The organism is Flavobacterium sp. TSSA_36, assembly GCF_051547165.1.
Classification (GTDB): domain Bacteria; phylum Bacteroidota; class Bacteroidia; order Flavobacteriales; family Flavobacteriaceae; genus Flavobacterium.
In genome coordinates this window covers 691,606-922,291 of record NZ_JBPTTP010000001.1, presented here as the reverse complement: position 1 = coordinate 922,291, position 230,686 = coordinate 691,606, and the positions used below count along the sequence as shown (strand labels likewise).

Sequence of the window (230,686 nt, the reverse complement as noted above, 5' to 3'; positions counted from 1 at the left end):
CTCATTCAATTGATCTAGCATTTCTAGAAATGAACTCGCTGTAGAAACATCATTTAATTTGTATGTTTCCATTTTCCCTTTGGATTTAGCGTTCTTTTGACGCCAAATTTGTAAGGTTATATTAATATTTTTTGCTGCACTCATGTTTTTTTTTTTTAATGTGATTAGCCTTTAGTTTACTTATTACTAACCGCTAATTACAACGCTATTACTATTTATAATTTCTTGCGGCTATTTTAATAAACTCGTATTTCAATTCTTCTTTATGAAGTACTTCGTCGCTGATGTTATCGCCTTTGTACTCCCAAGCTCCAACAAACTTGAAGTTCTCGTCATCACGAAGCGTTTCACCTTCAGCATCTTGGTACTCTTCACGGAAGTGACCACCACAAGATTCTAAACGTTGTAATCCGTCGATTGCCATTAATTGACCCAATTCGATAAAATCGGCTACACGCAATGCTTTTTCTAATTCAGGATTCAATTCATCCGCGCTTCCTGGAACGTACACTTCTTTGTAGAATTCTGCTTTAAGAGCTGCGATTTCTGCAATAGCTTCAGTCAAACCTTTCTCATTACGTCCCATTCCTACTTTATTCCACATAATCAAACCTAAACGTTTGTGGAAATGATCTACTGATTTTGTTCCATTATTGTTTAAGAATGTATCAATCGAATCTTTCACGCTTTTTTCAGCTGCAGCAAATTCTGGCAAATCTGTAGAAATTCTACCTGTACGAATGTCATCGGCTAGATAATCAGAAACGGTATAAGGCAATACAAAATAACCATCTGCCAAACCTTGCATCAAAGCAGAAGCTCCTAAACGGTTGGCTCCGTGATCAGAGAAATTAGCTTCTCCAGCCACGAAACATCCTGGAATAGTGGACTCTAAGTTGTAATCTACCCAAACACCTCCCATGGTATAGTGTACCGCAGGATAAATTTTCATAGGGGTTTCGTATGGATTCTCATCCGTGATTTTTTGGTACATGGTAAATAAGTTACCATATTTTTCTTCTAACCATTTTTTACCTAAAGAAAGAATCTCTTCTTGAGAAGGATTATGATTTCCTTTGGCGAAAGCTACTTGTTTTCCTTTGGATTGAATCTCTGAAGAGAAATCCAAGTACACTCCTTCATTAGTATCGTTAGCTTCGATACCGTGACCAGCATCACACACTTCTTTTGCAGCTCTTGAAGCCACGTCACGAGGCACTAAGTTACCAAATGCAGGATATTTTCTTTCTAAATAATAATCTCTATCTTCTTCAGCAATTTGTGTTGGCTTCATTTTACCTGCACGAATCGCTTCAGCATCTTCTTTTTTCTTCGGTACCCAAATACGTCCAGAGTTTCTCAATGATTCTGACATCAAAGTCAATTTCGATTGGTTGGTTCCATGTACAGGAATACAAGTTGGGTGAATTTGTACAAAACAAGGATTCGCAAACAAAGCCCCTTGTTTGTGGATTTTCCATCCTGCTGTTACGTTAGAACCCATCGCATTCGTAGACAAGAAATACACATTTCCGTATCCACCTGTTGCAATAATTACCGCGTGAGCAGAATGCCTTTCTAATTCTCCAGTAACCAAGTTACGAGCGATGATTCCACGAGCTTTTCCGTTCACTTTCACTAATTCTAACATTTCGTGACGGTTGTACATATCGATTTTACCCAAACCAATTTGTCTCGATAATGCAGAATAAGCACCTAATAACAATTGTTGCCCGGTTTGTCCTGCAGCATAAAAGGTACGTTGTACTTGCGTTCCACCAAAAGAACGGTTATCTAACATTCCACCGTAATCACGAGCAAAAGGAACACCTTGAGCCACACATTGGTCAATAATATTTCCAGACACTTCCGCTAAACGGTGTACGTTAGCCTCACGTGCTCTGTAATCACCCCCTTTAATAGTGTCATAGAACAAACGGAAGGTACTATCACCATCATTTTGGTAATTTTTGGCAGCGTTGATACCTCCTTGAGCAGCAATAGAGTGCGCACGACGAGGAGAATCTTGGTAACAAAATGCTTTCACATTATAGCCCATTTCAGCAAAAGAAGCCGCTGCGGAAGCTCCAGCTAAGCCAGTACCCACAACGATAATATCAATTTTTGGGCGATTGTTTGGAGCAACTAATCGTAAGTGATCTTTATAATCGGTCCATTTTTTAGAAATGTGACCTTCAGGTATTTTAGAATCTAATTTCATTTTGATTGATATTAATGATTAAAATGATGAAATAAAGCAATAAATATGAATCCAAAAGGAACCACAATTGCAAATGCATATCCTAATTTTTGAATAGAAGCGGAGAATTTGTTGTTGAATCCAACAGATTGGAAAGAAGAACTAAACCCATGCCATAAGTGAATCGCCAATAAAACAAAAGCTACCACATAGATACCTGTACGAACTGGGCTTTCAAACTTAGCCACCAATTCTTCAAAATATCTTGTTTCATTGATTGCTCCTGACTCAACATATTTATACGTCATTTCGTGAATCCAAAAATCAAAGAAATGCAATCCTAAAAATGCTAGAACCACTAATCCCGAAATAATCATGTTTCTTGAAGCCCAAGAAGCGTTAGCTGATCCATCGTACTTTACGTAGCTAATAGGTCTAGCTTTTTTGTTTTGAAGTTCTAAGACCATTCCCATTACAAAGTGAAAAACTACCCCTGCAATAAGTACGGGTTGCATTACAAATTGAATTAAAGGATTGTATCCCATAAAGTGAGACATTGCATTAAAAGCATCTGCACTAAAAACAGATACCATATTGATGAAAAAATGCAATGACAAGAAAGTAATTAAAAAAAGTCCTGATAAGGCCATTGCCACTTTTCTAGCAATAGAAGACTTTAACAACGCAGTTTGTGCCATATTTTTTTATATTGATTAATAAAAATTCCACACAAAAATAAGGCAATTAAAAAGGAATCACAACCCTTTTATATTTATTTATAATGATTTTAAAGTGTTTAACATAAATCTTTTTTTAAAGGATTTTCGATAAATTAACTTAAACATTCTTTAAAGAAATCCAAATGACTTTACAAATAATCAGAATCAGAGCGCAAAAAACAGGAATACTTTGCAGATTCAACAACAAAACTCCATAAATTAGCATTTTTCAAAAAAAGAGACTTTAACAAGAGAATATTAAGTTCATTCCCTTGCATTTGGAAGTGGGCATTTTACCTTTGCATTTCAAAATTTTAAATTTATGAAAATCGGAATTGACGCCCTTTCTTTTGACGTAGCCAAAATACACTTACCCATACAAACCTTAGCAGAAGCTAGAAATATAGAACCCGCAAAACTGCAAAAAGGACTCGGATTGACGAATATGACGCTAGCCGATGCCCATCAAGATACTGTAGTTTTTGGAGCCAATGCCTTGACAAAACTCATCCAAGAGCAAAACATTGCTTTAGAAGACCTTGCTAGAATTTACGTTGGAACCGAAAGCGCTATTGATAGTTCGAAACCCATCGCCTCTTTTTTAGTAGCCTTGATGGAGCAAAAATTTGGAGAAAACACCTTAAATCATTGCGATGCCGTTGATTTTACTTTTGCCTGTATTGGAGGTGTGGATGCACTTCAAAATTGCTTAGATTTTGTAAAATTAAATCCCACCAAAAAAGCCATTGTTGTGACTACCGATTTTGCTAAATACGACCTCAACTCTACCGGAGAATACACCCAAGGCGCAGGAGCCGTAGCTATGCTAATCTCCGCCAACCCAAAAATTATTGCTTTTGAGAATCATTGGGGCGTTAGCACGAAAGGTGTATTTGACTTTTTTAAACCTTACAGAACTATCTCAAAACAAGAAATCACAGGCAATAACAACAACGAGGCATGGTTTGATAACTTAGAAGGTGAAATTGAAATTCACAAAGACCAACCGGTGTTTGACGGACAGTATTCAAATCAGTGTTATATGGATCGTACCAAAGACGCCTACTTTGCGTTCAAAAAAGAAAAAAACACTTCTGAAACGATTTACGACAACTGGAAAAGCATTGTAATGCACTTACCGTATGCCTTTCAAGGACGACGTATGTTGACCGAAATTTATGCTTTAGATGCAACCGAAGCAATTATTACCGGAAACGAAACCCCAGAAGAATACCAAAACAAACTCAAAGAAATCAGCAAAACTCCAGCTTATCAAGATTTTGTGAGTCAAAAATTGCAACCTGCAGAAATCGCTTCTTCTTTAATTGGAAACCTATATACGGGTTCCATTTTTATGGGATTGTTATCGACTTTAGCGCATTTTTCAGAAAACAATACTGAAATTACTAACGAGAAAATGGGCTTTTTAGCCTACGGAAGCGGTTCAAAATCGAAAGTTTTCGAAGGAACGATTCAAGCCGAATGGAAAAAAGCATTACAACCTGTAGCGCTATTTGAAACGCTAGAAAAAAGCGTCGCAATTGATTTTGAAACCTACGAGAAACTCCACAAAAAAGAACAAAAACAACCCATTCGCATCCCAAAAAACGAATGGATTTTGGACCGTATCGAAATCGAAAATCCCAACTTATTAGGGGCTCGTTATTACAAATGGGTGGAATAGATACTAAATTAAAAAAAACAGATTTCATTGATTCCTAAATAAATCAATGAAATCTGTATATAAAATACTACACAACTTCTAACGCAGCACGAAACTATATTTTAACTAAACTTCGCCATATATTTCTGAACAATGGCTTCGGTGTTTTCGTTGCGTATTTTTTGATTGAGATGAATAGGTTCGGAGGCGCGTTCTTGGCAATCTTTCACGGCACAAGTTTCGCAGGTTACGCCCACCAATTGCTTGGGCACCACATCCCCTTCTAAGAATTTGAACTTTTTCTTTACTGATGGCGTGATTAAAATTCCCACCGAAATACTTCGCAAACAATCTTTCTTAAACGGATCAGGAGTAGCCGAGGAAAATACTAAATATTCATTGCTGCTGTTTTCGTAACGTGACACTTGCGCATCAAAAAAATGCGTCTTGCCTTGTGCTAACAATTGCTCGATAGTTTTGATCGATACCCATCTGCGGCAGTAGTGCTCGTTCATTTCGTTAGCGTGCGGTTCTTGTTGGTTGGTAATATGTAGTTCCTTTTTGATTTGGTAGGTATCCGCGCCTATTTTGTGAGACAAACGCAAGAAAAATAGGTTTTTCAAATTGAAATCCTTCGGCAAAATATTCGTCAATCGCTGATAGAAGGATTCTGGCGAGACGTTGAATTGCGTCATCAATTGCACCATTTCTTGTGGTTTTGGATTCTCTTTGGCCAAAAACAAATTCAATTCATCAATCAGATTTTGTCTAGGCAACAACAACGCACCTGCAAAATAAGAGGCATAAAAATTATTCAAAACTTGGTCAAAATTGTCGAATTTAATCCAACTGAACGTGTACAAACGCTCTTTGATTTCCATAAAATTATAAGCGATTTCTTTGGCCAAAACAAAAGCCTTTTGCCCTTCATCAATTTCGTCCGAAAGCAATAAGGTTTTGCTTGTAGACACATAAATTGAGCGTAAATCCCCCATTTCTTCTTGCTCAGAAAACACCAATTCTTTGATGGTATAACCGTATTCTTCAATTAAAATAGCTTTGAGCTCCTCGATAGAAACATTTGTGGTTACATCTACGTGAAAAGCTTTGCAAAACAACAACACCTTTTCTTCTAACTCTTCAAAATAGTTGTTGTGTGCTTCTTGATACGAACGTAAGGAAGCCAAAAAGAAACTTTCGCGAGATAAATTATAATGCTGTGCGATTTCGATAATGGTACTAATAAAAGCATTGACTTTAGCAGGTGCATTGGCGATGATATCAATCAAATCGGCTTCTTGAATTCCGAATAACTCTAATGGAATTTCTTTCAGAATTCCTGAAGTAAGGATTTCTCCAATTGGTGCCAAATTATTATCCAGTTTTAGCGAGACCAAATGATCATAAGTCACGTCTAATTTATCCGCAAGCAGAATAATTTTATCGGTTTTGGGATATTTTTTTCCTTTTTCGATCTCGTTCAAATACGATTTGGATAGTTCCGTAATCTTGGCGAGTCCAAACAATGACAAATCCTTACTTGTGCGAGCCTGCTTGAGTTTAAGCCCAAAAATCAACTTAATATAATCCTTTTCTACGTTCATAAAATCAAAGATAAATTAAAAAACTAAAATACGCAAAAAACATTTTTTTCATTTTTTGCGAACGTTCGCTTGTTTTGTAAAAAACTTTTTGTAGTATTGCAATATCAAAATGAACTAGTTATGAAATGAGCATAGCACTAAATGGCTTATAACCAACAAAAAGAATATGCGAATTACATATGACCGATAAAAAATAAAATATCAACATATGAAAACACTAACCGAAACCACCGAAAAAAAATGGCAATTTTTGAATGAAGAAATTGCGCAACACGAGAACATTTTAACCGAAGAAGCCATCGATTTTTTGACGGCTTTGCACGAAAATTTCAATGCTAAACGATTGGAACTTTTAGAAGCCCGCAAAGCACAACAAGTCCAATTTGATAATGGTGTGTTACCTACTTTCCCTTTGGAGACCAAAAGCATTAGAGAAAGCAACTGGCAAGCGGCTCCTATCCCAAAAGATCTAATCGACAGACGCGTGGAAATCACTGGACCAGTAGATAGAAAAATGGTGATTAACGCGTTGAACTCGGGAGCGAAAACTTTTATGTCCGATTTTGAAGACAGCACTTCGCCTACTTGGGACAACATCATGGAAGGGCAACAAAACCTGAAAGATGCCGTAAACAAAACAATTACTCTAGAAGATCCAATAAAAAACAAAAGTTATAAACTAAACGAAAAAACAGCCGTTTTGATTGTACGCCCAAGAGGCTTGCATTTGAACGAAAAGCATATCTTAATAGAAGACGAAGAAGCTTCTGGTTCTTTGATTGACTTTGGGTTATATGCTTTTCACAATCACGACCAATTGGCCAGAAACGGTTCGGCTCCATATTTTTACTTACCCAAATTAGAACATTATTTGGAAGCCAGATGGTGGAACGAAGTGTTTGAATTTGCACAAGAATACCTTGGAGAGCAACACGGCACGTTTAAAGCAACGGTTTTGATTGAAACCATAACCGCTAGTTTTCAGTTGGATGAAATCATCTACGAATTAAGAGACCATATCGTAGGCTTGAACTGCGGGCGTTGGGACTATATTTTTTCGTACATCAAAAAATTCAGAAATAATCCTGCCTTTATCGTTCCGAATCGAGACCAAGTAACAATGACTACGCCTTTTATGGACGCGTATTCTAAATTGGTGATTCAGCGTTGTCATAAACGAAACATTCACGCAATGGGCGGAATGGCTGCACAAATTCCGATTAAAAATGACCCTGAAGCTAACGAAATCGCCTTCAAAAAAGTAATTGCCGACAAAGAAAGAGAAGCGAGAAACGGACACGACGGAACTTGGGTAGCGCATCCTGATTTGGTTCCGATAGCGATGAAAGTGTTTAATGAAAATATGATGACCAAAAATCATATTCACATCAAAAGAGCGGATTTGCACATTACCGAAGCGGATTTGTTGCAAATTCCAGTAGGAACGATTACCGAAGAAGGGATTCGCAAAAACGTAAATGTGGCCGTGCTGTACATCACTTCTTGGCTAAACGGTCAAGGAGCTGCAGCGATTCATCACTTGATGGAGGATGCCGCCACGGCCGAAATCTCAAGGTCGCAATTGTGGCAATGGCTTCAAAATGAAGTGACGTTGGATTCGGGTGAAAAATTAACGACCAAATTGTACAATCGCATCGCCATGGAAGAATATGAAAAAATCAGAAAGCAAGTGGGCGACCGAGCACACGAGGAGGAAAACTACATCTTGGCAGAAAAACTATTAGACCAACTGGTAGTGAACAAAAAATTTGTAGAGTTCTTGACGATACCGGGTTATAAGTATTTGTAGGACTTAACAAAGTAAGCCACGAATTCCACAGATGAACACCAATTTTCCTGCTTTAATTAAACGAATCATAGCAACAATTAAAGTTGGCATTTAAAACCTTGTGTCTTATGTTTTTCTAGAAAATCACATTGCTGGCTTTTAGCCCCGATCGCAGTGGTATCCTCTGGACTCGCGAACGAGCGAGGACAGAGATATAACGGAGAGCGGGACCCATATTCACTGAAAAGCCCTTTGCTTGCCGCTCCTGATAATTAAATGAAACAAAAAATCTATTATAAACCAACCGAGAATTAAAAAAAAGAGATTATGAAAACCACCGAAACACGCATTCAAGAATTAGTAACTGATTGGTTAACAAACCCAAGATGGGAAGGCATCGAACGTCCTTACACCGCTGAAGAAGTGGTGCAATTGCAAGGTTCCTACCAAATTGAACACAGTATCGCTAGAATGGGCGCTACGAAACTTTGGAACAGATTGAAATCGCAGGATTTTGTTGCCGGATTAGGCGCATTGACCGGTAATCAAGCCATTCAAGAAGTGGAAGCTGGACTAGAAGCGATTTACTTAAGCGGCTGGCAAGTAGCAGCCGATGCAAATGTGGCGGGCGAAATGTATCCGGACCAGTCGTTGTATCCTGCCAACAGTGTTCCGTTGGTTGTAAAAAGAATCAACAACGCTTTGTTGCGCGCTGACCAAATTCAAGTGGTGAATAAAACCGCAGATAAAAAAGACTATTTGGTTCCGATTGTAGCTGATGCTGAAGCAGGTTTTGGAGGAAACTTGAACGCTTTTGAATTGATGAAATCGATGATTGAAGCGGGTGCAGCGGGCGTACACTTTGAAGACCAATTGAGCTCTGCTAAAAAATGCGGACACTTGGGCGGAAAAGTTTTGGTTCCTACGCAAGAAGCCATCAATAAATTAATCGCTGCTCGTTTGGCTGCCGACGTAATGGGAACGCCAACCTTGATTGTAGCAAGAACCGACGCAGATGCGGCGAACTTATTAACGAGCGATATCGACCCAAGAGATGCAAAATTCATCACAGGAGAAAAAACAGACGAAGGTTTCTTCTATGTAAACTGTGGTGTGGAGCAAGGTATAGACCGTGGGTTGAGTTATGCGCCATATGCAGACTTGATTTGGATGGAAACTAGTAATCCAGATTTGGCTTACGCTAAACAATTTGCCGATGCTATTCACGCGAAATATCCAGGAAAAATGTTGGCTTACAACTGTTCGCCTTCGTTCAACTGGGCAGCGAAACTATCAGTTGCTGAAATGGAAACTTTTAGAGAAGACTTGGCGGCTATGGGGTATAAATTCCAATTCATTACTTTGGCTGGATTCCACGCTTTGAACACGAGTATGTTTGAATTGTCTAAAGCTTACAAAGAAAGAGGTATGGCGGGCTACTCTGAATTACAAGAAAGAGAATTTGCTTTGCAACAACACGGTTTTAGAGCGGTAAAACACCAAGGTTTTGTAGGAACGAGCTATTTTGACGCTGTTCAAAATACGGTTACTACTGGAAAAGCGTCTACAACCGCAATGAAAAACTCAACAGAAGTGGCACAATTTTAAAAATATTTTAGAAGTTTAATTGTTAAAGATGTTTGCCAAAAAAAGGCACGAAACCAACTTGGAATCGTGCCTTTTGTTTTTTTGACTGTCCGCTATGTGTACCAAGAATGGAACTCGGATGGTAGGGATTTTCGCTGATTTGCATATAAAAATCCGTTTAAATCTGCGTCATCTGCGTGCCATTTTTATTATTGTTACAAGTAACGGATTATCAAATTTGTGTTTTTATTTTAGACCGCGTTTTATTTAGGCGCTACAATTTCGAAAGGTGTTGTCGCTTTATCTTTGTCTTTAGCAACGCTCCAAGTATAATTAGCGACTGGCAAATAATACTTGCCGTTTTTAGCAGGGGTTATTTTTAGCTTTTTATCTTTTGCCATCCATTTGTCGGCTGCAGCTTTGTCGATAGACAAATCGTACACCACTTTGTTCAATCCTTTTTGAGCAGTAACAGTAGTTGTATACACGATTTCTTTAGAAAGATTTTCTAATTGAATGCTTACATTGCCAGCAGAATTGGTATAAAACCAAAGCTCATTTTTTGGAATAAATTCGTCACCCCAAGCACCACGTTTCGAACCCCATCTCTCGGATTTGGTCGTGTTTTTGATTTCATACACATAAAGAGTTTTGTCTAAAACCTCTTTTTTCAATTCTTGTACTTGTTTCAAACTCACTTTATACACCGAACGACCGTGTGTCCCCACAATTAAATCTTTGGCTTTCTTTTGAATTACCAAATCGTGCACTGCAACAGGTGGCATTCCGTTAGAGAAATCTTGCCAAGAAGCACCGCCATCCACAGAAATGTACAAGCCATTATCTGTTCCTACATACAACACGCTATCCAAAATAGTATCTTCTATAATTACATTTACAGGACTTGCAGGAAGATTGTTAGCAATACTTTTCCAAGTTTGCCCTGCATCTTCTGAAACATATACATAACTTGCAAAATCGTCATTTCGGTACCCATTGAATGTGACATAAACACGCTCTTTTTTGTGCGCAGAAGCCACTACTCTACTTACCCAAAGGTTTTGTGGTAAAGTAGTAGAAATCACTTTCCAACTCGCTCCACCATTATTACTAAATTGCACTAAACCATCATCACTACCCGTATACAACATTCCAAACTCGAAAGGACTTTCGCTGATGGTGGTCAACGTTCCAAAAGCCACATTTCCTTGTTTGCCTCCCTGCGTTAAATCGGGTGAAATAGCCGTCCAAGTATCGCCTTGATTCATAGAACGGTGTAAAAAATTGGACCCTAAATACAAAATGTCTTGATTGTGAGATGACAATAAAATAGGCGATTGCCAATTGTATCGATACGATTTATCTCCTTTTTTGGCTTTCGGCGCAATGAATTTACTTTTAGATTCATCCGCACGATTGATGCGGTAGTAACTTCCGTATTGGTATCCTGTAAAAATGATATTTGGATTACGTTTGTCGATTTGGATTTGCATCCCATCGCCTCCCATTAATCTCGCATAAGGATATTTTCCTTCTTGTTGCCAGCCAATAGAAGCACTGTAATTGCTCGCACCAACCCAAACGCCATTATCCTGCAAACCTCCATAAATATTATACGGTTCTTGTTCATCGACATTTACGGCATAAAACTGACCCACTGGGATACTGTTACACAACTGCCACGATTTTCCATTATCATAAGTAATATTCAAACCACCGTCATTTCCGTTAACCAAATGATTCGGATTGTTAGGATTAATCCAAACTACGTGATGATCGGAGTGTACATTATCACCATCAATGGCTTGAAATGTTTTACCTCCATTATCTGAAAACAACAACGGAACGCCTGTAATATAAATTCGTTCTTGATTTTTGGGGTCTACCGTGATATCGCCAAAATAATACCCATAGCTAGAATAAAAATCATCAATAAAACTCGTATTGGTTTTTACCCACGTTTTCCCTCCGTTAACGGACTTAAAAACTTCGGCTCCAATTACCTCTGGATCTTCATCGTTGGGGTCTTTTTCTTTTTTAGCCGAAGGACGCATTTTTTGATTGTCCATCACCGCATATATACTATCTGAAGTAAAAGCCGATAATCCAATACGTCCCACAAATTCATCCGAAGGAAAGCCACTTTCTGGGGTAGAAATCAACTGCCAAGTCGATCCAGCATCGGTACTTTTATAAATACCAGAAGCTTTTCCGTTTCCATTGAAATTGTGTGCTTTTCTGTCTTTCTGCCAAGCACTGGCGTACATAACGTCAAAATTATTTTCGGCCACTGCCATATCAATCACTCCGGTTTCATCATTTACGAACAACACTTGTTGCCACGATTTTCCACCATCGGTTGTTTTAAAAACACCTCTTTCCTTGTTTTTGGTATACAAATGTCCCGCCACTCCTACAACAATTTCTTGGCTATTTTTTGGGTTAACCAAAATTTTACTGATATGATGACTGTCGGTCAATCCAATATTTTTCCAGGTTTTTCCTTTGTCAAATGATTGTAACAAACCTATTCCTGCATAAGAAGATCTCGAAGAATTGATTTCTCCAGTACCCACCAGAATCATTCCTGATTTCCAGTCCACAAAGACAGAACCACAATTTAGTGTAGGCGCTGTATCCATCACAGGTTCCATACGCAAACCATTCGTATTCGAATACCACAACCCACCTGAGGCATAGGCCACATAAAATTCGATAGGATTCTCAGGATTTACCGCCACGTCAACTACGCGTCCACTCATTACTGTGGGTCCAACATTTTGCAAAGTCAACTCCTGAAACAAAGTTGGAGTTGTGGTAGAATTACCGTTTTGTCCCCAGGAAACACTAAAGGTCAAAGCAGTAATTAGGAAGGCTATTTTTTTCATTTGCGTAAATTTTGAACGAAAAGTAAGAAATATTAAATAAATGCTAAAATTCGTCAACCAAATTAACAATCGTAAGTGTCTTTATAATATAAAAAAACAACCCAAAAATGATTTCTTCTACAAAAACAACAAACAAAAAGTTGTAAAAGAATAATCATTTAAGGATTGTAAAAAAACACAAGAAATCATGGAAAATGATGCTGACTATTCTAATTTTTTATATTCAAAAGTGGGATTACCACGAACACCCGCTTCATTGCTCATAGCTAAGAATCTAACTTTATAATAATTAGCAGCGGCGTCTTTTACTACATAAAAACGATCGGTTCTCACGCTCGGTAAGGTAGTTGGTCCGCCTCCGCTTCTCCAGCTGGCGCCTATGATTCTTTGATCGGTTTTGGAAGGTGTAAAATTAGCTTCAACTACTTTTGCGCGAGTAAAATCAGCATAGGCGCCGCCATCAGCGACTAGCACTTGATAGGCTTGCGTGCCGCCCAATCTGTTCGAAACAATAAAATCAGAGTAGCCATACGTCACATCACCTGTTGGTATTGGTAAATAATTGGTGAAAGAAGTGAAATTCAAATCCCATTTGGTTTTTTGTGGTTCAACCGTTACCGTTTTTCCTTCTTTTACACTAAAGAAAGTGAAATTAAACGTGTCGTCTTTGGCAATGATTTTTTCAGTAAATGTTGTAGCGTTTAAGTCTGCATATTGTATTTTGTAACCGTTTCCACTTCTCAGAATTCTGATTTTTTTCCAGCCTCTCGCTTCCCCATCCAAACTTACGGACCCGAGGGCAGGCGCAGTTGTAGCGATCGCAAATCCTAGATTGACCAAATAGACTTTATTATCCGCATCTGTAGCTGAAATTTCGGCGATGGCTGTTCCTAACCCCGCTCCCGCTCCTTCCAAAACTCCCGTTGGATGGTCTACAAAACCATTACTAGCCAACACAGTTCCACCACCAACAGCTACTGCAGCATCCATCGTTTGAGGCAAGGTAATATCGTTGGTTTCTAACTTTTTGACGGCCATTTTGATCGAGCCATTCAACACTACACGGAATGAGGTTCCTGAATAAAATCCGAAATCCCAACTGCTTCTATTGATGGCTTCGGCTTTATTGGCGCTCAAATCCACATATACTTGATTGGGTTGATGATGTCCTCCAACGGCGGGTTGAATTATGGCTCCCAAAGATGGAACTTCAGGAACTGGGGCAAGTGCTGTATCATCACTGGAACATGAGGCCAATGACAGTAAGCTTATTGATAGTAGTAAAAATTGTTTTTTCATCGTACTTTGATTTATATTAAAGATTAAGGTTATACGTTACTTTTAGAAAAAAAGAGCGACCATACGCCAGCATGATTTGGTTGGAAGCGGCATGGCCAGCACCATCAGCAGTTCGAGTTTGATTGATATTGGTAATATTCAAAATGTTTCTGGCTCCGAAGGTCGTTTCAAGGGTACCATTGAAAAATTTCTTTTGAACGGTGGCGTCCAACCAATGACTTTCTCCAATATCAGAAATAACATATTCAGAGGATGTTGCTATAAACTGCTGGGTTTTGCCATTGTATTTGTAGTAGGCCGAAAAAACAGTTTCCCATTTTGGTAACGTATAAGAAAGACTAGTGTTCAGGCTAAATGAATACAAAAATCGGTCATCCGCACGAAACGCATTATTGTCCAATTGTTGAGCAATCCCTACCAAAGCCGCACCAAAAGTTCCTCCAAAATTGTGGCTTTTGAATTGATTGGTTGTGGCTACATTCCACATTTTATAGGTATTGATATTGATATATTCGTATTCTGGATTTCCAGTGGTGGGATTGTATTGTGCCAAAGCCATATCGATACGATCTTTCACCTGAAGAAAACTCCCTGTCAAAGTACTGGCTAACTGAGATTTGTCTTGGATCAAGAAATTCTTCTTGAAGCTCATTTCAAACGAAGTACTCGTTTCGGGAATTAAATTTTCATTCCCCGTAAAATGATGTCCGTCAAATATTTGTTTCACATAAAGTTCTTCAAACGATGGTGTTCGGAAAGATTGACCTACCGATGCACGCCATTCTACCTCATTTTTAAACAAATATCTCACACCCAAGGAAGCGGCATATTGGTTCTCAAAAAGAGATTGTATAGAATATCGAAATCCAGGACGAAGGGAAAAACTAGGCGTACATTTGAGTTCCGATCCCACAAAAAAATCATAGTTATTCAATCGTTTTGAAATCGGAACCAGTAGATTATTACTTTCTTGAATCAAGGCAAAACCTAAATTTCGTGAAATTTCATACCCCAATTGAAGGTCCAGTTTTTGACTTTTAAAAAAATTGCTCCACGTTCCAGTTGAATAAAGTACTTCTGTAGCTTGGTCTTTTTGCGAGGTCAGTCCTTGTTCGGTTTGGCTGTTCAACAAATAGCGAAAGGCCTCAACATCTCGTTGTTGTTTTTGATAAGAAAGCGAAACCGTATAGTTCATGCTATCCGCTCCATTTCCTGAAACTGACAAATGATGAAAGTTGCGATGGGTCAAAAAACGTTGGTCCAAAGCATAGCGATAAGCGCCCAATTCTGGGTTATACGCTGATTGAACCGAGGCGTTATAAAAATCGATTTGTTCGTTTAGGAATTGGAATTTATAAAAAAACCGAAATTGATTTTTTTGATAGCCCAAGGTAGTCGAAGTGGTCAGTTGTTCTTTTGGCAGCCAACGATAACCGCGAGTGCCATCGTTTTCAAAATAAAATTTTCCCTTTTTATCATTCAAAAACCCTTGAAAATCATTGCGATTGATGGCCGCGTTAAAAAACCATCCTCCTTTTGGAGCAAATGAAAAAGACACCCCTTGAATGTGTCGGCCTTTATCCATCCACGCATATTCGTTTTGTACCGTTTCTTCTTGCAGTGTGGCTCGCACATTCCATTTAGTTTTGGCCGCTTTTTTGGTAATAATATTCAATACGCCACTCACCGCATTGGCGCCATGCGTTACGCCCATTGATCCTTCGATAATCTCAATTTGCTGTACATCATCAAGATTGATTTGAGATAAATCCGCATTGTTTCCAAATCCAGATTCTCCTACTAATGGAATATTGTCTACCAAAATTTTAAAATATTGCCCATCCAAACCAAAAAGCGAAACCGTAGAACGTCCATCCGTCCCACTGGGTCGTAAAGTAATGTTTAAGTATTGGTTCAAGATGTCGGCCAAAGTAGTTGCGGCTAAGTTTTGAATGTCTTTTGCACTAATAACCCGTACATTAAAAACTGATTTCTTTAGGGATTGAGGCTCCATTTGACCCGTAACTACTATTTCTTGCAAAGCGTTTACTCGTAATGAATCGTTTGATTGCTGCTGAGCATATCCAACAAATAACGTTGATAATAATATAGTTAAGGTTAGTTGGGTTTTCATTATTTAGAATTGTTCTTGATTATTTTTAGGCAAATATATAATTATTTTTATTTATTCTAAATAAATATTATAGATTTGCAGTAATTAATTTTAACCTTTTTTAGTACAATAATGAAAACAAAATCAATGCTAGCTTGTAGTGTGTTGGCACTAAGCGTAAACCTCAGCTTTGGACAAACCGCCAAACAAAAAGAAGACATCAAAGCCATTCAATCAATGTGTGGATGTTATGAAGTACAATTTAATTTTACCGAAACTTTCGAGTATCCCAAAGACACGACCACTTACAAACCCTCTAAAACCAAACATGAAACGGCTTTGGAATGGATAGAATTAGTAGAAAACACGCCCAACAAATTGGTTTTACAACACCTGTTAATTACAGGCGATAAAGAAGAAGATATTGTAAAACACTGGCGACAAGATTGGCTCTACGAAAACACCGATTTATTGACTTTTGATAAAGAATTAACTTGGAAATACAAAAAACTTACTCCCACTGCTGTCAAAGGACAGTGGACACAAAAAGTATATCAAGTAGATGATAGTCCGCGTTATGAAGGTACCGCAAGTTGGGCCACAGTAGACGGAATTACTTCTTGGAAAAACGTGACCGATGCCCCGTTGCCAAGACGCGAACATACGATTCGTAACGATTACAATGTTTTAAAAAGAAGAAACATTCACGAAATCACTCCAAAAGGATGGATTCACGAACAAGACAACGACAAATTGATTCGTACAGAAGGAGGTTCGGATGTACTTTTAGCACAAGAAAAAGGAATGGATATTTATACTAAGGTGCAAGACGAAAAATGCCAATTGGCTCAAAAGTATTGGGCCAAAAACAAAGGATTATGGGAAAAAGTTCGCAACGAATGGGCTAAAGTATATGGCAAAAACAAAGACCTTACTTTAGAAAAAAAGGTGAATAAAAAATCATTATTTAGTGTGTTATTCGACTTAAAACCCGATGCTACACAAGAAGAAGTCTCAAAAATCATTACTGCCTTTGTAAAATCTTAATTCTGGAAGCGTATGTGCACCCTAAACATTTTAAATAGAACCAACAACGGATTGCTGTTTTTTTGTCAACACAGCACGTTGTATAATTTGTCATTTAATAATTTAACCTTCAATTTTGATGCGACCGAATTTGATCGTTTTAGGGTGTACCTCAACTCCATCGACAGTGATTATTGGGAAAAAGAATATGAAAACTCGATTTATGAAAAGAAAATTCCGATTCCAACCTTGCAAAACAACTTCATTATTTTGCTCAATCGCTATGAATTAGAAGAACTCAAAATTCTAGTCGATTTTAGTCATCGGGCTCGTTTGTTAGCTCCTGAGGAAATCAACTATAAAATGATTTATAATTAAAACCAAAAAGTCCAGCAATCACAAACGATTGCTGGACTTTTTATATCTAGTTTTACGCTATTTCAACAACTTCTCAAAGGCCTTTCGTGGCGCCCCTCGAAATACCACCTCACCACAATAGGTATAGCCCAATTTTTCGAGAATTTTCAACATCGGAAAGTTATCAAAATTGGTATCGACTTTAATGCTAAATACCCCTTTGGCTTTGCTCAACTCTTCAATTTTTTCGAATAAAAGCGTAGCCATTCCCTTTCCTTTGTACTCAGGTGCCGTAGCCACACGATGCACCACCACATAATCCGAATAGCTCAACCACGCTCCTTGAAGGTCATTGTAAGCAGGTTCCTCGCCAAAAATGATGGCTGCATAGGCTACCACAATCTCATTTTCGACCAAGACATGGGCATATCCTTTCACAAAATCATTAGTCACCGTTTCCAAATTCGGATAGCCATCTTGCCATTGTGTGCTGCCGTCTTTTTTGCGTTGGGCAATTGCCGCTTGCAGGATTTCCCAAATTGTAGGGATTTCAGAATGATGGGCTTTTCTTAAAATCATATCTTGTTGTTTGAACCGTAAAAATAACTTTTATCCTCAAAAAAAGAATACTTTTTTAAAGTAGTTCTAGGAGCACCACTATTTTGCGTACCACACGAGTCGTCCCGCTATCCGTTACAATCTTTGGTGTCGAACCCCGCCACCAAAGGATTTTCACTACTATCGGGGCTATAAAGAACTTTCTGTTTTTCAAAACAAACTTAAACCCAGATTCCGCATTAGAAATCTACTACGACTAAATTCTTCTTCAAAACCAAGAACTTACTCCTATTTTTAAATTCAAAATACAAAAGTATTCCTTCTTCAAAAATAGTCCGTGAGCTCTTGCTTTTATTGAATAATTCAGTCTCGCTACGAAGTCTAATGCGGATTCTGGGTTAAATAGGAGCAAAATCCCTTGCCTTTTGATTTTATCAAAAAAAGAATCTTAGACAATACAAATTGTTATTTACAAATTCCGTCAATCCATTGAAACAATTCGTCTAAATCATAATCGCCACTATGCGGTTTTTGCCAAGGTAATGCCAAATCTACCTGCACATTATTATTTTCTAATAAAGTGGCCAACATGATCGAAATTGCAAGTCCGGTATCTTTATCATTAGACCCGTGACGAATGCGCCAATGTTTTGAAGTCGCCACTCCCGAAACACCAATGTAATGCATGGGATTCATCATTTTTATTAACTGATCGTCAGCCGTAGTTGCTGTAACCGTAGAATTTGCTTTACTGAATGCTGTAAAATGTTGGTTATCGATTGTTGCTGTTCCAAAAAGTTGGGTTTCTGGACTCGAAAGGTCTAAAGCATCAAAAGCGGGCGGTGTTTTTTGTCGGCCTATAAACTTTACATACGCCTCATAATCAATTCCCACTACTTTTAATTGGGCCACCTTTACAAATGGAAATTCAGATAAATCAACACCTGAATCTAGCGCTTTTTGAGCAGATGCCATCACATACGATTGAACCAAAGTTTTGAAATTACCATTTCCACTTTTGTCCAAAGATAATACTACGCCTTTTTTATCTTTAAGTTGCAACCCGTTCAAATAGTCAGGAAATAAAACTTTTAATGCTTGAGATACTTTTATTTGATCGGTTGTCAATTCTTGTGGTTGCGCATCTTTCTTTGCAAAAGGACCTCCTTTTTTATAGGTATTTATGCCATCGAATTGCCATTCATACGCCATATCAGCATGCTCTAAGTTCGTGATCGGACAATAAGCAGAAACGGCAAAAATTGCGTCGCTCGCCTTTGCCGCACCAATGGCCTTCAAAAAAGGTTCATAATCTACAGCATCTCCGGTAGCTCCTAATAAGGTAGACATAGCGCCACCCGCACTCGTTCCGTTTGAAATTATTTTATTGGCATCGCCAGGCATTACAGCATCATTAAATTTCAAATAGCGAACTGCAGCTTTCAAATCTACAATGCCTGCTGGCGCTTTGCCCGTAAAATTCCCATTTTGATCTTTTAAAGTTCTTCCCCTCGCTCCCGGCGAAGCTACTACATATCCTCTGGCTAGCGCTGCAACAACGGTCAGCGGTTTTGATGGCATTCTTTCTCTCATCGGAGGTAATCCTTCTGGCGGTCTGTTGCCCATAGTAGGCATTTCTCCGTTGATGGGTGGGCGCATTCCCATTGGGTTATCTTTGGTCGTGGCTGGTTTGGCGGGCATATAACCGCCAACTTTATTCGGAAAGAAAATAGGAGCAGTTTGAGCGGTATAGCCATTTACCGTTTGGTTGTTAAAGTAGGCTTCAGGAATATAAATATTCATTTTTTGATACGCCGTATCTACTGGATTGCTTACATACATCCTGTTTTCAAAGGCTCTTACTTTGATCGTTTTTCCATCGATTGTCAATTCTTGTACTTGAAATTTAGAAGTATCCAATTTCAAATTTTCCGTTGGATTTTGTGCTTTTAAGGCAGAAAAAAAGCCTAAGCAAACTACACATAAAAGGGTTGTTTTTTTCATATGTTTATTATTTTTAAAATTATTAACTAACTTATTTTTCTAGGGAAGGATATTTAAAAAAAAGAATTTACTAGTGACTAGAACTCTTTTCAATTGTATGTTTACCCTTTTAACCAATCTTTAAAATCTTTGCAATTGTCCTTGCTAATCAGTATTTCTTCGTGTTTTATAGTGGCCAAAATTTTTAATTTGCCTCCAAAATAGTTTTCAATTTCTTTTATGTACTTTCTTTGAATAATGAATTGTCTGTTGGCCCTATAAAAATGATGTCGCGGTAATAGGTCTTCGATTTGGTTTAAACTCTCATTGAGCAACCATTTATGATTTTCTGTATGCGCAAAAACGGACTGATGACTCAAACTAAAGTACACCACGTCTTCTGTTTTTACGGGAATAATCTTGTCTCTAGCATAAGAAATTAAAGTGGGAAACTTATTTTCTTTGTTTTTCAAAAGTTCTCGAAATAGGGCTTCAGAAAATTGTAATGAAGGAGAGGGAGCTTTTTTTAAGCTTTTGAATTTTTCAATCGCCGAACTCAATTCTTTGTTCGAAAAAGGTTTTAAAAGATATTCAATTCCATAATTTTTAAAAGCTTTTAGCAAATATTCATCATAAGCGGTGGTAAAAATAATTGGAGTTGTGATCGAAAATCGCTCGAATATTTCAAATGAAATTCCGTCCAACAACTGTATGTCGGATAAAATGAAATCCAAAGGTTTATTTTCATTCGTCGCAAACCACTCCATTCCTTCTTGCACACTTTTAATTTCCTTGACAATTTCGAAGGAATCTTCGAGTTCGTTGAGCATTCTTTTGATTCGAGTAACGGCTAACTTTTCGTCCTCAATGATGATGATTTTAAAATTCATTTTCCTTGATTTTTAATGGAATTTTCACTTCAAATAAGCTATCTGTTTCTTGAATTAGGATCGATTTTTGGAGTATCAACTGACATCTTTTTTCAATATTGGCCAATCCAATTCCTAAACTATCGACTTCGATACTGTTTTTTTTGTTTAATGAATTAGCAATTACAAAATAAGATTTGTCGCTTGATAGCGAAATAGTTATTTCCATATGCTCCACATTATTGTGTTTGACGATATTTTCTAAAACCACTAAAGTACACAATGAAGGAATCGAAAAAGCACTGGCATCAGTTAGCGTATGGGTCACCGTTATGGTAGTATCGAATCGAATTTTTAAAAGAAACAGATACGAAGAAACAAAGTTAATTTCTTCTTCTAAGTCAATAATTGCTCGCTCTTGATTGGTCAAAACATACCGAAAAATGTTGGATAAATGCTGAATATACTGATCGCTTTTTTGAACATCGATATGAATTAATTCGGCCAAAACATTCAAGCTATTAAAAAAGAAATGCGGTTGTAACTGAGCCGTTAAATTTTTTAATTGCAACTGCAAGGTTTGGTTCTCTAAGTCTCGCACTTTGATTTTATACGTGGACTCGGCTGCCATTTTTCTTAAAAAAGAAACTACCCAAAAAGTAACTAGCACAATAATCGCATGACGTACTAGATCTATTCCAACAATGACAGCAAACGGCGGTTTATTTAAAAAAATCTTATTCCAAAATGGAATTCTAACCATTATGTTGACGCCAAATAAAATACAATTCAGCACCGCAGTAAGCCACACCCTTCTCCAAACAGTAACCTCCTTAGATTGCAACCAATTTTGGAAAAGTAAATTACAAAAAGTGATCAAAAAAGCTGTGGTAAACAAAATCACTTTATCCAAAATTTCATAACTGTTGTGATGCGCAATTAAAATTAGCATAGGAGATAACGACAAAAGAATGGCAATGGCCAAGGCAAGGAAAAAATATGTTTTTATAGGGAATTTATACATAGCATAAAAATCTGCAAGACGTTACATCTTGCAGATAAATTTAGGATTATTTTAGTTTGGAATCAAGAAATGAAATGGCTTTGTTTAGATTGGCATCGGTACTAAATAAAGCACCACCGTGACCAGCACCTGTAATCAATTCATAGCCTACTTTGCTCTCTCCCAAAACGGCTTTCAAATCTTTATAAAAATTAAAACTTTGAGTATATGGAATTAAAGGATCTACACTTCCCGCTTGAATCCAAAATGGTGGATCATTGGCGTCAATATATTTGCTAGGATTGGCTTTGTTTACCAGTGCAATATTAATTGGATCATTTGCATCAGACACTCCTAGATATTGTGATTCATTGGCTACATTGTAAGTTGTAGGGAAACCTAAAGCTAAGGCTTCTGGTACCATACTTGCAAAATTGATAGGGCCAAACCAATCAATAGTTGCCTGCACTGTTGAAGAAGTCGTTAAATAAGTTCCTTGAGTCCCTTCTAAAAACGTATCTCCGCCAGAGGTTCCAATGATTGCCGAAAGATTTCCTCCAGCCGAGGAACCCCAAGATCCAATTTTGTTTGGATTGATTTTGTAAGTGGTAGCATTGGCTCTAACAAATCGAATCGCCGCCTTACAATCATGTACTGCTGCTGGAAAAACCGCTTCGCCACTCAATCTATAATTAACGCTTATTGCAACGTAACCATTGGCTACTAATTTTGCTGCATTTGTAGCTTCCATTTCTTTATCTCCTGCTTTGAAAGCGCCGCCGTGTATCAGCACTACAGCAGGAAATGGTCCCACACCTGCTGGTACATAAACATCAATTTTCTGAGCACTTGAAGTGGATGCATAAGCTACATCTTTAAAAGTTTGCGCCTCGGTAGTTGGGGTAACTGTAGTAGTTGGAGGAGTAGTTGTAGTGGTGTCGGTAGTGGTACTTTCATCCTCATTTGAACATGAGAATAATGAAAAACCAGCTAATACTACCAAAGACATAAATTTTGCTTTCTTGATCATCATTTTAAAATTTTGTTTGTTACTAATGACGCAAAAGTATAAGCTCTTAGGATAGACTTTATTGTTAACTTTATGAAGCAGAATTTTGACGAATAAAGCAGAATATTCAGGGGTAAACTAAGTTTTAACTTTCCATTTTTGGAACCAACATGTACGGCAGCCCGCTATTTATAATAATCCCAATTGATTTAGGTAGTGTTACAGTAAAAAACCATTGCTGTTACGCACTACTTTATAGTTTAGAAAAAATTTAAAGAGCTCCAAAAGAGGGATTCTCTTTTATTTCAACAAACACCTTCCTCTGGGTTCGTCTGCTTCATGAAGTACAACATCGGAATGTAAGAATTCTGCGGCTGCGGCTGAATCTTTTACTTTAACAGCACTACGCGCCAACATTTCTGATTCAAAAGGAGTTAATACTTGCGCTCTGATTCCTTTGGCTCTCCAATCTGACTTTGGTCCGCATCCTTTTGTTATGGTTCTGGCTAGCGAAAGAGCATCTAATAAAGCTTGATTAGCCCCTTGCCCTTTAAAAGGACTCATTGGATGTGCTGCATCTCCAAGTAAGGTGACTTGGTTTGCTTTTGCCAATATCTCGGGTGTTAGCAATTCCCTATCATAAACAGGATAACCCGAAACTAGTGTTTCGTCTGTAGCCAAAAGTATTTGCGGAATAGGATCGTGCCATTGGGTTCTTCGTAGGGCTTCGGTTTTGAGGACTTTAGATCCCTGAGCACTCAACTGTTTGGCGGCATCTTCGTCCATCGGAAAACTCAATTGCCACATGACTGCATCAGCGGTGTAAGGCATAATGTAAATGCGCTCGTTTCCATTGGCGGTTTGAAAGACCGTAGCACCATCTAACAAATTGTTTTTCAAACCTTCAAGGGCAGACAAAGGGCAAATCCCCAGAATAACGATACAACCTAAGTAGCGTAAAGGTGCTATTTCATCTCCTACAACTGCTTTACGAACCGCGCTTCGGATACCATCGGCTCCCACCAACAAATCAGTTTTGATGCTTTTAAGCTCGCCATTGACTACAAATTCTAACTCAATCCCATCTTCTCGTTCTTGGCAGGCGACAAATTGGTGTCCCCATTGCAAACACTCTTTTCCACCAAGCTGATCAATCAGTGCTTGCCGTAATAATTGTCTTGCGATATGAATGTTAGTGCGTTTCGGTGCTATTTTTGTTTTGGAGGGTTCCCATTTTCGGATGCCCCATTCTCCCAAAATTATGCCTTCAACCGTATGGACTACATGTCGTGTTGAAACTACTCCCGCCTCTAAAGCAACAATTCCCAACCCTTCCATAGCTTTACTGGCTTGTTGCAGCGTGAGGCCATAACCTTGAGACCTAGCTTCAAAAGTAGCGTCGCGTTCAAAAAGTGTAAAAGGAATGCCGCGATGCAAACAAGCTACCGCCAAAGCCACACCGCCAATACCGCCACCAATAATTGCCACATGAGGATACTCTTCTGAAGAACTACTGGTAGTTTTAGTCGTCAAAAGCAAGCCTGTTCCTGAACAAGTTGCACAAGTATTCCAATGTCCTTTTGGGGAAACGGGTTCGGCACCTTCTAGATTTGATTGTTGAAATTGGGCAACCTCCTTTTGATATTGTAGTCGTACTCTTTTGGGAATACGTTGTTTTATTTTGCCCAACCCTCGACAAGACAAACACATTGTCCAAGGAGTAAAAGCCTCATTTTTTGTAGTCACAACCGTTTTATTTGGTGGTTTTTGAGGAAAATTCAATCACAATAATCTGCCATTACTACATCATCATTGTAACTCTCAAAAACTAAATTTAGTACAAAAGTACAATTCTAAAACCAATTTACTTCCTCCCTCACTTATGGAAAGTGAAGCTTTGAAAATGCAGAGCTACTTGAAACGAAAGGTGCGCAAAGTTTTGTGATTTGAGGTTCATTTCAAAAAAGATAAATAGCATTTCGCGGTTGACATTTACTACAACTAAATTCCTCAATACAGGATTTTGATGATTTTAATTAAAAACAAAAAGACCTTCCTTTTTATGTATTTTGAGAACCAGTTTTGGAGAAAGGACGATGGTTCTTTTTTTGAATTTATGCGTAAGCTCTACCTTGAGATTGATCATTTCAACAGTACTTAGGCTATCATCGAGGGTATAAAAAATGGTAAAATCGTTATTCGTAAAGGCATTTTTCTTCGAAAGCATACCATTCAAGCTGCAGAAATCTTGAAGATAGTGCAGCGTTTTCGAATTTATTTTAATCTTTATGGCTTTCAATTTCGAAAATGCTCTGGGATAAGCCCGCCCATCAGAAAGTTTGGTATTAAAATCCTCAAATGTCATCGGCTGTTTGATTTCATCGGCAGTAAAACCTAAGTATTCTAAATATTCCTTTCGGTATTCAAGCGTACTTACTTGTAAATTTTTAGGATTGTCCTTCAATTGAATGGAGGAATACCATGGAATCGAATCGCTAAATTTTACTTGATCTGCACGTAAACTGATATTTTTCTTGTTGGCTTCCCTTATTATTTCTTGTTGCTCCCCGAATTGACGTGTTTTAAATTCGATACCAATATCTCCAAGGACATCGCCAAAGTTTCCATTTTCTTTAGGAGCAAACCATTCAATTGTGGCCGATTTTCCAATAAAATATTTTCCTTGATAGGATTCTTTATTAGTATCAGTACTGACCTCTTGACAAATGAACAACGTATCCTTTACAAAAGGATTAACGCATATATTTTTGTAGGTTTCCTGATCTACACACATAAAAATAGTATTGCACTCCGGCACCGCTCTTTGTTGCGCCAAAGCAACATTAACAATCAAACTTATCAATACTACGTACTTCATAAAATTATGATTAGGAAGGTTCGTTTAAAATGAAAAACATACAAATATAATTGATTTTCAGCTCATTAACATCAAAAAAAACAAACCCTTGTTTTATTTGAAGATAAAAGTAGCTAGAAAAAAACACCCGGTTAAGTACTGCAAAAATAAGGACACTAAATCCTCTTGAAAATCTCAATATCTTTTTACGACAACTCCATAGTACTAGAAGTAGCAAGGTTTTTCAGATATAACCCATAAAACACTATTTAACAGCTTTTCATTTTTTTATATTGCGTACGCAATCTAAGCTGTTAGCAAAAGTTCATTTACTGTTTGATGTATTTAGATTGGAAGCAGTCAAAACATTCATCTCTTAAATATAAATTATTTGTTACTATTTCATAACTACGTTTAAACTGCTTTGGATCAGTAGTAATAATTATCATTTCTCTTTGTCCACCTAAAATTGAATTTTGCAATTGAATTTGGTAATTTCCTTCTGAGGTTAGAAGTCCATTTTCATAAGTTTTGATAGTCGATTCTGTAAATTCAAGTACAATACTTCTCCCAGTTGTTATTGGATTTTCTATCCTTCCGTCTATTCCCCCAGATGATTCAATCCATTTCCACTTACCCACTATACTTTTACTTTTTTCTATTTCTCTATCATTATTACAAGAGATCAGGAATATTGTTACCAATACTAAAATTAAATTTTTCATAATAGCTGTTTTTAGGTCAATTTTGTTTTTTTTCATTACTTCTACCGTCAAGTCTCTGCAAAACTTCCGCTTAGTACTATTCCAAAAATTAGCAAAATCATACATCAAAAGCAAGAAAAATTGGATGCTCCAATAAGAAAATCATTACTTCACTTTCCAAAAACAAGAGACGCTTACTATTATAATTTGATATCACGAAGCTACGCCAAGGAAACACGGAGAGAAAAGGAGCAATACGCTTTTTGAGGCTTTTAAATCCTTCGCATGCCTTTGTGAAATGCCCTCGAACTCTATTTCTTGGTTTTAATCCCAATGCCATCGTAAGCCCACAAAAGCGCGAATGCCTTGGTTGGGTCCGTAGGCGTAGGTCGGGTCGAAAGTGAGTGCATAAGGATTATCGGGAGTGGGTTGTGCAACGCCATTGCTATCAAAGGTGACTTGCTTGTCGAAAGGGTCATTGGCACGAGCAATCAAGAAGGGATTCCCGCGATTGGGTGTCCAATTCAGGAGGTTTTTGACCCCGCCAAACAACTCCACGTTGTGGAATTTCTTGTAGGTAATTTGGATGTTTTGAATACTGTACGGCAAGGAATACTCGCGGCGCGGATCGAGTGGCGACAACAAGGGCAAACGCATATTGCCAGTATAACTTCCGGTATAATCCAAACTCAGGAACCAATTGGGGATTTCATAGCTCAAGGCCCAAGTCAGACTGACTTTTTCGGTAAACAGAGGCACAAAACGACGGCCTTCTTGCTCGGTCAACGGATGGAAATAACTACCGCCCAAAGTCCCTTTCACCCCAAACGGACTGACCCAATCCAAGGAAATACTACTACCGAAAATTCTAGAAAAACCATCGAGATTGGCATAAATGATTTGGTTGGGATTCGTATCATAGTCGGCAATGATGCGGTTTTTGAAATGGGTGTACCAAGTCGAAGCTTCGAGGGTAACAACTCCAGCTGTGTTGGTATCGAATTTTTTGAGGTAATTCAGGTTGGCGGTATACGAAGTTTCGGGGTCTAAATTGCCTTTTAGGACGACTTCTCTGGCTCCCGAAAGCGCTTGATGGTCTTCGGTAAACAAATTCACCACTCGAAATCCCGTTCCCAAATTGAGTCGCAAAATATCGGTAGCGGTGGGTTTCCATTTCAGGGCTAGACGAGGTGTGACAATCGAGCCGTGCGCTGGGTGGTAATCGTAACGCGCGCCAAGCAGCAAGCCCGTTTGTTTAGAAAGTTTGATATCATCTTGGAGAAATCCACTATAAATAGCGGTTTGGGAGGAAGTGACCGTAGCAGGCGTGTTGTCGTTGTACCAAGTAAAGCGCGCCGCCGCTCCGAACAAAAGCGAATGGTTTTTGAGCTCTTTGTCCCAAAGGTATTGCCCAAACGCAATTTTTTGGTTCGCCAAAAAAACAGAAGTACCATAGACCGAGTTTTGGTCGTGGCCCACCATCGAGAATTGCAGGCTCATTTTTTCTTCCAAAGGCAATTGGTACTTGCCTAAGATTTCGTAGCGAGAGGTGTAAATGCTTTCGGCATAGACTTGATCGTCGCCGCGAAAGCTGGAATTCCACTGCATTTCGCCACCCCATCGATCTTCATACAGATAGCGAGCAACTAGGCTCATTTCTTTTTTGGAACGGCGCTCAAAATGCCAGCGGCTAAAGAATGAGACTCTTTTCTGCAAGGCAATATCCGTGAAATTATCGCCATTATTATCGACAGCATGGTCATTGTAAAAGGTGCTGAGTCCAAAAAGTACCTTGGTATATTTGCCAATGTTGGTACGATAACCCAAATCGAGACTGTTTTCTAGCCAGGAAGTAGTCATCAAGTCGGCGGTAAATTGAGGGGCGTTTTGTGGTTTTTTGGTAATAATATTGATGAGTCCGCCAACTGCCTCGCTCCCATACAAACTCGAAGCGGCGCCTTTGATAATTTCGATTTTGTCGATCATCGCATTCGGAATCCCAGACAAACCATACACCGTTCCCAAAGCACTCACTATGGGCATTCCATCGATCGTGACCATCGTGTAAGGGCCGTCCAACCCATTGATTCGAATATCGCCAGTGTTGCAAACATTGCAATTGTTTTGTGGACGCAAACCATTCACGTTTTGCAAGCCTTCAAAAACAGAAGCGGTAGGATTTTGTTTTAAAAAAGTGGTCGAAATGATTTCTACTGGCACAGGATTTTCCAAACGGCGTACGGCTTTCATAGTACCCGAAACCACTACTTCGTCGAGCAGTTGCTTATTCGTCACCACATTTATTTTTAGTAAATGCTTAAAATCCGTACCGCTGATGGACTGCGTATGCGTTTTGATTCCGATAGCAGTAACGCGAAGTGTGTAGCGTTGTAGCGGCAATTGTGAGATTTCAAAAAAGCCCAAACTATCGGTTTGAGTCCCAAAAGCGGTACCTATAATTTCTACCTTTGCTTGTGGTACGGGTTGATTTTCGGAGATGACTTGTCCGCTCAGGGTGGCTTTTTCTTGTGCCAAAGCAACAGTTAACGAAAAGAAAAACAAATAGCTATATAGAAATTTCATTAGAGTAAATAATATTTTAGACAAATCTAAAAAATAAATACATAGAAACAAAAAAAATCCAGTATCGAACTTTAATACTGGATTTTAATATAATTTTACTTGACTATCCCAGACTAGTGCCATTTTGGCGAATAAATTAATTGTGGAATGTTTTTCATTAAACTTTATTCTCTCTGTTCTTTGCGTCTCTGCGACTTTGCGTGAAATTTGGCTCGCAAAGGCGCAGCGTCGCAAAGGAAATTCTTCATTTTTTAATCTCTTGGTATGACCTATAATTTTATCTTGATTAATTGCGGGCATTATAAATTGTCCTATTAAATTCCAATTTGGACTTACACTATTTTGCTTTCATTGCTTAGCTTACAAATCTTCAAAAATTTGAACCGTCAAACCGCTTTCTTGATCATAATCAATCTCCAAAGCTCCGGCTTCGAAAGTGATGCTCACATAATCGCCAGAGAATTGTTCGTCTTCTCGTTCTACTTTTATGGACAGCAATGGTGTTTTGATGTTTTCTACCCATAAAGGCGCAGCAGCAACGTCAATTCTTTTTAAAGATAAGCTACCGTTAAATTGTTCTTCTAGTTGTTGTTGCTCTTTTTCGAAATCATAATCGGTCACAATAGAAAATCCTGTATCTTCCTCATTGATTTTGAAAAACAATTTTTGTCCGTTCTCAAAATGCAATTCAACCGTATCAATAAATATGAATTTATTGTCGGGTTGTACCAAATTGACCCACAAATGATAAAATACTGCGGTTACTTTGCTACCTTTTTGAACTTGTGATAAAAGGGAAACTTCTTGTGAACTAAAGGAATAACTACTACTCATAAAAATGAAATGATTTAAAAAAAAACAGCTCACAAAATCAACTGTCGCTATTAAACGCGCAAAATTACGACAACTAAGATGAAAAAAAGAGGAATACACTATAATTCTTTTCGATTGACCTCTGATAAATTGGTAGTAAGCAGAGAAGTATTTAGACAAGTCTAAAAAAATATTTAAAGTGAACTTTTTTGTATATATTTGGGTTTTAAAACACTATACAATTGAGTCATTCCTTAGAAGAAGTCAACCAATCGGTGACTACACAAAATAAAAAATCGAAGTTTAGAAAAATCTTGGCTTTCCTAGGCCCTGCTTATCTCGTAAGTGTAGGCTATATGGATCCTGGCAACTGGGCTACTGATATTGCGGGTGGAAGTCAATTTGGCTATTCACTATTGTGGGTATTGCTAATGAGTAATCTTATGGCGTTGCTATTGCAAAGTTTGAGTGCGCGTTTAGGGATTGTCACCCAACGTGATTTGGCACAAGCGTCTCGTGAAACGTATTCGCCTTTTGTGAATTACATTTTATATTTTTTGGCCGAAATTGCGATTGCTGCTTGTGATTTGGCCGAAGTACTCGGAATGGCGATTGGGATTAATTTACTGTTTGACATTCCGTTGATTGAAGGCGTTTTGATTACAGTTTTGGATACCTTTTTACTCCTCTTTTTAATCAACAAAGGCATCCGAAAAATGGAAGCTTTTATCATAGTTTTGGTAGCCATCATAGGATTTTCTTTCGTCTTTGAAATGTTTTTTGCCCAACCCGAAATGGACAAAGTGGTCTTAGGATTGATTCCCTCCATTCCAAATGAAGCTGCGCTTTATATTGCCATTGGAATTATTGGAGCCACGGTAATGCCCCACAATTTGTACTTGCATTCGTCTTTGGTGCAAACCCGAAAATTTGATCGCAGTCCGAAAGGCATCCGTCAAGCCTTAAAATACAACCTTATCGACTCCACCATCGCACTGAATTTGGCTTTTTTTGTGAATGCCGCTATTTTGATTTTGGCAGCCGCCACCTTCTACAAAAACGGGCTATTTGAGGTAGCCGAAATTCAAGATGCTCATAAATTTTTGGCACCAATTTTAGGCACTAAATGGGCTTCTATCTTATTTGCCGTGGCTTTGATTGCTGCTGGACAGAGTTCAACAATCACGGGAACTTTAGCGGGTCAAATCGTGATGGAAGGCTATTTGAATTTAAGGATTCAGCCTTGGGTACGTCGTATTATTACCAGAATAATAGCCATAGTTCCAGCAGTTATTGTAATCTTGATTTATGGCGAAAGTGTCACGGGGAAACTACTCATTTTCAGTCAAGTGATTTTGAGTTTACAATTGGGATTTGCTATTATTCCATTGATCCATTTTGTAAGCGATAAAAACAAAATGAATGGTTTCCATATCAATACGATAACAAAAATAGCCGCTTGGACTATTGCTTTGATTATTGTTTCGCTCAATGCTAAATTGGTTTTTGACGAGATTCAAGGTTGGTTAACGGAGTCTCAAAACCCAATGGTGTTGTGGGTAACAGTAGTTCCTCTTGCTATCGGTTTCTTAATTTTACTACTTTATATTGTTATAAAACCGTTCTTAGCTAAGACAAAATATACCATACAAAATCATTCACCACATAATATGGCCTTGCAATTCAATGCTACCGAGGCACATCTCCCTCAAAAAATTGCTATTGCTGTCGATTTTTCTTTTGCCGATGAAACTGCTATTAACTACGCCTTTAATATGGGTGGAAAAGAGGCTAAATATACGCTGATCCATGTCGTAGAAACTGTTGGCGCTATGATGTACGGCAAACAAACCGACGATCACGAAACTACGATCGACGAAAAATTGTTATTAGAATACAAGGAAATGTTTCAAGAAAAAGGTTTCCATGTCAAAACCCTACTTGGTTTTGGGAAGCCCAACAAAGTACTTCCAAAATTGGTCAATAAAGGAAAATTCGATTTACTCATTATGGGTACGCATGGCCATACTGGATTTAAAGATTTACTATTAGGAACCACAATCGATCATTTGCGCCACAAGATTTCCATTCCATTAGTATTGATTAACAATGCTAAAAAATAAAATACCTCATTCTCGCTTAAAAAGCTGAAAGAGGTTAAAAATTCCATTTCATATGATGACCCACTCCGAAGAAAATTACCTAAAAGCGATTTATCATTTGACCGTGCAGCTTGAAGCCGAAGTGCCTACGAACGCCATTGCCGAAATGATGGAAACCAAAGCTTCTTCGGTAACCGATATGCTGAAGAAATTGGCTGATAAAGCACTAATCAATTACATCAAATACCAAGGAGTTTCCTTGACTGAAAAAGGAACGCACGCTGCTAAAATGATTGTACGCAAACACCGTTTGTGGGAAGTTTTTTTGGTTGAAAAATTGGCTTTTACTTGGGACGAAGTACACGACATCGCTGAGCAATTAGAACACATCAAATCCGAACAACTCATCAACAAACTCGATGATTTTTTGGGCAACCCTACTGAAGATCCGCACGGAGATCCCATTCCAGACGCACATGGAAAAATAACTAAAATAGAAAAGCTCCTGCTCTCGGAATTGGCCGAAAGCGAAACTGCTATTTGTGTGGGAGTAAAAGATTCCTCTGCCGATTTTCTGCAATACTTGAACAAACAAAAAATTGCTTTAGGAGCGGTTATCAAAGTATTGGGAAGAGAAAATTTTGATGCCTCTTTACATTTAATCATCAACGATACGCCACTTACCGTATCGTCAAAAATTGCAGGAAACTTGTACGTGAAGCGGATTTAACTTAGCGTAAGTGAACTAGCTTCTTCCATATGATTATTAGTGATATACTGAACCAAATAACGCTGGTCTCTTTGGTCAAAAAAGACATACCAAGAAGTTTTGTTATTTAGCGAAACTACTAAAAAGTAGCTTCCATATTGACTTAAAAATTTAGGCGTTTTGTAGTGTTGCCTTACATCAATATACTTTTCGATTTCATCTTGAAGCGCAATTACATATTTTTCTGCATTTTCTATATAACTGAAATACTCTTCAAAAAATAGAATCGTAATTAAATCAATCAAATAGTTTTCAAATGATGGAGTATAAACTATTCTTTTTTCCAAGGCAAGGTGCGTAAATGGGTGTGAACACGTTTGACCAATTCGGCTCCTGAAATACCCTCAGACCATTTTTTTTCAAAATTTTCTTCTTCAGATAAAGCGCCTACTTGCTCTAAAAAAAACTGCAAGGCTTTTCCATGTTTTTGTAAATCTATCGTTACCGATTTTGCTTTACCCGAAACATCTCTTTTAAATTCAACACCTGAAATATTTTTCATTTGTAGATTATTTTAATTGTGATAGATGACATCATTTAAAGAAACATCCATCAGAATATTACCTATAAGACTGTGCTTCAAATCATTTGAACACAACACCGAGAATTGTTTTGAACAAATGACATACAAATATAAGGATTTAACCACACCCACAATTCCCGTCTCCACAGTTTTTTTTGGACTTCTTTTTCCAGAAAAACTTTCGAATGAGGAAAACAATGGCTATAGCCAATAAGGAAAAAGCGATGATTTCTTGTGTCATTTTCTTTTATTTAAGCAACTGATACGCCACTAAAGCCACCGTATAAGCAAAAGCACTCATGAAAATAAGTTGGCCGAGCGGCCATTTCCAGCTATTGGTTTCTTTACGAGTAACAGCAAGCGTACTGACGCATTGCATAGCAAAAGCATAAAAAAGTAGTAAGGAAATCCCAGAAGCAAAATTGAAGACTTTTTCGCCTGTCAAAGGATTGATTTCGGATTGCATTTTATTCTTAATGGTATCTTCGTTTTCGGTGCCGCCAACGCTGTAAATCGTAGCCAAAGTACCCACAAACACTTCTCGAGCTGCAAATGAACTGATAATAGCTATCCCAATTTTCCAATCATAGCCCAAAGGCGTCAGAACAGGTTCAATAGATTTACCCATCAATCCGATATAGGAATTCTCTAATTTTTGCGAAGCGACTTCATTCTCAAAATCTGCAGCAGAAAGTGGTTTATCAGCGTGTTTAGTTACTACAATTTGCTCTGCATTACTGAAGTTTTCACCTGGACCATACGAAGCCAAAAACCATAAAATAATTGAGATTGCCAAAATGATTTTTCCAGCACCAAACACAAACGCTTTGGTCTTTTCAATCACATTGATGCCTACGTTTTTAAGCAAAGGCAATTTATAATTAGGCATTTCGACAATGAAATAAGACTTCCCTTTAATCTTCAATATTTTATTCAAAACATAGGCTGAAAAAAAGGCCATTCCAAATCCCAGCAAGTATAACATCATTAGCGTCAGACCTTGTAGATTTAAGATTCCCAACACCCGTTGATCCGGAATCACCAATCCAATAATGATGGCGTACACTGGTAAACGCGCGGAACAAGTCGTAAAAGGTGTCACCAAAATAGTAATCAAGCGTTCTTTCCAATTTTCGATATTTCGAGTGGCCATGATCGCCGGAATAGCACAAGCCGTTCCCGAAACCAAAGGCACAACACTTTTGCCCGACAAACCAAACTTACTCATAATTTTATCCATCAAAAACACCACACGACTCATATAGCCGCTTTCCTCGAGTATCGAAATGAACAAAAACAAAAAGGCTATCTGAGGGATAAAAATTAAGATACCCCCAATTCCAGGAATAATCCCTTGCGAAATCAAATTGGTCAACATACCTGCAGGCAAAACCTCAGCAGACCAAGCACTCAAACTAGCAAAAGAGCTGTCTATAAAATCCATTGGCACTTCCGACCACACAAAAATGGATTGAAAAATACCAAAAAGGATACAAAAGAAAATCACATAACCCCAGAATTTATGGGTCAACACACGATCCAATTGGGCTCTAAAATCTTTAGCAATAGATTGGTCGATGGTCAATCCCACTTTCAACACATCGTTGATGAATTGGTAACGTTTAATGGTTTCTTTTTGCTGCAATCGCTTCAAATCCGAATGCGATTTGGTAAACGTACTTTGGATTTCTTTGCGCTCTAAATTCAAGAAGTTCACATCTTGAGTAATCACCAACCACAACTTATACAACAACTGATTTGGAAAGGCTTTGCGAAGATTATCAAAATAGACCGCATCAATAACCGAGGCGTTCATACATGGTTCATTAGAAATGGATTTATAGGAAACGATTAAATTTTTCAATTCCTCAATCCCAGATCCTTTTCTAGAACTCACCAAGGCAATTTTAGTTTTCAGCTTTTCTTCTAAAAAAGGAATATCCAAACTGATGCCTTTGTATTCCATTCGATCCGCCATATTAATGACCAAAATCGTAGGAATTTCAAGGTCTTTGATTTGGGTAAAAAGCAACAAATTACGCTTTAAATTCTCTACATCCGTCACTACTATGGCTACATCGGGATACAATTTATCGTTTTTGTTGAGGAGTAATTCAATCACCACATTTTCATCAATCGAGCTGGCATTCAAACTATACGTACCCGGTAAATCCAGAATATTGGCTTTGAAATTATAAGGCAACTTACAAAAACCTACCTTTTTTTCTACCGTAATTCCTGGATAATTCCCTACTTGCTGGTTCAAACCTGTTAGTTGATTAAAAACAGAGGTTTTCCCCACATTCGGGTTCCCTATCAAAGCGACATTGATGTTGTGATTACTGATCATTAGCTTTATTGGATTCGTTCCACTTCTATTTCCTGAGCCGTTGCTACACGAATCGCAACGTGTGACCCGTTAATGTTTAGGTACAAGGGATCACCGAAGGGAGCGATTTGCAGCAACTCAACTTCATTACCCGGCAAACAGCCCATTTCGAGCAATTTTAATGGAATGGCATCAATATCAAAGTCTTTGATAATTGCTTTTTCTCCTTTTTTGAGTGAATGTATCGTTGTTGGCAAACCTTATTTAGATTGAATTAAGATTGCAAAAATACATATTATAATAGAAATTCAAATGATAATTATCACAATTGTAAAAAAGAATCTGACTGTCTGTTAGGTGGACTAACAACTTAAATGGCACGCGGATGAAACGGATGAAACGGATTCACGCGGGTTTAAATTAAATCACACTCGGATTTGCAATTAAAATGAAAAAACCAAAAGAATCATAGATTAAATACTAAATAAGAAAAGAACAAATAGAAATAGTAGTATTCACCACATAGAATGGCTATGTAAAAAGTAAAACGTCTATTAATTTCTTTCAAAAAACTATAAATTATATGTTTCTTCTATGTGATAAAAATTAAATACAATTACAGGTTAAAATCCGTGTTCATCTGTTTAAATCAGCGTCATCCGTGTTCCATTTCATTTAATAAAAATCCGTGTTCCCTTTTCACCAAACTAATTAGCACACAAAAAATTAATATCTTCTATCAATCGCGCCATATCCTCTTTTTTGGTTCCATCGTAAAAACCACGAACGCGTCTTTTTTGGTCCACCAACACAAAATTCTCGGTGTGTACCATATCATACAATTCTTCGGGTTTCCCCAACTTAACGGCCAAATACGATTTTCGAGCCATTGTATAAATTTCCTTTTTATCGCCTGTAACCAAGTTCCATTTACTGTCTATCACGCCGTGTTCAAGAGCGTATTCTTTTAAAACAGGCACACTATCGGTCTCAGGAAAAACGGTGTGCGACAACAGCATTACTTTGGGATTATTTTTGATAGCCGCTTGCACTTCGGCCAAGTTCTTGGTCATTTTAGGACAAATCGAACCACAAGTTGTAAAGAAAAAATCGGCCACATACACTTTCCCTTCATAATCTTTTTGAGTAATCGTCTTCCCATTTTGATTCACAAACGAAAAATCGGCAATCGTATGCGCCTTACTCACAAATTGCACCGTACTGTCCACCAATTCTGGATTCACGTCAGCTGGATTGTAAATAGGCAAAGTCTTTTCAGGCTTCAACGCATTGTAAAACAAGCCAATAGTAATCGCCGAAAACACCAATAAAACACCAAAAAATTTGCGATAGGTATAGAAGAAAGCTTTCATTTGTAGGTTTTTAAAATAAAATAGAAAGACAACATTTGAATTTCGCGCAAAATTACAAAACAACGGTCTGCCTTGCACTACACTTTTTAAAATAATTTGGGCGTGCCCCTACGTAAAAACTTCGGGTCGGGTCTCCGTTCCCGCTTTTTTTTATCCCGCGAAAAAACGGGATAAAAAAAGAGCTACACTCCACCCCTCACGCAAAAAAGTAGTAGGTTTGAGACAATAGCTTAAAGTCAAAAAGCTAAAGTTCCTATTTTTAGTGATACTTTTATAAAATCAACAAAAAAACAATTATTTATGCAGAATTCAACTAATAAAGCAATTGCTTTTACAAAAAAATCATCATTTTTTGTAACATTATACTTTTTTAAAACACCAATAAATCATAACTAATTCAAATTGTAATATGAATCCAAAACAATCCACAAGCTTATTTTTGGCTTTGCCTGCCGTACTAAGTTTTGGCTGGTGCCAAGCACAAACCGCTTCGGCCACCAAAGAACCAGGAATCAATATCCAATATATGGATAAAACCATCAAACCCAGCGATGATTTTTTCCGATATGTAAACGGAACCTGGTTGAACACCACCGAAATCCCAAGCGACAAAACCCGTTGGGGAAGCTTTGACGAATTGCGTCAACGCACCGATGCTGACGCTTTGGCCATCCTAAAAGAAGCTGCCAACAACCCAGCGTACCAATCCAATACCGACCAAGGGAAAGCCATCAATTTGTACAAAACCATGTTGGATACCGTAAGCCGTAACAAACTAGGTATTGCTCCCCTAAAACCGTATTTGAAAAAAATCAATGCGGTTAAAAACGTCAAAGATTTACAAGCTTTATTAATCGAAATGGAACCCACAGGCGGCATTGGTTTCTTTGGCGCCGGAGTAAGTACTGATGCAAAAAACAGTAACGTAAACGTAATTTATTTAGGCCCAGGAACTGTTGGACTTCCCGATCGCGATTATTATGTGGGAGAAGATAAAGATTCGAAGGAAAAAAGAGAAAAGTATGTACTGCATGTGGCTAAAATGTTGCACTATTTAGGCGACAAACCTGAAGTAGCGAAAGCCAATGCGGAGAAAATTTTGGCATTAGAAATCGAAATGTCTAATCCTCGTTTTGACCGTGTAGAAAGACGAGACCGTCGCAAATCGTACAACCCAATGACGATAGCTGAATTACAAAAAATCACACCCGCTATTGACTGGACTACCTATTTCAGTAAAATTGGATTGCCCACGAACCAAACGATTATCGTGTCGCAACCTAAATATATGACGGCTTTAGAAACTCTTTTTAAAGAAAATAAAGTAGACGACTGGAAAGCTTACATGCGTTGGTCTTTATTGAACAGAGCTTCAGGTCAATTATCAACAGCAATTGAAAAAGCCAACTGGGAATTTTATGGCAAAACCTTAACAGGTGCTGTAAAACAAAGACCTTTTGAAGAAAGAGCTTCACAAACCGTAACCGGATCTGTGGGTGAAGCTTTAGGAAAATTATACGTAGAGAAAAAATTTCCAGCTGAAGCCAAAGTAAAAGCTGAGAAAATGATCAAAAATATTTTCCGTGCTTATGAAAACCGCATCAACAACTTATCGTGGATGTCGGCAGAAACCAAAGTAAGTGCCATCGCCAAATTAAATAAATTGAGAATTAAAATTGGCTACCCTGACAAATGGAAAGACTACTCGGCATTGAGTATCAAAAGTCCCGCTGAAGGAGGAACATTTTTTGAAAATGTGAAAAATATCGCCTCTTGGCGCTACCAAGAAAACATAGCGGATTTGACCAAACCCGTAGACAAAGACCGTTGGGGAATGGCACCACAAACGGTAAATGCTTACTACAATCCATCGAATAACGAAATTGTATTCCCTGCCGCTATTTTGCAACCACCTTTTTACAATTACCAAGCCGACGAAGCTGTAAATTATGGTGGAATTGGAGGCGTTATTGGTCACGAAATCTCTCACGGATTTGATGATTCAGGAGCACGTTACAATGCCGATGGTAATTTAGTAGACTGGTGGACGGCTGAAGACCTTAAAAAATTTGGGGAATTAACCGGTGCCCTAGCTACTCAATACAGCGCTTTGCAACCGCTTCCAGGTACTTTTGTAGATGGTAAATTTACTTTAGGCGAAAACATTGGAGATTTAGGTGGTGTGAATGCTGCTTACGATGGTTTACAATTGTACTTAAAAGAAAACGGCAACCCAGGATTGATTGATGGGTATACCCCAGAACAACGTTTCTTTATTTCTTGGTCTACCATTTGGCGTTCTAAAATGAGAGACGAAGCCTTGAAATCACAAGTAAAAACCGATCCGCATTCACCAGGGATGTACAGAGCCTATGTGCCTCTTCAAAACATAGATACTTTCTACGAAGCCTTCAACATTCAACCGAATGACGGAATGTATATCGCTCCAGAGAAAAGAGTAAAAATCTGGTAAGATTTATTGTCCTAAAAATACAAAACCCATCAGCTAAAGTTGATGGGTTTTTTGTTGGTGTAAAACAAATACCAGTTATCGTAAATTATAAATACTCCCAAAAATTATCTTTATTGACCACATAAGTGTTTTTTGGGTGATATTTTTCGGTGAATGATTTAGTGAAAAGTACTTTTTTGTTGGGATTGTATTTGATTTCATAGGCTGAAATCTCATTTTCTAAAATCTCTATAAAATCAATCTCGGCTTGCTGTGTGTTTCTCCAATAATGTGTTTTACCATAAAAACCATTGTAGGTCAATTTTTTTATTTTTTCACTAATGAAGAAATTTTCAAATAAGGCGCCCAAATCTTGTCTGTTTACAAGTGGGGCAAACTGCCCAATAATAGCATTACGAATGCCATTATCATAAAAATATATTTTTGGTTTTGATGTAATTTCGTTCCGTTGGTTGCTAGAATACGGGTACAATCTAAAAATAACAAATGCCTTTTCTAACAAATCGATATAGTTTACAACCGTCATTCTATCAACTCCTAAAATTTTAGACAGTTCATTGTAAGACACTTCACTGCCCAATTGAAGAGCTAGTGCATTAAGAAGTTTCATTAACAAATCGGGCTTTTTTATATTTACTAATTCTAAAATATCTTTATACAAATAACTACCCGCCAATTGCAATAAGATTTTTTGTTTCTTACTTTCTGTAACCACTTCCGGATATAGCCCGTAAATTAGAAATTCTTCCAAACGCTCATAAGCATTTGCAAAAGTGTAGTGATTTTTAACCTCGTTCCAAGACAATGGAAAAAGTTGGTGTTCCCATTTTCTGCCGGTTAAGGGTTCATTTATTTCGTTGCCTAAGTCTAAAGATGAGGAACCCGTAAGAATGATTTGTTTGTCTAGTTTTGCATCAATCAACATTTTTGCAGTTACTCCAATGTTTTGAATGCGTTGGGCTTCGTCAATCACAATCACATCATAATCGTGTACCGTTTGTAATAAAAAATTAAAATTGGCATTGGCAAAAGTTAATCGTGTTTGCGGATTATCCCCATTTAAGAACAAAACTTTTTTGTTTTCTACCAATTTCTGAATCAAAGTTGTTTTACCTACTTGCCTTGGTCCCAACACAATAATGGCTTTTTGATTCGTCCAATCTTCGACTATGTTTTTAGAAACATCACGTGCTATCATATTACAAATATAATATAATATGGTTATAATCACATAAAAATATAATATTTTGTGGTTACAAACCTAAAAAAGTATATTTTTTAGACAACAATCACGCTATGACTTTAGTTGGCCGTTTGTATCTAACTCTCTAATACATCCTTATTTAGTTTATTTATCAATATTCCTGCAAGGTCTTTTGTTGACCTTGTAGACATTTAGATTCAAGAACATACCTACAAGGTTTTGAAAACCTTGCAGGAAAACAACTCAAAAAAGGACACTTACTTAAAAAGTGATTCTCATCCCAATTTGGTTAGCGCTTGCCAGAAATGTTGTGGTAGGTTGTGATTCATAAGTACTCGCCGTACCATTATTGTGCAAACCCAATGCTTTTTTGATTCTTTTAGGGTAGCCAATTTTTATTGGTATAGAAGCTACAATCATTGCGCCTCCAATAATAGCCGCGGTTAAATTAGAACGTTCAGATTGAATGTTTGGAGAATAATCCCCAGGATTATAAGTCGAAGTAGTGTTATCCGTATTCATGGCGGTCACAAGATTAGCCGTTACCAATCCTAAACCGCCATAAAACAAAACATTTCCCCACGTTTTTTTATTACGCCCAGCGTTGTATTCTGCTAAAGCCTCGCTGTTTTTGGCTAGTAATTCTCTAACCTCAACAGAAGTCAATTTTTTGTTTTCAGAAGTATATACGGTACCTCCAGTTCCATAGTTAAGTTGTTGTGCCATTCCAGAAATCGAAACCATCAAGAGGGCTAAAAGCATTGTTCCTTTCATAAATTACTGAATTTTAGGATTATACAGAGTTGTTGTTTTTAAGTTATTTGGACTTGGATAAGCCTTCTTTATTGGCTTAAAAATTCTTTCTAAAAGTAGGAATTATAAGTGAAAACACGCATAATTAAAAGAAGAAAAAAACTACACAATTTTATGCTAATTCATCACGATTGATTTTCCTACAGGAAAACAACGGGGAAATTTTTAAAAAACAAGTTTAGATTGAGTAATGCTTGGCTAATGAAAACAAACCATTCTCGCTTAGCCCCGATGGAAGCGGCATCCTTGCTTGGCGGGGTTCGCCGAGCAAGATATAACGTACAGCGGGACGATTCGTGTGGTGGGCAAAGTGGTGCTGCTCCTAAAAATAACCTAAAGGATATGGTCCTACCCTAATGCGGGTATAAAAAAAACACCATTAAGAACGCAAAAAAAATTAAGTGAACTAATACTTAATGAACCATAATCTCTTAATGGTGCTTAAAAAAATCTGATATTAATTCTCACAGAAAGCCGTTATTTTTTGCAAATGTTGTTCGGCTTGATATTGATTAAAATTGTCCCATTTTGGAGGGAAGTTTGTTTTCTGTCCGCACATGGCATCCAAACAAACATTGTGGTCTTTGTAGGTATCATGCAAAACGGCCAAGATTTTAAAGAAAAAATCCTCTAGCATAATGATCGCATCAAACTCGGATTTTAGTGTAGTATAATTACTAGCTGTTGGATTTAATATTTGTAGTAAATCTAGCACTTCGTTCTTTTCCGTCTCGTTGATTTGAGTTAAATAACCGTTTTTTAGGGTTTTAAAAACCAAATTATTCCAAACCACGCTGTCGTGTCCCCATTGAACATCTGGTAGATGTAAAGAGTGCTCACAAATTAGGATAATAGCAAAAAGAACATCGTTTAAATAGGTTTCGGGAAACTCATCAAAGCTTCTGAATTCAAAACCACTTTGGTACATTTTTTCCTGATTAAAATCGAGTCCTACTTCCGAAAGTAATTCATACTCCATAGCCACTTGAATCTGATCGCGCCACCAAATGTTGTCCTCTTTTTCAAAGCGTAGTAGTTTTCTAAAATCGTCTACTTTGTAGGTTAGAATTTTACCTTTCGGCATGGCTTTATTGTAAGTCCCAACGCCAATGTAGCGCGACATGGCGTTGCGCATAGAGCCCAAGGTAAATTTTTGATCCAAATTGTAAGTCTCACTAATCACTCCCATAATATCCGGACTTCCAAGAGTGGCTATAAAAAAGGGCTCGAACCATTGCAGCAAATAGATGGCGTTAGCGTGCGTGGCATCAAATTCTTGATAATTCACAATCCGACTGTGCTCGGTTAAAGTGGGCAACGTGATGTGAAAATGGTACGTTCCATTATTAAATAAAACAAGATTTTCCTGATTGGTCATGAACATATTAAGTCCGTTGTTGTATTCAGGGAAATTTAATTTTCCATTAAGTACGCTCGATTCATTGATTTTATCTAAAAACAATTTTTTAGTCGCTTTTAGTTCTTTGCAAGAATCGGATATGGTTCGATTTTCAAAATATTTAGTGACGAATTCAATTGAATCCCCGTCAAAATGTACGGACCCCATCGTTTTGTTTCGTTGGGTAATCATACTTTGAATATTATAGGGTTGATCTTCAAGAAAAAGTTCCATGATGGATTGGCCAAGATATTCCGGATTTTCGATGGGTTGCGGGAGTACCTCAGCACTTTCTGCGTGCTGTATTATTGGTTTTACGCCTGCAATTGTTTTGTGCTGATAATTTACATCTAGCTTTTCTAAGGAATGACTATTGATCATTCGGCTGACCACGTAGTTTTTATTCGAACCAAAAGCTTTTTTTAAAATAGGGCGTAAGCTTTCTGGTTTATAGCATTTTCTGTAATCGATACTGTATTTTTCAAAACCAATTTTTTCTTGTATAAATGCACCAGAGACGGTTAGGGATTCTTCAAATTGCAGGTATGTTTCGTTTTCTAATCCTATTCCCCAATAAAATTTTCCGGTCTGGTTCTTATTCATTTATAGTACTTCTGTTTTTATGATTTATTTAACGTTTTTGAAATTTGGTTTTTGGGTTCTAAAAAGTGATTTGAGTCGATTTTGAAATAAAAAAAATAGTGTTTTTGGAATCTGTAATGTAAAAATAAAATTACAATAACTCCCTTTAAAACAACACTTTAAACACCTAAAAAGAGACACTATCAAATTACTAGAATTCTAGTTTTTTCCAAGTGGCAAAATTAGTGTTTTGTTTTTTCATTTCATAGTATTAACAAACTGATATCATAAAAAAATGTGAAATTTAACAATCTAACACCAATAAAATTACTTATTCATGGTAATAAAGCACATAAGAAGCGTATAAATCATCCTTCCACCAGTCTTTTCTGATTAAAGAAAAATAATTGTAGTTTACCTTTCCTGCTTGTGATTGCAAAGGATACAGCACTTTACCATTTTCACGGTGTGCTTTGTGGGAATTTGTTTCGGGTACCACAGGAACGATATGACCCGATAGTCCTTTTTCTTTTCTTTTGGCACAAATTATCCCAACACCACCATTAGCATTAACTTTATTTTGAAGTGCATCAACGGTATCCATTTTTTCCCATCCAAAATGGGATCCCCATTGCGAAAACCAATCGTGAATGGCGCTGGAGTAAATGCGCTCTACCGTTTTTTCAAAAACAGCTTCTACTTCCTGTCCTTGCTTTATTTTTTCCAAAGCTTCATCTGTCCACCAAATCGTTGGAAGGTAGACTTTACAGAAATAGCAGTAGTCGTAGGAATACACATTACAATAGGTGTCTTCTAACGTTCTTTGATACCGTAGATTGTTGGCTACATCTAGTTTATCTATAAGTAAGAAAATACTTTCCTTTTTTGTAGTCACATCGGTTAGCGCTCTATAAGGAATGCTGGAATCCAAGATGGGATGTTGTTTCATGTCTGTTGTCTCCAAGCGAGATTTTGGATGGGGCAATAACTCCGCCTTACCCATTTGACTTATTGGCACTGAATGATCACAAAGTGGCATTAATGCAGTTGCTGCAGAATTTTTTTCCATCTTGACTTCTTAAAAGTGATTGGCTTACTACTGCAAAAATTGATTTTATTGTACAGCGTCTTATTTTAAACCAGCAAGTAAACATAAGAATTTTAAATTTCACTAAGTGTCAATAAAGTGACAAATGATAAAAAAAGTAGGATTACCCACTGCGAGAAATCTAAGAAGTGTTTTTTGGTTCATATTCTAAAACTCAAATTCTACAAAATGTTGAAGCACCGTAGAATAAATACATAATCCTCCCGAGCTTTACAAAATGCCACAATCCTAGCTTTGTGTATTTTTAAAATTCTTAAAATATGAATGTCATTAAAGTCTTCAAAAGAATTACGCTTTTAGTTTAAGAAGTATTCGCTGTCGCTGCATAGCAAAATTAATGATATACAAGCCCGTTAAAGTAACTGTTCCTCCTACAATAATAGCTGTTGTGAGGATCTCATCAAATAAAAAAGCCCCTACCAAAACAGCCACTATCGGATTGATGTAAGCGTAAACACTACTCAACTCGGTGGGTAAATTTTGTAACGCATAAATAAATGCAATAAAGGTCAGTACGGAACCAATACCTACCAAATAAGCGATCGCCCACCATGAAGCCATTGGAATTTGCGAAATAGGGATCGTAACTCCAGTCGCTCCAGTTAAAGCAAAAAGGCATACACTAGAAATCAACATTTGTAGTCCTAAACTAAAATAGGGATTAAAACTAGCGGCTTTTTTCTTAGTGTACAACGTCCCAAAAGCCCAAGTAATGGTAGCGGCTATAGAGAGGAGAATTCCAAACTGAAAATCGCGTTGAATAAAATCAGCCAAATGTTCATAAAAGATGATGCATACCCCTGCAAAAGCAATGATAATCCCAATAACGGCCAATCGGGTAACGCGTTCCCCTTTAAAGAAACTAATAATCGCAATCCAAATAGGGACCATTGCCCCAATAATCGCTCCTAACCCACTCGGAATGAATTTCACGCCCCAAGTACTTAGTCCGTTGCTCAATACAAAATTAAGCATACTCAAAATCAAGATGGATTGCCATTGCTTGCCTTTAGGCCAAGTCGTTTTTTTTACCAAAAAGAAACCCACATACAAAGCCCCACCCAAAAACTGACGGATAGCGGCCAACTGAAGTGCCGGCATATGTTTTACGCCTTCTTTAGACGCTAGCCAAGTCGTACCCCAAGCTATACTTACCCAAGCTAACGCCAACATAGGTAAACCAAAAGTAGTTCGAGGAGCCGTCATGAAGGTTTTTAAAGTTGTTCTCAAGATTAAGGAATTTCTGCAAAAATATACTTTAAAATCGTTTGTAGTTTATCGCTACTAATTCTTTTTCCCCTTCCTGCTAACGTACGATCAAAAGTAGGGGCAACTAATTGCCATTCGATCGCTTTCTTAGTATAGTACTCTTCTCTGCTAGGATGATAAGGCGATACCGCGTTGAAGGTTTCGTTCCAACAATTCAACCCTATAATTTTTTGAATGATTCCGATACAATCCGCTTGGTGAATGAAATTAATAGGCGCTTTGGCATTGGGCAAATTTTCTTTGCCTGCCAAAAACCGAACGGGATTGCGGTCGGGTCCTACGAGTCCACCAAAACGAAGAATGGTGGTTTGAAAATGAGGATTACTTTGCAAAAGTTGCTCTACAAGTACTAGTTGGCGACCGCCTTCGCTATCAGGATTCAAAGGTGTAGTTTCGGTAACCACATCATTGGCTTCTCCGTAGACTGAAGTAGAGCTTACAAACAATACGTTTTGGACATCTGATTGTTCAATAAACGGAATCAAGGTTTGCATTTTGCCTACAAAATCCTCGCTGTTGTTGCTTCTTAATTTGGGCGGAATATCAATAATCAATATTTCGCTTCCCATAAGAAATGTAGTGATATCGCCATCAATGGCATTAGGTTGCAATTCCATCAAAAATGGAAGAACCCCTAGCTTTTCTATATGAGCTAGTTTTGAAGAAGATGTCGTCGAACCTTTTACCAAAAGACCATTTTTTACTAAGTCTTTCGCCAAAGGCAACCCGAGCCAACCGCAGCCAAGAATACTAATTTGTGTCATTGTTACCCCTCTTTTTAGGATAACAAAGTTGAGTGAAAATTAATTCATAAACAAATACCCTGACTTTGAAAAGACTTCCCCAATTTTTAAAATATAAAAGTAAGTCCCGTTGGGCAACTTAGTAATTTTGGAACCTTCTAAATTACAATTTGAAATTCCAGAAAAAACATTTGATGCACTGCCATAATTTTGAGTAGTGTATACTTTTCTTCCCCATCGGTTATAGATTTCTACCGAATTTGAAAGTCCACATTCTATCAAACCATCAATTCTAAAAAAATCATTAAAACCATCTTCATTAGGCGAAACATAATTATAGATTGCCAATTTATTGCAAGGAGAAATTATGCCAGTATCATCGGTTCGACCGATGGTAAAAATGCTAAAACCAGAGACCTCATAAGGCGTAGTTATAGTTAATTTATCCTTATCGACAATACCTCCTTCATCCACCCATTTTTGTGAAGGAACATCCCATCGGACAATTCGTAGGGCTTCGAGTGGTGCTCTAACAATGGCATCTGTAGAGGTAGCATTTTCAAAACTTAAGGTTAATACCATAGGCACCGCCCCACCAACATTTGAAACTTCCCAATATTCTGTAGTACTAATTTCTTTGATAATCCCTGCGCGATTGCTGTGGGGATAGCGATCATTGGAGTTGGCCTCAAAAAACTCACCACTATACATTTGATTCGTTGCTTTTAAGCTACTTATTTTCGCCGAACGATACTGTGAATTTCTTCCTATCGGATACTCAAAATCAGTGGTGCCGTTTTTAAAAGTCTTGCCTACAATAAAACTGCTATTACTGGCATTATTGGCTAAGGCATTTTCCTCAAAAACAGGAATGCCTATAGTGGGCTGCGCCGTAATAATTCCGTCAATAAAATCTACTTTTTTAAAAAAATTAACCGTAGTACTCAACTCAAAACCTTGAGGATTATCAAAAACGGTATGAAACAATCGTATCGCACTTTGACCCGAAATTTGTTGTACATTTTTCCCATTGAAATAGGTTGTTCCTTGTGAGTTGGATGAAAAAGAAAAATCCCCTTCATTACGTAAATCGCTAGTCAAAAATAAACTACCATCATTCAACAACTTTCCAGTAGCGGCATTAGTAAAAGATTCATTACTGAAAACTATTGTATTGGGTAAAATAGTCATCTGCTCATTATTGATCAATTGAGCAAATAGTGGTAATTGCCATAAAATAAATAGTCCTAAAGTAAATAGAATTTTTTTCATTACCTCAAATTTATAAGGCTCTCCAGCCAGTATCACCTTTTGTTCCATCTCCATTAACGTCTTCTACGTACACTTCTACTCTTCCTAAATCCGTATTGTAGCGCATTTGTCCAAAAGCTGGTGTTGTAGGTCTTTCTACATTAGTACCTGATGGCAGTTGAATCGCTCCCGTTGCTGGCATAATTTTTAAAATTCCTGTACTGCTAAGGGTAACCAATTTATTTGAGGCGTCACCTTCACTATCAATGAGCTTAGTAGGATCAGCGAGTTCACGAATTCTGACTTTACCCACGCCAATATCCAATCGCTCACTGGGTTTGTGTAAGGTGTTGGGATCTAACCCAATGCCCACTTTACCGTTCTTTAAAATGGTTAAGGCGTTTCTTCTTTGCAAAGATCCTGCACCAGTACCATTTCCCACTTGCAATAAAGGATCGTTATCGTCAGCAGCAGTTAAATTACCAGTAGTACCATTAATGCCAAGATCTCCTCCTCCTACCGTAATTGCATTATAGTACCCTAGTACCGTTTCTGAATACGAAGTTGAAAGATTATTATTGCCTTGTACAAAGGCATTGTTCCCATTGGCCTTATTGGATTCTCCTAGTACAAATGCATTTAAATCATATGCAATATTGCTTTTTCCAAAAGCTACACTGGATTGCGCTTGTGCTTCATTGCCTTCTCCTGCTGTGAAAGCATTAATTCCTGTAGCTGATGTTCCAAAACCAAAAGCAGCGCTTCGAGATCCTTCTGCTTTAACCCCTAATCCGAAACCCACAGAATTAGCTCCAACTGGTGTCAAATGGGAACTGCCTCCTCTCACAGCACCTTCTACATCAAGTGCCACATCATCGACGACGGAAGTTTTATTAACCCCTACTCTTCCAGCTTGATAAATATTCTCGGTATTAATACTCGCAGTTGCATTAGTGACATTCACTTTCCAAGGTTCGCTTTGTAATGAAGATAAATCAAGTATAGGATTATCATTGTTCTCATTCGTATAGGTTAAAATTTTGGTGCTACTGTCAAATGCTAAAGTGGTGTTGGTTTCTGTTGTCCCAGTGGCATTAATTACATAGGGATCTGAGACAATACCAGTTCCCGTAATCGTCACATTTGTACCTGCTGTTGTTACCCCTCCCTGACCAGCGGGACCTTGAGGACCTGTGGCTCCAGTGTCGCCTTTCGGACCTTGTGGACCAACTGCACCATCTATTCCATTTGCTCCAGCGGGACCTTGAGGGCCTGTGGCTCCAGTATCGCCTTTTGGACCTTGAGGACCAACTGCACCATCTATTCCATTTGCTCCAGAAGGACCTTGGAAACCTGTTGCGCCAGTATCACCTTGTGGACCTTGTGGACCAACTGCACCATCTATTCCATTTGCTCCAGAAGGACCTTGGGGACCTGTTGCGCCAGTATCGCCTTTTGGACCTTGTGGGCCAACTGCACCATCTATTCCATTTGCTCCAGCGGGTCCTTGGGGACCTGTGGCTCCAGTGTCGCCTTTTGGACCTTGAGGACCAACTACACCATCTATTCCATTTGCTCCAGCAGGACCTTGAGGGCCTGTGGCTCCAGTGTCGCCTTTTGGACCTTGAGGACCAACTACACCATCTATTCCATTTGCTCCAGCGGGACCTTGAGGGCCTGTGGCTCCAGTATCGCCTTTTGGACCTTGAATACCTTGAGGTCCTTGTGGTCCAGCGGCTAAATTGATAGTAACTGGATTATTCGATTCATTAATATAGGTAAAAGTACCATTCCCATTGTCAACCATAGTAGTGATGGTTTCTGCTTTTTGTTCTCCTAAGTTAATCCATCGATTTGAAAACCAATAATAAAATCCGGGTTGTAACTGACCATTGCTAGTCGTATTAAAAACTAACAAACCATTGACATTACCATTTTCAATGGTAGTTTGATCGGTTGTACTTTGTAGGTTCACTCTTGGTATGAGAACCCCTGCTTTGGCAGCGGAAATATCCAGTATAGTCGATGGATTAGGTGTTGTAGTCCCTATACCAACCTGAGCTTGGATAGTTCCAAAAACAAAAAAAAGTAAAAGTACTTTTATTATTTTAGCATTCATGTTACTACATTTAAAGTATTAAATATTAATGTTTTTTGTTCCAAATTTTACTTATCGTTAGACTCAAGCCCCAAGAGTTATAATAATTCCATTTGTTATCCCAAACTAAAGCTCCTCCTACTTCCCAATTTCCCGGAAGATGCCACCCATATTCCACTCCTAAACGAGTTAATGTTAATGTTTTTTCATGCGCAATCTCAGCACCAACCCCACCAATAAATGACCAATGTTTACCAGGTTTATAAATACCGACAGGAACTACTGCTAACGGATAACTACGCTCTAACAACTCATTCCCTCCGTGTTCAATTTTAAACGACTCCAAAATGATATCGTTTTGCAATCCTACCGCCCACGCATTGGACAACCAATAATCATAGTTCAACGTAAAAGAGGGAACGGCCAACCATTCGGTTTTACCGTCAATTTTGCCTTCGGAAAGATGCGTATGACCTAAACCGAAAGTTAATCTATGGCTCCCTTGAATACCATGACTATTGTGGTGATCCTCATGTTGACTATAAGAAACGATACTAATTAAAAAAACGAGTACTGCTATTTTTGCTGTTTTCATACGGTTTAACATTTAAAGTTGTTTTACTATTTTCTTTCTAGACGCATCACCGCTAGGTCTCCCATAATCAGATTCAATGTTTTGCCTTGATCGGTTACACTATAAGCATTTACCTTTTTTAGAGTCTCTAAAAACGCTTGTTCTCCTGCCATATCGGGGCACATTTTTCGCGTTAGCGCCATGGCTTCATCTATTTTAATTGATTTTCCCGAAATAGTAAATTCTCCATTAAAATTATTGCAACCAGACATGCCAGAGACTGAATTTTTATAGGAATCAAAACTAATAGTCGGTTTAACTTTTGGAAATAATTCTCCAACAGGTTTTGGAGCATTCATAATGTAATTTACTTCCCAAAGACCAATCAATTAAATTGGCTTTCATTGTGCTATTTTCTTTTTTAGATGTAGTGTCTTTAGTTGAATTGCACGAGGAAATAATAATTGCTAGTAGGACTATTACATATTTTGCTCTCATATTTTAAGTTTTGCACGAGTCTTTATTTTCTTTTATAAACTGAATTTCCCTCTTTGATGGTTTCTAATACTTTGATATCTTTCAACTTCAAGGGATCAATCTTCAATGGATTTTGGTCTAGAATTACCAAATCGGCTAATTTGCCTTCTTTAAGCGAACCTTTTCGATCTTCTTCAAAAAATTGTTCTGCTCCCCAAATCGTTATAGATTTTAAAGCTTGATAAGGCGTTAATCTTTCGTTTGGCCCAATGATGGTTCCGCTTCTACTAATACGATTTACGGTGGTGTACATAATCATCATCAAATTGGGCATAGCCACTGGAGCATCCGTATGACTTGTTACGCGAATTCCTTTTTTTAAAGCGGAGTTGATTGGGCTTATCAATTGGGCTTTATCGGGACCAATAATTTCTTTGTACCAATCTCCCCAATAAAAAGTATGCATTGGAAATAAAGAAGCCACCATATCATATTTTTTGATACTGTCCAATTGATCCATCCGAATTAATTGTCCGTGAATTAATATATTTCTTCTGTCTTTATTTCCATATTTGGCAGACGCTTTACTAATTACTCTAAACAATTGATCGGCTGCAGCATCGCCGTTAGTATGTGCTTTTAATTGCCAGTTATTAGCAAAGGCTTCATCTACTATTTTTTGCACATCTTCATCTTTTGGAATGGCAGGATATCCTTTATATCCTTGTTTTTGACCATCGGGTGGAATCAAATATGGCGTCGTTCTCCAGGCAGTTCTTCCTTGGGGTGAACCATCAAGTGTCAATTTTAATCCTGCAATTCTATAATGATTTTTGTATTCTTTGCTATACCATTCGGTCTTCATATATTGAGGATAAGTATAATCAATCCAAGAATTGACATCGATATACATTTTTCCTCTTGATGCATAATCAGCCATTTGAGGATGATTAGTCATCGCACGCCCTTCATTGGCGGTTGTATATCCATAACTTACCGCCATTTTTTGGCCTTCATCCATATACATATCGCTTAATTCTTTGGTCGTTGGAGAAATTACTTTGAACATATGTGGGATAGCCGCTAATTCTTCTAAAACACCGTTTGGGTTCTTTGTACCACTAACTCTTCGAATCACTCCCCCTTCAGGTTGTTTAGTCGAGGCATTAATTCCTAATACTTCAAGTCCTTTTGTGTTTACAGTACAAAAATGCCCCGAAATGTGCATAGCCATAACAGGTAATTCTTTCGACACTTTGTCTAAATCCACTTTGGTAGGAAATCTTTTTTCTTTGAGTGCTGCATCATCAAAGCCAATTCCAATTATCCAGCCTTGTGTTTTAGTAACACCGTTTTTTTGATGCCACGTTTTTAGCTCGTTTATTAAATCATCAATAGTATTACAATTGCCATCAGGAGCTGCTAATAAATTTGCAGAAATCGCTTGAGAACCAAAGGCAGCAAAATGGCAATGTCCATCCACAAAACCAGGCACTAAAGTTTTACCGGCTAAATCTATCATAGTATGACCTGCTCCTGCTTGTTTCATAGCTTCGTCTTCGCTGCCTACAAAAGCAATTTTCCCGTCTTTGACTACTAAAGCATCCACATATTGAGGTTGATCGCCTTCCATGGTAAGGATATCTCCATTGTAATATACGGTAGCTGTGGAAGAAGAACTACCTTCGTTTCCATTTGGAACGCTTTCATTTTTTTTACAAGCAGTTAGTATCAAAACTACAAGGCATAGAGTTATAATTTTTTTCATAATTTTCGTGATTTAAAAATTTTAACAATTATATTTTATGGTCAATTAATCGAAAGATTATTTAGGAAACAACAAGACCAAGGAAGCTCTTAGCCCCATTTTTGCTCTAACTTCATCTGGCGCAGCCAAATTAAATTTAGGTCCAACCGCAAAAGACACTTTTTGTTTTCCAAAAGAAGTCAAACCTGAAAACATTGGCGAAAACCAAACATTCGCTTGATTTGATTGCCAGTTTTGTGTCCACTCCAAATTACCCGTAAGACCAGCACCACTTTTCCAGTTATAAGCCAAAAACGGATTCACAAACATCTGGCTAATATCCTCTCTGGTTGAAGAGCCACTAACACTCCAAATTTGATTCCATAAAGCACCTATAGTCCAACCTCCTGTTTGCTTAAGAGCAACAATAGTGGGACCAACGCCAAATTTCTTACCTGTTAAATAATCATTTGTACCTGTGGGAAATAAAAGCACTGGACCTGCTCCCCAAGTAAAACCATTTTTGGAATTCGTTGGAGAGAAAAATGCACTGGCTACTATATCTGAAATTCCGCTTTCGTGTTTATTTATACCGGAAATATTGTATTGACTAACTACAGGTAAAATAACTCTAGAAATTAAGTTTAAGTTGGACGAAATAGCTATGGGAATCACAGGTTGAATGTTTAAAGTATATCTAGAACCTTTTAAGGAACCAATTCCGTGATCGAGATTATTCTGAAAAGGAACACTAATCAAACTGGCTATTGGATTGGCAAGTTTTTTGGCCAATTCGGCCGCTTCATCTTGAGCATGTCCATACTGAAAAAAAGCTAATCCTATAAGCAAGCTTAAATAAATTCTATTCTTCATAACTAATTTCTTTTAGTAATTACATTAGTTATACCAGCGAAACATGATAGCGCACCAATTCCATTTAAAACTATTCCTGCCCAACGCCACCCTTCCGAAGGCCATAAGCTAAGGTCTTTCGTAAATGAACCATAGATTACAAAACCTGCCATCAAAGCGGCTACAGCAGAGAGAACTATATAAGGCCATTTGAGGTTGTTTTTCAAAAAATACCAAAACAGAAATGCAAAGACTGCACAAAGCCCTGCTCCTAAAGCACTTGCAGTAGGCCCAATAGGTTTTTGACTAATTGAAATCAAATACAAACCGTAAGAATTCCAGGCTACACATCCGATGGCCCATAAAATTTGAAGTGTTTTGATCATATTTTTAAAATTATTAATTCAAAAATGTTGATTATCTAAAACTTTTTCCGAAATCAAAATTATATCTAAATCCAAGAGCCAGAACATTATATTCATTTTTATTCAAAGTTAATTTAGAGTCACTTAAACGAGCTATCATATAAACCCTAGTATTAGGGGTAATAAAATAATTGGCTCCAAAAATATAATGAGCTAGTTTGTACTCGTTTTGGATCATGAAATCTTTATTTGGATCGATGTAATTGAATCCTGCTTCAAAAGACCAATTATCTTTTAGACGATATCCTATAGAAATCTCGTATCCATTTGTAGAATACCCTATAGCTTCATCTTGAGAAATCGTATTCAACGCATCATCATTTATCGAGAACGTCGCCGCAGCATACCATTTGTTTTTGTCATATTTTATACCAGCAATGAAATTACTGGAATGATCACCAATACCTTGCACGAATTGTTTAACTAAATCTGGAACTTGAGAATTATTGTATGATGTACCAATCGTAAAACCTTCACGGAAAGCATACTGTGCCGAAATTCCATAGGAACTATAGTCTCCAAACAATTGCGTTTGAAACCCTAATTGAAACCCTCCCCATTTATTTCTATATTGAATGGAATTATCAGCTCTACCCGTTCCTTTCCAACCTCCATCAGTTCCACCTGCATAAATACCATTGGCCGCCCCTCCAAATAAGGAAAAATTATCCGTGTAAGCACCAATATCGTAATAAACGCCCCATTGTTTACCAATAGACAGGGTTCCAAATTTTTTATGAATAAGTGAAACATATCCCAATCTAGAAGTAAAAGCTTCTACTTTTTTAAAAGGTTGGGAAACAAATTCAGCCGAAGAATTTGCATCATTATTAAAACTAATACCATTGATTAAGTGTAAACCAAATTCTAGTTTGGCATTGACACTCCAGTCTTTAGTAATACTACGGTTTAAAAAAGCTCCTATTCTTGGTGCGTTTTCCTGAAGTTGAACTTTTCCATCAAAGGTTGCTAATTGCACTCTTAACATACCATATATGCTAAGCGAATCAACAATAGTTTTCTTTTGTGCTATACTTAGTAAAGAAGAGAATAATAACAAATTTAAAATCAGCTTTTTATTCATAAATACATTAGTTTAAAATTTAAGACAAATACTTTTATAATGTCTTTGTACTATCTATAAGTATATAAATAAATGAGAAACGTAATACTGTCCCAAAAAAAGCCTTTTCGGAACAGTACTTTAATAGATAAGAAAAAATTCTTACTCGTTCTCGTGAGCAGCTAATATTTTGATCATATGTGACATAGCCCCTTGAGAGAAAGTTTCTGTTTCATTTGATTTAAATCCAAACATTCCTTTTGTAGACTTGCCACCAACAGGTTGCTTTCTACCTTCAGAAACAGTTCCCCACACTTTGATATCTTTTATTTTCATTGGATCACAAGTAATCGGATTATCGTCAAGAATAGTAAAGTTGGCTAATTTTCCACTGCTAATCGAACCCATTTGATCTTCAACTTTTAAAGAATAAGCCGCATCAATAGTAACTGCCTTTAGAGCGCCCTCTCGAGAAACCTTTTGTTCTGGAGCAACTACCTTACCACCAGTGGTTAGTCTATTCACTCCACACCACATTAGATACAAAGGATCGGCTGGTGCCATAGGCATATCACTGTGAAAAGAATAGGAGACCCCTGCTCGCTCTACATCTCCCATACGTACCATACTCTCAGCTCTTTGAGGACCCAATCCATTTTTACTGTAATTATCTGCTAAAGCCACAGGATAGTATGGATTTCCACTTACTATACAACCTAGTTTTGCTAAACGGTCTACTTGATCTTTTGCACTAACGGCAAAATGTACAATTACTGTGCGGTGATCTGTTCTAGGATTGGCTTTTAGGTTTTTCTCTAAAGTATTCAATACCCGATCCAAACCAGCATCGCCATTTACGTGTACGTGAATTTGATAGCCAGCGTCCCAAAATATTTTGAAAGCACGTTCAAAAACAGGCAAATCCGTCATCCATTCGCCATGATGTTTATCAGTATAAGGCTCTCTCACTTGCATCAAAAGAGAATAAATTGCGCCGTCTGAAAAAAGTTTAACTTGTTTTTTGGCCAAAGAAGTTCTTCCATTATACCAGCTTTCCAATTTTACCGCTTCATCGATCACTTGTTTATCATCTTTGTATTTATCACATAGGGTTTTACCATCGGCCATAAAACTCCAACGGAAAGGCATCTCATCCGATGACATTACACTGTTTACGCCATCTTGCAAAGGTTTTACTAAAATTCCTCCAGGTTCATTCCCAAAAGTAATCCCTTTAGAATGCATATAATCACGGGTGATATGCAATCCTTTTACCAATTTTTCAGGCGTTGCCAAAACGGTGGCAATTTTAGGTGCCACAGCAAACATGCCTTGCTCCCAGAAACGACCTTCGGCTAAGACGGATTGTTTTTGTGGGGTTTCGCCCCAAGTTTTTATAAAGTCAGCCGTTACGCCATATTTTTCCATAGCAACACCATTCATTACGATTTCGTGACAAGATCGCAACCATGCCAAAATTGGGCGGGTTGTACTTATTTTGTCCAAATCGGCTTTAGTAAGCTTGCCATAAAAATTGGGATGATAACCCCAAGTAATCAAGGCTTCCTCAGGATCCGACATTTTTTTCTCAGCTGCCGCGAGTCGCGTCATAAAATCATTTTTGTCTTTAACTGCCTTTGCTGTACCTTCGGGCAATTCCCAATCTTCAATAGAAAGTACTTCAGAAGCCATAGTCAAGGCAGCTAAAACAGGGTGATCATGTTGTGCAATAAAACCAGGTACAATAATCTTATCGTTAAACGTTTTATCCAAACGCGCTTTTCTATCCCCCAGAATTTTACTTACCTCATCCTTAGTACCTACTGCTATAATCTTACCGTTTTGAACAGCTACTGCCTCAGCCTTGGGCTTGCTTTTATCCATTGTAAGGATTTCTTTGGCCGTGTAAATGACAATGGGAGAATCAGCAGTCATTGAACCACTCATGTCTTGTAAGGTCTGGGATGTTACAATAGAACAAAACAAACACATAGCGAATAGTATTATTTTTTTAGTCATGATGATTTTAGATTAAATTAATAAATGTGATATATTTTCTTTCTGTAACTCTATGTTTAGAGTAGTATTAATTGTATCGCGAACAAAAAGTATGAGAATAAAAAATGCTGTTATTTTAGCAAAAATCTTATTTGAAAACCAATATAAAACATTGAAAATAAATGCAATACAATAAAATTAACATTTTTCTTAAACTTATAGTACTTTATGTAAAATAATTTTTAAAAAAAACACCCTACTCCAAATAAGTTGGAATAGGGTGTTTTTTGAAAAATTTATAAAATGATTTATTTTTTTGGCAGCACCAAACTATCTTTTGCTACAGCCAATGAATCCGTAACAGAAACCACTAACTCTTTAGGGATTGTTTGTTGCCCTTTTCTAATTTTTTTGCGAATGACCACAGCATCGTTGAGTACAAAAGGCGTAGGCATCATCCAATTGTCTCTTGGTTTGATGTTGAACAATGGATTTTGCAATAAATCGAAGGAAGATTCGAGCAATTCCATATCGATTACCGCCGAAGCATTGATACTAAAATCTAGTACCAAAGGCGCATTATTGACCACGTAATAGCTCAATAATTTTTTGCCTTTTCGTTCTAGGGTCGAACTGGTGTCACCAAGATTTCTAGCACCATTAGCTCTAAAATTATAAAAAGTCATCGCTTCATTGGCAAAAATATCATACCGATTGACTTTTCGATTTGGGATAATTTTGATTTGAATGTGTCGCAAATTGCCTGCAAGACTATCTTTTGTAAATACAACTAAAGGTTTCTTTACACCCACTACATCCGTTGTTGCAGCATAAGTAAATCCAGAATTGTATTTGCTAAACAACGGCATATCGTTAAGCGGTTTCGCACTTTTAGGATTGGCACCCAAATAGGTTTTGGTCCAATCGTCTAGATTCACATCATACGTCACCCAAAACGCTTGGTTCGTATCTGAGTTATATAAATACACCAAACTATTAGATTTTGCTTGGCCTGCTTCATACCCCGAATTATAATGCCCTTTGGCAAAAAACAACAACGACAACAAAAACAATCCCAAAGCCCAACTTCCTTTTCTATTAAAAGCCCCAAAAACAGGCAACAATAATCCGAAAGCGAGTACAGTTAAGATTGCGCTACCAAATAAGATTTTTAATCCAAGTCCCACAGGAAACATTTGAATGAATGGTGCCAAAAGTAAAACGGCTGGAATCCCACAAAACAAATTGAGTTTCCAATTCGAGCGTTGTGTCAAGACAAACGCCCCAAAAGCAATCAAACCAAAATAAACTGGGATAATCAAAAATCCAGCACCCGCTAGTGAATTAGCAATAAATCCATTAATGACCATCCAAACTAGCAATACCATCACATAATGGTTCATCGTCACTTTTTTGGCAGAAAACCAATGGTACATCAAGAAACAAATTGACAAACTCAACACTCCAAAAGCTGCTATATAATCGTGGCCATTATAGGTAAATCCGTTGAGCAAATCGTTGTATTGCGGATAGGCCCACAGTAATCCTTTCCATCCAAAATACGTCAATCCACCCGCGATACCCAAAGCACCCAAAAACGGAATCAGTCCTTTGAACAATTCTCTAAAAGTAAAAATGCGTTTGGCTTTGCCAATGAAAAGCAAAAACACAAAAAACACTCCCGCAATAATTGTCATAGGCAATACCCAAGAAAAAGGATAACTGATAAACGTAAACGGAATCGTAAAATACACCTCATCTTCGGTAGCTTGTACCGCGTCCAAATTGGCATTCGAAAAATACGTCAACAGCGGCATTAAGTAACGCCCTTGGTGCGCCAAAGTGTTTTTGGCCAAATGCTGAGCGTCATCCTGCTGGGTGTGGTAATTATAATGGTCGTCGATAAACGCAAAATTCAATCCCTGAATGTTACCTTTTTCTCTAAAAACGGTTAAATCCGTATCGTTTGGCAACATTTTGTAGATACTGTACATCAACGAATTTGAAACAGGATACGTCACCCCTGCCTTTGAAAATTCGTTCACCAATCCTGCGTTCCCCTTGTTGGTTTCCATCAACATATAACTCGGACCCGAAGAGCCACGTGCTTCAAAATTGAGCGCCAATCCTACTTCTTTTGCCCAAGGATGTTGAGTCACGAACAAAGCAGCTCCGTTTAAGCCCAATTCCTCGGCATCCGAAAAGACAATAATAATGTCATTTTTATGCTGTTTTTTGGATTGCAAAAAAGCACGAACGCCTTCTATTATTGTAGCTACTCCAGAAGCATCATCACTGGCTCCGTGTGAAAAAGAATGCGGCGCACTATCGTAATGCGAGAGCAACAACAACGCTTTTTTGGAATTTGTCCCCTTAATGCGACCAATAATATTTTTAGACTGCACCAAATTTCCCCAATCGCTCATCGTGAAGCCTTCTTGCACTTGAGTAGCAATACCCATCGTTTTCAATTCTTGCACCAACATTTGTGCGACCTCATCATGATTAACTGAACCTACAAAATGAGGCTTCTGCGTCATCTTTTCAACGGTTTTAAAAGCCCGTTTAGTAGAAAAACTTGGCAACGATTGGTCTTCATAATCAATGGTTTGAGGCATTTGCAAGAAGGAAGCAGCAGCAAGTACCAACAAGAGTACAACAACCGAAATCAAAGAAGCGTATTTTTTCATAGCGATGGGGATAGGCATTAAATATCTTTTTTAACCAACATATAATAGTCATTTTCCAACAACAAATATCCTTGGTCATACAAGAAATAGTAGGTATTTCCTGTTTTGGTATGCAATATAGAGGTAAAAAATTCAAAATCAAAACCCTTGCTCATCAACTTGGCTCGAGTGGTTTTCGTTTTGCCTTCTACATTCAATTCTGACAAAATTCGGTAATTTTTGCGCAACTTATTGTTAATATTCCGCATATAATTCGTACTATCCTTATTTATTTTATTGTTATAGGCATTTCGGCAGCTATCACTACAAAATTTCTTGTCCTCGCGACCTACAATTTTTTCACCACATTCTAGGCAGTTTTTCATGTATCCTTGATTTTAGCTATTATTTAATTTTTTTTGAAGCCCAGCAAAAGGCATTTTTAGTTAACATGGATTCCTGCTGTCCTTCCTATCTTTTTTGCCCCGAGAAAAATCGGGGCAAAAAAGGATATTCCCTCCCATCAGGGCTAGATAGGAAACAGGGTTTTGTATTTGTTTTGGTTTCTTAATTTATACTTACTATTTTGTTTCAAAATTTGAATAGGAATGGGCTAAAGCCCATTCTTTACATTGTGTTTCGCATTGGGCTTTAGCCAAAATCTACTATAATTTTGACTGAAGCCTATCTATAATTTATAAATATATCATCTCGCTAAAGCGAGATGCAATTGATTATTCATAATCACATATCAATCGCTTCTTACTTCTAATCATACCTACAAAGTTTAAAAAAATCTTGCAGGAAATCGAGTAACTAAAACTTGTTCTAGCACTACGCGACCTGCGAGGTTTTCAAAACCTTGCAGGTCTTCTTGTAGTCGACAATTCTAATCATACCTACAAGGTTTGAAAAAAACCTTGCAGGAAATCCAGTAACAAAAACTTGTTCTAGCACTCCGCGACCTGCAAGGTTTTCAAAACCTTGTAGGTCTTCTTATGCTATGCAACTATTCATTCCAAAAAATCCCCTTGTTACTCTTTAACCCCGCTATCCGCTATATCTTTTTTTCACCTTTCGGGTGAAAAAAAGATATAGCGGATAGCGGGACGATGTTTCCTGAAATGCCTTTTGTGCCTGTTCCTAAATAATCCCCCTACTATTTCTCTCCGTTTTTTATCTTTTTTATTTCGTACAAATCAGTTCTTCGGTCTTTGAGGATGCGGACGCTGCCGTGTTCGTGCAACTCTTTGAGCAAATCCAAATCGACGTCTACAATCAGTGTCATCTCGGTGTTGGGCGTGGCTTCGGCTTTGATGCCGTTGCTGGGAAACGCAAAATCCGAAGGCGTAAACACGGCTGATTGTGCGTACTGTATGTCCATGTTGTTGACTTTGGGCAAATTGCCCACACAGCCTGTTATGGCGACATAGCACTCGTTTTCGATGGCGCGTGCTTGCGAACAATGTTTGACGCGTGTGTAGGCGTTTTGTGTATCGGTTAGGAAGGGGACGAACAAAATATTCATGCCTTCATCGGCCATTAATCGGGAGAGTTCTGGGAATTCGACATCGTAGCAAAGCATGACGCCTATTTTACCACAATCGGTGTCAAAGGTTTTGATTTCGGAGCCGCCCTTCATGCCCCAATGTTGCACCTCGTTGGGCGTGACATGAATTTTGGCATACATTTCTGAAGTACCGTCGCGCTTGCACAAAAAACCAACGTTGTACAAATTCCCGCCTTCTAGATACGGCATGCTTCCGCTAATGATATTGATGTTGTACGAAATGGCAAACTCCTGAAACCGTTTGCGAATGGGATCGGAATATTTAGCCAATTCGCGTATGGCTTCGGCCTCGGTGAGGTGGTTGTAATCGGCCATCAAAGGTGCGGTGAACAGTTCTGGAAACAAGGCGAAATCGCAACCATAACCTGAAACCACATCGATAAAAAACTCGGATTGTTCAAACAAGGCGTCAAGATTGGCCAACGAGCGCATTTGCCATTGTATCAATCCCAAACGAATGATGGATTTTCCGGTGTTGATTAATTTGGGGCTTTCGTCGTAATAAATATTGTTCCATTCCATCAAAATGGCTACTTCTTTGGACTCTTCATCGCCCTCTAAATAATTTTTGATGACCCGTAAAATATGAAAATCATTGCTCAACTGAAACGATAGTACAGGATCATGCACTTGTTTGCTCCGCACTTTTTCGATATACTTTTTGGGCGACATTTTATCGGCATGCTTACGGTAATTTGGAATGCGACCTGCAAAAACGATGGCTTCGAGGTTGAGCTGTTCGCACAATTCTTTGCGAGCGTCGTACAAACGGCGCCCCAAACGCAAGCCACGATAATTGGGATGAATAAACACATCGATGCCATACAAAATCTCCCCCAACGGATTGTGAGTCGAAAAGGAATAATTACCAATAACATCCATATAATTATGGCGTTTATCGACCATTTTTTTATCGACTATGAGCGACAAAGCCGAGCCCACTACTTTGCCATCGGCCAAAATCACCAATTGACCCTCTGGAAAAATGCCGAGCAAACGCTCGATATCGTCGGAACGCCAATAGGAATCGGCCATTTCGGGATAGGATTCCACCATCGAATTCTTGAGTTGCTTATAATCCTCAAACGCCAAATTGCGCAATTCTACTTTTTTGATTTTGGTTTGCATAGGGTGTGGGGTTTTAGGGGGTTAGTGAATTGGTTTTTAAAAGACGGATAAACTTTAGCTTTTTAAAGTATGTATTAGAAGAAAATTGTTAAACATTAACTTAAATTCTTTTTGCAGGAATAGATAAAACACCCATTTATTTAGTAGCAGTTTTTTAGGCATAAAGGCATATATCAAAGATAGCCCAAGATTGTTTTAAACGTTATTCATATTTAATTCAATTTTTGAGGGTTTGGTGGGATGAAAATCCAATTAACCGATTCCTTATTCGATAATAATTTTGTCTTTTATTACCTCTCCTTTTTCTGTGATCACTTGAAGAAAGTAAACACCTTTTTTTAATTGCAGATTATTTACTATTAATTCGTTAGAATTTTGGTTGCTTTCATGAACAATATTTCCATTGAAATCATATATTTTGACTTCATTATTTACTGTTTTGACAATTCTAGCATTTGGGTCACAATCAGGGGGATATAGTACATTTGCAATTAAACTTCCATCTTTTATTGGGTTTTGAGATAATCTTAAAGCTGGAGGACAAGGATCACTACCTACCGTAACATAAATATATTTAGTGTTAGAAGCACCACAACTACTTGTTGCTACTACTCTAACAACTACCGTTGCAGAAATACAACCAGATTTTAATGTTACTGTTTGAGTTCCTTGACCACCTACTATTTGCCAAGCGCAAGTTGACCCTCCATCGTCGTTTATTGGTGCCTCCACAGACCATTGATAGGATGTTCCACCATTTATAGAACTACCACTTAATGAGTAATTTAATGTTTGGTTATACCCTGTATTTTCTGGCCCATTAACAAATACAGTAGCTGGTAAAATTGGACTTCCAACATTTACTGTTTTAGATACTTCAGTTATTTGACCACAAGCATTTGTTAGTGTTGCAATAAGATTAACAGTACCACTTCCAATTTTTGTTAAAGTTACAGTTGTAGGATTAATAACATTCAAAGTTGCAATAGCTGTGTTTGAACAGCTCCAAGTAATAGTATTTGTTGCTGTATTGCTAATTGTATATGTATTTGAACTCGTGCAAAGATTACTATTCCCCGTTATACTTGCAATACTAGTGAATGTTGAACGTGTTACTGCACAAGTTTTTGTGGCTTGGGCAACTCCATTAATATATGGATTAACTGAAACTGTAGTTGGTAGAGAAGTCCCTGAATTTGGTTGTAGTGTTTTGGAGATTGAAGTTGAACTAATTTCGGACCAACCGCTGTAACTCCATTGATATGTTACTGTTGCACCACTTGGAATATTAGCAGGAGTAACTGTAAATATTCTTGGATTTGTATCACCACAAGGTAAACTTAAGCTAGTTGGCGTAAATGAGAAACTTGGTGGTGGGGTTTTGGTTAAGGGAGAAGTACACGTTACAGTAGTAATCACACCAGAAGTAGATACAAACTCCAAATAGATGCTACTACCAGTTACTTGTATTTCACTTGAGTTAAGTGAGCAAGCAATTGTACTTTGAACAATTCCACCACTCCAATTCGTAGATTGGATATTTTGTTGCGATAAATTCGTAGCATTCGTACTACTTGAATATTTGAATTTAACATATAAAATACCACTTGGTTGCCCAGAATTTTTAAGCGTGTAATAAAATGTCATATTATTATTTGTTACTGTTCCAAAATCTATAGTATTACAACCTGTTATTAATTGTCCATTTAAGAATACTTGATCTACGGCTGTAGATTGTGCTACTATGAGATTTGTAAATGCTATGAACCTGAACTCGATTAATAAAAGACCGATAATTGGTTGGTTTTAACTGTTTCGTATTTTAAAGAAGGTTTTTTAGGTAGAAAATTATAAGCAATTATTCCAGCTATAAGATTTGATAAAAAGTTTGTAAATGAACGATGTCTAGAATGTTCAACTTGACAGATATTTTTAAGTTCATCGTTAACTGTCTCGATTATTGAGCGTTTACGAAGTAAAATTTTATCACTCATTTCCATCAAACTATTTTTCATATTATTACGAATACTTGTAATTAACTGGATTCCATCAACAAATAATAATTGAGATAGTTTTTCGCTTATATACCCTTTATCACCAAATAACTTTCCAAAAATAGCATTCAAAAAACCCTCATTTTTAAGTGGTTCTCTATCATCAACATTAGCTTGAGTTACAGCAAAGCTAAATAATTCTCCTTTGTCATTGATAATGATATGCAGCTTGAAGCCATGAAACCAGCCCATTGTAGATTTACCTGTAGTGGCAGTGTCTTTGAATACTTTATTTCTACTGATTCTTTTGTTTTTACAAATTCTTATTGGAGTTGAATCTACAAAAGAAATTCCTGTGCAACTGCCTAAACAACATGTTTTTGCAAAAATAGTCATTGGTAAAAGAACACTTTGCATCAGTTCTAAAAAACGATTATATGAAACTGTATTTGGAAACTCATTTTTCATATGCTTTTGAACATAAAAAATATAATAGTGCTTGAAACAGCGAAAACCACTCAAATGAAAAAGTAAATAAATTGTAATTACTTCTGACTTTGACATAATCGAAGGACATTTTGAAGGTTTTCCTAGCAGAAAAGGTTGTGTAGTTTTTTCAAAATCTTTACAAAATTCATCAACAATAGAGAAAATATCAGTAATTTTATCGAAACAAATCATAAGGTAGAATTTAGTTAAATGTTTAATTGTCAGAGATTTAAATATACTAAATTTTGCCTTTTTGTGCAATGTTTTTAACCTAAATTATTAATCGAGTTCAGGTTATGAGTAAAAGTGTTATAATTTTTTTCATAATTTTATTTTTTTAGATGTATTTGAAAACCCATACTAATGTTAAATGTTTTCCATTTTGAAGAACTAAAATCGCTTTCAAATTTTGTAATTTTATAATTTAAGGTTAACTCAAGAGCAACATTATCAGTAAAAAATAATGTTGGTCCGGTCTTGAACCCTAAATTTTCGAAACTAGCATTTCTTTGTGGAGGAGAGTATGAATATTCTATTTGAGTTATTATATTAATTAATTTTTCAGGTTTCAATAAATAATATCTTGCAAACCCACCAATAGCATAGCTAGTTATGTTTTTATCCTTATTTGTGCGACCAATGCTAAAGGATGGACTTAATCCAACAGCAAATTTATCAACTATTAAATAACCAACATTTGGCTGGAGGAATAAACTTTTCCCCGTTTCCGTTGAAGTAGTATTTGAACCCTTAATATTAGTTTGAACACTACTACTTTCAAAATTCCCACTTCCTCCAACCATCCAATTTCCTTTTGTAATTTGAGAATTTGCTGAAATTGCAAATAAAATTGTTGCAATAAAAAATAATTTAATTGATTTCATAATTGTAATTGGTTTTAAAATAGTTGGATAAAGTTAATAGTGTTTTATTTGCTTTGTGTAATTGTTTTGCAAATTGGATTTTTTGTTATTTTTATCTGTCATGTGTAATTCATATAACATCATTGGTTTTTGCAACCAATTTGAGGTCATGCTCATTTCTTTTATTTAATTTTTATGTTATTTTTCTAAATGTATTTGAAAACCAATTCCAACTGTAAAATTATTAGATTTTACATCTGAATTAAACTTTTGTGAATCATAATTAAGGGAGAGTTCGAGAGCAACACTACTGTTAAAAAAAATAGCTGAACCTCCTTTAATAGTATATCCGGTACTTTTATTTGAACCTCCTGAATCGCTTTTACCTTCATTGAAACTATAACTCGTTTGTAAAAAAGGGTTAACCATTTTATCAGATTTTCTAAAGTAATATCTAATAAAAGGTGACATACCATAACCTTGACTATTATTGTTATCACCAGATGGGTTTGAAAAGCTAAAACTCAAAATAGCTCCAAGAGCAACATTATCCACAATAAAATAGCCTAAATTTGGAGAAATAGTTAAACCACTCCCCTGATTTTTTGTGTACTATTTTACCTTTTTTTGACACAATCGAAACCATGCCTGAAAGTAGTGCAATTCCCCCCAAAAGCGCATGAGCATAAATCAAAACTTGTATTGAGTTTACTATTTTCATTTCTTTTTTTAAAAGTTAGGACTATCGTTTAATATCTATATAGCACTACCAAATATACTCAAAAATTTCCATTTACAAACGGTTACAAACAATTACAACCGAAAGTAAATGGGATGCAACCGACTAATTATCAATCAGCACCGCATCTTTGCCCTGTCGAAATGAAACAACGACCTTGTTGCTCATCCGACACGAACATTTTAATTATATGCCTAACTTTTAAATTTACACGCCATGAAAAACAAAGTACAACTAATCGGTCACGTAGGAAACGAACCAGAAATTAAAAACTTCGACGGAGGTAAAAAAGTAGCCAACCTTACTCTCGCTACAAACGAAAGCTATCGCAACGACAAAGGCGATAAAGTAGAACAAACCGAATGGCACAAAGTAGTCGCCTGGGGCAAAACTGCCGAACTGATCGAAAAATACGTGACCAAAGGCAAGGAAGTAGCCATCGAAGGCAAACTTACTCACCGCAGTTACGAAGACAAGAACGGGGAAAAACGCTACATCACTGAAGTGATAGTGAATGAAATCCTTTTGATGGGCAAATTAAATCAGTAGCTATGAATGTACAGGTATTTTCCGTTCGGGTGGATGCTCCTCATTTGGCGCAAGACCAGCAACAGCTTAATGATTTTATCGCCTCGGTAGAATTGGTACAATCCGATACCCATTTCATCGAATCCGATGCGAGTTATTGGTCGGTTTTGTTGCATTATAAAGAAAAAATTAATCTTGCAGCCCGCGAGAAAGAATCACTAACCGACTTAACCACTGAGCAAATCGAGAAGTATCAACAATTGAAAAAATGGCGTAATGCGCTAGCGAATCAACGTGATGTAAAACCCTTCATGATTTGTCACAACAGCCATCTCATTCAAATAGCGGTGCAACATCCCAAAACAAGTTCGGATTTTCAATGGATTAAAGGATTTGGAACCAAGAGAACGCAACAGTATGCGGATCAAATCATTCAGCTATTAGAAAACATTTATCTTTATCAAGAAGAATTAATTTAACACATATAAGCCATTTGAGTTTTCTATAAGCCGCAGAATTTTTTAAAACCATAGCAGGCATTTAAGGACATAAAAGGCTGAGTAAAAGCTTGAATGTTCTGAATGCCTTTTGGGTTAATTATTATATGACTATCCGTGACTAGGACCATTTCATAGCTTAAATTAGTTCTCCACTATTTTTAAGCTTGATTCATTCTTTTCTTTGCGACTCTGCGACTTTGCGAGTTCAATTTCACGCAAAGGCGCAGAGACGCAAAGTGAATTAAATACTTTGACTATTTGGTATGAGTTACGGATAATCATATAATATTATGTGCTTAGTGAACTTATATGATTTATTACTTTGCGAACCTTGCGGTAAAACTTCACCAAGGATTTCACAACACAACTTAAATGACCTTACATCCCTCCTATGGTTCAAAAAACCTTCAATCCAAAACTTCAATGACTCCTATGTTTCAAATTTAAAGTAAATTAATACAACGCTCTCGCCACTCGATATGTATTAGCGTGCGCCTCGATTATGGTTTTTATTGCTGGGGAATAACCGCCACCCATGCTCACTTGTACTGGAATTCCCATTGATTTGCAAAGGGATAGAACGTACCTATCTCGAGCTTTGCAGCCTTCTAAAGTACACCCTAATTTTCCTAATTTGTCCGTACCTAAAATATCCACACCCGCTAAGTAAAACACAAAATCTGGACGATGGATGTTCAGTAATGCTGGTAGTGTTTCTTGCAGAATGGTCAAATAAGTTGAATCATCCGTTTTGTCTGGCAAAGGGATATCGTAATCTGAAGTTTCTTTTCGAAAAGGATAATTACTTTGACCATGCATAGAAAAAGTAATGACATCAGCATTATTTCGAAAGATTTCGGCTGTACCATTGCCTTGATGTACATCGAGATCAACGATTAAGATTTTTTGGCACTTCTTCTGATCAATGAGATATTGAGCTGCAATTGCTTGATCGTTGAGCAAACAAAAAGCCTCTCCTCTGTCCGAGAATGCATGATGGGTTCCACCAGCAATGTTAAAAGCGATGCCGTTTTCCAACGCGTGTTCACAACCCGCAACTGTACCTTGTGCAATGCGTAACTCTCGCTCGACCAACGCAGCAGAAAGTGGAAATCCGATACTTCTAACAGACTTAGGGTCAAGGGTTAATTCGGTTAGCGCCTTAACATAACTTGCACTATGTACAGCGTGCACCAAGGATAAATCGATACTATCAGGAGAATAGAAATCTGCGCGTTCAGCGGTTCCTTCGTGGAGTAACTGCTTAGGAAGCAGCTCGTATTTGAGCATCGGAAAACGATGTCCTTCAGGTAAAGGATGGTTGTAAATGGAATGATTAGCAATAAAAAACATAAAACACACAGTTGAGTGTGCAATGTACTAGCTATTTTAGAATTACGCTACTTTTTGTATCAAATCAAACATAGGACAACGTCCACAACGTTTGTTTTCGCCTTTCTCGTATTTTCCGCAACATTTAGACTTAGCGTTTTCGACAACTTTAATCGTCGCTAAAAGAGTGTCTTTCTTTTTCTGCTTTTTCTCTTTTTTGTCTTTTTTCTTGCTTTTTTCTTTGTCTTTCTTACTCATGGTTTTGAGACTAATTTTCGAAAGCAAATATATATTATTTTTATCTATTCTAAATAAAGTTTAACATAAATGAACGCAAATTATAACATCATTCTAAAAAGCCTTTTCAAAAGCAATGAAATGAGTGAGTTTACCCTTGGCGTCAAAAATTGGTAAACTACGAATTAAACAGTCATAAATTTTACCGTTTTTTTTGTAATTAATGACCTTTGACTCGAAAGGTAATTTGCTTAAGATCTTTTCTCGAATATTCTTGGAGGTCTCTGGATTCGTTTTTTCGCCATGAAACATTTTTGGAGAATTACCAAGTACTTCTTTCTCAGTGTATCCGTTCATTTTTGCTAAATTGTTTGAAGCAAAAACAATTTCCAATTTGTCATTAGTAACAATGATGACCTCATTTAAAAGGGAACATCGCAACACCTCGTCAGAAACTACAGTGGTATTTTTGGGTAACATTTTATTTAAACGTTTATAGTCTGCAAAAGAATGCCGGATATTACCAAAAAATTCCCCGTGAAAACTCAATGAAATCATGGAAGTAGCCTTTAGATCTAAAGTTTCGAAATACTTTGCCTTAGCGTTTTCATAATCAGTTATGTGTTTCATAATGAAAGGATTTAGGATTCAAAAGTAATTGATTTTTAACAAGATAAGGCATATTTTTTTACATTTAACTCTTGTTGAATCCCTCGCCATTTAAAAATCAAACTGTAATTGAATAGCTACAACTCGCTTTTGCTCTGTATTTAAATTACTTAGAGCAATACCCAAAAGCCGGACGGAGTTTTTTAAACGTTCTTGATACAACAATTCCTTACTGATTTCCAAGATTAAATGTTGATCCGAAACAAAATATGGTATCGTTTTACTACGTGTTTGCACAGAAAAATCACTGTACTTTATTTTTAATGTAATCGTCTTTCCGGAAATATGGTGTTTTTGAAGTCGTTTTTCTAATTGATGAGCGATACTGGCTAACTTTTCTAACATAAAAATTTCTGAAGATAAATTAACATCAAAAGTATGCTCGGCAGCCACAGATTTTGTCGTTCGAGAGGCTTGAACCGGACTATCGTGAATTCCGCGAACTACATTAAAATAAAAAACTCCCGATTTACCGAAATGTTCCTCTAAAAAAAGTAAACTTTTATTTTTCAATTCAAATCCAGTAAAAATACCCAATTGAAACATTTTCTCAGCGGTGACCTTACCAACTCCATGAAATTTTTGAATGGGTAAGTTTTCTAAAAATGGAATCACTTGATCTCCACTCACCGTTTTTTGACCATCCGGTTTGTGGTAATCACTGGCTACTTTAGCGATAAATTTATTTATTGAGATGCCTGCCGATGCAGTAAGACCAATTTCATCGAATATACGTTTCCGAATTTCTTGAGCCAATAGCGTAGCACTAGGATTCCCTTTTTTGTTTTGTGTAACATCTAAATAGGCCTCATCGAGTGAGAGCGGCTCTACTAAATCTGTATACTCATAAAAAATGTTCAGTATTTGTTTTGAAATTTCTTTATAACGCTCAAATCGGGGCTTTACAAATAGCAACTCAGGGCATAATTTTTTGGCCAAGACACCACTTAATGCACTTCGAACACCAAATTTTCTGGCCTCATAACTCGCGGCAGCAACTACACCTCGATGTCCATTTCCACCAACAGCAATGGGTTTGCCCCTCAACAATGGATTATCCATTTGTTCTACAGAGGCGTAAAAAGCATCCATATCAATGTGAATAATTTTCCGTTGTAAACCTTGCGTATCCATAGTTCAAATATATTCATTCTCTATAAAATACTAGTAGAACGCGACCCCATAAAAAAAACCTAGAATTAGTATCCTAGGTTATTGTTATGGGGTCGCAATACTGCTTATTTCTTACTAATAGTTTCTATCGTGACTTTCATCGATCCTGAACTTTTGGAAGAAGCGATTGTCATAAATGCTTTTTTTGACAAATCGATTTCTCTTGATTTAACGAAAGGCCCCCGATCATTAACTTCTACAATTACTGATTTTCCATTGGCTTGATTAGTAACCCTTATTTTGCTTCCAAAAGGCAGTTTTTTATGAGCTGCAGTCATTTTATTCATGTCAAATCGCTGCCCACTTGCTGTTTTACGTCCATGAAACTTATCCGCATAGTATGAGGCATGCCCATTTTGCTTATAGAGTACGTATTTAACATTGGAATCAAATACCGTATCCTTCAGGAATGATGGCAACAAAGGATTTGCTTTCTCTTTTTTTATACTGTCTTTAAAGCTGACTGTTTTTTCTTTGCTTTTGATTTGACTGTATCCGTAAAGGGCTAAGACAAACAAAAAAAGAACGGTTACTATTTTTTTCATTTCCATTTTTTTTAATTAGTACTCCTTTAAAAAGACTGAAAGACTTCAGTCGTTTTAAATTATAACCACAAATTCCAAGGAATCCTACTTAAAATAAGCAGTAAACCCAAGCCGTAGAAAATAGCAAAAGTCTTGTATTGAGCCGTTGCATCAGTAAGCTTCTTGTGTTTTGACCAACCTATTGTAATCAAAACAATTGCAATAATGTTTATTAATGGATGCTCTAATGAGGTTAAGCGCAAGACTTTGTCAGACATTTGACCAAAAGCAGCGGCACCTAAAGGAGAGACAAAATAAGTAATTATCCCAATGATCAATTGAATATGTGTAAAAATTAATGCAAACAATGCAATTTTACGATCTTTAGCGGTAAATTCTTTTTTTGAGGTAAAGCCTATCACAGCATTAATAACTGCCACCACTAGAATTAACAGTACTAGGTAAGCCCAGCCTGAGTGAAATTTTTGAATAAATTCGTACATAAACTATTTGTTTTTGAAATTCAAATATAAGAAAAAAAGGGAGAAAAAAAATGAGCGAAAAATTATCTCTTTGTAAAAATAATTTAAAAAAAATAACCCCCAAAAAGAGCTAGCCTTATTGGGGGTTATTGATGCGATAGTATTGACTACAAAGATTGTAATACTTTATCAATAATTTGAATAGAACCGTTCGTTCCTTGAATATTTAAAACTTTAGCATTTCCATTAATAGCTGGATTTGATTTGTCTACAATTTTCAAAGTTGATTTAGTTAATACAAGTGTGTTTGGAGTAAACAAAGTAGTTACAGTAACATCTGCAGAAGTAGAAAATGCAGTTGTAGAAGCGGCTACTCTATTTGATTTCTCTAAATGATAGTTTAAAATTTTAGTGATATCCGCATCAGTTTTACCTACTAAATATCCACCTGTGGCTGAAGCAGTGGTAAAGGCATCATTATTTGGAGCATATACACTTACAGGAAGCGCACCAGTCGCAGCGTTTAACGTAGCCAATACTGTAGCTTGAGGAGCAGTTTTAACTGTATTTAACAAAGAAGATAAACTTGGATTTGCTGCAATTTGATTCACAATTGTTGGCAAAGTCAATACCGCATCAATCACATGAAGAATACCATTACTAGCATCAATATCTGCTTTTACAACTTTTGCACCTCCGTTAGATGCACCACCATTAATCTGTACATCTGCTGCAGATTTGTTGATAAAAATACTCAAGTTAGCACCCGAAGTAGATGAAGCTGAAGTCTTTAAAAAACCAAATGTTTTGAAGTAACCACCAGCAATCAAATCATCTGCACGTGTTCCTATACCAATTACATGATTTTGTAATCTTAACTTTAAATCAGCGATTTTAATAGCATCGGCTGGCACTAAAGGATCTAAAGCATTAATAGTGGCACTTGTATATCCCGCAGCTGTAAACGCTGCATTAGTAGGAGCAAATACAGTAAACGAACCTGGATTACTTAAAGTAACATCAAGACTTGTTTTTTTCAAAGCATCAACAAGGATACTAAAATTAGAAGGATCAGCTTTAGCAATTTCTACAATTGAAGAAAGTTTTACCACTTCTTTGGTGTCATCAGTACAAGAAAATGTAGACAACATCAATACAAATATAGAAGCGAAATATAGGATTTGTTTTTTAAGTTTCATGATTTTAGTATTTTATTATTTTTTAAGTGAGCGTCTTTTTATTATTAATCGATTATTTACCGAAAGTATATCTTAAAGTAAATTGTGCTTGCCAAACATCAAATACAGAAGCATTTTTTTGGAAAGTATCTTTGGCTAAAAATCTTTTTCCTTGTGTATCCGTTTGCAAAGCCATCTGGTAAAAAGGAATATAGTTATTTGATAAACTTGGCGCTGGAAAAACTGTTAAAATATTGGTTGCAGTAGCACGTTGTGAAATCCCCCAGTTTCTATTCAATAAGTTGGTAAAATTCAAAATATCTGCTCTAAATTGAAAACTATTTTTCTTGCCTCCGATGTTTAAATAAAAATCTTGAGTTACAGAAAGGTCAATTTTATGTAACATTGGAAGAACGTTAGAATTTCTTGCTACATACTGACCTCTATGCTTTGATAAATAAGGATCTTGTTGTATATATTTTTCAAAAGCTTCTTGTTGTTGTGCTTCGGTATACAATACTACTGATGAGCCTCCTAAGTTTTGAGAAATTGGTGTGAATCTCAGATCAGTTGCTTTCAATGGTACAAACAATAAATCATTTCCATTTACTCTGTCTCCATTCAAATCTCCTCCATATGTATATGAAAATGGATTGGCTTGCTCCCCAATATATCCAATATTAATGGATGTAGCTCCTCCGTATTTTGTACCGTAATCAATTTTATACCCAACGATTCCTACGTAACGGTGCGGGGTGTTATTGTTAGACAAACTTAAATTTAAATCATTATTCCCGTTTACAGATCTAGCACCTGTCCAAGAACCTGAAGCCACAGAACCTGCTGAAAGTAAATCATAAGCAGCAGAATGCGTGTAAGCAAAAGATCCCCACAAACCGTTTCTGTATGGATACTCTAATTTGAATGTAGTAGAATAAAAGTACCCCTGGTTAGTATTTGTTAAAACAATTGCGTTTGAAACATTATTATTGATTCTTGTACCATTATCATTTCCAGCATAAAGTGGTCTGTTGTCTGGCCCAGCAAGAGTTCCAATAGGGTTAGCCAAATTTGCATTGTAATACCCTACTTCATTGATATTTTTACTGAAAATTCCTTCAATTGTACCTACGAAACCGAAAGGTAATTTTTGATCTATCGCAAAGGTTGTTTTCCAAACTTGAGGGAATTTATAGTCTTTTGCAGTAAATGCTAAGTCAAATGTAGAAGGTAATGTAGGAGTCGCAGGAGTAAAATATTGTGATGGATTTGCGGTAAAACCGTAACCACCTGTTCCAACTGCAGCATCACTTGCGTCAACAAAGCCAGTTAAAACTCCATTGTTACCAATTGCATTAGATAAAAATACAAACGGCGGTCTTCCTGTAAAAATACCTGTTCCTCCTCTAAGTTGAGTCGTTGCATCTCCGGTCACATCTAAATTAAAACCAACTCTTGGCTCAAATAAGTATTGCGTTTTGGGCATCTCCCCAGTATTAAATTTTTCGCCATTTGCAAAAGTCATCGCTGTTACTGCAGGATTTTCTAGTGCCGTATCGCTAAATGAAACAGCTGTAGCTCTTAAACCGTAAACCAATTTAAATTGTTCATTAACTTTAAATTCGTCTTGAATATACAAATCAATTTTGTTAGATTTTAAAACTTGTAGCGGCTCAGCTCCACCTGTAAGTGCAGAGTATCTAAATTGTGTTCTAACTGGCAAATTTGTTTTAGATGGAGCGCCACCAAGAGCTAGAGACTCATTAGCCGCATTGTAAAATTCTTCAAGAGAATTGAAAATATACACCCCATTTGAACCTGGGAAGAATAAATTTTCAGATTTGAAATGTTCAAAATTCGCACCAAACAATAAAGTATGATTACCAATTGTTTTGGTTACATTATCCGTAAAGTGAAGTGTCGAGTAATTTAATTTATTTCCTTGCGTAAAAGGATCTAAACCAACAGACATGTAAGTCAAGTTCCCTACTGTATACCCACCTGAAGGAATTGCAGCTCCATTTTTAATATCTATTGTAGGAAACAAACCTCCTCCTTGAAGAGAACGGTCTTCGATTTGTTTATCATATCCTGCGATAAAATTGTTACTCCAAGTTTTTGATAATTTAGAATCTAACTGCAAAACGATAGACCTAGTATTATCTTCAATTACATAGCCACTATTTTTGAAAGCCATGGCATTCACATTAGATGATCTATTTCCAAAACCTAAAGAGTTAGAATTCGATACTAATTGATCTGCTGATGAATTACTGTGCACGTATCGCAAGGATAATTTATGGTCGTCGTTGATATTCCAATCTACTCTTCCCAAGAACTTTTTAGACTCTTTTTTAGAATCATACTTTTCCCAAGGTCCTGTAGTATAATTGAATTTGTTTTGCATAAAATCAGAAAGGGTTTGCATCTGATCATAAGTAGGCGCTGAAACTTGAGCACTTCCGTTTGGAGAGTTAGTTGAAGTCCAGTTGGTCGCAGGACTTGTATTATCAATAGTTTCAAAGTTACCAAAAAAGAATAATTTATCTTTTATAATTGGAGCACCAATTCTTGCCCCCCAAATCGTTTCGTCAAAAGTAGCAGGAACTATTCTCACCTCACCAGCTTTTGTTCCTACAAAACTACTTTTATTACTTCTGAAAGAATTGTAAACAGATCCTTCAATTTCATTTGTACCACTTCTAGTAACAGCATTAATCCCTGAACCTGTAAAACCTGTTTGTCTTACATCAAATGGTGCAATGTTTACTTGTAATTGTTCGATAGCATCTAATGATATGGCTGTAGACCCTGTTCTACCACCGGCTTGCGCATCGCTCCCTAAACCAAAACCATTATTAAATACAGAACCATCAATGGTAAAGTTATTTAATCTGGAGTCTTGACCTCCGAAGGTACCACCACTTCCAGCATTGGCATTATATTTTGTAATTGCATTTATCGAACGAGCACCAATCACTGGAACAGCATTCAATTGTCTGTTAGAAAACTGCTGAGAAGCTCCTGTTTTACCTTTTGAAAAAGCACCGTTATTAGACTTTGTAATGACTACTTCCTTCAAGGTATTCAATTCTTCAGAAAGCACTACATTAACATTAACAGTGTTTCCAAGTGGCGCGTTAATCTCTGTAATTTCAGAGGTCTTGTAGCCCAAATAAGAAACTTTTAAAGTATAAGGCCCCCCAGGTCTTACTGTAGGCAATGAATAACCTCCAGCACCATCGGTTTCACCATAATACTTTGTTCCAGTAGGAGTATGAATGGCTTGCACAGTTACCCCTGGTAATCTTTCTCCTAAATTACTCTTAACGAAACCAGAAATAGAAGAACTGGTGACCTGAGAATATCCAACAAGGGATAGGAAAAACATAACAATAAATGTAATTTTTTTCATTTTTGATTTAATGTATTAAGTTTGGAGCAAAATTCATACTTTTAACACTATCTTATGTTAACTTAATGTTAATATAAGATATCCTTACTACTCATTTATAGATAATTAGCATTTATATCGAGTTTGTGTTAAAAATAAACAAACATCGTAATATATTGCTGCTTAACTCCCAATAATGTTAAACTCCTAACAATATTTTCACTTTTCGATATAAAAAAAAGTATCCTTTTACAACTATGAAGTAAAGTTTAATAAAGAAATGGAAGTAAAATATTTACAAATAAAAATACCACTACTTCTAAAAACTCCCCTTATTCACTGAAAACACTTTGTTTTTAACCCTATTTTATGATAAATTTTGCTAAAAATCGCTATTTTAAAAGAACATCTTTCAATTGAAATTTCAAGACCAATAAAAATCCAATCTTTTTGAATAAAAGGATGCAGATTTGTCTAATTTCATCTTACCAAGATTTCAATAAAGTCGGTATGTCTTTTACAGAAAGCTACTAACTAGTTATACCCAGAATCCAAATTAGATTGTGTAGCAAAGTTGAATTATTCAAAAAAAGACATAAAAAAAACCGCTTCGTTTGAAGCGGCTTACTCTTAGAGAATTATTTATTTTTTAAAAATTATATCTCAAACTAAAGTTCCAAGTTCTACCAAAACCAAAGAATACTTGGTTTCCATCAGCAACACCTTGATAGGTTCTTCCTAATTCTTCATAGGTTTTACCGCCTGAAGCAATATCACTAGCAAAAATATTCGTTCTAGATTCAGCGATATAGGTTTTGTCTAAGACATTGTTTACATTAACTCTAAAATTGAATGATTTGTCATGATGTTTTCCCACTACTAATTTATAAGATACTCCCATATCCAGCAAACCATACGAAGGTAATTCCAAAGAACCTTTGTTATCGGCAAGCGTAAATTTATCAGGAGAAATAGATGCATATAAACGATCTGAATGTCTGTAGTTCGCATCTACGGTAAATCTTTCCAATACTTCATAAGTAGCTCCAATAGAAGCGGTTAATTGCGCTGCATCACCCACTTTTACACCATCCAAATATAAGGTACTTGTTGATCCTCCACCTATAGGGTTATTAGCATTATCAAAACGTCTACTTTGGCTATTTCCTTTATATTGCCAGTCTCCAATAGAAAACATACCATTTACTTTTAGTTTTTGAGTCACTCTAGCATTGGCCTCTAGCTCAAAACCAGTGTGTACTTGTTTAATTCCTGAGAAATCATAATACCCACCAGGATTATCAATAGCTTGATCTGAAGCTCTTTGGTATCTGTCGCTCCAAGTAGTATGATACACATTTACGTTGGCATTAAAAAATCGAGAACGGAAACCATAACCCGCTTCTAATCCCACTACTTTTTCATTGGTTAGATTGTCATTAACTAGGGAGGCATTATTGGGGTAAACGGCATTAAAGAAAGGCTGTTTCGAATAATATCCTGCATTTACAAATACATTATGTTGCTCATTGATATTGTAATTGGCTCCCCCTTTAATATTTCCTCCTAAAATATTTTCATAATCTGTAGACGACAAATCAGAAGTAGAATCATATTTAAAGAAATCATCTCTTCTAAATCCTTGTTGCGAAACAGCTCCTTGAATAAAAGCCGTCAAATTATCATTACTATATTCTAATTGTGTAAAAGCACCATACCATTTGACTAATCCATCATTATTGAAACCAAGTTTCGGTTGATTACTTTCACTATAAAATGGATTCCAACTTGGTTTGGTTGAAGTGGTATTCGAAATTAAATTAGGAACTTTAATGCCCGCACTATTTAGATTGTTCACATTACTAGAATCAGAATACAAATCAGAACCCAACAAGTTAGTAAGTGTTTGGTAATGCATTCCTCGGTAAGCTCTTGCATCTACCCCAAAATCAAGGGTGAAATTTTTAGATAATTTCTTGTTCAAATTCACTACTCCACCGTACCAGTCGTGAGAATTAACATTAGAAATTTGACTAATCCCGTTGGTGGCATTATCAGCGGAAGAACTGGTGCTTTCATAAGCTCCATTGACTTGCGCTCTAGTATAAGTTTTGCCGCCAATGGTTACCGGTTGACCAGAATTATACGCTTGTATTACATCCACATTGATTAAGCCATTGGCCGTTTTTAATGCATCCGAGAAAAATCTGTTTCCTGCTATAGCTCCCGTACCATTAGTTCCACCGCCACGACCCCAAGACCCATAGACTACCGCAGACATTTTAGTAGTTTCGTTAATGTCATAATCCCAATTTACAGACATTACAGGTTTGTGATAGTAGTTGGTACTAAAACTAAATTCCTCTCCATTTAAGTATCCCCAATCTGCATTGTATTTAATATTCGGCTGCCCGTTTTCACCATATTTTAAGTAGCTGCCAATAGTAGGTGCTGTATTTCTTTTGTTGTGCCATTGCGGCGCACCCGTAAAAGTAAATTGAAAATCATGCTTTTTATTAGCGGTTTTATAACCTAAACCAACAAAATAATTATATCCTTCAAATTTTGTTCCATCCGCATATCCATCTCCCGAAGTACGACTAAACAATACAGAAGCAGATAAACCATTCTCTAATACTCCTGTACTATAACTAGCTGATGATTTTAAGTAAAGGTCATTACCAAATCCTGAGGACAAAGACCCGCCTTCTTTCATCTCAGATGTTCTTGTTACTACATTTATAGTACCCCCAACCGAAGAGATGGCCAATTTAGAAGACCCCAAACCTCTTTGTACTTGCATCGCTGAAGTAACATCTGATAGACCTGACCAATTACTCCAGTATACCGCTCCGTTTTCCATATCGTTGATTGGCATACCGTTAACCATTACGGCGATATTTTTTTGATCAAAACCACGAATGTTGATTCTAGAATCGCCATAACCTCCACCAGCTTTAGTGGCGTATACTGAAGGTGTGTTCGCTAAAATTTCAGGAAATTCTTGAGATCCTAATTTCTCTTGAATCTCAGCTGCTTTAATTGTAGATACCGCAACTGGTGTTTTTCTATCTTTGGCTACATCAATCACGGAACTTTTTACGATAATTTCTTTTAGCTCATTAGAATTGGAAGTTAACAGCACTGTCCCAATATCTTTAGTAGCACCATTAGAAACTGAAAAATGAACCGTTTTTGCTTCAAATCCAACAAATGATATGACTAATTCTCCAGAGCTTGCGGTGGTTGTCAAAGTGAAACCTCCGTCAAAATCAGTAGTTGTTCCTATTGGTGAACCTTTAATCACAATGTTAGCTCCAGGTAATGAACCGTCATTATCTTTAATTTTTCCTGTAATTTTTCCTTGTGAAAATGCTGTAGAAAAAGCAAAAAACATCATGTAAAATAGTACCCAATTCTTAATTGTCCTCATTATTTTTTTTTATTTTTTAGTTTTTTTGCAAAATTCAACCATTAAAAACGGTGCAATGTTAAGCTAATATTAACTAGAGTTAACAGTATCTTAAAACAGTAATTATTAACACATTACCGCGACTTTATGTTAATTTAACAGTGAATTGAAAAAAAAATTAAGACCATTTTGAAACCTCCATTTTTTCAACAGATTTGCTTTGTACTTATTTAATAAAATTGGCATTTTAAACTCTTAAAAAAAACCTAATTTCCTGTATTTTTGAGATGGAAAAATAAAAACAGAAAAAAACGCCTCAGTTTCCTGAAGCGTTTTGAGATGAATTACAATAAAAATTTTCAGTTTATTAATTAGTTCTGAATCGCCAAATTTGACCAACAGTTGCTCCTCCTTTATCGTCTTTCACAACTACCTTCCAAAAGTATTCTTTGGCTCCAACTATCGCGACATCTAGTGACATTGCCTCTACATTAGAACCTATTCGATCAACGGGTGGATTAGTCGTGCCAAAATACACATCATAAACCAGTTTGTCTTTTACGTCCACATCTTTTGCGGACCATTTTAATTGAGCTGCCTTTGGGCTTATCAAAGCATTCAATTCTGGAGCAATTAAATCGGGTAAAAAAGGCAAATAATTAGCGATTCCTTCACCAGTAGTATACAAACTAAACGTTGCAGAATAACTACTTGACAACCCTTTGATGTCCAAAGCTTTTACTCTCCAGTAATAGGCGGTGGCTTTCTCTAAATCAAAATTTTGATAATTCGCCGCGCTTTTGGCTGTAAAAAGAATTTTGGTAAAATCCTTGTCCTTAGCCACTTCGATCAAATAAAGTATAGGGTCATTATTTTCGTCTTTCGAAGCGTTCCATTGAAAACTCACCGCTTTGTCAACGCACAACTTATTGTTTGCGGGAGAAACTAAAGTAGGCGACGTGGGCGCTACATTGATACCCTCGGATGCATCCTCATCTTTTGAGCATGAAAAAAACAAGGCTCCTACGAGGGATAGATAGATTAACTTTTTCATCTTTATTTTTTTATGATTTTTAAATAGGATGGTGTATCAACAATAACTTTTGCAAGGTAAACTCCATTTGATTGTCCATTAAGATTAAGTTGAACCGAACCATTTTCAACAGGGTACGATTTACTAGAAACCAATAATCCGTTAAAACTATATAACTCTACTACTACTTCTTTTCTTTCGGTAGGAATTGCAATTTCAAAATTTCCTGAGGTTGGATTTGGGAAAGCGGCAAAAACCTCTAACATCCCCTCAATTCTAGTTGAATAAACCCCTTCACAAGATTTGGCTGTCACGATTTCTAATAAACCACCTGTTTTAGTAGTAACATCAAAAACAGAGAACGGTGTTTCGAATTGTTCTACTCCATTTAAAAGTACTTTGAACGGTGCCGTACCTTCGATCATCTCTACTTGCAATTTATCATTTGAAATTTTATTCGTTTTCAAAGAAATAGTTCCTCCTTTTGCAATTTCTGCGATAAATTCTTGAGATGTCGTTTCTCCTTTTACAGTAATTTTAATTAGATAGGTTCCTGGCGCCAAATCAAAAATTCTTAAACTAGTCGTTAGATCATAGCTTTTGCCATTTACTGTCACTACATATGTTCTTGAATCTGCTGATTTCATTCTGATCTCACCATTATTCATACCTAAACATGATTCGCTAATCGTTTGAATAGTAAAATTAGACGGTACTATTTCATCTACTACATTGATAGTAATAGCAGTAGTTGCACTTCCTGAAGTATTGGTGCCTGTAATTGTATATAATTTTGGCAAACTCACAGCTGTGGGCACTCCTGAAATCGTACCTGAGGTAGTATCAAAGCTCAACCCTGCAGGTAATTCTGGTGCAATCGAATACCCTTTTGCTGGGACTACTCCACCATTATTCACCACTTGAAGCGGGAAGATTGATTTTCCTTTAGGATACGTTTGTGCTGCTACTCCAAAACTCAAGTCTGGTTTTAAAGCTACTTCCACCATTTTTACGTCATCAAAGTAATATATTTTTTCGGTTCCATTTGATCCAAACCCGAAGAAAATTGTTGCTTTATCATAAGTATAAGCCAAGTTCATTGCAGGTGTTCCGCTTACTGGTTTTGCAAAATCAAACACAACAGTTTCCCAGCCTTTTGCAGTAGTTACAGTCGATTCGGTTTCTACAGTACGGTTTTTATCTGCATGATCTTCTACTTTCAAGCGAATGATAGTACCTGCATCTGGCGACCATACGCGAACACTCATTTTGGTTGCAGCAGTCGAAAAAGGAATTTTGTTTTTAAACCCTAGACCTGCCCCAGCAGAAATAGTTACTCCAGCCCAAGTTTCAGATATTGCTGGTTTCAATACTTTGGCAACTTTGTTTGTGGCCAATGTTGGATCTACTACAATAGAAGAACCCTCTGTTCCACCAAAACCAAGTAATGAATAATCAACCTTCGCATCATCAAAAGAAACGGGTAAGTCCATTTGAGCTAATGCAGTTGCGGCATCTTTCCAGAAATATAAATTATCTAAGAATACATTTGATCCTTGTTTTTCTGAAGTTAATTTCATTTGGAAAACTTTAGACAAATCAACACCTGGCAAAGTGGTAGCGTTCAAATCCAGATCAAAACTATTCCAACCTTCTTTTGTTGGTGTGAATTTAAGAGCGGCTTCCACACTACCACCCGGAGTTTGTTGCACCAAGGCTAGGCTCACTGATTTTGCATCGTTAAACCATAAGTCAATGTGTACTTTATTCATATCCAATACGTTGAAAACTTCTCCGTCAGGCAACGTTACTCCTTGATAAGTGAAATTTTCTAATTTTCTAGTAGTATCACCAACAACTTTTACTTCACTTACAACCGTAGATTGTCCCCAACATTGACACCAATTGCCTGCTTTGTAAACGGTATAAACATCACTAAAAATAGATTTCACATCTGCTGCGTTTCTCGTAGGAGGTGTAGGAGCTGCCACTGTAGGATTGTCTACTGGAGGTGCTACATAGTTAGGATCGAATAATTTTTTGGCTGAAAATTTAATATCATCAAAATAGAAAACGACATCTTTATTTCTTACAGGATCAGCATCCGATCTGAAATCTGGAAAAACAACAAATTTGTTAATCTTAGTAGCATCAGCACTTGTGATAAATGAAGAAATATCAAAAGTCATTAACTCCCATTCATTAATTTTGGTGTTCTTCTTTTTGATTTCGAAAGTCGTCCCGTTATAGCTTGTAGCCATTTTAATTCCAACTGGACTAATATCTGATTTGTACACCATCATCGTCACAGTTTTACTGGTAGCATCCAATTCCCAAGTACCAATGGTCCCGCTAGCCGTTTCACATCCAGCCCATGGTTGTCCAGCTGCTACTGCAGTAAATTTACCTACTTTATTGGAGGTGTTTATTCCTGTTTTGGAAGGATTATCTGCGAATTCAAACCCTGTTTGTCCCGGATTTTCAAAAGCATTCCAAGTACCAATAACAGTTCCTTGTTCAAAAGAAACATGATAATTAGCAGATGGCACAACCGGCATTGACGCTTGTTGAACATCATCAAAATAGTACGTTGAATTGGCACTTCCGTCTCCTACAGTTCCTAAATCAAAGATGAAAACCATAAAATCGGCCACATTATTGGTAGCCACTTTTGTAAAATCAAAAGTCAATTCTTCCCAAGTATTGGCAGTAGTAACCCCTGTAGACTCTTGTTCAAAATTCCCTGCAGTACCTTCAAACTTCAATAAAAGTTTTTTACCTGCCACTGGTGACCAAACTTTTACTTTGAATAATTTATTGGTTGAGAAATCTATTGGTGCGGCCATTTTAATTTTACTTCCAGCCCACATTGCTCCAGCGCCTTTTACCATTTTGGCGACATTGGCACTAGTATTGATACCGTTCTTTTGAGGATTAGCCACTTTAGTCGTTACTCCTCCATCAAAATCTACAAAAGCATAAGTAGTAGCTTCAAAATCTAAAGGAAGCGTTGCTCCTGTAACGGGAACCGAACCAGCAGATTGAGTAATTTCGTCAAAATAATAAGTAGAATTGGCACTTCCATCTCCTGATGTTCCCAAATCAAAAATAAAAACGATATCAGAAGCTGTATTTGTTGTACTCACATTTGTAAAATCAAACGTAAGTTCTTCCCAAGTATTGGCAGCTGTTACTCCAACTGACTCTTTTTCGAAATTACCATTTGGACTTTCAAACTTTAACAATAGTTTTTTACCAGCCACTGGTGACCAAACTTTTACCTTAACTATTTTTTTAGTTGAAAAATCTACTGGAGTAGCTAACGTAAGTTTACTTCCTCCCCATGGCTGACCTGCTCCTTTGACCATTTTGGCTACTTTGCCACTGGTGTTAATCCCCGTTTTAGAAGGATTATCAACCACTGTAACTGCACCTCCGTCAAAATCAGTAAAGGCAAACGTTCCGGTTTCAAAATCTAAGGGAAGCGTTGGTCCAGTAACTACAGGTGGTGTAGCAGCTTGCGTAATTTCGTCAAAATAATAAGTAGACGCAGCACTACCGTCTCCAGCAGTTCCTAAATCAAATATCAATACTATTTTATCATTCAAGTTATTTACGCCGGCAACTCCAGTGTAATCAAAAGTTAATTCTTCCCAAGTATTAGCCGCTGTCGTCGCCACTTCTTTTTCGAATGCCGCTCCAGCTCCTTCAAATTTTAATAATAGTTTTTTACCAGCAACTGGTGACCAAACTTTTACTTTAACTTTTTTATTTGTTGTAAAATCAATTGGAGAGGCCATTTTTAAATAACTACCCGCCCAAATTGCTCCAGCTCCTTTGACCATTTTAGCAACTTTAGCACTGGTGTTAATCCCGGTTTTAGAAGGATTATCGACAATCGTAACTGCACCTCCATCAAAATCAGTAAAAGCGAATGTTCCTGTTTCAAAATCTAAGGGAAGCGTTGGTCCAGTAACTACGGGTGGTGTAGTAGCTTGCGTAATTTCGTCAAAATAATAAGTAGACGCAGCACTACCGTCTCCAGCAGTTCCTAAATCAAATATCAATACTATTTTATCATTCAAGTTATTTACGCCGGCAACTCCTGTGTAATCAAAAGTTAATTCTTCCCAAGTATTAGCCGCTGTTGTCGCCACTTCTTTTTCGAATGCCGCTCCAGCTCCTTCAAATTTTAATAATAGTTTTTTACCAGCAACTGGTGACCAAACTTTTACTTTAACTTTTTTATTTGTTGTAAAATCAATTGGAGAGGCCATTTTTAAATAACTACCCGCCCAAATTGCTCCAGCTCCTTTGATCATTTTAGCAACTTTGGCACTGGTGTTAATCCCCGTTTTAGAAGGGTTATCAACCACTGTAACTGCACCTCCATCAAAATCAGTAAAGGCAAAAGTTCCTGTTTCAAAATCTAAGGGAAGCGTTGGTCCAGTAACTACGGGTGGTGTAGTAGCTTGCGTAATTTCGTCAAAATAATAAGTAGACGCAGCACTACCGTCTCCAGCAGTTCCTAAATCAAATATCAATACTATTTTATCATTCAAGTTATTTACTCCGGCAACTCCTGTGTAATCAAAAGTTAATTCTTCCCAAGTATTAGCCGCTGTTGTTGCCACTTCTTTTTCGAATGCAGCTCCAGCTCCTTCAAATTTTAATAATAGTTTTTTACCAGCAACTGGTGACCAAACTTTTACTTTAACTTTTTTATTTGTTGTAAAATCAATTGGAGAGGCCATTTTTAAATAACTACCCGCCCAAATTGCTCCAGCTCCTTTGACCATTTTAGCAACTTTGGCACTGGTGTTAATTCCCGTTTTAGAAGGGTTATCAACCACTGTAACTGCACCTCCATCAAAATCAGTAAAAGCGAATGTTCCTGTTTCAAAATCTAAGGGAAGCGTTGGTCCAGTAACTACAGGTGGAGGAGTTGTTCCTGTACAAGCCGTACCCACCTCATATTTGATATACTTAGTAACAGATTGACCTCCAGCATAAGCAAATTTACAAGCATAGCTTATCAAATCTCCTACTTTTTGATTGGTTAATTTCGCGGTAAAAATTTTACTTCCTGCCGGAGTATTCACCATTGGAGTTTCTGTAAATGGACTTTCTTTCCATAGCCCCACAACAAGTCCGTCTTTGGCATCCAATAATTCAAAAGTAATATTTACGTCCGTTCCAACGGTAGCGAAATTAGCTTTGTAACCTGTAGTAAAAGCACCTTGTGAAGCTTCCTTCAAAACAGCATCGCATATTTGCACTGGTGAAGCTACCGTAGTTTTTGAAAAAGTAATATTGTCAAAATACGAGCTATTTTGTGACGTTCTAACACGATTATCCAACGAGATGATCATGGTCACTATATCAGTAGATTGCACTTTACCAATTTGATTGTAAAAATCAAAGGTTAGCTCTTCCCATTCATTGATTTTCGTGTTTTTAACTTTAATTTCTCCGAGTGATCCTCCATCTGCTACAGCAAATTTCATAGAAACATCACTAATGACAGTTTTGTACACCATCATTTTAACGGTAGAGTTCTTAGTATCAAAAGTAAACTTCCCGATATCATTGGTTTGACATCCAGCGTTTATTCCTCCATCAACAGTAGCGGTGTATTTACCAACGGTTGCCGAGGTATTGATACCCGAGACACTAGGATTAGCTACTTTTTCGAACCCTTCTGGTCCAGCACCATTTTCAAAATTGGTGAATTTCCAACCGGCACCATGATCTCCAGTTTCAAAAGTAACTGGTGCATTCATTGACAAAGAAGGATCCACTGCTTTTACAAAATAAATATTATCAAGAAAGACAGTTGTCCCAGCAGTTACTGATTCAAATTTTAATTCTTTAATACTTTTCAAATCTACATTGGTGTAATCTGCTAAAGTAATATCAAAGGAATTCCACCCAAATAAGGTTGGATTTACTGTAATGCTTTTTTCGGCTCCAGTGGTAGGAACCAAAAACACTTTCAGTGCCGTACAATCAGGAGACCATACATCCAAATGAAGTTTAGTCATATTGGAAATATCCACTGGAGTTTGTAATACCACCCCTTGGTAATTGAAGTTAGTATATTTTTTAGTAGCATATCCAGCGATACTTACTTCCTCAAACACGGTTGTTTGTCCCCAATTTGGATTCCAATTGGTTCCTGCTAAATCAGTATACGCACCACCACTAAAAAGTGAGATTACATTAGGAGCTGTAGCTGTTGGCGTTGGTGCAGCTGCTGTTGGCGCTGTAGGTTTAATACCATCGCAAAAACTACCTACTTCATATTTAATATATTTTGTTTTCGACAATCCGCCAGCATAAGCAAATTTACACGCATAACTTATGATTTCACCTGGCGTTTGTCCTGTAATGGTTTGGGTAAAAATTCTAGTCCCTGCCTTGTTTGTCATCTGAGTTTCTTCAAATGGAGATTCTCTATGTAAAAAAGCAACCAAACCATCTTTTTGATCCAAAAGTTCAAAAGTAATATTCACATTGGTGCCAACGGTTTCAAATTTTACTTTGTAACCATCCGCAAATGTACCTTCTAATGCATCTTTCAAAATTGCATTACAAGCCACAACTGGTGGAGCAGCTAACGATTTTGAAAAAGTAATGTTATCGAAATAACTTACTGTAGCTTCTGGTCTGTTTTCAGTTAAGTCCATAAACAGAATCAATTGATCAATAGCACCAGATTTAGTAGCACCAATTCTACTGGTGAAATCAAAAGTCAATTCTTCCCATTCATTAATTTTAGTGTTAGTAACGGTTAATTCACCGTTAGAACCTCCATCGGCCTCGGCAAATTTTATCCCTACAGGGCTTTTAACGGTTTTGTAAACCATTATTTTGAGGGTACTATTAGCATAGGACAGTTTAAAAGTACCCAAATCAACCCCATGTTTGGATTGACAACCAGCACCTGAACCTCCTAGATCTTTACCCGCCAAAGCAGTGAACTTTCCTACTGTTTCTGAGGTATTGACACCTGTTTTGAAAGGATTTTGAACTTTTTCAAATCCTATAGTTGGACTCGGTCCATTATCAAAATTGGAGAAGGTCCAATTGGCGCCTTGTCCACCTGTTTCAAAGGTAACAGGATTATTTTGTGAAAAACCCAATGCAAAAAACATCAGGAAAATCAACGAAGTAAATTTTTTCATATTCTTTTGATTTTAATAAGGATCTAAATCTAAAAATAAAAGAAAAAAAATGTTAAAAAACTAAGTAAACAAAAACTATACAACTTTCAAAATATGATTAAAAAGCATCTTAAACCCCCATTTTTAAAGCTATCTAACACCCTAATTTGGCGATTATGAGATATAAAAAAAAGCTAAACTTTAAGTTAAATTAACAAATGTTGTAGTAATGTATAGGTATTTACGAAAACGTTGTATTAAAATATGACAATATAATATCCCTTAAAAAAAGTATTCCGTTAAAAAAAGGGCTGCATTTGAAAATAACACAATATTTTAAGTGTTTTTTTTCTTGGATTACCAATTAATTTTCAAATTTAAAATTTGAGTTACGATTTATCTACAATTACAACGTTGTAGTAAAAAATAAATCTAAATTAATTTTCTGCAATAAAAAAGTCTCGGATGATACAAGACCATTCGAGACTTTTGAAGAGGATTTACTTTATCTTATTTTCTCTTATTTTGAAGAAAATGATTTAATAAAAATGAGGTCGAACTATCGTGATTTTTCAGGGTTTGAGTTTCGATTTCTTCTAAAATAGAATTAGCTAATTGTTTACCTAATTCCACTCCCCATTGGTCGAAACTAAAAATATTCCATATTACCCCTTGCACAAAGATTTTGTGTTCGTACATCGCAATCAAAGCTCCTAATGATTTTGGTGTTAGCTTTTGAATCAAAATGGTATTGGTAGGTTTGTTCCCAGTAAATACTTTAAAAGGCAACAAAGCAGCTGCTTTTTCTGCGGAAAGTCCTTGTTTGTCAAATTCAGCTTGTACTTGCGCTTCCGTCTTACCGTGCAACAAGGCTTCTGTTTGAGCAAAGAAATTAGACATTAACTTGTCATGATGGTTCCAATCGCCATATAATGGTGCTACATAACCAATAAAATCCGTTGGAATTAATTTTGTTCCTTGGTGCATTAATTGAAAAAAAGCATGTTGCGCATTGGTTCCTGGCTCACCCCAAATGATGGTTCCTGTTTGATAATTTACCGCTTTACCATCTCGTCCCACACTTTTTCCGTTACTTTCCATAGTCCCTTGTTGTAGATAAGGCGCTAATTTTTGTAAGTATTGCGTATAAGGAATTAGTGCTTCACTTTCGGCTCCATAAAAATTATTATACCAAACGCTTAACATTCCAAGAATTACAGGAATATTATTTTCAAATGCAGTCGTTTTGAAGTGCTCGTCCATATCATTCGCTCCTTCTAATAAGGCCGCATAATGGTCATATCCAACCGCTAAGCTAATGGATAATCCAACAGCACTCCATAATGAAAAACGTCCTCCAACCCAGTCCCACATTGGGAATACATTGTCAGGATTAATTCCAAACTCGGTAACTTTTTGTAGGTTAGTAGAAACCGCCACAAAATGCTTGGCTACATCCTCTTGCGTCGCTGATTGCAAAAACCATTTTCTAATCGTCTCCGAATTAGTCAAAGTTTCTTGGGTAGTAAAGGTTTTAGAAACAATAACAAACAAAGTAGTTTCTGGATTGATCTTCTTGATTACCTCGTTGGCATGATCCCCATCTACGTTGGAAACAAAATGAACATTCAAGTGATTTTTATAAAATTGTAATGCTTCAACGGCCATTACTGGACCTAAATCCGAACCTCCAATTCCAATATTAACAATATCTGTGAATGTTTTTCCGGTATATCCTTTTCGAATACCTGCTACTACTTCATTCGTAAATGCTTGAATTTTTGCTTTGACTTCATATACTTCAGGAACAACATTTACACCCTCCACTTTAATATCAGCGTCAGATTTTGCTCTTAAAGCGGTATGAAGTACGGCACGATTTTCGGTTTGATTAATTAGTGCTCCTCCAAAATAATCAGAAATCGCGGCCTCTAAACCACATTCTTTAGCCAAGTCAAGGAGAAGAGCAACGGTTTCTTGGTTGATGTTATTTTTGGAAAAATCTACTAAAAAATCATTCCATTTAATATTGAATTTTTCAGTTCTATTAGCGTCAGCTTGAAACAACTCTTGTAGTGTCACGGATTGTTGTGCAGAGAAATGTTGTTGTAATTTTTCCCAAGTCTTAGTTTGAGTTGGATTGATTGTATGTAAAGCCATATGCTTGAATTTTGAATTTCTAATAAAAGCAAAATTAAGCAATTAACTTTAAAAGGACTGTTAAGCTAGTTTTAAACCCGTAAGAATCTGCGAAATCGTTATAATAAGTATAGGATTATAAATTGGCAATACTGTCCAATTCCCATTTCAGAGGCTTCATTTGTTTGAAGAATCGATCCTTATTAGCTCCTGTAAGAGGTTCTCCGTTGGGTAATTTTAAACGTAAGGGGTCTACCTGAATGCCGTTTTTCCAAAAACGATAACATACATGCGGTCCTGTTGCTAATCCCGTACTACCCACCAAACCGATAGGCTGTCCTTGGGTTACACGTTGTCCTCTACGAACCAAAATTCGAGACATGTGTAAATACTGAGTAGCATAAGTCCCATTGTGTTTAACTTTAACAAAATTACCATTTCCTGCGGTATACCCTGTTTGTTCTACTACTCCAGAAGCGGTTGTGGTAATAGGAGTTCCGTGAGGTGCAGCATAATCAGTGCCTTTATGGGCTTTCCAACGCAACTGAACGGGATGAAAACGATTAGAGGTAAATCGAGAAGTCAATCGACTAAATTTAATAGGCGTTTTCAAAAAGAAATTTTTCAATCCTTTGCCTTCTTCATTATAATATTCAATACGATTGGATTTTGCATTGGCCACAAATGGAAAAGCGTAAATAATTTTGCCTTTGTACTCAAAAAAGGAGGCTTCTAAACTATCGACCCCATCATAAATAGAATCATTAATAAATCGTTCTGTAAAAGTAATTGCAAAACGGTCGCCTCTTTTCAATTTAAAAAAATCTATAGACCATGCGTAAATTTTGGCTATTCTTGAAGCTAAAGCTCCCTCTACTTTATAAGTGTCTAATGTCTCTGATAGCGATCCTTTCAATACGCCCCCTATAGTTCGTCGTTTCAGAGTGATCGGTTTTGTTTTTTTATAGGCTTTAGCGATCGTATCTCTCAAATCGATAACATAATATTGTCGCGCATCAGGTTGGTAAATAAATGCTAACAACTCCTTGGTCTTTTTCTTTGAGCGAATAAGCGTATAGGGTTTGTTATTACGTATAGACCGAACACTGAAAGAATCCTTTACTTGAGCCACAATTTCGAATACTTTTTTATTACCAATGTTCTGTTTCTGAAGAATACTTCCAAAGGTGTCACCGCTCTTTAAGGTGTCATTTAACACGTTATAGTCAGCATACTTAAATCCAAATTCGGTTTTGTTAGCAACAGGCTTTACTTTGATAACATCCAAAACAGGTTCTTTCTTCGAACACGAAAAAAAAGTAAATACTAAGCATAAAAGGATTACGAAACGTTTCAATTTTATATTTTTTTATTCGATTATATCAATCAGACTATAAAGTCGAACTAATAGTTATTTTTTTGAGGTTAGAGGCTTTTAGTTGGATAGCATGCAATAACTTGTCACTAAAATACACGATTACTTTTCAATTCCCCAATTGGTTAACTCCAATTCACTCCATAATTCGGGAAAAAATATTCGGCGTTGGTATTTAGGGTGCATGTATTTTTTCCAATCACTTCCTCCAGTGGCTTCTCCGTCTCCTAAACCACTAGATTCTATATATTTTTTAGCGGTATTTAAATGTTGCATTACCCAAGTGACATTAACCGTATGATCATATTCTCTCATGGCACGAATCAACTCAGGATTTTGCTGAGCTGCTAAGGGTAATTGTTTGAATTTCTGCCAAAGATTAATGGTGTTATATTCTTTCATTTGATCCAAAAATATTTTTTTATATTTTCTTTCAAACTCCATCAAGAGATAAGATTTTTCTCCTGTTTGATGATCTTTTCCAGCGGCTTGCCAATATAAATGGTCAAAGGCGTGTTCAAAAGGAGTATTTCTATCAATCGTAGCTCTAAACCTAGCATCAATTAAATTGATCAAATCAGTAGAGGCAAATTCGATCATACGGTATTGAGCACTTTGAAAACCACTGGCGGGTGTCAAGGTATTTCTGAATTTCATGTACTGTTCGACCTCCATTCCGTCTCCCATGATATCAAAGGAAGTAGTGAGCATGGTGAAATAACGACTAATTCTCATTAATCTTTCCGTAAAAAAAGAGGTTTCTATTTGTTCACAGTAAGAGATTTGTTGCATTTCCCAAAGAATCATCTTGAACAATAATTCATTGACTTGATGATACATAATAAACACCATCTCGTCAGGCAAGGTAGTGCGTTGTGTTTGCAAATTTAACAGCGCATCGGTTTGAATATAATCCCAATACGTAATGGGTTTTGACCACAATAGCCCTTCTAAATGCGTATCCGTTTTTTGATGAATCGCCTTGAATTTTTGATCAATTTCTTCTAAAAGGGAAGTGGTATTTTCTGAAATAATCATGCTGCTATTTTGCTTTAACTTTAAATGTATATTTTAGCCCCTTGTACGCATCCAAATCAGCTTTAATAGAACCAACTGCTAATTCGGCTTTGATGCGCAATGGAATTTTATTTTGATCATTTGAGATCCAAACGGTTAAGCTTTCCTTCTCTTTAAAAACGCGTCCAGATTGCACTAAAGGGCGAAAAATCATGGCTGAAATAACGCCAAATTTAGTTGTAATATCCTCACGACCTAAGAATTTTAACTTAAACTTTGTAGTTTCTTCATCAAAAAACATGTCAATCGCAACCGATTCTCCAACTTTTAACTTATCAATACCCGGGTAATTTCTGAGATAATAAAAAGTAGAAACGATATCTTGTGTCCCTTTTGGAAATGAAAAAACTTTTTCGCTTTTATGTTTATAATCTTTAACCACTACCTTATTCGTGTTTTGATTAAAGAAACCTTCTTGATTTTTAGTATACCCTCCTTCGTCTATTTTTCGAACAAATTGATAAGGATAACCTGTTGCCTTGTCAAAATAGCTTTCGTACAAATCATCCACTTTGAAGAAAAAACGAGACATTCCAGTGGTAAAACCTTTCCCTATAACATGGTACACCGATTTTTGATTGATCGTAGCATCTTTGACTTCGAGTGTAGCATATCCCGCATTTACAAAGCCATAATGTATTCTGAATTTAAACCATTCGCCAGTATCAAAAGCGGAAAGTTCTTGGGAATCGAAACTTACAGTAAAAAACAATAAAATAAGGGAGAGTAGTTTTCTCATTTTGTATAATTTGAGCATAAAGAGATTCTCTGCAAAAATGAGTCCAAATGTATTAAAACAAAAAAACCCAGTCAAATTAATGACTGAGTTTTTATGCTATTAACTAACCAAAAAACTATAAATTATGAAATTTATAATACCCATGAAAGGAAACCACCCCTCTCATTTGCTTGGCAAAGATACAACTGCTTTTCCTTATTTTTGATCTATAAAATTGAGTTTAACACAACATTTGTATATTATTAGCATTCCATTTGGTTATTTTTTTTAATAATGCAAAAAAAACTTAATTTTACAACGTTCCTCGCAATTTTTGCTCTCTCTCGATCGATTCGAATAATGCTTTAAAGTTACCCGCACCAAATCCTTTGGCCCCCATTCGTTGAATTATTTCGAAAAATAAGGTCGGACGATCTTCAACTGGCTTGGTAAAGATTTGTAATAAATAGCCATCTTCATCCGCATCCACCATAATGGCTAATTTTTCGATAACGGCCAAATCCTCTTTCATCATACTCATGTGTTCACCCAAACGTTCTGGAATGGCTTGGTAATACGCATGAGGTGGCGCTGACAAAAATTCCACGCCACGAGCTCTAAGCTCAGTTACAGTAGTAATAATATCATCGGTAGCAATGGCAATGTGCTGCACGCCTGCTCCTTCATAAAAATCTAAATATTCTTCAATTTGAGAACGCTTGTTTCCTTTGGCGGGTTCGTTGATTGGAAATTTAATTCTTCCGTTACCATTACTCATTACTTTACTCATCAAAGCAGAATACTCGGTATGGATTTGTTTGTCATCAAAAGAAAGGAAATTCACAAATCCCATCACGTCTTCATACCATTTTACCCAAACGTTCATTTGGTTCCAACCTACATTTCCTACCATATGGTCGATGTATTTTAGTCCAACAGAAGTTGGATTATAATCCGATTTCCATTCTACAAAACCTGGAAGAAAAGCACCAGTGTAGTTTTTACGTTCTACAAACATATGTACGGTTTCGCCATAAGTATAAATTCCAGCGCGAACTACTTCTCCAAATTCGTCTTTTTCTACGGTAGGCTCCATATATACTTTTGCGCCACGTTTGGTGGTTTCTTCAAAAGATTTACGAGCATCTTCTACCCAAAGTGCCACGATTTTTACGCCGTCGCCGTGTTTTTTTACGTGTTCTCCAATTGGGGATTCGCTAGTAAGAGCGGTAGTCAACACCAAACGGATTTTGTCTTGTTTTAGCACATAAGAAACTTTGTCTCTTGAGCCTGTTTCTAAACCGCAATACGCGTGCGATTGAAATCCGAAAGCGGTTTTATAAAAATGAGCCGCTTGTTTGGCGTTACCCACATAAAATTCTACGTAGTCGGTTCCCATTAATGGAAGGAAATCTTGTGCTCCTTCAAATATTTTCTCTAATCCGTATTCTACTGATTGTACTTCTTTTGCCATAATAAATTGAGATAATATGAAAATTAGAAAATTAGAAAATGCCAAAAATTATTTAAATTGGAATGTTTCAAATAGTCTAATTATTTAAGTTTTGATGTTGAAATTATTTTATTTAATATTCTTAAAATTTCTGATAAATCATTTAATAATTCTTTGCAATCTGGAAATGATTGATGTGCATCACAAAGAAAAAGCCAATATTCAGTTTCATCTGCTTCTTTTATGGCAATTTTTAATTTATGAATAAAGTCGGCTTTGCTTTCAGCATTTTGAGCTTCTTTGGAATTGGCACCAATTGAAGTTCCACTTTTTAACAATTGATTTTCAATTACAAATTTCTTTTTTTCATGTAAGATTTCTGTATAATCAATTATCTTTAGTGAAAAATTGAAAGTTTTAGTTAAAAGCGCATTGTCTTTATATTTCTCATTAAAAGTCATACCTTTTTAAATTTAGAAAATTGATTGATTAGAAAATACTTAGAAACTTGACCATTTGAAAATTATCAAATTATCAAATTGGCACATTATCTAATTACTCTACCCAAGATTTGTAGTACTGTCCGTCATCAAGACCCATCGCTTCTTCGGTAACCATCAAAGGGCGAAACGTATCGACCATTACGGCTAATTCTTGTGTGATGGTTTGACCAATGCTTCGTTCCATAGCTCCTGGTGCTGGCCCGTGAGGAATTCCTTTTGGATGCAAAGTGATGTGACCTTGTTCAATATTATTACGGCTCATAAAATCGCCATCTACATAATACAATACCTCATCGCTATCGATGTTGCTGTGATTGTAAGGTGCTGGAATGGATTTTGGATGATAATCGTACAAACGAGGCACGAAAGAACACACTACAAAAGTAGCCGTCTCGAAGGTTTGGTGTACTGGTGGTGGTTGGTGTACGCGACCGGTTATCGGTTCGAAGTTGTGGATACTAAAACCATAAGGAAAGTTATAGCCATCCCAACCAATAACATCAAAAGGATGTGTGGCATAGACCACCTCGTGCATCATCCCTTCTTTTTTGATTTTGATTAAGAAATCGCCTTTTTCGTCGTGCGTTTCTAATTCCGTTGGCAATTTGAAATCGCGTTCACAAAAAGGAGCGTGTTCTAAATGCTGACCTGATTCGTTTTTGTATCGTTTTGGGGTATAGAAAGGCGCGAAAGATTCTACATAAAATAAGCGATTCTCCGTAGTATCAAAATCGATTTGATAAATCATTCCGCGAGGGATGATGAGATAATCCCCATATTCAAAAGGAATATTACCCATCATCGTTCTTAGCGTTCCGCTTCCTTTGTGGATGAAAATCATTTCATCGGCATCGGCATTTTTATAAAAATAAGAGCGCAAGGATGCTGTTGGAGCAGCCAAACCAATGGTACAATCTTTATTGACCAACATAGGTTTGCGGCTTTCTAAGAAATCGATTTCGGGTTGTAGTTCAAATCCTTTTAACAATAACGATTTGATGTTTTTACCGACAGCAATTTTGGGTTCTACCGAATACGAATTTAGTATTTCTTTGACCTGAGTAGGTCGGTGTACATGATATAATAGTGACGAATGACCGTGAAAACCTTCGGTACCGAATAGTTGCTCATAATACAATCCCCCATCAGGTTTCTCGAATTGTATGTGGCGTTTTTGAGGAAAATCCCCTAGTTTATGATATAGTGGCATTTTTAAAAAATTTAGATTGAACCTAATTGTATTCCTTAAAAAATTGTGACATCATTCCGGATTTCTTTTAATCAGAAATTGCAGATAATCTAATAAACCTTGCCATTTTGTTTTCATGAAAGCAAATATCGTATTTTTTTTAATATATTTTAAATTAAAATACATATCCTACGCCAAACCAAACAAATCCTTTTGGAAGCTCTGGTGACCAAGAATATTTGATTTCTATTGGCCCAATAATTGCATCAAGTCCGTAACCAATAGCATAGCCTGAAAACTTGGGAAGCGCTACCCAATCAAGTGAACTAAAAATTCGATTTCCTATATTGGCGTAATTTGCCGTAAAATTGAGATGGTTTCTTTTGTAAAATTCAAAATCCAAAGTCCCTGAGGATTTGATATAACTATTACCTCCAAGCGTTAAAAAATCATACCCGAAAAAAGGTTTGAAATTATTAATAGATGTATACCCATACCCTCCAAGCATAAAATTTAAAAAAGGAACACTTTGTTTACCAACCGTTGTACCAGCATCCGTTTCAAACTTAAATACCAATCGAGGTACCAATTGAACCGCTAAAGCAAATTCAGCTTTCATAATTGTAAAGGGCTCAAAAGCTTTGGAATAATTCGATGACATCAAATAAGAATGTATGTCTCCTGTAAATGACCATCCTTTTTTTGGAAAATACTTACTATCTAAGGCATCAAATTTCAAATAACCAAATACGCCTAGATAATTACTATCCTCTATTGGCGCGATATTTTTCACTACACTAATAGGTTCTATACTTAAGTATTTATACTCGACACCGCCACCAATTAGGTATTTTTGAACAAATACAGATTGGAAATAAATTTGATTACTCCAATCTTGAAAGTCCACATTTACTAACGATAACTCATTATCTAAGGTTTTCCCAATTTGAATGGTATGCGATACATTTCGATTAAATTGATAGAACGAAGACTTGCAACCAAAACTGATATTGAATCCATTATCTACATAATAATTGAAATTGTATCGAAAATTATCCCCGATAATTAAATCTAAAGAAGTATTGTCATTCTTAAGGAAGAGATTTTTTTGGGTCAAATTAGCTAGAACGGCACTTTTGTATAATCCATCATAATGCAAGCCTAGTTTTAACTGTGTTTTGGTGTCGTTTTCTCTTAAATTCAGTACTAATTTTTCACCTTCCCCCTCTGATTGTAGCGCGTAATTTATGGCATTAAAGTTTTGACTCCCATTAATAGTGTTAATCCCATTCTGCAATTTTGCATACGTAATCCAGCTTCCTGGCTTAAACCGAAGCTTTCCTTTGACATAAGTACTGGTGAAATTTTTTAGTTCATTTACTTCAATACTCTTGATCAAAATACTATCAGAGATGATTTTTAACTTTGGTTTGTAATAGGGTTGATTCGAATCAGCTAATTTTTTTAATTTTTCATATACAGCAAAAGAAGCTTCTTCTCCTTTTACAACAATTTCTTGGCCTTTATCAAAAGAAATCACCGTATATTCTTTGATGTCAGGCTGAATGTAAACTGTGGTTTTCTGTACATTCTCTTTCATTTTATCAATCATACTAAAATTAGTGATTTGTACTAGGATTTTGGTAGCATCTTTAAGAGCAGTGCGGTCTTTCAATCCTTCCTGAACATCTACCCCAATAATAACCTCAGCTCCTAAATCAAGTACTTCTTGAATAGGGTAGTTATTGACTACTCCACCATCAATCAGCACTTTTCCATCAATTTCAACTGGTGAAAACAAAGAAGGAAAAGCAGCACTCGCTAACATGGATTGTGCTAAATTCCCTTTATTCAACAAGACTTGTTCTCCTTTTTCTATATCCGTTGCGATACATAAAAAAGGAATTGGCAATTGATTAAAATCATGGATGTTTTTGACATTGCGCGTTAATTGTGTCAATAAATTGAAATTGTACATTCCCTTAGAAAGCGCTTCAGGTATGCCTATTTTTAATTTATTGAACGGAAGGGTTATGGCATACAATTCATCATTGCGCTTCTCGTAGAAATTCTTGGACCCTCTTGGAATATAATCATTGATCAGTTTATCAAAGTCAACCGTGTGAAAAATAGAGTCAATTTGAGTGGCATTGTAGCCCGAAGCATATAAACCTCCAATCACGGCTCCCATACTCGTTCCACCGATATAATCGATCTTGATCCCGGCTTCTTCAATCACTTTCAACACGCCAATATGAGCGAAACCTTTGGCTCCACCTCCACTTAATACTAGACCTATTTTGGGTTTCTTAGCTTGTTCTTGTGACCAAAGCAGCCCACAACAACAGAACAACAAAAGTAAAGCAGTAAATCTACTCATAGACAAGAATTTAGCAACGTGCTATTTCTTGTAAAAGTCGGAAATTTTTTTGGCTTTTGACACACCTATTACGTCAGAAATTTCTTTTTCTGTGGCCAATTGTATTCTTTTAACACTTTTAAAATGCTCAATTAGGGCAATCATGGTTTTTTCGCCAATTCCCGGAATGCTTTCAATCGATGAATTCAGGGCGGCTTTGCTTCGTTTGTCACGATGATGGGTGATTCCGAATCGGTGGGCCTCGTTTCGTAATTGCTGAATTACCTTCAGTGTTTCGGATTTTTTATCCAAATACAAAGGGATGGAATCTCCAGGAAAAAAGAGTTCTTCTAATCGCTTGGCAATGCCAATGATGGTGATTTTCCCTCGCAAACCTAGCTCATCAATACTTTTTAAGGCCGCAGATAATTGTCCTTTTCCCCCATCAATGATGATCAATTGTGGCAAAGGTTCTTTTTCGTCTAATAATCGTTTGTAGCGGCGGTACACTACCTCAGTCATCGAAGCAAAATCATCTGGTCCTTCGACGGTTTTGATATTAAAATGACGGTAATCTTTCTTGCTGGGTTTCCCGTCTTTAAAAACCACACAAGCCGATACAGGATTCGTTCCTTGAATATTTGAATTATCAAAACACTCAATATGTCTTGGCTCTACAGGTAATCGCAAGTCTTTTTGCATTTGCGCCATAATGCGATTGGTGTGGCGGTCTGGGTCGACAATCTGCAATTGTTTGAGTTGTTCAATGCGATAAAACTTGGCATTACGAATAGACAAATCCAATATTTGTTTTTTATCGCCCAATTGAGGTACTGTAATTTTGATGTTTTCACCCAAATCTATGGCGAAAGGAACAATCACTTCTCTGGACAATAAATGAAAGCGTTCTCTAAGTTCTACTATTGCTAATTCTAACAACTCTTCATCGGTTTCTGCTAACTTTTTCTTGATTTCCATTGTATGCGAACGAATAATCGAACCGTGGGAAATTTGCAAGAAATTGACAAAAGCCGCACTTTCATCCGAAACAATCGAAAACACATCGATATTCGTAATTTTCGGATTGACAATCGTAGAACGAGATTGGTAATTTTCTAGAACCTCAATTTTTTCTTTTATTTTCTGTGCTTCTTCAAACCGCATTTCGCTGGCCAAATCGACCATCATTCGCTTAAAATCCTTTAAACTTTCTTTGAAATTTCCTTTAAGAATTTCACGTATGGCATCTACTTGTTTTTGGTAATGTTCCAAGCTTTCGTGACCTTCACAAGGTCCTTTGCAATTGCCAATATGGTATTCTAAACACACTTTAAATTTCCCACTATTGATGTTGTTTTGGCTCAAATCAAAATTACAAGTTCGGAGTGGATACAACTCTTTGATTAATTCCAAAATAGTATTTACGGTCTTGAAACTCGTGTAAGGACCAAAATATTCGGAACCGTCTTTAATCATTCTACGAGTAGAAAAAATGCGCGAAAAAGGTTCTTTTTTGATGCACAGCCAAGGGTAACTTTTGTCATCGCGAAGCAAAACATTATAACGAGGCTGAAGCGTTTTGATTAAATTATTCTCTAACAGCAACGCATCGGATTCTGTGGGAACTACAATGTGTTTTATGGTCACAATTTTTTTGACCAACACATTGGTTTTGGCCGTATCGTGAATTTTATTAAAATAAGAAGATACCCTTTTTTTTAAATTTTTGGCTTTGCCTACATATAAAATTTTACCTTCCTTGTCATAATATTGATACACGCCTGGATTATCAGGAAGGGTTTGTATTTGAAGGGCTATCGAGGGTTGCGTCATTGTAGTTTTAGGAAAATTCGCTATCGCTTTTAATTCAGAACAAATTTAGTAATTCTATTTTTCTAAAACTTCTGTGCTGGCTTTTTCTTCAGAACATTCGTATTCAAAAAATTTCGCCACGAATTCACTAATAAATCAGGAATTACGATAGGTAGTAATGACACAAATCATTAAAGTTGATAAATTTGTGAAATTCAATTTCGATGACAATTAGTGAATTCGTGGCTAAATGCTATAAATCTGTGGCTCTAGCTTGCACTGAGGCATCGAAGTGTGGTTACCTTTTTATTTTATTTGAATTTCAACCAACAGCTAATGCTTAATAATTTTTATATTTAGCCTTTTAAAGTTGGCTATGAGAAGTTTAAAACCAATAACGATTTTCGGCGAAAGCATTTTACCTGGAGAAAACAAAACCATCAACGTTGAGATGGCGCGACTTCACACGACTACAAAACTCAATATTCCCATCATAGTTCGTCGCTCTAAACTTGACGGGCCCGTTGTGCTTTTCTCTGCTGGTATTCACGGAGATGAAATCAATGGAATCGAAATCGTACGACAACTCATTAGCAAAAAAATAAATAAACCCAAACGCGGCACCATTATTTGCATTCCCATCATTAATATGTATGGATTTGTGAATCGTTCTCGCGAATTTCCTGATGGTCGTGATTTGAACCGCTCTTTTCCAGGAAGCAAAAAAGGCTCCTTGGCGAGTAGATTTGCCTTTCATATTCTAAACGAAGTTATGCCCGAAGTGCATTATGCTATCGATTTTCATGCAGGAGGCGCCAGCAGATTCAATGCACCACAAATTCGCTTGGCCGAAAATGATCCTGAATTAAAGCAATTAGCCGATGTTTTCAATGCTCCTTTCACTTTGTACTCCAAAAACATTGCGGGTTCGTTTCGAAATTCTTCTACTAAAATGAAGGTAAAAATGCTGCTATTTGAAGGCGGAAAATCATTAGACATAGATAAAAAAGTCGCGAGTGAGGGACTTGAAGGCACCAAACGCGTATTGGCACAATTGGACATGTTAGATCCAATACACAGTATCGAGGTACCGGAAAACAAAACCATTTACATCGAAAAATCGAATTGGGTAAGAGCCAAATGTTCAGGCATGCTTCATGATTTAAATACCATCGGAACTTTTGTTACCAAAGGAACTGTTTTAGCACTCATTACCGATCCTTTTGGAAAGTTTGAGCGCAAGGTTAAAGCGCCCAACGATGGCTATGTTATTAACAGCAATCAATCTCCGATTGTGTATGAGGGCGATGCTATTTTTCATTTGTCTACTTCATTGGCACCATCTAAATCACCAGAAAAACCAGAGGCTTATTTCGATTTGATTAATGATATTTAAAATTTAAAAACCTAACAAAAATCATATTCTAATAGCAATCAGCCAGTTACCTTTGCCAAAAAATCATAGCAATGTTATATTGGAAAAAAATAGATCAGAAAGAACGTAAAGAGCGAATACAAAATGCTTTAGCAGAAAATGTGAATTTTTCGAAAGATATCTCTCTAGGATATCCAGCTTCTAAACTTGATGGTAGAGTTTTTAATGATGACGCCCCATTTTTGAAAGAAGCTCCAACCCTACAAACCTATGTTGCCAATCCCAATCATATTGGTTGTCACACTTTGGGATCCTCTGAAAAAGCGTTCAAAGGCACCCAACAAATAGAGCGTGATGTTTTAGATGTCATTGCAGTCGATATTTTCAAAGCAAAACCTGACGCTTACGATGGCTATATTTCACCGGGAGGAACCGAAGCGAATATTCAGGCCATTTGGATGTATCGCAACTTTTTTATGTATCAAAAAGGTGCCCAATTACATGAAATTGCCATTGTAGCTTCCGAAGACACGCATTACTCCATTGCAAAAGGATCCAATGTACTGATGTTAGATTGGATTAAAGTTCCTGTTGCCTTTCATAATAGATCCATAGACAGCCTTGCATTAGAACAATTGATTTTGGAGGCGAAAGCGAAAGGTAAAAAATATTTTATCACCGTTTCGAATATGGGTACCACCATGTTTGGCTCTGTAGACGATCCTGAAATATATTGCACTCTTTTTGAAAAACACAATTTAGACTATAAACTTCATATCGATGGGGCTTATGGTGGTTTTGTTTATCCGTTTAGCAATCCCAATTCAACCCTAAATTTCGAGAATCCCAAAATAAGTTCGATCACCATCGATGCGCACAAAATGCTACAATCGCCTTATGGAACAGGGATTTTCATTTGCCGAAAAAATCTAATTGAAAACGTTTTGACCAAAGAAGCCGAGTATGTAGAAGGCATGGACCTTACCCTTTGCGGAAGCCGATCCGGATCCAATGCTGTGGCTGTTTGGATGATTCTCTTTGCTTATGGTCCCCACGGTTGGTTCGAAAAAGTGAGTATTTTACAAATGCGTACGCAGTTTTTATGTAACGAATTGGACCAACTGGGCATTGCTTATTTTAGAGATCCGTTCATGAACATTGTCACCATTCATGCCGAGCACATTGACCCAAAACTAGCCGATACTTTTGATTTGGTACCACAACAACATCATGGTGACAATAAGTGGTACAAAATAGTGCTTATGGACCACGTAGAAGTCGAACATTTGACTACTTTTATAGCCCAATTAAAAGCGACTATCCATGTTGAAAAAGGAATTACGGCTGAAGTATAAAGCACTAAGAAAAGCACTTACTGAAAATGAAATAGAATCGATGAGCTTGGAAATTGCCAACCAAGCTTTATCGCTTCCTATTTGGGACAAAACCTATTTTCATATTTTTTTACCCATCGCATCCCAAAAAGAAATCAACACCGAGTTTCTTTTACACATTCTTTCTGGAAAAGACAAAGAAATCATCCTGTCAAAAAGCGATTTCGAAACCCGAAAAATGACGCATATTTTATTGACAGACAATACGCGAATTGTAAAAAATGACTACCAAATTCCTGAACCCGTATCAGGAATAGAAGTACCTTCGAAACAAATAGAAGTCGTGTTTGTACCTTTACTCGCCTACGATAAACTGGGCAATCGCGTGGGATACGGCAAAGGATTTTATGATCAATTCCTTTCAGAATGCAGCCCTGACACCCTAAAAATAGGCCTTTCTTTCTTTGAACCCGAAGATCAAATAAATGATGTTTATGAGAATGATATACAATTGGATTATTGTGTTACTCCGAAAAAAATCTGGAAGTTGAGCGCAATAAACGAAGAGATCTGATAATTAAATCTCAAAAGTCCATTTTAAAACTTATTTTCAAAACAAAACAACAACTATAGCTTGTATATCAAACACTTAACAAATTTTCCGGTTTTTATTGCATAAAACTTAACATAAAATAAGATACTTTTGCTGCCAAAGTGAAATTTCAATGATGAAAACGAATAAACAAAAACTCCTTCTTGCCCTGAAAATAATAGCTATAATGCTACTTGTGATTATAGGAGGTTTTATTTTTTTTAGAGATACTCTTTTAGACCAAGCCTTAGACAAGGTTTCGACGAAAATGACCCAGCAATACAACAGTGACTTTAGTGTCAAAAAAGCCAGTTTTGATGGACTTAGTGGTATTAATCTCTACGATGTTATTTTGGCACCCAAAAACGCAGATACGCTTTTACACCTTAAAAAACTCAATACCAGCATCAGTTTTTGGAATTTATTCATTGGGAATGTTCAATTAGAAAAATTAGAACTCGAAGACGGCTACATCCAATTAGTCAAAAAAGGAAAACAACGCAACTTTGATGCTTTTTTAAAAAAAGAGGAAGAAATCAACCTCGAAAATTCGGATCGCAAAACCGATTATGCCGCCACAGCCTATCGAATGATTTCTAGAGTTCTCAATTTGGTACCTACCGATATGCGCGTCCAAAACTTAGCCTTCAAAATTGATGACAACGGAAACAAAACCCTACTCGATTTTAAAAATCTTACTTTAAAAAACGAACAACTTAACTGTGCCATTGGAGTTGAAACCAACACATTTAAACAACAATTAAGCCTAAAAGGAATCGCCAATCCAAGAAATAAAACCGCAGATTTTCGTATTTTTAATCAAGATACAGGAGCTATTCGACTTCCCTACGTTGATGAGCGCTACCACCTACAATCCAGCTTCGACTCCATCCGTTTGAATATTCAAAATATAGAAAAATCATCAGGAGAATTCCATTTTGACGGACTGGCCACCATTACCAACTTACGCATCAATCACCCCAAAATTGCTAACAAAGATGTGGTCATTTACAACGCTCGATTTGATTATCGCTTCCTACTTGGTGCTGATTTTATTTCAATCGATAAAAGCTCAACTTTGCAACTCAACAAAATAAAAGTGCATCCGTACTTGGCTTACGAAACCGAATCGGATACGATTTATAAATTGCAAGTGAGTATCCCAAAAATGAAGGCGCAAGACTTTATCGTTTCGCTTCCTGATGGGTTATTTACTAATTTTCAAGGCATGCAAGCCCAAGGGAATTTTGAATACAACTTGGATTTCAAATTCAACAAAAACAAACCCAACCAATTGGTTTTTGATAGTAAATTAAATAAAGAAAACCTCCGAATTACGAAATACGGCAAAGCCAATTTGACCAAACTCAACGGCGAATTTGTGTACCGAGCCATCATTAAAAATGTGCTCCAACGCCCTATTTTAGTAGGAGCCGAAAATGCAGATTATACCCCTTTGGATCAAATTTCACCCTATTTGCAAAAATGCGTCTTAACCACAGAGGATCCTTCGTTTTTTAATCATCGCGGTTTCATCAACGAAGCTTTCAAACAATCAATTATCAAAAACATTCGAACCAAAAAATTCGCTCGTGGTGCCAGTACCATCAGCATGCAATTGGTCAAAAATGCCTTTTTGACTCGCGAAAAAACCTTATCGCGTAAACTAGAAGAAATTTTATTGGTTTACATCCTCGAAAACAACCGAGTAGTTAGCAAAGAGCGCATGCTTGAAGTCTATTTCAATATTATCGAATGGGGACCTGATGTATACGGAATTGGCGAGGCAAGTCGTTTTTATTTCCAAAAAACACCTGCCGAATTAGACTTGAACGAATGTTTGTACTTGGCTCGTATTATTCCAAGTCCGCGCAAATTTATGTACCAATTCAATGACGAAGGAAAACTCAAAGACTTTGCCGTAAAGCAACAGTTGTTTTTGACTAATTTAATGAACCGAAGAGGATTGCTCGCACCCGAAGATTCCATTTACAAAACAAAACCCTTTATGGTTACCGGCCAAGCCAAATCGTTCATCAAATTGAGAGTGCCCGACTCCATTCAAATCCAAGCCGATTCCATAGCGGCCGATCTGATTTTTGGCTTTTAAAAATTTGGAGCAGAAACAATAGGCTTTTTCAGGAAAGAATGGTCCCGCTTTCCGTTACAATCTTATGCCCCGAACCCCGGGCCATAAGGATTTCCACTACAATCGGGGCTATAGAGTAAAAACTTGCTTTCTAGGGAACATAAAACCATAAAAAAAGCTGTAATCATAACAACGATTACAGCTTTTTTAGTGAATTTCTAATCCTTTATTAAGGCGCTGGATCAGGAATTTTTGCTTGAACGGCATCTATCGCTTGCAGTAGTTCTTCGCTTAAAGTCACGTTAATCGTATCGATGTTTTCTTTCAGTTGTTCCATAGTTGTGGCGCCAATAATCGTGCTAGTTACAAAAGGTTGTTGCCCAATAAAAGCTAAGGCCAATTGCGTTAACGTCAATCCGTTTTGCTGTGCAATTTCGTGGTACAAACGCGTAGCCGCAGCCGATTGTTCACTATTGTATCTTGAAAATTGAGGAAACAAATTGATTCTTGCGTTAGGATGTGCTTCGCCCGTTAAAAATTTACCTGACAACACCCCAAACGCCATTGGCGAATAGGCCAAAAGCCCCACATTTTCTCTGATTCCAATCTCTGCTGAACCATTTTCGTACAAGCGATTCAACAACGAATAAGGATTTTGAACCGTTTTGATTCTTGGCAAATTATGGTATTTACTTTCTTCCAAAAAGCGCATGATTCCCCACGGCGTTTCATTCGACAATCCGATATGTTTTATTTTTCCTTGTTGGATAAAACCGTTCAATGTTTCTAAAACTGCGTGAATGTTGTCTTCCCAAGCATCGTCTTGTACTTTAAAACCGCGTTGTCCAAAAAAATTGGTTTTACGTTCTGGCCAATGCAACTGGTACAAATCGATATAATCCGTTTGTAAGCGAAGTAAACTTTGGTCTAAAGCATATTGAATACTCGCTGGAGAAAAATCATTCTTTTCGCGCATATAGGTAAAGTTAGGATTTGGCCCCGCAATTTTTGATGCTAAAACCACTTTGTCTCTATTGCCCGTTTTTTGGAACCAAGTGCCTAAAATACGTTCGGTGCTACCATAGGTTTCTTGACGCGCTGGTACAGAATACATCTCGGCCGTATCGAAAAAGTTAACGCCTTGTTCTAAAGCATAGTCCATTTGAGCGTGTCCTTCGGCTTCAGTATTTTGTTGACCAAAAGTCATCGTGCCTAAACAAATTTTACTGACTTGAATATCAGTTTGTGGGAGTGTGGTATATTTCATTGATTTGATAATTAAATTTAAAGCCTTCAAAGATAAAAATTAGCTTCCGTTTTAAAATTCGACATTCGTTAATTTTAACACAAAAGGCTCACCATAAAACGATGAGCCTTTTGTACTTTTTCTTTAAGACAAGCTTTATTCTAAAACTCGTTTAACATTTTTGAGATTTCGTCCAAACGTGGTGTCAGTATGATTTCGATTCGGCGGTTTTTGGCTTTTCCTTCGGCAGTGGCGTTGCTCATTAAGGGAGCATATTCGCTACGACCTGCTGCTGTTAGGTTTTGCTTGTTGACTTTTTTGTTTTCGCTCAAAATAGCTACTATGGCTGTGGCTCTTTTGGTAGACAAATCCCAGTTATCCGCGATTGGTCCTGAACCTTTGAAACCGTCATCATCTGTATGCCCTTCGATTAAAACAGCAATATCTGGATTGTCTCCCAATACTTTGGCTACTTCTACCACTGCTTTTTTTCCTTCGGAACCTACGGCCCAACTACCGGAATTGAATAATAATTTGTTCTCCATAGAAACGTAGACTTTTCCGTTTTTTTGTTCAACAGTCAATCCTTTTCCTTCAAAACCATTCAAGGCTTTAGAAAGCGTTTCTTTTAGATTTTTCATAGCGGCTTCTTTGGCTGCAATCAAATCCTCTAGTTCTTGCAAACGCTGAGCACTTTTGCTCAAACGCTCTTTTTCGATTGCCAAGGCTTTACTTTTTGCATCGAGTTCAGCAAGCAGTTCGTGATTTTTTTTCAGGTTGGTTTGCAAAGCTTCTCCGCTGTTTTTCTCTAAAGCAACATACGAATCTTGTAGTACTTTGAACTTATTTTGTGCCGCGGCATAATCAGCCTTTAGCTTTTCTAAATCGGATTTGGTTTTATTTAACTCAGATGTTAATCCTTCATTTTCGGATTCTAATTGTGTTTTTGCTTTTTGCAATTCGCCATTTTCATTGGTTAAATCGGCGTGTTCTTTTTGAAGGTTGGCTAATTTATTTTCGAGTTCGTTGTAGATTTTTTTGGACACGCAGGAACTAGCTAAGAACAAGAGCGTTAGTCCAAGGAAAGTTTTTTTGATCATGGGGTTTAATTTAACTATGTTACTTTTTATGTACGATGATTGTTTGATGCACATTGCCCTAGCCCTGATGGGAGCGAAAATCCTCTGGCTGAAAACGCTATTTTTTTCTGGCAGGAAAGAGCGACCAACGGAAGCTCCTTTGCTGACTTGAAAAAAAAGCGTTTTCAGCCAGAGATTGTAGTGGACAGCAGGATTAGCTCCTGAAAATTATTCAATTTCAACCAAAACTGGACAATGATCAGAGTGCATGGCATCGGGAAGAATAACGGCTCTTTTGAGTTTATGTTGTAGGGACTCGCTTACCAAATTGTAATCGATACGCCAGCCTTTGTTGTTGCCCCGGGCACCGGCTCTGTAACTCCACCAGGAATATTGGTGAGGTTCTTGATTGAAATGACGGAAACTGTCTATAAATCCTGAATTGATAAATTGATCTAACCAAGCGCGTTCTTCGGGCAAGAAACCGGACACGTTTTTGTTGCGAATAGGATCATGTATATCGATGGGTTGATGACAAATGTTGTAATCCCCACAAATAATGAGGTTGGGAATTTCCTTTTTTAATTCGGTGATATACTGATGAAAATCATCCATGTACTTGAATTTGTGACCCAAACGCTCGCTATTGGTTCCTGAGGGCAGGTACAAACTCATCACGGAGCAATCCTCGAAATCTACTCGGAGGTTACGCCCTTCGTAGTCCATGTGCTCTATTCCAGTACCGTAAGTGACCGCATTAGGTTTGATTTTGGATAAGATAGCTACTCCGGAATAGCCTTTTTTGGTAGCCGAAAAATAGTATTGATAGGGATACCCTGCTTTTTCGAGATCAGCTACCGGTATTTGATCCTCGGTTGCTTTTATTTCTTGAAGACAAATGACATCGGGATTGGCTTGTTGCAACCAATCTATGAATCCTTTGGAGATGGCGGCACGAATTCCGTTAACGTTATAAGAGATGATTTTCATAGACTTAGATTTATTGCGAAAAAAGTGACTAAAATAAGTGTTAAGCAAAAATTTAATTAAAATACAATACAAAAATATTGCATTTTTGAAGAATTCAAAAGTAGTGAAAAAGTGTAAGTTTGTTCAATTAAAACCGAATAAATTGGCGTTTTTTTCTATCTTTGCAGCTTGCTCAAAAACATAAAAATAAATGGGTTTAGTTACCGCAAAAGAAGTTGCAAAGGCAATTAAAACGGACAAATACGGGGTTTTTGGCACTTTCTCAGGTTGGTTACTGATGAAAGTTTTGAAAATTTCTACATTAAATAAAATTTACAACAGGAATAAACATCTTAGTGAGGTGGAATTCTTGAATGCTATATTGGACGAATTCGAAATCAAATTTGAAATTCCCAAAGAAGACTTTAAACGACTCCCAAAAGATGGGGCTTACATTACGGTTTCAAACCATCCACTTGGGGGCATCGATGGCATATTGTTATTAAAATTAATGTTAGAAAAAGAGCCTAATTTTAAAATTATTGCTAATTTCTTGCTGCATCGTATCGATCCGATGAAGCCCTACATTATGCCAGTGAATCCTTTTGAAAACCACAAGGATGCCAAATCAAGTGTGGTAGGAATTAAAGAAACGTTGCGCCATTTGAAAGATGGAAAACCCCTTGGAATGTTTCCTGCTGGCGAAGTTTCTACCTACAAAGACGGGAAATTAATGGTAGACAAACCCTGGGAAGAAGGCGCTATAAAAGTAATTCGCAAAGCACAAGTTCCTGTGGTTCCTATTTATTTTCATGCCAAAAACAGTAAATTATTCTATTTTTTATCGAAAATAAGCGACACCTTGCGCACCGCAAAACTGCCTTCAGAATTGCTTACTCAAAAAAAGAGAGTGATCAAAGTTCGTATCGGCAAACCTATTTCGGTTGCTGAACAAAATGAATATGATAGCATCGAAGACTACTCTGAGTTTTTGAGAAGAAAAACATACATGTTAGCCAATCCTTTTGAGAAGGAAAATAATTTCCTTAACACCAATCCATTGAAAGGAAGTAAAAGTCCCAAAAAAATTGTGACGCCGGCCAATAGCGAAAAAATGATTCGTGAGGTAGAAAATCTTCGCAACTTGGATTGTCGATTGCTACAAAGTAAAAACTACGAAGTGTTTTTTGCACAAGCCAAAGACATTCCTAATATTTTGCATGAAATTGGGCGTTTACGAGAAATCACTTTTAGAGAAGTGGGCGAAGGCACAAATGAATCTATCGATTTAGATAAATACGACAAATATTATCGCCATCTTTTCCTATGGGATGACGAAACTAAAAAAATTGCAGGTGCTTACCGAATGGGATTAGGCTGCGAAATTTATCCAAAATATGGCATGGATGGTTTTTACCTGAATGGATTGTTTCGTTTTGAACCCGAATTACACGAAATGCTTCATAAGTCTATCGAAATGGGGCGTGCGTTTATCATTAAAGAATACCAACAAAAACCGATGCCTTTGTTTTTGCTGTGGCGCGGTATCATTCATACAACCTTACATTATCCTGAACACAAATATTTATTAGGAGGCGTAAGCATTAGTAATCAATTTTCAGATTTCTCAAAATCATTGATGATTGAGTTTATGAAATCACATTATTACGATCCTTACATTGCCCAATATGTGCATCCGAAAAAAGAATTCAAAGTAAAACTAAAAGATGCCGACAAGGACTTTGTTTTTAATGAAACCGATGCCGACCTGAATAAGTTTGATAAAATTATTGATGAATTGGAGCCAGGTGTTTTGCGATTACCGGTATTGATCAAAAAATACATCAAGCAAAACGCAAGATTGGTTGCTTTTAATGTGGACCCACTATTTAACAATGCCATTGATGGCTTGATTTATATCCGAATCGAAGACATTCCGGAAAGCACTATGAAACCTGTTATGGAAGAATACCAAGCAGAATTAGAGCGAAAAATGCACGACAAAGAAGAGTAAAAAAAAGACACCCATCGGTGTCTTTTTAGTTTATAGTTACAATAGCAGTCCTTTTGATTTCGCTACTCTAACCAATTCCTCGTCAGTCCCTTCTTTTAGTTCCAATAAGACTTTCATATCATCCATGCGTCGTTGAATGGCACTTGAAGAAATAGGCAAATATTGAGATATCTCCGATCTTTTGGTGCCTTTTGACAATTGGAATAGAATCGTTTTATCAAATTGATCAATCTCTATGGTTACCTCTTGCATCTGACTCAACATGGCTAAAACAGATTGACTATAATATATCTCGTTCTTAATTACTTTATCAAAAGCATACAACAATTCATCAAAAGTCAAATCATTTTTAATGACCAATCCATTGGGATTGATCGTTTTTATGATGGTTTTGATTTTTAGAATTTCCGTATACATCGTTAGGAGAATGATTCTACAATTCGGCATACGCTGCATGAGTACTTTTGCCAAATCTTCCCCTGAAAAAATTCCTTCTTCATCATAAGCAGGCATACTGATGTCTAAAAAAGCGATGTCAAAAACTGGAGATTCTGTATTAGTGATGATTTCATAACCCGATTGACAATCTTTGGCTTGACTAATCGAGAATTCATATTCGTCAGGTTTATAACGCGTTATAGCATTTTTATACCCTTGAATGATAAAAGGATGATCATCTACAATAAGAATGTTTTGAGCGATTAAGGGTTTGGTTTCAATGGTTAGGTTGTTCATTATTAGTAGGTAAATTATTTATGATTCTATGGGGATTTCAACTTGTAGGAGCGTACCGTTTCCGGGTTTTGTAATTATTTCTAATTTACCTTCGCATTCCTTGGTTCTAAACTCAATGTTCTGCAAACCAATACCTTTTTTGGCCTTTTTTAAATTAAACCCATTGCCATCATCCGCGATAGAAAGTTTAATTTGACAAGGATCATACTGCTTGATAAATTCAATTTTAATTAAAGTAGGATTAGCATATTTATTAGAATTTTGAAGTGCCTCTTGCACGATTCGATACAAATTAATTTTAATTTCGTTGGTAATATTTGCCCAATTAATATTCTTATCTAGTAAAAAATGCACTTTGGTTTTAAAGGCCTTTCGTTGATGCTCAATAAGATTCGTTAAAATAACGACGAAGTTATTAATTAATTCCGAGTTTTCACGATTCATATCGTGTGAAATTTCACGAATATCTTGTTCAATTTGTTTTAATTCTGCTAAATATTGTAATCTTGATTTTATGGCTTTTTCATCACTTACAGCATTCATACCGTCAAGATTCATCCGGACTCCAAAAATTTTTCCTAAGACTCCATCATGTAACTCTCTCGCCACTCTTTGTTTTTCTTTGGTTCGATTTTCTTCAATAGTTTTTTGTTGTGAAATCATTAGATTATAGATTTCAGCATTAGCCAATTGTTGTTGCTCTTTAAACATCAACAATTTATGTTTGTTCTTTTGTGCTACAAAAAGAAAAGTAAAAACACCAAGTAAGATAAGGATACTGAATACATAAAACAGGTTACGATTTTGTACTACCAAATCAGTGTTCTCGCTTTTTAAGACATCCGTTTCATATTCAATTCGAGAAAATTTTTCACCCATTTTTCGTTCTGCCTTCTGAAGGCTATCATTGATATGGATGTATTCTTTGGAATAATAAGAGGCTTTTTGCGGCTCTACCACTCCCATTTGTTTTAAGCCAATTAACACATTCCTGTAGTTGTTATCTTTTCTAGCCGAAGCCAAGGCTTCCCTAGCAAATTGAAGGGCTTTGACGCTGTCTTTATGAAAATTGTAATATTCTGAGAGGTGGATTTTGTTAGCGACAATACCTGATGTTAATTTTAAACTATCCCTCAATTTTAAAGATTTTAAAAATAATTCAGGTAGCTCTTTCTCTTGATTTAACTTAAATCTTGAATAAGCTAAATTATCCAAAAGCATGGCGTAAAGGGATGGCTTGTCGTATTTTAGATTCTTTTGTTTTAAGCCTTCTTGATAGTACTCTTGTGCTTTTTGATAATTTTTAAGATTTTGATAAACATACCCAATGTTATTTAAAGAGGTAGCTTTGGATTGATATACTAGAGGGATTTCGTCAACTGATGTGTATGATAAAGCTTTGTTGTGAAATTCTATGGCTTTATCAAACTCTTCAAGTTCATTATAAATTATACCCAACAAATTATATGAATCATACTCAATATCCTTCGCCTCTTTACTCTTTACTGCTTTCAAAGCTTTAATTACAGCTCTTTCACTTCCTAAGTAATCATCTGCATTAAACTGTAGCAACGCTTTATTCAAAAGCACTCTTGCGAAATTATCAAAATCATTTGTTTTAGAATACAATTTTTCAGCCTTATAATAAAAAACATAGGCACTATCCGAAATTCCATTTGCACTGTAATAATCTCCCGCGTATGAGTAAGCCTTAGCAATATTAAGAGTGTCCTTTTTTTCTAAAGATTTTATTAAAACATGTTGCCCAACTTTTTTAAAATTTGTCAAATCACCAATGTTGTAGAATCGATTTGCAACCTTAAATAAGTTCAAAATTGATAATGAGTCCGCTTTTTGTAATTTTAATATTTCAAATGCTTGCAGTGCATATACTTTCTTTTTATTAATGTCATATATATCATTGTTCGCCTTATCTAAAAACAATGATAGACTATCGTTCAAAAGATAAACATCCTTCATGACAACATCTCCTTTTTTAGTACAGCTAAAAAATAAAAGAAAATAAATAAATAATTTTAAATGTTTGACTTTCAATAGTAATAGTTTTGACCAAAAATAGGAAAAGATATTACAAAAAAAAAGAGACAACTAATTTTGTTGTCTCTCAATTACTTATAAAGTAGCGTTGAATTAATCTACCTTTTTATTTCCTCCTGCAGATTGTGAACCACTAATATCTACTTTTTTATTTCCTCCTGCTGATTGTGAACCACTAATATCTACTTTTTTATTTCTACCTGCTGATTGTGAACCGCTAATTTCAGATAAGTTAGAATTTTTATCTATATTACTTTTTCCTTCTGGAGTAGTGAATGAAGTTAATCCCATTACTAATGTAAATAATCCGATGGTTAAGATTGCTTTTTTCATAATTTGTGGCTTTATTGTTTGATTAGATTTTACTTTTCTATCTGCTTCGTTGCAGAATTGTTTGGTAAAACTACGTAGGAATACATTTATTTTCCTACACAAAAACACGCTTTGTGGTAGATTGCTGTCATTTGTGAGTAAACAATAGCCAATATGAAGTAACTAGACTGATTATCAGATTTCTACATAATTTCCTTGAGAAAAATCTGAAATAACACTGTCAATTTGCGTTTTATAGGATTTTGAAAAAGGGATTTTTTTACTACTATTCTTTATAAAACACAGGGAATTCCCCATTTGAATTCTTGAAATATAATTTCGATTGACTATATAACTGTTATGAATTCGAAGAAAAGGATACGTTAAAACCGTTTCAAAATGCTTCAAGGTCTTGAAAGCTGTGACCATTTCCCCGGAACACAAATGGATGTCAGTAGAATTATTATCGGCTTGGAAATAACAAATATCATCTGCGTTGATATACCTGTAATCACCATACGATTTGATACAGATGGTCATTGGCCCGTTTTGCTTTTGAAACGATACCTCTTGAATTGGAGTGGAAATTTCAAGTACTCTTTGTTGTGATTCCGGCTTTAGGAGAGAAGTGGCCTTTTTTTTGGCCAACTTGTGTATGGTTTTTAACAACTGAATTGATTGGACCGGTTTTAAATAATAATCCAAAACCCCGTAATCTATGGCATCAAAAGCCCAATCCTTTTTTGAAGTTGTAATAATAATTTCAGGAATTATCTTCAAAAATCGATGAATTTCACTGATCAAACTCAATGATAATCCACTTTTTTTATCATTGGGTACGATTTCTAAAAAAACAAGCGCTGGTGTTTGCTCGAGAATTAAATGCAATCCTTCTTCAAATGAAGAAGCCACACCTACACATTCCAATTCAGAAAAGCCCTCCGCAATTGCTTTGGTGCGGGCGGCACATTCTGGTGAATCGTCTATTATAAGGTAAGTATACTTCATTCAACAACACTAATATTCAGTTTAGAAGTCGGTTGTCTCAATTCTAAATCTTTTTCTAAAGTCACATAAACAGCCTCCAAAAGTACTGTATTAACTAAAAAAACTCAATTAAGACCTCTAAAAATAAAGCAATACCCACTCAATTATTTGATTTGTTAAAACAAACCTTCAAAATGTTAATAGAAACAGATGAAATGCACAAAAATCCGATGAAATGCATTTTTTGCTTTTTCCAAAAAAAAATATCTAAGCCTAACTGTGTTTACATTTTTTTCCTACATTTGAAAAAAAATTTTTATGAAAAAAATACTACTATTTTTAACATTAGCACTAAGCCTAAGTGGTTTAAGCCAAGAAAACGAAGCCGTATCGTTTAAAAAAAATGAGATGAAAGTCAATGCTGCATTTCTCGTAGCGGGAGCCTTAGATGTCAGTTACGAAAGAATCATCAACGAAGAATCTGCCTTTGGTGCTTCCTTATTTTTAGCAATTGATGATGATATTGACACAAAAGTGATGCTTACCCCTTACTATAGATATTATTTTGGGAAAAAACCGGCTGCAGGATTTTTTGCAGAAGGTTTTGGGATGTTGAATAACTACGAAAGCTACAAATACAACACTATAGGAAATGAATCAAGAACAACCAATCGCACTGATTTCGCTTTAGGATTTGGACTTGGTGCCAAATGGATTACCAAAAAAGGCTTCCTTTTCGAAATAAACGGTGGTGTGGGTCGAAACCTTTTCAACAGCTCAGATACCGATTATGAAATTGTTGGTCGAGGCGGAATTACCTTTGGTTACCGATTTAACTAAAACTAGAAAGGCTTCCCAAATCGAGAAGCCTTTTTTTTATCAATAATCAATAGTTATTGGATTACATTTTCATTAACCAATTCTTCATTGAAACTTCATTTTCTATAATTGATTTCAAGTCGGCAATCGCCACACGGTCTTGTTTCATCGTATCTCTATGACGAATGGTCACCGTTTGGTCTTCTGCTGTCTGATGATCTACCGTAATACAGAAGGGTGTTCCCAAGGCATCTTGCCTTCTGTAACGTCTTCCTACTGCATCTTTCTCATCATAAGACACATTGAAATCCCAACGTAAATCTTCAATGATTTGTTTCGCAATTTCTGGTAAACCGTCTTTTTTTACTAATGGTAAAATTGCAGCTTTAGTTGGCGCTAAAACCGCTGGTAATTTCAAAACCGTTCTTGTGGAACCATCTTCTAAAGTTTCATCCTTGAGAGAAGTAGCAAAAACAGCCAAGAACATTCTGTCCAAACCAACTGAAGTTTCTACCACATATGGTACGTAATTTTGATTCAATTCGGCATCAAAATATTGCAATTTTCTTCCCGAAAACTCTTCATGCGCTTTCAAATCGAAATCAGTTCTTGAGTGAATTCCTTCTAATTCTTTGAAACCAAATGGAAATTCAAATTCGATATCAGCAGCAGCATTCGCGTAATGTGCTAATTTTTCATGATCGTGAAAACGGTATCTTTCGGCTCCTAAACCAAGTGATAAATGCCATTTCAAACGAGTCGCTTTCCAATGTTCATACCATTGCATTTCTTCTCCTGGACGCACAAAAAATTGCATTTCCATTTGTTCAAACTCACGCATACGGAAAATGAATTGTCTCGCTACGATTTCGTTTCTGAAAGCTTTTCCGGTTTGAGCAATTCCAAAAGGAACTTTCATTCGTCCAGATTTCTGCACATTTAAGAAATTCACAAAAATCCCTTGAGCGGTTTCTGGACGCAAGTATAGATCCATTGCTGTATCAGCAGAAGCACCTAATTTAGTACCAAACATCAAGTTGAATTGACGCACTTCGGTCCAATTGCGAGAACCTGATTCTGGACAAGCAATTTCTAATTCTTCGATTAAAGCTTTTACGTCTTCTAGATCACCATTACCTAAAGAGCGTCCCATTCTTTCGAGAATTTCTCTTTCTTTGGCTAAATATTCTACTACTCTTGGATTGGTCGTAATGAATTCTTGCTCATTGAAAGCGTCTCCAAAACGAACTTTTGCCTTTTCGATTTCTTTTTTAGCCTTAATGTTAAGTTTTTCGGCATAATCTTCAATCAAAACATCGGCGCGGTATCTTCTTTTTGAATCTTTGTTATCAATTAAAGGATCGTTAAACGCATCCACGTGACCTGAAGCTTTCCAAGTAGTTGGATGCATTAAAATTGCAGCATCAAGTCCTACAATATTCTCATTCATCTGCACCATCGATTTCCACCAATATTCGCGGATGTTCTTTTTTAGTTCCACACCGTTTTGTGCATAATCATAGACTGCACTTAACCCATCGTAAATTTCGCTGGACGGAAAAATAAATCCATACTCTTTTGCGTGCGAAACTACATTCTTAAATAAATCTTCTTGTTTTGCCATAGTAATGCAAAAATATAAAAAGTGATTTAAAAAAAAGAAAAAAGAAAAAGATTGCATCGCGGAAATGATTATTTTTAACAATAAAACCCTGATTAGATGATCAAAAACCTTGTCAACTTGTTTTTCCCACCCGTTTGTGGTGGCTGTCATTCCCTTTTATTAGCCAACGAAAATGTGATTTGTACTGATTGCAGACATCATTTACCACAAACATATCATCATTTAGAACCCGAAAACGAAGCGTTTAAAAAATTTTACGGTCGTATCCCTGTGGCTCATGTTTCCACTTTTTTGTATTTTCATAAAAAAGGAAGAGTACAAGAATTGATTCATAATTTGAAATACCACGGCCAACAAGCTATTGGAGTACAACTAGGACTTTGGTACTCCGAGGATCTACAAAACAATGTTATTTTACAAGAAGTCGATGCCATTATTCCCGTACCCCTTCATAAAAAGAGGTGGCGAAAAAGAGGCTACAATCAAGTAGATACATTTGCAAAAGCGATTGCGAATCAATTAGATATTCCTTTCAAAAAAGAAGTATTGTTAAAAAAAATCAACACCAAAACACAGTCTAAAAAAAATTTTTTGGGAAGGATGGAAGGTATTGGAAACGCATTTGAAGTGCATTTTACTGAAAAAGAACACCATAACCACTTTTTATTAATAGATGATGTTCTCACTACTGGAGCTACTTTAGAAGCCTGTTCAAGAGCTCTTTTAAAAATACCGGGAGCTAAAATTAGCATTATTTGCATCGCTATGGCGCATTCTTGAACTATATTTTGTATAAAATTTCTTCCAATGTAAAACTAAGAACGGTATCGTCCTTAAAAAACAGCACGAATCAGGGCATTCAAAAATAATAACAAAAATGTTTTTTTAAGTGTAAAGTTAATTGCATAAATTTGAATAAATTTTATAATCTATTAAATCACATATCATGGCATTTGAATTACCACAATTACCTTATGCATACGATGCATTAGAACCTCATATTGATGCAAGAACAATGGAAATTCACCATTCTAAACATCATAATGCCTATACAACCAATCTGAATGCGGCTATTGCTGGAACAGATATGGAGGGCAAAACCATCGAAAATATTTTAATCAATTTAGATAAAACTAATGCCGCGGTTCGTAATAACGGTGGTGGTTTTTATAATCACAATTTGTTTTGGACGGTAATGTCTCCAAATGGTGGTGGACTACCAACAGGCGAATTATTAGAAGCTATTGAAGCTTCTTTCGGAACATTTGATGAATTCAAAGCTAAGTTTGCTAAAGCGGGCGCTACTCAATTTGGTTCAGGATGGGCTTGGTTGTGTGTTCAAAAAGGCGGTAAGTTAGAAGTTTGTGGTACACCAAACCAAGATAATCCTCTAATGCCAGGTGTAGGTTGCGGTGGAACTCCAATCTTAGGAATGGACGTTTGGGAACATGCTTACTACTTGCACTATCAAAACAGAAGACCTGATTATATCGAAGCTTTTTTCAATGTGATCAACTGGACGGAAGTAACTAGACGTTTTGTTTTAGAAAAATAAAACTCTTATATAGTTACACAGAATCGTTTTAGAAAGTTGGATGAATTTATTTCATCCAACTTTTTTATTTTACAAAACATATATGATTCGTTTTTTTTAAATTAATGAGTAGTAATAAAGTTGTTAGATTTATTCCACTTGATTCAATTGATTTTATTTAACCTTTTTCTGTTAAAATACTCAACTTAATATTTTTTGTTTTTTTTGATTCTTATCCAGAGAGATAAAGCCCAATATATTTATACAATATTTATTTATCTAAAACACTAAAAAAGAAACACATGGGTTTTTAAAAATAATACAAGTATTGTTATTTTTATGTTAAAAAATATATTTTAAGAATAAATTTAGTATAATTTTACTTTCATTTTTTAACAGCCAAAATTTTATTATGAAACCATTACTCCTATTTTTATTCCTTATCCCGACAATACTTACTGCTCAAAATACAACAACACCATTAGACAAATCTATACAAATAGACTTTGGAATTGGTATGCATGGCAGCGGAGATATTGGTGGTTTCACATTCAATACAAGTTACACTAATTACTTTAGAAAAAAAATATCCTATACTCTAGAGGTAGGAACGAGTATACATTATGGAAAAGATTACCTTTTATTTGCAAATGGGCCTGGAAAAACTTTTGAGGAATCATATAGATATACAACAGCCGGAATTCAATTAGTTGGTAAAATTGGATTGAGTATTTTTAGAAATAAAAAAAATGATTTTGGTTTACGCCTCGGACCCTTGGTAAGATTTCAATCCTCATCTATACCAGACAGTATAACTACCCTATTTCCTGCAGCAGGAACAGGGTTTGATATCCCTGTTAGTATTTTTGAATTTGAAAACCCTCAAAATACACTAGCAATAGGAGGTGTCTTTCAACTATTCTACAATTATTCTTTTTCTAACAAGATTTATATCGGACCAAGTGCTGGTTTTCAAAGTGATTCAAATGGAGATACAATAACAAATATATCTTTAGCTTGTGGTATGAAATTTTAGCTATAATTTAGCATCTTTAACTGGACGGAAGTAACTAGACGTTTTGTTTTAGATAAATAAATAGTTGTTTGTCCAAAATAAAAGGCTGTCAAAAATCATTTTGACAGCCTTTCTTTTTTTGAATCGGTAGATTAAAACCATCCCTTCTTACCTACTTGGTACGTTTGATAAAACTCTCGTCTGTTTTGGTCAAATAGATAATTCCTTCTATAAAACCAATGATCCCTCCAATTCCACAAGTAACTACTCCAATTACTAATTGGATAATTCCTTCTTGAGTATATCCCAAAATAAACTTATGAATCCCAAGATATCCAAAAAGTATTGCTAATACCCCTGCTATAATTTTTTTGTTTTCAGGCTGTGCTTTAGGATACGGGGTATTCCAAGCTTCAAATTTTGTTTCTTCCATGGTCGTTGATTTGGTTATTGATTTAGTTAGTTGTAAAACTATAAAAAAGTTGCATATATTTTACAACCAACGAATTATCGTTTACCATAAAGTGATTTTATTTTATCAACAATCACTTGAGCCAATCGTTCATGACTCTCAAAAGTCCAGCCGGCAATGTGTGGCGAAAGCAAAACTTTTGAACTTTTTAGTAAATAATCAAAAGCTTCGGGCGTGTTTTTGTCATTAAACAAAGTCTCAAAAGACAATTTCTCATACTCCAAAACATCCAAACCTGCACCTAAAATTTTTCCAGATTCTAACGCTTGAACCAAGTCAGCAGTAACTACATTTTTTCCTCTAGAGGTGTTAATCAACCAAAAAGGGTTGGAAAACGATGCGATAAAATCAGCATTCACCATTTTGTCCGTTTCAGGTGTCCAAGGAATATGTAGACTTAGTACATCGGCTTTTTGTTGTAATTCTTCTAGTGTAACTTGTTTGGCATTAGCATCCCCTACGTTGGGTAATATATCGTGACAGATTACGTCAACATCAAATCCGCGTAACTTTTTGGCAAAAGCTTTGCCCATGTTTCCATAGCCAATAATCCCAACTGTCTTTCCGTCTAGTTCATGACCTCGATTACTTTCTCTATTCCATTGCCCTTTTCTAATTTCAGTATCGGCTTGGTTTAGTTTGTTAAAAAGCGACAAAATCATCCCCAAAGAATGCTCTGCCACCGCATTTCTATTGCCTTCAGGAGCAGCAATAAGGGTAATATTTTTGGACAAAGCATAGTCACAGTCTATACTTTCTAAGCCTGCTCCCACTCGAGCAATGAATTGCAAATTAGTAGCATTATCGATGAATTTTTTATCGATTTTAAATCGGCTCCGGATAACTATACCCTGATATTGCTCGATTTTTTGTTCAATTTCATCTTTTGAAGCAGTAAAATCAGCTTCGTTTTTAAATCCTGCTTGTTCTAATTGATTCCAAAGTATAGGATGATTACTATCGATGTGAAGAATTTTGATTTCCATGAATTCTTGATTTAGCCTTCAAATTAACGAAAAAAAATACGCTTTATGCTTTCTTTAAAACAGTTCCTTCTAAAATAGTTTAATTTTGCAAAAATTTATCTTTGGATTTCATTTACCCGTAAGGTCCGCTCTTGACCTTTATAATTTCGCTATATTTACGGCAATGCCATAAATAAGTAATTGAAAAAATCCACAACAACTTTTAAATTCTTATGAAATTAACAAAAACATTTAAAGCCTTTTTTAAAAGTGAAAAATCAGGAGGATTGTTACTTCTTTTTGTAACACTGCTCTCCTTATTTCTTGCCAATTCGAGTATACAAACCGATTATATTGCCTTTTGGAAAACTCCTTTAGGGCATCACAGTATTACCGATTGGATCAATGATGGCTTGATGGCTATTTTCTTTTTAATGATTGGACTAGAATTAGAACGTGAAATGTATGATGGGGAATTAGCCAACATCAAAAATGCTGCACTGCCTATTTTTGGGGCATTGGGTGGAATGGTTGTTCCTGCTGGGATTTTTTTAGCGCTAAATTTTGGAACCATTACCCAAAACGGAGCGGGTATTCCTATGGCTACTGATATTGCTTTTGCTATTGGGATTTTGTCATTACTAGGCAATCGTGTTCCTGCTTCTTTGAAAATATTTTTGACTGCTTTGGCTGTTATTGATGATTTGGGAGCCATTATCGTCATCGCAGTTTTTTATACCAATTCGATTGCATTTTTAAATTTAATTTATGCCTTGGCCATTTGGGGATTCTTATTCCTCTTAAACAGAAGAAAAGTGCACAACCTAATTCCTTATTTGTTGGGTGGAATTGGAATGTGGTATTTTATGTTGAATTCAGGAATTCATGCTACCATTACAGGAGTAATTTTGGCATTTGTAATTCCATTTGGGGATGGCGGACCACAAACTTCTTCGTACCGTTTGCAACATTTTTTACACAAACCTGTAGCCTTTTTTATACTGCCTTTATTCGCTATTGCCAATACGGGAATTCCAATTTCGGGTGATTGGCATGAAGGCCTTTCACATACTAACTCCATCGGGATTATTGCGGGCTTGGTGCTTGGAAAACCTTTGGGCATTTGGTTGTTTTCGTTTTTGGCGGTGACTTTTGGCGTTTGTGCTTTACCGAAAGAACTGCGTTGGAAAGATATTGTTGGTGCAGGAATGTTGGGCGGTATTGGATTTACGATGTCGATTTTTATCACCTTATTGGCTTTTAAAAACGTTAAACCTGAAGCGCAAGCAGAAGAAATTATCAATTATTCTAAAATTGCGATTCTAATTGCTTCGTTTTTGGCTGGAACCCTTGGTTTTATTTGGCTAAAAATCAATTTGAAAGCAAAGAAAACTAAAAATAAAAAAGCGGTGTAATTTATTTTAGCCACGAATTGCACTAATCAACACAAATTGCAATCTATTTTAATGACACTAATCCAAAAAAATATTAGTCTAATTGAAAATCTGAAATCTCTTTTCGTAACGATGTTTCGCGTGAGGGATAGGAGCTAGCTACCGAAGTAGCGCGGATAGCCCGACAGCCTAAAGGAAAGGGGCCGACTCACGACAAGCATGAGTGGGCCCCTTTGCTTTAGGGTGGCACGCCCAGATAATTTATCCTTTGATTTGTTTTAAGGACGTTTTGATGCCTCGAATTAAGGACGAACTGAAACCGTGCATTTCCATTTCGTTGAGTCCTGCGATGGTACAGCCTTGTGGGGTAGTGACACGATCGATTAATTGTTCCGGATGGCTTTTTTCTTCAAGGAGCATTTCGGCGGCACCTTTTACGGTTTGTGCTGAAATGGCTAAAGCTGTTTGCCAATCGAATCCAATTTCGATGCCCGCCTGCATAGACGCTCGGATGTAACGTAGGGCAAAAGCCGTTCCGCTGGCGGCCAAAACGGTGGCGGCATCCATGAGCTTTTCGTCTATTACTGGGGCTGTTCCTAAGTCTTGAAATAATTGTACTACGGGTTGAGCCGCTTCTTTGTTTTTTTCGTTAAAAGCAAGACAAGTAGCTGAAGCTCCGAATTGAGCCGCGATATTGGGCATGATTCGGATGGCGCTATGTGAAGTGCCTATTTTATTTTGTAAATTTTCGATGGATAAACCACTTACGGCAGAGGCAATGGTTTTGTTCGTAATTACTGGAAGGATTTCGGTTAGTACCGTATCGACTTGATAAGGTTTGATGGTCAAGATAATCAAATCGGCCTCCTGAATAGCTAAGGTATTGTCTGTAGCGACTGTAATTCCGAGATCTTGTAAATATAAAATGCTAGCCGTGTTGCGTCGTGTGATGGTGATTTGATGTCCTTGTGAAAACTTGGCTAAACCTAAGGCAATAGAAACTCCAAGGTTTCCGCCTCCAATAATGTGTACTTTCATGGTTGGTTTTTTGGGTTGGTTAATAGGGGTTAATAGTGTGTAGTAAGTTAAAATCCTAGCACTAATTTGGCAATAGAAAAATAGATTAAAATACCGCAAATATCATTGCTAGTGGTGATGAATGGACCGGTGGCTAAGGCAGGGTCAATACCAAATTTATCCAATAATAATGGAATAAAAGTACCAATAAGTGAGGCTATGATAATTACCGATATCAAAGCAATTGTTACAATTACGCCAATAATTACCTCTACATTCAGCAGAAAATGGCTTCCCAAAAACAAGATACTGGCTAAGATTAATCCGTTTAAAAGGCTTAAAGAAATTTCTTTGAGCAAACGATTAAAAAGGGAGCCACTCAACGTATTATTTGCCAAACCTTGAACGATAATTGCCGAGGATTGTACTCCTACATTTCCTGCCATAGCTGCAATTAAGGGAGTGAAAAAGAATAATTTGCCGTGTTCAGCCATGGCACCTTCAAACAAACCGAGGACACGAACGGTGATGAATCCTCCCAAAAGTGCCAAAACTAACCAAGGTAATCGTGCTTTGGTCAAATCCATGATACTATCATCCGCTTCTACATCTTGGGAGATACCGGCGGCCAATTGGTAATCTTTGTCGGCCTCGTCCTTGATTACGTCAACGATATCATCGATGGTGATTCTGCCCACTAAACGCCCTAATTCGTCGACTACAGGAATGGCTTCTAAGTCATATTTTTGCATAATACGTGCTACCTCAACATCTTCGGTATCTACGTTGACAGAGTTTAATTTTCGGATATAAACATCGCTAATTGCCGTTCGTGTGGAAGTGGTTAATAAGTCTTTTAACGACAAACGCCCTTTTAATCGGTCTTCGTCATCTACTACATAAATTGAATGCACACGAGAAATATTTTCGGCTTGAATTCGCATTTCTTTGACACAAGTGAGTACGTTCCAATTTTCATTGACTTTCACTAACTCTTTGTGCATGATTCCTCCTGCGGTATCTTCGTCGTAGCGCAATAATTCGACAATATCTTTGGCGTGCTCAACGTCTTGCAATTCTGAGATTACTTCGGCTTTGATGTCTTGAGATAATTCGGCAATAATGTCGGCCGCATCATTGGTTTCTAATTCATCAAGCTCTTCAGCGATTTCTTTTGGGGAAAGACGGCTCAAGATGTTTTCTCTCAAATCGTCTTCTAGTTCTAGAAGGATTTCGGCTGTTTTTTCGCTATCTAAAACTTTAAAAATATAGGTAGCTTCATCAAATTCTAGTTCGTCTAGAATTTCGGCAATATCAGCATGGTGCATGTCATTCAATAACAATTCCAATTTAACATCGTTCTTGCTTTGAATGAGTTGCTCTAACTCTTGAATGAGTTCTTTGCTGATTTTAAACTCCATCGGCTTCTATTTTTTGGGTCAAGGCAATAAATTCTTCAACACTTAATTGCTCTGGACGAATATCAAATACTGGGTCTTCTCTTAGAGAATCGGACAAATTTAAGGTTTTTAAACTGTTTCGCAAGGTTTTTCTACGCTGCTGAAAGGCAGTTTTTACCACGGTAAACAAGAGTTTTTCGCTACAAGGCAAGGTGTAATTTTCTTTGCGACGCATACGCATCACACCCGATTTTACTTTTGGCGGCGGATTGAATACGTGTTCATCAACCGTAAACAAATATTCGGTATCGTAGAATGCTTGTGCCAAAACCGAAAGTATACCATAAGTTTTACTTCCTTTTTTCTCGCAAATACGTTCGGCAACTTCTTTTTGAAACATACCCGAAAACTCCGGAATTTGGTCCCTAAACTCCAAGGTTCTGAATACAATTTGCGTTGAAATATTATAAGGGAAATTACCAATGATGGCAAATTGTTTCCCTTCGAAAACACTATTGATATTGTATTTTAGAAAATCTTCGGATATGATTTTATCCTTTAATTTTGGATAATTGGCATCCAAATAAGCCACAGATTCCGTATCGATTTCTATAACATAGGTGTCGATAGGTTTTTCTAGCAAATACTTAGTCAATACACCCATTCCTGGTCCAATTTCTAAGACATCGTTGTAACCTTCTAAACCCAAGGTGTCGGCAATAGCTTTGGCAATGCTTTCATCTTTTAGAAAGTGTTGTCCGAGATGTTTTTTGGCTTTTACTTTTTCCATGAAACTTTATAGTGTTTAGAATTTGATATTGAAGTATTTCAAATCGGTTATTGTTTTTTGTTTATTTCTAGCAGTTGCTGAATATCTAATAAATCCTTAGGTCTATTTGCTTTTATTTTACTTGTTATCAAATCTTCGAGAGAGAGTACATTCCATTTTAAAAACGAGTTATTATTAACCGTCACTTCTTCACTACTTTCAAAAGCTTCGTCAAAAGTCTTATTTACAGAAAATTTGGTAATTAGTTCTAAATCTAAATCCAGAGGAGAAAATTTAATTGATATATTTTGTTCTTCATTTTTGACATTTTCGGGAAAATCTTCAATTTCATATCCCATTTCATTGAAAACAGCGACTAACTTTTTGAAATTAAGCGCTGTGGTTTCAATCCAAAAATCTACGTCAGATGAATGGCGCTGGTACCCATGAAAGTTTACAGCTCCACCCCCAACCATGAGCATACGCACTTTGTGTTTATTCGCAATTGCAATAAACTGATTAATATTTTCTTCCCATTTATGAGGCATGCTACGTTTTTTTTAAAATAAAATTAGTGCTTTTCTCTACTTTATTTTTAATGGGAAATCCTTGCAATTTCTCCATTAAACGCAAAAAGCTATAAAAGCGTTCACTTTTAGATAATTTCAAAAAATCATCTATTTGTTTTTTATTGCTTTCTTCTTTGGTTTGAAAAAAAAGTTCCATGACTACTGATTTTTTTTGAGTAATTAGCCTAATTAAAACTTAAAGCTATCATTTTTCGCTATCGGATTCAAATCACAAATAGGTTGATTTTGATTTAATGCTCCGAAATCACTTCTAATTCGGTTCTGAAAGCTAGCATTTTATCGCCGAATAATTTAAGTCCTTCTTCACGCAAAGCGGGCGCATCTTCTTGATAATATTTTTGCAATGTTTCTCTGCTATCTGTGGTGTATTGCACTGAATAAGTAAGTCCTCCCATTTCTTCTTCGACCAAAACGCGAACCATTCTTGCATTTGAAAATTTGCCTGTTGCTAATATTTCTGGAATGTGCTTGTGCTGCATCCAAATCATCCATTTGTCGTGTACACTTTCGTGAATATTGATGGTAACGTTGTATATAATCATCTTTTGTTATTTGATAGGTTAATTGTTTAATCGTTGATTTGTTTAATCGGTTAACCGAATCAACGATTAAACTCTTTTACAAATTCTTATCGCCTCTTAATTGTCTGAATTTTTTCCTTGCCTCAACGAAGTAAATACTGTCTTGATGGTTAAAAATCATTTTTTCATAAAGTGGCTTTGCTTTTTCGGGGTCGTTCAGGTATTTCACGTAGAGTTCCGCTGCAAAAAACAAGGCTTCATCGATGTAAATACCATCACTATGTTGTGCAATTATAGCCTGATATTGCTGTAAAGCCTGAATATAATTACCAGTCGTCTCATATAATTTACCTAATCGTAAAAGAGTCACTGCTTCTATCTCTTGCCCTTTAAATTGTTGTAATATCTTTTGGAAATGAGCAATAGCTTCCTCGTTGCGTTTTTGATACATCAAGTAGTCGCCTTTGGCAAATTGCTTTAAAGCCGTTTGGGTAGAATCAGCAACGGTATTGTCATTAATCAATAAAAAATATTCCAAAGCATCATTGGCAATCAATTGCGTATTGGCAGATTTTAATTCTTTAAATTGCTTCAACGCCCAGTCAAAATCGGTTTTAAAATAACTTGTTTTTGCTGCTTTTAAACTGGCTTCATGTGCCATTACATCGTTCTTCAAATCCAATTCAATTTGTGAATAATACAGCAAAGCTTGGTTGTATTTTCCTTCAAATAAAAAAATATCGGCCAACTCCATTTTGGTGTCGGCAATTTGGTAATCGTTTAACGGTAGCGTCAGTGCTTTATAAATAATTGCTTTTGCTTCTTCTGGTTTTTTTAAACTAAAAGCCGTAAAACGTGCTTGAATTAATTGCAATTTCAGTGTAAACGGATTGATTTCAAATTGCTGTAATAGCGCTTTAAGTTGCGTATCAATAGCAGCAAAATCAGCAGGTTTTGCTTTGGCCAATTTCATTTCGATTAAGTACGTATTGGCTTGTATCAACGTTTCCAAATCCTTAGTGTTTTCTAAAACAAAGCCTAAAATTTCGGTTGCCGCTTCGGTTTGGTCTTCCTCAATGGCCATTTGTCCCAAGCTTACAATTTCTGCTAAGGATTCTGGATTGCGTTTATAAATGGCTTTTTCTTGAATAAAGGCTTTGCCAAATTCTTTCTGTTGTACGTAAAACCAACTCAAATACTGATTCCAGAAAATGTCTTGGTCTTTTTGAGTACGCAAAATCAATGCTTTTTTTAAAGAATCAGAAAATGAGGTGTCACTCTCATCCGACATATAACGAGACAATTGGTGCTGAACCAAATTGGAGTTTTGAGGGTTGATGAACGCCTCGTCCAGAAACATAGTAATCATCAAATCGGTTTTGCCCAATTGCCCATAAAGCAAGGCCATTTGATAATTAAAATTAAAGGTAGGTTCCAATTCGGCCGCAATTTGATAGGCTTTTACGGCGTATTCCAAAATTACTTTTTTCTCAAAGGCATTGGCTACGCCATACACTTCGTTGGGATTTTTACGTATACTTTCGAGCGCTTGTTCGTAATAACTTTTGGCTTTGGCTTCGTTTTTTTGCAACTGCCAATTGTAGCCCATTTCGACTAACAAAAAAGCTTGTTTGTATTTGGAATAACGAGTTTCTATAGTTTTTTCGGCCAAATCATATTGTCGTAATTGCTGGTAGCAATCGATTGTTCTGAGAAAGTATTGGGAGTTTTGCGGGATACTTTTGAGTAATTCTTCGTACCCTAATTTGGCTTTTTCAAAATCTCCTTTTTCATAAAAATATTGAGCCAATTGTTCGTTTTGCGAAAAACAAATCCATGAAAAAAACAGCGCGATATGTAGAAAAAGTTTTTTCATTGTTCGATTTTTTCACTAAACATTATTTTCTCCAAGATAAACCATATAACCACAAATTGCTTCGCCTTTTCAAGTCGCAAATTATTTTATTGAGCAATAAAATAATTTGCGAATCTGAGGTAAAAATAAGAACTATTTCTAGTCAATGATATCAAAACCACAATACGGACGTAAAACTTCTGGGATTACGATTCCGTCTGGAGTTTGGTAGTTTTCTAAAATTCCGGCCAAAACTCTTGGCAAAGCCAAAGAACTTCCGTTCAAGGTATGCGCCAATTGATTTTTTCCGTCTTTGTCTTTGAAACGTAATTTCAAACGGTTAGCTTGAAAGGTTTCAAAATTAGACACAGATGAAATTTCTAACCAACGGTCTTGCGCAGTAGAAAACACTTCAAAATCATAGGTCAATGCCGAAGTGAATCCCATATCTCCTCCGCACAAACGCAAAATTCGGTATGGTAATTTTAGTTCCTGCAAAATATCTTTTACATGTTCTACCATACCATCCAAAGCTTCGTATGATTTTTCTGGATGCTCGATACGAACAATTTCTACTTTATCAAATTGGTGCAAACGGTTTAATCCACGTACATGTGCCCCATAAGATCCTGCTTCACGACGGAAACAAGGGGTGTAAGCGGTACATAATATTGGCAATTCGTTTTCACTTACGATAACATCTCTAAATAAATTGGTTACAGGAACCTCAGCCGTTGGAATCAAATACAAATCATCAATAGTTGAGTGATACATTTGTCCTTCTTTGTCTGGCAATTGACCCGTTCCGTAGCCTGAAGCTTCGTTTACCAAATGTGGCACTTGCATTTCTTTGTAGCCAGCAGCTGTGTTTTTATCTAAAAAATAGTTGATTAAAGCACGTTGTAAGCGAGCTCCTTTTCCTTTATAAACAGGGAATCCTGCACCGGTGATTTTCACACCCAATTCAAAATCGATGATGTCGTATTTTTTTACCAATTCCCAATGCGGCAAAGCGTCTTCGTGCAACGTAGGAATGTCGCCTTCTTGAAAAACATTCAGGTTGTCGTCTGCAGATTTTCCGTTCGGAACACTATCCGCTGGAAGGTTAGGTAAGGTATATAATTTTTGAGTCAGTTCTTCGGCTAAAGCGTCTGCTTTTTCTGCCAATTCCTTGCTTTTTTCTTTTAAAGAAACTGTTTTTTCTTTAAGAATAGCGGCTTTTGCTTTCTCGCCACTTTTCATCAAATCACCAATGTCTTTGGACAATTTATTAGATTCAGATAAAGTGTTGTCTAAAGCCACTTGAGTAGCTCGACGTTGTTCGTCTAGTTGTACCACTTCGTTTACAATACTGTTAGCATCAATGTTTCTTTTGGCTAAAGCGTTGATTACTTTTTCTTGATTCTCTCTAATAAATGCGATTTGTAACATAGTTTTGTTTTTAACTCTTGTATTTATGGCTATTTGCGCCCACAAATTTAAGGAAATGTTTGATAAGTACTAGACAAAGTTTTAGGAAAAGGTTTTTAGGTTTGGATTCATAAAAAAACCTTCTTTGAATGATATCCAAAGAAGGTTTTTTTTAAAGAATTGACAGGGATTTAATTTTTAATCTTCTGTTCTAAAATGACTTCTTTTTGAGGTGGAATTCGTTTTTTCAGAAACAAGATTTGTCCCAAATGACTGGATTGATGCTCCATTACATGAAACCAGCAGTAATGATTCGAAATTTCTTCTTTCATCACAAGTTGGTTAAACCACGCATCATCTCTTTTCTTCAATTCTTCGATAGTTTTATTTCTTACTTGTGTATATATATCTAAATAATATTGCACATCATGCCCTTTCCATTCCTCTCGTCCTCCTTTATCTAGGTCTAAAGCGGTGCCCCATTTTGCTTTTTCTTCGGGGGTAAATTCTCTATTTTCGAAAGTAAGGACTTGATAATATTTTTCGGCAGCGGCCAAATGCATAATTAGCGAACCGATTCTATTGGCTTTTTCATCGTGTAAATAATCAATTTCGTATATACTCATATTTTTTACAGTGCGTTCGACTCTGTCCTTCAAATCCTCTAGCATCGAAATCATCGCGCCAATTTGAGGTGATGCTCCTTCAACATTTCCAATTTTACCAGTTTCTTTAACGACAATTCCTGTACCTTCAAGAAGTAAACTAGTATTCCCAGCAACAGCGCTTTTATCTAGTTTTGCGCTATATTCTTTGACTTTTGTAATCTTGCCTTTTCGAGTTCCAAATTCCCATTTTTGAATTTCTCCATTTTTGAGGGGCATTTCAAAACTAGCATTCATAATACTGTAGGGTTCTAATACGCCTTTGGCATTTTCTATGAAAAGTTCGAATTTGTCAAAATAGAATTTACCGTTGTAAGAACACGAGCCGCCAAAATTTAACGCTTTTGAGTTCTCATCAATGGTTCCTTCAATAGTGTAAGATTGCCAAGTGTTCGATTTAATGGGTCTGTCCCACATATTATCAAAGAAACCCATTTCATCGTCTTTGTTATCAACTCTTGACCAAAGTCCAGCCCAAGCTTTCGGTTCATTTGATTCAACTTTGACAGAAGCTACCACTTTGAATTTCTTTTTTACTTTGGTCTGAATATCAATGGTTTGACGGAATGCCACCCAATCATTAGAGATAACTCCTTGACTCTGCGCTTGAATAGTTACCACGACAAGGAAAAAGAATGAGATTATTAAGTTTTTCATTAGATCATAATTTCGAATTATACATCAACTAATTTTACTGTCTACGAAATTATAAAAAAAACATTATCGATTACGTTAATTTACTGAAAAACAATAAGATAGTTGCTTTTTTCAAAAAAAAATCCCTTAAAACTATAATACATTTAATGTTTCATGTTTTATTATTTTCAAAATCTGGATAATTTTTATTTTTTACGCCAATGAAATTCGTGTCGTTGTGCTTATGACTTTTTAATTTCATGCCCAACAAATTCTTCTAAAACAGCAAACATTTGGTCTACTGAAAGCACTTCAAAGTCCGGATGGCTTTTTAAAAAATTGGCGTTCAAAGTCACTAAATTTTCCTCAATCTCAAAAAAAACATCACTATTGATTGCGTCTCGTACAGGATTTATACCTTCTAATTTTCCTTTCAGAAATTTATTGAGTTTCACGTTACTCATCAGTTTTACCTTTTTGGCTTGTTGCTGAAATAATTCCAAGTGTTTTTGGCCACCAATCAACGTCAATCCTTCTTCTATTAACTCATTCAACTCGGCATTCCAACCCGAATGATGCACGAATTTTGAAAAATTTCCTGACAAATATTGCGTGTAATAGTAATCCAAATAATAGCTAGTCAAAGCATCTTCATGAATCAATTCCTCTTCTACGCCTTCTTCTCTCAATAAATTGATTACTGATATATTTGAATGAATGACATCCTGAAGATTTTCGCTAGTAAAAGCGGTTTCCGAAACTAGTATTCTGCCGAATTCCATAAGACTTTTGTTTTTGAAGATTTCAGGCAAATTTCGGGTAAATTAATGGAGCATGGAAATGTTTTTCCACCCATCAGGGCAAACGCATGAGTTTAAAAAAAATAATCAGACACATATTTCTCAGATTCCACAGATTTGGAGGCCGAAATAATTGCACGTAATGTTCGATTATAAGTATAACAAATCAAAAAAAAATTGATGAACGAAAATTAGTGTGTTTTTGTTTAGCAAGAATTCAAAAATTAGCGCTCATTTGTGAAATTCGTATTAAAAATTATAGTACCTACAGACTTCCTAACCCGTGCTTGAAATAGAACGATTTTTAAAAATTTCAATACTTGGGCGTTACCACAAGGGTCGGGCTTTACGTTACAATCTTTTTGAGGCAGAAAAAGCCTCAAAAAGGATTTCCTCTGCAATCCCTAACGCAACATCCGGTAATGAATAGCTTCAGCCTTAAAACAAAAGAACGAATCTATAAATCATTAGATTCGTCCGTATGCTTTTGCGCATTCATTTTGGCCACCAAAGCTTTCATTCTCTTGGCTCGTAACTCTTTCTCTTCTCGCTCTTTTGCCTTCTTCCGATTGAGCAATTTGGTATGCAACGCCTTGTTTTTGGTGTTTTTTTCAGGTCCTTTAGCCATAACCTTAGTATTTATTGAATCTAATTTTTCTTCATTGGAGGTAAATCAAATGCCTTCGATTCGCCTTCAAAAGTATTACGGTGGGAACCATCACAAAAAGGTTTATTCGAGGATAAACCACATCGGCACAAGCCCAAAGCTGTTCTTCCTTCAAGTCCATAAACATTTCCGTCTTGATCTACTATTTCAAAATCCCCTTCAATTTTTATAGATCCGTTTTTATTGATCGTTAGTTTTGTCTTGCTCATAATTTGTTTTGTTTTGACTTCAAAGGTCATAAAATTTAAATTGATATTTCGGTTTTCAAATCTTCTTTTTTACAGAAGTACGGACAAGTCGCGACTTGTCCCTACGTGCTATCATAAAAAATCTTATTTTTGCAGGCAATAAAACAGAATAAAGATGCAGAATCCAAAAAGATATACCATTACAGCAGCATTACCTTATACCAACGGACCCATTCATATTGGGCATTTGGCGGGAGTTTACGTGCCTTCGGACATTTATTCACGTTATTTGCGTTTGCAAGGAAGGGATGTGGTGTTTGTTTGTGGAAGTGATGAACATGGAGTGGCTATCTCGATGAAAGCCAAAAAAGAAGGCATTACGCCTCAAGAAGTAATCGATAAATACGATGGAATCATTAGAAAATCATTTGCTGATTTCGGAATTTCATTTGACAATTATTCTAGAACTTCGGCTGAAATTCATCACAAAACGGCTTCTGAATTCTTCAAAAAATTATACGACAAAGGTGATTTTATCGAAGAAATTACCGAACAATTATACGATGCCAAAGCCAATCAGTTTTTGGCCGATCGTTTTGTAGTAGGTACTTGCCCAAAATGTGGTAACGAGGAAGCCTACGGAGATCAATGCGAAAAATGTGGTTCTACATTAAATGCTACCGACTTAATCAATCCGAAGTCGACCATTACGGGAGAAACTCCTATTTTGAAATCGACCAAACACTGGTTCTTGCCTCTAGATCGTTATGATGCGTTTTTGAGAGAATGGATTTTGGAAGGTCATAAAAATGATTGGAAACCTAACGTGTACGGTCAAGTAAAGTCTTGGATTGACGGCGGATTAGAGCCTCGTGCCGTTACTCGTGACTTAGATTGGGGAATTGATGTTCCTGTTGAAGGTGCCGAAGGAAAAAAATTATACGTTTGGTTTGATGCCCCAATTGGTTACATTTCTTCTACCAAAGAATGGGCCGCCAGAGAAGGTAAAGATTGGGAACCGTACTGGAAAGATCAAGATACCAAATTAGTACATTTTATCGGAAAAGACAATATCGTTTTTCACTGTGTGATTTTCCCAGCAATGTTAAAAGCGGAAGGCAGTTTTATCTTGCCTGATAATGTTCCAGCAAACGAATTCTTGAATTTAGAAGGAAATAAATTATCGACTTCGAAAAACTGGGCCGTTTGGTTGCACGAATATTTAGAAGAATTCCCAAATCAGCAGGATGTGTTGCGCTATGCCTTGACTTCGAATGCTCCAGAAACCAAAGACAACGATTTTACTTGGAAAGATTTTCAAGCTAGAAACAACAACGAATTGGTGGCTATTTTTGGAAATTTCATCAATCGTGTGGTAGTGTTGACGAATAAATATTACAACGGAATTGTTCCAACTCCAAATGAATTATCCGAAATAGACGAGCAAACTTTAGAGGAATTGAAAGCTTATCCAGCGGTGATTTCAAGCTCTATCGAAAGATACCGATTTAGAGAAGCTTTAGGCGAAATGATGAATGTAGCCCGATTAGGAAATAAATATTTGGCAGACGAAGAACCTTGGAAAATGGTCAAAACCGATCCAGAACGTACCAAAACCCAAATGTATGTAGCCTTGCAAATTGCGGCTGCTTTAAGTTCGCTTTGCGAGCCATTCTTACCGTTTACGTCACAAAAATTGTTACGTATGCTAAATATCGATGTCAATAATTGGAATTTAGATTTTGACAATTGGAATTTACTACCTGCAGGTCACCAAATTCGAGAAGCAGAATTGCTTTTCTCTAAAATTGAAGACGAAGCGATTCAAAAACAAATCGACAAACTAGAAGCTACAAAAACGGCTAATAGTGCTGAAAATAAAAAAGCAGAACCACAGAAAGAGTTGATTCAGTTTGAAGATTTTGCGAAAATGGATATTCGAGTAGGAACTATTTTGGAAGCCGAAAAAATGCCAAAAGCGAATAAACTATTGATTCTAAAAGTAGATACTGGAATTGACGTTCGCACCATCGTTTCAGGAATTGCAGAGAGTTTTAAACCTGAAGATATTATTGGAAAACGAGTAACTATTTTAGTGAACTTAGCACCAAGAAATTTACGTGGCGTTGAAAGCCAAGGTATGATTTTGATGACTACCAATGCAGAAGGCAAACTCGCTTTTGTGAATCCAGATGCGGAGGGAGTTGCAAATGGAGAATCGATAAATTAGATAACACATAAACACCTCTCAATCAAACTATAACAAAACTTTATAATTTGTTCCCATAACTCTTTTGCAAACTTTGTAACTTTGCATTCAAAAATTAACTAAAAATATTAAGATATGTATCCACAAGATATGGTATTACCGATGCAAGCTGAGTTGACATCAGCTGGCTTTAAAGATTTACATACTGCTGAAGAAGTAAACCAAGCCATTAAAAGCGAAGGAACTACACTTGTTGTAGTAAATTCGGTTTGTGGTTGTGCAGCAAGAAACGCCCGTCCAGGAGCTGTTATGAGCATCGATGGAGCAAAAAAACCAGATCAGTTACTTACTGTTTTTGCTGGTGTGGATAAAGAAGCCGTTGACGCTGCAAGACAACACATGTTTCCCTTCCCTCCTTCATCTCCTTCTATTGCTTTGTTCAAAAACGGAGAATTAGTACATATGCTAGAACGTCATCATATTGAAGGGCGTCCTGCAGAGATGATTGCAGACAACTTGAAAGACGCTTTTAACGAAGTGTGCTAAATAGCATCAATATTAAAACAAAAAAACATCCGCAAATGCGGATGTTTTTTGTTTAGGTAGGTAACCGGTTTTAATTCCAACCACCGCCCAATGCTTTATACAACTGTACCATAGCTGATAATTGACGCTGTGATAATTGAGACAAACTAATTTCGGCATCAAATAACGAACGTTGCACATCCAATACTTCTAAATACGAAACATAGCCATTATAATAACGAGCATAAGATAATTCGTAATTCTTTTTAGCAGCAGCCACCTGACGACTTCTTGCTTCGTATTCCTCTTTTAAAGTAGTAGCATTTTGAATCGCATTTTCTACTTCAGCAATAGCGACTAGATAGGTTTTTTCATAACTAACTTTAGATTGTTCCGCCAATTGTCTATTGATTTCGACACGTCTTCTATTTTTTCCAAATTGAAAAATAGGTCCCGTTATCCCAACAGAAGCATTATCTCTATAAGATCCATCATTAAACAAGTCACCAATTTTTGGGGTGGCAAATCCAGCAATGGCAGCAATGTTAAACGATGGAAAACGCATGGCTTGTGCTACTCCAATTCTTTCATGGGCCGCAATATATTGCAATTCGGCTCTTTTCACATCGGGACGATTTTGCAACAATGTCGATGGAATGGCGGTAGGCAAATCGGTCACCATCAATTGATCTTTATTCATTTTACCACGCTCAATCGGACCTGGTATTTGACCAATTAAAATGGAGATGGTGTTTTCTAACACTGTGATTTGTCTTTTGATATTAGGCAAAGCAGCTTCAGCAATAGCCACTTGTTGTTCGATTTGCACTTTATCTAACTCAGATGTGTAACCACTTTTGAATCGATCGGAAATAATTAGGTACGAATCCTGGCGTGTTTTTAAAGTTTGCTTGGTAATTTCTAACTGATTATCCAAGTCTCGTAATTGAAAATAAGCCGTGGCGATGTCGCTCACAATACCTGCCATTACCGTTTTTCTTGCTTCTTCAGTAGCTAATAATTCATTTTGAACCGCTCTATTTTCATGACGTAATTTTCCCCAAAAATCAATTTCCCAAGACATATTTCCAATTAATGATGAATTTTGAATAAAATTTTGAGCCGAATTAGCAGCGGCACTGTATTGAAAGGACGGAAAAACATTGGCCTTGGTAAAACCTAAATTAGCTTTGGCTTGTTCAAGTCTAGAGACTGCAATTTTTAGGTCGAAATTATTTTCGATTCCTTTATTTATTAATCCTTTTAATAGTTCATCATTAAAAATATCAAACCATTTTACGTTTAAAATCGTTTTGGTAGTATCCGCATTTTTAGCATATTGATATTTACTTGCTGTATTTTCTTGGAATTCAGGAGCTTTATATTTCGGACCCACCAAACAACTAGTAGGCAAAAAGGCCAATACCACAAGTAAGGCTCCAAATTTTAATTTATTCCTCATGGCTAATAGATTTAGTAGATTCGACACTGTTTTCTTGATGTTTCTTTTTACCAACTCTTTCTACGAAAACGAATAAGACTGGAATAAAACATACTCCCATAATAGTAGCTACTAGCATTCCGCTAAACACGGTCATACCCATTACTTTTCTCGCCTGAGCACCAGCTCCAGAAGCGGTTAGCAATGGAACCACACCCAAAATAAAGGCAAACGCCGTCATCAAAATAGGTCTAAAACGCAATTTTGCAGCTGTCAAAGCAGCTTCCACTAAAGGTACTCCTTTTTCATATTCTGCTTTGGCGAACTCTACAATAAGAATGGCATTTTTGGCCGCTAGACCAATAAGCATTACCAATCCGATTTGCGCGAAAACATTATTTACATAATCTGGACTAAATAATTTACAGAGATACAATCCCAAAAAAGCCCCAAAAACAGCAAATGGTGTTCCTAAAAGTACGCTAAACGGAAGTTTCCAACTTTCATATTGAGCAGCTAGAATCAAGAAAACAAATAAGATGGCCATGATAAAAACGGTTGCTCCTTTCCCTTCGGCTTGTTTTTCTTGATAACTCATCGCTGACCATTGATAGCCCATATCAGTAGGCAACACTTTTAAAGCCGTTTCTTCAAGAGCTACTCTAGCCTCAGATGAGGTGTATCCTGGAGCAGGCGTTCCTCCAATTTCTGCCGAACGATACAAATTAAATCGAGTGGTAAATTCTGGCCCACTCTCTTTTTTAATTGTAGCAATACTTGAAATCGGAATCATGACATTATCTTTATTTCTAACAAAAATTTTATTGATATCCTCTGGATTTAAGGTAAAACTTGGAGCGGCTTGGATTAAAACAATATATTGTCGTCCGAATCTATTGAACTCGTTAACGTATTGCCCCCCTAAACTCGCACCAATGGCTAAATTCACGTCCGAAAGCGACAAATTCAACTCGGTTACTTTTTCACGATCGATGTCCAAACTAATTTGTGGCACATAAGGATTGAAAGTCGTTCTTACACTTCCAATTTCTGGACGCTTTCTAGCTTCGGCCATAAATCGCTGGGCATTTTCAAATAGATATTGTGGCGTTTTACCAGCCCTATCTTGTAGCATCATAGAAAAACCCGCAGCATTTCCAATACCACTAATTGGAGGTGGTCCAAAAGCAAAAGCAGTCGCTTCTGGTATGGCATAAACCAACTTACCATTTATTTCTTGAATGATTTCAAATACATCCTTCTCTCTTTTTTTCCACTCTTTTAAGGAAATGAAAAAGAATCCATTATTGGTAGCCATTGAGTTCTTCAACAAACTATATCCCGATACGGTAGTATAATATTCAATACCTTCTATTGATCCTAAAATACCTTCTATTTTTTTACAAACCGCTTCGGTTCTATGCAAGGATGACGCTCCCGGCAATTCCACGTTAACAAACAAATAACCCTGATCTTCCTCGGGTACAAAACCACCCGGGATTTTGCTTCCTAATAACACTATGGCTCCAATAATTATTCCAATAAAAATAAAACTACGAACCGTTTTTTTGATTAAAAAAGCGGTAAATCCAGTATATTTATTGGTAAATGATTCGAATTTCTGATTGAATGCCCTGAAAAATTTTCCTAACCAACCTTTAGCTTCTTGATTTGGTTTTAAGAGAAGAGAGCACAGTGCAGGACTCAAAGTAAGGGCGCTTATAGCAGAAAATATCACGGATATTGCAATTGTTATGGCAAATTGTTGATACAATCGACCGGTAATTCCTGGTGTCATCGCTACAGGAATAAAAACAGCTGTAAGTACTACCGCAATTGCTATTACAGGTCCTGAAACTTCTTTCATTGCTTTATTGGTAGCTTCCCGTGGTGACAAGCCGTGTTCTATGTGATGCATCACGGCCTCCACCACCACAATAGCATCATCAACCACAATTCCAATAGCCAAAACCAAGCCTAAAAGAGAAAGCACATTAACAGAAAACCCTAACAAAGGAAACAACATAAACACCCCAATTAAAGACACCGGTACCGTAAGTAAAGGAATAATTGTAGCTCTCCAGTTTTGTAAAAAGATAAACACTACAATAATTACCAAAAGTATCGCTTCTAAAAGCGTATGCATAATTTCACTTATTCCCTCTGTAATGGCCAAAGTAGTATCCAATGAGGTATCGTATTTAAGATCCTGAGGGAATTTTTTGCTCAATTCCTCCATGGTTTTCTTCGCCTCTGCTGCTACTTCAAGCGCATTAGATCCTGGCATTTGTTTGATCCCTATGGTTCCTGCAGGTTTTCCATTTAAAGCGCCTTTTGAAGCATAACTTTCTGTTCCTAAAGCAACGGTCGCTACGTCTTTTAATCGAACTTGTTGGTTCCCGATATTTGATTTTAGTATAATATTTTCAAAATCTTTAATGTCAACCAAACGATCTTTTAGTGTTACGTTGTAGGTAAACTCGTTTCCATCTTCTGCGGGTGGCGCACCAAATTTTCCTCCGGGAGCAATCGAGTTTTGATCCTTAATCGCACTCATAATATCCGGGATGGTCAATTTGTATTTGGCCAAAATATCGGGCTTGACCCAAATACGCATCGCATAATTACTTCCTCCAAAAATCACTACCTCACCAACACCTTTGATTCTAGATAAAGCATCTACAATATTGATATTGGCATAATTCGTTAAAAAATCGGAACTATAGGTATTGTTTGGAGAAGAAAGTGAGAATAAAAGCAATGGCATTGAGAGCGACTTTTTGGTCGTAACCCCCGTGTTTTTTACGTCAACTGGCAAAGTCGAGGTAGCTGAAGCTACACGATTTTGGGTCAACATCGTAGCATTATCCAAATCGGTTCCCATATCAAAGGTTACCGACAAAGACATACTTCCGTCGCCTGTGTTAGTTGATTGCATGTAGAGCATGTTCTCCACTCCATTTACTTTCTGCTCGATTGGGGTAGCAACCGCTTGCTCAACGTTTAATGCATTAGCCCCACGATAACTGGTCTGAATTTGAACTACTGGTGGCGCAATTTCAGGGTATTGTGCAATTGGGGTCTCAAGAATTGATAGTCCCCCAATAATCACCATAAAAATGGACAAAACTATGGCGACAATAGGCCTTCTTACAAAAAAATTATCCATGATTATTTTCCTTTATTTTGTTCAGATGTATAAGGTACGGGTGTTACTACAGATCCTGGTTGAATAAACATACTTCCTGTAATAGCCACTTTATCTCCTGCATTGATCCCTTTGGTAATTACCCAATCTTCCCCCACTTTGGTTCCTACTTCCACAATACGAACCTGAATTTTATTTTCATTATCAATGACTAAAACTTGATAAATTCCTTGTAATTCGGTCACCGCTTTTTGAGGAATTGCGATAGCATTGCGTTGGTTTTCTATCAAGGCTCTTACTTTGGAAAATTGTCCAGAACGCAAATTATTTTCTGGATTAGGGAAGGTCGTTTCAATGGTCATAGTTCCTGTAGTAGGATCAATTTTGGCATCCGAAAAATTCAGGACTCCTTTGTAAGGATGAACACTTCCGTCTGAAAGCAAAAGCTCAATATCATTTTCATTACTATTCTTACTCAAACTTTTCTTTTTACGATATTCTAAAAATTCGGCTTCGCTGATCGTGAATCTGACCCTAACTTTATCTAGTCGAGAAACGGTATTTAATTTTGAGGAATTCCCCATTCTAGATATATAATCTCCGACTCTAGCATTACTGATACCAATAACCCCATCAATAGGAGACATGATGTTACAATAACTTCTTTCAAGTTGTTGATTGCGCAATGCCGCTTGAGTACTTTCTAGGTTAGATCGAGCCGCTTTAGATTTGGCCACTGCCGCATCATATTCTCTTTTACTCACCGCATTCATGTCAACCAAGGGACGAATTCGTTTCAATTCCTCCTCGGCATTTACAAAATTACTTTGCGAAGTGGCTACTTGTCCTTTTACTTGTTCCACTTTTGTTTCATATTCTAAAGGATCTATAGTATAGAGTAATTGTCCTTTTTTTACCTTTTGTCCTTCGGTAAAGTGAATACCCGTCAAAATACCATCAACTCTAGCCGTTAAAACGATATCCAAATCGCCAAAAGTTTGAGCCGCAAATTCCTTGTATATAGGAACGTCTTTTGCAACTACAGTTATGAAAGGGGCTGGAATTGGAGGTGGAGCCTGACTTTCTTTTTTATTACAAGAAACAAGAAAAACAAATACAAAAAACAGGGCGATACTCTTTTTATAAGCCTTAACTAAGTCCATTTTCTATTTTTTTTAGGTTGATAGCCAATACAATTCCTTCAAATTTAACTAAAAAATATACACTAAAGATAGTTAAAAGGTTAATTTGAAAAAAATTATGCATCATTTATAGATAATTTATGAATGAATACAAACCCCTAGCTTGTTGCGTTCAGTATTCAAAAAAAAATTAATTAACTGACGGAATATAGGTTATTAATGAAAATGTTTCTAGGGCTTACCAAATTTGGATGCTACCTCTTTTAAAAATATGCCTTTTCAATGTGACTGTTTTTATCATTTATTTATAACATTTATATTTTTAAATAATTCAAAAAAATCGTATTAATTTCTATGTCACAAATGAATAAAAACCTCATTAGCGACAAACTTAAATCAATGAACTACTAATCGTTACAATTTCGTTAAACACTCTAAATCATTAGCTCTAAGAAATTTTTGACGCTTTTATCCATAAAAAAGCATTACATTTGCACCCGAATTCTTCCAATTAGAGTTCCTAAATTATTTCTCACTTAACGTTTATAGCATGCAACTGTATAACACCTTAAGCGCAGAAGAAAGAGCCGAGCTTATTGACCAAGCCGGAAAACAACGCCTAACGTTGTCTTTCTATGCGTATGCCAAAATTGAAGATCCCAAAAAATTTCGCGACGATTTGTTTATTGTATGGAATAAATTGGATGCATTAGGTAGAACCTATGTAGCCAAAGAAGGAATCAACGCGCAAATGTCTGTCCCTGCCGAAAATTTAGAAGCTTTTCGCGAAACACTAGAAGCTTATGAATTTATGCGCAACATTCGTTTGAATGTAGCCGTAGAACACGATGATCATTCGTTTTTGAAACTCACGGTAAAAGTGCGCGACAAAATTGTGGCCGACGGATTAAACGACGAAACCTTTGATGTAACCAATATTGGAGTACACCTCAAAGCCAAGGAATTCAACGAAATATTAGAAGATCCCAACACGATTGTAGTCGATTTTAGAAACCATTACGAGAGTGAAATTGGACATTTTAAAGGCGCTATTACTCCAGATGTGGAAACGTTTAGGGAATCATTGCCTATTATCAATGAACAATTACAAGATTTTAAAGAAGATAAAAATCTGGTGATGTATTGCACGGGTGGAATTCGCTGCGAAAAAGCTTCGGCTTACTTCAAACACCAAGGTTTTAAAAACGTTTTCCAATTAGAAGGTGGCATCATCAACTACGCCAAGCAAATCCAAGAAGAAAATCTAGAGAGTAAATTTATCGGAAAGAATTTCGTTTTTGACCATCGTTTGGGTGAGCGCATCACAGACGACATCGTTTCGCAGTGTCATCAATGCGGAAAACCTTGCGACAATCATACCAATTGCGAGAATGTTGGCTGTCATTTGTTGTTCATTCAATGTGACGAATGCAAAGAAGCCATGCAAAATTGTTGTTCCAACGAATGTTTAGACATCATCAACTTGCCACTTGTAGAGCAAGTCAAATTGAGAAAAGGCATGCAAGTAGGCAACAAAGTCTTCCGAAAAGGAAAATCGGATAAATTAGCCTTCAAGCATTCAGGCGAGCTTTCGGACACACCCTTGGCAGTAGTTACCACTCCAACCAAAATTCGTCAAAGAATCAAAATTAAAAAAACACTTTTAGGCAAGGCCGAACATTATTTTGTAAAAGCGCAAGTAGCCCTTTTTATGATTGAAAATAGCGAACTACAAGTGGGAGATACCATTTTAATTTCGGGTCCTACTACAGGAAACGAACAACTTGTGCTCGAAAAAATGTTAGTCAACGGCATCGAAAAAACGGTTGCACTACCTGGCGACAAAGTAACTTTTGAAGTGCCTTTTAGAGTCCGTTTATCTGATACATTGTATAAAATTTTAAAATAGTTTTTCTAAACTTTCAACTATCGCCATTGTCAAAGTTCTAAACTTTGACAATGGTTCACTCCGTAAAATAAATTAAACACAGATTTCACAAATTAATCTGTGAAAATCTGTGAAATCTGTGTCAAAACAATACACACAATGACAACAAACAACAAAATAGAATTAATGGCGCCTGCTGGAAATTTCGAATCCTTGCAAGCTGCTTTAGATAACGGCTGTGACTCCGTATATTTTGGAGTAGAACAACTCAATATGCGTGCCCGCGCTTCGGTAAATTTCACTATGGATGATTTGGCAGAAATTGCCAAACGTTGTGAAGCCAAAAATGTACGCAGTTACCTGACCTTAAACACCATCATTTATGACCACGACTTATCTGTGGTTAAAACTTTAATCAATAAAGCCAAGGAAGCCAACATTACTGCGGTGATTGCTTCCGATCAAGCCGTAATTGCAATGGCTCGAAGTGTGGGAATGGAAGTGCACATTTCGACGCAATTAAATGTGACCAATATCGAAACCATCAAATTCTACAGCCTTTTTGCCGATACTATGGTGTTGAGTCGGGAATTGAGTTTGCGTCAAGTAAAAAAAATCACCGAAAAAATCGAAAAAGAACAAATAAAAGGACCTAACGGGAATTTGGTCGAGATTGAAATCTTTGGTCACGGCGCTTTGTGCATGGCCGTTTCGGGGAAATGCTATTTGAGTCTGCACTCGCATAACTCCTCAGCCAACCGCGGTGCTTGCAAACAAAACTGTCGTAAAAAATATACCGTAATCGACCAAGAAACGGGTTTCGAAATCGAATTGGACAACGAGTATATGATGTCGCCCAAAGATTTATGCACCCTAGATTTCCTTGACCAAGTCATCGATTCGGGCATTCAAGTCCTTAAAATCGAAGGTCGTGGCCGTGCTCCTGAATATGTGGCTACCGTAATCAAAACTTATCGAGAGGCAATTGATTCCTACTATGATGGTACTTTTTCAAAAGAAAAAATTGCCGTTTGGATGGAGGCTTTGAATACCGTGTACAACCGCGGATTCTGGTCAGGTTATTACTTAGGACAAGAATTGGGCGAATGGAGCGATGTTTCCGGTTCCGTGGCTACGCAAAAGAAAGTCTATGTGGGCAAAGGCACCCATTTCTTCCCCAAAGCCGAAATTGGTCAATTCAAAATCGAAGCCTACGACATCAAAGTGGGCGATAAAATTTTGGTAACGGGTCCAAGCACCGGCGCACAAGAAATGATTATCGAAGAAATGTATGTCAACGATGCTTCGGCAGAGCGCGCTACCAAAGGAGACGATTGCACTCTCAAACTGCCGTTTAGAATCCGAATGTCCGACAAATTATACAAAATAGTAGAAGCCTAATGGTCATCATCACCCTACAAAGAGACAAATGCATCGGTTGCAATTACTGCGTAGAAATGGCGCCCGTACAGTTTCAAATGTCCAAAAAAGACGGTAAATCGGTACTCATCAAAAGTGTCAATGCCAAAGGTTTTTACACCCTAAAATCACCCGATCACACCATCGTAGAAAGTTGCGAACTCGCCGCCAAGGCTTGTCCCGTAAAAATCATTTCGATCAAAGAAACCTAGCCTCTACTTGTTTTTAAGGAGCAGAAAAAATAGGCATTTTTAGGAAGCATTGGTCCCGCTATCCGTTACAATCTTTGCGGGCTGAACCCCAGCCCACAAAGGATTTCCACTACTATCGGGGCTGAGGAGTCACAATAGGCTTCTTTAGGAACAATCTGATAATGAAAAAAACTAAACCATCACAATTCCTTTTGTGATGGTGTTTTGTTTTTATTAATAAGAAAAAAGCACTATATTCGTATGACCCTTATATTTTTCTAAATAACTCATAAAACAATAGTTATGCCAATAGAAAATAACCTTGCGAATCACGGCAAACGATTCTCATCCTTTGTTATTGATTTACTCCCTATTCAAATAATAGTATTTCTTATTTTCTATTTTTTTATAGATTATAATACCCTATTAGTCCATTATTTCCCTCAAGAAACTACAGCAACTCCAAGAATGCATTTTTTAAAAGAAAAGAACATGATTGGCTATATTTCTTTTATACTCTGGATTTTATACTGTACCATTATGGAATGTTCAAAATATCAAGGAACTTTCGGAAAAACAGCAATGAATATCAAAGTTGTGGATAGTACTGGCAATCGACTAAGTTTTTCAAAATCACTACAAAGAAACCTAAGTAAAATAATTTCTAATTTATGTATTGGATTCGGTTTCGTTTGGATACTATTTGACAAACAAAATCAAGGATGGCATGACAAACTCAACAACACTTTTGTGGTTAATAAATATTCTAAATTTAAAAATATTTAGAATTCATAACTAAACCGGAACACTCTATTAGAGACAGCCACAATCTACTTCTTTATAATCCATCATAAATGAAATCACACAAACCATTACAACACTTTTTGTGGTCGTTTTTATTTTTACCTCATACTTATATATCTTCAAAACCTCAAAAACATAATCATTTTGGAATCAATTCCAAAATAAACATAATCATTTTGGAATCAATTCCAAAATAAACATAATCATTTTGGAATTACAATCAAAAAAAACTACATTTGTTTTCTTAAAACCAATGCTTTATGGTTACAAGAGCACAAACTACTTATGCAAAAGCCCGTTTATTCAAAGGGAAAGCTTTACTTATATTTGGCCCAAGACAAGTGGGGAAGACAACTTTTGTACAACATCTAGTGGCAGACCTCGACAAAAAAACACTTTTCTTAAACGGAGACGAATCGGATGTGCTTACTTTATTCGAAAATCCTAACGTAACCAAACTCAAAAATATAATTGGTAACAATGAGATTTTAGTGATTGACGAAGCGCAACGAGTGACAAACATTGGTATTGTTCTCAAAATAATCGTAGATCAAATCAAATCCGTGCAAGTCATTGCTACGGGATCCTCGAGTTTTGAATTGGCTAACAAACTCAACGAACCCCTAACAGGTAGAAAATATGAAATGTATTTGTTTCCAATTGCCTTCTCGGAAATGGTTACCCACACAGGGCTCATAGAAGAAAAAAGAAATATAGAACAACGACTACTCTACGGCAATTACCCAGAAATTATAAGCAACCCAATTGATGCTAAAGAACACATCAAACTCATTGCAAATAGTTATTTGTATAAAGATTTGTTTCTATTGGATCAAATAGCAAAACCTGTCGTACTTCAAAAAATAGTAAAAGCATTGGCACTACAAGTAGGGAGCGAGGTCAATTACAATGAATTAAGCAAACTCATACAAATTGATAATAAAACCGTAGAAAAATACATTGATTTATTAGAAAAAGCTTTTGTGATATTCAAACTACCCGCTTTGGCTAACAATGTCAGAAATGAAATTAAAAAAGGAAAGAAAATATATTTTTATGACAATGGCATTATCAATGCAGTTACAGGTAATTTCAATGGGATAAACCAAAGAAACGACACAGGAAACTTGTGGGAAAACTACATCATTAGCGAGCGCATAAAATATTTAAATATCCAACAAAAAGAAGCCGATTGCCATTTTTGGAGAACTACGCAACAACAAGAAATTGATTATATCGAAAAAAGAACTGACCGCCTTTTAGCTTGTGAAATCAAATGGAATAGGGCTGCGAAATATAAAATTCCCTCTACGTTTTTAGACAATTATAGCAATGTAACGACAACAATAGTTAATCCCGCTAACTACGAAGATTTTTTATTAGTCAAGTGATAAAATTGAAGTTAATTTATGGTAATTATTGTGGTAATTTTTATCAATAGTTGCCTCCAATTTTAATTGTAAGTCAATTTCTGATTCAAAAAAAAGCTATTACCCTCTCCAATTATTTTAGTATAATTTTAAGACGCATCCTTATTTTTTACCGTTGTAACATACAATTAAAAAATACTATCTTTACGGATTAAATTTAAGTAAGAACTCAAGTTGCTTTTTTGGCAACACTACAATATAATTATGGCTTGTACAAGTTGTTCAACTTCCGATGGTGGCGCACCAAAGGGGTGTAAAAATAATGGGACTTGCGGCACCGATAGCTGCAACAAATTAACCGTTTTTGATTGGCTTTCGAACATGAGTTTACCCAATGGCGAAGCGCCTTTTGACTGTGTCGAAGTACGTTTCAAAAACGGCAGAAAAGAATTTTACCGCAATACCGAAAAACTCACCTTGAGCATGGGAGATGTCGTGGCAACGGTAGCTTCACCTGGTCATGATATCGGAATTGTGACGCTAACTGGCGAATTGGTAAAAATTCAAATGAAGAAAAAAGGAGTCAACCACAATAGTGCCGAAATCCCAAAAATATACCGAAAAGCCTCCCAAAAAGACATCGATATTTGGACTACAGCCCGTGACAAAGAAGAACCCATGAAAGTGCGGGCTCGGGAATTGGCCATTCAGCATCAGCTCGAAATGAAAATTTCGGATATTGAATTTCAAGGCGACGGCTCCAAAGCCACTTTTTACTACACCGCTAACGACCGTGTCGATTTTAGAATGTTGATTAAGGATTTTGCTAAAGAGTTCAGCACCAGAGTTGAGATGAAGCAAGTAGGTTTCCGTCAAGAAGCGGCTCGTTTAGGAGGAATCGGTTCTTGCGGAAGAGAATTATGTTGTTCTACTTGGTTGACTGATTTTAGAAGTGTGAACACTTCAGCAGCACGTTACCAGCAATTGTCTTTGAATCCACAAAAATTAGCGGGACAATGTGGAAAATTGAAATGTTGTTTGAATTATGAACTAGACACCTACATGGATGCTTTGAAACATTTTCCGAATTTCGACTCCAAATTGGTAACCGAAAAAGGGGATGCTATCTGTCAAAAACAAGATATTTTCAAAGGTCTAATGTGGTTTGCTTACACAAATAATTTTGCGAATTGGCATGTATTAAAAATCGAACAAGTTCACGAAATCATTGCCGAAAATAAACTAAAAAATAAGGTTTCGGCTTTAGAAGATTACGCTATAGAAGTTGTGGCTGAACCGGAGAAAAACTTTAATAACGCTATGGGACAAGAGAGTTTAACTCGTTTTGACCAACCAAAAGCCAAAAAAAGACCAACTAAAAAACGTAAACCAGCTACTGCTAACATCAATACTAATGCGCTTACAGCAGCTCCAAAAGCACCAGCCGTTACTGCTGCACCAGCTAATGCAGCCAACAAACCTGCGAACTCAAACGGCACTAAAAAGCGGCCAAACAACAACAAAAATAGAGGAAATGCTGCTGAAAAAAAGCCTAATCCTAATACACCCAATGAACCTAGAAAACCTATAATTATTACTAAAAATGGGGATAAAAAATAGTTGTGTTTTATTTGCAATAGTAGTACTCTTAGTCGCTTGTGACAAAAAAAGAGTTTTTGACGAGTACCAATCCGTTGGAAGTGGCTGGAACAAAGACAGTATTGTTTCCTTTACTCTTCCTGAATTAGACTCCACCAAACGATACAATTTATTTGTAAATCTGAGAGCCAATGACGATTATAAATTCAATAATATCTTCTTGATTGTGGCTATGGAGCAAAAAAATGGCTTTACTAAAGTAGATACTTTAGAATACCAAATGGCCAATCCTGATGGCTCACTTTTAGGAGATGGCTTCTCGGATTTAAAAGAAAGTAAACTTTTTTATAAAGAAAAAGTTATTTGTAAAGGACAATTGAAAGTGTACATCAAACAAGCGTTGAGAGAAAATGACAAAGTCCCAGGTGTATCCGTTTTAGATGGAATTACCGATGTTGGTTTTAGAATAGAAACAATAGATTAAAATTATGGCAGTTAAAAAAAATAACACCTCGTCTAAAGGAATTGACAAAGACATCAATTACTATAAAAAGAAGTTCTGGAAAATTTACTTTTATGGTTTGGGGATTTTAGCCCTATTTTTCCTTTTTGCTTCGTGGGGCCTTTTTGGATCAATGCCTTCCTTTGAAGATTTAGAAAATCCCGATTCTAATTTGGCTACGGAAATCATCTCTTCTGACGGAGTGGTTTTGGGCAAGTATTTTCAAAAAAATCGCTCACAATTAAAATATTCCGACTTGCCAAAAAACTTGGTAGAAGCCTTGGTAGCTACAGAAGATGCTCGTTTTTATGAACATTCAGGAATTGATGGTAGAGGTACCCTCAGAGCTATTTTGAGTTTAGGAACTAGTGGAGGCGCTAGTACATTATCCCAACAATTGGCCAAACAATTATTTCACGGAGAAGGATCTAAATTCCTGCCATTTCGTATCGTTCAAAAAATGAAAGAATGGATTATTGCCATTCGATTAGAAAGACAATATACCAAAAACGAAATCATTGCCATGTACTGTAATGTATATGATTTTGGAAATAACTCTGTGGGGGTAAGTTCAGCAGCCAAAACCTATTTCTCCAAAGCTCCAAAAGATTTGACCATTGAAGAATCTGCGATTTTGGTAGGAATGTTCAAAAATTCTGGACTTTACAATCCAATACGCAATCCAGAAGGGGTAAAAAACCGTAGAAATGTAGTCTTGCATCAAATGGAAAAAGCAAAAATCATTTCTGAGCAACAAAAATTGCAACTACAAAGTTTACCGATCAAACTCAACTTCAAATTAGAAACGCACAAAGATGGTATCGCTACTTATTTTAGAGAGTATTTGAGAGATTACATGAAAAAATGGGTAGAAGAAAACAAAAAACCAGATGGTACAGATTATGACATCTACAAAGATGGTTTGAAAATTTATACTACCATAGATTCTAGAATGCAAACCTATGCTGAAGAAGCAGTGGCCGCTCATATGGCTAATATGCAAGAGGAATTCTTTTTGCAACAAAAAGGTAACAAAAACGCACCATTCATCAACATTACTGAAGCTGAAACGCAACGCATTTTAAAACAAGCCATGAAATCTTCCAACCGATGGGCTGTGATGAAGGCGATGGAAAAATCGGAAGATGAAATTATGGCTTCTTTTACTGTAAAAACTAAAATGAAAGTGTTCTCTTGGAAAGGAGAAATCGATACTTTGATGACTCCCATGGATTCTATTCGGTATTACAAACACTTTTTACAGTCGGGCTTAATGGCCATGGAACCACAAACCGGAAGCATCAAAGCTTGGGTGGGAGGTATCAACTATAAATATTTTCAATACGATCACGTTGGACAAGGAGCACGACAAGTAGGTTCGACTTTTAAACCTTTTGTGTATGCTACAGCTATCGAACAATTGAATATGTCGCCCTGTGACTCGATCATCGACTCTCCTTTTATGATACACAAAGGTCGTCACCACGTTACTGAAGATTGGGAACCCCGAAATTCAGATAACAAATACCGAGGCATGGTGACTTTAAAACAAGGATTAGCCTATTCTATCAATACTATTTCAGCCAAGCTAATTGACAAAACCGGTCCAGAGGCTGTAGTAGCATTGACCCATAAATTAGGAGTAAAATCTGAAATCATCAACCAACCTTCCATTGCCTTAGGCGCAGTAGAAATTACCGTTGAAGATATGGTGGCAGCTTACAGTACATTTGCCAATCAAGGAGTGTATGTCAAACCACAGTTCTTAACGAAAATCGAAGACAAAAGCGGCGTAGTTATCTACGAACCCATTCCAGAATCACACGATGTATTGAATAAAGACATTGCTTTTGCCGTAATTAAATTACTAGAGGGCGTAACCGAAAGTGGCTCTGGAGCTAGATTAAGAACCGAAGGTGGTGGCTCTGGCGACCATCGTTGGACAGGCTATCCGTACATGTTTAAAAACCCAATTGCAGGAAAAACAGGAACCTCTCAAAATCAATCGGATGGCTGGTTTATGGGAATGGTACCCAATTTAGTTACCGGTGTTTGGGTAGGTTGTGAAGATCGTTCCGCGCGTTTCAAAACGTTAACTTACGGACAAGGTGCGGCAACTGCCTTACCTGTTTGGGGGTATTTCATGAAAAAATGTTACGAAGATACCACTCTTCAAGTATCAAAAGATCCTTTTGAAAGACCCGCCAATCTTTCTATTAAAGTAGACTGTTATACTCCAAGAAAAAAAGTCGTGGTAGATACTACTGCAGTAGAGCAAAGCACTGAAGAATTTGAACTTTAATTTTCCTAAATAAATAACGATAGTACTTTCCCTACTATCGTTATTTTATTTTACAATCCAAAAAAACAAACGACTATTGATTCACGACAATTCAAATTTGAATTTCGCAATCGATTTCGCTTATAATTGATTTTTAATGACCCTATTATGATAAACAAAACCGTTACTAGTGTTCAAGAAGCCCTACAAGGCATTGAAAACAAAATGACATTAATGCTCGGCGGATTTGGTCTTTGTGGTATACCCGAAAATGCCATTGCCGAACTGGTACAAAAAGGCACCCGAGAATTAACTTGTATTTCCAATAACGCTGGAGTAGATGACTTCGGCCTTGGTTTACTTTTGCAAAACAAACAAATCAAAAAAATGATTTCCTCTTACGTGGGAGAAAATGCTGAATTTGAACGTCAAATGCTTTCAGGTGAATTAGAAGTTGACTTGATTCCTCAAGGGACTTTAGCCGAACGTTGCCGCGCTGCTCAAGCCGGAATTCCCGCTTTTTTCACTCCTGCCGGTTACGGTACCGAAGTAGCCGAAGGCAAAGAAGTGCGCGAATTTAATGGTAAAATGCACATTATGGAACACTCTTTCAAAGCCGATTTTGCCATTGTGAAAGCTTGGAAAGGCGACACAGCTGGGAATTTAATCTTCAAAGGAACAGCCAGAAATTTTAATCCTTGCATGTGTGGCGCTGCTAAAATAACAATAGCTGAAGTAGAAGAATTAGTAGAAGCAGGAACGCTAGATCCCAATCAAATTCACATTCCCGGAATTTTGGTACAACGCATTTTTCAGGGGAAAAAATATGAAAAACGAATAGAGCAAAGAACGGTTAGGAAAAGATAGTGGTCAGTTTATTAGTATTCAGTCTGAAGCTAAAACTTAAATGACCTTAATTGCCTTATATGGTTTTAAAAAATATCTAAGATTCAGTTAAAAACAACTTATATGTTTCAAAAAACAAAATTATGCTAACAAAAGAAGATATTGCAAAACGCATTGCAAAAGAAGTACAAGACGGTTACTTTGTGAATCTTGGTATCGGGATTCCCACCTTAGTAGCCAATTATGTAAGAGAAGATATTTCCGTGGAATTTCAAAGTGAAAATGGAGTTTTAGGCATGGGTCCCTTCCCTTTTGAGGGTGAAGAAGATGCTGATTTGATCAATGCCGGCAAGCAAACTATCACCACATTGCCTGGAGCTAGTTTTTTCGACTCTGCTACTAGTTTTGGAATGATTCGTGGCCAACACGTAGATTTAACCATCCTTGGCGCCATGGAAGTAGCCGAGAATGGAGACATTGCCAACTGGAAAATACCCGGAAAAATGGTCAAAGGCATGGGAGGTGCTATGGATTTAGTGGCATCAGCAGATAATATCATCGTAGCGATGATGCACGTGAATAAAGCAGGAGAAAGTAAAATCTTGAAAAAATGTACCTTACCCTTAACCGGAGTAGGCTGTGTAAAAAAAGTCGTAACTGAATTGGCCGTAATGGAAATTACCCCCGAGGGATTTAAACTTTTAGAAAGAGCGCCTGGTGTTTCTGTTGCCCACATCGTGGCTGCTACAGAAGCAAACCTGATAATTGAAGGCGACATTCCTGAAATGACTATCGATTAAAAGTCTATTTTTTCATTTAAAATTAATCCAAAGAACATTTATAATTTATAGGCTATAAAAATTTGGGATTCCAAAAAATTACATCGTTTTCGTTACTAATTAAGTATAATTTAATAGATTAAGCTAGAAATCTTACCGTCAAAATAACTTATCTTTGTAAGACTAGATTATTTTTTACAATTAAATATTTTACATATGAAAACATTAAACGATTTCAATTTCAAAGATAAAAAAGCAATTATTCGTGTAGATTTTAATGTGCCATTGGACGAAAATTTCAATGTTACAGACGCGAATCGTATTGAAGCAGCAAAACCAACAATTGATAAAATTTTAGCCGATGGTGGAAGCGTTATTCTAATGTCTCATTTAGGCAGACCAAAAGGAGCTGAGGATAAATATTCTTTACGTCATATTGTAGCAAAAGTATCTGAAGTTTTTGGAGTACCTGTTCAATTTGCTTCTGATTGTATCGGCGAACCTGCTACAACAGCTGCCGCTAACCTACAAGCAGGTCAAGTACTATTGTTAGAAAATTTACGTTTTTATAAAGAAGAAGAAGCTGGTGACGTTGATTTTGCAAAACAATTAGCAGCTTTGGGTGATATCTATGTAAACGATGCCTTTGGAACAGCCCACAGAGCTCACGCCTCAACCACCATTATTGCGCAATTTTTTCCTACAAGTAAATGCTTCGGAACCTTATTAGCTAAAGAAATCGAAAGCTTGAACAAAGTATTGAAAAACAGCGAAAAACCAGTAACTGCCGTTTTAGGAGGATCAAAAGTCTCTTCTAAAATTACTGTGATTGAAAATATTTTAGACAAAGTGGACCATATGATTATTGGTGGAGGGATGACCTTTACGTTTGTAAAAGCGCTTGGTGGTAGTGTTGGAGACTCTATTTGTGAAGATGACAAACAAGAATTAGCTCTTGAGATTTTGCGTTTAGCTAAAGAAAAAGGAGTACAAATTCACATTCCTGTTGATGTTGTGGCTGCTGATGATTTCTCTAATACAGCCAATACTCAAGTAGTAGATGTAAAAGCAATTCCAGAAGGATGGCAAGGTTTGGATGCAGGTCCAAAATCATTAGAAAATTTCAAAAAAGTAATTTTAGAATCTAAAACAATCCTTTGGAATGGTCCTTTAGGAGTATTCGAAATGCCAACTTTTGCCGCCGGAACCATCGCTTTAGGTGAATATATTGCTGAGGCAACTGCTAATGGTGCTTTCTCATTAGTTGGAGGAGGAGATTCTGTAGCAGCCGTAAAACAATTCGGTTTTGAAGAGAAAATGAGTTATGTTTCAACTGGTGGTGGCGCCATGTTAGAAATGCTTGAAGGGAGAACTTTACCCGGAATTGCAGCCATTTTAGAATAAACATAACAAATTAGAGCAAGTTTACAAGACAACAACTCTATTTGAAAAATCTTACTTTAACCTTGTTTTTTAAAGTAAAACTGCCTTAAAAACCATAAATGTTGTATATTTAACAATATTTATGGTTTTTTTTAGTTCTTACCAAGTATTTTTGCAATATTCGCTGGCTAAGCATTTGAAAAAAAGCACTTTGAAAATAAATGATATGAGTTTTAAAAATACCACCCTAAGCTTCTTTTTCTTGTTCACCTTCACTGTGTTTTCGCAGCAAGTTGAAGAGGCAAAAACAGCACCTACTGTTGAAAAACCAATAAGTTATCTCGATTCACTCAAACAAACTTTTGTAAGCCATTCTAAAACAACTATCATAGACAGTTTGTGGTTGAAAGAATTGACTACAACGGATATTTTCAACACCCTAGACACCGATATTCAAACACAAAACACCGAGGCTTCTATTGACCTCGAATTACCTACTGCTTTGCTCAAAGAACGCTTGGCGGCTTTGAATGCAAAATCTCCCTTTCAAATAGAATACAATCAAGGATTAGAAAACTTAATCAAATCGTTTTTAAAAAATAGACGGCACGCCTTCGGCAAATTAATGGCAACCTCAGAATATTACTTCCCTATATTTGAAGAAGCTTTGGCCAAAAAAAATATTCCGTTGGAAATTAAATACCTTGCCGTAGTAGAGTCCGCTCTAAATCCAAAAGCAGTATCACGAGTAGGTGCCACAGGTCTTTGGCAATTTATGTATCACACGGGAAAACAATATAACTTGTATATTGATTCCTATATAGACGAACGATCAGATCCTTTAAAATCCTCAGAAGCTGCGGCTCAATATATGGCCAATATGTATCCACTCTTTCAAGATTGGGAATTGGTCTTAGCCTCTTATAACTCAGGACCTGGAAATGTAACCAAAGCCATCAGACGATCCGGAGGACAACAGCGTTTTTGGGAAATCAAAAACCATCTCCCTAAAGAAACCCAAGGATATGTCCCCGCCTTTTTGGCCACCATGTACTTATATGAATATCACAAAGAGCACGGTATAGTGCCTCAACGTGCCAAATTAAAACACTTTGAAACCGATACCATTCGAATACAAAAAGAAATTACTTTCAAACAAATAGCGGATTTAATCGATGTATCTGTAGGAGAATTACAATTGTTAAATCCTTCCTACAAGATGAATGTGATTCCTGTCTATGAAAATCAGTCCAATTATCTTAGACTTCCCCATAACAAGATTGCTCTTTTTACATCCAATGAAGAAAAAATCTATGCTTATGCTGCCTATGACAATGAAAAAAGAAAAAAACCATTACAATGGAATAATACAACTGCAATAGCTGCAAATACACAAAATAATGATTCCATTGCCACCATAAATGAGTGGTATAGAATCAAAAAAGGGGATAATCTAAATACGGTTGCCACGGATTACAACGTTGCTGTTTCCGATTTAAAAAAATGGAATAATCTAAAAGGAAATGCAGTAGCAATGGGCAAAATTTTGAAAATAAAAACGAGCCGCCCTGCTTTAAACTCCTCCCCTGCCAACAATCAAAGTCTTGTAGTAAACAAGGCTTTAGAAAAAGGAAAATCCTCAGATTCCTTAGTAATAGCTGAGCAGTCTACTTCATATATAGTCCAAAAAGGAGACAATCTAAACCTTATTGCCCGTAAGTACAACACTTCGATAGAAGACTTGAAAAAGTGGAATCCTACAGTAACCACAACTCTCAATCCTGGGACAAACTTGATTGTAAACTCCATAGCGGTAGCTTCGCAAGACATAGTAAAACCTGAATTAAAAGATATCACTTATGTCGTTCAACAAGGAGACAATTTGGGAAGCATTTCGAAAAAATTTGGAACAGCAACCACTGATTTAATCGCTTGGAATGCCATCGTAAAAAATAAAATAACTGCAGGTAACAGCTTAATCGTGGCTAAAAATGAAATAGCAATTATTACAAACAATGCCACAGCAGCTTCTTTTAAAAAGAAAGAATTATACCCTACTCCTTCTAAAGAAAAACTAAATGATTATTATGTAAAAAAAGGAGACTCATTATATAGTATTTCTAAAAAATATCCTGGAGTTACTATCTCTGATTTAGAAAAATGGAATGGCATCAAAGGAGGAGATTTAAAACCCGGAATGAAGTTGAAAATAAACGGATAATCGCATAATTTAAATTACTTTTGGGTTTTATTTTTAATTTTAAAATTATGAATAAAACCCTTTTTTTAGGCGTATTACTTTCGATTATTTTCTTTTCTTGTGAAAAAAAACAAGAGCAATTGTCGCGCGCTTCTGTTGGAAAAATCAACACCGTTTCGGTTATCATCAATGACGCTTTGTGGAATGGTGAAGTAGGCGACTCGCTGCGCAATAAATTAGCCGCACCCGTCTTAGGACTTCCTCAAGAAGAACCTCTTTTTACGCTTAACCAATACGCGGACAAATTAGTCGAAGGCTTTGTGACCGATAGCCGTACCTTGATTGTGATCAAAAAAGACAAGAAAACATCTTTTGAAATATCCAAAGACAAATACGCTAGTCCACAAACTGTTTTTCATTTGTCAGGTGCTACCACCGATACCCTACTTTATTTGTTAGAACGTCACACTCCCGATATGATTCAAATCATAAAAAAAGGAGAAATTGAAGCCAATCAAAAAATCAATCGGGAAACTATTTTAAACCCTAAAATCTTTGAAAATAAATTTCAAATCGAATTAGAAGTCCCTTCCACTTTTGAATATGTACTGCAAAAACCACGCTTTATTTGGTTGAAAAAAGAAATCGTCAGTGGAAGTATGAGTTTGTTACTCTATCATATTCCCTTAAATGCTATTGCGGCACAAAACCCTATTGGTTCGATTGTTAAAATGCGGGATTCCATTGGAAAATTGTACATTAAAGGCCGTGAAGGGCAAATGCCTATGGTGACCGAAAACGGATATGCGCCTTATTTGTCTAAAATTCAACTAGCTCATTGTTTGGCATATGAATCAAAAGGAACTTGGGAATTAAAAAATGATTTCATGTCGGGACCTTTTATCAATTATGTTATTTTTGACAAAGAATATAACAGATTAATGGTTTTAGAAGGATTCTGCTATTCTCCCGCTGATGACAAACGCGATGTGATGTTTGAATTAGAATCAATTATAAAAACCGTAAAAATTACTAAAAGAAAAAATAAAAACTGATGAAGTCTGTACTGTGGGAAATTAAATCTTTTGATGCATTAAGCGTTTATGAATTGTATGATATTTTAAGATTGCGAAGCGAAATATTTGTCGTAGAGCAAAATTGCATCTATTTGGATCTAGACGGAAAAGATAAAAAAGCACTACACCTTTTTGGAACTTATGAGGACAAAATTGTTGCCCATGCTCGTTTGTTACCTCCAGGTATTAGTTTTCCAGAAGCTTCCATTGGACGTGTTGTGGTTGATGCTAGGTATCGAGACAAAAAATGGGGCCATGAATTGATGCAAAATGCCATTGCAGGAATTGCGACACATTTTAACGAATCAGTGATCACGATTGGCGCTCAATTATACCTGAAAAAATTCTACGAGAGTCATGGTTTTGTGGCTATTAGCGAGATGTATTTAGAAGATGACATTCCGCATATCGAGATGAAAAGGGGCTAGCTAGGTTTCTTTTTATTTCTAATTGGGGTTAGACTATTTAGAATTAAATGTAAATTTGTAGGTATCAATAAATTGAATGAGATATGACTATCATAATCACAAAAAAGCAAACTAAAAAAGAGATTGAAGAAAAGTTAAGACAAGCCAGTAGTGATAAAGAAGCTAAAGGTTTAAAAAAACATTTCGGATTGTCTATAAAAAATATTGATGGAGTTGATTTCCAAAAAAAAGTAAGAAATGAATGGGATTGATTTTTTAGCAGACACTAATTTCTTAATTCATATCAATCAAGGTGAATCTGTTGTTGAACCATTTTTAGACTACAATCTAGCTGTATCTTTTATTACAGAAATTGAACTTTTAGGCGCTTTTAGTAGTAGTAAATCTCAAAAAAATCAATTTAAAAATCTTTTGAACATTGTTTGATTTTGGAGATGAATTATCAAATAAAAAACACTTGTATTTATATTCGTAACAAATATAAAATCAAGATTCCAGATGCTATAATTGCCGCAATTGCTATTGAGTTTAATATCCCTTTACATACTTCGGACCAGGGCTTTGAAAAAATAAAAGAATTAGATTTGATTTACATTCAAAAATAAATTAGGCTTCTTTTACAACTTCAAAATACTATTATACTCTGCCGAAGTAGTCAACACAGTTACTGCCTTTTTAATCTCAGGATTGCTTTTGAGGTAGTATTGGTACAATCCTTCTTGGTATTGGTAGCGTTTGATAATCTCGTCTAGCAATAAATTTTTAATTTCTTTTTGATTTTTGTCCAAAGCATTCCATTCACTTTTTTGAATAGCATTCAATAATTGTTGGTATTCCGCAGTAATGGTTTCGTCTATTTTTTCTTTTTTGGCAGCTGCCAAAGTCTTCTTTAAATTCAATTCAGTTTCCGTATCCAAATTGAATTTTTTGGTTTTCAAAAATTGTTTGAAATCAGTGTAATCCGCATCGGTGATAGTTGGGATGGTGTTGCCTAAATTAGGATTTTTGTAATAATACGTAGTGGCATAATCAAAGATCGCCTCGTTTCTCACTACCGCATTAGCTATAGCACTTACTTGCGTTTCTGCTAATTCAATGTCAGGCTGAATACCACCTCCGTCGTATACGGTTCTTCCTTTTCTGGTTTTAAAGGCATTATAATTTTTTTCTTCCGTACGTGTAGCTACTCCATTTTTATCTTTTCGGGTGTAATCTAAAGCTTGGATGCAACGACCGGAAGGCGTGTAGTAACGAGAAATAGTTACTTTTACCTGTGTTCCAAAAGACATATCGATAGGACGTTGAACCAATCCTTTTCCAAAACTACGACTCCCTAACACCACCGCACGATCCAAATCTTGTAAAGCACCTGCCACAATTTCAGAAGCCGAAGCACTTTTTCCATTCACGATGATGACTAATGGAATATTCAAATCTACGGGTTCGCGTGTCGTTTTGTAGGTGTTGTTGTATTTTTCTACTTTCGATTTGGTAGTTACTATGGTTTCGTTCTTGGAAACAAATAAATTACAAATATTTACTGCTTCATTTAATAATCCACCGGGATTGTCTCTTAAGTCTAGTATGATACGCTCGGCACCTTCTCTTTTGAGTTGTTCCAAAGCATCTTTTACTTCGGCGGAAGCCTTTTGACTAAAATGAGTTAGTACAATATACCCTGTTTTTTCGTCTATTTTTCCATAAAAAGGGACAGATTTGATGGCTACTTCATCCAAAACCAACTGAGTACTCAAGGTTTTGCCCTGTCGGATGTATTTAATGTCAACTTTAGTATTTTTGGAACCTTTCAATAATTGCGAGGCATCGTCTTTGAAGTCTTTCAGGACGACATCTCCAATTTGGATAATAGCATCACCGGCTTTGAGTCCCGCTTTGTCCGCAGGGAAATTTTTATAGGGTTCTTTGATAATCAATTGGTCTTCTTTACGACTGATTAATGCACCAATTCCTGTATACTCGCCTGTATTATTGATTTTGAACTTCACCACATCGGCTTCATTGAAGTAGTTGGTATAGGGATCTAAACTCGCTAACATCCCTTTGATGGCCTTATCCATTAAATCGCCGGGATTGGTTTCATCTACATAATTAGCGTTGACTTCTTTGAAAAGCGTTGTAAAAATTTCTATTTGCTTGGCAATTTCAAAGAAATCATTTTTGAAACTTACCCCTACAAATAAAAAGGCAGAAGCCAAAACAGGAATGATATATTTTTTTTGGAAAAAAGAAGTCATAAGCAAAACGTCGATTTAAAAATAAACTTCTAAATTACTAATAAATCAGGAATAAAAAAGGGAATCCGCTTTTTTAGGACAATTCGTTTTGGGTCGAATCGGTACTTGTCGCTTCGTTTACTTTCTTTTGAGCTAGTTGTGCTGTAAATTTTTCAAATAATTGAATTGTTTTGGCATTGATTTCGGCATAAGACAAACGCTCTTTGGATTGATAAAACAACATAAAAGCATAGGGTTCGTCTAAATGTGGTATCAGTAAATGTTTGTTTAGCCGATAGGTTTCTCTTAGTACACGTTTGAAGTAATTGCGATCTACGGCCTTTTTGAAGTGTTTTTTAGAAACGGAAACGCCCATTTTTATTTGCGGCGTAGTCTCTTTTCGCTCTTGGCAATACACCAAACGCAACGGATATTTTGATACTGATTTTCCCTCAATAAACAATTGACCGATTGTGATTTTGCTTTTTAGCTTTTCTTTTTTTGGATAACTGAAGTCCATCAAATTTTGATACTAGGAAAATAATTAAGCCACAAAGTTACAATTAAACCTAAGAAGGATTATTGTTTACGAATTAAATAGCAATAAATAATTTAATTTGTACTTTTGGCCTTTATTTTACTCGTATGCAAAAAATAATTTCGTACCCCATATCGATACTATACTATTTGTGTTTTGGGTTGTGTTTAGTACTATTTCACCCCATTCAATGGCTGTGTCTCAATTGTTTTGGGTACCAAGCGCACAAAAAAAGTGTTGATTATTTGAACTTTTTTTTGGTTCGATGTACCAATCTTTTGGGGACAACGTATCAATTTGAAAATTTAGATCGTATTCCCAAAAATGTTCCTTTGATTATTGTTGCCAATCATCAAAGCATGTATGATATCATTGCTATGATTTGGTACATGCGTCGTTGTCATTGCAAATTTGTAAGTAAAAAAGAATTAGGAAGCGGAATTCCGAGTGTTTCCTATAATTTGCGCCACGGGGGATCTGTTTTAATTGATAGAAAAGATCCAAAACAAGCCATTCCAACCATTAAAGGATTGTCTGAATATATCGAAAAGCATACCCGTTCAGCGGTAATATTTCCTGAAGGAACGCGAAGTAGAACCGGTAAACCTAAAGAATTTGCACAAAGTGGCTTAAAAATATTGTGTAAATATGCGCCTTCGGCTTATGTGGTGCCAATATCCATAAATAATTCCTGGAAAATGGTCCGATTTGGTGCATTTCCTATGGGACTTGGCAATCGATTGCGATTTACGATTCATGAGCCATTAGCGGTTAAGGATTATCCTTTTGAGGAATTGATTCAAAAAACAGAAAGTGCTGTAACCGGGGCTATTCATTATTAATAACCAATAACCTTATAATATAAATAGCATGTCAATAAAAAACATCCGATTAGAAGTGATGCAGTTTTTAGAAAAAAACGTCGACAGTTTTGTAGATCAATTTCTAATTCCGGTAGAAAAAATATGGCAACCGTCTGATTTTTTGCCTAATTCTGAGAGTGATACTTTCTTAGAAGAAGTAAAAGAATTAAGAGAAATTGCCAAAGATTTACCTTATGATTTTTGGGTAGCTTTAGTAGGAGACACTATTACTGAAGAGGCTTTGCCAACCTATGAATCTTGGTTGATGGAAGTGGAAGGAATAGACAATCAAGAGCGAAATGGCTGGTCTAAATGGATCCGTCAATGGACCGGTGAAGAAAACCGTCATGGCGATTTGCTCAACAAATATTTGTATTTGTCGGGTCGCGTGAATATGCGAGAAGTTGAGGTTACTACGCAACATTTAATCAACGACGGATTTGATATTGGTACAGGAACTGATCCTTACAAAAACTTTGTGTACACGTCATTCCAAGAACTAGCAACCTACGTTTCCCATAATCGTGTATCGCAATTAGCCAAAAATTTTGGAGATAAAAAGTTATCCAAAATGTGTAAAATGATTGCAGGTGACGAAATGCGTCATCACCAAGCTTATAGCGAATTTGTCAATCAGATTTTTAAAGTAGATCCTAGCGAAATGATGCTAGCTTTTCAATACATGATGAAACAAAAAATTGTGATGCCCGCACATTTCTTGAGAGAATCTGGTCAAAAAATCAGCTCTTGCTTTGAACAATTTTCTGATTCTGCTCAACGAATTGGGGTGTATACTGCTTCAGATTATGTAGAAATCATGCAAAAATTGATCGATAAATGGGAAATTGATAAAATTGGCGGATTAACAGATGAAGCCGAAAAAGCCAGAGATTACTTAATGAAATTACCAGCAAGAATGGCCAGAATTTCAGAACGTTTGGTGATTCCTGCAGAGTCTTATATTTTCAAATGGGTGGAACCCGCTAGATTGTAATTCTTAATTTTAAACTATTTTAAGACCATTAACAAACTGATTTTTGAGGATACGCTCTTTAAAAATCAGTTTTTTTATAACAAAAATACCCCAAATGAATACCGCTAAACTAATTCACGACACGATTCTTTTTGTAAAACAAACCCTTGCCGATGCTGAGGGAGGACACGATTGGTTTCATATTGAAAGGGTGTATAAAAACGCGCTACTCATTGCTTCATCTGAGTCTTGTGATACCCTTGTCGTTCAGTTAGGTGCTTTATTGCATGATATTGCCGATAGTAAATTTCATAATGGCGATGAAACGATTGGACCAAAAACGGCTCGAAAGTTTTTGGAAGAACACCAAGTTTCAGAAGAAACTATTTCGCATGTAGTTCAAATTATTGAGAATATCTCTTTTAAAGGGGGAAAAACTAAGCGCAGTTTTTCTTCTATGGAGTTGGATATTGTACAAGATGCCGATCGTTTGGATGCAATTGGCGCTATTGGAATTGCGAGAGCGTTCAACTATGGAGGGTTCAAAAATAGAGCGTTATATCATCCTGAAATTGCTCCCAATTTGCAGATGACTAAGGAAGAATATAAAAACAGTCAAGCGCCAACCATCAATCATTTTTATGAGAAATTATTGTTGCTCGCTGATAAAATGAATACCAAAACTGGCGCGGCATTAGCGGCGAAAAGGCATAAATACATGGAAAACTTCTTGTCTCAGTTTTATGCCGAGTGGGAAGGGGAAGTCTAGTGTTCAGTTGGCAGTCCCGAAGTGTTGGGATTAGTATTCAGAGTTCAATACTAAAAAAGTTCTATGCTTTTGGGATTATTCAAATCTAGATTTCAAGGAAGTATGCGGACTTTGAAAAAAATAGCGAACTATTCTAAAACGATAATTTATATGAATCGTTTCAATGGAACTTTTTATTAATGGTATTTATTTCCCTGAATTAAAATTCTGGGCTATAAGATGGGACGTTCCTTCGGAACTCTACATAAAGAGCCGTTGGCTCGGCAATTTATTGTAGAGATGGACTTTAGTCCGTCTTTTTAAAACGTTTCAAGATGTCGTAGGTTCAACAAAAAACACCTAAGATTCGTTATTTTCACTAGCCTTTAATTCCAACATAACATCTGATGCATTTTTAAACGTAGGCTCGCTTTCTGTCAAACTGCCCACTCTTTTTTTATTCAATTTGAATGTCAAATCCATTTCTGAAGTAAAAAGTAAGGCCGTCAAAAAAGGATTATTCATATACGGACTCAACACGAAAAAGGCTTCTTCTAACGAATGGAAACTTTCTATTTCTTCGGTTTTATAACGGGCAATTATTGAAAATTCTAAAGTGTTTTGGGCTGTTATAATGGGGCGTGCATAAATATTTTTTAACTCGGTATCCCCAATGGTTTTGGCCAAAGTGAGTTTAGCAAAAGTACGATCTTCGATACTCGCGATTACTTTTTGCCAAAATTCAGCAAATATAGGTTGGAAGGACATAGGCTGTAGTGTTTAGATTAAAAAGATTAAAGGATATAATCCCAAAAATTTTGACTGTGAATGACTGCTGTTGTTTTTGGATGGTACTTTTCGGTGAAAGATTTGGTAAATCGTACTTTTTGATTGGGATTGTATTTAATTTCAAAAGCTTCAATTTCGGTATTTTTTAGTTCCAAATAATCTATTTCGGCTTGTTGTGTATTGCGCCAAAAATAAGTGTCTTTGAACTGATTTTCATAGACTAATTTTTTCTTTCTTTCGCTAATTACAAAGTTCTCCCAAAGGGCACCGATATCGTCACGAAGTTCAATGGGATTGAAATTTTTGATGATTCGATTGCGAAGCCCATTGTCCCAAAAATAGATTTTTCGTCCTTTTTTAAGCTCATTATCTTGGTTTTTGCTGAAAGCAGGTAAGCTAAAAAGAATGAAATTTTTTTCTAAAATATCAATGTACTTTTCAACGGTAAGGCGACTTATTCCTAATTCATTTGCCAAAGAACTGTAATTGATTTCACTGCCAATTCGGTAAGCTAACATTTGAACTAATCGTTGTAAGGAGGCTGATTTTTTTATGCCATCTAAGTTTAGAATGTCTTTGTATAAAAAACCATCTACTAAATCATTGAGAATCTTTTCTTCCTGACCAGGATTTTTTACTACTTCAGGATAATAACCAAATACTAATCGATGTGGTACCAAACGGGTTTCCTCAACAAAATTAGTATGCTTTACTAATTCGGCAAAGTTGAATGGGAAGAGTTGTAATTCTTCTTTTCTTCCCATCATGGATTCTTTGGTTTTGTCTGCTAGTTCAAAAGCACTACTACCCGAAGCGATGACTTGAATTTCTGGAAAATTGTCTACCATTCTTTTAATCAAAAGCCCAATATTGTGAATCATTTGAGCCTCGTCGATTATCAATAAGGTATTATTTCCTATCAATGCTTTTAGTCGGTCTGAGGTGATGTTTTCTAATAACAATTGTGTATCGGGTTCGTCGCCATTGAGCCATAAATAAGGATGATTTTTAACTGTATTTTTGATCAAAGAGGTTTTACCTACTTGTCGTGCACCAAATACTACTATGGCTTTTCCTTTGAAAAGTAAAGCATCAATGGCAGGTTGTTGGGTTCTTTGTATCATTTATCAATCCTTTGAAGCCACAAATATACTATAATTTGACATTCAAATATCAAAAAAATATAATAATATGATATTCAAATATCATATTATTATAATAATATGATATTTGAATATTAAAAAGATCCTGTTTTAGAAAACTGATCACTAATAACTGAACACTGCTAACTTATTTATTTCCCTGTAAAATTGGCTTTTCTTTTTTCTAAGAAAGCGGTGGTTCCTTCTTTAAAATCAGCCGTTCCAAAGCATTTTCCAAAGTTTTTGATTTCAATTTCAAAACCATTTTTTCCGTCTTTATAATTGGCGTTGATCGCTTTTATAGCTCGGCCAATCGCAAAAGGGGAGTTTTTCATAATTTTTTGAGCGATACCTTTGGTGAAATCCAATAATTCTGCTTGAGGGACTACATGATTTACCAAACCATAGTTTTTGGCAGTCTCGGCATCAATCATGCTGGCGGTCATAATCAATTCCATAGCGCGACCTTTGCCAATGAGCTGCGGCAAACGTTGTGTTCCTCCATAACCAGGAATTACCCCTAAGGAAACTTCTGGAAGTCCCATTTTAGCATTGTCTGAGGCGATTCTAAAGTGACATGCCATGGCTAATTCTAATCCGCCTCCTAAAGCGAAACCATTGATAGCCGCAATGACTGGGGTTTTTAAGTTTTCGATTAAATCGAATAATTTTTCTTGTCCTTCTCCAGCTAATTGTGCGCCTTCTTCAATGGTAAAATGAGCAAATTCAGAAATATCAGCACCTGCTACAAATGCTTTTTCTCCACATCCTGTGATTAGGATGGCTTGGATTTCTTTATTTTTTCCTAGTGTTTTTAAGGCTTTGTGCAAATCATTAATCGTATCAATATTCAAGGCATTTAGCTTTGAAGGCCTGTTAATTGTAACGATTGCCATACTGTTTTCAAGTTCGATTACAATATTTTCGTAGTTCATAGTGGTGCGTTTTTAGGATTGTATAATAGGTAAAGTAACACGAAAAGTAGTGCCTTTTCCCAATTGGGTATCAAAGGTAATTGTTCCGTTGTAATTTTCTATGATGTTTTTAATAATTCCTAGTCCGAGCCCCATACCACTAGATTTGGTAGTGAATTTTGGCTCGAATATTTTAGCAACGGTATCCTCCGCTATTCCAACTCCGTTGTCTTGAACAGAGATGATTACTTGGTTTTCTACTTTTTTTATGGCTACTAAAATATTTTTATCCGCTTGATTTTTTGGAATGGCTTGTATGGCATTTTTGACCAAATTGGTAATAACCCGGATGAGTTGCGATCGGTCCATACTTGAGATTATGGAGGGGAATTGACTTTCAAAAACAAGATAGTCTTCGTTAAAAATATCCAAAGCGCGCTCCACCACTTCTACCACATTGAGGGTTTCATTTTGTTGGGGTGGCATAGACGCAAAATTCGAAAATGCCGATGCCACGGCACTCATAATATCAATCTGTTGAATTAAAGTCTCAGAATATTCGTTGAGTTTTTGTTTGACATCTGGTGTAGCAGGATCAAATTTTCTTTGAAAACTCTGCACGGTTAATCGCATAGGAGTGAGCGGATTTTTGATTTCATGTGCGACTTGTTTCGCCATTTCTCGCCATGCTTCTTCTCTTTCGCTTTGCGCTAATTTCAGTGCGCTTTTCTCTAATTTATCAACCATTTCATTGTAAGAACGAATCAATAAATTAATTTCTCGGCTATTGGCATCCAAAACAATTTTCTCGTTTTTTTGCTCAATATTGGTTTCACTCATTTTAATAGCGATAGTTTTGAGTGATTTAGTAATATAAGTTGCCAAAAAATAGGCCAAAGCAAAAGCCACTAGAAGCATAAAAGAATAGACTTGTCCTAACCGTATGAGAAAACTATGTAGCTCTTTTTCATAAAAACTATCATCTTCTACATAAGGTAAATTCAGTACGCCAAGAGGTTTGAATTTATCATCTTTGATTTGGCTATACGAGGAACGATTTTTAGTCCCTTCAATGGTTTTGATGGCTACAAATCGTTTGTCGATAGAGGACTGTACTAATTTGAGAATATATGCAGGAACAGGAGGTGGCTTTTTATCTATCGAAAACGTTTCTTTAGATGATTTCAACAAATAACCATCAAGACTATAGATATTGATCTCGATATTATGAATTTGGGATAATTCATGGATTTTATCTTTAAAAATTAGCGCTAAGTTTTTTTGGATTAACGGATAAGTTGTGGTGGATAAAACATAATTAATATGTTCTTTCACAGCCATTTCTTTGCGTTCAAGCCGTTCTTGATGATAATCACGGGCTTCATTCTTGAATTGTAAAATAGAGATCGAGGCTAATAATACGCTAGAAACCACAATAACAACAATCATCGATAGGAAAATCCTAGTGCGCAAGGAAAGCATCGATAGATTTAAGTTGTTCAGCATAATTTTTTAGTATTCAGTGTTCAGACTGTTAGTGTTCAGTTATTTTGCAAACGTATAATTCTGTTTTTAAACTTACAAACAGGCAAAATTTTATTAGGCAAAGATTGAAAACTGATCACTAAAAACTGACCTCTGACCACTATTTCCTTTCTCTTATTCTTTTATAAAATTTGAAACCTAACATGATAATGATTGAAAACAGAAAAATTCCAATCACGCCATATACCCAGTTGAAAGCGTTTTTGAGCACTACCAAAAACACCACTGCAAATAAAATAAGTGTTGCGCCTTCGTTCCAAAGACGCATTTGATTGGTGTTGTATTTTACCTCATTGCGTTGCAATTGAGCAAATATTTGATGACATTTAAAATGATACAAATACAATAAAAACACAAATCCTAGTTTGACATGCATCCAAGGCATTTGCAACCAACTTTTCCCTAAATCAGTAAAAAGCAACAACCAAAAGGCAACAATGAACGTAATCACCGCCGAGGGCCAAGTGATGATATACCACAACCGATAGGCCATAAGGTTGTATTGTTTTTGTAAAATTTCTTTCTCGGGCGAGGGTTTATCGGCGGCTTCAATTTGGTACACAAACAAGCGAACGATATAAAAAAGTCCCGCAAACCAGGTGACTACAAAAATGATATGTAAGGATTTGAGATAATTATAAAGTTCCATTTATTTTTGATTTCAAGCTCAAGATTTGAAGGTATTATAATAACTTCAAACCTTGAACAAATTTAAACTTTCTTGAATTCGGTAATCCAATTGGCTACCACACCACACCACTCATCTTCATCATTCATACAAGGAACGGCCATAAATTCTTCGCCACCATGATGTAAAAATTGTTCGTTGGCTTCCATGGCAATTTCTTCTAGTGTCTCTAAGCAGTCCGCTACGAATGCAGGCGTTACTACGGCTAATTTCTTAATTCCTTGTTCGGGCATTTTATTGATTTCTACATCGGTATAAGGAGTGAGCCATTTGTCTCCGGCTAAGCGCGATTGGAAAGTTTGACTGTATTTACCTTCTGGAATTCCTAACAATTTTACTACTTGTTTGGTCGTTTCATAGCATTGATGACGGTAGCAAAACTCGTGCGCAGGCGAAGGTGTGTTACAGCAAGAGCCATCAATTTTACAATGAGAATTCGTTACATCGGTTTTGCGAATGTGACGTTTTGGTATTCCGTGATACGAGAATAACAAATGATCATAATCAAATCCCTCTAAATGCTTTTTGATGGAATTAGATAGCGCCTGAATGTAATCGGGTTTATTGTAAAATGCAGGAACATTCGTAAAGGTCATTTCTGGGAAATACTTTTGACGTAATTCTTCGGCCAAAACCACAATAGTAGTGGTTGAAGCCATAGCGTGTTGCGGATACAATGGCAAAAGCATTACTTCAGTCACCCCTTGCTCTTTCAATTCTTGCAAGCCTTTTTGAATGGTCATCGTTCCATAACGCATCGCCAAAGCCACCGGCACATCTACCAATTCTTTCACTTTTTGATGCATTTTTTTCGAAAGTACAATCAAAGGAGAACCTTCGCTTGTCCAAATTCTGGCATAAGCTTCTGCCGATTTTTTAGGGCGGGTTTGCAATATGATACCACGAACTAATAATGCTCGCAATAGATAAGGAACATCTATGACGTATTTGTCCATTAAAAATTCGTCTAAATATGGTTTAACGTCCTTTGCAGTGGGACTTTCTGGAGAGCCTAAGTTGACTAATAATACACCTTTCATTTTTTTGTTTTATTTTTTTGGGATTAAAACTAGCATTTACTGATTTTGATTTCAAAAATAAATAAACGCTGTTTTTATCGGTTATAGAACTTATTCTTTTTTGTGTCTGCGAGATAGTTAAAAATGATGATTAGGGCATCGAAGCATTAATTGACATTAAATATTTCTTTGGGGTAGTGCCAAATTTCTTCTTGAAAGCAGCTATGAAATGACTTCCGGTACTGTAGCCAATTTTTAATCCCACTTCGTTTACATTATAAGAACCACTATCTAATAATTGGCGGGCATAATCCATTTTGTAATCAAACAAAAAGCCATAAACGGTATCGCCATAAATTTGTTTGAATCCCATTTTTAGTTTTTTCAAATTTAATCCAATAGTATCGGCTAGTTCTTGTAAACCGGGTGGTTCGGCCATATTGGCAATGATAATTTCTTTCGCCTTTTTGATTTTCATCACATTATCTTCATCGATCAAAAAAGGACACTGCTCGGCATTTGGATCTTCGGAACGGTTAAAATATAAGCTCAACAATTCATAGCCTTTGCCTTTGTAGTACAAATTTTTAATCGAAGGATTCAAATTGTAATGAAACAATTGGGTCAATACAATCGCCATTGAAGGGCTAATGTCACCTTCTTTATAATATTTTTTGTCCTTGTTTTCGTCGCTCAAAAAGGGAATATGACTGGCTTCAGTAGAAAATAGGCCATGAAATTTTTGGATCGAAATCAAAATGGTAATCACCCAAGTGTTGGGGGCCAATTCTAGATTCAGTGGTAACTCTTTTTGAGGATTGTAGAACAAATAGGATTTTTCTTCATTCATTTCTAAAGCATAACTACCTTGATTGAATAAAAATTTGGCTTTTCCTTTTAAACCAAAATGAAATTGAATCAATCCATGGCTTACCTCATGATGCGTTTGAAAAGGACTTACTCCATCATTTTGAAACCGCAATAAAGTAAAGTCTTCTTCTATTTTTATAATTTCTTGTGAACCCATAGCGACATTTTTTTAATAAAAAAAAGTATTTTACGAATCCTTTTTATTTAGAATCGCTCTAAATAAATCATTCATTAAGCCTCGTATTTGCTACAAAAATAAATGTTTTTATGTGGAAATAACGAATTAAATCCAAAAAAGCATTGAGCGACACAAAAAGAACTTTTAGCGTTGTTTTTATCCGTGTGATAGTTCTAGCTTTGTTCCACTTTTACAGGAACTGTATTTATGGAAAAAATTCAAGGCGCTAAGCACCACTACTTTTACTCAATCGGACTCAGTTATAAAAAAGCCGATGCGGAAATAAGAGGTAAATTTAGTTTAGATGCATTAGCCAAAACTAATTTGCTTCAACAAGCAAAAAACGAGGGAATTCCCGCGCTGATCGTCACTTCTACGTGTAACCGTACCGAAATTTATGGGTACGCAGAGCACCCTTTTCAATTAATCAAATTGTTGTGTGAAAACAGTCAAGGCACCGTTGAAGAATTTCAAAAAGTAGCTTACGTTTTCAAAAATCAAGAAGCCATTACTCATATTTTTAGAGTAGGAACAGGTTTAGATAGTCAAATTTTAGGCGATTTCGAAATCATTAGTCAGCTTAAAAATGGCTTTGTCGAGTCGAAAGCAATGGACTTAACCAACGCTTTTATGGAGCGATTGATTAATTCTGTGATTCAAGCTAGCAAAAAAATTAAAACCGAAACCGAGATCAGTTCAGGAGCCACATCGGTTTCTTTTGCCTCGGTACAATATATTATCAAAAACGTTCCAGATATCGGGAACAAGAATATTTTACTTTTTGGTACTGGAAAAATCGGTCGAAATACGTGCGAGAATTTGGTGAAACATACCAAAAACGAGCACATTACCCTGATCAACAGAACCAAAGATAAAGCAGAAAAATTAGCAGGAAAACTGAATTTGATTGTAAAAGATCATTCCGAATTGCACCTCGAATTGCAAAAAGCCGATGTAGTCGTAGTAGCGACAGGCGCTCAAAATCCAACAGTCGACAAAGCCATTTTGAATCTGAAAAAACCCATGCTGATTCTAGATTTGTCTATTCCTAAAAATGTACATGAAAATGTAACCGAAATAGAAGGGGTAACGTTGATTCATTTGGATCACTTGTCTCAAATGACCGATGAAACCTTAGAGAATAGGAAATTACACATTCCGGCTGCCGAAGCCATTATTGAAGTCATTAAAAATGAATTTTTAGCTTGGACCAAATCCAGAAAATTTGCGCCAACGATTCATGCTTTGAAAGAAAAATTGAATGCAATCAAAGAAGCCGAGTTGAATTTTCAAAGCAAGAAATTAGCCGATTTCAACGAGGAACAAGCCGAAATCATCAGCAACCGCATCATTCAAAAAATCACAACCCATTTTGCCAATCACCTAAAAGATGAAGACACCATGGTAGATGAAAGTATTGAATGGATCGAAAAAGTATTTCAAATAGAAACTAGTGCAAAATAAGATTTAACCATTAAGAAAATTAAGGCTATACGTTTTAAAACTTAATTACCTTAATATCTTAATGGTAAAAAAACGAAAAATGGCAGAAAAAACAATACGTATAGGAACCCGCGATAGCGAACTCGCGCTTTGGCAAGCCCATACGGTCGAGAAAAAACTAAACGACTTAGGGTACAAAACAGAGATTATCGCCGTGAAATCAGAAGGCGATATCATTTTGGATAAACCGCTATACGAACTAGGAATCACCGGAATTTTTACCAAAACCCTTGATGTTGCTATGATTAGCGGTCAAGTAGATATTGCGGTACATTCTATGAAAGATGTGCCCACCGCATTGCCACAAGGCATTGTGCAAGCCGCTGTTTTAGAGCGTGCGAACACCTTAGATATTCTGGTACACAAAGGCAATCTAGATTTTCTAGAAGGAAGCGGCACCATCGCCACCGGAAGTTTGCGTCGTCAAGCCCAATGGCTCAACAAATATCCCAATCATCAAGTGGTCGATTTGCGAGGTAATGTCAATACCCGTATGCAAAAATTGCAGTACAGTGACTGGAGTGGAGCCGTTTTTGCCGCAGCAGGATTAGAACGCATTAATTTAAAACCTACGGATTTTATCAATTTGGATTGGATGATTCCCGCACCAGCGCAAGGAGCAATGGTAGTCGTTGCCATGGCCGAGGACGCCTTTTGCCGCGAAGCCGTATCCGAATTGAACGATATCGAAACCGAGGTGTGCACCCACATCGAGCGTCAATTTTTGCGTCGTCTCGAAGGAGGTTGTACCGCACCCATCGGAGCCTTGGCAACATATAACGAAGACGAAGACACCATTCATTTCGAAGGCGTTCTTTTTTCTATCGACGGCCAACAAAAAATAGCCATCAACAAAGTCGTACCCATCGAGGAGTGGAAAAACCTAGGCTATCATTCAGCCGAAGAAATTCTAAACAATGGCGGCACCGAGTTGATGAAAATGATAAAAGAAACCTTGAAAAAGTAAGAAGCGAAACAAAAGGCTTTTTTGCCAGTATGGGTTCCCGCTGTCCTTCCTATCTTTTTTGTCCCGAAAAAAATCGGAACAAAAAAGGATATTCCCTCCCATCGGGGCTAAGAGAATAACAATAGGCTTTTTCAGAAAAAAACATAAAAATGAGTCAATTGCACCACAACATTTCGTCAGATGCTTACAACGAATTTCTTTCGGATGTAGCTACTGCCGTGCAAGAACATAGAGTGCAAGCCATCCAATCCGTACAAACAATCTCGAATCAACTTTATTGGACAATTGGTGAACTCATTATTAAAAAGCAAGAAGAATTTGGGTGGGGTAAATCTGTAATTTTATTGTTGAGTCAAGATTTACCACAATTAATTGGAGAAGGTGTGAGTTGGTCTCCCCGAAATCTTCAGTTTATGAAGCAATTGGTAGCCGAATATTCAAATGTGAAACCACCGGTTTCACATTTTGAAAACTTCAATTTAGAAAAAGCAAATGTGAACCAAGCTGGTTCACATTTAAAATATGTAAAAAAGCTTTTGTTTTCAGTGCCTTGGAAACACAATATTTTAATTATTCAAAAAGTTAAAGACCCTAAAGCACGTATATTTTATTTAGAGCAAACCATCAAAAACAGATACAGTAGAGCGGTTTTGTTGCACCAAATAAAGGCGGGTGCTTATGAGTATTTTATCTCAAAACCAACACAACATAATTTTGCAAAAGCCTTGCCTGAACATTTTCAAGAACAAGCGAGAGAAAGCATAAAAAGCGTGTATAGTCTTGATTTTCTTGACATCAATAAGCCGATTACAGAGAAAGCGTTAGAAAAAACAATGATTGAAAATATCAAACGTTTAATGCTAGAATTGGGTTATGGCTTTTGTTTTATTGGCAACCAATACCGACTTTCGCTGGGCGAAAAAGAGTATTATATCGATTTGCTTTTTTATCATAGAATTATCAAATGTTTGGTGGCAGTAGAATTGAAAGTAGTCGAATTTGAACCCGAATTTGTTGGCAAACTTGATTTCTATTTACAATTATTAGACGAACAATTAAAGCAAGAGGACGACAAACCAAGTATTGGCATTTTGCTAGTTCCTAACAAAGACCATTTAGAAGTAGAATATACTTTAAGGAATGCAAATAAACCAATAGGCGTTTCTGAATACATTTTGAGTAAGCAACTCCCAGAAGAGTGGATTGGAAAACTACCAACCGCAGAAGAATTTCAAAGGATTATTATTTCAGCCAAAAAACAAACATAAAAATGAGTCAATCCATCCGAATTTTATCTACCAAAACACTTTTGCCTAATCAAAAGCAAGCTTTGCTGGACGCTCATTTTGATGTAATCGAAACCAATTTTATTCAAACCACCGCAACGGATTTTTCTTTAGATTCGGTAAACGAGCATTTGATTTTTACCAGTCAAAATGCCGTGAAAAATTTCTTGAAACATCCCAAAGCAACTGAATTTAAGCATAAAAAAATCTTCTGCGTTGGATTAAAAACCAAAATAATGCTTAGTGAAGCAGGCTATGAAGTCGTTGCCTACACCGGTTATGCCGAAGATTTGGCCGAAATTATTGCTTTAATTTATAGTAAGGCGAGCTACACTTTTTTTAGTGGAAACCTTCGCAGAAACACTTTGCCCGAAGCTTTACAAAGTGCGGGTATTGTTTTCAACGAGATTCAAGTTTACACGACCACTTTGTCTCCCCAAACGATTCAGGAAAAAGTAGATGGCATTCTATTTTTTAGTCCATCTGCGGTCGAAAGTTATTTAGCAGCAAACAAAATAAAAAACGAAATTTGCTTTTGCATAGGCGAAACCACCGCCGAGGCTTTAGAAAAAAATAAAATAAAGAACATCATTGTGGCTCATCAACCTTCTGTAGAGGACGTGATAGATGATGTAATTCAAGAATACCATCCTTAAGGAGGTAAACTTAAAAAGAGAACTAAAAAATAATAATTTAAGGTGTTCAGACTGAACACTAAAATACTGAACACTGATTACTATGTTAAAGAACGACCTATTTTTAAAAGCATTACGAGGAGAAACAGTAGAACGTCCACCAGTTTGGATGATGCGTCAAGCGGGAAGATATTTACCAGAATTTCGTGCTTTGCGTGACAAATACGATTTCTTCACGCGTTGCGAAACGCCAGAATTAGCTGCTGAAATTACCGTACAACCTATTCGTATCGTAGGACCAGATGCAGCGATTTTGTTTTCGGATATTTTGGTAGTGCCACGTGCTATGGGAATTCACGTTGAATTGAAAGACAATCTTGGGCCGATTATTCCTAATCCTATTCGTACCATGGAGCAAGTCAATCAAGTGATTGTTCCAAATATCGAAGAAACCTTAGGTTACGTAATGGATGCGGTGAAATTGACCAAAGAAATGCTAAATGATGAGGTGCCTTTAATTGGTTTTGCAGGTTCACCTTGGACAATTTTCTGCTATGCCGTAGAAGGAAAAGGTTCCAAAAGTTTTGATACGGCCAAAGGTTTTTGTTTTTCTAATCCAGTTGCGGCCCATACCTTATTGCAAAAAATCACCGACACCACTATATTATACTTGAAAGAAAAAGTAAAAGCTGGAGTAAACGCCGTTCAAATTTTTGATTCTTGGGGTGGAATGTTATCACCTGTGGATTACCAAGAATTCTCTTGGAAATACATCAACCAAATCGTTGAGGCTTTGGCTGAGGTAACGCCAGTAATCGTGTTTGGAAAAGGATGCTGGTTTGCTTTAAACGAAATGGGTAAAAGTAAAGCTTCTGCCCTTGGCGTAGATTGGACTTGCACACCAAGAAATGCTCGTTATTTATCTGGAGGAAACATTACTTTACAAGGAAATTTCGACCCGTCAAGATTATTGTCACCCATTCCAACCATCAAAAAAATGGTACACGAAATGATTGACGAATTTGGTACAGACAAATACATCGCTAATTTAGGACACGGAATTTTACCAAACATACCTGTAGACCACGCCAAGGCTTTTGTTGATGCGGTGAAGGAATATAGAAAGAAATAGAAAGTGGTCAGTTGGCAGGATTTAGTGTTCAGAAAAAAAGACACATAACTTATACTTTTTTCTTTTTGTAAAAAGTTCCGTAGGAACGACTAATCTTGTAGCAACGGATTTTAATCCGTTGGCGAAGAAACGACAATGTTATTGCAACGGGTTTTAATCCGTTGATTAAGAACAAGAATTTAATTGTAACGGTTTTTAAACCGTTGGATAAAAAAAATAGAAGAAAATGCTAAGCAAAGGATTGCGAGATAAAGAAAGTACCCGAATAGACCATTGTCTAAAGCAGTTGCATTCTTTAGTATTGCCACCTTTGGATTGGAATTTAGACATAAAAGAGGCACTCGAAGTGGAGTTAAAAGACTTCGCAATGGATTTGGAAAGTCTGAATGATTTTACACCAGAGGATTTGCTGCTTCATCTGCAGCGCCTTCATTTCGATTGGAATCAAATGGAATCCTTTGCTGATTTTTTAATAGCGTTATCTGCAGCAAGTCCCTTTTCTTTTTCAGAAAAAGCACTTGCGGTTTATCGTTTTATCCAAAAAGAAAGTAAGGTGTTTTCGTTTGGAATCAATGCTAAAATTTCGGCTTTAACGGACATCAATAATAACACAAAATAAATTCCTAGTTCCCCTTTCCTTTGGAGAGGGGTTAGGGGTGAGGCTTATGAAAAACAAATTTTACACCTACATAAAAAACCTTCAAGACCAAATCGTAGCAGGATTAGAAGCGGTTGATGGTCAGGCCAAATTCAAAGAAGACCTTTGGGAACGCCCAGAAGGGGGAGGCGGAAGAACACGTGTAATCGAGAACGGTGCTGTTTTCGAAAAAGGTGGTGTCAATATTTCGGCAGTACACGGCAAACTACCAGACAGTATGCAAAAATTATTCAACGTTGGTGAAGCCGATTTTTTTGCCTGCGGTTTGAGTTTGGTTTTGCATCCTAAAAATCCAATGGTTCCCACTGTACACGCCAATTGGCGTTATTTTGAAATGTACGATGACAACGGAAATGTTATCAATTCTTGGTTTGGAGGAGGACAGGATTTAACGCCATATTATCTTTTTGAAGAAGATGCTGTTCATTTTCATCAAACTTGTAAAACCGCTTGCGACAAGCACAATCCTGAGTTTTATCCCAAATATAAAAAACAGTGCGATGCCTATTTCTGGAATGCACATCGCAACGAAGCGCGAGGCATTGGCGGTTTATTCTTTGATTATTGTAAAGCTTCTGAAACGATGAGTATGGAAGATTGGTACAATTTCGTAACCGAAGTAGGCAATAGTTTTCTTCAAGCTTACGTTCCTATTGTCGAAAGAAGAAAAAATTTGCCCTACAGTCAAGAACAACGCACTTGGCAGGAAATCCGTAGAGGACGTTATGTGGAATTCAATTTGGTACACGACAAAGGCACTTTATTTGGCTTGAAAACCAACGGAAGAATTGAGAGTATTTTGATGTCTTTACCACCCCATGTGCAATGGGTCTATGACCATCATCCAGAAGTTGGAAGTGAGGAAGAAAAATTGATTACGACATTAATGCAACCAAAAGAATGGGTTTGAAAAAAATAGTACTTTTTTGGTTCGTAGGACTTTTGTGTTGCAAGGCACAAGAGCCGTCGGTGCAAAAAAACTATTTTAAGTCGTATGACGATAAAGTTATTGGAAGTGTTTATTTTTTTGATACTTCCAATAGTTTTCAATTTGCTTCAATAGCTGATGGGAAAACTAATTATTTGAATTTGATTCCTAATAGGAGAGAACAAATCGGATTTAGTTTGAGTTATAAACTTATTGATATTAGCTACGGTGTTTCACCACTTTTTTTTGATGTAAATAAAGATAATTCCAATTCTCGTTTGGTCAATTTTGGAACGCGTTTCATCGTTAAACAATGGATGCAGACGTTTCTGTACGTAAATCAAAAAGGGTTTTATGCGGTAGATGATACTTTTAGCGCTTCTTTCCCGAGAATGCGATCCATCAAAATAGGAGGAACAACGTCCTATATTTTTAACCCTAAATTCTCATTCAAAACCATTGCCAATCAAAACCAATGGCAAACCAAAAGTTCGGGTAGTTTTATCCCAACCTTGTCAATTTATAACACCTATCTTAATTTGAATGATGGGAATGATGATAATAAAAGCAATATTTGGTTGGCCACTTTGGCACCTTCGTATTACTACAATTGGGTTATTAGCAATCATGTTTTAGTCTCATCTGGAATTGCAGTTGGGGCCGGCTTCAATGATGTTGATGGCGATTTTTCTGGTGTTATTGAGTCTACTATTAACCTAAAATTAGGCTATAACTCAGACTCTTTTTTTACCTTTGTAAACTTAAATTATTCAAATTTTGTGCAGAACAACAACAATCCTGTTCGATTCAATGAAAACATTGCCACTTTAAGAGTGACCGCAGGCTATCGATTTGATCCACCTAAAAAAGTAAAACAACTATACGATAAAGGCGCTAAGGCTATTGGTCTTTAGTTAATTATTGAAAATATAAAACAACAACAAAATATGTTTCCACTACACAGAAACCGTCGCTTAAGAGTGAACGAATCCATCCGAAGCTTAGTTAGAGAAACCACTTTAAGTCCTACCGATTTTATGTTTCCCATGTTTATAGCAGAGGGCGAAAATGTACAAGTCGAAATTCCTTCTATGCCGGGAATCTACCGCCGTTCAATTGATTTAACAGTTGCCGAGGTCAAAGAAATTTATGCATTAGGCATTCGTGCGGTCAATATTTATGTAAAAGTTAGCGAATCGCTAAAAGACAATACCGGTAAAGAAGCTTGGAATCCCAACGGATTAATGCAACAAGCCATTCGTGCCATCAAAGCGGCTTGTCCAGAAATGATTGTTATGCCCGATGTGGCTTTAGACCCTTATTCTATGTATGGTCACGATGGAATCATTACCAATGGCGATGTAGAAAATGACTCCACCAACGACGCTTTGGTAAAAATGGCCGTTTCGCATGCTGAGGCAGGCGCCGATTTTGTAGCGCCAAGCGATATGATGGACGGACGCGTATTGCGTTTGCGTCAAGGATTGGATGCTGCAGGCTATCATCACGTGGGGATTATGAGTTATTCGGCCAAGTATGCTTCGGCATTTTATGGCCCGTTTCGCGATGCGCTAGACAGTGCCCCAAGAGAAGCCGAAATTGATACTGAGCCTGTCGAAGTACCCAAAGACAAAAAAACCTACCAAATGGATTATGCCAATCGCATCGAAGCCATCAAAGAGGCCTTGTCTGATGTGGAAGAAGGCGCCGATATGGTGATGGTAAAACCCGGAATCGCCTATTTGGATATCGTGCGTGAGGTAAAAAATGCCGTGAATGTACCCGTTACAGTTTTCCATGTTTCGGGCGAATATGCTATGATTAAAGCCGCAGCAGAAAGAGGTTGGCTCGATCATGACAAAATTATGATGGAACAATTAATGTGTATCAAGCGCGCTGGAGCAAGTTTAATCTCGACCTATTTTGCCAAAGAAGCTGCTATTTTATTGAACCAACAAAATCAGTAACCACTACCCTAGCCAACCCAATACTAATGATCTAAAACAACATAAAATTAATTGTTATGAAAAAAATTATCATTCTAGCAGCTGTTTTACTTGTCGTTTCTTGTAAAAAAGAAAGTCAAGAACCTTTTGGAAAAACCGAAACACCCACCGAGGCTGCTTCACCAACTACCGCCACCCCTGTAACCCTAGGGAAAGAAATTTTCGAAGGAAAAGGAGCTTGTGTGGCTTGTCATAAAGTAGATGCCAAACTGATTGGCCCCAGCATTCAAGATATGGCAAAAACCTATAAAGCACAAAATGGAAACCTCATCGCCTTCTTAAAAGAAGAAGCAAAACCCATTATGGATCCTGCTCAATATGAAGTGATGAAAGCCAATTTAGCCATCACCAAAGCCATGTCCGAAGAAGAATTAAAAGGATTAGAAGCCTACATCTATTCCAATTTGAAATAAGAACAATCCTAAGCGAAGTCGAAGGATTAGGAGCTATTTCCTGCTCTACACTATATCTTTCCCGCCGAACCCCGGCGGCAAAGGATGCCGTTACGATCAGGGCTACACCACACAAGAACCATTTGTACAAACGAATGGTTCTTTTTTTTGAATTCAGTTTAGTACTATGAATTTTAAAATCATTTAATGTATATAAGGTCATTTAAGTTATTTCTTTGTGAACTTTGCGTAAATCTTTGCGGCCTTTGCGGTTATCTTTTTTAACTATTTAAGGTCATTTAAGTTTTTTCATTGCGAACCTTGCGGTTACCTTTTTTTTCAACCACAAAAGGCATATAAATTAGCTTCATCCGTAGCAGAATCTCCGCCATTCATCCAAAAACTTTTAGTACTTTGCGGTTCAATTCACACCAACTTATGGAAACCGTTGCTATCAATACACCACTAGGAATTGCTCAAATTAAAGGCGATGCCATCGGCATTACTCAAATTTCCGTTATCGATGAAGGAGACGTTTCCGCTGAAATTCCATCAGTCTTACAAAACGCCGTTACCCAACTTAATGACTATTTTCAAGGCAATCGAACCCATTTTGATTTCAAACTTAACCCCAAAGGCACCGAATTCCAACAAAAAGTGTGGCAAGCCCTACTCGAAATTCCGTACGGAAAAACCTGTAGTTATATGGATTTGTCCAAAAAACTAGGCGATGTCAAAGCCATTCGAGCAGTAGCTTCGGCCAATGGAAAAAACCCACTATGGATTGTAGTGCCCTGTCACAGGGTAATAGGCACCGATGGCTCACTAACGGGCTATGCTGGCGGATTGTGGCGCAAAAAATGGCTACTCGAACACGAAAGTCCATCCGGTCAACAAATACTTTTCTGAAAATATAGCCACAAATTCCCGAATTTTATTTTCAATTATTTAAATTCGTGAATTCACGGCTAAATCACTTACAAAATGATCGAAAAAATAAACCTCAACAACATTCTTTTTCTAGACATAGAAACCGTTCCTGAAGTAGAAAACTTCAATACTTTGGATGATGAATTGAAAGCACTTTGGGATCACAAAACACAATACCAACGTAAAGATGATTTTACACCAGAAGAATTTTATGACCGCGCTGGAATTTGGGCCGAGTTTGGAAAGATCGTTTGTATTTCAGTAGGTTTTTTCATCATCAAAGGCGACATTCGTAATTTTAGAGTCACCTCTTTTTTTGGTGAAGAAAAACAGCTATTGAAGGATTTTAGTAATCTAATCAACAATCATTTTAATCAGCCGCAACACCTGTTGTGTGGTCATAATGCCAAAGAATTTGATATTCCGTTTTTAGCGCGCCGAATGATCATCAACCAAATGGCTATTCCCGATAAACTCAATTTATTTGGCAAAAAACCTTGGGAGATTCCACATTTGGACACCTTAGAGTTATGGAAATTTGGCGATTATAAGCATTTTACTTCCTTAAAATTAATGTGTAAAGTACTTGGCATTCCTTCCTCCAAAGGCGATATCGACGGCAGCCAAGTCGGACATGTTTTTTATGTTGAGAAAGACATCGATCGCATCGTAACCTATTGCGAAAAAGATACTATTGCCGTGGCGCAGATTTTCCTTCGCCTTCGCAGAGAAGATCTACTGATTGACGAAGAGATTATTCACGTGTAAACAATTTCAAAATCAAAAATCAAAGGTCAAATTCAAAGGTCAAATTCAAAGGTCAAAAATCAAAAGCAAAAGCAAAGGTCAAAATCAAATTTAAAAGCAAAAGTCAATTTATAATGCTGGAATCAAATCCTTTTAAAGAGAAAATTTTTAATTTAGACGACAGATTAATTCGTTTTGCGGGAGAATGTATTTTCTTTACACGAAAATTGGAAAAAAGCTATGAAAACGAATATTATAAGAATCAACTTATCCGTTCATCAGGGAGTTCAGCTTTAAACTTTGGCGAATCGCAAGGAACTGTAACCGATAAAGATTTAATCTTCAAGCTAGCATTAGTTGTAAAAGAGCTAAAAGAATCTCGGAATTCTTTAAAAATATTAAATTATATAAATGAGGGTTGTCAAGATTTTAGAACTCTTCTTTTAATTGAAGTTGAAGAATTAATAGCAATTGCATCTAAAATAATAATTAATAAAAAATAGTAAGTAAATCAAAGGTCAAATTTTTGAATTTGACTTTTGAATTTGATTTTTGAAATTTAAATATAAAAAAAATGGTATTGAGCAGATTTTGGTTGGTTATATTTATTTCTTCCATCCTTTTTGTAGTAGTGAGTTTGTTTTCGGGTAATAGTTATACTATAGATCATGTTTTGAATGGCAAAAAAGACGATCCTATTTTACTATCGGAACACTATCTAGAGCAAATGCCTGTTTTTATCAAAGACAGTCTTAAAAAGGCACCTGATCAAACGATGGTCATCAACCGAGATACCCTAAATGCCGACACTACCTATGTCTATAAAAACAAAGTAGTCAAAGTATTTAGCGGCGTTCAAAAATCTGATGGGCTCTTGCCAACATGTAAAAGTACCTTGCTCGATTTGATCTTGCCATTGATGGCTTACCTGGCGTTTTTCTGTGGATTAATGGAATTATTAATCATTTCAGGAGCTTCCGAAAAACTAGCCAAAGTATTGAGCCCAGTGTTCGTAAAAGTATTTCCAAGCATTCCTAAAAATCATCCTTCGATTTCCTATATGACCTTGAATTTTGCTGCAAATTTCTTAGGGTTAGATTCAGCTGCAACCCCTTTTGGATTAAAAGCGATGGAAAGTTTGCAAACCATCAACCCCGAAAAAGATAAAGCCAGTGACGCACAGATCATGTTCATGTGTTTGCACGCATCGGGACTTACATTGATTGCTACTTCTATCATTGGTTATCGTGCAGCAGCAGGAGCTAGCAATCCAGCCGATGTAATGTTGCCTTGTATTATTACTTCTTTCATCGGAACCATCGCGGCTTTCTTAATTGTAGGTATAAAACAAAAAATAAATTTTAAAAGTGCTTCGTTAGTGCTAGGATTAATGGTTTTAATCGCCGCTATCGTAGGTTTATTGATGTATGTGAATCACTTGGATTTAATAGGCAAAAATTATTTTACTTCTAATCTTTCGGCTTTAATTTTAGTGGCCATTATTGCTTTTACGCTGATTCTATCTTTTGTAAAAGAAAAGAAATTTACTGAGGCAGGAACCACAGTTTACGAAGCGTTTGTAACGGGAGCCAATAATGGAGTAAAAACAGGAGTAACCATTTTTCCTTATGTTTTGGGTATGTTGGTCGCTATCTCTTTGTTCCGAAATAGTGGTTTATTCGAAATTGTGAGCAATTGGGTCGCTTTTGCATTTTCTAATATGGGAGTTAACAAACAAATCACCGATGCATTGCCAGTAGCCTTGCTTAGACCGTTTAGCTCGGCAGGATCACGCGGCTTTTTGATTGATTCGATGAATACTTTTGGAGCCGATTCGATGACGGGAAGACTTAGCAGTATTTTTCAATGCAGCGCCGAAAGTACTTTTTATGTAATTGCGGTTTATTTTGGTTCGGTAAATATCAAAAATACCCGTTATGCTTTAGGAACAATGTTGTTGGTAGATGTGATTTGTGTGATTACGGCTATTTTCGTGGCTAGCTGGTTTTTTTAGATTATTGTAATAAAATAATGATCCACGGTCAACGGATTGAAAATCGTTGCTACAAAATGAAACACGCAATCAACGGATTAAAATCCTTTGCAACAAAATGAACATTCATATCAACGGATTAAAATCGGTTGCTACAATATTGGCCGAGCCGATGGCTCTTCTTTATGTCATCCATTTTGTTAACTGGACTAAAGTCCAGCCCTAAAAAATGAACCGAGCCTATGGCTCTTTTTAACGCGCAATAGTTCCGGAGGAACGATATATATTGTAGCAACGGATTTTAATCCGTTGATCGATATGTAATGAAAAATTTAAATATATGGCCAACACCTATCATCAAGTATATATTCAAGTAGTTTTTGGTGTAAAATACCGTGAAGCGGTTATTGCTAATGATTGGAAAGCTACACTATTTGGTGTAATTGGTCATTTGATTAATGAAACTGGTTGTAAAACGATAATTGTAAATGGGGTTGAAGATCATGTTCATTGTTTTTTGGGATTAAAACCCACAGTTGCCATTTCTGAATTAATGAAAACGGTAAAAGCAAAATCATCGAAATACATCAACGATCAAAAATTAACCATCTCAAGATTTGAATGGCAAGAAGGATACGGTGCTTTTTCTTATAGTCAATCTCAAATTGATGCTGTTTATAAATATGTTGCCAACCAGGAAGAGCATCACAAGAAAAAAACCTTCAAGCAAGAATATTTAGAATTTTTAGATAAATTCAACGTCCCTTTTGAGGAACGCTATGTTTTTGAACCGTTAATTTGATAACTGGACTAAAGTCCAGCCCTATAAAATGAGCCGAGCCGATGGCTCTGATTTACTTCATCTATTTTTTAAACTGGACTAAAGTCCAGCCCTAAAAAATGAACCGAGCCTATGGCTCTTTTTAACGCGCAATAGTTCCAGAGGAACGATATATATTGTAGCAACGGATTTTAATCCGTTGATCGATATGAAATAAAACAATCAAGTTCCGGAGGAACGCCCCATATTGTAGCAACGGATTTCAATCCGTTGATGGATAATAATAAAACAATCTAGTTCCGGAGAACGTCCTATATTGTAGCAACGGATTTCAATCCGTTGATCGATAAGAAATAAAACAATCAAGTTCCGGAGGAACGACCTATATTGTAGCAACGGATTTCAATCCGTTGATGGATAAAAATAAAACAATCTAGTTCCGGAGGAACGACCTATGTATTGTAGCAACGGATTTCAATCCGTTGGGCGAATGTAAATAGTGCATCTGATAAGGAATAAAAGCAATTCTACAATAATGATGTTTTAATTTATACCCATTCTAAAAGATAAGCTGACAAAAATCAATTGGCTGTATTTCTACAATTCTTATCTTTACCTTTCATAAAAAAAATACACCATGGACTTTATATATCAGGATCCTTATCCAATTTTGAAAGACGACACCCAATACCGAAAAATTACTTCCGATTTTGTAAAAGTGGCCCAATTAGGGGAACGTGAGATTTTAAGCGTTGACCCTAAAGGTTTAGAGTTATTAGCGCAAGAAGCGATGAGAGACGTTTCTTTTATGTTGCGTACTTCGCATTTGGAAAAATTAAGAGCCATTTTGGATGACCCTGAAGCGACCGATAATGATCGTTTTGTAGCTTATAATTTATTGCAAAATGCCGCTGTTGCCATTGAAGGAGAATTGCCTTCTTGTCAGGATACAGGAACAGCTATTGTGATGGCTAAAAAAGGAGAAAATGTATACACTGGAGCTGACGATGCAGAATATTTGTCTAAAGGAATTTTTAATACGTATCAGGAAAGAAACCTTCGTTATTCTCAAATTGTGCCCATTAGCATGTTTGAAGAAAAAAATTCAGGATCAAACCTTCCGGCTCAAATTGATATTTATGCTAAAAAAGGCGCTTCCTATGAATTTCTATTTTTAGCCAAAGGTGGTGGATCAGCGAATAAAACGTATTTATACCAACAAACGAAATCGTTGCTAAACGAGAAATCATTAGATGCTTTTATTCGTGCTAAGATTATGGATTTGGGGACCTCTGCTTGTCCACCATACCACTTGGCTTTGGTGATTGGAGGAACTTCTGCCGAAGCGAATTTGGCCGCTGTAAAAAAAGCTTCTGCAGGTTATTTTGACCATTTGCCTACTTCTGGAAATATGGCAGGACAAGCTTTCCGTGATTTGGAGTGGGAAAAAAGAGTACAACTCATTTGCCAACAAAGCCAGATTGGAGCACAATTTGGAGGTAAATATTTCACACACGATGTTCGTGTCATTCGTTTGCCACGTCATGCTGCTTCTTGTCCAGTTGGATTAGGAGTTTCTTGTTCAGCGGATAGAAATATCAAAGGGAAAATTACGAAAGACGGTATTTTTGTTGAACAATTGGAAGTGAATCCAAAACGATTGTTGCCAGAGACACCTCCTCATTTAGAAGCGGCTGTCGAGATTGATTTGAACAAGCCGATGCCAGAAATTTTGGCGGAGTTGTCTAAATACCCTATCAAAACACGATTGAAATTAAACGGTACCTTGATTGTAGCTCGCGATATTGCCCATGCGAAAATCAAAGAGTTGTTAGACGCAGGAAAACCAATGCCAGAATACTTTAAAAATCACCCAATATACTACGCTGGTCCTGCTAAAACGCCAGAAGGAATGCCTTCAGGAAGTTTTGGGCCCACCACCGCAGGTCGTATGGATGTGTATGTGGAAGAATTTCAGAAAAATGGCGGAAGTATGGTAATGCTAGCCAAAGGGAACCGAACCAAAGAGGTCATGAACGCATGCAAAACTTACGGAGGATTCTATTTGGGGTCTATTGGTGGACCCGCAGCGATTTTGGCCAAAGAAAATATCCTATCCGTTGAAGTAGTCGATTTTGAGGAATTAGGTATGGAAGCCGTTCGCAAAATCACCATCAAAGACTTCCCTGCTTTTATTATTACAGATGATAAAGGCAATGATTTCTTTGCCAACTTGTAAAGACGCTTTTCAGCATTAAATAAAAACCGCTCCTTTCAAAAAAAAGAGCGGTTTTTTTTATGCATTTGTCTTTATAAACAAGGGATTGAAAAATCACAAACACCAATTACACAGATTGCCACAGATTATATCGGATGGAAATTTTGGAATGGTATTTTCGAATTGAATAGTACCAGCATTATGTTGATTTGTGACCAGCATTTTTGAATAGCGTCCAGCATTTTTGAATAGCGTCCAGCTTTAGCTGGATGAATGGGATGGAATGAATTATATAGTCAAGGGCTTTAGCCCAAATGGAGGTATTTTGGCTAAAGCCATGAAATGATGTGGCATTCTAATGAATGGGTTAAAACCCATTCCTATTCAAAAACGGCTAACGAGACATTCCAATCTAAATTTTGGTTTTTCTAAATCACCCTTCGCGCCCCTTGCGTAACTCTTCGCGGCCTTTGCGGTTCCATTGCTTTAGCTAATCCTTCGCGGTTCATTTCTCTACCACCTCAACAAATTAATCGTTCACCGGATTTTGTGTACATGGACAATTGCTAGAACCTTGGAAGAAATCGAACCCTAGGGTCAACATGTGAGTACCGGAATTGGCCGACGCAAATTCGTTCATGGTGATTTGATAGGAATAACCAAAATAAAATTTTGATTTTTGGAAACCTACCATAGGACCAACATTCAGCGGTTTTCCGATTTGGTCATTTAAGAAACGATAGGATGCGCCAATCCAATAATAATCATCGTAGCTGTTGTACTTACGGTATTTAACATTAATATCGGTACTCGAACGGCGATCGGATTCATAGTATTGAAAATACAGGGAAGGTTCGATTTCAGCGCGATTGTACCCACCATCGGTAAAAACATAACCTGTGTATACTTGGTAATTTCGAACCAAATCAGGTTCTAGGGCAATGAATTTATCCAAATCTTTAGGCAACAAGTTACTGGCGTTGAAGCTCAGATAAAATTTGTTTAAGCGGTACAAAAGTCCCACATCAAAGTTGTTATTCGACGTAAAACGATTGTTGTTGATGGCGGCATCAGGATTGGTGGGGTCCAAATTATTGATGTCAACTCGGAAGTTATTGATATTAAAAGAGAGTCCAAAAGACAAATACTGCTTGGAATAATAATCCAGAATGATGTGGTGGGCAAAGGAAGCTTTGGCACCGGTTTGTCGGGTATTCCCATTTTTATCATTGTAGACCGAAAGTCCAATTCCCGATTGATCGGCTATTCTGAAATCGGCATAAACAGATTGGTTGTTTGGGGCGTCTTTGATGCCCACCCATTGGGTCAACCCGTTTAATCGAATTCTAAAATTATCTCCTATACCCGCATAGGTAGGCGAAAGCACAAAAGGATTGTCGGCCAAGTATTGTGTCCAAACCGGTAAATTCAACTCTTGGCCCTGACCTGCCATGGCTACTAAAAGTAAAAACGAAACTACTATCTTCTTCATTATTGTAGATTTTTTGGTGTATTCCTTCTTCTTTTGGGGAAAAATAAGGAATAATTTACCCATTGGGTGATTCTTTTCAATCTTTATTATTCCTCCAACTAAAGTTGGAGGCAATTAATCACTGCTCAATAACACACCGCTGATTCGCTGATTTTAAAGAATACTATCAAAAATAAGCTGCGAATCTGCGGCTAAATTCTTTTCAATCTTTAGTATTCCTCCAACTAAAGTTGGAGGCAATTAATCACTGCTCAATAACACTCCGCTGATTCGCTGATTTTAAAGAATACTATCAAAAATAAGCTGCGAATCTGCGGCTAAATTCTTTTCAATCTTTAGTATTCCTCCAACTAAAGTTGGACACAATTAATCAATGCTTAATAACACTCCGCTGATTCGCTGATTTTAAAGAATACTATCAAAAATAAGCTGCGAATCTGCGGCTAAATTCTTTTCAATCTTTATTATTCCTCCAACTAAAGTTGGAGGCAATTAATCACTGCTCAATAACACACCGCTGATTCGCTGATTTTAAAGAATACTATTAAAAATAAGCTGCGAATCTGCGGCTAAATTCTTTTCAATCTTAAAGTATTCATACCCCTATCGCATCAAAGTAAAGTGTCCTACAAATTCGCGATCGTCTTGTACGTTCTTCAATTTCAAAATATACCAATAATCTCCTGTTGGCAATTCGAGACTGTTGTATTTACCGTCCCAGCCTTCACCTTCTCTTAAGCTAGCCACTTTTCGGCCGTAGCGATCAAAAATACTAATGGTTAAATCTTTGTAATTGATGGTATTCGTAGGCAACCACGTATCATTATTTCCATCACCATTAGGCGTAAACACATTCGGAACCTTGATATCAATGAATTCAAAGAAACGCGTCGCCGTCGCTTCACAACCATTGGCATCACGAACAATTACGGTATAGTCTCCCGACTTATAGTAAATAAACTTGTTGTTCGCACTAAAGCTTGATCCGTTGTCGAAAGAATACTGATAATTACCCGCTCCACCGGCTGCTGTAGCTACAATTTCATTCAAACCACCATCAGCCAAATTCAAGGTTAATTGTGCAAAACCTTTCACTTCAAATTGTGCCGTGATCTTTTCACATCCATTAGAGTGTCTTGCCGTGATGGTATGGAATCCCGGAGCAACATTCACAAATACATTACTAGCACGGAAACCCACTGCCCCATCTAGCGCATAATCCACATCGGCTTTGTTAAGGATACTCGGATCTAAAGTAACGGTTACGGTATTACTAGGTGCATTATTATCACAACCGTAGTCTACACTAGCTTTTGGATCTAAGTTCACGGATTTATCTAAAGCCACCAACCATTCTGCCGTACAGCCGTTGAAATCCTTAATATATACCGTATGATCACCTCCGGTTAAACCTGTAAAAGGGAATACGTTTTGTGCGGCCGTACCCGTTGTATAGGTTCCGTTTCTATTGTCGATACTTACGCTATAAGGGGCTACACCTCCGATGATGTTGATATCAAAAGCAGCATTGTTGTCTCCAAAACAAACTTCTTGCACTTCTGAACCCGCCACGGTATTCACAAAAATAGGTTGTGGCTCGGTGACATCTCTACTCAAAAGAACATAACATCCGTTTTGGTCTTGGACAATAATTTGGTACGTTCCTGGTGCCAATTGATCGAACACACCGGTATCAAAGAACTGATCCAATCTTGGAGAAATCGCATATTTGATGATGCCTGTACCTCCTGAAGCTGTGACGGTGATAATACCGTTAGCTGCTCCGTTACAAGTTACCGGCGTCACCACAGCACTAGCGGTTACTGGTAATAAAGGCTCGTTAATCGAGACAATACCGGTTGAAATCACATTACAATCATCACTATCCACGCGTACTTGGTAATTACCTGCCGGTAAATCAGTAAAACGTCCCGGAGTTAATTGTGTTGGCAGAGGAACCACTGGAGTACCCGCAGCATCCAATAATGTATACCCATAATTGCCTAAACCTCCGGTAGCAGTAGCGACAATCACACCACTTCTGTCACCATTACAATTGATTTTCGCATTTTGAACGTCTATGGCTACTTGTAACGCAGGTAGCGGTTCTATTTTAATATCATTCGAAACGACACTAATACATTGGTTCGCATCACGCACATAGTAACGGTAGGTGCCTACAGGAACATTCAATATCGTTGTTGCTGTCGCAAAAGTGCTATACAAAAGTGGGTTAGCAGAAACCGTAAAACTACCATCTGCACTATACGTATAGGTTCCTGTTCCTCCCGTTGCACTCAAAGTAAGCGTAGATAAAATTTTACACGTTTGTGTACTTGCCACTACCAAATTCGCTACGACCTCAGTTGGCTCTGCAATTACAATAGGCAACGATGTCGTTCCACAACCCCAACCGTCAGTAACCGTTACGGTATAAGTCCCTGCCCCCAAATTGGTAAACAACGGATTCGCTTGTGGCCCTGAACTGATCATTGGCGTAGCCGAAGTGGTAGTCAAGGTGTACAAGTAATTCGTGCCTTGACCTCCTGCTGGAGCACTTACGCTAATTGAGGCATTCGTATCGCCTTTACAAGTCAATAAAGGAGTGCTTGGCGTGGCGGTAAAGGTAATTGGTGTTGGGTTATTCAATACTACTGTTTTGAACACTTCACATCCTCTTGAATCTCTCACTTTTACCACATAATTTCCAGCGGTCAAGCCGTTAAAAGTACTAGTCGTACTCCAAGGTGAAATAGGAACAGCAGTTGAAGTTTCTTCCAATTGGAATTCATAACCACCTGGCCATCCACCGGTAGCGGTAGCCGAAATCGAACCGTCATTGTTTCCTGCAACGCAAGTAATTTCGGTATGTGTTTCGATAATTTGTAACAATTCATTCGGTCCGGTAATCGTGAAGTTTTTGCTTACGGTACAAGAAGGCGCTTGATTCAAGGTAGCCGTGATGGTATACGTACCCACAGCCAAATTGGTCAAGTCCACTACACCTGCTGCTGTAGAAGTACCACCTGGTAATGCATTCCCAAGAGCATCTACTAAAGTATAAGTAAACTCCCCTGCATTGTTTACTGGAGTAGGTACTCTATCCACTAGAGTCACTCTCGCACTTCCGTTGTTGTCATTTAAACAAATAACATCCACTACATTATCAACAAGCAATTCGAAGGTATTCGGGTTGTTTACATAGTGTACGCCGATAATTTCGCAATTGGTTACTAGGTTTCTAACTTTGATTAGATAATTTCCTATTGGTAAATTGGTAAAAGTTGCATTTGGTATGTTAACGATTTGAGTAGCATTATAATTTGTGCCATAAGAAGGGATAGTTCCAGTTGCAACATCATAAGTTACATCCTGAACGATGAACTCTAAGTTGGAAGGCGTACCTCCAATTGAAGTTACCGAAACAGCTATATCCTCAAGGTTAGTACACGTTATCGCATTAGTAACAGTCACATTCACTTTATCCAATTGCACATAAGGAGCAATGGTAATTGGAGCCGAAGTACCCGGACAACCATTAGTATCATAGACATTTACCACATAAGTACCTCCAGCATAATCGGCTTCGGTATAGACATTGCTACTACCGAATTGAACTCTAGATCCATTTTTAATGAATTCATAATTCAAGTAAGGAGTTGTTCCTCCTGTAACACCAGTTACCGTAATCGTGGCTAAATTTCCTGCATTTCCTGAAGTACAAGCGAATTGAACTGGGGTAATCGTTGGTACTATAATTTGTGCTGGTTGAGCAACAACTATGGTTTTAGATTCAGTACAACCTCTTGCAGAAGAAACTACTACAGTATAACCATTCACATCTGAAGCTTCTAATCCATTGAATAAGGGTGAATCTTGTGGCCCAACATTCATTGTTACTCCTGTAATTGATATTCCTGTTAATGTATAGGTATAAATTGGATTATCATTTACTCCAGGTGCTGGAGTATCCATAGTTGCCGTAATCGTACCGTCAAATCCTCCGTAACAAGTTACTGGGGTTGTCTCTAAATCAAAACCAGTGATTTCCGTTGCTGCTTGTAAAGTGATATCAGCGAAAACTTCACAACCCGTAGTCGTATCACGTACATATACCGTGTGAGCTCCTGAAGCTAAACCAGTAAATGGAGTAGTCATAGGGTACACACCACTATCAATTCTATATTCATAATTTCCTGAACCACCTGTTGTGTTCACCGAAACTACCCCATCATTCGTGGCACAAGATACTGGCGTAGTAACCGTTGGGGTTAAAATAAGTGGTTGACGAATCACGACTAATCCTGTTACTGTTGTTGGACAACCGTTAGCATCTTTTACCGTTACATCATAACTTCCTGGAGCGTTGACTACAAAAGTTGGGCTGGTTTGGAAACCACCACCAATGCTGTAGGTAAATGGACCTACTCCAGTTGGAGTATTGATAGTAAACGTATATGTTCCATTAATTGGATCTGGACATTCACTAAATGGCGCAACGGATATTGCACTTGGATTAGCATCTAAAACGATAGTTTGTGGTTTATCAAGTGGACAACCATTCGCATCTACAACATACACATCCCATACCATATTGGTTCCACCATTGGTATCTACCGTAAGTAAATTACTTAATCCATAAGCGGTTAATGCTGGTGCTGAAGAAGGACTTTGAAGCACCGCATATTTATACGTTGGTGTACCTCCTGTAGCCAAAACCGTAATCGTTGCATTATCATTGTTACAATTGATTTTCGTTGCAGTAGCCGTAAAATCTAAAGCTGCTGCCGGTTGGCTAATGTTTACATTTGCTGTTGCAGGACAACCTGTGATAGCATCCGTTACTACTAATGTATGCAATCCCGGTGCTAGTGCAGTGAATGTTAATTGAGCATTATTCACACCATTAACAATTGGCGCACTATCAAAAACATAATTATAGGTACCTCCAAAATTAGCCACATCAAAAGTAGCCGAACCATTGCCTGCACCAAAACAAGTCACATTTGTAGTAGCCGAAGCCGCAACCGTAATATTCGTAACTGGATCAACCGTAAACGACTCTTGGTACGTACAACCGTTCTCGTCAGTTACTCGGAAAATGTAATCTCCCGGAGGTAGACTAGCAAAACTTGCCGATACTCCACTTCCTGCGGTTGTTTGCGTTGGATATAAAGTTGTTGATACATTATTAAATTCAACAATATCAAAATCCAATGAACCTAAACCGCCTGTTGCCGTTACTTGTACCGTTGCACTATTAGCTGGACAAGTTGGCGCGGTAGTTACGTTAAAACTTAAATCCGTAGGCGGTGTTAATGCTGGAGTGGTAACATTTACTAAATTAAAAGTACAACCATTAGCATCACGAACAACGATTGTTGTAGTAGTAGCTAGTGGACCATTATTTACCGTGAAGGTATTGTCTCCAGTGAAAGATAAACCATTAAAACTGTAGGTATACCCAGTACCTACTGTTGATGGAGTTCCTCCTGTTGGAGGATTTACACTAATCACAGTAGTGGTACTACACGTGGTGTTTGCTGCTGCAGTAGCTGTAGCGATAAGAGGATCCGGCTCTTTAATTGTAATAGGCAAGGTAGCCTCTAAACAATCTTTACCATTACGCACGGTAACCACATAAGCGGTTCCTGCCACTAAATCTGTAAAAGTATTATTGGTTGTAAAAGCAGTTGCAGTTACTCCGTCAAATAAACTGTATTCATAAGGACCTACGCCCGAAGTTACATCAATAGTAATTGTTCCGTCATTTCCTCCATTACAACTAACGTCAGTTACTGTTGGTGCAGCAATAACAGTAGTTGGTATTGGATCAATAGTAAATGTTGCAGTTGCAGTACACGTACCATCATTTACTTCAAAAGTATAATTTCCTGCATCCAAACCGGTAAAGATCCCAGTAGTTGCCCCTGTCGTATTACCAACTGCTCCAGCTGTGATAGTATAGGTGTAACTACCTGCTCCTGCTCCGCCTGAAGCAGTAACCGTAACTGTTGCATTTGGTGTTGGCAAGTTACAATCTAATTCTTTGGTCAATGAAGGAGAAAGTTGCAACTGAGGACGTACAACATAATCTACAAAAGCTTCACAGCCGTTACCATCTTTGATGTACAATCTATAAGTTCCTGCTGCATTGAGCGTAAAAGTAGAACCATTTTGGTAAGCAGCTGTACCTAAACTGGCAATTGGTTCCACCTTATAAGTTGCAGGTAAAATAGTAGCTGTTGCTGAAGCATCAGTCACTAGATTTATAGTAAAGGCCGTACCATTATAACAGATTGGTGTTGGAACAGAAATTGCTGGTGGTGCATCTTGAAATAGGATTACATCATCCGATTTGATACAACCATAAGCGTCTTTAGCATACACATAATACGTTATTCCTGCCAAAGATCCTGCTTTTGTAAAAGTATTTCCTGGAACCCAATTCACATCTGAAGCCGAAGGAGGAGTTGCAGAAGTAGTAACTTGATAAGTATAAGGTCCCGTACCCTCTTTGGCTTGCCCTGTAATTATCCCTAAATCATTACAATTAGCATTCTTAATTACACTAGCGGTGATTGTTAATTCTACGGGTGACTTTTTGATATTAAAAGGTGCCGAAATTGCACTACAACCAGCATTAGCTCCAGATGTTTCTTGAACTAAAACATAATACGAACCAACTGGAAGAGTTCCTAAATTGAGTACATTATGTGTACCGCCTGCAGAAATAGTTGCTGTCCCTCCAACTCCTGTAATTAATAAATTTGTAAAATCTTCATAAACCTGATAATTTACATCTACCGAATATGCATTACCATTAAAAATATCAAAACTTACATTTCCATCATTTGCAGAAGTACAAGTAATGTTATTTGGCACAAAATTATTTATAGCTAAGTTTGTGGTTGATGGAATAGCTGTATCAGCTGTTTGATAATAATAACAATCTGTAGCATCATCAAAAACTATAAAAGTATAAGTAACCCCAGGAATTAGCCCCGTAAAAGTAGTTTTTTTACTATTTGGTGCATCTTCATCTTGCCAAGGTAAGGTAGTTGGTGGAGTATATGTTTGTCCAGCACCAGTATATACTGCAAAATGGAAAGGACCTGCACTCGCTAAAGCCGTACCAATTTTTACTTCTGCAGATCCTCCTGCACAAGTTGCTGAAGTATTTACATCAATAACTAATTCATCTGGTGGAGATGCAATTTTTATATTAGAAACTAAAGCGGAACAGCCATTAGCATCTACAACTCTAATCTGGTATAAACCAAAATCTACAATATCAAAGAAAGCTGACCCTGTAATATTTAATCTTTCATCATTGTATCCATTAATTCCTGTTACATAATAATTATAAGAAGGACTACCTCCAGTAACACCATTAATAATAATTTTACCTTTTACGATATTTGTATTAGTGCCAGTCCCATCATCTGTACACTTTAAATCTTCTGTGTCAAAATCAATTACAATAGGATCAGGCTCAGTAATATTAATAGTTTCTGTATCAATACAACCTTTAGCATCTGTTACTGTTACAAGATAATCTCCCGCAGACAAACCTGAAGTTTGTGTGCCGTAATTGATACCTGTAGTAGTATTCAATACATTAAACACAAATGGAGATTGTCCTTTGGTGTTATCAATGGCCATTGCAATAGCTGCTGTATCATCACCATTACAATTGATAAAGGCGGTTTGAGTTATACCAGGAACTAGGAATTCTGGATTAACAGGAGTTGTTACATCAATAGCCGTTGTAGTTGTATAAGTACAACCCGTAGTAGTATCGGTTACCGTAAAGGTATAACTACCCGCTGTATTTGTAGTAAATATACCTGTAGTTGCCCCAGTTATATTTGATGCTTCTGATAAAGGTGTTGTAATAGCATAAGTAAATAACCCAGAACCTCCACTTGGAGTTACCGTAATTCTTGCTGGTTCATCACCAAGAACACAAGTAATGTCTTTGTTTAAAACTGCATTCAAGGTTAATTGCGGAACAACTGTTATTGTAGCTGCAGGTACAATACAACCGTTACCATCTTTGATTCTAACGATGTAATCACCTGATGCTGTAACGGTAAAGGTATTCCCTGATTGAAAAGCACCACCATTTAAACTGTAAGTAATAGGTGTTACAATTCCTGCAGCTGGCGTTGTGTTATTGGCAGTAATAGTAAATGTTCCTACCCCTAAACACTGTCCTGCAGCTGTAGCAGTTACAGTTGGTGTTGGGTCAGTAGCAATGGTAATTGGCAAAATAAAAGTACATCCTTTGGCATCAATAACATGGGCGTACCATGAAGTACTTGTAGTAGGATTCAGATTAGCAATTGGGCTATTTCCATAAGCTCCTGGCGTTGTTGCCGAAGTAACAAAAGAGTATCTATAATTTGGTGTTCCTCCTGCAGCTAGTATTTCTACTCTTGCCGTTGCTACATTACAGTTGGCATTTTTATTCGAAACTATAGTTACGTCTAAGGATGCAGTTGGTTGTGTAATAGTAACAGATTTAAAATCAGTACAACCCGTTGTATTATCAGTAACACTAAAAGTATAGGTTCCTGCAACTAGACCTGTTAAAGTATGTACATCTCCTGTAGTACCCAAAGTGTAAGGTAAACTTGCTGGTGTAGAAGAAACCGTAATGGCATAATTTCCTGTGAGACTAAAACTAGAAACCGTGAATCTTGCAGAACCTGTTGTATTTCCAAAACAATCTACATCGGTCAATTTAGTCGCAGTAACTGCAATTGGGGTTAGTGCAGGTACGATATGTGATTTCGTTACATAACAACCATTCGCATCCGTCACTCTAAACACATAAGTACCGGAGGTTAATCCTGTAAATATTCCAGTTGTTGCTCCTGTTGTGTTTGTTACAGGTCCTGAAACAATTGTATAGGCCAATGGTGCAACTCCTGTACCAGCAGTTACAGGCACAGTTACTGTACTAGTCGTACTTGATGCAGGTAAACAATAAATTGGTGTATTGCTAATGGTAGCAATAGTTGGCGGATTTAGTTTATTCAAAATAATACTACCAGGAGTAACACAATTACTAGCATCTCTTACAGCGTAATTGATGGTCTGATCCGTTCCGTTATCGTTTACGACAAGTGTATTGGTGTTGGTAAAACTACCGCCATTAAAACTGTACTTATAAGGTGAGGTTCCTGTTGTAGGCACATCAATAGTTACCGTTGCAGCTTGCTTAGTATTGGTAGCACTACAAGTAAAAGTAGTCGCCGAAGCCGAAACTACTAAAGCTGTAGGATTCACAATCGTTACTCTAACTGGTAACGATGGACACCCTTTGCTATCAATTACTCTAACATCATAATCTCCTGCTGATAAACCTGTAAATTTATTGGTGGTTTGTGAAGCAGTAACAGGTCCTGTAATTTCGTAGGTATAAGCACTCGTAAACCCACCCGATGCCGTTACCGTAATGGTTCCGTCATTGGCATTATTACAAGTAATATCGGTTTTGTTGGTAGAAATCGTTGGGGTTGTTTTAGCCGTTACAGTAATTGTATTACTAGTGGCAGGACAGCCTTTGCTATCGGTTACGGTAAACACATACGTACCGTGAGTAGTAGCTGTATATGGGAATGAAGTTACAGTTGTAGCCGTACCACCATTATGAGAAACAGTATAAGTATAAGGTGTCCCATTTCCTCCTGAAACTACAGGATTTCCGATAGAAGCATCTACCAAACAAGTTAAATCATTCAATAAAGAAACAGTTAACCCTATTTGTGGAGCAATCACTATACTCGAAATAGTGTCATCACAATTCTTGCTGTCGGTTACCACTATCGTATGCGTTCCTGGCGCTACATTGGTAAAGGAATACGTCGTAGCAGCTGAGCTTACTGCTGCATTAGCATCTAATTTATAGGTAAAGGGTCCTGTACCTCCTGAAACAGTAACATCTAAGGTAGCTGGATTAGCGGTAGTGTAGCAATAGTCTGTTGTATTGGCTAAAGTTGCCGTTAAAGCTGGTGGTGCGGTTACAGTAACTCCTGCACCAACCGGGATTTGACATCCGTTAGCATCTTTCACAAAAACAGTATAGCTTCCTGAAGGAACATTGGTAAAAATTCCTCCGTTGTTACTATAGGCATAACCCGGTTTAACAGTTACGCCATCTGCCTGACGTAATTCGTATTGGTAAGTCGGAGTGCCTCCGCCCCCAATAGCGGTGATGGTTGCCCCTGTGGTACAAGTAGCGGTTTTCGTTACTGAAGCACTAAGCGTCACTGCTGCGGGCTGACTTATGTTTACGTCAAATGGTTTCGCACAAGCCGTAACTGAAGAACCTACTGGACGTACGATTACTTTGTATAAGTTACCCGCCAAATTAGAAACCGGTACAGGAGAAGCAAATAAAGCAGCACTCCATGTAGCTCCGTTATCTTTAGAATATTCAAAACCTTTAGTGGCATCAAAATTAGTTGCTACTATAGTAAATTCGCCATTGGTTAAACCATTACAGGTTACGTTTTTCGTCCCTGTAATTTGAGCGGTAAAGGCTTTACCGGGGTCGATAACTAGAGGGAAAGTTTTGGAGGAAATACAGGTTTTTGGGAGTTGGAATACTTTGATATCATCCAACAATACGTCATTTCCATTAAAGGCGTTGTTATATGATCTAATCACAAAACTTAAGTTATTGTAAGTTCCCGGATTTAATGACAATTCATTGTATTCCCATTTATCTGATTTGGGTACTACCCATGGGGTCGCTATCGGGGTAGTGGCCACCAAATATTCCGTAGGCAACCCTAAGTCATTAATCAACTGAATGGTTAATTTAGGGTCATCATAATTAGGTTTAGACTTTCTAATTAAATTTTCTGCCCATAATGAAATAATAACGGGTTGATTTGGAATTACATCATTTATGGGTTTACTGTATAAAATACCTCCAATACCAGCAGATTTTCCAATGTTCACGCATAAAAATCGCCCTAAAGGATCCGAAGGTAAGGTGTGATCTTTAGCCGTTAACCACACTCCAAAAGTGGTTTTGATCGAACTGGCAGCGGCATATTTCCCATCGTTGATTTGATAATCATTAATTTTACCACACAACGCGGGCCAAGTGACTGGATGGGGCGTCGTTTCGTCTTCAAAACAGTACAATGGACTAATTCCTGGGATGGTAGTATAGCCTCCTTTTCCGAAATCTTCAAACAACAAGTTACTGAATGTTGGTACCGAGTTCAATTTGTACTCCACCTTAATGGAATGTGACCCAGAAGGAACATTAAGGAATACATTATTAGGCACGTTGGTGTTTTTTACGTTATCCAAATAGTATTCATACGTATAAGAAGCATTCGCAGGATTGGCAACGGTTACCGTACTTGTAGCCGTACCATCACAATTGAAATCGATTTTTGGGGTCACGTTAACCTCAGGCTCAGCTGGTTCTGGGTCAATAATCACGGGGGCACTAAAAATACAATTGTTAGCATCTTTTACATATACGGTATACGTTCCAGGGGCTTTATAGGCATCGTTAACGGTAGTCCAAGTAGCTTGATTATCGAAACTAAAGAGGTAAGGGTTGGCACCTGCAAAAGGGGTTCCTCCTTGTGGGTTGGTGATGCGTATTTTACCTTCACGTGCTGGTCCACAACCTGCTAACTCAGACACCCCAGCAGAAGCAGTTAAGGCTATTGTAGGTTGGGAAATGGTAATAGCCGGTCTTGTCTCGAAACAGTCTACGCCGCTTAATCTGTAACGCAAAACAGGAGTATAGGTACCAGGGGCTAAGTCCGTAAACGAACCATTGGGCACAAATGTAGCGCCATTATCCTTACTAAAGGCCAAAGTATAGCCATTAGGATTGGTTACACTAAAAGTAATAGTTCCAGAGTTGGTACCGTAACATAAAATATCGGTTTTGGCAACGCTAAATTCGGGTTTAGGGTTGGCGCTTATGGCTTTATCGGGTATAGTGTATACACAGTTGTTTTTATCCACTACTCTAATGGAGAAGGTCCCTCCTGGACTCGGAATGGCAAATACATTACTAGTCACAAAAGGTTGACCATTAATAGAGTAATTATAAGGCGCTGTTCCTCCTTGTGCGGTAACCGTCAATTCACCGTCATTGCAGGTAATTGGTTTTGTAATGGCAACAGTAGCTGCTAATTGCGTAGGGGCATCAATTACAATTCGTTTTTTTCCTGAACATTGATTCTCAGTAATGGCTTCCACATCATAACTACCGGGACTTAGGTTACCAAATGTAAACTGATTGCCCATCTGCAACCCTGAAGTAGTGATTGGTGTAGTACCACCGGCAGGGTAAATGTTAAAGGTATATTGCGGCTCCACATCGTTAGCCACTACCAAAACATTTCCTTTGTCACCATAACATAAGGGTTGAGAAGCATTGGCTGTAACCGTGAAATTTCGTTGACGAATGGGTATATTGTTAATTTCAAAAACACAAACATTCCCGACAATTCCTGTTTGTCTTACATAAACGGTATAGGCATTTTGTGTCGTAATATTATCAAAGATATTGGATGCTTGATAATTAGTCCCATCAATACTGAATTCATAGCCTGTACTCGGTACATTATTCACAATAATTTTACCTGGAGTGGCACAAATAATATCCGTAGCAGTAACATCAAAATTTAATGTATTTTGATAGACATTGAAATAGAAGCGGTTAAAACATCCACCTTCATAATTAATCGTTACTCGGAATTGTCCAGCGGTATTGGCTACAAAATTAGGGCCATTGAGTCCCGCCGAAGTCCAAGTACAACTAGTATCTTCATTGGCACACAAATCGGATAAATTAGCAGGTATGGGTGGACAAGTGGTAGTTTCCCATACAATACTTGTTGCCCCGGTAATTCCGGTGGCAATGGTTCTTGAGCTTTTAGAGCCTGTTAATCCGCATAAAAATATTTTGGGTAATTCTTTCCCATTATTAGGACAAACGGTAATCGTTCCATCAGGATTTTTGTTGTCTGCGAAAGCAATAATTGGATTTACCACAGTGCCGCCAAAAGGAGTTACTGTAAAATCTTCTTTATAGTCTGTACAAGGCGCAATCCCTACCGCATAAACTCGGTAGACTCCCGGTTGCGTAACGGTCACGGTTTCGGTAGTAGCTGCAAACCCAAAAGGACCGCTCCATGCATAACTAGCATAACCACTAGGCCCTGCAAGCGTTTTGCTAGCTTGACATAATACTTGTTTCTGTGAATAAATACAGTCATTAATCCCCACTAAAAAGTTAGTCGGTTGCGGCAACCCTAAATTACAGCTGGTAAATTTCGAAATACTAGGGTCATCCGTTATTTGGGTAGGATTAACTACTCCTTTATACGTGGCATAAGCCGAGTTTTTAATGACATTATCACAACGATCCACTAAAGCATCACAATCAGGTTTTACTTTTACTTTAAACCGAATTTCAGAGCGTATGAAAGGCCCACCCGGAGTTAAACTCTTTAAAACTAAAGCATCAGGAATATTGAAAATCAAGGTTCTCGTTCCTGCATTATAAGAATGTGTAACTCCCGCTGGTAATGAGGCTACATCAATATCTCCTGGGTAATTAAAATCAACATTCTTTGGTAAAATATCTTTTATGGTAAAACCTGTGGCATCATCATTCCCTTGATTTTCAAAACCAATCACATAGTTTAATTGTTGTCCTAAAATCACATTCGCATTACTAGCGTCTGCTCCAGTATTATCAAATACTTCTTTGGTCAGCAAAATGGTTGGTTCGATGATATCTACGGCAAAGGTGGTTACAAATGCACCGTAACCGTCTCCTGTTGTCGTAAGACGAAGTGTTGCATCGGTCTCGCCATTTGGAATTACTTCATTTAAGGCATTGGGTACTATGACATTATCAATATCTATTCCGAGGGTATTGGTACTGTTAGGTACTCTATTTGTTACATCAAGCCCGTTGTTAGTTATGGATGCATTGAAGAAATTATCTGCTGGATTTTTAGCATCACTAATAGCGGTAAATAGTAAAGGGACACTTAATGCCTTAAATTGGAAAGTATCGCCTTTATTACCTGCATCACCTTCAAGGGCTGCTACGCCAATTTTGGCATTAACAGGAAGAGGAGAGGGTAAGGTTTTGAAACCACTGACTTGAAAATCAACTAAAGGAAGGTATCCCGGGGTGTTAACATCTGGGTTTACCCCTACATAACCATCGAAAATGGATATGAATTTACTAGGTACTGTTGGACTTTCATACACTACTACAAGTGACCATCCTCCTGCTCCACCACCGTCTCTTTTACCTCTAGCCGCTCTTACATTTGCTACCGTATAAGGCCCGTCTGCATCGGTCAAATTAGTAACAATGGAAGTCACATCTTTAAAACAAACATAAGGGGAATCTTTGAAGGAATCGCTTACATTAGGACCGTTGTATTTATAACCATCAAAAATGATTTGGTCTGCTACGATATCTTGATAATTCCCATTTGGAACTTTGAACTTAATTTTGTCAAAATTGGCATCTCTAAGTGATCCATCGTACTTTGTTTTTCTATCTGTACTTCTATCATACGGATAGATAGCTGACCAATACAAGCCTGCAAAAACAATTCTCTTACAACTATTATTAATAAAAAGGTTGGCAGTACTTGAACTGAAAGTATTATTGTCACCATCAATATCAATGTATTCTACATAAAATTTATTATTATTATCGGGTCCTGTATAAGGTATGTTGGCTTCTGTAGTCAAAGCTGCTAAATTGGTCACTGTACCTGTATAGGCAACTCCATTTACCGGAGGTGCTGGGCTAAATATTGCTGGATTGGTATCGCTTCCATCTCCTACTTTATTGATTACAGTATTCCCAATTAAAACTACATCTCCTTTAACTTTAAGATACTTATTACCATTACCGTCATTGAGTCTAGCAGAAAAAGCTTTTCCTATCTGCCCATAAGAAAAAGAAGTCATCAACACCAGCGTCAGTAGGGTGAGCGCAAATCGGTGCCTAGTAGGGCTTGGCTTTTGAGAATAGGACAATCCTCCATTCCTTGTATCAAAACAGGAAACAATTTTACTTGAAAAGTGGGTACAAAACTTCCAAGCGAACTGGGATATAGTAGTAGGTTTTTTCATGGTTTATTATATGGTATTTCAATCTGTCGTTACTTTCTTTGGGGAAAAAAGCTGCGACAGAAAATCATTCGTTTCTAGCATTTTATGTTAATCGTACTCCTAATGGGACCTCCCATTTTTACTAGGATGGGACTCCCCTTCACCCTCTTTAGCCCTGCGCTCCCCTTCTCCCTAAACTAAGGGATTTTAGAGTGCTTCGCTCGTTCCTCTTTCGACTCATGTCTAGCGTAACGATTCTTGATTTTAAACTGGGTGCCCAACTATAAAAAAGACTTGCTTTTCCTTGGTTTACCGTTTTGAAATCAACACTCATTACTCAAAAACACCCCTTCACTTATGGCTCTTCCGCCCCCTTTTTCTTGTCGGATTTACAGCGGCTGATGGTCATTCCTATCTATTCTTTATGCGGATTCCTCCTTAATTTTCCACTTTCACAATCACCATTTTACTAGTGGAAGCGTGAGCGTTTTTATTTTTAATTTCTTCTTGTGCTTCTTGTAAGTTATCATACATACCGTTGTAGATATAATAACTGCTGGTATTGGCATCAAAATAGAAGGCCACATTTTTCATTCCAGACGCAACGGCTTTTGTCAAGAAGGCATCGCGTTTCGCTACGTCCTTATGTACCGCCATGATCATGTAATATCCGCTTGGCGTATTATCCACACGTTTCATGATTTGCATATTCGCTTGTTCCTCTCCAAAATCAAAATCACTAGTTGTCAATGGCGTTGTGCTCATTTTAGTGGTTTCTTTGATACGTTTCAAGGCCGCTTGATCTTGAGCAAATCGATCCGTAGCCGTTAACGAACTCGCCCGCTTGATACGGCGTTTTTTCTCAATTTCAACCGCAACTTTAATGTTTTCTAAGGATTGTACCAATTTCGTATTGCTCTGAACACTAACGGCTTGCTCTGTTTTTAATTGCTCCATCGCTTTTAAATAATTCACGCTCAAAGCATCCGTTGGGCTTGCTCCTTTTTTGATACGTTCATCGAACAAGTTCTTAATTTTATTGAGGTTGTCCTCTTGCATTTTGTTCATGGCAGCAATCTGAGATTTCAAAGATTCAATCGCCGCATTGTCGTTGCTACTGCTCTTAATTTCTTGCGGTTCTTTGAAAATTCCTTTTTCACTCAAATCATTTTCTTCCTTCATGTCTCGCAATTCTTTGGCTTTGCTAGCCACTTTTTGATCCAATTGAGCGAGTAACGATTGCTGCATTTTAGCAGACGCTTCGGCTTGCTTGGCCAAGTCGTCAATCGCTTTGGCACTAGCATCTTTCGCTACAGGAAGCACTGCGGCAGCAGCAGCGGCAATTTTAGCCAATCTGATTTTCTCGGCTTCAGCATCGGCTTTGGCTTTCGCATCCGCAGCTAACTTCGCATCGGCAACTAATTTTTCTTGACGTAAACGCTCGGCTTCTGCATCGGCTTTAGCTTTGACATCGGCAGCCAATTTCGCATCAGCAGCTAGTTTTTCTTGACGCAAACGTTCGGCTTCAGCATCAACTTTAGCTTTCGCATCGGCGGCTAATTTCGCATCTGCCGCTAATTTTTCTTGACGTAAACGCTCAGCTTCAGCATCGGCTTTAGCTTTAGCATCCGCTGCTACTTTCTCTTGACGTAAACGCTCAGCTTCAGCATCGGCTTTGGCTTTCGCATCCGCTGCCAATTTCGCATCGGCAGCTAATTTTTCTTGACGTAGACGCTCGGCTTCAGCATCGGCTTTAGCTTTGGCATCGACGGCTAGTTTCGCATCAGCAGCTATTTTTTCTTGACGTAAACGTTCGGCTTCAGCATCAGCTTTGGCTTTGGCATCCGCTACAAGTTTCGCATCAGCAGCTAATTTTTCTTGACGCAGACGCTCGGCTTCAGCATCGGCTTTGGCTTTGGCATCCGCGGCTAGTTTCGCATCAGCTGCAAGTTTTTCTTGACGCAAACGCTCGGCTTCAGCATCAGCTTTAGCTTTGGCATCCGCAGCTAATTTCGCATCAGCAGCTAGTTTTTCTTGACGCAAACGCTCGGCTTCTGCATCAGCTTTAGCTTTGGTATCCGCAGCTAACTTCGCATCAGCAGCTAATTTTTGTTGACGTAAACGTTCGGCTTCAGCATCGCCTTTGGCTTTGGCATCCGCAGCTAGTTTCGCATCAGCAGCTAATTTTTGTTGACGTAGACGCTCGGCTTCAGCATCGGCTTTGGCTTTAGCATCCGCGGCTAGTTTCGCATCAGCTGCAAGTTTTTCTTGACGCAAACGCTCGGCTTCAGCATCAGCTTTAGCTTTGGCATCCGCAGCTAATTTCGCATCAGCAGCTAGTTTTTCTTGACGCAAACGCTCGGCTTCTGCATCAGCTTTAGCTTTGGTATCCGCAGCTAACTTCGCATCAGCAGCTAATTTTTGTTGACGTAAACGTTCGGCTTCAGCATCGCCTTTGGCTTTGGCATCCGCAGCTAGTTTCGCATCAGCAGCTAATTTTTGTTGACGTAGACGCTCGGCTTCAGCATCGGCTTTGGCTTTAGCATCCGCGGCTAGTTTCGCATCAGCTGCAAGTTTTTCTTGACGCAAACGCTCGGCTTCAGCATCAGCTTTAGCTTTGGCATCCGCAGCTAATTTCGCATCAGCAGCTAGTTTTTCTTGACGCAAACGCTCGGCTTCAGCATCGGCTTTAGCTTTGGCATCGGTGGCTAGTTTCGCATCAGCAGCTAATTTCTGTTGACGTAGACGCTCGGCTTCAGCATCGGCTTTAGCTTTGGCATCGGCGGCCAATTTCGCATCAGCAGCTAGTTTTTGTTGGCGCAAACGCTCGGCTTCTGCAGCTGCTTTGGCTTTGGCATCCGCAGCTAACTTAGCATCGGTAGCCAGTTTTTCTTGACGCAAACGCTCGGCTTCAGCATCGGCTTTCGCTTTAGCATCGGCGGCTAGTTTGGCGAGTCTGGCTTTTTCTGCAGCAGCGGTTGCATTTTGCGCTGCACTGACTCCCGCCGCTTTTGCTTTAGCATCCGCAGCTAGTTTCTCTTGACGCAAACGCTCGGCTTCTACTGCTGCTTTGACTTCAGCATCCGCTTTGGCTTTGGCATCGGCAATCTCTTTGAGTTTCGCCAAACGAATTTGTTCACGAGCGGCTTGCGCTTCCTTACGAGCTGCTTCCAAATTAGCTTTGTCTACAGGAGATAATAAAGTACTTTGTTTTAGAGCCGTCGCTACCGTTTTAACCGTTTTCTTAGGTGCCGGTGTAGGATTTGGAAGAATCAAGGCCGCTTCATCCTCGTCATCACCATGATAGTATTTTTTGCTTTTAAACTTATAAGCCAGCACCAATTCGTGAGAATAGCCGAAATTTGAAAATCCAGACAATCCTTTTTCTGTGATATATTCTACCGAAATCGTTGGGGTAATGTTCATACCTATACCACCGGATAAGCCATATAACGAATTGTAGCCTCCTTGCGCCCAAATTCCCATGGGTATAGTAAAAGTGGCAATTCCAGATAATACGGTTTTTTCTTTCTTGAATTCAGAACGAACAAGCGCAGAGAATTTACTTTTATCAAAAAAACCATAGCTATCCATATAACCTGTATACATGACATGCGCTTGAATTCCCTTTTCAAGATCTTCTGATAGTATTTTGGAGGTACCAAAATTATAAGTCACCATATTAGTAAAGGCTACCCCAAAATCTAGAAAAGTAGTCCCATAATTCACTCCCGGACTAACCGTTAACAAAAAATGAGAGGGAATCGTATTTAAGGAAGGATCGGAAGGTCCATTAGTGATCACCTTACCGGCATTTAATCCACTTTTGTAAGCTCCTACATTCAGACCGAACGTTAAATTACTATCTTGTTCTAAAACTACGTTGTGCGTGAAATTGAGGATGCCACCAAAAGTGGTCAAAACGCCTATATTTTGTTGGAAAACACCTATCCCAATTCCTTCATTTTCTAAAAAACGTCCAGAATAACTGGCCAAGTAGGTTGTAGGGGCATCATTAAATTGCATCCATTGTCTTTTACTGTAAATGGTAGCAAACGTATTTTGTTCGCGCACAAAACTAAAAGTAGGATTGAGGACAAAACGATTAAATTTTAAAGAATTGCGCATCGGTAATGAAAACGACACCACTCCATCCTCAACCGGACTGGTTTGAGCATAGAGTGCGTGGTAAAAACCATAAAAAAGGGCGATCAACAGTACAAGCTTCTTCATATCATTTTATCACAGTGATGGATCCTTTTTTAACCTTGTTATCTGAAGTGGTAATTATGTAATAATAAATGGGGTTTACACTCTTAAAATCTATCGGACTTGTGACACTAGGCCAATCGTTTTGATAGTTCTTCGTTTGCAAAACCACGTCACCAAAAGCGCTGATGATGACCACTTCTACGTCTTTTCCATTCACATACTCTTGGGGTATGATCCAAGTATCATTGATAAAATCTCCATTAGGGCTAATCATATTAGGAATAGCGGCCACATCCGGAAACGGATTCGGATCGGTAGTATAACTTATTTCAAAAAGAAGCGTTTTCGTAAGGGTACAACTTCCGGGTTGCGTGATGACCACTTTGTATTTCCCTTTGGTGGAAACGGTATAAGAAGCTGCCGTTGCATTAGGGATTTGAATGTCATTCAGAAACCATTTGTAGGACGGATTTATAGCATCCGTGGTAGTAATTACGTCTAATTTCTCCCCAGGAACAATGGGAGTAGCCACTGTAGAAGAAACGGAAGTGGAGGCTGAAAATGAAATTTCTTGTAAATCAATACTCGCTGCAGCATCACAAGTCCCAAAACCAACTTTTACGCTGTATTTACCCGCAGCAACCGCCGAGAATGTTTGGTTGGTTGCCCCGCTTATCGCTACATTATCTTTATACCATTGATAAGTACTTCCCTGTGTTGTAGAGAGCACCGTAGCGCCTTGACTACTACAAAAAGGATTGCCCAAACTAGAAGTAATCACAGCCGTAGCTCCGGAATTAGAAGAAGTAACCGTAACACGATTGGAATACGAATTCGAAGTACACGTACCATAATTGGTTTCCGCATAATAAACCCCTGGGGAGCTAACACTATAATTTCCTCCTACGGCAGTCGCTACTTTGGTGGGCAACGCGGTAGGGCCATTGTCTCTGAACCAATTAAAAGTGAGTCCGAGATATTTTAGTGGGGAATCATTGGTCCCCGTCCCAGGATTATCTATCGAAAGGACATACGAACCTCCGGTACAATATACGGCCGTGGCCACACTGTTGTTAATAGTAAACTGACTGTCTTGAGGTTTGTAATAGGCAGGAAAAGCATTAGATTGCTGACTCACAGCCGCTGGAGCTGTACTACGCACTCTGATTTTATACCCTTCGCCACTGGTGGTTAAAGGCACCGAAAAAGTAATTTTAGCTGGAGAAGTCGTGATGGCGCCCGCAGCAGAAGTGTACACTATTGTTGGCGTGGCAAAACTACCTGAGGCATCAGAAAGTTCTACTATGAATTGATTAGCAGCCGTAAGCCCTGAGGTAGGCGTAAAGCTGAAATTCACATCAAATGTATTGAATGAAGGATTGGCACAAATTTGGGTAAAGGGAAAAGTAGGTTTCCCGATAGCAATTTGAGCATGAAGTGACGAAATAAAAGAGGGGAAACCAATCGCAATAATGAAAAATAATTGCACCCAAACAAAGGCCTTATTGTACCGACACATACTAAAATTGGGTTATTTACAAGGTTTTTAAAAAAAATAAAAACTTCGATTGTTGGGGGACAACCAAAGTTTTTATTGATACAAAACTAGTTGTTATTGGATGCCGTGATTTTAGAAATTTTCAATCTAAAATCAGGTCTTTTCTCATTAAACGCATCTAAAAATGCCTCCGCATTGTTTTGTTTATCGTACACATTAAAGAAAGCACTGTTTCCGTACCAGTTTTCTAACTCCTCGTTATTAGGATTAAATTCAGTGAAAATATTCCCTTTACAAGAATTAATATATAATTGTTCTAATTTGATCTTCTTTAGATTGGTAGCTGTAACTTCAATTTTGGCATCCAAAATCACAGCAGGATTGAAACCAGAAACCACACTTCTTTTTAATTCTAAAAACGAATTTTCAGCTACTCTAACCGCATCTTTTATCAAATTCTTTTGCATGTCACCTGTCAAATCCGCACTATCATTCACTAGAGTCAAATTACTAGCTACAATATTAGTTTGCTTTTTATTGAAATCCACTTCTGACTTTTGCTCATAAGAAGCGATATCCATACAACGGTAAGACGTAGTACTACTAGAGATATAAGACGAACGAATTGCTAAAGAATTCTCAATTTTACATTGCGATCCATAATTAAACTTGTAATCAATCGCACTAGATTTTAAGGAAACCATTTTTTTCATGCTAAGATCACCTCCATACACTACGAAAGAATCTCCTGCACTAAAACTCACCATCACATTTTCAACAGCGGTTTTATTTCCGATCCCGCCTAATAACAATCCGCTAAAATTGCCATTACCTCTTACTTTTCCTCCGGCATATTCTATGCGCACATAACGCAATATTCCTGAATCTGCCCCTACATCATTTCCTCCATACACGGTCATCGCATTATCCAATCCGAAGTCTACCGATGAAACACCTCCAAATTTATTGATAGGTGCATCCCCTAAAACGATGATCCCTCCCCAGTCTCCTGGTTTTTTTAAAGGACGGCTAGAGGTAAAAACAATCGGGTCGGTTTCCAAACCATCCGCTATAATTTTTGCTCCTTTAGTGATCACCAAAGCGGCTCCCGAGCCAAATTCACAAATAATTACAGTACCTGGCTCAATCGTCAGCACCGCGTTGTTATTCACATACACAGGACCTTGCATTAGGTAAATGTTCTTTTTAAGCAACTTAGTGTCCGTTGAAATGACACCTGCTATTATTTGGTTTGCTTCTCCATAATCTAACCGAGTAGGTTTAAATTCAGTCCAATTATTCAACCAATTTGTAGCTCCAATAATTCCTTTTTCTTGTTGCGCAGTAGCAGCAGAAACTACCAATAGCGCAACGGCTAAAACTTGAGTTATTCTTTTCATAAGATTTAAAGATTTGGGGGGGGGTGGGGGGTTATTATCTTACACTCAATAATCTGAAAAATATAATTGTTATACAATGTAGGCTTACTAGAAAGAATGTAACCTTAGTTAGAAGGAAAAAGAACGGCTTTCGAATTAATTTTCTCCTAAACTATTCAATGATTTCAAGGTCTCCTCATAAAACAAAATAGCAGAGATCAAATTACCTTTGTCTGCATAAGGCACCATTTTTCTTTGAAAATCAACCGTCACATCCAAAAAGGAATTCATACTTTCGGATTGCGTATTTAAAGCTTTCGTATTATTTGCATCTTCAGGAATTCCTAAATCTGTCAAAGTCACTCCTGGCTTACTAACCAATGCAATGTAAGGCAACGTTTTAACTAATACTTTAATTCTTTCGATGTACAATTCCAACAAAGGCCCTTTTTGCAATTGCTCCAATTCGGTCTTCGTGTAGTATTTTTTTACCAAAGCGGTTCTGCTAATGATACTTTGAGGCGCTTTCGTCTGTGCAGAAGCTACTCCAATAGTCAATAAAAATACTAATCCAAAAAAAATAATTTTCCCTTTCATGCTTTTCTTTTTTGTTAATTAAAATGTTAATAACAAAAATAAACAAATAAAATTAACTCACAACTTTTTGCGATAATTTTATGAATAAAAAATAGTACATATCTGTAAAAAACATGTATTTGGTCGACAAAATAAACTTTTAATCCATTGCCCTACAAGTATTTATACGTAATCCAAGAAATAGACACCCCTTCAAAAAAGGATGAAAAAAGAATGAATTTAACACTTTAAAATTGTTAATAAACAGTAATTATTTACAAAGAAAAAAGGGATTAAAACATATCCTATTACAATCGGTTGTTCCAAAAAAATAAAAACAGGTACTTTAAGCGCAAATCTCCTAAGTAACAATAGATTAAAAGACTTAAAATCTAACAAGACGAACCAAACACACAGTAGTTAAATTTATAAAACCAAGTAACGTGCAATCACATTCCGATAGCAGATTAAAATCCGTTACCACAAAATAAATGCGTTCCGATTAAACCTAAATAGCGCAAAAAAAAGGAGTTGCCCTCACTCTATTTCGGGAATAGGCTTGGGAGTAGCCTTTTTGAAAATAGGGTGCATATTATTTTTTTGGACTCGATCATTTTCTTTTATCTTTGCTTCATGCAATTTTCATCGATTTTAGGACAAATCCACATCAAAAATCACTTACTCCAAAGTGCCTCCACCGGCAGAACTCCTCACGCACAATTATTTGTAGGCCCTGAAGGATCTGGCACTCTTGCCATGGCGATCGCCTATGCACAATACCTTTTGTGTAACAACGAAGGTTTTGAAAACACTAATGGCCATGAAAGTTGTAATTTGAAATTCCAAAATCTCGGGCATCCTGATTTGCATTTTGTCTACCCAACGGTAAGTACTGAAGAGGTAAAAAGTAAGCCCAAAAGCATTGATTTTTTAGCAGATTGGCGCGCTTTTGTTTTAAAAAACCCTTATGGTAGTTTAACCGATTGGTATACTTTTCTAGGTGTACAAAACAAACAAGGAGAAATACGAGTAGATGACGCCCAAGAAATCTTAAAATCCTTAGCCTTAAAATCATATGAAGGGGGCTTCAAGATCATGATTGTTTGGATGGCAGACAAACTCAATACAGCAGCCGCGAATAAATTGTTGAAATTATTAGAAGAACCTCCAGAAAAAACACTTTTTATATTAATTACGGAGAATGAAGAGTCCATCCTCTCCACGATTCGCTCTCGATGTCAAGCCATTCATTTTAACGGTATTCCTGAAGCGGAGCTCTGTAAAGCCCTTATAGAATCACATCAACTGGATTCAAAAATGGCACAAAACTTGGCGCATCAAGCGCAAGGCAATTACAACAAAGCCTTACATTTGTTACATCAAGACGCTGACGAATTGGTTTTCGAGGAATGGTTTGTAGTTTGGGTAAGAGCGGCCTTTAAGGCGAAAGGAAATGCCGCTGCCATTCAAGATTTAATTTCGTGGAGCGAACAAATCGCACAATTAGGTAGAGAAAAACAGAAAAAGTTTTTACAGTTTTGCATCGAAATGTTTCGTCAGGCGCTACTCCTTAATTATCAAGCGAATTCTTTGGTGTACCTTGAACCCAAAGTAGAAAAATTTAAGTTGGAAAATTTCGCTCCTTTCATTCATGGAAATAACATACAGCCAATTTTCGACGAATTATCGGAGGCAATGTACCATATTGAACGCAATGGCAATGCTAAAATAATTTTGACCGACTTATCCATACAATTAACTCGATTAATCCATAAAAAATAACAATGATACACCAAACTGCCCCACTCCTATTACTTGTATTTTTGGCCATTACTTTTTTACAATCCGGATATGATAAATTATTTCACTGGAAAGATAATGTCTCTTGGTTGAAAACGCATTTTTCAAAAACCTTATTAAGTACTCAAGTCCCATTGGCCTTAGCCAATATTTTAGTGTTAGAACTCATTTCCGGCGTATTGTGCTTGGTCGGCGCTATTGAATTGTACCTTAGTAAGGGTACTATTTATGGCTATTATGGCGCGTTATTTTCTTCAATTACCTTACTCATGTTGTTGTTTGGTCAACGATTGGCTAAAGATTATGATGGCGCAAGAACCATCGTACTCTACTTTATCCCTGCTGTAATGGCGGTATATGCATTAAATTAAAATTAATAGTTACCCTAAAATATGATCCCAAAACATCCTTCAGAATCGCTTACCGTCATGACTGATTTGGTTTTGCCAAGTGAAACCAATCCATTGAATAACCTCTTTGGCGGAGAATTGCTTGCACGCATGGATCGAGCCGCTAGTATTGCAGCCCGAAGACATTCCAGAAGAATTGTGGTCACCGCCTCAGTAAATCATGTAGCCTTTAATAGAGCCGTTCCCATCGGGAGTGTAGTGACTGTGGAAGCGAAAATATCCCGATCATTCAAAAGTTCTATGGAAATTTATATCGATGTTTGGATTGAAGATCGCGAATCCGGACTACGCAACAAAGCCAACGAGGGTATTTACACTTTTGTGGCCGTTGACGATACCGGCAGACCCGTTGAAGTGGCTCCCATAATCCCGGAAACGGAATTAGAGATTCAACGATTTGATGCCGCCTTGCGTCGCAAACAACTCAGCTTAGTTCTGGCAGGTAAAATGAGTCCAAACGAAGCTACCGAATTAAAAGCCCTTTTCAATTAATGAGGTTTTGTGTGAAAAACTAACCTTTAAAAGGAAATCTGCATGAAAGTAAACCATTACGTTCCTTAAGAAAATGAAGAGGCTTGGTACGTAATGTGCCTTATATCTTACTGATAAAAAAAAGAAACGCACTACACAAGCTTTCTAAATTTCAATGCTTTGTATGTCGAAAAAAAATGTATTTTTACTAAAATTACCTCGCTACACAATGACGCGACATAATCTTTTAAATGAATTCATAAAAAATTGACTCATGAAGAAATTAAGAAAACTAAGGAGCTCGTTCCTTCTTTTTGAAGCCTAAGGTCTTTTTTGGAGAAAAATTACAATGCATACAGTACAATTACAATCAACAGATTACAATTAAAACCCTTTTACACGCCAATTATTTAGTATCAACCTTAAAATTAGATGAAAGAAAAGATGAGTTCAGACAAAGAAGCCAAATTAAAAGCGTTACAATTAACGCTAGATAAATTAGATAAAACTTACGGAAAAGGAACCGTAATGAAAATGGGAGACAAAGCCATTGAAGAAGTGGAAACCATTTCTTCTGGTTCACTAGGCATTGATTTAGCCTTAGGAGTAAATGGCTATCCTAAAGGAAGGATTATTGAAATTTATGGTCCAGAATCTTCAGGTAAAACTACCCTAACCTTACACGCGATCGCCGAGGCACAAAAAGCTGGAGGTATCGCCGCTTTTATTGATGCAGAACATGCTTTTGATAGAAATTATGCTGAAAAATTAGGTGTTGACATCGAAAATTTAATTATTTCTCAACCTGACAATGGGGAGCAAGCCTTAGAAATTGCTGAAAATTTAATCCGTTCAGGAGCCATAGACATTGTGGTGATTGACTCGGTAGCAGCCTTAACTCCTAAAAGTGAAATTGAAGGAGAAATGGGAGATTCTAAAATGGGACTGCATGCACGTTTGATGTCGCAAGCCCTTAGAAAATTAACTGGAACAATCAGCAAAACACATTGTACCGTATTTTTTATCAACCAATTAAGGGAGAAAATCGGAGTAATGTTTGGAAATCCAGAAACTACAACGGGTGGTAACGCCTTAAAATTTTACGCTTCTGTACGTTTAGACATTCGTAGATCTACTCAAATTAAAGACGGAGAAAATGTGCTTGGAAATCGCACTAAAGTAAAAATCGTAAAAAACAAAGTAGCTCCACCATTTAAAGTAGCCGAATTTGATATTATGTATGGCGAAGGAATCTCTAAAACCGGAGAAATTTTGGATTTAGCGGTTGAATTTGAAATCATCAAAAAAGCGGGCTCTTGGTTTAGTTATGGAGACACCAAACTTGGTCAAGGTCGTGATGCCGTAAAAACGTTGATTAAAGATAATCCAGAACTTGCAGACGAGTTAGAAGTAAAAATTAAAAATCGTATCAAAGAATTAGCTAACGAGTAAAAAAATTATTCGTTGACCTAATAAATTCACTTCAATGCATCCCCTTGAAGTGTTCTTCTAAACGAAATATTCCTCTTTTAAAGCGGGCTTGTTTATCAAAACAAGCTCGCTTTTTGTTTTTTGAAAGAATTCTCTTTTGTTTTAAGTCGCTGAGAATCGCGTATTTAAAAACAAATGACGTGTGATTCGAAATATTAAAAAATAACTACTGTAGAAAAGCTTAGCATTACATCAAAAATGTAACCGCAAAGACGCAAGAACGCACGCAAAACTTTCAAATCTGTGAAAATCCGAGTCTGAAATTTAACCGCAAAGACGCAAGGACGCAAAGAATTTTTAAAACTGTGAAAATCTGTGTTTGAAATTTAACCGCAAAGACGCGAGGACGCAAAGAATTTTCAAATCTGTGAAAATCCGGGTTTAAAATGTAACCGCAAAGACGCGAGGACGCAAAGAATTTTCAAATTTGTGAAAATCCGGGTTTAAAATGTAACCGCAAAGACGCAAGAACGCACACAAAACTTTCAAATCTGTGAAAATCCGAGTCTGAAATTTAACCGCAAAGACGCAAGAACGCACACAAAACTTTCAAATCTGTGAAAATCCGAGTCTGAAATTTAACCGCAAAGACGCGAGGACGCAAAGAATTTTCAAATCTGTGAAAATCTGGGTTTAAAATGTAATCGCAAAGCATTTTAAATAAGCCTTAGGATTGTAGCAATCGCTTTAAAATACTCTGATATACTTTCTCTTTGAGTGGTTTTCTAGCATCTTTGTCTAAGCCGTTAGTGTCTATTAACTCCCCAATATGTGCCCGCATCTTACCTGGGCTACCACTAAAAAATGTGAAAGAAAAACGTTTTTTATTATCTGGAAAGGTGATGGGTACAATAGGAATTTGATGCGCTAAAGCCAAACGAAAAGCGCCGTCTTTGAATTGATCTAAAATAATAGTCTCATCATCAGGCACCCCGCCTTCGGGAAAAATACAAACACTAAGTCCTCTATTAATCCGTTGCTGTGCAGCTTCAAAAACAGCTTGCCTACTTTTAGCAGATCCTCGGTCAACCAAAATACAAGTTCGTTTGTAAAAGAAACCAAACAACGGAATTCGTACCAATTCTTTTTTTCCAACAAAAACAAAAGGATTTTTTATGATGGCCAACATCAGCATGATGTCTATCATAGAAGTGTGATTGGCCACAATCATATAACTCTTTTTGGGATTCAACACTACCTCTTGGGTAAGGCTGTATCGAAAACCCATTCCAAACAAAATAAATTTGGCCCAAATTCTAGCCATTTTAAAAAAATAAGGATAGCCCCTTTCTGTTAGTATCGAAACAACCAAAAAAGGAAACATCACCAATATGGGAAGCGCCATCAAAACATAAAACCAAATTCTCCAAAAAAACCAAAAAATATAGTGTATCCCTCGCATGTTCCAAATGTAAGAATTTCATTGATTCTGAAAACAAAAAAAAAGACAGATTCGCTTTCTTGTGTTATTTTTTGAAATGCTAATGCTGTGAAAATTTACCTAAAACCCAATCCTATTGCAATTCTGAAATAAAACGGCTACGCAGGCCCGCACTAGGGGTCAAGCCTGCGACTCTTTGATGTAGTAGTATAGTTCCATCAGAACGATTTATAGTGTAGCAACGGTTTTAATCCTTTTCTTGTAAAAATTCATGAAAACTTGCTACAACTTTCAAACGGAAGCGCGCACTAAAAGAAGAAGAAACCAGCATGTAAAACTATTTTGCCGCCAACCATGGTTTTGGATTAACATAATTTACGTTTTCACATAAGGTAAACTTCAGAATGGTTTTACCTTCGGCATTAGTGTGAATGGTCCCGAGGTTTTGTTTCGCACTTACTTTGTCTCCTTTTCGAACAGAAATGCTACTCAAATTCTGATAAACGGTAAAATAATTACCATGTTGAATCATGACTGCTTTGTTGTTAGAAATGGCAATTACAGAGAAAACTTCCCCTGAAAAGACAGCTCTCGCCTGAGCTCCTTGGTAAGTGGCAATAGACAAACCGCTATTTTGAATAGTTAACGTTTTATAAACGGGATGAGGCTGTGCCCCAAAACCTAGAAACACGCTGCCCTTATCAACAGGCCAAGGCAACCTTCCTCTATTCGCTTTAAAATTATCCGACACTAACTGCCCTTCAGAAGTCAACTCCATCTTAGTGGTCGATACAGGAGCGATTACTTTTTTAGGCACTTCTTTGGTCACCACCACTTTGGGTTTTGTTACTACAGCTGCTTTGCTACCAGCTGCTTTGCTACCAGCTGCTTTGGCGGCCAAGGCTTTCTCTTTAGCTATCTTTTCCGCTAAAGCTTTTTCTCTCGCTATTTTTTCTTGTAGCGCTTTCTCTTTTGCAGCCCTAGCCAATGCCGCTTTCCGATTAGCTTCTGCAATAGCTTTTCGAATTAATCGATCAATTTCTTTATCAATCGCCTTAGCTTGTTGTTGTTTTTTCTTAATCTGGGCTACGATATTTTTTTCGTCTTTTTGAAGCAAGACTACTATTTGCTGCTGTTCTTTTTGGGCGGCCTCCAACGATAATTTTTCCTTTTCTTTTTCGGAGATTAACCTTTCTTTTTGCTGTTTTTGAGACTTCAACTTATCATGAAAAACGGTCAATTCCTTTGATTTTACTACAATTTCTTGCGCCTGTATTTTTCTAAAACTAGTATATTGTTTCATATACTGCAGGCGTTTATAGGCTTGTAAAAAACTAGAAGAAGACAAAATAAACATAGCTTTACTCTCTTCAGACCTACTCTTATACGATTTAACAATCATTTCGGCATAATCCGCTTTCAAAAGGGCTAACTCATTGTCCAAAAAGCTCATTTTAAGCTCATTTGATTGCATATCCTTATTCAGTACTTGCGTTTGCTTTTCGGTAGTGGCTATTAAAGATTCTTTGAGTTTAATATTTTGAGTGTGCAATTCCATGGTTTTAAAGGCCGATTTTTCCTTTTTTTTAACGGTCTGCAATTTTTTTTCATTTTCCAAAATTTCTCTTTGAATTTTGGATTTTTGAATTTCTAAAGACTTTTGAGAATTGGGTTGTGCCAATACTAAAGAAGAAAAAGCGAATAATAAAAAAGTATAGAGAGGCTTGAACATGAAAGGAGGGATGTTTTTGGTGCAAAAATAGGTATTTCTAGGGTAGAAACAGAAAAAGCACTATTTAAACTTGCTATAAAATAGTGCTTTTAGAACTTCATATCTTGAGGCAAACACTACATGTTATACAACCAATTCGCTGGGTTATTGTAGTTAGCATTTTCAGAAATGGTAAATTTCAAAACGGTCTTACCTTCACTATTCGTACGAATTCTACCTAAATTCTGTTTAATTCCCACTTTATCACCTTTGGACACCGTAACAGAACTTAAATTTTGATATACCGTAAAACAGTCGCCATGTTGAATCATGACCGCTTTGTTTACCGGAGAAAGCACCATAATATTTGTCACTTCACCAGCAAAAACGGCACGAGCGGAAGCCCCAGAATCCGTAGTGATTTCGACCCCACTGTTATTGATTGTCAAAGTTGGAAACACCGGATGTGGCTGCTTGCCATAGCCTAAAGAAACAAATCCTTTCTCAACGGGCCAAGGCAATTTTCCTTTATTGGCTCTAAAATTATCGGCTAAAATTTTAGCTTCCGCCGTTAAAACAATTCTTGATGAGGACCCGTTAGCAACAACACCATCTTTAGCCGCTTTCCGATTCGCTTCGGCGATAGCTTCACGAATTAATCGGTCTATTTGACGGTCTATGGCTTTGGTTTCGGTTTGCTTTTTACGAATCGCAGCCATGATTTTGTTCTTATCTTTCTTGATGGTATTCACCAAACGCAACTGCTCTTTCTTCTGTTTTTCCAGTTCATTTTTTTCTTTTTCACGGTCGGCAATTATCTTTTGTTTTTCCTTTTTTTGGATAGATAATCTACCGTTATAGTCTTTGAGTTGAAGGCTTTTGGATTGTATTTCTTCTCCTTGCATTTTACGAAAACTAGAATATTGTTTCATGTATTGCGCCCGTTTGTAGGCTTGCAAAAAGTTTTCAGAAGACAATAAAAACATCGCTCTGCTTTGCTCAGATCTGCTTTTGTAGGATTTGACAATCATACGCGCATAATCCTCTTTCAAAATTTCTAATTCACTTTTGAGCTTATTAATTTTAACTTGGTTAATGTACATGTCATTGCCCAAAACCTTCGCTTGTTTTTCGGTGGTTTTAATCAATCGTTCTTGCAATTTGATTTTATTGGCTTGCAACATCACTACTGTCACGGCCGATTTTTCTTTTTTCTTGACCGATTGTAATTGACTTTCATTTTCTCTGATTTCTTGAAGAATCTGTGCTTTGCGTTGTTCTAACTTTTCTTGTTGTGACTCTTGCCCCCAAACAAGGGAAGTCAAACACATAAAAAAGAAACTTAAGAGAAGTTTTGACATGATTAACGTATTTAGATAAGGGTTACTTAATTAAAATTCTTTTATAGCCACTAGGGATACTGTAAGGAAATGTAAGTGCTTCGTTTACTGAAATAGAAGTATAATTAAGTTTAATTTCGGTTTTCCCTTTGGGTTGTGTGGCCAAGATTTGAATTCTTTTTGGCAATGTAATACTCGTTTGTGGCTCGAAATTATCATAAGACACCGCAATACTTCTTCCTTCTTTAACTTGCGTGATTTCTTGCTTTTGGAGTACATAACGTATCGCATCTACAAAGAAGGTCTTCTGGATTTTTTCTTGAGACAAGTCTTCTAATTTATAGTTTTGATCTGCTTCCAAAGTTTCTTTGTATTTTCCTTGGGTCAAATCATCTATGGCTTGTCCAATCAATAGATTTTGCACTTTCGAAAAATCCAAATCGGTTCCTAACCATTGGCTTAATCCTTTAAAATCACCTTCAAAATAAGTGCCGTTTATTTTTTCGTAATAACTCACTCCTTGAGGGGTTATTGACGCTTTGGCCATGGTTATTCCTAAAAATCGAACACTTACTACTATTTGTTCGTCTTTTTTCATTTTGATTTCTGCGGTCACATTTTGTGCCATTTTATCATCCGCATAACTGGCACTTGATTTGATATATAAGGTCGAAAAATTAGTGGGGTTATGGTATAATTTTTCTATCACAGAACTACTAGCTCGTGGGGCTTCTTTAGGGCTTGTGGCTACGACACTGGATTTCGATTTACAAGAAAGCAGTGTAATTAGCACCAATAGGACTCCGTATTTCTTCATTATTTCTTTGCTTTTACTAGTTGATTGGCTTTGGAAAAATAGAACTCTTTTTTGGTCATATCGCCCAATCCATTGCAGGATTCTCCTAATTGAATATAAAAATTAGCCTCTAAAATGGGATTGTCAATAACATAATCTACACCCGATTCGAGGAAGTCTTTTGCTTTTTTAAATTGGCGTAACTGATTGTATCCTAATCCCGCATAATAATAAAAATGTGGTTGTGACGGATACTGTTCCACCCATGCTTGTGCCTTTTCCGAGACCTCTTTAAATTGCTTCATTTCGGTATAGGATTGCAATAACAAGATGGGGGTTTCTAGGGATAAATTTGGCGTTGTTAGTACTGCTTTTTCAAAATATTTTATGGCTTTTTCCCATTGTTTTTTCTGATAATAAAAGTTGCCTACTTCTTTGGCAACAGGCACCGTAGGATCGGATTCCATTATGGTGATGGCTTTTTCTAAATCAGATTCGTATTTTGGATTTTTCCCTGCGAAAATCAAAAACTCATTCAACATCCGATGTTTTATTTTAGAATCAATTTTTGTACTAGCCAACACTACATTCATAGCTTGAACCGCACTCTGACCGTCATTTTTCTCGATATGAAATTTAAATAAACTCACTTGTGCCCATTCCGAAGTTGGAATTTCTCGCTCTAATTTTTGGGCCACTTCGAGCATTTTCTCCACCTCGTTGTTTTTAGAGTACCGATAAATCAAATCGATATAATTAGCTTCTTCCTTTGGAAATTTGTCAATTTGAGAAATTAAATGGTCAATCTCGGTATTTTGATATTTTCCTTGTGATAAAATTCGAATTTTATAAGCTTCTCGTTGATCCGTTTTTCCAACGCTTTCATTCAATTGGTTGATTAATTCCAACGCTTTATCATATTGCGTGGTGGCCATGTATACACTCACTAAATCTTCTTTGAATTTAGGATCCAAAGCAATGAGTTGGTTCAAAACGATAATTCCTTTAGTATAGTTTTTTGTAGCATAAGTTACATCGTACATACCCACCCAAAACCATTTGTTTTTAGGGTCGATACTAGCGGCTTTTTCAAAGGAAGCATAAGCGCTATCGTAATTTTTTAACGCCAAATAATTTTTGCCCAACTCATAATGCACTGCCGCCTCCTCGGGGTGTGTTTTCAAACATTTTTCAAGGGCGACTAAGGCTTTGTCGTAATTCTCAATTCCCTTTTGTAATAAGGCTTCATAAAAAGCGTCTTGGTATTCGTTTTGAGCCATAGCAATCTTATCCGGCTCGGTTTGGGCCTGAATCCAAATAGGAAATCCTAAAAATCCCAGGAATAAGAATACTATACCTCTACAATTCATCCCCTGTTTTTTATTCTAAAACGGAATAATCTCCGATGCTTATGCTGGTAAAATTCCCATCATAGGTCACGTGATTTCCAATCATAGCATTGTCTAAAACGGCATTTTTAATGTGAGCGTGTGTTTGAATTAAACTATTTTTGATGGTTGAATCAAAAACATGACAAGCTTTTCCTAAGGAAACATTCGGTCCAATAGTAACGTTCGATAAAACAACATGCTCCCCTATAAAACAAGGAGGAATAATAGTAGCATTCTCTAATTTTGCTGATGGATCAATCAAATTAACACCATCTTGCTGCAAGAATCCTAGCATTCGTCCGTTAGTTTCTACGGTAACATTTTTGTTGCCGCAATCCATCCATTCGTCTACACTTCCGGTTTTGAACACTTTACCATTGGCCATCATTCCTTTGATACCGTCATTGATTTGGTATTCTCCTCCATTTTGAATATTGTTGTCCAAAACGTTTTGCAATTCTTGTTTTAAAACTTCTACCTCTTTGAAATAATAAATTCCGATAACGGCTAAATCACTCACGAACTCTTTTGGTTTTTCTACTAATTCTACGATTTCATTTTGAGCATTTAGTTTTACTACACCATAGGCTTCTGGTTCATCAACTTGTTTTACCCAAATTACAGCATCCGCTTCTGGATCTAACTCAAAATCGGCACGAATTAAGGTGTCTGCATAAGCGATCACTGCAGGTCCTGATAAAGATTCCTTGGCACACATAATCGCGTGGCCCGTTCCCAAAGGTAAATCCTGACGGTAAATAGAAGCTTTCGCACCTAATCCTTGAGCTAATTCTTGTAAACTAGCTACAACATCGTCACCAAAAAAGGCTTCATCTCCTAAAATAAAAGCAATTTCCTCTATCGGTTGTTTTAAAATTTTGGCAATATCTTCTACTAATCTATGTACGATTGGTTTACCTGCAACTGGGATTAATGGTTTTGGAACGGTCAAAGAATGTGGTCTTAAACGAGACCCACGTCCCGCCATTGGTACTATTATTTTCATTATAATTTGTATTAAGATTGTAGAATTAAGTATTAAGACAAAACGAAATACTCTTCTGATTATTATTTACCAGCTTTTGTTCAAACACTGCCTTTGAAGACTGCGAACTGAACACTAAAAGCTGAACACTGTTTACTATTTTACTCCTGTACTACCAAATCCTCCTGCACCTCTTGTGGTCTCAGATAATTCGTTGACTACAACCCACTCGGCTCGTTCGTGTTTGGCGATTACTAATTGAGCGATGCGTTCTCCATTTTGGATTACAAATGGCTCATTGGATAAATTTACTAAAATCACACCAATTTCCCCTCTATAATCGGCATCAATTGTTCCTGGCGCATTGAGAACGGTGATTCCGTTTTTGGCCGCCAAGCCACTACGGGGTCTTACTTGTGCTTCGTAACCTATAGGCAATTCAATAAACAAACCTGTTTTTACGATAGCTCTTTCTAGAGGAGCCAAAGTAATGGGTTCGGTTATATTCGCACGCAAATCCATTCCTGCCGAAGCGATAGTTTCGTAATGAGGCAGTTCGTGTGCGGATGTATTGATGATGTTGATTGTCATTTTTTATTTTTTAATTGTTGTTCATAGGATCGTAGGGACGTAGGGACGTAGGGACAAGTCGCGACTTGTCCGTACATTGTCCGTACCCTGTCCGTACCCTGTTCGTATATAGAGTTATTTTTTTCGTTTAATAATATTTAAAATTGTGGTTTTCTCATTGTGATAAATGAAATAAAGAAACGCTAGTAATAACGGGATTCCTACGAAATAATTCTCTCTAAATCCGTAAAAAGAAATCACCGAAAACAAAATTGAAATGCCCAAATAAGCACCTATTTTTTCCATATCATAAGGAATAGGATAGTGTTTTTTGCCCAAAACATAGGAAATCAACATCATACTTCCATAAGCCGAAATCGTAGCAATGGCCGAGCCGTAATAGCTAAATGTTGGAATCAAAATATAGTTTAGAAGTAAGGTCAAAAGTGCACCAACTATCGAAATATATGCTCCAATAATCGTCTTGTCCGTTAGTTTATACCAAACGGAAAGATTGTTGTAGATGCCTAAAAAGAAGTTGGCCAAGATAATCAACGGAACCACTTTCATCGCTTCCCAATACGCGTCGTCTAATAATAAAAATTTTAAAATATCAGCAAAAACAATGACACCCAAAAGAATCAAAGAACCAAAAATGACAAAATATTTAGTAATCATCGCATAGGTTTGTGGGGCGTTTTCATTACTAGAGTGACTAAAGAAAAACGGCTCAATACCCAATCGGAAGGCTGTGGCAAAAAGTACCATAAAAAGCCCTAATTTATAACAGGCCGAATAAGCCCCTACTTCGGATTTGGCAATGTTGTCAGGCAACCAATAGCCTAATAAAATTTTATCGAAATGTTCGTTTACCGCAAAAGCAATTCCTGCAATTAAGATAGGCAAACCGTAGCGCATCATTTTTTTCCAAAGTACCGCATCAAAATTACGTTTTAAGGAAACATAATTAGGTGAAAGTACTACAAAAGTGAGCAAACTCGCCAACAAATTGGAAACGAAAATGTAGCCAATTTCGAAATTATCGATATACATATTCCCCAAAAAAGAGTCGGGATTATCGGCATAAATTTTAGGTAAAACCAATAAGAAATAAAGGTTGAGTGCTAAGTTTACGACTACATTCCCTATTTTGATGATAGCATACATCATAGGGCGTTTGTTAGCTCTTAATTTTGAAAAAGGAATAATCACCAAGGCATCTAAAACCAAAATCCAAATGGTAAACGTAATGTACTGCACATCTACATGAGCCCATGAGGCTAAGGTGTTTCTAAAAATTAAGGCGCCAAATAAAAACAAAATGGAAGACCAAAAAATAGAAATGGTACTGGTGGCAATGACATTTTCTTTATCGGTTTCGGCACTGTAGAAACGGAAAAAAGCGGTTTCCATACCGTAGGATAAAATTACGTTGAAAAAAACCATCCAAGAGAGAACGATAGAAACTTCGCCATACTCTGCTGTTGGTAAAATTCCGGTGTACAAGCGCACCAATAAAAAACTGAGCATACGAGGCAAAACGGTTGCTAGTCCGTAAATTGCCGTTTGTTTGAATAGACTTTTATATAATCCCAAAATGGTTTGGTTTTGATTTGACTTAAAAAAACAAAAATAACGAATTCAAGGTTGACTTAATAAAAAAATTTAACCGCATGGATTGTGGTTAAATTTAAACATTGAAGCCATTGAAGTCTTTTTGGAATAGCAACTGGTTTTTGAACCATATAAGGGCATGCAAGGTCATATAAGAATAGTAGGCGTTTACTTTGGTGTTAAATTTAACCGCTAAGTACACAAAGGGTTACGCAAAGAACACAAAGGAAATAAAACTTTTATTTCAAACGTGACTTATATGACCTTAAATGCCCTTTATATGGTTAAAAATTAAACGCAAACCGCAAAGAAAAAACTTCAATAAACTTATATCTCTTATATGGTTGAAAAAAAATAACCACAAAGAGCGCAAAGATTTACACAAGGTTCAAAAAGAAAAAACTTACATGACCTTATATTATATGGTTGAAAATTTTATGAAAGTCCGTCTTCGTTGATGATTTTCAAAAAATGAAAGCCTTTGGGCACATAGCCTTGGTTGTAATAAAAACGATGGGCATTGAAGTTTCCTGTAAATGCATCCAAAACAATCATGGTACAATTCGTAGCTTTGGCCTTAGCATCGATATAGTCCGTCATCATTTTTCCAATGCCTTTGGCGCGATGATCGGGATGCACTACAAAATTATCGATTTCGATATACTTCCCTGACCATAATTTATACCCTTGCCAAAAACCCGTAATCCCCAAACAAATGTCACCTTCAAAAACGGCAAGCTGTTTATAGTTATGCGGAATCATTTCGGTAAGATAGGTGTCGTATTTTTCAATGGTAAATGTGGGGTACAAATGACGCATCATGTCAATACGAGCTAGCATCTCTTCTTTAGTGCTCAATTCTCTAAGTTGAATTTCCATAGGTAATTTTAAAAGTGTAAAATTAGAGAAAAAGAGATGAGTTGGAAAGATGTGGGAAGGTGAATTTTGGAAAAATCTAATAGAAATTGTTGAATTTAATAGTCCTAAAGTATACATTTTAACCAAAATCACAATGTATAGCTTAAACTCTTTGTAAAAAGCCAAATTTTCAAATCACTGAATAACAATGATTTGAAAAACAACATTCTCGGAATTCACGGAATTACGACACGGAATTCCGCGAATTCCGACAACAACTGTTTGTGCAACAACAATTAGTCCCCTAGCTTCTTTGAATAGTAATTTTACACCTTATAAAAAACATCTTCCAAAGAAATCTCCAATTCAGGAAACAAAGGACTTTTAATATTTTCGCCTTCTACTTGTGGTTTCAAACCGATAAATTCGCCATTAACTAAAGTGTAGACTAGTATTATTTTGTCATTGGGTTCTATGATCCAATATTCTTTTACACCCGCTTCTTGGTATAAATTAAACTTAGTATGAACATCGTGTTTACTATTGTTCGGTGATATAATCTCCACCATCAAATCGGGTGTTCCGTTACAACCTCTTGCATCTAACTTGCTTTCGTCACAAATAATACACAAATCGGGTTGTAGTACAGTTGTATCTTTTTTAGCTGAAGGTATTGGCAACCGAACATCAAAAGGTGCTTGAAAAACTCTACAAGGTTTTCGTCTAAAATTAATATAAAAAATTCCGGTAAGATTATTCACAACCGTTTGATGTACCATACTTGGAGCCGGACTCATTTTGAGAATAAACCCTTTTATCAACTCCACACGTTCCTGAAATTGCCACTTCAAATAATCCGAATACGAATATTCTTTGGTCAAATCTAAATCCGAAAAATTGGTAACTATTGCCATCACAGTAGATTTTAAAAAACAAATTTAATCAATTGTAATTAGATCTTGCATAAAAATAAAAAGTCCCGCAATTGCGAGACTCTTAAATATATTCGAATAATAATTATTATCCATTCAAAGCTTTTGCTCCACCAACAATCTCCAAGGTTTCGTTAGTAATCGTTGCTTGACGAGCTTTGTTATACGTTAACTGTAATTGGTCACGTTATTCTGTAGCATTATCTGTTGCTTTATGCATGAGCAGTCATAGGAGCCCCATGTTCTGAAGCAAATGAATCTCTAATTCCTTTATATGATTGCGTTTTCAATGATTTAGGGATCAAAGTCAACACGATTTCTTCTTTGAATAGTAATTTTACACCTTATAAAAAACGTCTTCCACAGCAATATTTAGTTCTGGAAACAAGAGACTTTTAATATTTTCGCCTTCTACTTGTGGTTTCAAACCGATAAATTCGCAATTAACTAAAGTGTAGACTAGTATTATTTTATCATTGGGTTCTATGATCCAATATTCTTTAACACCCGCTTCTTGGTATAAATTAAACTTGGTATGTACATCGTGTTTGCTATTGTTTGATGATATAATTTCGACCATCAAATCAGGTGTGCCATTACATCCTCTTGCGTCGAGTTTACTTTCGTCACATATAATACACAAATCAGGTTGTACTACTGTAGCATCATTTTTGGCTGACGGTATTGGTAAACGAACATCAAATGGAGCAACAAAAACATCACAAGGTTTTCGTTTAAAATAAGTATTTAATTCATAAGAGACGTTATTTGATATTCTTTGATGCACCATACTTGGAGCAGGACTCATTTTAAATATAAAACCATTGATCAATTCTACACGCTCTTGAAATTGCCATAACAAATAGTCAGCATAACCATAGGTTTTGGTCAAATCTAAATCCGAAAAATTAGTAATTATTCCCATTATGTCGTCTTTAAAAAACAAATTTAATCAATTGAGATTACTTTTTTAATAAAAACAAAAAAGCCAACAAATTTTGATGGCTTTTTATTCTAATTCATTATGAAGTTTACCCATTCAAAGCTTCTGCTCCACCAACAATCTCCAAGATTTCGTTAGTAATCGCTGCTTGACGAGCTTTGTTATACGTTAACTTCAATTGGTCACGTAATTCCGTAGCATTATCTGTTGCTTTATGCATAGCAGTCATACGAGCACCATGTTCTGAAGCAAATGAATCTCTAATTCCTTTATATAATTGTGTTTTCAATGATTTAGGAATCAAAGTCAACACGATTTCTTCTTTTGAAGGCTCAAAAATATAATCTCCAGGAGTAACCGCTTTATCAGCTTGGATAGGAGCTAATGGCAAGAACTGTTCTGTTTGTACAATTTGAGTGGCAGCATTTTTAAATTGGTTGTATACCAATTCAATTCTATCATAATTACCACCAACAAATTGTTGTGTTAAATGATCTGCAATTGTAGCCACGTTCTCAAAACTCAAGGCATCAAAAACTTTACTCTCGTTACCAACTACTGCAAAATTTTTACCCAAAACATCATTTCCTTTTTTACCAATAGCAAAAACATCTACTTGTTTTCCTGTGTAATAATCTGCACGTACTTTAACTTCCTTAATTACATTGGTATTAAAAGCTCCGCACAAACCACGGTTAGAGGTAATAGCTACTAATAATACTTTTTTGATTTCTCTTTGTGTAGTATACTCTCCTCCTACATCACCATCTAAGGTAGCAGAAAGATTTTGTAGTAATTCCGTTTGTTTTTCAGCATAAGGACGCATCGCTGTGATGGCATCTTGCGCTTTTTTCAACTTTGCAGCAGAAACCATTTTCATTGCCGATGTAATTTGCATCGTAGATGAAATGGAAACAATTCTATTACGGATTTCCTTTAAATTAGCCATTGTTTTTTTAAGTAAATAGTAATAAGTAATTAGTGACTAGCTGTTGACTAATCACTAATTACTATTCACTAGATTAGTTATATTTTGCTGAAATTTCTTTTGCTGCAGCTTCAATTACATCTGTAATTTCGTCTGTAAATTTACCTGCTTTCAAAGCATCCAAAGTTGCTCTGTTTTTGTTGTTCATGTATTCTAAGAAATCTTTCTCGAATTCTTTTACTTTATTTACAGGAACGTTACGCAACAAGTTTTTAGAACCCGCGTAGATAATTGCTACTTGGTCTTCAACTGTATAAGGATCGTTCAAACCTTGTTTCAAGATCTCAACGTTTCTTCTACCTTTTTCAATTACGTTTAATGTAACGGCATCCAAATCAGAACCAAACTTAGCAAACGCTTCCAATTCACGGAATTGTGCTTGGTCTAATTTTAAAGTACCCGCTACTTTTTTCATTGATTTAATTTGAGCGTTACCACCCACACGAGATACAGAAATACCTACGTTAATCGCTGGACGAACCCCAGAGTTGAACAAATCTCCATCCAAGAAAATTTGACCATCAGTAATCGAAATTACGTTCGTTGGGATATACGCAGATACGTCACCCGCTTGTGTTTCGATAATTGGTAAAGCTGTTAATGAACCACCACCTTTAACGATTCCTTTTAATGAATCTGGTAAATCATTCATATTTTTAGCGATAGAGTCATCAGCAATTACTTTACAAGCTCTTTCTAACAAACGAGAGTGTAGGTAGAAAACGTCACCTGGGTAAGCCTCACGTCCTGGAGGTCTTCTTAATAAAAGAGATACCTCACGGTAAGCAACCGCTTGTTTAGATAAGTCATCATAAACGATTAACGCTGGACGACCTGAATCTCTAAAGTACTCACCAATTGCAGCACCTGCGAAAGGAGCATATACTTGCATTGGCGCTGGATCAGAAGCATTAGCTGCCACAATCACTGTATAAGCCATGGCTCCTTTTTCTTCTAACATTTTTGCAATTCCAGCAACAGTAGAAGCTTTTTGACCAATAGCTACATAGATACAAAATACAGGTTGACCTGCATCATAAAATTCTTTTTGATTTAAGATAGTATCGATACAAACTGTTGATTTACCAGTTTGACGGTCACCAATAACCAACTCACGTTGTCCACGTCCTACAGGAATCATAGCATCAACTGCTTTTACACCTGTTT

General features: G+C 36.9%; 179 protein-coding genes and 2 pseudogenes (2 of these 181 running past the window's edge). 62 read left to right on the top strand and 119 right to left on the bottom strand.

What is annotated here, in order from left to right:
- The 3 genes from ACSVH7_RS03900 to ACSVH7_RS03890 all read right to left on the bottom strand — a co-directional run.
- Positions 1-144, bottom strand: partial view of a succinate dehydrogenase/fumarate reductase iron-sulfur subunit gene (locus ACSVH7_RS03900; protein WP_438065373.1) — the 5' end (the start) only. The gene continues 618 nt to the left of window position 1, outside the view; 144 of the gene's 762 nt are visible here — the first part of the coding sequence; its start codon is at positions 142-144; the stop codon falls past the left edge of the window.
- 67 nt (positions 145-211) lie between these two features.
- Positions 212-2,221, bottom strand: coding sequence for a fumarate reductase/succinate dehydrogenase flavoprotein subunit (locus tag ACSVH7_RS03895; RefSeq protein ID WP_438065372.1), 2,010 nt, complete (start codon positions 2,219-2,221; stop codon positions 212-214).
- Between the two features lie 11 nt (positions 2,222-2,232).
- Complete coding sequence (locus ACSVH7_RS03890) at positions 2,233-2,898, bottom strand: succinate dehydrogenase cytochrome b subunit (RefSeq protein ID WP_438065371.1); 666 nt, start codon at positions 2,896-2,898, stop codon at positions 2,233-2,235.
- 343 nt (positions 2,899-3,241) lie between these two features.
- On the opposite strand from ACSVH7_RS03890, the gene ACSVH7_RS03885 reads away from it, so the two are divergent.
- Entirely contained in the window at positions 3,242-4,603 is a 1,362-nt protein-coding gene (locus tag ACSVH7_RS03885) for a hydroxymethylglutaryl-CoA synthase family protein (protein WP_438065370.1), read from the top strand.
- 101 nt (positions 4,604-4,704) lie between these two features.
- On the opposite strand, the gene ACSVH7_RS03880 is transcribed toward ACSVH7_RS03885, so the two are convergent.
- Entirely contained in the window at positions 4,705-6,186 is a 1,482-nt protein-coding gene (locus ACSVH7_RS03880; protein WP_438065369.1) for a helix-turn-helix domain-containing protein, read from the bottom strand.
- Positions 6,187-6,394: 208 nt separating this feature from the next.
- Here ACSVH7_RS03880 and aceB point away from each other — a divergent pair, with 208 nt between their 5' ends.
- A complete protein-coding gene (gene aceB / locus ACSVH7_RS03875; RefSeq protein ID WP_438065368.1) occupies positions 6,395-7,996 on the top strand; it encodes a malate synthase A in 1,602 nt (533 codons plus the stop codon).
- 306 nt (positions 7,997-8,302) lie between these two features.
- Positions 8,303-9,583 carry an isocitrate lyase gene (aceA, locus tag ACSVH7_RS03870; protein ID WP_438065367.1) on the top strand — a complete coding sequence of 427 codons (1,281 nt, stop codon included), beginning with the start codon at positions 8,303-8,305 and terminating at the stop codon, positions 9,581-9,583.
- A 242-nt stretch (positions 9,584-9,825) separates the two neighbouring features.
- On the opposite strand, the gene ACSVH7_RS03865 is transcribed toward aceA, so the two are convergent.
- The 3 genes from ACSVH7_RS03865 to ACSVH7_RS03855 all read right to left on the bottom strand — a co-directional run bounded on the left by ACSVH7_RS03865 (position 9,826) and on the right by ACSVH7_RS03855 (position 15,883).
- Positions 9,826-12,450 (bottom strand): VPS10 domain-containing protein, encoded by a 2,625-nt coding sequence (locus tag ACSVH7_RS03865; protein ID WP_438065366.1) that lies wholly within the window; start codon positions 12,448-12,450, stop codon positions 9,826-9,828.
- A 204-nt stretch (positions 12,451-12,654) separates the two neighbouring features.
- Complete coding sequence (locus ACSVH7_RS03860; RefSeq protein ID WP_438065365.1) at positions 12,655-13,749, bottom strand: HmuY family protein; 1,095 nt, start codon at positions 13,747-13,749, stop codon at positions 12,655-12,657.
- A 16-nt stretch (positions 13,750-13,765) separates the two neighbouring features.
- Positions 13,766-15,883, bottom strand: a complete 2,118-nt coding sequence (locus ACSVH7_RS03855) for a TonB-dependent receptor plug domain-containing protein (protein ID WP_438065364.1) — start codon at positions 15,881-15,883, stop codon at positions 13,766-13,768.
- A gap of 111 nt (positions 15,884-15,994) precedes the next feature.
- Here ACSVH7_RS03855 and ACSVH7_RS03850 point away from each other — a divergent pair, with 111 nt between their 5' ends.
- Together ACSVH7_RS03850 and ACSVH7_RS03845 are read left to right on the top strand one after the other, a co-directional pair.
- Complete coding sequence (locus ACSVH7_RS03850) at positions 15,995-16,909, top strand: DUF6607 family protein (RefSeq protein WP_438065363.1); 915 nt, start codon at positions 15,995-15,997, stop codon at positions 16,907-16,909.
- A 12-nt stretch (positions 16,910-16,921) separates the two neighbouring features.
- Complete coding sequence (locus ACSVH7_RS03845; RefSeq protein WP_438065362.1) at positions 16,922-17,266, top strand: DUF6686 family protein; 345 nt, start codon at positions 16,922-16,924, stop codon at positions 17,264-17,266.
- Positions 17,267-17,323: 57 nt separating this feature from the next.
- Here the strand turns inward: ACSVH7_RS03845 and ACSVH7_RS03840 are convergent, their stop codons facing one another.
- The 10 genes from ACSVH7_RS03840 to ACSVH7_RS03795 all read right to left on the bottom strand — a co-directional run bounded on the left by ACSVH7_RS03840 (position 17,324) and on the right by ACSVH7_RS03795 (position 29,645).
- The gene (locus tag ACSVH7_RS03840) at positions 17,324-17,824 is read right to left on the bottom strand and encodes an N-acetyltransferase family protein (protein WP_438065361.1); all 501 of its coding nucleotides are present in this window, start codon (positions 17,822-17,824) and stop codon (positions 17,324-17,326) included.
- 444 nt (positions 17,825-18,268) lie between these two features.
- Positions 18,269-19,807, bottom strand: a complete 1,539-nt coding sequence (locus ACSVH7_RS03835; protein WP_438065360.1) for a subtype B tannase — start codon at positions 19,805-19,807, stop codon at positions 18,269-18,271.
- 101 nt (positions 19,808-19,908) lie between these two features.
- Positions 19,909-20,676 carry a LytR/AlgR family response regulator transcription factor gene (locus ACSVH7_RS03830; RefSeq protein WP_438065359.1) on the bottom strand — a complete coding sequence of 256 codons (768 nt, stop codon included), beginning with the start codon at positions 20,674-20,676 and terminating at the stop codon, positions 19,909-19,911.
- A complete protein-coding gene (locus ACSVH7_RS03825) occupies positions 20,666-21,679 on the bottom strand; it encodes a sensor histidine kinase (RefSeq protein WP_438065358.1) in 1,014 nt (337 codons plus the stop codon). Before ACSVH7_RS03825 ends, ACSVH7_RS03830 begins: the two co-directional genes overlap by 11 nt.
- A 46-nt stretch (positions 21,680-21,725) precedes the next feature.
- Positions 21,726-22,691 carry an alpha/beta hydrolase fold domain-containing protein gene (locus tag ACSVH7_RS03820; RefSeq protein WP_438065357.1) on the bottom strand — a complete coding sequence of 322 codons (966 nt, stop codon included), beginning with the start codon at positions 22,689-22,691 and terminating at the stop codon, positions 21,726-21,728.
- A gap of 276 nt (positions 22,692-22,967) precedes the next feature.
- Complete coding sequence (locus tag ACSVH7_RS03815; protein ID WP_438065437.1) at positions 22,968-24,377, bottom strand: FAD-dependent oxidoreductase; 1,410 nt, start codon at positions 24,375-24,377, stop codon at positions 22,968-22,970.
- A gap of 322 nt (positions 24,378-24,699) precedes the next feature.
- Positions 24,700-25,545, bottom strand: a complete 846-nt coding sequence (locus tag ACSVH7_RS03810; protein ID WP_438065356.1) for a DUF5829 family protein — start codon at positions 25,543-25,545, stop codon at positions 24,700-24,702.
- Between the two features lie 308 nt (positions 25,546-25,853).
- On the bottom strand, positions 25,854-26,249 hold the full coding sequence (locus ACSVH7_RS03805) for a hypothetical protein (protein WP_438065355.1): 396 nt from the start codon (positions 26,247-26,249) through the stop codon (positions 25,854-25,856).
- Positions 26,250-26,552: 303 nt separating this feature from the next.
- Entirely contained in the window at positions 26,553-28,811 is a 2,259-nt protein-coding gene (locus ACSVH7_RS03800) for a TonB-dependent receptor (RefSeq protein WP_438065354.1), read from the bottom strand.
- Between the two features lie 360 nt (positions 28,812-29,171).
- Positions 29,172-29,645 (bottom strand): hypothetical protein, encoded by a 474-nt coding sequence (locus tag ACSVH7_RS03795; RefSeq protein WP_438065353.1) that lies wholly within the window; start codon positions 29,643-29,645, stop codon positions 29,172-29,174.
- Positions 29,646-29,866: 221 nt separating this feature from the next.
- Here ACSVH7_RS03795 and ACSVH7_RS03790 point away from each other — a divergent pair, with 221 nt between their 5' ends.
- Together ACSVH7_RS03790 and ACSVH7_RS03785 are read left to right on the top strand one after the other, a co-directional pair.
- A complete protein-coding gene (locus tag ACSVH7_RS03790; RefSeq protein ID WP_438065352.1) occupies positions 29,867-31,747 on the top strand; it encodes an Nramp family divalent metal transporter in 1,881 nt (626 codons plus the stop codon).
- A 55-nt stretch (positions 31,748-31,802) separates the two neighbouring features.
- Positions 31,803-32,456 carry a metal-dependent transcriptional regulator gene (locus ACSVH7_RS03785; protein ID WP_438065436.1) on the top strand — a complete coding sequence of 218 codons (654 nt, stop codon included), beginning with the start codon at positions 31,803-31,805 and terminating at the stop codon, positions 32,454-32,456.
- Here the strand turns inward: ACSVH7_RS03785 and ACSVH7_RS03780 are convergent.
- From ACSVH7_RS03780 to ACSVH7_RS03755, 6 genes are all read right to left on the bottom strand, one after another.
- Positions 32,453-32,782, bottom strand: coding sequence for a hypothetical protein (locus ACSVH7_RS03780; protein WP_438065351.1), 330 nt, complete (start codon positions 32,780-32,782; stop codon positions 32,453-32,455). The genes ACSVH7_RS03785 and ACSVH7_RS03780 overlap by 4 nt on opposite strands.
- Positions 32,767-32,997: a hypothetical protein gene (locus ACSVH7_RS03775; protein ID WP_438065350.1), complete on the bottom strand. Its 231-nt coding sequence runs from the start codon at positions 32,995-32,997 to the stop codon at positions 32,767-32,769. Before ACSVH7_RS03775 ends, ACSVH7_RS03780 begins: the two co-directional genes overlap by 16 nt.
- A 139-nt stretch (positions 32,998-33,136) precedes the next feature.
- On the bottom strand, positions 33,137-33,259 hold the full coding sequence (locus ACSVH7_RS03770) for a FeoB-associated Cys-rich membrane protein (RefSeq protein ID WP_315159801.1): 123 nt from the start codon (positions 33,257-33,259) through the stop codon (positions 33,137-33,139).
- A gap of 6 nt (positions 33,260-33,265) precedes the next feature.
- A complete protein-coding gene (gene feoB / locus ACSVH7_RS03765) occupies positions 33,266-35,365 on the bottom strand; it encodes a ferrous iron transport protein B (protein WP_438065435.1) in 2,100 nt (699 codons plus the stop codon).
- Between the two features lie 8 nt (positions 35,366-35,373).
- Positions 35,374-35,604 (bottom strand): FeoA family protein, encoded by a 231-nt coding sequence (locus tag ACSVH7_RS03760; protein WP_315176055.1) that lies wholly within the window; start codon positions 35,602-35,604, stop codon positions 35,374-35,376.
- Between the two features lie 450 nt (positions 35,605-36,054).
- Positions 36,055-36,720, bottom strand: coding sequence for an SCO family protein (locus ACSVH7_RS03755; RefSeq protein ID WP_438065349.1), 666 nt, complete (start codon positions 36,718-36,720; stop codon positions 36,055-36,057).
- Between the two features lie 409 nt (positions 36,721-37,129).
- Here ACSVH7_RS03755 and ACSVH7_RS03750 point away from each other — a divergent pair, with 409 nt between their 5' ends.
- A complete protein-coding gene (locus ACSVH7_RS03750; RefSeq protein WP_438065348.1) occupies positions 37,130-39,193 on the top strand; it encodes a M13 family metallopeptidase in 2,064 nt (687 codons plus the stop codon).
- A gap of 85 nt (positions 39,194-39,278) precedes the next feature.
- Here ACSVH7_RS03750 and ACSVH7_RS03745 read toward each other — a convergent pair whose 3' ends face one another.
- The 22 genes from ACSVH7_RS03745 to ACSVH7_RS03640 form a co-directional block, all read right to left on the bottom strand.
- The gene (locus ACSVH7_RS03745; RefSeq protein WP_438065347.1) at positions 39,279-40,391 is read right to left on the bottom strand and encodes an ATP-binding protein; all 1,113 of its coding nucleotides are present in this window, start codon (positions 40,389-40,391) and stop codon (positions 39,279-39,281) included.
- A 267-nt stretch (positions 40,392-40,658) separates the two neighbouring features.
- Entirely contained in the window at positions 40,659-41,171 is a 513-nt protein-coding gene (locus ACSVH7_RS03740) for a hypothetical protein (protein ID WP_438065346.1), read from the bottom strand.
- A 496-nt stretch (positions 41,172-41,667) separates the two neighbouring features.
- On the bottom strand, positions 41,668-43,212 hold the full coding sequence (locus ACSVH7_RS03735; RefSeq protein ID WP_438065345.1) for a hypothetical protein: 1,545 nt from the start codon (positions 43,210-43,212) through the stop codon (positions 41,668-41,670).
- Between the two features lie 310 nt (positions 43,213-43,522).
- The gene (locus tag ACSVH7_RS03730) at positions 43,523-44,260 is read right to left on the bottom strand and encodes a hypothetical protein (protein ID WP_438065344.1); all 738 of its coding nucleotides are present in this window, start codon (positions 44,258-44,260) and stop codon (positions 43,523-43,525) included.
- A gap of 327 nt (positions 44,261-44,587) precedes the next feature.
- Positions 44,588-45,529 carry a DMT family transporter gene (locus ACSVH7_RS03725; RefSeq protein WP_438065343.1) on the bottom strand — a complete coding sequence of 314 codons (942 nt, stop codon included), beginning with the start codon at positions 45,527-45,529 and terminating at the stop codon, positions 44,588-44,590.
- A 2-nt stretch (positions 45,530-45,531) separates the two neighbouring features.
- Positions 45,532-46,332, bottom strand: coding sequence for an SDR family oxidoreductase (locus ACSVH7_RS03720; RefSeq protein WP_438065342.1), 801 nt, complete (start codon positions 46,330-46,332; stop codon positions 45,532-45,534).
- A gap of 39 nt (positions 46,333-46,371) precedes the next feature.
- The gene (locus tag ACSVH7_RS03715; protein WP_438065341.1) at positions 46,372-47,583 is read right to left on the bottom strand and encodes a gliding motility-associated C-terminal domain-containing protein; all 1,212 of its coding nucleotides are present in this window, start codon (positions 47,581-47,583) and stop codon (positions 46,372-46,374) included.
- Between the two features lie 10 nt (positions 47,584-47,593).
- Positions 47,594-49,681: a hypothetical protein gene (locus ACSVH7_RS03710; protein ID WP_438065340.1), complete on the bottom strand. Its 2,088-nt coding sequence runs from the start codon at positions 49,679-49,681 to the stop codon at positions 47,594-47,596.
- Between the two features lie 25 nt (positions 49,682-49,706).
- Positions 49,707-50,255 (bottom strand): hypothetical protein, encoded by a 549-nt coding sequence (locus tag ACSVH7_RS03705; RefSeq protein ID WP_438065339.1) that lies wholly within the window; start codon positions 50,253-50,255, stop codon positions 49,707-49,709.
- Positions 50,256-50,281: 26 nt separating this feature from the next.
- Positions 50,282-50,623 carry an META domain-containing protein gene (locus tag ACSVH7_RS03700; protein WP_438065338.1) on the bottom strand — a complete coding sequence of 114 codons (342 nt, stop codon included), beginning with the start codon at positions 50,621-50,623 and terminating at the stop codon, positions 50,282-50,284.
- A gap of 131 nt (positions 50,624-50,754) precedes the next feature.
- A complete protein-coding gene (locus ACSVH7_RS03695; protein ID WP_438065337.1) occupies positions 50,755-52,479 on the bottom strand; it encodes an amidohydrolase in 1,725 nt (574 codons plus the stop codon).
- A 57-nt stretch (positions 52,480-52,536) separates the two neighbouring features.
- Positions 52,537-53,331, bottom strand: a complete 795-nt coding sequence (locus ACSVH7_RS03690; protein WP_438065336.1) for a hypothetical protein — start codon at positions 53,329-53,331, stop codon at positions 52,537-52,539.
- A 2-nt stretch (positions 53,332-53,333) separates the two neighbouring features.
- Complete coding sequence (locus ACSVH7_RS03685) at positions 53,334-53,696, bottom strand: hypothetical protein (protein ID WP_438065335.1); 363 nt, start codon at positions 53,694-53,696, stop codon at positions 53,334-53,336.
- A gap of 31 nt (positions 53,697-53,727) precedes the next feature.
- The gene (locus ACSVH7_RS03680; RefSeq protein WP_438065334.1) at positions 53,728-54,819 is read right to left on the bottom strand and encodes a porin; all 1,092 of its coding nucleotides are present in this window, start codon (positions 54,817-54,819) and stop codon (positions 53,728-53,730) included.
- Positions 54,820-54,960: 141 nt separating this feature from the next.
- Positions 54,961-56,817 (bottom strand): amidohydrolase, encoded by a 1,857-nt coding sequence (locus tag ACSVH7_RS03675; RefSeq protein WP_438065333.1) that lies wholly within the window; start codon positions 56,815-56,817, stop codon positions 54,961-54,963.
- Positions 56,818-57,104: 287 nt separating this feature from the next.
- The gene (locus tag ACSVH7_RS03670) at positions 57,105-59,504 is read right to left on the bottom strand and encodes a M28 family peptidase (RefSeq protein WP_438065332.1); all 2,400 of its coding nucleotides are present in this window, start codon (positions 59,502-59,504) and stop codon (positions 57,105-57,107) included.
- Positions 59,504-59,851, bottom strand: coding sequence for a hypothetical protein (locus ACSVH7_RS03665; RefSeq protein ID WP_438065331.1), 348 nt, complete (start codon positions 59,849-59,851; stop codon positions 59,504-59,506). Before ACSVH7_RS03665 ends, ACSVH7_RS03670 begins: the two co-directional genes overlap by 1 nt.
- A 773-nt stretch (positions 59,852-60,624) precedes the next feature.
- Positions 60,625-62,163, bottom strand: coding sequence for a GNAT family N-acetyltransferase (locus ACSVH7_RS03660; RefSeq protein WP_438065330.1), 1,539 nt, complete (start codon positions 62,161-62,163; stop codon positions 60,625-60,627).
- A 264-nt stretch (positions 62,164-62,427) separates the two neighbouring features.
- Positions 62,428-63,810 carry a T9SS type A sorting domain-containing protein gene (locus ACSVH7_RS03655; RefSeq protein ID WP_438065329.1) on the bottom strand — a complete coding sequence of 461 codons (1,383 nt, stop codon included), beginning with the start codon at positions 63,808-63,810 and terminating at the stop codon, positions 62,428-62,430.
- A 131-nt stretch (positions 63,811-63,941) separates the two neighbouring features.
- Entirely contained in the window at positions 63,942-64,838 is an 897-nt protein-coding gene (locus tag ACSVH7_RS03650; RefSeq protein WP_438065328.1) for an IS982 family transposase, read from the bottom strand.
- A 137-nt stretch (positions 64,839-64,975) separates the two neighbouring features.
- Positions 64,976-65,530 carry a hypothetical protein gene (locus ACSVH7_RS03645; RefSeq protein ID WP_438065327.1) on the bottom strand — a complete coding sequence of 185 codons (555 nt, stop codon included), beginning with the start codon at positions 65,528-65,530 and terminating at the stop codon, positions 64,976-64,978.
- A 177-nt stretch (positions 65,531-65,707) separates the two neighbouring features.
- Positions 65,708-66,064, bottom strand: a complete 357-nt coding sequence (locus tag ACSVH7_RS03640) for an outer membrane beta-barrel protein (RefSeq protein ID WP_438065326.1) — start codon at positions 66,062-66,064, stop codon at positions 65,708-65,710.
- Positions 66,065-66,464: 400 nt separating this feature from the next.
- Between ACSVH7_RS03640 and ACSVH7_RS03635 the strand changes: the two genes are divergently transcribed.
- Both ACSVH7_RS03635 and ACSVH7_RS03630 read left to right on the top strand, forming a co-directional pair.
- Positions 66,465-66,797 (top strand): single-stranded DNA-binding protein, encoded by a 333-nt coding sequence (locus ACSVH7_RS03635; protein WP_438065325.1) that lies wholly within the window; start codon positions 66,465-66,467, stop codon positions 66,795-66,797.
- A gap of 2 nt (positions 66,798-66,799) precedes the next feature.
- Positions 66,800-67,255, top strand: a complete 456-nt coding sequence (locus ACSVH7_RS03630) for an HRDC domain-containing protein (protein ID WP_438065324.1) — start codon at positions 66,800-66,802, stop codon at positions 67,253-67,255.
- A gap of 474 nt (positions 67,256-67,729) precedes the next feature.
- On the opposite strand, the gene ACSVH7_RS03625 is transcribed toward ACSVH7_RS03630, so the two are convergent.
- From ACSVH7_RS03625 to uvrC, 20 genes are all read right to left on the bottom strand, one after another.
- On the bottom strand, positions 67,730-68,629 hold the full coding sequence (locus ACSVH7_RS03625) for a histone deacetylase family protein (RefSeq protein ID WP_438065323.1): 900 nt from the start codon (positions 68,627-68,629) through the stop codon (positions 67,730-67,732).
- Between the two features lie 42 nt (positions 68,630-68,671).
- On the bottom strand, positions 68,672-68,866 hold the full coding sequence (locus ACSVH7_RS03620; protein WP_438065322.1) for a hypothetical protein: 195 nt from the start codon (positions 68,864-68,866) through the stop codon (positions 68,672-68,674).
- Between the two features lie 93 nt (positions 68,867-68,959).
- On the bottom strand, positions 68,960-69,475 hold the full coding sequence (locus ACSVH7_RS03615) for a PAS domain-containing protein (protein ID WP_438065321.1): 516 nt from the start codon (positions 69,473-69,475) through the stop codon (positions 68,960-68,962).
- 90 nt (positions 69,476-69,565) lie between these two features.
- Complete coding sequence (gene dinB / locus ACSVH7_RS03610; RefSeq protein ID WP_438065320.1) at positions 69,566-70,648, bottom strand: DNA polymerase IV; 1,083 nt, start codon at positions 70,646-70,648, stop codon at positions 69,566-69,568.
- A gap of 104 nt (positions 70,649-70,752) precedes the next feature.
- A complete protein-coding gene (locus tag ACSVH7_RS03605; protein WP_438065319.1) occupies positions 70,753-71,232 on the bottom strand; it encodes a septal ring lytic transglycosylase RlpA family protein in 480 nt (159 codons plus the stop codon).
- 59 nt (positions 71,233-71,291) lie between these two features.
- Positions 71,292-71,714: a hypothetical protein gene (locus tag ACSVH7_RS03600; protein ID WP_438065318.1), complete on the bottom strand. Its 423-nt coding sequence runs from the start codon at positions 71,712-71,714 to the stop codon at positions 71,292-71,294.
- 146 nt (positions 71,715-71,860) lie between these two features.
- On the bottom strand, positions 71,861-72,892 hold the full coding sequence (locus tag ACSVH7_RS03595) for a fasciclin domain-containing protein (RefSeq protein WP_438065317.1): 1,032 nt from the start codon (positions 72,890-72,892) through the stop codon (positions 71,861-71,863).
- 52 nt (positions 72,893-72,944) lie between these two features.
- Positions 72,945-76,286 carry a carboxypeptidase regulatory-like domain-containing protein gene (locus ACSVH7_RS03590; protein WP_438065316.1) on the bottom strand — a complete coding sequence of 1,114 codons (3,342 nt, stop codon included), beginning with the start codon at positions 76,284-76,286 and terminating at the stop codon, positions 72,945-72,947.
- A gap of 628 nt (positions 76,287-76,914) precedes the next feature.
- Positions 76,915-79,698: a TonB-dependent receptor gene (locus tag ACSVH7_RS03585; RefSeq protein WP_438065315.1), complete on the bottom strand. Its 2,784-nt coding sequence runs from the start codon at positions 79,696-79,698 to the stop codon at positions 76,915-76,917.
- A 346-nt stretch (positions 79,699-80,044) separates the two neighbouring features.
- Positions 80,045-80,731, bottom strand: a complete 687-nt coding sequence (locus ACSVH7_RS03580) for a hypothetical protein (protein WP_438065314.1) — start codon at positions 80,729-80,731, stop codon at positions 80,045-80,047.
- 2 nt (positions 80,732-80,733) lie between these two features.
- Positions 80,734-87,897 (bottom strand): T9SS type A sorting domain-containing protein, encoded by a 7,164-nt coding sequence (locus ACSVH7_RS03575; protein ID WP_438065313.1) that lies wholly within the window; start codon positions 87,895-87,897, stop codon positions 80,734-80,736.
- 489 nt (positions 87,898-88,386) lie between these two features.
- Entirely contained in the window at positions 88,387-90,036 is a 1,650-nt protein-coding gene (gene pgi, locus ACSVH7_RS03570) for a glucose-6-phosphate isomerase (RefSeq protein WP_438065312.1), read from the bottom strand.
- Between the two features lie 115 nt (positions 90,037-90,151).
- Positions 90,152-91,372 (bottom strand): peptidoglycan DD-metalloendopeptidase family protein, encoded by a 1,221-nt coding sequence (locus ACSVH7_RS03565; RefSeq protein ID WP_438065311.1) that lies wholly within the window; start codon positions 91,370-91,372, stop codon positions 90,152-90,154.
- Between the two features lie 120 nt (positions 91,373-91,492).
- Positions 91,493-92,428 (bottom strand): tryptophan 2,3-dioxygenase family protein, encoded by a 936-nt coding sequence (locus ACSVH7_RS03560; RefSeq protein WP_438065310.1) that lies wholly within the window; start codon positions 92,426-92,428, stop codon positions 91,493-91,495.
- Between the two features lie 4 nt (positions 92,429-92,432).
- Positions 92,433-93,206 carry a DUF3108 domain-containing protein gene (locus ACSVH7_RS03555; protein ID WP_438065309.1) on the bottom strand — a complete coding sequence of 258 codons (774 nt, stop codon included), beginning with the start codon at positions 93,204-93,206 and terminating at the stop codon, positions 92,433-92,435.
- Positions 93,207-93,498: 292 nt separating this feature from the next.
- Complete coding sequence (hppD, locus tag ACSVH7_RS03550) at positions 93,499-94,659, bottom strand: 4-hydroxyphenylpyruvate dioxygenase (protein WP_159689557.1); 1,161 nt, start codon at positions 94,657-94,659, stop codon at positions 93,499-93,501.
- A gap of 80 nt (positions 94,660-94,739) precedes the next feature.
- Positions 94,740-95,099: a four helix bundle protein gene (locus ACSVH7_RS03545; RefSeq protein WP_438065308.1), complete on the bottom strand. Its 360-nt coding sequence runs from the start codon at positions 95,097-95,099 to the stop codon at positions 94,740-94,742.
- A 94-nt stretch (positions 95,100-95,193) separates the two neighbouring features.
- Positions 95,194-96,351 (bottom strand): homogentisate 1,2-dioxygenase, encoded by a 1,158-nt coding sequence (locus ACSVH7_RS03540; RefSeq protein ID WP_438065307.1) that lies wholly within the window; start codon positions 96,349-96,351, stop codon positions 95,194-95,196.
- Between the two features lie 154 nt (positions 96,352-96,505).
- The gene (locus ACSVH7_RS03535; protein ID WP_438065306.1) at positions 96,506-98,710 is read right to left on the bottom strand and encodes a patatin-like phospholipase family protein; all 2,205 of its coding nucleotides are present in this window, start codon (positions 98,708-98,710) and stop codon (positions 96,506-96,508) included.
- Positions 98,711-98,731: 21 nt separating this feature from the next.
- Complete coding sequence (gene uvrC, locus ACSVH7_RS03530) at positions 98,732-100,522, bottom strand: excinuclease ABC subunit UvrC (RefSeq protein ID WP_438065305.1); 1,791 nt, start codon at positions 100,520-100,522, stop codon at positions 98,732-98,734.
- Between the two features lie 355 nt (positions 100,523-100,877).
- On the opposite strand from uvrC, the gene ACSVH7_RS03525 reads away from it, so the two are divergent.
- The 4 genes from ACSVH7_RS03525 (at position 100,878) to ACSVH7_RS03510 (ending at position 105,912) form a co-directional block, all read left to right on the top strand.
- The gene (locus ACSVH7_RS03525) at positions 100,878-101,897 is read left to right on the top strand and encodes a succinylglutamate desuccinylase/aspartoacylase family protein (protein ID WP_438065304.1); all 1,020 of its coding nucleotides are present in this window, start codon (positions 100,878-100,880) and stop codon (positions 101,895-101,897) included.
- A 71-nt stretch (positions 101,898-101,968) separates the two neighbouring features.
- Positions 101,969-103,231, top strand: coding sequence for a pyridoxal phosphate-dependent decarboxylase family protein (locus ACSVH7_RS03520; RefSeq protein ID WP_438065303.1), 1,263 nt, complete (start codon positions 101,969-101,971; stop codon positions 103,229-103,231).
- Positions 103,200-103,784, top strand: coding sequence for a 5-formyltetrahydrofolate cyclo-ligase (locus ACSVH7_RS03515; RefSeq protein WP_438065302.1), 585 nt, complete (start codon positions 103,200-103,202; stop codon positions 103,782-103,784). The genes ACSVH7_RS03520 and ACSVH7_RS03515 overlap by 32 nt, the downstream gene beginning before the upstream one ends.
- A gap of 154 nt (positions 103,785-103,938) precedes the next feature.
- The gene (locus ACSVH7_RS03510) at positions 103,939-105,912 is read left to right on the top strand and encodes a transglycosylase domain-containing protein (RefSeq protein WP_438065434.1); all 1,974 of its coding nucleotides are present in this window, start codon (positions 103,939-103,941) and stop codon (positions 105,910-105,912) included.
- Between the two features lie 208 nt (positions 105,913-106,120).
- Here the strand turns inward: ACSVH7_RS03510 and ACSVH7_RS03505 are convergent, their stop codons facing one another.
- From ACSVH7_RS03505 to ACSVH7_RS03495, 3 genes are all read right to left on the bottom strand, one after another.
- Complete coding sequence (locus tag ACSVH7_RS03505; protein ID WP_438065301.1) at positions 106,121-107,158, bottom strand: NADP(H)-dependent aldo-keto reductase; 1,038 nt, start codon at positions 107,156-107,158, stop codon at positions 106,121-106,123.
- A 140-nt stretch (positions 107,159-107,298) separates the two neighbouring features.
- Positions 107,299-108,237, bottom strand: coding sequence for an OmpA family protein (locus tag ACSVH7_RS03500; RefSeq protein ID WP_438065300.1), 939 nt, complete (start codon positions 108,235-108,237; stop codon positions 107,299-107,301).
- 207 nt (positions 108,238-108,444) lie between these two features.
- A complete protein-coding gene (locus ACSVH7_RS03495; protein WP_438065299.1) occupies positions 108,445-109,206 on the bottom strand; it encodes an exodeoxyribonuclease III in 762 nt (253 codons plus the stop codon).
- Between the two features lie 190 nt (positions 109,207-109,396).
- Between ACSVH7_RS03495 and ACSVH7_RS03490 the strand changes: the two genes are divergently transcribed.
- A complete protein-coding gene (locus tag ACSVH7_RS03490) occupies positions 109,397-111,199 on the top strand; it encodes a GNAT family N-acyltransferase (RefSeq protein ID WP_438065298.1) in 1,803 nt (600 codons plus the stop codon).
- A 36-nt stretch (positions 111,200-111,235) separates the two neighbouring features.
- On the opposite strand, the gene ACSVH7_RS03485 is transcribed toward ACSVH7_RS03490, so the two are convergent.
- The 4 genes from ACSVH7_RS03485 to ACSVH7_RS03470 form a co-directional block, all read right to left on the bottom strand.
- Positions 111,236-111,934 carry a response regulator gene (locus ACSVH7_RS03485; protein ID WP_438065297.1) on the bottom strand — a complete coding sequence of 233 codons (699 nt, stop codon included), beginning with the start codon at positions 111,932-111,934 and terminating at the stop codon, positions 111,236-111,238.
- Positions 111,935-111,952: 18 nt separating this feature from the next.
- The gene (locus ACSVH7_RS03480; protein WP_438065296.1) at positions 111,953-113,914 is read right to left on the bottom strand and encodes a tetratricopeptide repeat-containing sensor histidine kinase; all 1,962 of its coding nucleotides are present in this window, start codon (positions 113,912-113,914) and stop codon (positions 111,953-111,955) included.
- 171 nt (positions 113,915-114,085) lie between these two features.
- Entirely contained in the window at positions 114,086-114,325 is a 240-nt protein-coding gene (locus tag ACSVH7_RS03475) for a 3-oxoacyl-ACP reductase (RefSeq protein ID WP_438065295.1), read from the bottom strand.
- A 174-nt stretch (positions 114,326-114,499) separates the two neighbouring features.
- On the bottom strand, positions 114,500-115,312 hold the full coding sequence (locus ACSVH7_RS03470; protein ID WP_438065294.1) for a LytR/AlgR family response regulator transcription factor: 813 nt from the start codon (positions 115,310-115,312) through the stop codon (positions 114,500-114,502).
- A gap of 297 nt (positions 115,313-115,609) precedes the next feature.
- Here ACSVH7_RS03470 and ACSVH7_RS03465 point away from each other — a divergent pair, with 297 nt between their 5' ends.
- Positions 115,610-116,131 carry a DUF3575 domain-containing protein gene (locus tag ACSVH7_RS03465; RefSeq protein WP_438065293.1) on the top strand — a complete coding sequence of 174 codons (522 nt, stop codon included), beginning with the start codon at positions 115,610-115,612 and terminating at the stop codon, positions 116,129-116,131.
- 61 nt (positions 116,132-116,192) lie between these two features.
- On the opposite strand, the gene ACSVH7_RS03460 is transcribed toward ACSVH7_RS03465, so the two are convergent.
- A complete protein-coding gene (locus ACSVH7_RS03460) occupies positions 116,193-117,734 on the bottom strand; it encodes a glycine--tRNA ligase (protein WP_438065292.1) in 1,542 nt (513 codons plus the stop codon).
- A 96-nt stretch (positions 117,735-117,830) separates the two neighbouring features.
- On the opposite strand from ACSVH7_RS03460, the gene ACSVH7_RS03455 reads away from it, so the two are divergent.
- From ACSVH7_RS03455 to ACSVH7_RS03445, 3 genes are all read left to right on the top strand, one after another.
- Positions 117,831-118,514, top strand: coding sequence for a ComF family protein (locus ACSVH7_RS03455; protein ID WP_438065291.1), 684 nt, complete (start codon positions 117,831-117,833; stop codon positions 118,512-118,514).
- 166 nt (positions 118,515-118,680) lie between these two features.
- Complete coding sequence (locus ACSVH7_RS03450; protein ID WP_438065290.1) at positions 118,681-119,289, top strand: superoxide dismutase; 609 nt, start codon at positions 118,681-118,683, stop codon at positions 119,287-119,289.
- 391 nt (positions 119,290-119,680) lie between these two features.
- On the top strand, positions 119,681-120,304 hold the full coding sequence (locus tag ACSVH7_RS03445) for a hypothetical protein (protein ID WP_438065289.1): 624 nt from the start codon (positions 119,681-119,683) through the stop codon (positions 120,302-120,304).
- Positions 120,305-120,435: 131 nt separating this feature from the next.
- On the opposite strand, the pseudogene ACSVH7_RS03440 reads toward ACSVH7_RS03445, so the two are convergent.
- Positions 120,436-120,716: pseudogene (locus ACSVH7_RS03440) on the bottom strand (TM2 domain-containing protein).
- Positions 120,717-120,790: 74 nt separating this feature from the next.
- Positions 120,791-121,741: a 2-hydroxyacid dehydrogenase gene (locus ACSVH7_RS03435; protein WP_438065288.1), complete on the bottom strand. Its 951-nt coding sequence runs from the start codon at positions 121,739-121,741 to the stop codon at positions 120,791-120,793.
- A 212-nt stretch (positions 121,742-121,953) separates the two neighbouring features.
- Between ACSVH7_RS03435 and nhaA the strand changes: the two genes are divergently transcribed.
- Entirely contained in the window at positions 121,954-123,135 is a 1,182-nt protein-coding gene (gene nhaA, locus ACSVH7_RS03430) for a Na+/H+ antiporter NhaA (protein WP_438065287.1), read from the top strand.
- A gap of 240 nt (positions 123,136-123,375) precedes the next feature.
- Here nhaA and proC read toward each other — a convergent pair whose 3' ends face one another.
- From proC to ACSVH7_RS03370, 12 genes are all read right to left on the bottom strand, one after another.
- Positions 123,376-124,152, bottom strand: coding sequence for a pyrroline-5-carboxylate reductase (gene proC / locus ACSVH7_RS03425; protein ID WP_438065286.1), 777 nt, complete (start codon positions 124,150-124,152; stop codon positions 123,376-123,378).
- Positions 124,153-124,199: 47 nt separating this feature from the next.
- A complete protein-coding gene (mgtE, locus tag ACSVH7_RS03420) occupies positions 124,200-125,552 on the bottom strand; it encodes a magnesium transporter (protein ID WP_438065285.1) in 1,353 nt (450 codons plus the stop codon).
- Entirely contained in the window at positions 125,542-126,321 is a 780-nt protein-coding gene (rsmA, locus tag ACSVH7_RS03415; RefSeq protein WP_438065284.1) for a 16S rRNA (adenine(1518)-N(6)/adenine(1519)-N(6))-dimethyltransferase RsmA, read from the bottom strand. Before rsmA ends, mgtE begins: the two co-directional genes overlap by 11 nt.
- Before the next feature lie 47 nt (positions 126,322-126,368).
- Positions 126,369-126,848, bottom strand: coding sequence for a nucleotidyl transferase AbiEii/AbiGii toxin family protein (locus ACSVH7_RS03410; protein WP_438065283.1), 480 nt, complete (start codon positions 126,846-126,848; stop codon positions 126,369-126,371).
- Between the two features lies 1 nt (position 126,849).
- Positions 126,850-127,026 carry a hypothetical protein gene (locus ACSVH7_RS03405; RefSeq protein WP_438065282.1) on the bottom strand — a complete coding sequence of 59 codons (177 nt, stop codon included), beginning with the start codon at positions 127,024-127,026 and terminating at the stop codon, positions 126,850-126,852.
- A gap of 94 nt (positions 127,027-127,120) precedes the next feature.
- Positions 127,121-127,432, bottom strand: a complete 312-nt coding sequence (locus tag ACSVH7_RS03400; RefSeq protein WP_298299170.1) for a DUF4286 family protein — start codon at positions 127,430-127,432, stop codon at positions 127,121-127,123.
- Between the two features lie 76 nt (positions 127,433-127,508).
- A complete protein-coding gene (locus ACSVH7_RS03395; RefSeq protein WP_438065281.1) occupies positions 127,509-129,287 on the bottom strand; it encodes a tetratricopeptide repeat protein in 1,779 nt (592 codons plus the stop codon).
- Positions 129,288-129,425: 138 nt separating this feature from the next.
- Complete coding sequence (serS, locus tag ACSVH7_RS03390) at positions 129,426-130,697, bottom strand: serine--tRNA ligase (protein WP_438065280.1); 1,272 nt, start codon at positions 130,695-130,697, stop codon at positions 129,426-129,428.
- A gap of 170 nt (positions 130,698-130,867) precedes the next feature.
- Positions 130,868-131,998, bottom strand: coding sequence for a mycothiol transferase (locus ACSVH7_RS03385; protein ID WP_438065279.1), 1,131 nt, complete (start codon positions 131,996-131,998; stop codon positions 130,868-130,870).
- Between the two features lie 221 nt (positions 131,999-132,219).
- Positions 132,220-132,759, bottom strand: coding sequence for a DMP19 family protein (locus tag ACSVH7_RS03380; RefSeq protein WP_438065278.1), 540 nt, complete (start codon positions 132,757-132,759; stop codon positions 132,220-132,222).
- A 475-nt stretch (positions 132,760-133,234) separates the two neighbouring features.
- Positions 133,235-133,405 carry a hypothetical protein gene (locus ACSVH7_RS03375; RefSeq protein WP_438065277.1) on the bottom strand — a complete coding sequence of 57 codons (171 nt, stop codon included), beginning with the start codon at positions 133,403-133,405 and terminating at the stop codon, positions 133,235-133,237.
- Between the two features lie 20 nt (positions 133,406-133,425).
- Positions 133,426-133,653, bottom strand: a complete 228-nt coding sequence (locus tag ACSVH7_RS03370; RefSeq protein WP_024980642.1) for a CDGSH iron-sulfur domain-containing protein — start codon at positions 133,651-133,653, stop codon at positions 133,426-133,428.
- 154 nt (positions 133,654-133,807) lie between these two features.
- On the opposite strand from ACSVH7_RS03370, the gene metG reads away from it, so the two are divergent.
- Together metG and ACSVH7_RS03360 are read left to right on the top strand one after the other, a co-directional pair.
- Entirely contained in the window at positions 133,808-135,862 is a 2,055-nt protein-coding gene (gene metG, locus ACSVH7_RS03365) for a methionine--tRNA ligase (protein WP_438065276.1), read from the top strand.
- 114 nt (positions 135,863-135,976) lie between these two features.
- The gene (locus tag ACSVH7_RS03360; RefSeq protein WP_438065275.1) at positions 135,977-136,387 is read left to right on the top strand and encodes a BrxA/BrxB family bacilliredoxin; all 411 of its coding nucleotides are present in this window, start codon (positions 135,977-135,979) and stop codon (positions 136,385-136,387) included.
- A 70-nt stretch (positions 136,388-136,457) separates the two neighbouring features.
- Here ACSVH7_RS03360 and ACSVH7_RS03355 read toward each other — a convergent pair whose 3' ends face one another.
- From ACSVH7_RS03355 to ACSVH7_RS03345, 3 genes are read right to left on the bottom strand one after another with little or no spacing between them, the layout of a single operon-like run.
- A complete protein-coding gene (locus tag ACSVH7_RS03355) occupies positions 136,458-137,828 on the bottom strand; it encodes an efflux transporter outer membrane subunit (protein WP_438065274.1) in 1,371 nt (456 codons plus the stop codon).
- Positions 137,818-140,976, bottom strand: coding sequence for an efflux RND transporter permease subunit (locus tag ACSVH7_RS03350; protein WP_438065273.1), 3,159 nt, complete (start codon positions 140,974-140,976; stop codon positions 137,818-137,820). Before ACSVH7_RS03350 ends, ACSVH7_RS03355 begins: the two co-directional genes overlap by 11 nt.
- A 2-nt stretch (positions 140,977-140,978) precedes the next feature.
- A complete protein-coding gene (locus tag ACSVH7_RS03345) occupies positions 140,979-142,118 on the bottom strand; it encodes an efflux RND transporter periplasmic adaptor subunit (RefSeq protein ID WP_438065272.1) in 1,140 nt (379 codons plus the stop codon).
- A 529-nt stretch (positions 142,119-142,647) separates the two neighbouring features.
- On the opposite strand from ACSVH7_RS03345, the gene trhO reads away from it, so the two are divergent.
- The 17 genes from trhO (at position 142,648) to ACSVH7_RS03260 (ending at position 159,468) form a co-directional block, all read left to right on the top strand.
- Positions 142,648-144,006 (top strand): oxygen-dependent tRNA uridine(34) hydroxylase TrhO, encoded by a 1,359-nt coding sequence (gene trhO / locus ACSVH7_RS03340; RefSeq protein WP_438065271.1) that lies wholly within the window; start codon positions 142,648-142,650, stop codon positions 144,004-144,006.
- A 138-nt stretch (positions 144,007-144,144) separates the two neighbouring features.
- Entirely contained in the window at positions 144,145-145,386 is a 1,242-nt protein-coding gene (locus ACSVH7_RS03335) for a peptidase U32 family protein (protein WP_438065270.1), read from the top strand.
- Entirely contained in the window at positions 145,386-145,616 is a 231-nt protein-coding gene (locus ACSVH7_RS03330) for a ferredoxin (protein ID WP_438065269.1), read from the top strand. The genes ACSVH7_RS03335 and ACSVH7_RS03330 overlap by 1 nt, the downstream gene beginning before the upstream one ends.
- A gap of 282 nt (positions 145,617-145,898) precedes the next feature.
- A complete protein-coding gene (locus ACSVH7_RS03325) occupies positions 145,899-146,381 on the top strand; it encodes an RDD family protein (RefSeq protein WP_438065268.1) in 483 nt (160 codons plus the stop codon).
- Positions 146,382-146,659: 278 nt separating this feature from the next.
- Entirely contained in the window at positions 146,660-147,790 is a 1,131-nt protein-coding gene (locus ACSVH7_RS03320) for an ATP-binding protein (RefSeq protein WP_438065267.1), read from the top strand.
- A gap of 243 nt (positions 147,791-148,033) precedes the next feature.
- On the top strand, positions 148,034-149,389 hold the full coding sequence (locus ACSVH7_RS03315) for a PSP1 domain-containing protein (RefSeq protein ID WP_438065266.1): 1,356 nt from the start codon (positions 148,034-148,036) through the stop codon (positions 149,387-149,389).
- A complete protein-coding gene (locus tag ACSVH7_RS03310) occupies positions 149,373-149,852 on the top strand; it encodes a gliding motility lipoprotein GldH (RefSeq protein ID WP_438065265.1) in 480 nt (159 codons plus the stop codon). Before ACSVH7_RS03315 ends, ACSVH7_RS03310 begins: the two co-directional genes overlap by 17 nt.
- A gap of 4 nt (positions 149,853-149,856) precedes the next feature.
- A complete protein-coding gene (locus ACSVH7_RS03305) occupies positions 149,857-152,172 on the top strand; it encodes a penicillin-binding protein 1A (RefSeq protein WP_438065264.1) in 2,316 nt (771 codons plus the stop codon).
- 147 nt (positions 152,173-152,319) lie between these two features.
- Positions 152,320-153,018 (top strand): CoA transferase subunit A, encoded by a 699-nt coding sequence (locus ACSVH7_RS03300; RefSeq protein ID WP_438065263.1) that lies wholly within the window; start codon positions 152,320-152,322, stop codon positions 153,016-153,018.
- A gap of 122 nt (positions 153,019-153,140) precedes the next feature.
- Positions 153,141-153,797, top strand: a complete 657-nt coding sequence (locus tag ACSVH7_RS03295; RefSeq protein ID WP_438065262.1) for a CoA transferase subunit B — start codon at positions 153,141-153,143, stop codon at positions 153,795-153,797.
- A 195-nt stretch (positions 153,798-153,992) separates the two neighbouring features.
- Positions 153,993-155,180, top strand: coding sequence for a phosphoglycerate kinase (locus ACSVH7_RS03290; RefSeq protein WP_438065261.1), 1,188 nt, complete (start codon positions 153,993-153,995; stop codon positions 155,178-155,180).
- Between the two features lie 205 nt (positions 155,181-155,385).
- Complete coding sequence (locus tag ACSVH7_RS03285; protein ID WP_438065260.1) at positions 155,386-157,380, top strand: LysM peptidoglycan-binding domain-containing protein; 1,995 nt, start codon at positions 155,386-155,388, stop codon at positions 157,378-157,380.
- A 47-nt stretch (positions 157,381-157,427) separates the two neighbouring features.
- Positions 157,428-158,414, top strand: coding sequence for a DUF4837 family protein (locus ACSVH7_RS03280; protein ID WP_438065259.1), 987 nt, complete (start codon positions 157,428-157,430; stop codon positions 158,412-158,414).
- Positions 158,414-158,863 carry a GNAT family N-acetyltransferase gene (locus ACSVH7_RS03275; RefSeq protein ID WP_438065258.1) on the top strand — a complete coding sequence of 150 codons (450 nt, stop codon included), beginning with the start codon at positions 158,414-158,416 and terminating at the stop codon, positions 158,861-158,863. Before ACSVH7_RS03280 ends, ACSVH7_RS03275 begins: the two co-directional genes overlap by 1 nt.
- A gap of 83 nt (positions 158,864-158,946) precedes the next feature.
- The gene (locus ACSVH7_RS03270) at positions 158,947-159,114 is read left to right on the top strand and encodes a hypothetical protein (protein WP_438065257.1); all 168 of its coding nucleotides are present in this window, start codon (positions 158,947-158,949) and stop codon (positions 159,112-159,114) included.
- On the top strand, positions 159,101-159,289 hold the full coding sequence (locus tag ACSVH7_RS03265) for a hypothetical protein (protein ID WP_438065256.1): 189 nt from the start codon (positions 159,101-159,103) through the stop codon (positions 159,287-159,289). Before ACSVH7_RS03270 ends, ACSVH7_RS03265 begins: the two co-directional genes overlap by 14 nt.
- An 8-nt stretch (positions 159,290-159,297) precedes the next feature.
- Entirely contained in the window at positions 159,298-159,468 is a 171-nt protein-coding gene (locus tag ACSVH7_RS03260; RefSeq protein ID WP_438065255.1) for a PIN domain-containing protein, read from the top strand.
- A 12-nt stretch (positions 159,469-159,480) separates the two neighbouring features.
- Here ACSVH7_RS03260 and ACSVH7_RS03255 read toward each other — a convergent pair whose 3' ends face one another.
- Positions 159,481-161,118 (bottom strand): S41 family peptidase, encoded by a 1,638-nt coding sequence (locus ACSVH7_RS03255; protein WP_438065254.1) that lies wholly within the window; start codon positions 161,116-161,118, stop codon positions 159,481-159,483.
- Between the two features lie 73 nt (positions 161,119-161,191).
- The gene (gene rnpA / locus ACSVH7_RS03250; protein WP_438065253.1) at positions 161,192-161,617 is read right to left on the bottom strand and encodes a ribonuclease P protein component; all 426 of its coding nucleotides are present in this window, start codon (positions 161,615-161,617) and stop codon (positions 161,192-161,194) included.
- A 125-nt stretch (positions 161,618-161,742) separates the two neighbouring features.
- Between rnpA and ACSVH7_RS03245 the strand changes: the two genes are divergently transcribed.
- From ACSVH7_RS03245 to ACSVH7_RS03235, 3 genes are all read left to right on the top strand, one after another.
- Complete coding sequence (locus ACSVH7_RS03245) at positions 161,743-162,477, top strand: lysophospholipid acyltransferase family protein (RefSeq protein WP_438065252.1); 735 nt, start codon at positions 161,743-161,745, stop codon at positions 162,475-162,477.
- 28 nt (positions 162,478-162,505) lie between these two features.
- A complete protein-coding gene (locus ACSVH7_RS03240) occupies positions 162,506-163,492 on the top strand; it encodes an acyl-ACP desaturase (protein ID WP_438065251.1) in 987 nt (328 codons plus the stop codon).
- Between the two features lie 94 nt (positions 163,493-163,586).
- On the top strand, positions 163,587-164,240 hold the full coding sequence (locus ACSVH7_RS03235; protein ID WP_438065250.1) for an HD domain-containing protein: 654 nt from the start codon (positions 163,587-163,589) through the stop codon (positions 164,238-164,240).
- A 339-nt stretch (positions 164,241-164,579) separates the two neighbouring features.
- Here ACSVH7_RS03235 and ACSVH7_RS03230 read toward each other — a convergent pair whose 3' ends face one another.
- The 7 genes from ACSVH7_RS03230 to ACSVH7_RS03200 all read right to left on the bottom strand — a co-directional run bounded on the left by ACSVH7_RS03230 (position 164,580) and on the right by ACSVH7_RS03200 (position 171,343).
- Positions 164,580-164,987, bottom strand: a complete 408-nt coding sequence (locus ACSVH7_RS03230; protein ID WP_438065249.1) for a hypothetical protein — start codon at positions 164,985-164,987, stop codon at positions 164,580-164,582.
- Between the two features lie 26 nt (positions 164,988-165,013).
- A complete protein-coding gene (locus ACSVH7_RS03225; protein ID WP_438065248.1) occupies positions 165,014-166,132 on the bottom strand; it encodes an ATP-binding protein in 1,119 nt (372 codons plus the stop codon).
- 170 nt (positions 166,133-166,302) lie between these two features.
- A complete protein-coding gene (locus ACSVH7_RS03220; RefSeq protein ID WP_438065247.1) occupies positions 166,303-167,085 on the bottom strand; it encodes an enoyl-CoA hydratase/isomerase family protein in 783 nt (260 codons plus the stop codon).
- Positions 167,086-167,097: 12 nt separating this feature from the next.
- Positions 167,098-168,570 carry a sensor histidine kinase gene (locus tag ACSVH7_RS03215; RefSeq protein WP_438065246.1) on the bottom strand — a complete coding sequence of 491 codons (1,473 nt, stop codon included), beginning with the start codon at positions 168,568-168,570 and terminating at the stop codon, positions 167,098-167,100.
- 139 nt (positions 168,571-168,709) lie between these two features.
- Complete coding sequence (locus ACSVH7_RS03210) at positions 168,710-169,258, bottom strand: CopD family protein (protein ID WP_438065245.1); 549 nt, start codon at positions 169,256-169,258, stop codon at positions 168,710-168,712.
- Positions 169,259-169,320: 62 nt separating this feature from the next.
- Positions 169,321-170,337, bottom strand: a complete 1,017-nt coding sequence (hemH, locus tag ACSVH7_RS03205) for a ferrochelatase (RefSeq protein ID WP_438065244.1) — start codon at positions 170,335-170,337, stop codon at positions 169,321-169,323.
- Positions 170,338-170,467: 130 nt separating this feature from the next.
- Complete coding sequence (locus ACSVH7_RS03200) at positions 170,468-171,343, bottom strand: helix-turn-helix domain-containing protein (protein WP_438065243.1); 876 nt, start codon at positions 171,341-171,343, stop codon at positions 170,468-170,470.
- 228 nt (positions 171,344-171,571) lie between these two features.
- On the opposite strand from ACSVH7_RS03200, the gene hemA reads away from it, so the two are divergent.
- The 16 genes from hemA to ACSVH7_RS03120 all read left to right on the top strand — a co-directional run bounded on the left by hemA (position 171,572) and on the right by ACSVH7_RS03120 (position 187,561).
- Complete coding sequence (gene hemA, locus ACSVH7_RS03195; protein WP_438065242.1) at positions 171,572-172,828, top strand: glutamyl-tRNA reductase; 1,257 nt, start codon at positions 171,572-171,574, stop codon at positions 172,826-172,828.
- 79 nt (positions 172,829-172,907) lie between these two features.
- Positions 172,908-173,834: a hydroxymethylbilane synthase gene (gene hemC, locus ACSVH7_RS03190; RefSeq protein WP_438065241.1), complete on the top strand. Its 927-nt coding sequence runs from the start codon at positions 172,908-172,910 to the stop codon at positions 173,832-173,834.
- 149 nt (positions 173,835-173,983) lie between these two features.
- Positions 173,984-175,102, top strand: a complete 1,119-nt coding sequence (locus ACSVH7_RS03185) for a PDDEXK nuclease domain-containing protein (protein WP_438065240.1) — start codon at positions 173,984-173,986, stop codon at positions 175,100-175,102.
- 2 nt (positions 175,103-175,104) lie between these two features.
- Entirely contained in the window at positions 175,105-175,776 is a 672-nt protein-coding gene (locus ACSVH7_RS03180; RefSeq protein WP_438065239.1) for a uroporphyrinogen-III synthase, read from the top strand.
- An 82-nt stretch (positions 175,777-175,858) separates the two neighbouring features.
- Complete coding sequence (gene hemE, locus ACSVH7_RS03175; protein WP_159689228.1) at positions 175,859-176,887, top strand: uroporphyrinogen decarboxylase; 1,029 nt, start codon at positions 175,859-175,861, stop codon at positions 176,885-176,887.
- Between the two features lie 226 nt (positions 176,888-177,113).
- Positions 177,114-177,506, top strand: coding sequence for a hypothetical protein (locus tag ACSVH7_RS03170; RefSeq protein ID WP_438065238.1), 393 nt, complete (start codon positions 177,114-177,116; stop codon positions 177,504-177,506).
- 46 nt (positions 177,507-177,552) lie between these two features.
- The gene (gene hemF / locus ACSVH7_RS03165; RefSeq protein WP_438065237.1) at positions 177,553-178,455 is read left to right on the top strand and encodes an oxygen-dependent coproporphyrinogen oxidase; all 903 of its coding nucleotides are present in this window, start codon (positions 177,553-177,555) and stop codon (positions 178,453-178,455) included.
- A complete protein-coding gene (locus ACSVH7_RS03160; RefSeq protein ID WP_438065236.1) occupies positions 178,446-179,387 on the top strand; it encodes a DUF4421 family protein in 942 nt (313 codons plus the stop codon). Before hemF ends, ACSVH7_RS03160 begins: the two co-directional genes overlap by 10 nt.
- A gap of 33 nt (positions 179,388-179,420) precedes the next feature.
- Positions 179,421-180,440 carry a porphobilinogen synthase gene (hemB, locus tag ACSVH7_RS03155; protein ID WP_438065235.1) on the top strand — a complete coding sequence of 340 codons (1,020 nt, stop codon included), beginning with the start codon at positions 179,421-179,423 and terminating at the stop codon, positions 180,438-180,440.
- 56 nt (positions 180,441-180,496) lie between these two features.
- On the top strand, positions 180,497-180,892 hold the full coding sequence (locus ACSVH7_RS03150; RefSeq protein WP_438065234.1) for a c-type cytochrome: 396 nt from the start codon (positions 180,497-180,499) through the stop codon (positions 180,890-180,892).
- 417 nt (positions 180,893-181,309) lie between these two features.
- Entirely contained in the window at positions 181,310-181,780 is a 471-nt protein-coding gene (locus tag ACSVH7_RS03145; protein WP_438065233.1) for a methylated-DNA--[protein]-cysteine S-methyltransferase, read from the top strand.
- Positions 181,781-181,855: 75 nt separating this feature from the next.
- Positions 181,856-182,569: a 3'-5' exonuclease gene (locus ACSVH7_RS03140; protein WP_438065232.1), complete on the top strand. Its 714-nt coding sequence runs from the start codon at positions 181,856-181,858 to the stop codon at positions 182,567-182,569.
- 113 nt (positions 182,570-182,682) lie between these two features.
- Positions 182,683-183,051, top strand: coding sequence for a four helix bundle protein (locus tag ACSVH7_RS03135; protein ID WP_438065231.1), 369 nt, complete (start codon positions 182,683-182,685; stop codon positions 183,049-183,051).
- A gap of 71 nt (positions 183,052-183,122) precedes the next feature.
- Positions 183,123-184,562, top strand: coding sequence for a nucleoside recognition domain-containing protein (locus ACSVH7_RS03130; RefSeq protein WP_024980599.1), 1,440 nt, complete (start codon positions 183,123-183,125; stop codon positions 184,560-184,562).
- Between the two features lie 319 nt (positions 184,563-184,881).
- Positions 184,882-185,343, top strand: a complete 462-nt coding sequence (gene tnpA, locus ACSVH7_RS03125; protein ID WP_438065230.1) for an IS200/IS605 family transposase — start codon at positions 184,882-184,884, stop codon at positions 185,341-185,343.
- Positions 185,344-185,959: 616 nt separating this feature from the next.
- Entirely contained in the window at positions 185,960-187,561 is a 1,602-nt protein-coding gene (locus tag ACSVH7_RS03120) for a fumarate hydratase (protein ID WP_438065229.1), read from the top strand.
- A gap of 508 nt (positions 187,562-188,069) precedes the next feature.
- Here the strand turns inward: ACSVH7_RS03120 and ACSVH7_RS03115 are convergent.
- The 6 genes from ACSVH7_RS03115 to ACSVH7_RS03090 form a co-directional block, all read right to left on the bottom strand.
- On the bottom strand, positions 188,070-189,032 hold the full coding sequence (locus tag ACSVH7_RS03115; RefSeq protein ID WP_438065228.1) for a PorP/SprF family type IX secretion system membrane protein: 963 nt from the start codon (positions 189,030-189,032) through the stop codon (positions 188,070-188,072).
- Positions 189,033-189,635: 603 nt separating this feature from the next.
- Positions 189,636-204,194: a T9SS type B sorting domain-containing protein gene (locus tag ACSVH7_RS03110; RefSeq protein WP_438065227.1), complete on the bottom strand. Its 14,559-nt coding sequence runs from the start codon at positions 204,192-204,194 to the stop codon at positions 189,636-189,638.
- 417 nt (positions 204,195-204,611) lie between these two features.
- Positions 204,612-208,406, bottom strand: coding sequence for a PorP/SprF family type IX secretion system membrane protein (locus ACSVH7_RS03105; protein WP_438065226.1), 3,795 nt, complete (start codon positions 208,404-208,406; stop codon positions 204,612-204,614).
- 1 nt (position 208,407) lies between these two features.
- Positions 208,408-209,874: a gliding motility-associated C-terminal domain-containing protein gene (locus ACSVH7_RS03100; RefSeq protein WP_438065225.1), complete on the bottom strand. Its 1,467-nt coding sequence runs from the start codon at positions 209,872-209,874 to the stop codon at positions 208,408-208,410.
- A 116-nt stretch (positions 209,875-209,990) separates the two neighbouring features.
- Complete coding sequence (locus ACSVH7_RS03095) at positions 209,991-211,283, bottom strand: hypothetical protein (RefSeq protein WP_438065224.1); 1,293 nt, start codon at positions 211,281-211,283, stop codon at positions 209,991-209,993.
- A 135-nt stretch (positions 211,284-211,418) separates the two neighbouring features.
- Positions 211,419-211,859, bottom strand: coding sequence for a hypothetical protein (locus ACSVH7_RS03090; protein WP_438065223.1), 441 nt, complete (start codon positions 211,857-211,859; stop codon positions 211,419-211,421).
- Positions 211,860-212,471: 612 nt separating this feature from the next.
- Between ACSVH7_RS03090 and ACSVH7_RS03085 the strand changes: the two genes are divergently transcribed.
- The 4 genes from ACSVH7_RS03085 (at position 212,472) to recA (ending at position 215,971) form a co-directional block, all read left to right on the top strand.
- Complete coding sequence (locus ACSVH7_RS03085) at positions 212,472-213,620, top strand: ATP-binding protein (RefSeq protein WP_438065222.1); 1,149 nt, start codon at positions 212,472-212,474, stop codon at positions 213,618-213,620.
- Positions 213,621-213,622: 2 nt separating this feature from the next.
- Positions 213,623-214,009 carry a DoxX family protein gene (locus ACSVH7_RS03080; protein WP_438065221.1) on the top strand — a complete coding sequence of 129 codons (387 nt, stop codon included), beginning with the start codon at positions 213,623-213,625 and terminating at the stop codon, positions 214,007-214,009.
- 21 nt (positions 214,010-214,030) lie between these two features.
- Positions 214,031-214,540, top strand: a complete 510-nt coding sequence (locus ACSVH7_RS03075) for an acyl-CoA thioesterase (protein WP_438065220.1) — start codon at positions 214,031-214,033, stop codon at positions 214,538-214,540.
- A 423-nt stretch (positions 214,541-214,963) separates the two neighbouring features.
- On the top strand, positions 214,964-215,971 hold the full coding sequence (gene recA / locus ACSVH7_RS03070; RefSeq protein WP_438065433.1) for a recombinase RecA: 1,008 nt from the start codon (positions 214,964-214,966) through the stop codon (positions 215,969-215,971).
- 706 nt (positions 215,972-216,677) lie between these two features.
- Here recA and ACSVH7_RS03065 read toward each other — a convergent pair.
- The 14 genes and pseudogenes from ACSVH7_RS03065 to atpA all read right to left on the bottom strand — a co-directional run.
- Complete coding sequence (locus tag ACSVH7_RS03065; protein ID WP_438065219.1) at positions 216,678-217,412, bottom strand: lysophospholipid acyltransferase family protein; 735 nt, start codon at positions 217,410-217,412, stop codon at positions 216,678-216,680.
- Positions 217,413-217,728: 316 nt separating this feature from the next.
- Entirely contained in the window at positions 217,729-219,123 is a 1,395-nt protein-coding gene (locus ACSVH7_RS03060) for a murein hydrolase activator EnvC family protein (RefSeq protein ID WP_438065218.1), read from the bottom strand.
- Positions 219,124-219,239: 116 nt separating this feature from the next.
- Positions 219,240-220,463, bottom strand: a complete 1,224-nt coding sequence (locus ACSVH7_RS03055) for a murein hydrolase activator EnvC family protein (protein ID WP_438065217.1) — start codon at positions 220,461-220,463, stop codon at positions 219,240-219,242.
- A 22-nt stretch (positions 220,464-220,485) separates the two neighbouring features.
- On the bottom strand, positions 220,486-221,259 hold the full coding sequence (locus ACSVH7_RS03050) for a DUF4292 domain-containing protein (protein WP_438065216.1): 774 nt from the start codon (positions 221,257-221,259) through the stop codon (positions 220,486-220,488).
- On the bottom strand, positions 221,259-222,608 hold the full coding sequence (locus ACSVH7_RS03045) for a tetratricopeptide repeat protein (protein ID WP_438065215.1): 1,350 nt from the start codon (positions 222,606-222,608) through the stop codon (positions 221,259-221,261). The genes ACSVH7_RS03050 and ACSVH7_RS03045 overlap by 1 nt, the downstream gene beginning before the upstream one ends.
- Before the next feature lie 10 nt (positions 222,609-222,618).
- Positions 222,619-223,635, bottom strand: coding sequence for a sugar phosphate nucleotidyltransferase (locus tag ACSVH7_RS03040; protein ID WP_438065214.1), 1,017 nt, complete (start codon positions 223,633-223,635; stop codon positions 222,619-222,621).
- A 135-nt stretch (positions 223,636-223,770) separates the two neighbouring features.
- Positions 223,771-224,205 (bottom strand): dUTP diphosphatase, encoded by a 435-nt coding sequence (dut, locus tag ACSVH7_RS03035; protein WP_438065213.1) that lies wholly within the window; start codon positions 224,203-224,205, stop codon positions 223,771-223,773.
- 114 nt (positions 224,206-224,319) lie between these two features.
- Entirely contained in the window at positions 224,320-225,780 is a 1,461-nt protein-coding gene (locus ACSVH7_RS03030; RefSeq protein WP_438065212.1) for a lipopolysaccharide biosynthesis protein, read from the bottom strand.
- Positions 225,781-226,233: 453 nt separating this feature from the next.
- A complete protein-coding gene (locus ACSVH7_RS03025) occupies positions 226,234-226,677 on the bottom strand; it encodes a GNAT family N-acetyltransferase (RefSeq protein WP_438065211.1) in 444 nt (147 codons plus the stop codon).
- A gap of 305 nt (positions 226,678-226,982) precedes the next feature.
- Positions 226,983-227,570 (bottom strand): Uma2 family endonuclease, encoded by a 588-nt coding sequence (locus tag ACSVH7_RS03020; protein ID WP_315159745.1) that lies wholly within the window; start codon positions 227,568-227,570, stop codon positions 226,983-226,985.
- 106 nt (positions 227,571-227,676) lie between these two features.
- Positions 227,677-227,914: pseudogene (locus ACSVH7_RS03015) on the bottom strand (F0F1 ATP synthase subunit gamma); the annotation flags it as partial.
- An 11-nt stretch (positions 227,915-227,925) separates the two neighbouring features.
- Complete coding sequence (locus ACSVH7_RS03010) at positions 227,926-228,513, bottom strand: Uma2 family endonuclease (RefSeq protein ID WP_438065210.1); 588 nt, start codon at positions 228,511-228,513, stop codon at positions 227,926-227,928.
- 106 nt (positions 228,514-228,619) lie between these two features.
- Entirely contained in the window at positions 228,620-229,480 is an 861-nt protein-coding gene (gene atpG / locus ACSVH7_RS03005; RefSeq protein ID WP_438065209.1) for an ATP synthase F1 subunit gamma, read from the bottom strand.
- Positions 229,481-229,553: 73 nt separating this feature from the next.
- Positions 229,554-230,686: the 3' portion of a F0F1 ATP synthase subunit alpha gene (gene atpA / locus ACSVH7_RS03000; protein ID WP_315170722.1), read on the bottom strand. It continues 445 nt past the right edge of the window; the window shows 1,133 of its 1,578 coding nt (coding positions 446-1,578); its start codon lies off the right edge, out of view — the gene reads right to left on this strand; its stop codon occupies positions 229,554-229,556.

Excerpts from the sequence above, each read along its gene's own strand:
- ACSVH7_RS03895 (WP_438065372.1), bottom strand. The coding sequence starts at position 2,221 with ATGAAATTAGATTCTAAAATACCTGAAGGTCACATTTCTAAAAAATGG.
- ACSVH7_RS03890 (WP_438065371.1), bottom strand. The coding sequence starts at position 2,898 with ATGGCACAAACTGCGTTGTTAAAGTCTTCTATTGCTAGAAAAGTGGCA.
- ACSVH7_RS03885 (WP_438065370.1), top strand. The coding sequence starts at position 3,242 with ATGAAAATCGGAATTGACGCCCTTTCTTTTGACGTAGCCAAAATACAC.
- ACSVH7_RS03880 (WP_438065369.1), bottom strand. The coding sequence starts at position 6,186 with ATGAACGTAGAAAAGGATTATATTAAGTTGATTTTTGGGCTTAAACTC.
- aceB (WP_438065368.1), top strand. The coding sequence starts at position 6,395 with ATGAAAACACTAACCGAAACCACCGAAAAAAAATGGCAATTTTTGAAT.
- aceA (WP_438065367.1), top strand. The coding sequence starts at position 8,303 with ATGAAAACCACCGAAACACGCATTCAAGAATTAGTAACTGATTGGTTA.
- ACSVH7_RS03865 (WP_438065366.1), bottom strand. The coding sequence starts at position 12,450 with ATGAAAAAAATAGCCTTCCTAATTACTGCTTTGACCTTTAGTGTTTCC.
- ACSVH7_RS03860 (WP_438065365.1), bottom strand. The coding sequence starts at position 13,749 with ATGAAAAAACAATTTTTACTACTATCAATAAGCTTACTGTCATTGGCC.
- ACSVH7_RS03855 (WP_438065364.1), bottom strand. The coding sequence starts at position 15,883 with ATGAAAACCCAACTAACCTTAACTATATTATTATCAACGTTATTTGTT.
- ACSVH7_RS03850 (WP_438065363.1), top strand. The coding sequence starts at position 15,995 with ATGAAAACAAAATCAATGCTAGCTTGTAGTGTGTTGGCACTAAGCGTA.
- ACSVH7_RS03845 (WP_438065362.1), top strand. The coding sequence starts at position 16,922 with ATGTGCACCCTAAACATTTTAAATAGAACCAACAACGGATTGCTGTTT.
- ACSVH7_RS03840 (WP_438065361.1), bottom strand. The coding sequence starts at position 17,824 with ATGATTTTAAGAAAAGCCCATCATTCTGAAATCCCTACAATTTGGGAA.
- ACSVH7_RS03835 (WP_438065360.1), bottom strand. The coding sequence starts at position 19,807 with ATGAAAAAAACAACCCTTTTATGTGTAGTTTGCTTAGGCTTTTTTTCT.
- ACSVH7_RS03830 (WP_438065359.1), bottom strand. The coding sequence starts at position 20,676 with ATGAATTTTAAAATCATCATCATTGAGGACGAAAAGTTAGCCGTTACT.
- ACSVH7_RS03825 (WP_438065358.1), bottom strand. The coding sequence starts at position 21,679 with ATGTATAAATTCCCTATAAAAACATATTTTTTCCTTGCCTTGGCCATT.
- ACSVH7_RS03820 (WP_438065357.1), bottom strand. The coding sequence starts at position 22,691 with ATGATGATCAAGAAAGCAAAATTTATGTCTTTGGTAGTATTAGCTGGT.
- ACSVH7_RS03815 (WP_438065437.1), bottom strand. The coding sequence starts at position 24,377 with ATGTGTTTGTCTTGTCGAGGGTTGGGCAAAATAAAACAACGTATTCCC.
- ACSVH7_RS03810 (WP_438065356.1), bottom strand. The coding sequence starts at position 25,545 with ATGAAGTACGTAGTATTGATAAGTTTGATTGTTAATGTTGCTTTGGCG.
- ACSVH7_RS03805 (WP_438065355.1), bottom strand. The coding sequence starts at position 26,249 with ATGAAAAATTTAATTTTAGTATTGGTAACAATATTCCTGATCTCTTGT.
- ACSVH7_RS03800 (WP_438065354.1), bottom strand. The coding sequence starts at position 28,811 with ATGAAATTTCTATATAGCTATTTGTTTTTCTTTTCGTTAACTGTTGCT.
- ACSVH7_RS03795 (WP_438065353.1), bottom strand. The coding sequence starts at position 29,645 with ATGAGTAGTAGTTATTCCTTTAGTTCACAAGAAGTTTCCCTTTTATCA.
- ACSVH7_RS03785 (WP_438065436.1), top strand. The coding sequence starts at position 31,803 with ATGACCCACTCCGAAGAAAATTACCTAAAAGCGATTTATCATTTGACC.
- ACSVH7_RS03775 (WP_438065350.1), bottom strand. The coding sequence starts at position 32,997 with ATGAAAAATATTTCAGGTGTTGAATTTAAAAGAGATGTTTCGGGTAAA.
- ACSVH7_RS03770 (WP_315159801.1), bottom strand. The coding sequence starts at position 33,259 with ATGACACAAGAAATCATCGCTTTTTCCTTATTGGCTATAGCCATTGTT.
- ACSVH7_RS03755 (WP_438065349.1), bottom strand. The coding sequence starts at position 36,720 with ATGAAAGCTTTCTTCTATACCTATCGCAAATTTTTTGGTGTTTTATTG.
- ACSVH7_RS03750 (WP_438065348.1), top strand. The coding sequence starts at position 37,130 with ATGAATCCAAAACAATCCACAAGCTTATTTTTGGCTTTGCCTGCCGTA.
- ACSVH7_RS03745 (WP_438065347.1), bottom strand. The coding sequence starts at position 40,391 with ATGATAGCACGTGATGTTTCTAAAAACATAGTCGAAGATTGGACGAAT.
- ACSVH7_RS03740 (WP_438065346.1), bottom strand. The coding sequence starts at position 41,171 with ATGAAAGGAACAATGCTTTTAGCCCTCTTGATGGTTTCGATTTCTGGA.
- ACSVH7_RS03735 (WP_438065345.1), bottom strand. The coding sequence starts at position 43,212 with ATGAATAAGAACCAGACCGGAAAATTTTATTGGGGAATAGGATTAGAA.
- ACSVH7_RS03730 (WP_438065344.1), bottom strand. The coding sequence starts at position 44,260 with ATGGAAAAAAATTCTGCAGCAACTGCATTAATGCCACTTTGTGATCAT.
- ACSVH7_RS03720 (WP_438065342.1), bottom strand. The coding sequence starts at position 46,332 with ATGACACAAATTAGTATTCTTGGCTGCGGTTGGCTCGGGTTGCCTTTG.
- ACSVH7_RS03715 (WP_438065341.1), bottom strand. The coding sequence starts at position 47,583 with ATGAAAAAAATTCTATTTACTTTAGGACTATTTATTTTATGGCAATTA.
- ACSVH7_RS03710 (WP_438065340.1), bottom strand. The coding sequence starts at position 49,681 with ATGAATGCTAAAATAATAAAAGTACTTTTACTTTTTTTTGTTTTTGGA.
- ACSVH7_RS03705 (WP_438065339.1), bottom strand. The coding sequence starts at position 50,255 with ATGAAAACAGCAAAAATAGCAGTACTCGTTTTTTTAATTAGTATCGTT.
- ACSVH7_RS03695 (WP_438065337.1), bottom strand. The coding sequence starts at position 52,479 with ATGAAAAAAATTATAACTCTATGCCTTGTAGTTTTGATACTAACTGCT.
- ACSVH7_RS03690 (WP_438065336.1), bottom strand. The coding sequence starts at position 53,331 with ATGAAGAATAGAATTTATTTAAGCTTGCTTATAGGATTAGCTTTTTTT.
- ACSVH7_RS03685 (WP_438065335.1), bottom strand. The coding sequence starts at position 53,696 with ATGATCAAAACACTTCAAATTTTATGGGCCATCGGATGTGTAGCCTGG.
- ACSVH7_RS03680 (WP_438065334.1), bottom strand. The coding sequence starts at position 54,819 with ATGAATAAAAAGCTGATTTTAAATTTGTTATTATTCTCTTCTTTACTA.
- ACSVH7_RS03675 (WP_438065333.1), bottom strand. The coding sequence starts at position 56,817 with ATGACTAAAAAAATAATACTATTCGCTATGTGTTTGTTTTGTTCTATT.
- ACSVH7_RS03670 (WP_438065332.1), bottom strand. The coding sequence starts at position 59,504 with ATGCCTATCCCCATCGCTATGAAAAAATACGCTTCTTTGATTTCGGTT.
- ACSVH7_RS03665 (WP_438065331.1), bottom strand. The coding sequence starts at position 59,851 with ATGAAAAACTGCCTAGAATGTGGTGAAAAAATTGTAGGTCGCGAGGAC.
- ACSVH7_RS03660 (WP_438065330.1), bottom strand. The coding sequence starts at position 62,163 with ATGCAAACCAAAATCAAAAAAGTAGAATTGCGCAATTTGGCGTTTGAG.
- ACSVH7_RS03655 (WP_438065329.1), bottom strand. The coding sequence starts at position 63,810 with ATGACATTTTATTACACGCTTAAAAATTCTGGGCAACCAAGTGGTATT.
- ACSVH7_RS03650 (WP_438065328.1), bottom strand. The coding sequence starts at position 64,838 with ATGATTTGTTTCGATAAAATTACTGATATTTTCTCTATTGTTGATGAA.
- ACSVH7_RS03645 (WP_438065327.1), bottom strand. The coding sequence starts at position 65,530 with ATGAAATCAATTAAATTATTTTTTATTGCAACAATTTTATTTGCAATT.
- ACSVH7_RS03635 (WP_438065325.1), top strand. The coding sequence starts at position 66,465 with ATGAAAAACAAAGTACAACTAATCGGTCACGTAGGAAACGAACCAGAA.
- ACSVH7_RS03630 (WP_438065324.1), top strand. The coding sequence starts at position 66,800 with ATGAATGTACAGGTATTTTCCGTTCGGGTGGATGCTCCTCATTTGGCG.
- ACSVH7_RS03625 (WP_438065323.1), bottom strand. The coding sequence starts at position 68,629 with ATGTTTTTTATTGCTAATCATTCCATTTACAACCATCCTTTACCTGAA.
- ACSVH7_RS03620 (WP_438065322.1), bottom strand. The coding sequence starts at position 68,866 with ATGAGTAAGAAAGACAAAGAAAAAAGCAAGAAAAAAGACAAAAAAGAG.
- ACSVH7_RS03615 (WP_438065321.1), bottom strand. The coding sequence starts at position 69,475 with ATGAAACACATAACTGATTATGAAAACGCTAAGGCAAAGTATTTCGAA.
- dinB (WP_438065320.1), bottom strand. The coding sequence starts at position 70,648 with ATGGATACGCAAGGTTTACAACGGAAAATTATTCACATTGATATGGAT.
- ACSVH7_RS03605 (WP_438065319.1), bottom strand. The coding sequence starts at position 71,232 with ATGAAAAAAATAGTAACCGTTCTTTTTTTGTTTGTCTTAGCCCTTTAC.
- ACSVH7_RS03600 (WP_438065318.1), bottom strand. The coding sequence starts at position 71,714 with ATGTACGAATTTATTCAAAAATTTCACTCAGGCTGGGCTTACCTAGTA.
- ACSVH7_RS03595 (WP_438065317.1), bottom strand. The coding sequence starts at position 72,892 with ATGAAACTTAAAAAACAAATCCTATATTTCGCTTCTATATTTGTATTG.
- ACSVH7_RS03590 (WP_438065316.1), bottom strand. The coding sequence starts at position 76,286 with ATGAAAAAAATTACATTTATTGTTATGTTTTTCCTATCCCTTGTTGGA.
- ACSVH7_RS03585 (WP_438065315.1), bottom strand. The coding sequence starts at position 79,698 with ATGAGGACAATTAAGAATTGGGTACTATTTTACATGATGTTTTTTGCT.
- ACSVH7_RS03580 (WP_438065314.1), bottom strand. The coding sequence starts at position 80,731 with ATGAAAAAGTTAATCTATCTATCCCTCGTAGGAGCCTTGTTTTTTTCA.
- ACSVH7_RS03575 (WP_438065313.1), bottom strand. The coding sequence starts at position 87,897 with ATGAAAAAATTTACTTCGTTGATTTTCCTGATGTTTTTTGCATTGGGT.
- pgi (WP_438065312.1), bottom strand. The coding sequence starts at position 90,036 with ATGGCTTTACATACAATCAATCCAACTCAAACTAAGACTTGGGAAAAA.
- ACSVH7_RS03560 (WP_438065310.1), bottom strand. The coding sequence starts at position 92,428 with ATGATTATTTCAGAAAATACCACTTCCCTTTTAGAAGAAATTGATCAA.
- ACSVH7_RS03555 (WP_438065309.1), bottom strand. The coding sequence starts at position 93,206 with ATGAGAAAACTACTCTCCCTTATTTTATTGTTTTTTACTGTAAGTTTC.
- hppD (WP_159689557.1), bottom strand. The coding sequence starts at position 94,659 with ATGGCAAAAGAAGTACAATCAGTAGAATACGGATTAGAGAAAATATTT.
- ACSVH7_RS03545 (WP_438065308.1), bottom strand. The coding sequence starts at position 95,099 with ATGACTTTTAATGAGAAATATAAAGACAATGCGCTTTTAACTAAAACT.
- ACSVH7_RS03540 (WP_438065307.1), bottom strand. The coding sequence starts at position 96,351 with ATGCCACTATATCATAAACTAGGGGATTTTCCTCAAAAACGCCACATA.
- ACSVH7_RS03535 (WP_438065306.1), bottom strand. The coding sequence starts at position 98,710 with ATGAGTAGATTTACTGCTTTACTTTTGTTGTTCTGTTGTTGTGGGCTG.
- uvrC (WP_438065305.1), bottom strand. The coding sequence starts at position 100,522 with ATGACGCAACCCTCGATAGCCCTTCAAATACAAACCCTTCCTGATAAT.
- ACSVH7_RS03525 (WP_438065304.1), top strand. The coding sequence starts at position 100,878 with ATGAGAAGTTTAAAACCAATAACGATTTTCGGCGAAAGCATTTTACCT.
- ACSVH7_RS03520 (WP_438065303.1), top strand. The coding sequence starts at position 101,969 with ATGTTATATTGGAAAAAAATAGATCAGAAAGAACGTAAAGAGCGAATA.
- ACSVH7_RS03515 (WP_438065302.1), top strand. The coding sequence starts at position 103,200 with ATGTTGAAAAAGGAATTACGGCTGAAGTATAAAGCACTAAGAAAAGCA.
- ACSVH7_RS03510 (WP_438065434.1), top strand. The coding sequence starts at position 103,939 with ATGAAAACGAATAAACAAAAACTCCTTCTTGCCCTGAAAATAATAGCT.
- ACSVH7_RS03505 (WP_438065301.1), bottom strand. The coding sequence starts at position 107,158 with ATGAAATATACCACACTCCCACAAACTGATATTCAAGTCAGTAAAATT.
- ACSVH7_RS03500 (WP_438065300.1), bottom strand. The coding sequence starts at position 108,237 with ATGATCAAAAAAACTTTCCTTGGACTAACGCTCTTGTTCTTAGCTAGT.
- ACSVH7_RS03495 (WP_438065299.1), bottom strand. The coding sequence starts at position 109,206 with ATGAAAATCATCTCTTATAACGTTAACGGAATTCGTGCCGCCATCTCC.
- ACSVH7_RS03490 (WP_438065298.1), top strand. The coding sequence starts at position 109,397 with ATGGGTTTAGTTACCGCAAAAGAAGTTGCAAAGGCAATTAAAACGGAC.
- ACSVH7_RS03485 (WP_438065297.1), bottom strand. The coding sequence starts at position 111,934 with ATGAACAACCTAACCATTGAAACCAAACCCTTAATCGCTCAAAACATT.
- ACSVH7_RS03480 (WP_438065296.1), bottom strand. The coding sequence starts at position 113,914 with ATGAAGGATGTTTATCTTTTGAACGATAGTCTATCATTGTTTTTAGAT.
- ACSVH7_RS03475 (WP_438065295.1), bottom strand. The coding sequence starts at position 114,325 with ATGAAAAAAGCAATCTTAACCATCGGATTATTTACATTAGTAATGGGA.
- ACSVH7_RS03470 (WP_438065294.1), bottom strand. The coding sequence starts at position 115,312 with ATGAAGTATACTTACCTTATAATAGACGATTCACCAGAATGTGCCGCC.
- ACSVH7_RS03465 (WP_438065293.1), top strand. The coding sequence starts at position 115,610 with ATGAAAAAAATACTACTATTTTTAACATTAGCACTAAGCCTAAGTGGT.
- ACSVH7_RS03460 (WP_438065292.1), bottom strand. The coding sequence starts at position 117,734 with ATGGCAAAACAAGAAGATTTATTTAAGAATGTAGTTTCGCACGCAAAA.
- ACSVH7_RS03455 (WP_438065291.1), top strand. The coding sequence starts at position 117,831 with ATGATCAAAAACCTTGTCAACTTGTTTTTCCCACCCGTTTGTGGTGGC.
- ACSVH7_RS03450 (WP_438065290.1), top strand. The coding sequence starts at position 118,681 with ATGGCATTTGAATTACCACAATTACCTTATGCATACGATGCATTAGAA.
- ACSVH7_RS03445 (WP_438065289.1), top strand. The coding sequence starts at position 119,681 with ATGAAACCATTACTCCTATTTTTATTCCTTATCCCGACAATACTTACT.
- ACSVH7_RS03435 (WP_438065288.1), bottom strand. The coding sequence starts at position 121,741 with ATGGAAATCAAAATTCTTCACATCGATAGTAATCATCCTATACTTTGG.
- nhaA (WP_438065287.1), top strand. The coding sequence starts at position 121,954 with ATGAAATTAACAAAAACATTTAAAGCCTTTTTTAAAAGTGAAAAATCA.
- proC (WP_438065286.1), bottom strand. The coding sequence starts at position 124,152 with ATGAAAGTACACATTATTGGAGGCGGAAACCTTGGAGTTTCTATTGCC.
- mgtE (WP_438065285.1), bottom strand. The coding sequence starts at position 125,552 with ATGGAGTTTAAAATCAGCAAAGAACTCATTCAAGAGTTAGAGCAACTC.
- rsmA (WP_438065284.1), bottom strand. The coding sequence starts at position 126,321 with ATGGAAAAAGTAAAAGCCAAAAAACATCTCGGACAACACTTTCTAAAA.
- ACSVH7_RS03410 (WP_438065283.1), bottom strand. The coding sequence starts at position 126,848 with ATGCCTCATAAATGGGAAGAAAATATTAATCAGTTTATTGCAATTGCG.
- ACSVH7_RS03405 (WP_438065282.1), bottom strand. The coding sequence starts at position 127,026 with ATGGAACTTTTTTTTCAAACCAAAGAAGAAAGCAATAAAAAACAAATA.
- ACSVH7_RS03400 (WP_298299170.1), bottom strand. The coding sequence starts at position 127,432 with ATGATTATATACAACGTTACCATCAATATTCACGAAAGTGTACACGAC.
- ACSVH7_RS03395 (WP_438065281.1), bottom strand. The coding sequence starts at position 129,287 with ATGAAAAAACTTTTTCTACATATCGCGCTGTTTTTTTCATGGATTTGT.
- serS (WP_438065280.1), bottom strand. The coding sequence starts at position 130,697 with ATGTTACAAATCGCATTTATTAGAGAGAATCAAGAAAAAGTAATCAAC.
- ACSVH7_RS03385 (WP_438065279.1), bottom strand. The coding sequence starts at position 131,998 with ATGAAAAACTTAATAATCTCATTCTTTTTCCTTGTCGTGGTAACTATT.
- ACSVH7_RS03380 (WP_438065278.1), bottom strand. The coding sequence starts at position 132,759 with ATGGAATTCGGCAGAATACTAGTTTCGGAAACCGCTTTTACTAGCGAA.
- ACSVH7_RS03375 (WP_438065277.1), bottom strand. The coding sequence starts at position 133,405 with ATGGCTAAAGGACCTGAAAAAAACACCAAAAACAAGGCGTTGCATACC.
- ACSVH7_RS03370 (WP_024980642.1), bottom strand. The coding sequence starts at position 133,653 with ATGAGCAAGACAAAACTAACGATCAATAAAAACGGATCTATAAAAATT.
- metG (WP_438065276.1), top strand. The coding sequence starts at position 133,808 with ATGCAGAATCCAAAAAGATATACCATTACAGCAGCATTACCTTATACC.
- ACSVH7_RS03360 (WP_438065275.1), top strand. The coding sequence starts at position 135,977 with ATGTATCCACAAGATATGGTATTACCGATGCAAGCTGAGTTGACATCA.
- ACSVH7_RS03355 (WP_438065274.1), bottom strand. The coding sequence starts at position 137,828 with ATGAGGAATAAATTAAAATTTGGAGCCTTACTTGTGGTATTGGCCTTT.
- ACSVH7_RS03350 (WP_438065273.1), bottom strand. The coding sequence starts at position 140,976 with ATGGATAATTTTTTTGTAAGAAGGCCTATTGTCGCCATAGTTTTGTCC.
- ACSVH7_RS03345 (WP_438065272.1), bottom strand. The coding sequence starts at position 142,118 with ATGGACTTAGTTAAGGCTTATAAAAAGAGTATCGCCCTGTTTTTTGTA.
- trhO (WP_438065271.1), top strand. The coding sequence starts at position 142,648 with ATGCAACTGTATAACACCTTAAGCGCAGAAGAAAGAGCCGAGCTTATT.
- ACSVH7_RS03335 (WP_438065270.1), top strand. The coding sequence starts at position 144,145 with ATGACAACAAACAACAAAATAGAATTAATGGCGCCTGCTGGAAATTTC.
- ACSVH7_RS03330 (WP_438065269.1), top strand. The coding sequence starts at position 145,386 with ATGGTCATCATCACCCTACAAAGAGACAAATGCATCGGTTGCAATTAC.
- ACSVH7_RS03325 (WP_438065268.1), top strand. The coding sequence starts at position 145,899 with ATGCCAATAGAAAATAACCTTGCGAATCACGGCAAACGATTCTCATCC.
- ACSVH7_RS03320 (WP_438065267.1), top strand. The coding sequence starts at position 146,660 with ATGGTTACAAGAGCACAAACTACTTATGCAAAAGCCCGTTTATTCAAA.
- ACSVH7_RS03315 (WP_438065266.1), top strand. The coding sequence starts at position 148,034 with ATGGCTTGTACAAGTTGTTCAACTTCCGATGGTGGCGCACCAAAGGGG.
- ACSVH7_RS03310 (WP_438065265.1), top strand. The coding sequence starts at position 149,373 with ATGGGGATAAAAAATAGTTGTGTTTTATTTGCAATAGTAGTACTCTTA.
- ACSVH7_RS03305 (WP_438065264.1), top strand. The coding sequence starts at position 149,857 with ATGGCAGTTAAAAAAAATAACACCTCGTCTAAAGGAATTGACAAAGAC.
- ACSVH7_RS03300 (WP_438065263.1), top strand. The coding sequence starts at position 152,320 with ATGATAAACAAAACCGTTACTAGTGTTCAAGAAGCCCTACAAGGCATT.
- ACSVH7_RS03295 (WP_438065262.1), top strand. The coding sequence starts at position 153,141 with ATGCTAACAAAAGAAGATATTGCAAAACGCATTGCAAAAGAAGTACAA.
- ACSVH7_RS03290 (WP_438065261.1), top strand. The coding sequence starts at position 153,993 with ATGAAAACATTAAACGATTTCAATTTCAAAGATAAAAAAGCAATTATT.
- ACSVH7_RS03285 (WP_438065260.1), top strand. The coding sequence starts at position 155,386 with ATGAGTTTTAAAAATACCACCCTAAGCTTCTTTTTCTTGTTCACCTTC.
- ACSVH7_RS03280 (WP_438065259.1), top strand. The coding sequence starts at position 157,428 with ATGAATAAAACCCTTTTTTTAGGCGTATTACTTTCGATTATTTTCTTT.
- ACSVH7_RS03275 (WP_438065258.1), top strand. The coding sequence starts at position 158,414 with ATGAAGTCTGTACTGTGGGAAATTAAATCTTTTGATGCATTAAGCGTT.
- ACSVH7_RS03270 (WP_438065257.1), top strand. The coding sequence starts at position 158,947 with ATGACTATCATAATCACAAAAAAGCAAACTAAAAAAGAGATTGAAGAA.
- ACSVH7_RS03265 (WP_438065256.1), top strand. The coding sequence starts at position 159,101 with ATGAATGGGATTGATTTTTTAGCAGACACTAATTTCTTAATTCATATC.
- ACSVH7_RS03260 (WP_438065255.1), top strand. The coding sequence starts at position 159,298 with ATGAATTATCAAATAAAAAACACTTGTATTTATATTCGTAACAAATAT.
- ACSVH7_RS03255 (WP_438065254.1), bottom strand. The coding sequence starts at position 161,118 with ATGACTTCTTTTTTCCAAAAAAAATATATCATTCCTGTTTTGGCTTCT.
- rnpA (WP_438065253.1), bottom strand. The coding sequence starts at position 161,617 with ATGGACTTCAGTTATCCAAAAAAAGAAAAGCTAAAAAGCAAAATCACA.
- ACSVH7_RS03245 (WP_438065252.1), top strand. The coding sequence starts at position 161,743 with ATGCAAAAAATAATTTCGTACCCCATATCGATACTATACTATTTGTGT.
- ACSVH7_RS03240 (WP_438065251.1), top strand. The coding sequence starts at position 162,506 with ATGTCAATAAAAAACATCCGATTAGAAGTGATGCAGTTTTTAGAAAAA.
- ACSVH7_RS03235 (WP_438065250.1), top strand. The coding sequence starts at position 163,587 with ATGAATACCGCTAAACTAATTCACGACACGATTCTTTTTGTAAAACAA.
- ACSVH7_RS03230 (WP_438065249.1), bottom strand. The coding sequence starts at position 164,987 with ATGTCCTTCCAACCTATATTTGCTGAATTTTGGCAAAAAGTAATCGCG.
- ACSVH7_RS03225 (WP_438065248.1), bottom strand. The coding sequence starts at position 166,132 with ATGATACAAAGAACCCAACAACCTGCCATTGATGCTTTACTTTTCAAA.
- ACSVH7_RS03220 (WP_438065247.1), bottom strand. The coding sequence starts at position 167,085 with ATGAACTACGAAAATATTGTAATCGAACTTGAAAACAGTATGGCAATC.
- ACSVH7_RS03215 (WP_438065246.1), bottom strand. The coding sequence starts at position 168,570 with ATGCTGAACAACTTAAATCTATCGATGCTTTCCTTGCGCACTAGGATT.
- ACSVH7_RS03210 (WP_438065245.1), bottom strand. The coding sequence starts at position 169,258 with ATGGAACTTTATAATTATCTCAAATCCTTACATATCATTTTTGTAGTC.
- hemH (WP_438065244.1), bottom strand. The coding sequence starts at position 170,337 with ATGAAAGGTGTATTATTAGTCAACTTAGGCTCTCCAGAAAGTCCCACT.
- ACSVH7_RS03200 (WP_438065243.1), bottom strand. The coding sequence starts at position 171,343 with ATGGGTTCACAAGAAATTATAAAAATAGAAGAAGACTTTACTTTATTG.
- hemA (WP_438065242.1), top strand. The coding sequence starts at position 171,572 with ATGGAAAAAATTCAAGGCGCTAAGCACCACTACTTTTACTCAATCGGA.
- hemC (WP_438065241.1), top strand. The coding sequence starts at position 172,908 with ATGGCAGAAAAAACAATACGTATAGGAACCCGCGATAGCGAACTCGCG.
- ACSVH7_RS03185 (WP_438065240.1), top strand. The coding sequence starts at position 173,984 with ATGAGTCAATTGCACCACAACATTTCGTCAGATGCTTACAACGAATTT.
- ACSVH7_RS03180 (WP_438065239.1), top strand. The coding sequence starts at position 175,105 with ATGAGTCAATCCATCCGAATTTTATCTACCAAAACACTTTTGCCTAAT.
- hemE (WP_159689228.1), top strand. The coding sequence starts at position 175,859 with ATGTTAAAGAACGACCTATTTTTAAAAGCATTACGAGGAGAAACAGTA.
- ACSVH7_RS03170 (WP_438065238.1), top strand. The coding sequence starts at position 177,114 with ATGCTAAGCAAAGGATTGCGAGATAAAGAAAGTACCCGAATAGACCAT.
- hemF (WP_438065237.1), top strand. The coding sequence starts at position 177,553 with ATGAAAAACAAATTTTACACCTACATAAAAAACCTTCAAGACCAAATC.
- ACSVH7_RS03160 (WP_438065236.1), top strand. The coding sequence starts at position 178,446 with ATGGGTTTGAAAAAAATAGTACTTTTTTGGTTCGTAGGACTTTTGTGT.
- hemB (WP_438065235.1), top strand. The coding sequence starts at position 179,421 with ATGTTTCCACTACACAGAAACCGTCGCTTAAGAGTGAACGAATCCATC.
- ACSVH7_RS03150 (WP_438065234.1), top strand. The coding sequence starts at position 180,497 with ATGAAAAAAATTATCATTCTAGCAGCTGTTTTACTTGTCGTTTCTTGT.
- ACSVH7_RS03145 (WP_438065233.1), top strand. The coding sequence starts at position 181,310 with ATGGAAACCGTTGCTATCAATACACCACTAGGAATTGCTCAAATTAAA.
- ACSVH7_RS03140 (WP_438065232.1), top strand. The coding sequence starts at position 181,856 with ATGATCGAAAAAATAAACCTCAACAACATTCTTTTTCTAGACATAGAA.
- ACSVH7_RS03135 (WP_438065231.1), top strand. The coding sequence starts at position 182,683 with ATGCTGGAATCAAATCCTTTTAAAGAGAAAATTTTTAATTTAGACGAC.
- ACSVH7_RS03130 (WP_024980599.1), top strand. The coding sequence starts at position 183,123 with ATGGTATTGAGCAGATTTTGGTTGGTTATATTTATTTCTTCCATCCTT.
- tnpA (WP_438065230.1), top strand. The coding sequence starts at position 184,882 with ATGGCCAACACCTATCATCAAGTATATATTCAAGTAGTTTTTGGTGTA.
- ACSVH7_RS03120 (WP_438065229.1), top strand. The coding sequence starts at position 185,960 with ATGGACTTTATATATCAGGATCCTTATCCAATTTTGAAAGACGACACC.
- ACSVH7_RS03115 (WP_438065228.1), bottom strand. The coding sequence starts at position 189,032 with ATGAAGAAGATAGTAGTTTCGTTTTTACTTTTAGTAGCCATGGCAGGT.
- ACSVH7_RS03110 (WP_438065227.1), bottom strand. The coding sequence starts at position 204,194 with ATGAAAAAACCTACTACTATATCCCAGTTCGCTTGGAAGTTTTGTACC.
- ACSVH7_RS03105 (WP_438065226.1), bottom strand. The coding sequence starts at position 208,406 with ATGAAGAAGCTTGTACTGTTGATCGCCCTTTTTTATGGTTTTTACCAC.
- ACSVH7_RS03095 (WP_438065224.1), bottom strand. The coding sequence starts at position 211,283 with ATGAAAAGAATAACTCAAGTTTTAGCCGTTGCGCTATTGGTAGTTTCT.
- ACSVH7_RS03090 (WP_438065223.1), bottom strand. The coding sequence starts at position 211,859 with ATGAAAGGGAAAATTATTTTTTTTGGATTAGTATTTTTATTGACTATT.
- ACSVH7_RS03085 (WP_438065222.1), top strand. The coding sequence starts at position 212,472 with ATGCAATTTTCATCGATTTTAGGACAAATCCACATCAAAAATCACTTA.
- ACSVH7_RS03080 (WP_438065221.1), top strand. The coding sequence starts at position 213,623 with ATGATACACCAAACTGCCCCACTCCTATTACTTGTATTTTTGGCCATT.
- ACSVH7_RS03075 (WP_438065220.1), top strand. The coding sequence starts at position 214,031 with ATGATCCCAAAACATCCTTCAGAATCGCTTACCGTCATGACTGATTTG.
- recA (WP_438065433.1), top strand. The coding sequence starts at position 214,964 with ATGAGTTCAGACAAAGAAGCCAAATTAAAAGCGTTACAATTAACGCTA.
- ACSVH7_RS03065 (WP_438065219.1), bottom strand. The coding sequence starts at position 217,412 with ATGCGAGGGATACACTATATTTTTTGGTTTTTTTGGAGAATTTGGTTT.
- ACSVH7_RS03060 (WP_438065218.1), bottom strand. The coding sequence starts at position 219,123 with ATGTTCAAGCCTCTCTATACTTTTTTATTATTCGCTTTTTCTTCTTTA.
- ACSVH7_RS03055 (WP_438065217.1), bottom strand. The coding sequence starts at position 220,463 with ATGTCAAAACTTCTCTTAAGTTTCTTTTTTATGTGTTTGACTTCCCTT.
- ACSVH7_RS03050 (WP_438065216.1), bottom strand. The coding sequence starts at position 221,259 with ATGAAGAAATACGGAGTCCTATTGGTGCTAATTACACTGCTTTCTTGT.
- ACSVH7_RS03045 (WP_438065215.1), bottom strand. The coding sequence starts at position 222,608 with ATGAATTGTAGAGGTATAGTATTCTTATTCCTGGGATTTTTAGGATTT.
- ACSVH7_RS03040 (WP_438065214.1), bottom strand. The coding sequence starts at position 223,635 with ATGAAAATAATAGTACCAATGGCGGGACGTGGGTCTCGTTTAAGACCA.
- dut (WP_438065213.1), bottom strand. The coding sequence starts at position 224,205 with ATGACAATCAACATCATCAATACATCCGCACACGAACTGCCTCATTAC.
- ACSVH7_RS03025 (WP_438065211.1), bottom strand. The coding sequence starts at position 226,677 with ATGGAAATTCAACTTAGAGAATTGAGCACTAAAGAAGAGATGCTAGCT.
- ACSVH7_RS03020 (WP_315159745.1), bottom strand. The coding sequence starts at position 227,570 with ATGGCAATAGTTACCAATTTTTCGGATTTAGATTTGACCAAAGAATAT.
- ACSVH7_RS03010 (WP_438065210.1), bottom strand. The coding sequence starts at position 228,513 with ATGGGAATAATTACTAATTTTTCGGATTTAGATTTGACCAAAACCTAT.
- atpG (WP_438065209.1), bottom strand. The coding sequence starts at position 229,480 with ATGGCTAATTTAAAGGAAATCCGTAATAGAATTGTTTCCATTTCATCT.